The 230,686-nt window shown below is 62.5% G+C and carries 203 protein-coding genes, 3 tRNA genes, 18 pseudogenes and 1 riboswitch (1 of these 225 cut by a window edge); of the genes and pseudogenes, 120 read left to right on the plus strand and 104 right to left on the minus strand.

The window, feature by feature from the left end:
* The 3 genes and pseudogenes from B0O95_RS03305 to dnaE all read right to left on the minus strand — a co-directional run.
* Positions 1-216: pseudogene (locus B0O95_RS03305) on the minus strand (helix-turn-helix domain-containing protein); the annotation flags it as partial.
* A 335-nt stretch (positions 217-551) separates the two neighbouring features.
* Positions 552-2,426, minus strand: coding sequence for a lipid A export permease/ATP-binding protein MsbA (gene msbA, locus B0O95_RS03315; RefSeq protein ID WP_233203087.1), 1,875 nt, complete (start codon positions 2,424-2,426; stop codon positions 552-554).
* Positions 2,356-5,952, minus strand: a complete 3,597-nt coding sequence (dnaE, locus tag B0O95_RS03320; RefSeq protein ID WP_104076635.1) for a DNA polymerase III subunit alpha — start codon at positions 5,950-5,952, stop codon at positions 2,356-2,358. Before dnaE ends, msbA begins: the two co-directional genes overlap by 71 nt.
* Positions 5,953-6,256: 304 nt before the next feature.
* Here dnaE and B0O95_RS03325 point away from each other — a divergent pair, with 304 nt between their 5' ends.
* Positions 6,257-7,138, plus strand: a complete 882-nt coding sequence (locus B0O95_RS03325) for a sulfurtransferase (protein ID WP_104076636.1) — start codon at positions 6,257-6,259, stop codon at positions 7,136-7,138.
* 67 nt (positions 7,139-7,205) lie between these two features.
* Entirely contained in the window at positions 7,206-8,120 is a 915-nt protein-coding gene (gene gluQRS / locus B0O95_RS03330; protein WP_104076637.1) for a tRNA glutamyl-Q(34) synthetase GluQRS, read from the plus strand.
* Between the two features lie 7 nt (positions 8,121-8,127).
* Here gluQRS and B0O95_RS03335 read toward each other — a convergent pair whose 3' ends face one another.
* The gene (locus tag B0O95_RS03335) at positions 8,128-9,639 is read right to left on the minus strand and encodes a DEAD/DEAH box helicase (RefSeq protein WP_104076638.1); all 1,512 of its coding nucleotides are present in this window, start codon (positions 9,637-9,639) and stop codon (positions 8,128-8,130) included.
* A 380-nt stretch (positions 9,640-10,019) separates the two neighbouring features.
* Positions 10,020-11,252, minus strand: a complete 1,233-nt coding sequence (purT, locus tag B0O95_RS03340) for a formate-dependent phosphoribosylglycinamide formyltransferase (RefSeq protein WP_104076639.1) — start codon at positions 11,250-11,252, stop codon at positions 10,020-10,022.
* A gap of 2,008 nt (positions 11,253-13,260) precedes the next feature.
* On the opposite strand from purT, the pseudogene B0O95_RS17115 reads away from it, so the two are divergent.
* Positions 13,261-14,766: pseudogene (locus B0O95_RS17115) on the plus strand (DNA translocase FtsK); the annotation flags it as partial.
* Positions 14,767-14,792: 26 nt separating this feature from the next.
* Here the strand turns inward: B0O95_RS17115 and B0O95_RS16320 are convergent.
* Together B0O95_RS16320 and B0O95_RS03355 are read right to left on the minus strand one after the other, a co-directional pair.
* Positions 14,793-14,999: pseudogene (locus tag B0O95_RS16320) on the minus strand (beta-propeller fold lactonase family protein); the annotation flags it as partial.
* Between the two features lie 37 nt (positions 15,000-15,036).
* Entirely contained in the window at positions 15,037-15,291 is a 255-nt protein-coding gene (locus B0O95_RS03355) for a hypothetical protein (RefSeq protein ID WP_104076848.1), read from the minus strand.
* Between the two features lie 270 nt (positions 15,292-15,561).
* Here B0O95_RS03355 and B0O95_RS03360 point away from each other — a divergent pair, with 270 nt between their 5' ends.
* Positions 15,562-17,448 (plus strand): glycoside hydrolase family 15 protein, encoded by a 1,887-nt coding sequence (locus tag B0O95_RS03360; RefSeq protein WP_104076641.1) that lies wholly within the window; start codon positions 15,562-15,564, stop codon positions 17,446-17,448.
* Positions 17,449-17,646: 198 nt separating this feature from the next.
* A complete protein-coding gene (locus tag B0O95_RS03365) occupies positions 17,647-18,909 on the plus strand; it encodes a polyhydroxyalkanoate depolymerase (RefSeq protein ID WP_104076642.1) in 1,263 nt (420 codons plus the stop codon).
* A gap of 3,031 nt (positions 18,910-21,940) precedes the next feature.
* Here B0O95_RS03365 and B0O95_RS03380 read toward each other — a convergent pair.
* Positions 21,941-22,573, minus strand: coding sequence for a TetR/AcrR family transcriptional regulator (locus tag B0O95_RS03380; RefSeq protein ID WP_104076645.1), 633 nt, complete (start codon positions 22,571-22,573; stop codon positions 21,941-21,943).
* A 221-nt stretch (positions 22,574-22,794) separates the two neighbouring features.
* On the opposite strand from B0O95_RS03380, the gene rsxB reads away from it, so the two are divergent.
* The 3 genes from rsxB to B0O95_RS03395 all read left to right on the plus strand — a co-directional run bounded on the left by rsxB (position 22,795) and on the right by B0O95_RS03395 (position 25,044).
* Positions 22,795-23,763, plus strand: coding sequence for an electron transport complex subunit RsxB (gene rsxB, locus B0O95_RS03385; protein ID WP_199180423.1), 969 nt, complete (start codon positions 22,795-22,797; stop codon positions 23,761-23,763).
* A 43-nt stretch (positions 23,764-23,806) separates the two neighbouring features.
* Positions 23,807-24,451, plus strand: coding sequence for an endonuclease III (gene nth, locus B0O95_RS03390; protein WP_104076647.1), 645 nt, complete (start codon positions 23,807-23,809; stop codon positions 24,449-24,451).
* A 161-nt stretch (positions 24,452-24,612) separates the two neighbouring features.
* The gene (locus B0O95_RS03395; protein WP_104076849.1) at positions 24,613-25,044 is read left to right on the plus strand and encodes a DUF1841 family protein; all 432 of its coding nucleotides are present in this window, start codon (positions 24,613-24,615) and stop codon (positions 25,042-25,044) included.
* Between the two features lie 62 nt (positions 25,045-25,106).
* Here the strand turns inward: B0O95_RS03395 and B0O95_RS03400 are convergent, their stop codons facing one another.
* Together B0O95_RS03400 and B0O95_RS03405 are read right to left on the minus strand one after the other, a co-directional pair.
* The gene (locus B0O95_RS03400; RefSeq protein WP_076795964.1) at positions 25,107-25,484 is read right to left on the minus strand and encodes a c-type cytochrome; all 378 of its coding nucleotides are present in this window, start codon (positions 25,482-25,484) and stop codon (positions 25,107-25,109) included.
* Between the two features lie 40 nt (positions 25,485-25,524).
* Positions 25,525-25,878: a c-type cytochrome gene (locus B0O95_RS03405; protein ID WP_104076648.1), complete on the minus strand. Its 354-nt coding sequence runs from the start codon at positions 25,876-25,878 to the stop codon at positions 25,525-25,527.
* A gap of 381 nt (positions 25,879-26,259) precedes the next feature.
* On the opposite strand from B0O95_RS03405, the pseudogene B0O95_RS03410 reads away from it, so the two are divergent.
* The 4 genes and pseudogenes from B0O95_RS03410 to B0O95_RS03425 form a co-directional block, all read left to right on the plus strand.
* A pseudogene (locus tag B0O95_RS03410) lies at positions 26,260-26,355 on the plus strand (AAA family ATPase); the annotation flags it as partial.
* A gap of 28 nt (positions 26,356-26,383) precedes the next feature.
* Entirely contained in the window at positions 26,384-27,601 is a 1,218-nt protein-coding gene (locus B0O95_RS03415) for a benzoate/H(+) symporter BenE family transporter (RefSeq protein WP_233203088.1), read from the plus strand.
* A 172-nt stretch (positions 27,602-27,773) separates the two neighbouring features.
* Positions 27,774-28,727, plus strand: a complete 954-nt coding sequence (gene tal / locus B0O95_RS03420) for a transaldolase (RefSeq protein WP_104076649.1) — start codon at positions 27,774-27,776, stop codon at positions 28,725-28,727.
* Between the two features lie 113 nt (positions 28,728-28,840).
* The gene (locus B0O95_RS03425; protein ID WP_104076650.1) at positions 28,841-29,482 is read left to right on the plus strand and encodes a DNA-3-methyladenine glycosylase I; all 642 of its coding nucleotides are present in this window, start codon (positions 28,841-28,843) and stop codon (positions 29,480-29,482) included.
* A gap of 215 nt (positions 29,483-29,697) precedes the next feature.
* Here the strand turns inward: B0O95_RS03425 and B0O95_RS03435 are convergent, their stop codons facing one another.
* Entirely contained in the window at positions 29,698-30,642 is a 945-nt protein-coding gene (locus B0O95_RS03435) for a class I SAM-dependent methyltransferase (RefSeq protein WP_104076652.1), read from the minus strand.
* Between the two features lie 219 nt (positions 30,643-30,861).
* Here B0O95_RS03435 and B0O95_RS03440 point away from each other — a divergent pair, with 219 nt between their 5' ends.
* Positions 30,862-31,173 (plus strand): YlcI/YnfO family protein, encoded by a 312-nt coding sequence (locus tag B0O95_RS03440; RefSeq protein ID WP_416171938.1) that lies wholly within the window; start codon positions 30,862-30,864, stop codon positions 31,171-31,173.
* On the plus strand, positions 31,170-31,478 hold the full coding sequence (locus B0O95_RS03445; RefSeq protein WP_104076654.1) for a type II toxin-antitoxin system RelE/ParE family toxin: 309 nt from the start codon (positions 31,170-31,172) through the stop codon (positions 31,476-31,478). The genes B0O95_RS03440 and B0O95_RS03445 overlap by 4 nt, the downstream gene beginning before the upstream one ends.
* Before the next feature lie 85 nt (positions 31,479-31,563).
* On the opposite strand, the gene B0O95_RS03450 is transcribed toward B0O95_RS03445, so the two are convergent.
* The 3 genes and pseudogenes from B0O95_RS03450 to htpG form a co-directional block, all read right to left on the minus strand.
* On the minus strand, positions 31,564-32,040 hold the full coding sequence (locus B0O95_RS03450; protein WP_104076852.1) for a DNA-deoxyinosine glycosylase: 477 nt from the start codon (positions 32,038-32,040) through the stop codon (positions 31,564-31,566).
* A gap of 25 nt (positions 32,041-32,065) precedes the next feature.
* Positions 32,066-32,629, minus strand: a pseudogene (locus B0O95_RS03455) (chorismate--pyruvate lyase family protein); the annotation flags it as partial.
* Complete coding sequence (gene htpG / locus B0O95_RS03460) at positions 32,626-34,524, minus strand: molecular chaperone HtpG (protein ID WP_104076656.1); 1,899 nt, start codon at positions 34,522-34,524, stop codon at positions 32,626-32,628. The pseudogene B0O95_RS03455 and the gene htpG, both read right to left, overlap by 4 nt.
* Positions 34,525-34,855: 331 nt before the next feature.
* On the opposite strand from htpG, the gene B0O95_RS03465 reads away from it, so the two are divergent.
* The 3 genes from B0O95_RS03465 (at position 34,856) to B0O95_RS03475 (ending at position 39,452) form a co-directional block, all read left to right on the plus strand.
* Positions 34,856-35,314 carry a RidA family protein gene (locus B0O95_RS03465; protein WP_104076657.1) on the plus strand — a complete coding sequence of 153 codons (459 nt, stop codon included), beginning with the start codon at positions 34,856-34,858 and terminating at the stop codon, positions 35,312-35,314.
* Between the two features lie 480 nt (positions 35,315-35,794).
* Entirely contained in the window at positions 35,795-38,143 is a 2,349-nt protein-coding gene (locus tag B0O95_RS03470) for a bifunctional diguanylate cyclase/phosphodiesterase (RefSeq protein WP_104076658.1), read from the plus strand.
* Between the two features lie 124 nt (positions 38,144-38,267).
* On the plus strand, positions 38,268-39,452 hold the full coding sequence (locus tag B0O95_RS03475) for a chromate transporter (protein ID WP_104076659.1): 1,185 nt from the start codon (positions 38,268-38,270) through the stop codon (positions 39,450-39,452).
* A 9-nt stretch (positions 39,453-39,461) separates the two neighbouring features.
* Here B0O95_RS03475 and B0O95_RS03480 read toward each other — a convergent pair whose 3' ends face one another.
* The 4 genes from B0O95_RS03480 to B0O95_RS03495 all read right to left on the minus strand — a co-directional run bounded on the left by B0O95_RS03480 (position 39,462) and on the right by B0O95_RS03495 (position 46,464).
* Positions 39,462-39,917 (minus strand): DUF4149 domain-containing protein, encoded by a 456-nt coding sequence (locus B0O95_RS03480; RefSeq protein ID WP_104076660.1) that lies wholly within the window; start codon positions 39,915-39,917, stop codon positions 39,462-39,464.
* 19 nt (positions 39,918-39,936) lie between these two features.
* Positions 39,937-42,273, minus strand: a complete 2,337-nt coding sequence (parC, locus tag B0O95_RS03485; RefSeq protein ID WP_104076661.1) for a DNA topoisomerase IV subunit A — start codon at positions 42,271-42,273, stop codon at positions 39,937-39,939.
* 78 nt (positions 42,274-42,351) lie between these two features.
* The gene (parE, locus tag B0O95_RS03490; RefSeq protein WP_104076662.1) at positions 42,352-44,340 is read right to left on the minus strand and encodes a DNA topoisomerase IV subunit B; all 1,989 of its coding nucleotides are present in this window, start codon (positions 44,338-44,340) and stop codon (positions 42,352-42,354) included.
* 150 nt (positions 44,341-44,490) lie between these two features.
* Complete coding sequence (locus B0O95_RS03495; protein WP_104076663.1) at positions 44,491-46,464, minus strand: ATP-binding cassette domain-containing protein; 1,974 nt, start codon at positions 46,462-46,464, stop codon at positions 44,491-44,493.
* 156 nt (positions 46,465-46,620) lie between these two features.
* Between B0O95_RS03495 and B0O95_RS03500 the strand changes: the two genes are divergently transcribed.
* From B0O95_RS03500 to B0O95_RS03540, 9 genes are all read left to right on the plus strand, one after another.
* On the plus strand, positions 46,621-46,803 hold the full coding sequence (locus B0O95_RS03500; RefSeq protein ID WP_104076664.1) for a rubredoxin: 183 nt from the start codon (positions 46,621-46,623) through the stop codon (positions 46,801-46,803).
* A 143-nt stretch (positions 46,804-46,946) separates the two neighbouring features.
* Positions 46,947-47,021 (plus strand) — tRNA-Arg (locus tag B0O95_RS03505).
* A gap of 208 nt (positions 47,022-47,229) precedes the next feature.
* Positions 47,230-48,318 (plus strand): glycosyltransferase family 2 protein, encoded by a 1,089-nt coding sequence (locus B0O95_RS03510; RefSeq protein ID WP_158249442.1) that lies wholly within the window; start codon positions 47,230-47,232, stop codon positions 48,316-48,318.
* Between the two features lie 374 nt (positions 48,319-48,692).
* The gene (locus B0O95_RS16990) at positions 48,693-50,570 is read left to right on the plus strand and encodes a glycosyltransferase (protein ID WP_104076666.1); all 1,878 of its coding nucleotides are present in this window, start codon (positions 48,693-48,695) and stop codon (positions 50,568-50,570) included.
* 167 nt (positions 50,571-50,737) lie between these two features.
* Positions 50,738-51,241 carry a YbhB/YbcL family Raf kinase inhibitor-like protein gene (locus tag B0O95_RS03520; protein WP_104076667.1) on the plus strand — a complete coding sequence of 168 codons (504 nt, stop codon included), beginning with the start codon at positions 50,738-50,740 and terminating at the stop codon, positions 51,239-51,241.
* A gap of 98 nt (positions 51,242-51,339) precedes the next feature.
* Entirely contained in the window at positions 51,340-51,519 is a 180-nt protein-coding gene (locus B0O95_RS16995) for a hypothetical protein (protein ID WP_104076668.1), read from the plus strand.
* Positions 51,520-51,649: 130 nt separating this feature from the next.
* Positions 51,650-51,952 carry a DUF1488 family protein gene (locus B0O95_RS03530; RefSeq protein ID WP_104076853.1) on the plus strand — a complete coding sequence of 101 codons (303 nt, stop codon included), beginning with the start codon at positions 51,650-51,652 and terminating at the stop codon, positions 51,950-51,952.
* A gap of 43 nt (positions 51,953-51,995) precedes the next feature.
* Positions 51,996-52,595, plus strand: coding sequence for a hypothetical protein (locus B0O95_RS03535; protein WP_104076669.1), 600 nt, complete (start codon positions 51,996-51,998; stop codon positions 52,593-52,595).
* A gap of 144 nt (positions 52,596-52,739) precedes the next feature.
* Entirely contained in the window at positions 52,740-53,183 is a 444-nt protein-coding gene (locus B0O95_RS03540; protein WP_104076854.1) for a PA2169 family four-helix-bundle protein, read from the plus strand.
* A 126-nt stretch (positions 53,184-53,309) separates the two neighbouring features.
* On the opposite strand, the gene B0O95_RS03545 is transcribed toward B0O95_RS03540, so the two are convergent.
* The 6 genes from B0O95_RS03545 to B0O95_RS03570 form a co-directional block, all read right to left on the minus strand.
* Positions 53,310-53,657, minus strand: coding sequence for a BON domain-containing protein (locus tag B0O95_RS03545; RefSeq protein ID WP_104076670.1), 348 nt, complete (start codon positions 53,655-53,657; stop codon positions 53,310-53,312).
* A 52-nt stretch (positions 53,658-53,709) separates the two neighbouring features.
* Complete coding sequence (locus tag B0O95_RS03550; RefSeq protein ID WP_233203089.1) at positions 53,710-54,564, minus strand: YihY/virulence factor BrkB family protein; 855 nt, start codon at positions 54,562-54,564, stop codon at positions 53,710-53,712.
* 2 nt (positions 54,565-54,566) lie between these two features.
* Complete coding sequence (gene otsA / locus B0O95_RS03555) at positions 54,567-56,033, minus strand: alpha,alpha-trehalose-phosphate synthase (UDP-forming) (RefSeq protein WP_104076671.1); 1,467 nt, start codon at positions 56,031-56,033, stop codon at positions 54,567-54,569.
* A gap of 153 nt (positions 56,034-56,186) precedes the next feature.
* Positions 56,187-56,396: a hypothetical protein gene (locus B0O95_RS03560; protein WP_104076672.1), complete on the minus strand. Its 210-nt coding sequence runs from the start codon at positions 56,394-56,396 to the stop codon at positions 56,187-56,189.
* Between the two features lie 259 nt (positions 56,397-56,655).
* Positions 56,656-56,850 carry a hypothetical protein gene (locus B0O95_RS03565; protein WP_104076673.1) on the minus strand — a complete coding sequence of 65 codons (195 nt, stop codon included), beginning with the start codon at positions 56,848-56,850 and terminating at the stop codon, positions 56,656-56,658.
* A gap of 128 nt (positions 56,851-56,978) precedes the next feature.
* A complete protein-coding gene (locus B0O95_RS03570; protein ID WP_104076674.1) occupies positions 56,979-58,400 on the minus strand; it encodes a sigma-54-dependent transcriptional regulator in 1,422 nt (473 codons plus the stop codon).
* 348 nt (positions 58,401-58,748) lie between these two features.
* Here B0O95_RS03570 and B0O95_RS03575 point away from each other — a divergent pair, with 348 nt between their 5' ends.
* Positions 58,749-59,804, plus strand: coding sequence for a sigma-54 interaction domain-containing protein (locus B0O95_RS03575; protein WP_104076675.1), 1,056 nt, complete (start codon positions 58,749-58,751; stop codon positions 59,802-59,804).
* 144 nt (positions 59,805-59,948) lie between these two features.
* Here the strand turns inward: B0O95_RS03575 and B0O95_RS03580 are convergent, their stop codons facing one another.
* Both B0O95_RS03580 and B0O95_RS03585 read right to left on the minus strand, forming a co-directional pair.
* Positions 59,949-61,295, minus strand: a complete 1,347-nt coding sequence (locus B0O95_RS03580) for an ABC transporter ATP-binding protein (RefSeq protein ID WP_104076855.1) — start codon at positions 61,293-61,295, stop codon at positions 59,949-59,951.
* Between the two features lie 17 nt (positions 61,296-61,312).
* Positions 61,313-63,082 carry an ABC transporter permease gene (locus B0O95_RS03585; RefSeq protein WP_104076676.1) on the minus strand — a complete coding sequence of 590 codons (1,770 nt, stop codon included), beginning with the start codon at positions 63,080-63,082 and terminating at the stop codon, positions 61,313-61,315.
* A gap of 290 nt (positions 63,083-63,372) precedes the next feature.
* On the opposite strand from B0O95_RS03585, the gene B0O95_RS03590 reads away from it, so the two are divergent.
* On the plus strand, positions 63,373-63,639 hold the full coding sequence (locus B0O95_RS03590; protein WP_076796015.1) for a double-stranded DNA-specific endonuclease: 267 nt from the start codon (positions 63,373-63,375) through the stop codon (positions 63,637-63,639).
* Between the two features lie 43 nt (positions 63,640-63,682).
* On the opposite strand, the pseudogene B0O95_RS03595 reads toward B0O95_RS03590, so the two are convergent.
* Both B0O95_RS03595 and B0O95_RS03600 read right to left on the minus strand, forming a co-directional pair.
* A pseudogene (locus B0O95_RS03595) lies at positions 63,683-63,877 on the minus strand (ATP-binding protein); the annotation flags it as partial.
* A 70-nt stretch (positions 63,878-63,947) separates the two neighbouring features.
* On the minus strand, positions 63,948-64,670 hold the full coding sequence (locus B0O95_RS03600) for a response regulator (protein WP_104076677.1): 723 nt from the start codon (positions 64,668-64,670) through the stop codon (positions 63,948-63,950).
* A gap of 393 nt (positions 64,671-65,063) precedes the next feature.
* Between B0O95_RS03600 and B0O95_RS03605 the strand changes: the two genes are divergently transcribed.
* The 3 genes from B0O95_RS03605 to B0O95_RS03615 are packed head-to-tail and all read left to right on the plus strand — an operon-like array spanning position 65,064 to position 67,290.
* Positions 65,064-65,753: an ABC transporter permease gene (locus B0O95_RS03605; protein ID WP_104076678.1), complete on the plus strand. Its 690-nt coding sequence runs from the start codon at positions 65,064-65,066 to the stop codon at positions 65,751-65,753.
* Positions 65,754-65,768: 15 nt separating this feature from the next.
* Positions 65,769-66,482: an ABC transporter permease gene (locus B0O95_RS03610; RefSeq protein ID WP_104076679.1), complete on the plus strand. Its 714-nt coding sequence runs from the start codon at positions 65,769-65,771 to the stop codon at positions 66,480-66,482.
* A 28-nt stretch (positions 66,483-66,510) separates the two neighbouring features.
* Entirely contained in the window at positions 66,511-67,290 is a 780-nt protein-coding gene (locus tag B0O95_RS03615; protein WP_104076680.1) for an ABC transporter ATP-binding protein, read from the plus strand.
* A 119-nt stretch (positions 67,291-67,409) separates the two neighbouring features.
* On the opposite strand, the gene B0O95_RS03620 is transcribed toward B0O95_RS03615, so the two are convergent.
* The 3 genes from B0O95_RS03620 to zwf all read right to left on the minus strand — a co-directional run bounded on the left by B0O95_RS03620 (position 67,410) and on the right by zwf (position 71,536).
* On the minus strand, positions 67,410-69,329 hold the full coding sequence (locus B0O95_RS03620; protein WP_104076681.1) for a bifunctional transcriptional regulator/glucokinase: 1,920 nt from the start codon (positions 69,327-69,329) through the stop codon (positions 67,410-67,412).
* Positions 69,310-69,996: a 6-phosphogluconolactonase gene (gene pgl / locus B0O95_RS03625; protein ID WP_104076682.1), complete on the minus strand. Its 687-nt coding sequence runs from the start codon at positions 69,994-69,996 to the stop codon at positions 69,310-69,312. Before pgl ends, B0O95_RS03620 begins: the two co-directional genes overlap by 20 nt.
* 82 nt (positions 69,997-70,078) lie before the next feature.
* The gene (gene zwf / locus B0O95_RS03630) at positions 70,079-71,536 is read right to left on the minus strand and encodes a glucose-6-phosphate dehydrogenase (protein ID WP_104076683.1); all 1,458 of its coding nucleotides are present in this window, start codon (positions 71,534-71,536) and stop codon (positions 70,079-70,081) included.
* Positions 71,537-71,849: 313 nt separating this feature from the next.
* Here zwf and B0O95_RS16890 point away from each other — a divergent pair.
* Together B0O95_RS16890 and hpaR are read left to right on the plus strand one after the other, a co-directional pair.
* Positions 71,850-72,202 (plus strand): annotated as a pseudogene (locus B0O95_RS16890) (TOBE domain-containing protein); the annotation flags it as partial.
* Positions 72,203-72,411: 209 nt separating this feature from the next.
* Complete coding sequence (gene hpaR / locus B0O95_RS03640) at positions 72,412-72,918, plus strand: homoprotocatechuate degradation operon regulator HpaR (protein WP_104076684.1); 507 nt, start codon at positions 72,412-72,414, stop codon at positions 72,916-72,918.
* Positions 72,919-73,022: 104 nt separating this feature from the next.
* Here hpaR and B0O95_RS03645 read toward each other — a convergent pair whose 3' ends face one another.
* Positions 73,023-74,237 carry a Bcr/CflA family multidrug efflux MFS transporter gene (locus B0O95_RS03645; RefSeq protein WP_104076685.1) on the minus strand — a complete coding sequence of 405 codons (1,215 nt, stop codon included), beginning with the start codon at positions 74,235-74,237 and terminating at the stop codon, positions 73,023-73,025.
* Positions 74,238-74,368: 131 nt separating this feature from the next.
* Here B0O95_RS03645 and hemL point away from each other — a divergent pair, with 131 nt between their 5' ends.
* Genes hemL through B0O95_RS03660 form a run of 3 tightly spaced genes read left to right on the plus strand, consistent with a single transcriptional unit; the run spans position 74,369 to position 77,466 of the window.
* Positions 74,369-75,652: a glutamate-1-semialdehyde 2,1-aminomutase gene (gene hemL / locus B0O95_RS03650; protein WP_104076856.1), complete on the plus strand. Its 1,284-nt coding sequence runs from the start codon at positions 74,369-74,371 to the stop codon at positions 75,650-75,652.
* Positions 75,653-75,667: 15 nt separating this feature from the next.
* On the plus strand, positions 75,668-76,816 hold the full coding sequence (gene ribD / locus B0O95_RS03655) for a bifunctional diaminohydroxyphosphoribosylaminopyrimidine deaminase/5-amino-6-(5-phosphoribosylamino)uracil reductase RibD (RefSeq protein WP_104076686.1): 1,149 nt from the start codon (positions 75,668-75,670) through the stop codon (positions 76,814-76,816).
* A 14-nt stretch (positions 76,817-76,830) separates the two neighbouring features.
* The gene (locus tag B0O95_RS03660; protein ID WP_104076687.1) at positions 76,831-77,466 is read left to right on the plus strand and encodes a riboflavin synthase; all 636 of its coding nucleotides are present in this window, start codon (positions 76,831-76,833) and stop codon (positions 77,464-77,466) included.
* Between the two features lie 38 nt (positions 77,467-77,504).
* Here the strand turns inward: B0O95_RS03660 and B0O95_RS15325 are convergent, their stop codons facing one another.
* Positions 77,505-77,684, minus strand: a complete 180-nt coding sequence (locus B0O95_RS15325) for a hypothetical protein (RefSeq protein WP_146063975.1) — start codon at positions 77,682-77,684, stop codon at positions 77,505-77,507.
* 268 nt (positions 77,685-77,952) lie between these two features.
* Here B0O95_RS15325 and B0O95_RS03665 point away from each other — a divergent pair, with 268 nt between their 5' ends.
* From B0O95_RS03665 to B0O95_RS03715, 11 genes are all read left to right on the plus strand, one after another.
* Positions 77,953-78,300, plus strand: coding sequence for a hypothetical protein (locus B0O95_RS03665; protein ID WP_104076688.1), 348 nt, complete (start codon positions 77,953-77,955; stop codon positions 78,298-78,300).
* Positions 78,301-78,303: 3 nt separating this feature from the next.
* A complete protein-coding gene (locus B0O95_RS03670) occupies positions 78,304-78,825 on the plus strand; it encodes a hypothetical protein (protein WP_104076689.1) in 522 nt (173 codons plus the stop codon).
* A 187-nt stretch (positions 78,826-79,012) separates the two neighbouring features.
* Complete coding sequence (locus tag B0O95_RS03675) at positions 79,013-79,258, plus strand: type II toxin-antitoxin system CcdA family antitoxin (RefSeq protein ID WP_104076857.1); 246 nt, start codon at positions 79,013-79,015, stop codon at positions 79,256-79,258.
* Positions 79,258-79,572: a CcdB family protein gene (locus B0O95_RS03680; RefSeq protein WP_104076690.1), complete on the plus strand. Its 315-nt coding sequence runs from the start codon at positions 79,258-79,260 to the stop codon at positions 79,570-79,572. The genes B0O95_RS03675 and B0O95_RS03680 overlap by 1 nt, the downstream gene beginning before the upstream one ends.
* A gap of 132 nt (positions 79,573-79,704) precedes the next feature.
* Complete coding sequence (locus B0O95_RS17120; protein ID WP_104076691.1) at positions 79,705-79,893, plus strand: flavin reductase family protein; 189 nt, start codon at positions 79,705-79,707, stop codon at positions 79,891-79,893.
* Positions 79,887-80,414, plus strand: a complete 528-nt coding sequence (locus B0O95_RS03690; RefSeq protein WP_158249443.1) for an SLOG cluster 4 domain-containing protein — start codon at positions 79,887-79,889, stop codon at positions 80,412-80,414. The genes B0O95_RS17120 and B0O95_RS03690 overlap by 7 nt, the downstream gene beginning before the upstream one ends.
* Complete coding sequence (locus tag B0O95_RS03695) at positions 80,411-80,656, plus strand: hypothetical protein (RefSeq protein WP_104076692.1); 246 nt, start codon at positions 80,411-80,413, stop codon at positions 80,654-80,656. Before B0O95_RS03690 ends, B0O95_RS03695 begins: the two co-directional genes overlap by 4 nt.
* A 144-nt stretch (positions 80,657-80,800) precedes the next feature.
* On the plus strand, positions 80,801-81,952 hold the full coding sequence (gene ribBA / locus B0O95_RS03700) for a bifunctional 3,4-dihydroxy-2-butanone-4-phosphate synthase/GTP cyclohydrolase II (RefSeq protein WP_104076693.1): 1,152 nt from the start codon (positions 80,801-80,803) through the stop codon (positions 81,950-81,952).
* A gap of 84 nt (positions 81,953-82,036) precedes the next feature.
* On the plus strand, positions 82,037-82,564 hold the full coding sequence (gene ribH, locus B0O95_RS03705; RefSeq protein ID WP_104076858.1) for a 6,7-dimethyl-8-ribityllumazine synthase: 528 nt from the start codon (positions 82,037-82,039) through the stop codon (positions 82,562-82,564).
* Entirely contained in the window at positions 82,561-82,995 is a 435-nt protein-coding gene (gene nusB, locus B0O95_RS03710) for a transcription antitermination factor NusB (RefSeq protein ID WP_104076694.1), read from the plus strand. Before ribH ends, nusB begins: the two co-directional genes overlap by 4 nt.
* Positions 82,996-83,027: 32 nt before the next feature.
* On the plus strand, positions 83,028-84,257 hold the full coding sequence (locus tag B0O95_RS03715; RefSeq protein ID WP_199180424.1) for a pyridoxal phosphate-dependent aminotransferase: 1,230 nt from the start codon (positions 83,028-83,030) through the stop codon (positions 84,255-84,257).
* Between the two features lie 57 nt (positions 84,258-84,314).
* Here the strand turns inward: B0O95_RS03715 and B0O95_RS03720 are convergent, their stop codons facing one another.
* On the minus strand, positions 84,315-85,481 hold the full coding sequence (locus tag B0O95_RS03720) for a transglycosylase SLT domain-containing protein (protein ID WP_104076695.1): 1,167 nt from the start codon (positions 85,479-85,481) through the stop codon (positions 84,315-84,317).
* A 560-nt stretch (positions 85,482-86,041) separates the two neighbouring features.
* Here B0O95_RS03720 and B0O95_RS03725 point away from each other — a divergent pair.
* The gene (locus B0O95_RS03725) at positions 86,042-87,616 is read left to right on the plus strand and encodes a UbiD family decarboxylase (RefSeq protein WP_104076696.1); all 1,575 of its coding nucleotides are present in this window, start codon (positions 86,042-86,044) and stop codon (positions 87,614-87,616) included.
* Positions 87,617-87,682: 66 nt separating this feature from the next.
* On the opposite strand, the gene B0O95_RS03730 is transcribed toward B0O95_RS03725, so the two are convergent.
* A complete protein-coding gene (locus tag B0O95_RS03730) occupies positions 87,683-87,982 on the minus strand; it encodes a hypothetical protein (RefSeq protein ID WP_104076697.1) in 300 nt (99 codons plus the stop codon).
* A gap of 802 nt (positions 87,983-88,784) precedes the next feature.
* On the minus strand, positions 88,785-88,946 hold the full coding sequence (locus tag B0O95_RS16025) for a hypothetical protein (RefSeq protein WP_199180425.1): 162 nt from the start codon (positions 88,944-88,946) through the stop codon (positions 88,785-88,787).
* A 246-nt stretch (positions 88,947-89,192) separates the two neighbouring features.
* On the opposite strand from B0O95_RS16025, the gene B0O95_RS03735 reads away from it, so the two are divergent.
* From B0O95_RS03735 to trmB, 4 genes are all read left to right on the plus strand, one after another.
* Positions 89,193-90,152: a Rossmann-like and DUF2520 domain-containing protein gene (locus tag B0O95_RS03735; RefSeq protein ID WP_104076698.1), complete on the plus strand. Its 960-nt coding sequence runs from the start codon at positions 89,193-89,195 to the stop codon at positions 90,150-90,152.
* A 57-nt stretch (positions 90,153-90,209) separates the two neighbouring features.
* Positions 90,210-90,773 (plus strand): YggT family protein, encoded by a 564-nt coding sequence (locus B0O95_RS03740; protein WP_104076699.1) that lies wholly within the window; start codon positions 90,210-90,212, stop codon positions 90,771-90,773.
* A 413-nt stretch (positions 90,774-91,186) separates the two neighbouring features.
* Positions 91,187-91,261 (plus strand) — tRNA-Gly (locus B0O95_RS03745).
* A gap of 614 nt (positions 91,262-91,875) precedes the next feature.
* Positions 91,876-92,664, plus strand: coding sequence for a tRNA (guanosine(46)-N7)-methyltransferase TrmB (gene trmB / locus B0O95_RS03750; RefSeq protein WP_104076860.1), 789 nt, complete (start codon positions 91,876-91,878; stop codon positions 92,662-92,664).
* A 10-nt stretch (positions 92,665-92,674) separates the two neighbouring features.
* On the opposite strand, the gene B0O95_RS03755 is transcribed toward trmB, so the two are convergent.
* The 5 genes and pseudogenes from B0O95_RS03755 to B0O95_RS03775 all read right to left on the minus strand — a co-directional run bounded on the left by B0O95_RS03755 (position 92,675) and on the right by B0O95_RS03775 (position 95,031).
* Positions 92,675-93,517 (minus strand): undecaprenyl-diphosphate phosphatase, encoded by an 843-nt coding sequence (locus tag B0O95_RS03755; RefSeq protein WP_104076700.1) that lies wholly within the window; start codon positions 93,515-93,517, stop codon positions 92,675-92,677.
* Positions 93,518-93,570: 53 nt separating this feature from the next.
* Entirely contained in the window at positions 93,571-94,173 is a 603-nt protein-coding gene (locus B0O95_RS03760) for a DUF1439 domain-containing protein (protein ID WP_104076701.1), read from the minus strand.
* Positions 94,166-94,511: pseudogene (locus B0O95_RS03765) on the minus strand (DUF6691 family protein); the annotation flags it as partial. The gene B0O95_RS03760 and the pseudogene B0O95_RS03765, both read right to left, overlap by 8 nt.
* On the minus strand, positions 94,492-94,704 hold the full coding sequence (locus B0O95_RS03770; protein WP_233203091.1) for a metalloregulator ArsR/SmtB family transcription factor: 213 nt from the start codon (positions 94,702-94,704) through the stop codon (positions 94,492-94,494). The pseudogene B0O95_RS03765 and the gene B0O95_RS03770, both read right to left, overlap by 20 nt.
* Before the next feature lie 66 nt (positions 94,705-94,770).
* Positions 94,771-95,031 (minus strand): YkgJ family cysteine cluster protein, encoded by a 261-nt coding sequence (locus tag B0O95_RS03775; RefSeq protein WP_104076703.1) that lies wholly within the window; start codon positions 95,029-95,031, stop codon positions 94,771-94,773.
* A 204-nt stretch (positions 95,032-95,235) separates the two neighbouring features.
* Between B0O95_RS03775 and B0O95_RS03780 the strand changes: the two genes are divergently transcribed.
* Together B0O95_RS03780 and B0O95_RS03785 are read left to right on the plus strand one after the other, a co-directional pair.
* The gene (locus tag B0O95_RS03780) at positions 95,236-95,889 is read left to right on the plus strand and encodes a protein-L-isoaspartate O-methyltransferase family protein (RefSeq protein WP_104076704.1); all 654 of its coding nucleotides are present in this window, start codon (positions 95,236-95,238) and stop codon (positions 95,887-95,889) included.
* Positions 95,890-95,892: 3 nt separating this feature from the next.
* Positions 95,893-96,216, plus strand: coding sequence for a rhodanese-like domain-containing protein (locus B0O95_RS03785; RefSeq protein WP_104076705.1), 324 nt, complete (start codon positions 95,893-95,895; stop codon positions 96,214-96,216).
* 121 nt (positions 96,217-96,337) lie between these two features.
* On the opposite strand, the gene B0O95_RS15330 is transcribed toward B0O95_RS03785, so the two are convergent.
* Positions 96,338-97,411: a hypothetical protein gene (locus tag B0O95_RS15330; protein WP_146063976.1), complete on the minus strand. Its 1,074-nt coding sequence runs from the start codon at positions 97,409-97,411 to the stop codon at positions 96,338-96,340.
* A 478-nt stretch (positions 97,412-97,889) separates the two neighbouring features.
* Here B0O95_RS15330 and B0O95_RS15335 point away from each other — a divergent pair, with 478 nt between their 5' ends.
* Entirely contained in the window at positions 97,890-98,090 is a 201-nt protein-coding gene (locus B0O95_RS15335) for an urease accessory protein UreG (RefSeq protein ID WP_146063977.1), read from the plus strand.
* Here the strand turns inward: B0O95_RS15335 and waaA are convergent.
* From waaA to B0O95_RS03810, 4 genes are all read right to left on the minus strand, one after another.
* Entirely contained in the window at positions 98,062-99,396 is a 1,335-nt protein-coding gene (waaA, locus tag B0O95_RS03795) for a lipid IV(A) 3-deoxy-D-manno-octulosonic acid transferase (RefSeq protein ID WP_104076707.1), read from the minus strand. The two genes, B0O95_RS15335 and waaA, sit on opposite strands and share 29 nt — an antisense overlap.
* An 18-nt stretch (positions 99,397-99,414) precedes the next feature.
* Positions 99,415-100,299, minus strand: coding sequence for a Kdo hydroxylase family protein (locus tag B0O95_RS03800; protein ID WP_104076708.1), 885 nt, complete (start codon positions 100,297-100,299; stop codon positions 99,415-99,417).
* 10 nt (positions 100,300-100,309) lie between these two features.
* Positions 100,310-101,308, minus strand: coding sequence for a lipopolysaccharide heptosyltransferase I (gene waaC / locus B0O95_RS03805; RefSeq protein ID WP_104076709.1), 999 nt, complete (start codon positions 101,306-101,308; stop codon positions 100,310-100,312).
* Between the two features lie 209 nt (positions 101,309-101,517).
* Positions 101,518-102,900: a phosphomannomutase/phosphoglucomutase gene (locus B0O95_RS03810; protein ID WP_104076710.1), complete on the minus strand. Its 1,383-nt coding sequence runs from the start codon at positions 102,898-102,900 to the stop codon at positions 101,518-101,520.
* A gap of 235 nt (positions 102,901-103,135) precedes the next feature.
* Here B0O95_RS03810 and B0O95_RS03815 point away from each other — a divergent pair, with 235 nt between their 5' ends.
* The 6 genes and pseudogenes from B0O95_RS03815 (at position 103,136) to B0O95_RS03840 (ending at position 109,614) form a co-directional block, all read left to right on the plus strand.
* On the plus strand, positions 103,136-104,392 hold the full coding sequence (locus B0O95_RS03815; protein WP_104076711.1) for an oligosaccharide flippase family protein: 1,257 nt from the start codon (positions 103,136-103,138) through the stop codon (positions 104,390-104,392).
* Positions 104,389-105,213, plus strand: a complete 825-nt coding sequence (locus B0O95_RS03820) for a glycosyltransferase (RefSeq protein WP_104076712.1) — start codon at positions 104,389-104,391, stop codon at positions 105,211-105,213. The genes B0O95_RS03815 and B0O95_RS03820 overlap by 4 nt, the downstream gene beginning before the upstream one ends.
* A gap of 8 nt (positions 105,214-105,221) precedes the next feature.
* On the plus strand, positions 105,222-106,244 hold the full coding sequence (gene galE, locus B0O95_RS03825) for a UDP-glucose 4-epimerase GalE (RefSeq protein WP_104076713.1): 1,023 nt from the start codon (positions 105,222-105,224) through the stop codon (positions 106,242-106,244).
* Positions 106,245-106,268: 24 nt separating this feature from the next.
* Positions 106,269-107,369, plus strand: a complete 1,101-nt coding sequence (locus B0O95_RS03830) for an MraY family glycosyltransferase (protein ID WP_104076714.1) — start codon at positions 106,269-106,271, stop codon at positions 107,367-107,369.
* A gap of 23 nt (positions 107,370-107,392) precedes the next feature.
* Positions 107,393-107,985 (plus strand): annotated as a pseudogene (locus B0O95_RS03835) (response regulator transcription factor); the annotation flags it as partial.
* A gap of 450 nt (positions 107,986-108,435) precedes the next feature.
* Positions 108,436-109,614: an O-antigen ligase family protein gene (locus B0O95_RS03840; RefSeq protein ID WP_158249444.1), complete on the plus strand. Its 1,179-nt coding sequence runs from the start codon at positions 108,436-108,438 to the stop codon at positions 109,612-109,614.
* 18 nt (positions 109,615-109,632) lie between these two features.
* Here B0O95_RS03840 and B0O95_RS03845 read toward each other — a convergent pair whose 3' ends face one another.
* The 4 genes from B0O95_RS03845 to B0O95_RS03860 are packed head-to-tail and all read right to left on the minus strand — an operon-like array spanning position 109,633 to position 114,338.
* Positions 109,633-111,519, minus strand: coding sequence for a polysaccharide biosynthesis protein (locus B0O95_RS03845; protein ID WP_104076716.1), 1,887 nt, complete (start codon positions 111,517-111,519; stop codon positions 109,633-109,635).
* Positions 111,506-112,558 (minus strand): MraY family glycosyltransferase, encoded by a 1,053-nt coding sequence (locus tag B0O95_RS03850; protein ID WP_233203092.1) that lies wholly within the window; start codon positions 112,556-112,558, stop codon positions 111,506-111,508. Before B0O95_RS03850 ends, B0O95_RS03845 begins: the two co-directional genes overlap by 14 nt.
* A gap of 5 nt (positions 112,559-112,563) precedes the next feature.
* A complete protein-coding gene (locus tag B0O95_RS03855) occupies positions 112,564-113,520 on the minus strand; it encodes a UDP-glucose 4-epimerase family protein (protein ID WP_104076718.1) in 957 nt (318 codons plus the stop codon).
* Positions 113,517-114,338, minus strand: coding sequence for a glycosyltransferase family 2 protein (locus tag B0O95_RS03860; protein ID WP_104076719.1), 822 nt, complete (start codon positions 114,336-114,338; stop codon positions 113,517-113,519). The genes B0O95_RS03855 and B0O95_RS03860 overlap by 4 nt, the downstream gene beginning before the upstream one ends.
* Before the next feature lie 343 nt (positions 114,339-114,681).
* Here B0O95_RS03860 and B0O95_RS03865 point away from each other — a divergent pair.
* Positions 114,682-114,815 (plus strand): annotated as a pseudogene (locus tag B0O95_RS03865) (transposase); the annotation flags it as partial.
* An 83-nt stretch (positions 114,816-114,898) separates the two neighbouring features.
* Positions 114,899-115,135, plus strand: a complete 237-nt coding sequence (locus B0O95_RS03870; protein WP_104076720.1) for a transposase — start codon at positions 114,899-114,901, stop codon at positions 115,133-115,135.
* Positions 115,136-115,396: 261 nt separating this feature from the next.
* Here the strand turns inward: B0O95_RS03870 and rfbD are convergent, their stop codons facing one another.
* The 5 genes and pseudogenes from rfbD to B0O95_RS03895 all read right to left on the minus strand — a co-directional run.
* The gene (gene rfbD / locus B0O95_RS03875) at positions 115,397-116,308 is read right to left on the minus strand and encodes a dTDP-4-dehydrorhamnose reductase (RefSeq protein ID WP_104076721.1); all 912 of its coding nucleotides are present in this window, start codon (positions 116,306-116,308) and stop codon (positions 115,397-115,399) included.
* Positions 116,305-116,856 (minus strand): dTDP-4-dehydrorhamnose 3,5-epimerase, encoded by a 552-nt coding sequence (gene rfbC / locus B0O95_RS03880; protein ID WP_104076722.1) that lies wholly within the window; start codon positions 116,854-116,856, stop codon positions 116,305-116,307. Before rfbC ends, rfbD begins: the two co-directional genes overlap by 4 nt.
* Entirely contained in the window at positions 116,841-117,734 is an 894-nt protein-coding gene (gene rfbA, locus B0O95_RS03885) for a glucose-1-phosphate thymidylyltransferase RfbA (protein WP_104076861.1), read from the minus strand. The genes rfbC and rfbA overlap by 16 nt, the downstream gene beginning before the upstream one ends.
* Positions 117,735-117,760: 26 nt before the next feature.
* Positions 117,761-118,822: a dTDP-glucose 4,6-dehydratase gene (rfbB, locus tag B0O95_RS03890; protein ID WP_104076723.1), complete on the minus strand. Its 1,062-nt coding sequence runs from the start codon at positions 118,820-118,822 to the stop codon at positions 117,761-117,763.
* A 160-nt stretch (positions 118,823-118,982) separates the two neighbouring features.
* Positions 118,983-119,408, minus strand: a pseudogene (locus B0O95_RS03895) (integrase core domain-containing protein); the annotation flags it as partial.
* A gap of 466 nt (positions 119,409-119,874) precedes the next feature.
* Here B0O95_RS03895 and B0O95_RS03900 point away from each other — a divergent pair.
* On the plus strand, positions 119,875-120,750 hold the full coding sequence (locus B0O95_RS03900) for a symmetrical bis(5'-nucleosyl)-tetraphosphatase (RefSeq protein WP_233203119.1): 876 nt from the start codon (positions 119,875-119,877) through the stop codon (positions 120,748-120,750).
* Positions 120,751-120,755: 5 nt separating this feature from the next.
* On the opposite strand, the gene B0O95_RS03905 is transcribed toward B0O95_RS03900, so the two are convergent.
* The 8 genes from B0O95_RS03905 to B0O95_RS03935 form a co-directional block, all read right to left on the minus strand.
* Positions 120,756-121,637 (minus strand): lysophospholipid acyltransferase family protein, encoded by an 882-nt coding sequence (locus B0O95_RS03905; protein WP_104076725.1) that lies wholly within the window; start codon positions 121,635-121,637, stop codon positions 120,756-120,758.
* Positions 121,634-122,923 (minus strand): dihydroorotase, encoded by a 1,290-nt coding sequence (locus B0O95_RS03910; RefSeq protein WP_104076862.1) that lies wholly within the window; start codon positions 122,921-122,923, stop codon positions 121,634-121,636. The genes B0O95_RS03905 and B0O95_RS03910 overlap by 4 nt, the downstream gene beginning before the upstream one ends.
* A gap of 46 nt (positions 122,924-122,969) precedes the next feature.
* The gene (locus B0O95_RS03915; protein ID WP_104076726.1) at positions 122,970-124,004 is read right to left on the minus strand and encodes an aspartate carbamoyltransferase catalytic subunit; all 1,035 of its coding nucleotides are present in this window, start codon (positions 124,002-124,004) and stop codon (positions 122,970-122,972) included.
* A 111-nt stretch (positions 124,005-124,115) separates the two neighbouring features.
* On the minus strand, positions 124,116-124,625 hold the full coding sequence (pyrR, locus tag B0O95_RS03920; protein ID WP_104076863.1) for a bifunctional pyr operon transcriptional regulator/uracil phosphoribosyltransferase PyrR: 510 nt from the start codon (positions 124,623-124,625) through the stop codon (positions 124,116-124,118).
* An 11-nt stretch (positions 124,626-124,636) separates the two neighbouring features.
* Complete coding sequence (gene ruvX, locus B0O95_RS03925) at positions 124,637-125,050, minus strand: Holliday junction resolvase RuvX (RefSeq protein WP_104076727.1); 414 nt, start codon at positions 125,048-125,050, stop codon at positions 124,637-124,639.
* On the minus strand, positions 125,047-125,625 hold the full coding sequence (locus B0O95_RS03930) for a YqgE/AlgH family protein (RefSeq protein WP_104076728.1): 579 nt from the start codon (positions 125,623-125,625) through the stop codon (positions 125,047-125,049). The genes ruvX and B0O95_RS03930 overlap by 4 nt, the downstream gene beginning before the upstream one ends.
* 66 nt (positions 125,626-125,691) lie before the next feature.
* Positions 125,692-125,868, minus strand: coding sequence for a hypothetical protein (locus B0O95_RS15780; RefSeq protein ID WP_158249445.1), 177 nt, complete (start codon positions 125,866-125,868; stop codon positions 125,692-125,694).
* Between the two features lie 423 nt (positions 125,869-126,291).
* A complete protein-coding gene (locus B0O95_RS03935) occupies positions 126,292-126,462 on the minus strand; it encodes a rubredoxin (RefSeq protein WP_013436118.1) in 171 nt (56 codons plus the stop codon).
* Between the two features lie 172 nt (positions 126,463-126,634).
* Here B0O95_RS03935 and B0O95_RS03940 point away from each other — a divergent pair, with 172 nt between their 5' ends.
* The gene (locus B0O95_RS03940) at positions 126,635-127,498 is read left to right on the plus strand and encodes a hydroxymethylpyrimidine/phosphomethylpyrimidine kinase (RefSeq protein ID WP_104076729.1); all 864 of its coding nucleotides are present in this window, start codon (positions 126,635-126,637) and stop codon (positions 127,496-127,498) included.
* 311 nt (positions 127,499-127,809) lie between these two features.
* Here the strand turns inward: B0O95_RS03940 and groL are convergent, their stop codons facing one another.
* The 4 genes from groL to B0O95_RS16350 all read right to left on the minus strand — a co-directional run bounded on the left by groL (position 127,810) and on the right by B0O95_RS16350 (position 132,064).
* Positions 127,810-129,450, minus strand: a complete 1,641-nt coding sequence (gene groL / locus B0O95_RS03945) for a chaperonin GroEL (protein WP_104076730.1) — start codon at positions 129,448-129,450, stop codon at positions 127,810-127,812.
* Positions 129,451-129,492: 42 nt separating this feature from the next.
* Complete coding sequence (gene groES, locus B0O95_RS03950; protein ID WP_013436121.1) at positions 129,493-129,783, minus strand: co-chaperone GroES; 291 nt, start codon at positions 129,781-129,783, stop codon at positions 129,493-129,495.
* A gap of 173 nt (positions 129,784-129,956) precedes the next feature.
* Positions 129,957-131,432 carry a TonB-dependent receptor gene (locus B0O95_RS03955; RefSeq protein WP_233203093.1) on the minus strand — a complete coding sequence of 492 codons (1,476 nt, stop codon included), beginning with the start codon at positions 131,430-131,432 and terminating at the stop codon, positions 129,957-129,959.
* Positions 131,429-132,064 carry a TonB-dependent receptor gene (locus tag B0O95_RS16350; protein ID WP_233203094.1) on the minus strand — a complete coding sequence of 212 codons (636 nt, stop codon included), beginning with the start codon at positions 132,062-132,064 and terminating at the stop codon, positions 131,429-131,431. The genes B0O95_RS03955 and B0O95_RS16350 overlap by 4 nt, the downstream gene beginning before the upstream one ends.
* A gap of 473 nt (positions 132,065-132,537) precedes the next feature.
* Here B0O95_RS16350 and B0O95_RS03960 point away from each other — a divergent pair.
* A pseudogene (locus B0O95_RS03960) lies at positions 132,538-133,353 on the plus strand (DUF2242 domain-containing protein); the annotation flags it as partial.
* Positions 133,354-133,480: 127 nt separating this feature from the next.
* Here the strand turns inward: B0O95_RS03960 and B0O95_RS03965 are convergent.
* Positions 133,481-134,395 (minus strand): glutaminase, encoded by a 915-nt coding sequence (locus B0O95_RS03965; protein ID WP_104076731.1) that lies wholly within the window; start codon positions 134,393-134,395, stop codon positions 133,481-133,483.
* Positions 134,396-135,210: 815 nt separating this feature from the next.
* Between B0O95_RS03965 and B0O95_RS03975 the strand changes: the two genes are divergently transcribed.
* The 8 genes and pseudogenes from B0O95_RS03975 (at position 135,211) to B0O95_RS04015 (ending at position 143,461) form a co-directional block, all read left to right on the plus strand.
* The gene (locus B0O95_RS03975; RefSeq protein WP_104076733.1) at positions 135,211-135,975 is read left to right on the plus strand and encodes a L,D-transpeptidase; all 765 of its coding nucleotides are present in this window, start codon (positions 135,211-135,213) and stop codon (positions 135,973-135,975) included.
* Between the two features lie 186 nt (positions 135,976-136,161).
* Positions 136,162-136,650, plus strand: a pseudogene (locus B0O95_RS16355) (MFS transporter); the annotation flags it as partial.
* A gap of 723 nt (positions 136,651-137,373) precedes the next feature.
* Complete coding sequence (locus tag B0O95_RS03985; protein ID WP_104076735.1) at positions 137,374-138,492, plus strand: LysR family transcriptional regulator; 1,119 nt, start codon at positions 137,374-137,376, stop codon at positions 138,490-138,492.
* A gap of 469 nt (positions 138,493-138,961) precedes the next feature.
* Complete coding sequence (locus B0O95_RS03990) at positions 138,962-139,294, plus strand: hypothetical protein (RefSeq protein ID WP_104076736.1); 333 nt, start codon at positions 138,962-138,964, stop codon at positions 139,292-139,294.
* Positions 139,295-139,369: 75 nt separating this feature from the next.
* Positions 139,370-139,549 (plus strand): annotated as a pseudogene (locus tag B0O95_RS03995) (MFS transporter); the annotation flags it as partial.
* A gap of 157 nt (positions 139,550-139,706) precedes the next feature.
* Positions 139,707-140,867, plus strand: a complete 1,161-nt coding sequence (locus B0O95_RS04000; protein ID WP_104076737.1) for an MFS transporter — start codon at positions 139,707-139,709, stop codon at positions 140,865-140,867.
* 271 nt (positions 140,868-141,138) lie between these two features.
* Positions 141,139-141,258, plus strand: a pseudogene (locus B0O95_RS16030) (EAL domain-containing protein); the annotation flags it as partial.
* Between the two features lie 370 nt (positions 141,259-141,628).
* On the plus strand, positions 141,629-143,461 hold the full coding sequence (locus tag B0O95_RS04015; RefSeq protein WP_104076739.1) for a glycoside hydrolase family 15 protein: 1,833 nt from the start codon (positions 141,629-141,631) through the stop codon (positions 143,459-143,461).
* Positions 143,462-143,553: 92 nt separating this feature from the next.
* Here B0O95_RS04015 and B0O95_RS04020 read toward each other — a convergent pair whose 3' ends face one another.
* Positions 143,554-144,315 (minus strand): ABC transporter permease, encoded by a 762-nt coding sequence (locus B0O95_RS04020; protein ID WP_104076740.1) that lies wholly within the window; start codon positions 144,313-144,315, stop codon positions 143,554-143,556.
* Positions 144,315-145,265 (minus strand): ABC transporter ATP-binding protein, encoded by a 951-nt coding sequence (locus tag B0O95_RS04025; protein WP_104076741.1) that lies wholly within the window; start codon positions 145,263-145,265, stop codon positions 144,315-144,317. The genes B0O95_RS04020 and B0O95_RS04025 overlap by 1 nt, the downstream gene beginning before the upstream one ends.
* Before the next feature lie 106 nt (positions 145,266-145,371).
* On the opposite strand from B0O95_RS04025, the gene B0O95_RS04030 reads away from it, so the two are divergent.
* Genes B0O95_RS04030 through B0O95_RS04040 form a run of 3 tightly spaced genes read left to right on the plus strand, consistent with a single transcriptional unit; the run spans position 145,372 to position 148,119 of the window.
* Positions 145,372-146,388 (plus strand): metal ABC transporter solute-binding protein, encoded by a 1,017-nt coding sequence (locus tag B0O95_RS04030; protein WP_370641789.1) that lies wholly within the window; start codon positions 145,372-145,374, stop codon positions 146,386-146,388.
* Entirely contained in the window at positions 146,385-147,332 is a 948-nt protein-coding gene (locus tag B0O95_RS04035; protein WP_233203095.1) for a metal ABC transporter ATP-binding protein, read from the plus strand. The genes B0O95_RS04030 and B0O95_RS04035 overlap by 4 nt, the downstream gene beginning before the upstream one ends.
* The gene (locus B0O95_RS04040) at positions 147,325-148,119 is read left to right on the plus strand and encodes a metal ABC transporter permease (RefSeq protein ID WP_104076743.1); all 795 of its coding nucleotides are present in this window, start codon (positions 147,325-147,327) and stop codon (positions 148,117-148,119) included. Before B0O95_RS04035 ends, B0O95_RS04040 begins: the two co-directional genes overlap by 8 nt.
* A gap of 123 nt (positions 148,120-148,242) precedes the next feature.
* Here B0O95_RS04040 and B0O95_RS04045 read toward each other — a convergent pair whose 3' ends face one another.
* The 4 genes from B0O95_RS04045 to B0O95_RS04060 form a co-directional block, all read right to left on the minus strand.
* The gene (locus tag B0O95_RS04045; RefSeq protein ID WP_104076744.1) at positions 148,243-149,682 is read right to left on the minus strand and encodes an MFS transporter; all 1,440 of its coding nucleotides are present in this window, start codon (positions 149,680-149,682) and stop codon (positions 148,243-148,245) included.
* A gap of 151 nt (positions 149,683-149,833) precedes the next feature.
* Positions 149,834-151,345 (minus strand): efflux transporter outer membrane subunit, encoded by a 1,512-nt coding sequence (locus B0O95_RS04050; protein ID WP_104076866.1) that lies wholly within the window; start codon positions 151,343-151,345, stop codon positions 149,834-149,836.
* A 10-nt stretch (positions 151,346-151,355) separates the two neighbouring features.
* Positions 151,356-154,529, minus strand: a complete 3,174-nt coding sequence (locus B0O95_RS04055) for an efflux RND transporter permease subunit (protein WP_104076745.1) — start codon at positions 154,527-154,529, stop codon at positions 151,356-151,358.
* A gap of 18 nt (positions 154,530-154,547) precedes the next feature.
* Positions 154,548-155,831: an efflux RND transporter periplasmic adaptor subunit gene (locus B0O95_RS04060; RefSeq protein ID WP_104076746.1), complete on the minus strand. Its 1,284-nt coding sequence runs from the start codon at positions 155,829-155,831 to the stop codon at positions 154,548-154,550.
* Positions 155,832-156,237: 406 nt separating this feature from the next.
* Here B0O95_RS04060 and B0O95_RS04065 point away from each other — a divergent pair, with 406 nt between their 5' ends.
* Positions 156,238-156,873: a TetR family transcriptional regulator gene (locus tag B0O95_RS04065; RefSeq protein WP_104076747.1), complete on the plus strand. Its 636-nt coding sequence runs from the start codon at positions 156,238-156,240 to the stop codon at positions 156,871-156,873.
* Positions 156,874-156,968: 95 nt separating this feature from the next.
* Here the strand turns inward: B0O95_RS04065 and B0O95_RS04070 are convergent, their stop codons facing one another.
* From B0O95_RS04070 to B0O95_RS04080, 3 genes are all read right to left on the minus strand, one after another.
* Complete coding sequence (locus tag B0O95_RS04070; protein WP_104076748.1) at positions 156,969-157,400, minus strand: carboxypeptidase-like regulatory domain-containing protein; 432 nt, start codon at positions 157,398-157,400, stop codon at positions 156,969-156,971.
* 140 nt (positions 157,401-157,540) lie between these two features.
* Positions 157,541-158,917: an ATP-binding protein gene (locus B0O95_RS04075; protein WP_104076749.1), complete on the minus strand. Its 1,377-nt coding sequence runs from the start codon at positions 158,915-158,917 to the stop codon at positions 157,541-157,543.
* Positions 158,918-158,926: 9 nt separating this feature from the next.
* Positions 158,927-159,586 (minus strand): response regulator, encoded by a 660-nt coding sequence (locus B0O95_RS04080; protein ID WP_104076867.1) that lies wholly within the window; start codon positions 159,584-159,586, stop codon positions 158,927-158,929.
* Positions 159,587-159,786: 200 nt separating this feature from the next.
* Between B0O95_RS04080 and dacB the strand changes: the two genes are divergently transcribed.
* Both dacB and B0O95_RS04090 read left to right on the plus strand, forming a co-directional pair.
* On the plus strand, positions 159,787-161,580 hold the full coding sequence (dacB, locus tag B0O95_RS04085; protein ID WP_233203097.1) for a D-alanyl-D-alanine carboxypeptidase/D-alanyl-D-alanine endopeptidase: 1,794 nt from the start codon (positions 159,787-159,789) through the stop codon (positions 161,578-161,580).
* Positions 161,581-161,995: 415 nt separating this feature from the next.
* The gene (locus B0O95_RS04090) at positions 161,996-163,087 is read left to right on the plus strand and encodes an SGNH/GDSL hydrolase family protein (RefSeq protein ID WP_104076750.1); all 1,092 of its coding nucleotides are present in this window, start codon (positions 161,996-161,998) and stop codon (positions 163,085-163,087) included.
* Positions 163,088-163,160: 73 nt separating this feature from the next.
* Here the strand turns inward: B0O95_RS04090 and B0O95_RS04095 are convergent, their stop codons facing one another.
* The 9 genes from B0O95_RS04095 to B0O95_RS04135 form a co-directional block, all read right to left on the minus strand.
* Positions 163,161-164,252, minus strand: coding sequence for an L-threonylcarbamoyladenylate synthase (locus B0O95_RS04095; protein ID WP_233203099.1), 1,092 nt, complete (start codon positions 164,250-164,252; stop codon positions 163,161-163,163).
* Positions 164,249-165,403, minus strand: a complete 1,155-nt coding sequence (locus B0O95_RS04100) for a 5-(carboxyamino)imidazole ribonucleotide synthase (RefSeq protein ID WP_233203120.1) — start codon at positions 165,401-165,403, stop codon at positions 164,249-164,251. The genes B0O95_RS04095 and B0O95_RS04100 overlap by 4 nt, the downstream gene beginning before the upstream one ends.
* Positions 165,404-165,595: 192 nt before the next feature.
* Positions 165,596-166,180 (minus strand): 5-(carboxyamino)imidazole ribonucleotide mutase, encoded by a 585-nt coding sequence (purE, locus tag B0O95_RS04105; RefSeq protein WP_104076752.1) that lies wholly within the window; start codon positions 166,178-166,180, stop codon positions 165,596-165,598.
* Positions 166,181-166,192: 12 nt separating this feature from the next.
* Positions 166,193-167,089 carry a phosphoribosylaminoimidazolesuccinocarboxamide synthase gene (locus B0O95_RS04110; protein ID WP_104076870.1) on the minus strand — a complete coding sequence of 299 codons (897 nt, stop codon included), beginning with the start codon at positions 167,087-167,089 and terminating at the stop codon, positions 166,193-166,195.
* A 131-nt stretch (positions 167,090-167,220) separates the two neighbouring features.
* Positions 167,221-168,285: a class II fructose-bisphosphate aldolase gene (gene fba, locus B0O95_RS04115; protein WP_076786154.1), complete on the minus strand. Its 1,065-nt coding sequence runs from the start codon at positions 168,283-168,285 to the stop codon at positions 167,221-167,223.
* Positions 168,286-168,450: 165 nt separating this feature from the next.
* Complete coding sequence (gene pyk / locus B0O95_RS04120; protein ID WP_104076753.1) at positions 168,451-169,887, minus strand: pyruvate kinase; 1,437 nt, start codon at positions 169,885-169,887, stop codon at positions 168,451-168,453.
* 174 nt (positions 169,888-170,061) lie between these two features.
* On the minus strand, positions 170,062-171,276 hold the full coding sequence (locus tag B0O95_RS04125) for a phosphoglycerate kinase (RefSeq protein ID WP_104076754.1): 1,215 nt from the start codon (positions 171,274-171,276) through the stop codon (positions 170,062-170,064).
* A gap of 341 nt (positions 171,277-171,617) precedes the next feature.
* A complete protein-coding gene (locus B0O95_RS04130) occupies positions 171,618-171,944 on the minus strand; it encodes an AzlD domain-containing protein (protein ID WP_104076755.1) in 327 nt (108 codons plus the stop codon).
* Positions 171,941-172,696, minus strand: coding sequence for an AzlC family ABC transporter permease (locus B0O95_RS04135; RefSeq protein ID WP_104076756.1), 756 nt, complete (start codon positions 172,694-172,696; stop codon positions 171,941-171,943). The genes B0O95_RS04130 and B0O95_RS04135 overlap by 4 nt, the downstream gene beginning before the upstream one ends.
* Before the next feature lie 354 nt (positions 172,697-173,050).
* Here B0O95_RS04135 and B0O95_RS04140 point away from each other — a divergent pair, with 354 nt between their 5' ends.
* The 6 genes from B0O95_RS04140 to B0O95_RS04165 all read left to right on the plus strand — a co-directional run bounded on the left by B0O95_RS04140 (position 173,051) and on the right by B0O95_RS04165 (position 177,527).
* Entirely contained in the window at positions 173,051-173,971 is a 921-nt protein-coding gene (locus tag B0O95_RS04140) for a branched-chain amino acid transaminase (protein WP_104076757.1), read from the plus strand.
* Between the two features lie 31 nt (positions 173,972-174,002).
* A complete protein-coding gene (locus tag B0O95_RS04145; protein WP_104076758.1) occupies positions 174,003-174,197 on the plus strand; it encodes a zinc-finger domain-containing protein in 195 nt (64 codons plus the stop codon).
* A 165-nt stretch (positions 174,198-174,362) separates the two neighbouring features.
* Entirely contained in the window at positions 174,363-175,388 is a 1,026-nt protein-coding gene (gene waaF / locus B0O95_RS04150) for a lipopolysaccharide heptosyltransferase II (protein ID WP_104076759.1), read from the plus strand.
* Between the two features lie 74 nt (positions 175,389-175,462).
* On the plus strand, positions 175,463-175,909 hold the full coding sequence (locus tag B0O95_RS04155) for a nuclear transport factor 2 family protein (protein ID WP_104076760.1): 447 nt from the start codon (positions 175,463-175,465) through the stop codon (positions 175,907-175,909).
* Positions 175,887-176,900 carry a hydrolase gene (locus B0O95_RS04160; RefSeq protein WP_104076761.1) on the plus strand — a complete coding sequence of 338 codons (1,014 nt, stop codon included), beginning with the start codon at positions 175,887-175,889 and terminating at the stop codon, positions 176,898-176,900. The genes B0O95_RS04155 and B0O95_RS04160 overlap by 23 nt, the downstream gene beginning before the upstream one ends.
* A 6-nt stretch (positions 176,901-176,906) precedes the next feature.
* The gene (locus B0O95_RS04165) at positions 176,907-177,527 is read left to right on the plus strand and encodes a DUF2946 family protein (protein ID WP_104076762.1); all 621 of its coding nucleotides are present in this window, start codon (positions 176,907-176,909) and stop codon (positions 177,525-177,527) included.
* Between the two features lie 30 nt (positions 177,528-177,557).
* Here B0O95_RS04165 and B0O95_RS04170 read toward each other — a convergent pair whose 3' ends face one another.
* A complete protein-coding gene (locus B0O95_RS04170) occupies positions 177,558-179,270 on the minus strand; it encodes a M48 family metalloprotease (RefSeq protein ID WP_104076763.1) in 1,713 nt (570 codons plus the stop codon).
* A 265-nt stretch (positions 179,271-179,535) separates the two neighbouring features.
* Between B0O95_RS04170 and moaC the strand changes: the two genes are divergently transcribed.
* The gene (moaC, locus tag B0O95_RS04175; RefSeq protein WP_104076764.1) at positions 179,536-180,018 is read left to right on the plus strand and encodes a cyclic pyranopterin monophosphate synthase MoaC; all 483 of its coding nucleotides are present in this window, start codon (positions 179,536-179,538) and stop codon (positions 180,016-180,018) included.
* 64 nt (positions 180,019-180,082) lie between these two features.
* Here moaC and B0O95_RS04180 read toward each other — a convergent pair whose 3' ends face one another.
* A complete protein-coding gene (locus B0O95_RS04180; RefSeq protein ID WP_104076765.1) occupies positions 180,083-181,888 on the minus strand; it encodes a PglL family O-oligosaccharyltransferase in 1,806 nt (601 codons plus the stop codon).
* Positions 181,889-182,048: 160 nt separating this feature from the next.
* Between B0O95_RS04180 and B0O95_RS04185 the strand changes: the two genes are divergently transcribed.
* Positions 182,049-182,627: a pilin gene (locus tag B0O95_RS04185; protein ID WP_104076766.1), complete on the plus strand. Its 579-nt coding sequence runs from the start codon at positions 182,049-182,051 to the stop codon at positions 182,625-182,627.
* 251 nt (positions 182,628-182,878) lie between these two features.
* Here B0O95_RS04185 and B0O95_RS04190 read toward each other — a convergent pair whose 3' ends face one another.
* The 6 genes and pseudogenes from B0O95_RS04190 to recA all read right to left on the minus strand — a co-directional run bounded on the left by B0O95_RS04190 (position 182,879) and on the right by recA (position 188,278).
* Positions 182,879-183,592, minus strand: a complete 714-nt coding sequence (locus tag B0O95_RS04190; RefSeq protein ID WP_104076767.1) for a TerC family protein — start codon at positions 183,590-183,592, stop codon at positions 182,879-182,881.
* Between the two features lie 186 nt (positions 183,593-183,778).
* Positions 183,779-184,660 carry a succinate--CoA ligase subunit alpha gene (gene sucD / locus B0O95_RS04195; RefSeq protein WP_041754466.1) on the minus strand — a complete coding sequence of 294 codons (882 nt, stop codon included), beginning with the start codon at positions 184,658-184,660 and terminating at the stop codon, positions 183,779-183,781.
* An 87-nt stretch (positions 184,661-184,747) separates the two neighbouring features.
* Positions 184,748-185,914: an ADP-forming succinate--CoA ligase subunit beta gene (gene sucC, locus B0O95_RS04200; protein ID WP_104076768.1), complete on the minus strand. Its 1,167-nt coding sequence runs from the start codon at positions 185,912-185,914 to the stop codon at positions 184,748-184,750.
* A gap of 12 nt (positions 185,915-185,926) precedes the next feature.
* Complete coding sequence (locus B0O95_RS04205) at positions 185,927-186,568, minus strand: DUF2889 domain-containing protein (protein WP_233203100.1); 642 nt, start codon at positions 186,566-186,568, stop codon at positions 185,927-185,929.
* Between the two features lie 162 nt (positions 186,569-186,730).
* A pseudogene (recX, locus tag B0O95_RS04210) lies at positions 186,731-187,198 on the minus strand (recombination regulator RecX); the annotation flags it as partial.
* A gap of 15 nt (positions 187,199-187,213) precedes the next feature.
* Positions 187,214-188,278 (minus strand): recombinase RecA, encoded by a 1,065-nt coding sequence (gene recA / locus B0O95_RS04215; RefSeq protein WP_104076770.1) that lies wholly within the window; start codon positions 188,276-188,278, stop codon positions 187,214-187,216.
* A 325-nt stretch (positions 188,279-188,603) separates the two neighbouring features.
* Here recA and B0O95_RS04220 point away from each other — a divergent pair.
* Positions 188,604-188,804: pseudogene (locus tag B0O95_RS04220) on the plus strand (response regulator); the annotation flags it as partial.
* An 83-nt stretch (positions 188,805-188,887) separates the two neighbouring features.
* A tRNA-Met gene (locus B0O95_RS04225) sits at positions 188,888-188,964 on the plus strand.
* 148 nt (positions 188,965-189,112) lie between these two features.
* Here the strand turns inward: B0O95_RS04225 and B0O95_RS04230 are convergent.
* On the minus strand, positions 189,113-189,952 hold the full coding sequence (locus B0O95_RS04230) for a site-specific integrase (RefSeq protein ID WP_233203102.1): 840 nt from the start codon (positions 189,950-189,952) through the stop codon (positions 189,113-189,115).
* A gap of 187 nt (positions 189,953-190,139) precedes the next feature.
* On the opposite strand from B0O95_RS04230, the gene B0O95_RS04235 reads away from it, so the two are divergent.
* From B0O95_RS04235 to ydiK, 4 genes are all read left to right on the plus strand, one after another.
* The gene (locus B0O95_RS04235) at positions 190,140-190,502 is read left to right on the plus strand and encodes a phage holin family protein (RefSeq protein ID WP_233203103.1); all 363 of its coding nucleotides are present in this window, start codon (positions 190,140-190,142) and stop codon (positions 190,500-190,502) included.
* A 291-nt stretch (positions 190,503-190,793) separates the two neighbouring features.
* On the plus strand, positions 190,794-191,033 hold the full coding sequence (locus tag B0O95_RS15345; protein ID WP_146063979.1) for an F-box protein: 240 nt from the start codon (positions 190,794-190,796) through the stop codon (positions 191,031-191,033).
* Entirely contained in the window at positions 191,033-192,139 is a 1,107-nt protein-coding gene (locus B0O95_RS04240; RefSeq protein ID WP_104076771.1) for a hypothetical protein, read from the plus strand. Before B0O95_RS15345 ends, B0O95_RS04240 begins: the two co-directional genes overlap by 1 nt.
* A gap of 612 nt (positions 192,140-192,751) precedes the next feature.
* On the plus strand, positions 192,752-193,843 hold the full coding sequence (ydiK, locus tag B0O95_RS04250; protein WP_104076773.1) for an AI-2E family transporter YdiK: 1,092 nt from the start codon (positions 192,752-192,754) through the stop codon (positions 193,841-193,843).
* Between the two features lie 397 nt (positions 193,844-194,240).
* Here ydiK and B0O95_RS04255 read toward each other — a convergent pair whose 3' ends face one another.
* The 3 genes from B0O95_RS04255 to B0O95_RS04265 form a co-directional block, all read right to left on the minus strand.
* Positions 194,241-195,506, minus strand: coding sequence for an Nramp family divalent metal transporter (locus tag B0O95_RS04255; protein ID WP_233203104.1), 1,266 nt, complete (start codon positions 195,504-195,506; stop codon positions 194,241-194,243).
* 93 nt (positions 195,507-195,599) lie between these two features.
* Entirely contained in the window at positions 195,600-195,803 is a 204-nt protein-coding gene (locus B0O95_RS04260; protein WP_232509368.1) for a DUF6723 family protein, read from the minus strand.
* A gap of 439 nt (positions 195,804-196,242) precedes the next feature.
* Entirely contained in the window at positions 196,243-196,497 is a 255-nt protein-coding gene (locus tag B0O95_RS04265) for a DUF6566 family protein (protein WP_104076872.1), read from the minus strand.
* A 320-nt stretch (positions 196,498-196,817) separates the two neighbouring features.
* Here B0O95_RS04265 and B0O95_RS04270 point away from each other — a divergent pair, with 320 nt between their 5' ends.
* The 3 genes from B0O95_RS04270 to B0O95_RS04280 all read left to right on the plus strand — a co-directional run bounded on the left by B0O95_RS04270 (position 196,818) and on the right by B0O95_RS04280 (position 198,694).
* Positions 196,818-197,687, plus strand: coding sequence for a manganese catalase family protein (locus tag B0O95_RS04270; protein WP_104076873.1), 870 nt, complete (start codon positions 196,818-196,820; stop codon positions 197,685-197,687).
* A gap of 97 nt (positions 197,688-197,784) precedes the next feature.
* Positions 197,785-197,967, plus strand: coding sequence for a hypothetical protein (locus B0O95_RS04275; protein WP_104076776.1), 183 nt, complete (start codon positions 197,785-197,787; stop codon positions 197,965-197,967).
* Positions 197,968-198,025: 58 nt separating this feature from the next.
* A complete protein-coding gene (locus tag B0O95_RS04280; protein WP_104076777.1) occupies positions 198,026-198,694 on the plus strand; it encodes a phosphoribosyltransferase in 669 nt (222 codons plus the stop codon).
* Between the two features lie 128 nt (positions 198,695-198,822).
* Here B0O95_RS04280 and B0O95_RS04285 read toward each other — a convergent pair whose 3' ends face one another.
* On the minus strand, positions 198,823-200,229 hold the full coding sequence (locus B0O95_RS04285; RefSeq protein WP_104076778.1) for an F-box protein: 1,407 nt from the start codon (positions 200,227-200,229) through the stop codon (positions 198,823-198,825).
* Positions 200,230-200,611: 382 nt separating this feature from the next.
* Here B0O95_RS04285 and B0O95_RS04295 point away from each other — a divergent pair, with 382 nt between their 5' ends.
* The 3 genes from B0O95_RS04295 to B0O95_RS04305 all read left to right on the plus strand — a co-directional run bounded on the left by B0O95_RS04295 (position 200,612) and on the right by B0O95_RS04305 (position 204,471).
* A complete protein-coding gene (locus B0O95_RS04295) occupies positions 200,612-201,343 on the plus strand; it encodes a c-type cytochrome (RefSeq protein WP_104076780.1) in 732 nt (243 codons plus the stop codon).
* 20 nt (positions 201,344-201,363) lie between these two features.
* Complete coding sequence (locus tag B0O95_RS04300) at positions 201,364-202,662, plus strand: c-type cytochrome (protein WP_104076781.1); 1,299 nt, start codon at positions 201,364-201,366, stop codon at positions 202,660-202,662.
* Positions 202,663-202,851: 189 nt separating this feature from the next.
* The gene (locus B0O95_RS04305) at positions 202,852-204,471 is read left to right on the plus strand and encodes a DEAD/DEAH box helicase (protein WP_104076782.1); all 1,620 of its coding nucleotides are present in this window, start codon (positions 202,852-202,854) and stop codon (positions 204,469-204,471) included.
* Here B0O95_RS04305 and B0O95_RS04310 read toward each other — a convergent pair.
* Together B0O95_RS04310 and B0O95_RS04315 are read right to left on the minus strand one after the other, a co-directional pair.
* Positions 204,468-204,965: a hypothetical protein gene (locus tag B0O95_RS04310; protein WP_104076783.1), complete on the minus strand. Its 498-nt coding sequence runs from the start codon at positions 204,963-204,965 to the stop codon at positions 204,468-204,470. The two genes, B0O95_RS04305 and B0O95_RS04310, sit on opposite strands and share 4 nt — an antisense overlap.
* 82 nt (positions 204,966-205,047) lie before the next feature.
* Positions 205,048-205,875, minus strand: a complete 828-nt coding sequence (locus B0O95_RS04315; protein ID WP_104076784.1) for a ferritin-like domain-containing protein — start codon at positions 205,873-205,875, stop codon at positions 205,048-205,050.
* 263 nt (positions 205,876-206,138) lie between these two features.
* On the opposite strand from B0O95_RS04315, the gene B0O95_RS04320 reads away from it, so the two are divergent.
* From B0O95_RS04320 to B0O95_RS16365, 20 genes and pseudogenes are all read left to right on the plus strand, one after another.
* Positions 206,139-206,918 (plus strand): DeoR/GlpR family DNA-binding transcription regulator, encoded by a 780-nt coding sequence (locus tag B0O95_RS04320; protein WP_104076785.1) that lies wholly within the window; start codon positions 206,139-206,141, stop codon positions 206,916-206,918.
* 263 nt (positions 206,919-207,181) lie between these two features.
* Complete coding sequence (locus B0O95_RS04325; protein ID WP_104076786.1) at positions 207,182-207,379, plus strand: hypothetical protein; 198 nt, start codon at positions 207,182-207,184, stop codon at positions 207,377-207,379.
* A 460-nt stretch (positions 207,380-207,839) separates the two neighbouring features.
* Entirely contained in the window at positions 207,840-209,399 is a 1,560-nt protein-coding gene (glpD, locus tag B0O95_RS04330; protein WP_104076787.1) for a glycerol-3-phosphate dehydrogenase, read from the plus strand.
* A gap of 55 nt (positions 209,400-209,454) precedes the next feature.
* Positions 209,455-210,957, plus strand: coding sequence for a glycerol kinase GlpK (gene glpK, locus B0O95_RS04335; protein ID WP_104076788.1), 1,503 nt, complete (start codon positions 209,455-209,457; stop codon positions 210,955-210,957).
* Between the two features lie 228 nt (positions 210,958-211,185).
* Positions 211,186-211,360: riboswitch (FMN riboswitch) on the plus strand.
* 128 nt (positions 211,361-211,488) lie between these two features.
* The gene (gene ribB / locus B0O95_RS04340) at positions 211,489-212,232 is read left to right on the plus strand and encodes a 3,4-dihydroxy-2-butanone-4-phosphate synthase (RefSeq protein WP_233203105.1); all 744 of its coding nucleotides are present in this window, start codon (positions 211,489-211,491) and stop codon (positions 212,230-212,232) included.
* Positions 212,233-212,360: 128 nt separating this feature from the next.
* Entirely contained in the window at positions 212,361-213,722 is a 1,362-nt protein-coding gene (gene miaB / locus B0O95_RS04345; protein ID WP_104076790.1) for a tRNA (N6-isopentenyl adenosine(37)-C2)-methylthiotransferase MiaB, read from the plus strand.
* A gap of 22 nt (positions 213,723-213,744) precedes the next feature.
* Complete coding sequence (locus tag B0O95_RS04350) at positions 213,745-214,893, plus strand: PhoH family protein (RefSeq protein ID WP_104076791.1); 1,149 nt, start codon at positions 213,745-213,747, stop codon at positions 214,891-214,893.
* The gene (gene ybeY, locus B0O95_RS04355) at positions 214,890-215,363 is read left to right on the plus strand and encodes an rRNA maturation RNase YbeY (RefSeq protein WP_104076792.1); all 474 of its coding nucleotides are present in this window, start codon (positions 214,890-214,892) and stop codon (positions 215,361-215,363) included. Before B0O95_RS04350 ends, ybeY begins: the two co-directional genes overlap by 4 nt.
* Positions 215,364-215,386: 23 nt before the next feature.
* Positions 215,387-216,178 (plus strand): gamma-glutamylcyclotransferase, encoded by a 792-nt coding sequence (locus B0O95_RS04360; protein ID WP_233203106.1) that lies wholly within the window; start codon positions 215,387-215,389, stop codon positions 216,176-216,178.
* Positions 216,179-216,230: 52 nt separating this feature from the next.
* A complete protein-coding gene (locus B0O95_RS04365) occupies positions 216,231-217,121 on the plus strand; it encodes an HlyC/CorC family transporter (RefSeq protein ID WP_104076793.1) in 891 nt (296 codons plus the stop codon).
* 41 nt (positions 217,122-217,162) lie between these two features.
* Positions 217,163-218,812 carry an apolipoprotein N-acyltransferase gene (gene lnt, locus B0O95_RS04370; RefSeq protein ID WP_104076794.1) on the plus strand — a complete coding sequence of 550 codons (1,650 nt, stop codon included), beginning with the start codon at positions 217,163-217,165 and terminating at the stop codon, positions 218,810-218,812.
* Positions 218,813-219,526: 714 nt separating this feature from the next.
* Positions 219,527-220,345, plus strand: coding sequence for an AAC(3) family N-acetyltransferase (locus tag B0O95_RS04375; protein ID WP_104076875.1), 819 nt, complete (start codon positions 219,527-219,529; stop codon positions 220,343-220,345).
* A 282-nt stretch (positions 220,346-220,627) separates the two neighbouring features.
* A complete protein-coding gene (gene glyQ / locus B0O95_RS04380) occupies positions 220,628-221,641 on the plus strand; it encodes a glycine--tRNA ligase subunit alpha (protein WP_104076795.1) in 1,014 nt (337 codons plus the stop codon).
* A 24-nt stretch (positions 221,642-221,665) separates the two neighbouring features.
* Positions 221,666-223,768, plus strand: coding sequence for a glycine--tRNA ligase subunit beta (glyS, locus tag B0O95_RS04385; protein ID WP_104076796.1), 2,103 nt, complete (start codon positions 221,666-221,668; stop codon positions 223,766-223,768).
* A gap of 43 nt (positions 223,769-223,811) precedes the next feature.
* Positions 223,812-224,363, plus strand: coding sequence for a D-glycero-beta-D-manno-heptose 1,7-bisphosphate 7-phosphatase (gmhB, locus tag B0O95_RS04390; RefSeq protein ID WP_104076797.1), 552 nt, complete (start codon positions 223,812-223,814; stop codon positions 224,361-224,363).
* 43 nt (positions 224,364-224,406) lie between these two features.
* On the plus strand, positions 224,407-225,186 hold the full coding sequence (locus B0O95_RS04395; protein WP_104076798.1) for a lysophospholipid acyltransferase family protein: 780 nt from the start codon (positions 224,407-224,409) through the stop codon (positions 225,184-225,186).
* A gap of 235 nt (positions 225,187-225,421) precedes the next feature.
* On the plus strand, positions 225,422-226,315 hold the full coding sequence (locus tag B0O95_RS04400; protein ID WP_104076876.1) for a M48 family metallopeptidase: 894 nt from the start codon (positions 225,422-225,424) through the stop codon (positions 226,313-226,315).
* A 136-nt stretch (positions 226,316-226,451) separates the two neighbouring features.
* Positions 226,452-226,841 carry a lactoylglutathione lyase gene (gene gloA / locus B0O95_RS04405; protein WP_104076799.1) on the plus strand — a complete coding sequence of 130 codons (390 nt, stop codon included), beginning with the start codon at positions 226,452-226,454 and terminating at the stop codon, positions 226,839-226,841.
* A 346-nt stretch (positions 226,842-227,187) separates the two neighbouring features.
* On the plus strand, positions 227,188-227,391 hold the full coding sequence (locus B0O95_RS04415; protein ID WP_233203123.1) for a type II toxin-antitoxin system Phd/YefM family antitoxin: 204 nt from the start codon (positions 227,188-227,190) through the stop codon (positions 227,389-227,391).
* Positions 227,388-227,787: pseudogene (locus tag B0O95_RS16365) on the plus strand (type II toxin-antitoxin system VapC family toxin). The gene B0O95_RS04415 and the pseudogene B0O95_RS16365 overlap by 4 nt, the downstream one beginning before the upstream one ends.
* A 369-nt stretch (positions 227,788-228,156) precedes the next feature.
* Here the strand turns inward: B0O95_RS16365 and B0O95_RS15350 are convergent.
* The 3 genes from B0O95_RS15350 to rsmA all read right to left on the minus strand — a co-directional run.
* Positions 228,157-229,050: a hypothetical protein gene (locus tag B0O95_RS15350; RefSeq protein ID WP_146063980.1), complete on the minus strand. Its 894-nt coding sequence runs from the start codon at positions 229,048-229,050 to the stop codon at positions 228,157-228,159.
* 454 nt (positions 229,051-229,504) lie between these two features.
* Positions 229,505-229,966, minus strand: a complete 462-nt coding sequence (locus tag B0O95_RS04425) for a hypothetical protein (RefSeq protein WP_233203107.1) — start codon at positions 229,964-229,966, stop codon at positions 229,505-229,507.
* Positions 229,938-230,686, minus strand: the 3' portion of a protein-coding gene (rsmA, locus tag B0O95_RS04430) for a 16S rRNA (adenine(1518)-N(6)/adenine(1519)-N(6))-dimethyltransferase RsmA (protein WP_104076801.1). Its footprint extends 112 nt past the window's final position; the window shows 749 of its 861 coding nt (coding positions 113-861); its start codon lies beyond the right edge, outside the window — the gene reads right to left on this strand; its stop codon occupies positions 229,938-229,940. The genes B0O95_RS04425 and rsmA overlap by 29 nt, the downstream gene beginning before the upstream one ends.

The raw sequence follows: 230,686 nt of genomic DNA on the forward strand, positions 1-230,686 counted from the left end.
CGCCTGGCACAAGATCTTGTGAATGGTCGCCAGGGATAGTTCTCTTTGCTCATGCACTCGCAGCTCATTCTGGATCCGCCGCGCGCCTTTGTGCTCGGCACGCAGTCGGAAGACCGTTGCTCGATCGGTCTCAAAAACCTTCTGGCTTGGTCTTCGGTGTGAACGGCGGCTTTGGGATGGGAGACCTGCTTCGCCGGCTTCCTGATAGCGGCGTAGTAAGCTAAACCAGCTTGACGACCCAGTTGCAGCTTCCGCCTTTCACAAGGAGATGAGCCGATTCGTCGATGCCGGAGTCGTAGCACAGCTACGTAACGCTGCGCTTGTCCGTGGCTTCTTTCGACGGGCCAAAGAGCTGGGCACAGCCGTACTTGCGGCAGATCTCGCGGACGATAATGCGCTACGGCCTCGCCCATGAGGCAATGACACCCGAGTCTAGTTCGAAATCGACTATGCCGGCACGTCCAACGTCGCGGCCACCGCCGCAATGCTCTGTCCAGCCTTGACCAGCCGCACCGGCCTCCAGCTTGAATTCGAGCGTGTGGCGCGCACCGCTACGCCGTCCCCTGCTGGTACTGAATCCGATGCAGGTTCGCATACAGACCGTCGTGGCGCAACAGCTCCGCATGCGTCCCCTCCTCGACGATCCGGCCACCCTCGAGCACGAGGATGCGATCGGCGCGTTCAATCGTCGACAGTCGGTGCGCGATCACCAGCGTGGTCCGTCCACGCATCAGCACCTCGAGCGCCGCTTGCACATGGCGCTCCGACTCCGAATCGAGTGCCGACGTCGCCTCATCGAGGATCAAGATCGGCGCATCCTTGTAGATCGCGCGTGCAATCGCGAGCCGTTGCCGCTGTCCGCCGGACAGTCGCATGCCATTGTCGCCAACCAGCGTATCGATCCCCGCCGGCATCAACGCGACCGCCTCCGTGAGGCTGGCTGCGCGTAGCGCGGCATCGACGCGATCGCGATCCACAGGCTGCCCATACGCGACGTTGGCCGCAATTGTATCGTTGAACAGCACGACATCCTGACTGACGAATGCGATCTGCTTGCGCAGGTCTGACAATCGATACTCGGGCAACGGCACGCCGTCGATCAACACGCGTCCGGCGGTCGGATCGAAGAAGCGGGGCAACAGGTTCACCAGCGTGGTCTTGCCGCTGCCGGATGGCCCGGCCAGCGCCACCATCTCACCCGGCGCGATCTTCAACGAGATGTCGTCGAGCGTCGGCCGCTGCGCTGCCCCATAGTCGAAGCTCACATGCTCGAATTCGACACTGCCACTCGCACGATCGAGTTTCCGTTCGCCGCCGGCGTTTTCCACTGGCTCGTCAATCAGGCCGAAAATCAGCTCGGCGGCCGTCATGCCACGTGTCAATGGTTGATTGATGTCGATCAAGTGCTTCAACGGCGAAATCACGAGCAACATCGACGTGACGAACGCGACGAATCCACCGACCGTCGTCTGGTCGTTCGCCGATTGGATCACGGCAATGGTAATCACCACTGCCAAAGCGATCGATGCAAGGAACTGCGTCATTGGCTGAGCTAGGCCCCCGGAAATCGTCACCCGCATTGCATAGCCACGCAGGCGCCGGCTCATATGCGTGAAGCGGCCCATTTCGTACGGTTCGCCGTTGTGCACCTTGACGACCTTGTAGCCGCCGACCGTCTCCTCGACGATGTACGACAGCTGGTTGGTCAGCATCTGCTGCTCACGATTGAGCCGACGCAAGCGCCGGTTGATCTTGCTGACCAGCCAGCCGATCGCCGGCAGGATCACCGCAACGATCAGCGTCAAGCGCCAATTCAGGTAAAACAGATAACCGAGCAGGAACACCACCGTCAACGAATCGCGCACGAGCGTGACCAGCACGTTCGTCAGCACGTTGAGCACCTGGTTCACCTCGAACACGATCGCATTGATGATCGTGCTGGCCGTCTCGCGCTGGAAGAAAGCGGCCGGCGCGCGCAGCATCGTCTGGAACATCTGCAGCCGCAGGTCCAACAAAGTGCGGTTCAACACGTAGGATAGTAGATAGCCGGACGCGTACTGGGCAAGCCCGCGACCCAGCGCGAGTCCGATGATCGCCACCGGAACAGACCAGCGGACCGACGAACTCGGGTCCTTCGTGCCGAAACCCTTGTCGATCAACGGCTTGAGCAACGCCGGTATGCCCGCCTCGGCCGCCGCCACCAGCCCCATCGATACGATCGCGAGCACCACAGCCCACCAGTACGGCCGCACGATCTGGCCAATACGGGCCAGCACATCGACGTGCGCGACGGGCTTGGCCACGCTGCTGGCAACGCTGTTCTCAGGTGTAGTCAAATCAATCCTTTCGGTGGTGTCAGCGCTGCGGATACTGGATCTCGACAGCGCTCGCGCTGAATTCAGCGCGCAGCAAGTTGAGAAGGTCATCGCTAGGCCTCACGCGCCATGCGTCACCCAGCGTCGAGTCGCATTGCGCGCCAATGCCCTGGTAACGGATCCTGACCCGCAAGCCGCCCGGCTCCGGGCCGCCACGCGCATCGCCGTTGCGACGCCCGTTGCCGCCATCGCCCACGGGGCCACGCGACGGGCCACCGACATTGCGAGCCCGGCCCGGTGTGCCGGCGGCGGCCGGCATCTGTTCGGATTGCGATGTCGCTGCTAGCCGGTGTGGTTCGAGCAGATCGCGCAGCCGCCTCGGATCCGCATTGCCATTGATCGACAGCAGTAGCGAGTCCGCATAGCGGCGGCGCGCGCGTTCCAGATCCATAACGGTGTCGACGGTGAAGCGAATACCGCCAGTAAAGCTGTCGTTGCGCGCCTGTCCCTGCACGACCAGCAGTTCGTCCTCCTTGAAGATCGCACGGTTCGCGTCGTAAATCTCGTTGAAGACCGTGACCTCGCACTGGCCAGTGCCATCATCCAGCACCGCGACCAGCATCTTGCCGCGTTGCGTCATCTGCGTGCGCATCGCGGTGATCACGCCGGCGATCACCTTGTCGCGCCCTTCCTTCAGCTCCCCGATTTTCTGGCGCACGAAGCGTCGCACTTCGTCCTTGTATGCGTCGAACAAGTGCCCGGAAATATAGAAGCCAAGCGCCGCTTTTTCCTCCTGCAGCTTGCGCTTCTCGGTCCACGCCGGCTCGTCGACCAACTCATGCTGATGGCCGCTCGAGCCATCGGGCATGTCGAACAGGCCGCCCTGCAGCGCATTGGCACTCGCCTGCTCGGCCGCCTCCATCGCCAGCGGCACCGACGCGAGCAGTTGCGCCCGGTTCTCGTGCAGCGAATCGAATGCGCCGGCCCGAATCAGCGCCTCGATCGTGCGGCGATTCACAATGCGGCGATCGACGCGCTCGCAGAAGTCAAACAGGTCGCTGAACGGCTGCGACTCGCGGACCCGCAGAATCTCCTCAATCGCGTTCTGCCCACTACCCTTGATCGCGCCAAGGCCGTAGCGGATCATCTTCGAGCGCTTGCCCGGCGCATCGGCCACCGGCTCGAAGCGGTAGGCCGACTGGTTGATGTCCGGCGGCAGGACCGCCAGATGGTTCGCGATGCAGTCCTCGAAAAGGATCTTCACCTTATCGGTGTCATCCATCGCGAGCGACATATTGGCCGCCATGAATTCGGCCGGATGATGCACCTTGAGCCACGCGGTGTAATACGCGAGCAGCGCATACGCCGCCGCGTGCGACTTGTTGAAGCCGTAGCCGGCGAACTTCTCCATCAAGTCAAAGATTTCGTCGGCCTTTTCCGCGCTCAAGCCATTCTTGGCCGCCCCTTCACGGAACAGCTCGCGATGCTTGGCCATCTCCTCAGGCTTTTTCTTGCCCATCGCGCGGCGCAGCAAGTCCGCGCCGCCAAGCGAATAGCCGCCGATGATCTGCGCCATCTGCATCACCTGCTCCTGATAGACCATGATGCCATAGGTCTCCTTCAGGATAGGCTCGACGCGGGGATCCGGATATTCGACCGTTTCCCGCCCATGCTTGCGCGCGCAAAAGCTTGGAATCAGATCCATCGGGCCCGGCCGGTACAGCGCGACCAGCGCGATGATGTCCTCAAAGCGGTCGGGCTGCGCATCCTTGAGCATGCCTTGCATGCCGCGGCTTTCCAGCTGGAACACCGCCACCGTATTGGCGTTCTTCAGGATCGTGAACGACGCAGGGTCGTCCAGCGGCACCTGCGCGAGCGACCAATCCTGCTTGGACGGGTCCAGTCGCCGGATGTAGCGCTCGGCCCAATCGAGGATTGTGAGCGTGGTCAATCCGAGAAAGTCGAACTTGACGAGCCCGACGGCCTCGACGTCGTCCTTGTCGTACTGGCTGACGACGCCACCGTCGTCACCCTGCGTGTACAGCGGACAAAAATCAGTAAGCTTACCCGGCGCGATCAACACGCCACCGGCGTGCATGCCGACGTTGCGCGTCAACCCTTCAACGCGTTGCGCGAGTTCGAGCAACTGGCGCACCTCGTCCTCATTGTCGAATCGCTCCTGCAGCTGCGGCTCCTCCTTCATCGCGTCGGCAATGGTCACATGCTTGCCAGGCTTGAACGGAATCAGCTTCGCGACACCATCGGTGAAGTTGTAGCCCAAGTCCAGCACGCGGCCGATGTCGCGCACCGCAGCCTTTGCGGCCATCGTGCCAAACGTGGCGATCTGCGACACCGCGTCTGCACCATACTTGCTCTTCACATACTGGATCACGCGATCGCGGCCATCCTGGCAGAAGTCGATGTCGAAGTCCGGCATCGAGACACGCTCGGGATTGAGGAACCGCTCGAACAGCAAGTTGTAGCGCAACGGATCCAGATCCGTGATCCCGAGCGCGAACGCCACCAACGAACCGGCGCCCGACCCTCGCCCCGGCCCCACCGGCACCCCGTTGTTCTTGGCCCAGTTGATGAAGTCCGCAACGATCAGGAAGTAACCCGGAAAACCCATCTTGATGATGGTGTCGCACTCGAACGCCAGCCGCTCTTGATACGTCTGGCGCTGCGCGTTACGTTGCGTCGCGTCCGGAAACAACTGCTCGAGGCGCTGCTCGAGTCCAGCGTTGGACAATTGAACGAGGTAATCGTCCAGCGACATCCCGTCCGGTGTCGGGAACAACGGCAGCTTGGGCTTGCCCAGTTCGAGCGTCAGGTTGCAGCGCTTGGCGATTTCCACCGTGTTGGCCAGCGCCGACGGGATATCGGCAAACAGCTCGCACATCTGCTGCTGCGTGAAAAAGTACTGGTCCGTCGAAAACCGCTTCGCGCGTCTTGGGTTGGCAAGTATGTCGCCTTCGGAGATACATACGCGCGCTTCGTGCGCGGTGAAGTCCTCCGGCGTCATAAACTGCACCGGATGCGTCGCCACTACGGGCAGCCTCAACTGCGCAGCAAGCTCTACCGCCTGCTGTACATAAGCTTCGACACCCGGTTGCCGCATTCGCTGCAACTCGATGTAGAACGCATTCGGGAAGATCGCCGACCAGCGCTGCGCATGGCGTGCGGCCGCCTGCACGTTGCCCGCGGCCAGCGCGATACCGATGTCGCCGTGTTGCGCACCGGATAACGCCAGCAGGCCTTCGGCAAGGCCCGTTTCGAACCACTGGCAGTCAACCTCGGCCCGACCGCGGTACTGGTTCGTCAACCACGCGCGGCTGAGCAACTCGCACAGGTTCAGATAGCCACGCCGGTCCTTGACGAGCAACAACAGCCGTGCCGGCTTGTCGCGATCGTCGGGGTTCGAGACCCAGACGTCGGCACCGACGATCGGCTTGACGCCGTGCGCACGAGCCGCCTTGTAAAAACGCACCAGGCCGAACGCGTTGGCGAGATCGGTCAGTGCAAGCGCACCTTGCCCGTCTTCCGCTGCCCGCTCGACCGCGTCGTCAAGACGCACGATGCCGTCGGCAATGGAAAACTCGGAGTGAACGCGCAGATGGACGAAGCGTGGATCAGACATAGAGGTATTTTACCTTGCGGGGAGCGACACCGACCGTCATGCTGCCGCGCCGGCCCTCACGACAGCATACCGGTCTGCGCCAGGCGGCCCAGTCGGCGAGACGGACGATGTGAGCGAGACGGCCTATGTGAATAAGCGCGACCGCTCGCTGACCAACCGGCCGATGCGGTCTGGGCGACGGATCGGCGATAATACAACCCTATGACGCCGGTGCCATCCCGGTCGATGGGCGGACCAAGCGCCCTCCTGCCTACAGTCACCGCACGGCCACATTGATTTCTGTTTTCGCCAAGAGCAGCACACCATGAGTATCGTCAACCTTGCCGCCTACAAATTCATTTCGCTGGACGCGCTCGACACGTGGCGTCCGGTGCTGCGACAGCGATGCGACGCGCTGGCGCTACGTGGCACGATTCTGCTAGCGCCCGAGGGCATCAACCTGTTCATCGCCGGCAGCCGCGAGGCAACTGACGCGTTCATCGACTACCTGCGCACCGACCCGATGTTTGGCGGTAAGTTCGCGGATTTGCCATTCAAGCAAAGCCTGTCGGACAAGCAACCGTTCCGACGCATGCTGGTCAGGCTCAAGCGTGAGATCATCACGATGAAGTCACCGGCAATACGGCCCGAAGCCGGCCGCGCGCCGGCGATCGATGCGCGCACCCTGAAGCAATGGCTCGATCGCGGGCACGATGACGCCGGCCGTCTCGTGGTGATGCTCGACACGCGCAATGCGTTCGAAGTCGACGTGGGCACATTCGACAACGCGATCGACTATCGGCTGACAAAGTTCAGCGAGTTTCCGGATGCTGTCGCGTCGCATCGAGACACACTGGCAGACAAGACCGTCGTGTCGTTTTGCACCGGCGGCATCCGCTGCGAGAAAGCCGCAATCCATATGCACAACATCGGCATTGACAGCGTGTACCAGCTCGATGGCGGCATCTTGAAGTACTTCGAAGAAGTGGGCGGCGCTCACTACCATGGCGACTGCTTCGTGTTCGATCATCGAACGGCGCTCAACCCGCAACTCGAACCGACCGGCACTGTGCAGTGCTTCGCGTGCCGCGGGGTCGTCACCCCAACCGAACAACGATCGCCGCTTTATGTCGCCGGCGAACAGTGCCCGCACTGCGCGAACGATACGTGCCCATCATCCGAGCCATCGGCACAGATCGCCACATGATGCGCGCCCTGTCGGGTCGCGATAGGCGCGGCTTGCCCACTGGTCGTGACGTAAAAAACGCTTTGCGATGCAGAGGATAACCGGGAGCGCGTCGCCGCGCCGCTATCGCGGCCGTTTTGCGCCGTCCCCGAGCGGCCCGCTGCATCAAGGTTCGCTGGTCAGCGCGCTAGCGAGCTACCTGGACGCGCGTGCGCATGACGGCATGTGGCTGGTCAGGATAGAGGACATCGATATACCGCGCACAGTGCCCGGCGCAGCAGAACACATCTTGAAGACGCTACACCGGCTCGGCATGCACTGCGATGAAACGCCGGTATGGCAAGGCACTCGTACCGCGCTGTACCAGCAAGCGCTCACGCAATTGGATACAGCGGGCCTGATTTATCCATGCGGATGCACACGCAAGGAAATCGCTGATTCGCTGCGGCGCACGCACGTTCGACACACGACACTTGCCTACCCAGGAACGTGCCGAAGCGGATTGCACGGCAAGCCAGCGCGTGCGTGGCGCATTCGGGTGCCGGACGGGGAAAACGCAGTGGTCGTCTTCAATGACCGCTGGCAGCATGCGCAGCAGCAGAATCTCGCCACCGAGGTCGGCGACTTCGTGATGAGGCGCGCGGATGGCCTCTGGGCCTACCAGCTCGCAGTGGTCGTCGACGACGCGCAGCAACGGATTACCGACGTCGTGCGCGGCGCAGACCTGCTCGATTCCACCGCGCGGCAAATCTACTTGCAGCGCTGCCTCGGCTATCCGACGCCCGCTTATTTGCACGTGCCCGTGATCGCCAATGCGCAGGGCGAGAAATTGAGCAAGCAAACCGGTGCACCGCCGATCGACATCGATCGGCCGCTCAAGGCGCTATTGGCTGCGGCGTCGCATCTCGGGCTCGCGTTGGCGCCCCAGCGATGCACAACGCTGGAGGCGTTCTATCGCGAGGCCGTGCCCGCTTGGGGCGCGCGCCTGGCGAGGCACGCGTGACACACCGTCACGAATTCCGGCGCGGCATGCCGAAGCCGCCCAGCAGCGCGGCCAGCGGTCGCTTCGGCGTCTTCTTGTCGGCCGACGGGCTCGGTTCCTCGCGTTCCGACGTCTGACGGGCCGAAGACGACGGCTCATACGGCTTCGTGAAGAAGTCATCGACCGGCTGAGCGTCACGCATTGACGCGCGCACCCGGTCAGCGACGTGCGCATGTCGATCGCGACGGCTGTCGTCGCGATCGTCACGATAACGCGAGCGGCCTTGACGTGCCGGCCGTTCCAACTCGAGCGGCTCGATGGTCAACGCCCGCTTGATCAGTTTTTCGATGTCCGCCAGTTGCTTGCGCTCGTTGCCACTGAACAACGACAGCGCGTCGCCGGATGCCCCAGCACGACCCGTGCGCCCAATCCGGTGCACATAGTCTTCCGCATTGAACGGCAAGTCGAAATTGATCACCGCCGGCAACTCCGCGATATCCAGGCCGCGCGCGGCCACGTCGGTCGCAACCAGGGCCTCGATCTCGCCGCGCTTGAACGCATCCAACGCCTGCATTCGCTCGCTTTGCGAACGGTCACCATGGATTGCGGTGGCGACCACGCCATCGCGCTCGAGTTGCCTTGCAAGCCGACTCGCACCGATCTTGCTGTTGCAGAAAACGATCACCTGCTTCAATTCGCGCTGACGAATCAGCTGCACGACCGCCGCCGGCTTGTCCGGCTCGGCCACCTCAAAGACGATCTGCCGCACGTTCGACGCCGTCGAATTACTGCGGGCCACCTCGATCGTGACCGGATTGCGCAAGTAGGTCGACGCGAGCTTCTTGATTTCGGCGGAGAACGTCGCGGAAAACAACAACGTTTGCCTTTGGCCCGGCAGCAGGTTCAGGATCCGCTGCAAGTCGGGCAGGAAGCCCATGTCGAGCATCCGGTCTGCCTCGTCGAGCACGAGCATCTGCACCTGCGCCAGCGACGTGCTCTTTTGCTGCACATGATCGAGCAGCCGGCCAGGCGTCGCGATCAGGATCTCGACCCCACGGCGCAATGCAGCCGTCTGCGGATTCATATCGACGCCGCCGAACACGACTGCGCTGCGTAGCGGGGTATGCTTGGCGTACGCATGCACATTGGCCGCCACCTGGTCCGCGAGTTCGCGCGTGGGCGTCAGAATCAACGCCCGCACCGGGTGACGCGCGGGAGACGCACTGGTACTGGCAAGCGGCAACAAGCGCTGAATGATCGGTAGCGAGAAGCTAGCCGTCTTGCCGGTGCCGGTCTGCGCCGCACCCATGACGTCGCGTCCGGCCAGCACGATGGGGATCGCCTGCGCCTGGATCGGCGTCGGTTTCGTGTAGCCTTGTTCGACTATCGCCCGAAGGATCGGCGCGGCAAGGCCGAACCCGTCGAATGACAACGGGGCAGCGGCTGGCGTGGAGCTGGAGGCGGCGGCGCTTGCCGTAGCACCGCAAGCCCCCGCGTCAGTCGGAACGGAACGTGAAATAATGGCTGGATCTGATGGCATGTGTGGGCGTTCGCTCAAGCGGCCGCACGCGCGGCTGCCCCTGATGAAACACTGGAAATAGCTTTAAATTGTAGCACTTTACGCGCCCAAGGCCGGATCCGGCGCGACGGGGCGCATGCATTGCGCATCACCATCAAGCGCAATTTAGTCATGCCCTCGATCGCGTAGCGGATGTCTTCACGCCCCAGCGTTGTTTAGTCAATCGGGCGGCGAATGCAAACGGTTAGCCCGCTGCGGCCGAATCCAAGACCCGGTCAGATTGTGATTGTAGGAGATCGGAAACGCGCATACAGCGCGGGGCAATCATGGATCGATCACGTCCGCGCACGCGTCGGGATAGTGTCACCGTTCTGGCGTGTCACCGTGCGTGCACGACTCGGTCATATGCCGCCACTGACTGGTTTGACACGGCTGGCCGCCGTGCGTGCGCGCTCGCGGGCTTCGTCGACGCTCGACGCCACCGCCAACGCCACACCCATGCGGCGCTTGACGAAGCTCTGCGGCTTGCCGAATAGCCGCAGGTCCGCGCCCGGCACCGCCAGCGCATCGGCAACACCGTCGAAGCCAATGCCTTTCTCGTCGCGACCGCCGTAGATCACCGCCGACGCCCCGGGCGAGCGCAACGCGGGATCCACCGGCAAACCCAGGATCGCGCGTGCATGCAGTTCGAATTCGGAAAAGCGTTGCGTGGCCAGCGTCACGAGCCCGGTATCGTGCGGACGCGGACTGACCTCGGAAAACCAGACTTGATCGCCGCGGACAAATAGCTCGACCCCAAATAGCCCACGCCCACCCAGTGCGGCCGTAATCCGCTGAGCGACCTCACGTGCCCGCTCGAGCGCCAGCGGGCTCATGGGCTGCGGTTGCCATGATTCGACATAGTCCCCGTCCAATTGCAGGTGGCCCACCGGCTCACAGAAATACGTCGCAACCCCGCCACTTGCCGGATCGGTAGCTCGCACGGTGAGCAGCGTGATTTCATAGTCGAACTGCACGAAACCCTCGACGATCACCCGGCCGTGGTGCACACGCCCGCCCGACATCGCGTAATGCCAAGCCCGCTCAACGTCTACAGCGCTCTTGAGCACGGACTGGCCTTTGCCGGAGGACGACATGACGGGCTTGACCACGCACGGGTAGCCGATACCAGCGTCGATCGCGGCTTGCAGTGCGTCGAGCGAGTCCACAAACGCGTAGGGCGAGGTCGGCAATTGCAGTTGCTCGGCGGCCAGGCGGCGAATGCCTTCGCGGTTCATCGTCAATTGCGCCGCGCGTGCGGTGGGGATCACTTCGGCCAGTCCCTCGGCTTCGATCATGGCAAGCTCGTCAGTGGCGATCGCCTCGATTTCGGGCACGATCAGATGCGGGCGCTCTTGCTCGACCAGTGCGCGAAGCGCGTGGCCATCGGTCATGTCCATCACATGCGCACGGTGCGCGACCTGGTGGCCAGGGGCATCGGCATAGCGATCGACCGCAATCACCTCGACCCCAAGCCGCTGCAACGCGATGATCACCTCTTTGCCCAGTTCGCCGGCACCGAGCAGCATCACACGGGTCGCACCCGGCGACAATGGCGTGCCGAAACGCCGGCGACTAAACGAACTGACGGACATGTATTCCCCTTTGATGTAGCCAAGACCGGTAGTGCAGCATGGCCGCCGATGTTAACATGCTGCCCCTTCGGGGGATGCCCGCCGCACACGCGGGTTGCATCAGCCATGGGTACGCGGTCAGGACCGGTGGCCACCACGGCATTCACATCGAGCCGTTAAACTTGCTCCTTGATCCGCGATCGTCGTCCGGCAGTGCGGCACTACTCTCTCTGACTGATTCTATTCAAGCATGCTCAGTGTGGTTCTTGGCGGATTCGGATTTTCCACAGCCTGGCTTATCGTCCTCGCGTGGCGGCTCGCGCGTGCACTGTGGCCGGGCAGCACCGGCCTGCAGGGGCCCGGAACAATCCGCCTGTGGCTCGGCGCCGTCGTCGTCTTGGTCGCCAGCAGCGCGCTGGAAGCGCGGCTCGCAACGCATGCTGCGTACGACGCGATCGGCCGTGCAAGCGCCGCAGGCCTGGCCGCGCTGCTGGGCACACCCGCGTCGATCGTCGTGTTCACGCTGTTGTGGATCGCCGCACTGCCGTGGCTATTTGGCGCCCAATGGGCGCAATGCCTCGCGTACCTGGACCGTACTTTCGGCCTAGGCATCGGTATCGGCACACGCCGCCCGTCGCGTGACGAACAACATGAACGCCCGACACGTCGCTCCACCGGCGGCGACGCAACGCAGGGTCCGCGCGAAAGTTATTTTCGCGTGCTCGGCAACGGCGGTTTTGGCCCGAACGATACGCGTGGCAAACGCGCGTCCGCATCCCGCTGGCCCGACGCGCGCCGCTTACCGAAGCGCCTGGGCATGACACGCGGTTTTACGGCCCCATCGCCGGACGCCCGGTTCGAGTCGGCGGGCCCATCGGCGAGCCTTCATGACCACGGCCGCGGGCCGGCGACCGCGTTGCCCGCCGCCACGTCGACGCCCGCGGTGTCGCCAGTGGCCACCCCGGCGCCGTGCACCGCCCCTGCGCCCAACACCTCGAAGGTTCTTTCACGCGGCAGAAACGAACCGCTAAAGACGGCGGGAACCTTGCGCGTGACGAGGCCGGCCTCACTGGTGCGGCCGGCTGTGCCCCCGTATGCGGCCCATTCGCGCGCCATCCCGCGCACAGCCGTGCCCGACGGTGACAAAGCGCGCCGCATGATGCCGCGTGGCGGCGCCCCCGCCGCGCCCGCTCCCCGGCTAGTGCCGTCGCGCACGCCGCCGCGCCCGTATCGGCCGAGCGACAACTACCTAGAGCGCGCTGCGGCACAGCGCGCCAGCCCCGCGAGTGGACCAGCACAACTGGACGGCGTGTTCGCTGCGCCGTCAGCACCGTCAGCACCGCCAAGCATCGTGGCGGCACTGCGCGCGATCGAGCAACAAGCAGCTCAATGGAGCGCGCTCGCCGGCGCAAGCCTTGACCGACGAGCGGGTCGCCACGGCAACACGGCCACCGCGCTGCCAGAAGCGCCCGTGCCTGCTGCGTCACCGCTGGCTCAACCCTCGTCAGAATCTGCGGCAATACCTCACGATCCGTCCCCGGCGGCGCTCGCTCCAACGTCCCCTGTTACGTCTTCGTCGGCGTGTGCAGCGCCGCGATTGGATCCGGACCAGTCAAGGCCCGCTGCGGCACCGCCGGACGCAGCCACACCGGAATATGCTCTCACGCCGCCGACCCGATCGTCGTCGGAATCCGACTCGCCACCATTGGCCCCCCTCCCGCCAGCGCGTGCCGAGACGCCTTTGGACACCCTTCGGTCGCCTGAGCTGCGCATGGATGCGCCGCCAGACCTGCCCCCAGCCGCTCCCCCACCGGTCGTCCCGCCGACTGCCCGGGCCGCGGCAGCGACAGCTGCCGCTGTCGTCTGCGCACCGGCACCCTTGCCGACGTCGGCGCCGATATCTACACCCGGGCCGATGTCCATGCTCGAGTCGATGCCCGGTCCCAACGGCGCGCCGGTTTCCGCCACGGTGCCTGCAGCACCCGACGAAACCGTACCGGCGGTAAGCCCCGCCTCGAAGCGCAACACGTTCCCATTCCAGGCGAGCGCCGCCTCGCCTATCGAATTGCCGGCCCTGGCGCTGCTCGCAAGCGGCTCCGACATTATCGAACCGGTATCCGAGGCGACGCTCGCCGCGACCGGCCAATTAATTGAGCAACGGCTCAAGGAGTTCAAGGTGCCGGTGTCCGTGATCGGCGCTTCGGCCGGCCCGGTAATCACGCGCTTCGAGATCGAGCCGGCACTGGGGGTGCGCGGCAGCCAGATCGTAGGCTTGATGAAGGACTTGTCACGCGGCCTCGGATTGACGTCAATCCGCGTGGTCGAGACGATCCCGGGCAAGACCTGCATGGGACTCGAACTGCCCAACGCTCGACGGCAAGTGATCCGGTTGGCGGACATCCTCGCGTCGCGGGAATACACGGGTTCGGCATCGCAACTCACGCTCGCGCTGGGCAAGGACATCACGGGTGAACCGGTCGTGACCGACTTGGCGCGCGCGCCGCACATGCTCGTGGCCGGCACCACCGGCTCGGGCAAGTCGGTGGCGATCAACGCGATGATCGTGTCCTTGCTGTATAAGGCAACGCCACAGGACGTCCGGTTGATCATGATCGACCCGAAGATGCTGGAGCTGTCGGTCTACGAGGGCATCCCGCACCTGCTTGCGCCGGTCGTGACCGACATGAAGCTCGCCGCGAACGCACTGACGTGGTGCGTCGCGGAAATGGAAAAGCGCTACCGGCTGATGTCCGCGCTCGGTGTGCGCAACCTCGCGGGCTTCAACCAGAAAATCGTCGATGCTGAGCAGGCCGGACGCAAGGTCGGCAATCCGTTCTCGCTGACGCCGGACGCACCGGAACCGCTTGCCCCCCTACCCATGATCGTGGTGGTCATCGACGAGCTAGCGGACCTGATGATGGTGTCCGGCAAGAAGATCGAGGAGTTAATCGCGCGGCTCGCGCAAAAGGCCCGGGCTGCGGGGATCCACTTGATCTTGGCCACGCAACGGCCGTCAGTCGACGTGATTACGGGCCTGATCAAGGCGAACATTCCGACGCGGGTGGCATTCCAGGTATCGTCCAAGGTGGACTCGCGCACCATCCTCGATCAGATGGGCGCGGAATCGCTGCTCGGCCAAGGGGACATGCTGTTCCTGCCCCCCGGCACCGGCTATCCGCAGCGGGTCCACGGTGCCTTCGTCGCGGACGAAGAAGTACATCGCGTCGTCGAACATCTGAAACAGTTCGGTGAACCGGAATACGAAGAAGGCATCTTAGCTGGCGTGCCCGGGGACAGTGCGGCCACGGACCTATTCGGCGAGGCGCCCGATGCAGAGGCCGATCCGCTGTATGACGAGGCCGTGGCATTCGTGTTGCGCAGCCGCCGCGCGTCGATCTCGTCGGTGCAACGGCAGTTGCGCATCGGCTACAACCGCGCTGCCCGTTTGGTCGAGCAAATGGAAGCGGCCTCACTAGTGTCGTCAATGGGAGTCAATGGTAGCCGCGAAGTGCTCGCGCCGGCGCCCACGGACTGAGCCACCGCACCCGCACCGCGCGCGCCACGCGGTGTGCTGCCCAGGCTCGACTGGCGGCCCACGAGGCTCAGGAAGCCGTTGTCGGCATCGACCGAATAGATCACGATCTCGTTAGCATCACCACGGTTGGTCGCATACAGGAAACGGCCGTCCGGCGACAGGTGAATCGCGCCACCGCCCACCTTGCCGCGAAAGCCCGGCGCGCTCAACGGCACGGTGTGCCCGCGAGTCAACGGCAAACGCTCCCGTGCCGGGCCCGCGGGGCAACGGCTATCCGTTGCAAAGCTGTTCGAGGCGCCACCTGTCCTGCGGGGAGAGCGGCCCCACTGTGAACTGCCCATGCTGCTCGCAGTAACGGGTGAAGCACGCACGTTCGATCAGAAACACCGCGGCCGTCTCCATGCCGTTGCGCGACAGTCCGAGCCGTCGGTAGTCCAGCTCGAGTACGGAGTCCGGTTCGGTAGCGGGCAGATGATCGGCGGCGGACAGGATCGTGATGCAATCGACTTTTGATGGATTCGTCAGCATGTCTGGGAGCCGCAAGGTGACCGGGAGAGGACGTCCGGGCCTGGTGGCGCTCGCTGCACACCCCATCGTCCGGAAACTTCATCATAGGAACAGCACGAGCAGATTGCCCGATCAACGACACCAACACGTGCCACAGCGGTATGTCATTTGCATCCATCGGGCGCGCCGCGCCCGCCCAACTGTTTGCCAAAAGACCGGCAACACGCGGGCTGCGCTCAATTGCCTTATGATCGGGAACCATGCGCAGCTCCTGCTCCGACTCCACCCATGCCCCGTGCAATCGAAGACTATGCGTTGATCGGCGATGGTCACACCGCGGCGCTGGTCGGCCGCGACGGTTCAATCGACTGGCTATGCTGGCCGCGGTTTGATTCCGGCGCCTGCTTTGCGGCATTGCTCGGCACGCCCGAGCATGGCCGCTGGCTGATCGCACCTTATACGCCAGACGCGGCGTCGCACCCGCCAGACGACGCGACGCCGCTGACGGTATCCAGCACCCGCCGGCGCTATCGCGGCGACACGTTGATCCTGGAAACCGACTTCGAGACGCCAGACGGCGCCGTCACGCTAATCGACTTCATGCCGTCACGCAGCGGCCATTCGGAGCTGGTGCGTATCGTCGTCGGCCAGCGGGGCGCCGTGCGCATGCGCATGGAGCTGGTGCTGCGCTTTGACTACGGTTACTCGGTGCCATGGGTCAGCCGGCTCGACGACGGCAGCGGCATCCGCGCGATTGTCGGTCCCGACATGGCCGTGCTGCGCACGCCGGTGGCGCTGCACGGCCAGAACATGCACACCGTCGCGGACTTCACCGTGCGTGACGGCGAGCGGATACCCTTCGTGCTCGCGTATGCTCCGTCGCACGAACGCCTGCCTGCCGCCCGTGATCCGCACCGTACGCTGGCACGCACCGAGTCATACTGGTGCAAATGGTCGTCGCGCTGCACGGTTGCGGGCCGGTGGGCGCCGGCGATCCGGCGCTCGCTGATCACGCTGCGCGCACTGGCCTACGAACCGACGGGTGGGATCGTGGCGGCGCCAACCACGTCGTTACCCGAGTACCTTGGCGGCACGCGCAACTGGGACTATCGCTACACATGGCTGCGCGACGCGACGATCACGCTGCTCGCGCTGATGCGCGGTGGATACTATGACGAAGCCTGCGCGTGGCGCGCATGGCTGGGTCGCGTCATGGCCGGCTCGCCGACCCAGTTGCAGATCATGTACGGTATTGGCGGCGAACGACGGCTACCGGAATGGGAGGCGTCGTGGCTGCCCGGCTACGAAGATTCCCGGCCGGTCAGGCTCGGCAACAACGCAGTCGGGCAATTGCAGTTGGACGTCTACGGTGAAGTCATGAATGCGTTGCACCTGGCCCGAGTGGGCGGGCTGGACGCCGATGAAACCGCTTGGTCCATTCAATGCGAAATGGTCAATCACCTCGAAAAGATCTGGACGGAACCGGACGAGGGGATCTGGGAAGTCAGGGGCGGCCGGCAGCACTTCACCTTCTCGAAAGTCATGGCGTGGGTCGCGTGCGACCGGATCCTCAAGTCAGCCGAGCGCTTCTCGTTGCCCGGTCCGCTCGACCGGTGGCGCCGCGTGCGCGACGAAATCCACGCGCAGGTCTGCGCGTGCAGCTGGAACCCGGCGTTGAACGCGTTCGCGCAAAGCTATCGCGGCGAAGCCGGCGGCAACGACCTGGATGCCAGCGTATTGCTGATGCCGCTGGTCGGATTTTTGCCCCCGACGGACCCGCGGGTGCGCGGCACGGTTGAGGCGATCGATCGTACGTTGAGCGAGCACGGGCTAATCAAGCGCTATCACACCAGCGATGTCGACGACGGGCTGCCGCCCGGCGAAGGAACGTTCCTGGCATGCAGCTTTTGGATGGTCGACAACCTCGTGTTGCAGGGTCGGCTTGATGAAGCGCACCGGCGCTACGAGCGGCTGCTGTCCCTGTGCAACGACGTAGGGCTATTGTCGGAAGAATACGACACCAACGCAGGCCGGATGGTCGGCAACTTCCCACAGGCGTTTTCCCATGTTGCGCTGGTGCATACCGGATTGAACCTCATGCGGCACGAAGAACAGATGGCCAAGACCGCCGCCGGCGACGACCACTCTCGTTCCGCGCTAGATGCGCCGCAGTAAGCGACACGCTCACCAGCGGGATTTGCTGCATTGCACCAGCCCGCGATTGTCCGATATGATCGGATGTCAGGATTGGACACGTCATCCTGCGCCCGGCCGCCCGCGTGTCTCGCGCGGGCGGCGAGAAGCACTCGGCTTCGATCGGCGCCATACCGATGGCAGCGGGAATCGACCCACATGCCGTAACACGGAGCAAGCATGCTCTATCAATTTCACGAATTCCAGCGCGCGCTGCTGAGCCCGCTAACTGCCTGGGCGCAATCCGCGTCGAAATCGTTCGCGAATCCGGCCAGTCCGCTCGCCTACGTCCCTGGCGCATCGCGCTGGGCCGCCGCCTACGAGTTGCTATACCGGCTCGGCAAGGACTACGAACGCCCCGAATTTAACATCAAGCAGATCGAGAAGGACGGCCGCAGCATCCCGGTCGTCGAACAGACGATCCTGGAAAAACCGTTTTGCCGGCTGCTGCGCTTCAAGCGGTATTCCGACGACAGCGACGCCGTATCGCAACTGAAGCATGAACCCATCGTGCTGGTCTGTGCACCGCTGTCCGGACATCACTCGACGCTGTTGCGCGATACGGTGCGCACGCTGCTGCAGGACCACAAAGTCTACATCACCGACTGGATCGATGCACGGATGGTGCCGCTCGAGGCCGGCGCGTTCCATCTGGACGACTACGTCGAGTACATCCAGGACTTTATCCGACACATCGGCGCGAAGAACCTGCACGTGATCTCGGTATGCCAGCCGACGGTGCCGGTGCTCGCGGCGATCTCGCTGATGGCCAGCCGCGGCGAGGACACACCACGTACGATGACGATGATGGGAGGGCCGATCGATGCCCGTAAGAGCCCAACGTCGGTGAACTCGCTGGCAACGCAGCATTCGTACGAGTGGTTTGAGAACAATGTGATCTATACGGTGCCGTCGAACTATCCGGGCGTGGGCCGCAAAGTTTATCCGGGTTTTCTACAGCACGCCGGGTTCGTTGCGATGAACCCGGAGCGGCATCTGCAATCGCATTGGGAATTCTTTGAGAATCTAGTGCGCGGCGACGAAGACGATGCCGAAGCGCATCGCCGCTTCTACGACGAATACAACGCCGTGCTGGACATGGCGGCGGAATATTACTTGGAAACGATCCGCATCGTGTTTCAGGAATTCCGGCTCGCGCAAGGCACTTGGACCGTCAACGGCGAGCCGGTGCGTCCGCAAGACATCACCGATACCGCGCTCTTTACGATCGAGGGCGAGCTGGATGACATCTCCGGCTGTGGACAGACGCGCGCCGCCCACACGCTGTGCACCGGCATTGCGTCAGCGTCACACCGGCATTTCACCGCGGAGCAATGCGGTCACTACGGGATCTTCTCGGGACGGCGCTGGCGCACGATCATCTATGCGCAAATCCGCGAGTTCATCCATGAGCATGATCACGAGGCTACGGTGCAGGCGTAGCGCCGGTGCGGTCGGTTCTCCAACACGGGCAACCGCGATCACAGTGGGCACGTCGCAAGGATTAGCTTGACTGACCTCTAAAACAGTTCGTGCAATCCTGTCACGGATCTGAATGCTGTGCTTGTTGCCGCGCAGCTTAACGTGGGCCTCACACCGGGCGCACCGCATCTGGATTTGCCGGACATATCAGCGGCACTGGCGTTCACGCAACGAAAAAACTGAGCCGTTATTTTAAATGGGGCGATTCGGACTCCTCCGATGCGTTGTCCTCTATGTTATCCAGATCGAGCGGGGGCTTGTAAAATGCCCGGCGCGCTTAATCGAGGGGAATGTACGATGATCTGAGTCGCTTGGTTGCTCTATCGTTCTCCGATTCCGTTGGCTGGCGCTTTATGCCTGCGGGAGTCCGCAATGGCGCTACATCGTCGGCCCCAACCGGTACTTGCGGAATGGATGGGAAATCCGAAGGCGCAACTTGCCGCCGCCGATCCGTATCAACGGTACGTAATGGCGCGCTATCCGTGGCCGCACTTCGAGACTCATCCAAAGCCTGCGTCGCATCTGCGCGCGAGACGTCCGAAGCTGCGTGTTGGATCAAGCTTAGCCTGATGCCTTCGGCAAACGCCTCATCGTTGGCGTCTTGTATTTCCTTTTTGGACGGCTTTTTCTTCGCGTCCAACTTTTCACGGATCTTTTGCTGTTTCCCGCTCAAATATGCATCAAGATTTTGGGGACTAACGGTATTTCGCCTTTGCGACGACAGTGGAACGACTCGTCTGGGTGGCCGCCGTGGCGGAACAACCCCATTATTCGGCCGTGGCGGCGCGTCCTCAAGCGTTGGAGGTGTAGCGTATCTTGGGGAGGAAGGCTGCGGCATTGGCATACTGGGGTTGATGCCCGGCTCTTGGAACCTCTGCTGCGGCATACCGTAATTGGCGAACGCCGACATCGCGTACTCGGCGCCGCTCGGTTCATGCCAGCCCGCAGTCATCGGAACGCTACCGTGGCCAGGCCAGGAAGGCGCCGGCACGCTGCCACTGCCAGAGCCGTATGGACCGTACGACAGCATGATCGCACTACTTGGTACCGCCGTCATTGGTATGTCGCCCAACAACCGCGAAATGGCAGACACAATCGATGACTGCGGCGGCGGCAGGACGACGACCACGTGGCTTAAAGGCTGAGAAGGCGCCGACATAACCAACGGGCTATTGCCCCCCATCGGGGTAAACCGTGATGGCGTCCCACTCTCAGGTGGCGGTCCGAATTGCGGCGCTGTAGAAAAGCCTATTGCATTGCCGTGTCCCCAAACATGAGGTGGGTGGGCACCTTGCATCGCGCCGCCCGTACTCGGGGAGGCTATATTCCACTGCGCTCGTTCGGACGGTAGCGCGGCAGCACGCAGACGCGAGCCCCACTTTTTCAACCCGCTTAGCAGTGCCGAAACCCCGGCACGTCCTGGGGTGACGCCCGGCTTGTCATCAGACGCCGAACGTAGACCTTGCAACTGTGGCAAAACCCATCCAGACACATCCAGTTTTGACCTGTCAATCATACATGCTCCAATGATCGCGTCCTATTCGAATTGTGCGTCGCTGCCTGGCGCCACGCACGGCTTGCGCCTCCGGCGCCTCGGCGTGATTTCGCAATGGCACTCCATCGGCGGCCGTCATCGACACTCGCGTAGCATGCCGGCATGGGTACGCATTTCCAGTTGGTTTGGGCTTTAAATTAATCCGTCTCTTGGTCTGCCGAGAATATACTTGGCGCCAACTGCGGCTGATAGACGTTCCTACGGGTTTCGGTCAGCGGTTTATGCGCCGGTACGCTCCTCTCCTGGGGAGGGAATATACGGCTCTTCCACTGCTGCTTCGATACATCCTCGGGGAGACTAGCTTGTGACGGACTCGCGGACTTTGAGCGCTGTCCCGATGGCTTTTTAACAGGTGTGTGTTTCAGCGTCGAAGATGGCGGAGCCGGGGGCGTTTTCGCGAAGACGGCTCCCCCCTGCTGGGGACGGAATATACTCAACTTCCACCGCTCCTCCGATGCATCATCGGGGACACGAGCTTGTGGCGAATCCACCTCCTCCGAGCGCGGCTTCGGCGGCGAAAATGGACTGCACAATAGCATCTTCGCGGGATCCGGTTGCTGCAGCGATGGAAACGGCTCGTCTTCGTCTAAAGATGCGGTGTCACTTTTCCACCTGGGAACACCGAACGACTGGAATGGGTCATTAGGCCCGTCGGCACGTCCGTCTTTTGGAAACGGTGCGACGACACCTTGTGCTGGCGCGTTCATGGGTGACGTCGCTTGCCCTTCCCAAGCCGAAGCGGCTTTGGGAATGAAGAAGCCACGGAACATTCGTGCTACAGCAGCCGCGATTGCCTTGCAACGGGCCCACGGCACGGTGGAGAAGGATGTGCTCGCCTGACGCAGCATTTGTGGGAATGAAGGCATCCAGCGAGCGCTGAGGGGCTCCCCGGCGCCCAGCGCGGATTGGCGAACCGTCGGCTGCGGACCATATACGCGGGACGCAGCAGGGAACGTTTGATTGCCTTCGACAAGAGAGCCGTGCAGACCGAACGCCGCAGGCCTTCCTGCAGGCGGTTGACCGCGCATGTTCTTAGGTCGGGCCAACATTTTCAAAGCCGCCAGCGGCCCGGTAGACGCGGAGGGCCTCGAAGGACACGGTGTGCTCGCAAAGGAACGCTCATTGAGCCATTGCGGCAACAGCGCTGCTGAGCCGGGAGGTATCGCGACGCGGTGGTTGTACAAGTCTGACTCCTGACGCGGCGGTAAATAGGACACCACGCCCCGTCAGCTTAATCGCGGCACGGCACGACATCAGGTCGCATCCGAACGGCGACGCCGGCAAGCGAATCGACGAACCCCTGTCTCGACGCACCGGGTAGAACCTCGCAACCGCGACGGGCTTAAGCTTGACGCTGACTCTCGTCACGACATGGTCACGCTGCGCACCGCCTGCTGTGTCGCGCAGCGCGGCACGACGGTCACCGATGCAGTAAGATCACCGATGCAGTAAGTACGCTAGCAACATATCCGTATTGAGCCGAACCATCTCGGCATGTTCATCGCTGTGGCCGAAATCGCGCCCCAGCGTCGCATACAGCGTATGCCGATTGGACACAATGTAATAGCCTAACCCGGAGATCGTCACATATAGGCGCAGCGGATCAATGCCAGCCCGGAACAGCCCAGCGCGGTGCCCGCGCTCCAGGATGCCAGAAAGCGTCGCGAGCATCGGTGAAACGGTTTCACGAATCCGCGTCGACTTTTGCAGATACCGCGCCTCATGCAAGTTTTCGTTGTTTAGCAAGCGCAGCAGGTCAGGATGCTGACGATAGAACGCCCATATAAAGTGGGCAAGCCGCGTCATGGCCTCCACGGGCGCCAGTCCGTTCAGGTCCAGCGTGCGTTCCGCTTCGGCAAATCCCGTCAGCGCCTGCTCCAGCACCGCGGTGAACAACTGCTCCTTGCTGCCGAAGTAGTAGTACAGCATCCGTTCGTTGGTCCCGGCACGACAGGCGATCTGGTCCACGCGCGCGCCGGACAATCCGCCGTTCGCAAATTCTTCGGCAGCGGCGGCGAGAATGCGGCGCCTCGTGCCTTCGGGGTCTCTTTTGATTCTCGGCTGGTTCATGTTCAGATCATGATGCAGTAGCCGCGTTGACCGATCGCGTCACCACCGGATAGGCCCACGGCGGCAGAAAACGGTGCGCCGCGCTGAGTTACCGCCCTAAGACTGACACGGAAAGCAGTTGGATTATGGCACGCGGGTCCAACGCCGCTATCGGAATAGGCGATAATTGCGTATTGATAAAATATGCGTCGCACTTCTCGACGCGTCCAGGTTCCGACACTGTGACTGCTTCTCCGTCGCTCGCGGATCGGATCGACGATCTGCTTCCCCAAACTCAATGCACCAAATGCGGCTATAGCGGCTGCCGCCCCTATGCGCAAGCCGTTGCCGACGGCACGGCGAGCTACAACCAGTGTCCGCCCGGAGGACAGCAAGGCATCGCCCGGCTGGCGTCATTGCTCGACAGGCCGCTCATCCCGCTCAATCCGGCCAACGGCGTCGAGCGTGCACGGGCGCGTGCGGTAATCGATGAGACCGTGTGCATCGGCTGCACGTTATGCATGCAGGCATGCCCGGTCGATGCCATTGTCGGCGCCCCAAAGCAGCTGCATACGGTGCTGGCAGATTGGTGCACCGGCTGCGATCTGTGCGTCGCGCCGTGCCCCGTCGATTGTATCGAGATGGTCTCCGTGACCGGCACTGCCACCGGATGGGACGCATGGTCGCCGCAGCAGGCCGATGCGGCCCGACGTCGGCATGCGCGGCGCAATGCGCGGCTCGCGAAAGAGCGTGATGTGGCGCAGCAGCGTGCCGCCGCTCGTCGCGCGACGATGAGTTCGGATGCCACACCGGTGCCGCCAGCATCGGGATGGGCGTCGCCCGGCACGGTGCGAGAGCGCATAAGTGCCGAGCCCGGTCACCCGCCCAGCGCGACGCCCGCCGCTGCCACCGCGACCGGCATGCCAGGGGCCGGGCCAATGGCGTCGTCGCAGGACCATGCCGCCGCACGAAAGCAAGCGATCATCCAGGCGGCGCTCGAGCGTGCCCGCAAGAAAAAAGAGGAACTGGCCGCCCAGGGGCTGGGGCCGCGCAACACATCGGACGTCAGTCCAGCCGTGCAAGCGCAAATCGACGCGGCCGAAGCACGTCGGCGGCGCCTGGGATGGGACACGGACGAACGCGGCGGCGCTGCATCGGAGCCGCCCCCGCCGCCCGATGCGCGCAGAGACGGCTCCGACCTCGATGCATGATGCGCCGTCTGCGCCTCACTGTCCCCTAAAGCGACGAATCTTCATGAACGCCCAAAAGCGCCGCGCAATCTACGAAACGCTGCAAAGCCTGAATCCCCATCCGACGACGGAGCTGGAGTACACGACGCCGTTCGAACTGCTGATCGCCGTGATACTGTCGGCGCAGGCGACCGACGTCTCGGTCAACAAGGCGATGCGCCAGATGTTCCCAGTCGCCAACACGCCGAAAGCCATCCTGGCGCTCGGCGAAGACAGTGTGGCACAGTACATCAAGACGATTGGACTGTACCGGACCAAGGCCAAGAACGTCATCGCGACCTGCAGGATCCTGCTCGACAAGCACCACGGCGAAGTGCCGGCTGATCGCGAAGCGCTCGAGGCCCTGCCCGGTGTGGGCCGCAAGACGGCGAGCGTTGTGCTGAACACCGCATTCGGGCACCCGACGATCGCCGTCGACACGCATATCTTCCGCGTCGCGAACCGCACCGGGCTGGCGCCCGGCAAGGACGTGCGGGCGGTGGAGGCGGCGCTGGAAAAGCTCACGCCGGCCGAATTCCGGCATGACGCGCACCACTGGCTGATCCTGCACGGCCGCTACGTATGCCGCGCGCGGCTGCCTGAATGCTGGCATTGTGCGATCGAGCCGCTGTGCGAATTCAAGAGCAAGACGCCCGCTCCCACCCAATGATGTAACGATTGCCACAAAAGCATTGCGGATGCACTGATAAGAAGCTTGCGTCGTGGCTGTGCAGCGATGAGCACCGCGGTGCGACGGTGCGGCGCCACGACAACGCTCGGCGTACAATGATGGATTGCGCGGCTGCGCGTGCCAAGCGGTTCCTGTGCCTGATGTTCACTCCAAGTCGTGACGAAGTCCGTCGTTTTTTTACCGAGACGTGGCGCAAGCAACGCGCCGGTGAAATCTTGACCCCGCTGCAGAGCATGGCGGCGGACTGGATCGTCCAGCACCCAGAGTACCAAGCTGTCCTGGACTGCGCCGACGCAGGCGAGCAGGACTACTCGCCCGAGCGCGGCCAAACGAACCCATTCCTGCACTTGTCGATGCACCTGGCAATCAGCGAGCAGTTGTCGATCGACCAGCCGCGCGGCATCCGCGCCGCACACGAGCGCCTGGCTGCACGACTGGGCTCGGACCACGACGCACACCACGCGATCATGGAATGTCTTGGCCAGATCATCTGGGAAGCACAACGCAACAAAGTCCCGCCGGATACCGACGCGTATCTGGCGCTGATTGAACAGCGCGCGTCCCGGGATTGACGGCACAGGGCCGGCCGACGCAGCGACACCGCCGTGCGTGTGCGCCGGCGACGTGAGACCGCTTACTTCTTCAGCACGAGATCGCCCTTCAGCGACTCGATATACGCGGCAATGTCTTTCAAATCGCTTTCGGACAGGCTCTGCACCTGCGCAGCCATGATCGCATGGTCGCGACCAAAGGACGGATTGCCACCGCCCATCTGGTATTGGCGCAATGCCCAATAGGTGTAGTCGGCATGCTGCCCCGCGAGTTTCGGATAATCCGGAGTCACCGGCTTGTCCAGCCCCGCTCCGTGGCACGCGGCGCAGTTGGTGCGCTCGACGATTGCGCGCCCGTTACCAATGTCCGCGGCTTGCGCGGCCCCGATCGATACCACGGCCGCACACGCGGCGATCATTGCCTTGGCGACGCCCGACGCTTCAATGATGCGCTTTTTCATGAGTTCTCCTGTTGCTCGTCTACCGTTCGCCACGTTCCGATCACCGCTGCGGATTGGGCTGGCTTGCCGGCGTCTGAGCCGCGTAGTACGCGGCCAGGTCGGCAATGTCCTGGTCCGTTAGCGACTTGGCGATCGCTTGCATCGGCGCGAACTTGCGTGCACCCTTCTTGTATTCCTGCAATGCGTTTTCCAGATACTTCGCGTTCTGACCGCCGAGCATCGGCACTTTATAGACCTGTGGGAACGCGGCGCGATAACCGGGAATGCCGTGGCAGCCAATGCACATGGCGACCTTCCCTTGCGCGGCGCGCGCGTTGCCGACCACGTCCGCCGCCGCGGTGCCGGCTGACCCGGCGAACACCGCAATGGCAGCCATCACGACGAATCTGTTCATAAGCATCTAACCTGGCTGTAGGGGAATATCGGGGCGCTGAAACCGCGCAGGCCTGCACCGCCCTGCTCTGCACGAATCCACTGGCGTTGAGCAGCCGGCCAAAAAAACGGCGTATTGTAACCCCCGACGCTAGGAGCGTCCACTTAAGGGCCAGCGCGCGACTGCGCGCCGCGCACCGCGTAGTCAACCGTGCTGCAGGCAGCAGACCGCCCTCACCCTGCGTCAATCGGCCGCAGCGAAATGCAGCATTTGGGCGCTCGGCGGCCCGCGCCGGCATCGGTCGGCGCGCCGATGGCATGACACGCGCCAGGGGCAGCGAGCCGGCCACACGGTCGGCGGCGAGGCGGCGCCTGTCTTATACTGGCGTTTTCGTGTCTCCGTGCCGAGCAGGTCGCCGCCGCGCTCGGCATGCCGCTGCTGCAATGGCACATCAAATCGACCACCCAAGCCCAGCAGGGGCTGTATGAGTACGATGCTCATCCTCAGCAAGTAACCCTTCCCATCCATGACTGCGTCCTCACCACCCGACCCAGCCGCTCCGCCCACGCTACGCGCGCCACTGCGTCCGGTCGGTGACACCTCGCTGTCGGCGCTGGTCGCCGGTTTTGTGGCCGCGATGACGGGCTACACCAGCTCGATCGCATTGATATTCCAGGCCGGCCGCGCCGCGCACCTGAGCGACGCCCAGATCTCATCGTGGATCTGGGCGCTGTCGATCGGCATGGCTGTCACGGCTATCGGGCTGTCGCTACGCTTTCGCGCGCCGATCGTCGTCGCCTGGTCCACGCCCGGCGCTGCGCTGCTCATCACCAGCCTGCCCGGGGTGCCCTACGCCGAGGCGATCGGCGCTTTCGTCGTGTGTGCGGCGCTGCTAGCCCTGGTCGGCGTCACTGGCTGCTTCGATTCATTGATGGCGAGGATCCCATCGGGTATCGCCGCCGCCCTACTGGCCGGCATTTTGTTCGAGATCGGCAGCGCGATCTTTGTCCAGGCGGGCCAACAACGCGCGCTGGTGCTCACGATGTTCGTCGCCTACCTCGTGACCAAGCGCGTTTGCCCCCGCTATGCGATCGCCCTTACGCTGGTGGTCGGCACTGTGCTGGCCGGCGCGCTCGGCTTGCTCGATTTCAGTCATTTCAGCATCGCGCTCGCGCATCCCGTGTTCACCCGCCCGTCGTTTTCCCTCGCCGCGTTGATCAGTATCGGCGTGCCGCTGTTCATTGTCGCGATGGCTTCGCAGAACATGCCAGGCGTGGCGGTGTTGCGCGCGCACGGCTATAGCACGCCATCGGCGCCACTGATCGCCACAACCGGGATCGCATCGCTGCTGCTGGCGCCATTCGGCTCGCACGGGATCAACCTCGCGGCCATCACCGCAGCGATCTGCACCAGTCGCGACGCACACGAGGATCCGGCAAAGCGCTACACTGCCGCCGTATGGTGCGGCGTGTTCTACTTGCTGGCCGGCATCTTCGGCGCGACGATCGCGGCGCTGTTCGCCAGCCTGCCCAAGGCACTGATCGTGTCGGTCGCCGCGCTGGCGCTGTTCGGCTCAATCATGACCGGCCTGACCCACGCAATGCAGGATGCCCGACAACGCGAAGCGGCACTCGTTACCTTCATGGTGACCGCCTCCGGGTTCACGCTGCTGTCGATCGGCTCGGCCTTCTGGGGCCTGGTGGCCGGCCTCGTCGCGAACGCCATCCTGAACTGGCGCCGCTAAATGCGCCGGCAAGCCGGCGGCGCGGTGCCCGACGTCCGGCATCCCGCAGCCGGCGCCCCGACGAACCGGGGGAGCACCGACTGGTCGGACAACTATCGGACGCCGCACGGCTGCGAGACAATAGTGGAAATCAGCGCGGCATTTCGGGATACGATCTACAAGGAACCTAGCCATGACGACTGCACTAGACCAGTTGAAGCAGTACACGACCGTCGTCGCCGATACCGGCGATTTCCAGCAACTCGCGCGTTACAAGCCGCAGGATGCAACGACCAATCCGTCGCTGATCCTGAAGGCGGTGCAGAAGGACAACTACCGCCCGCTGCTCGAGAAAACAGTACGCGATCATGCTAGCCGGCCCGTCGGCGACATCATTGACCGATTGTTGGTCGCGTTTGGCGTCGAGATCCTAAAGATCGTCCCGGGGCGGGTGTCGACAGAAGTGGACGCGCGGCTATCGTTCGACGTCCAAAAAAGCATCGAAAAGGCACATCAGCTGGTCGCGCTCTACGAGGCCGCGGGCATCGACCGCGAGCGCGTGCTGATCAAGCTCGCGTCGACGTGGGAAGGCGTGCGCGCCGCCGAGGTGTTGCAGCAGGAAGGGATCAATTGCAACATGACGTTGCTGTTCTCGCTCGCCCAGGCGGTCGCCTGCGCGCAAGCCCGAGCCAAGCTGATTTCGCCATTCGTCGGCCGCATTTACGACTGGTACAAAAAAAATGCCGGCGCGAATTGGGACGAGGCCCGCGACGGCGGCGCCAACGATCCCGGTGTGCAATCGGTCAAACGTATCTACGCATACTACAAAAAATTCGGCTACCCGACCGAAGTGATGGGCGCGAGCTTTCGCACGACGAGCCAGGTCGCCGAGCTTGCCGGCTGCGACCTGCTGACGATCAGCCCAGACTTGCTACAGAAGCTGCATGAGAGCAACGAGCCCGTGCAGCGCAAGCTCTGCCCGCAGCAGGCGGCCAGTGTGCCGATCAAGCGCGTCGCGCACGATGAGCCGACGTTCCGCTACCTGCTAAATGACGACGCCATGGCCACCGAGAAGTTGGCTGAAGGCATTCGCCTGTTCGCGGCGGATGCGGTCAAGCTTGAACAGTTGATTACGCCATTGCGCTGAGTGGTTCTGCTGAGTGGGTCCAATACACGCTCGACCACGATACATGGTCAACGCACCGCATCAAGGATAAATCCAAACCATCGATGACACACCCTTCTGTTTCTGCTTCGGCGATGCCAGCCGGGCCATCGGTCGTGCCGGCGCCGACAGTGGGCCCCTCGCAGCGCTGCCATTGGTGCGGCACCGGCGCCGAGTATTGCGCTTACCATGATATGGAGTGGGGTTTTCCGGTTGATGACGACCGCCGGCTGTTCGAAAAACTGTGCCTTGAGGGGTTCCAGGCCGGACTTAGCTGGCTGACGATACTGCGCAAGCGGGAAGCCTTTCGCGCTGCATTCGCCAACTTTGACATCGAGAAGGTGGCCCGGTTTACCGACTGCGACGTGCAGCGGTTGCTCGGCGACACCGGCATCATCCGGCACCGGGGCAAGATCGAGGCTGCCATCCATAACGCACGCCGCGCGCTGGCGCTGCTCGATAGCGAGCGCTCGCTGGCCGCCTACCTGTGGCGCTTCGAGCCGGACCCGCGGAGCCGGCCACGCAAGCTGACCCGGGAGGTGCTCGGCACGATGACGACGTCCCCCGAGTCGATTGCGTTGTCGAAGGACCTGAAGCGGCGCGGTTGGAAATTCGTCGGGCCGACGACGATGTACGCGATGATGCAGGCGATGGGCCTGGTCAACGATCATCAGCACGATTGCAGCGTGCGGACCGACGTCGATCGGGCACGTGCCGCCTTTCAGGTGCCGCGCTAATCAGCCGTCCTGCACCGCCAGGTCTGAGAGCGTCGATTTACCCAGCATGCCGGTGCGCGCCCGTAGGCGCAAGGCGGCACTCGCGCTGCGGCAGCCGGCATCGGTAGGAAGCCGGGGACCAAGCAGCGATCGCGTCGTCCGCTGCGGCAACGCCGAGTATAGGGGCATGCCTTCGGCGGTCAAGTCGAGAAAACGAGGGGATGGCGGGGAGGAACTCAGATCACGAAATGCCCGCCGCCGGCGAGGTCACGCGCGTCGCGGCGTGGCGCGCCGGACGCCTCACGTAGGGCGGCGACCCACTTACGGGCGCTCAACCCACACGCCTTCTCAATGACCTTCGCGCGGTCGGTCAGTATGTTCCAGTCAATCGACAATGCGGGTCCGGAGAAAGCCAGCACGATGCGGTTACCCTCATGCACCTCGGGCAACGCGATGACCCGTGCATCGAACGCCGCGCGCAAATGGCGCATGTTGCGCACGAAGCTCGGATGGTCGCCGAACAGGTTGACCGCCACCACTGCGGCGCCGCCGAGGCAAGCACGGCACGCGCGATAAAACGCGACGGAATCGAGCACCGGACCGCGTGCGGTCGCGTCATACAGGTCAATCTGCATCGCGCCGACCGTACCGTGGTTCGCGGGGTCATGAACAAAATCCCATGCATCGATCTGGAGCACGCTCAAGCGCCGGTCGTCGCGCGGCAACTCAAACATGCTGCGCGCGGCAATGATCACTGCCGGGTTCAATTCCACCGCCTCGACATGCGAGTGCAAAAAATGCCGATGACAGAACTTGGTCAAGGCTGCCGCCCCCAAGCCCAATTGCACAATGCGCTTGGGCGGCGCGAGAAAGAGCAGCCACGCCATCATCTGCTGCGCGTATTCGAGTTCAATATCGAATGGCTTTTTCAGTCGCATCGCGCCCTGTATCCATTCAGTGCCGAAATGCAGGTAGCGCACGCCCCGTTCTTCGGAAAATGTCACCGGCGCAAAACGGGCTTTGCGCGGCGCTTCGAGGGTTGGCGCGCCCTCGTGCTGCACGGCGCTCTCGTGTTCGTCGCGTCCCGTGCGGCGGGCGGCGCCGCGCGACGGTTGCGCGGCCTGCTCACCGCGCTGGAATGCGCGCACTTGCGCCGACGCGCGCTTGATCAAGGATGTCATGTAACGAAGTCTTGCGTGTTGCACAGTTTTTGTTTGTCCCAAGCATAGCATCCAGGGCCGCGCAGCGGGTTACGCAACCCGTAATCGAGTTGGGGCGACCTGCAGTTATCCACGGGTCGCGCGGCGCTGGCACTGGCAGTCGCCCATTTCAGAGCGTTGGACGCTCTTCACCGACTCTACCGAACGGCTGGCTTGCATCAACATAGCCATCAGTGGATAATGCATCGCAATTGCGATGCTTCGACAGATATCATGAAATCCGCCACTTTCCCCTCCATTCGGGTCGAACCGGAACTGCGTGACGCCGCCGAAAGCGTCCTCGGCGAAGGAGAAACGCTGTCGAGTTTCGTCGAGCACTCGGTCCGCGAGGGCATCGAACGCCGTCGCAATCAAAGCGAATTCATTGCCCGCGGCATCGCGTCGCGCGAAGCGGCCCAACACACCGGCGACTATCTGCCTGCGTCCGAAGTACTGGAGAAACTGGAGCGGCGGCTCGACGCCCTTCGCGATACGAGGCGCAAGCCTCGATGACGTACGCGGTCCGGTTCACGCGTGCGGCTTCAGATGATCTGGACCGTCTTTATGGCTTCATTGTCGATCGCGACGACGCCGACGTCGAAATCGCTACTCGCGCACTTGCGGCCATCGCCGCCGGGATCGCTACATTGGAATCGTCGCCGTTCACATGCCGCAAAGCCCATCCATCGATGCCGTTTTTGCGCGAATTGATCACTCCGTTCGGCGTGTCGGGATATGTTGCGCTGTTCGAGATCGACGACAATCGGACGGTGACGATCCTGGCGGTGCGTCATCAGCGGGAAAGCGATTACCACTGAACCGGAACGGATCCGACGTTCGGTCACGCAGGCTGTGGGTCGGCCCCATGCCACGCAACATTGCATCACCAGCGATCGAATGTCGTCAGAAAAGAATGTCCCGCCAACACGAAAGCTTTTGTTCGAACGACAGCATCGCATGCGCCGGACTCGACGAAGGCAGTACGAGCGTCTCATAGCCCGCGGCACCGATCACATCGGCAAACCGCCCCGCCGTCTTGCCGTTGAAGCACACCTTCTTCAGCAACGGTGCATGCGCTCTCAACGACGCGAAGTCGTTCGGCTTCGCATGGCGAATCGCCGAATCGAGACTGCCCTCGCGATGACACGCGGCGAGCACGTCCCATATCCCGATTCCGTGCTTCAACACGCGTTCGAGCCGCGCGTCATACGCAAGCTCATGCAACTCAGGCTCGTTAAGCACCGCGCCCAATAACCGCCAGAACTGATTGCGCGGATGCGCATAGTACTGCCCTGCCCCGAGCGATGCTTCACCGGGAAAGCTGCCCAGCACCAGAATCGTCGTATCGGGCCGGATTATCGGCGGAAAACCTTGCAACATCAGCAATTTAATAGGTCATCATGGTCCACATGGCCGGCAAGAAGCATTCGGTCACCATCAGCGGTAGCCGATGACGGGTAAACACCGAGCGCCGCGCGACGCATGCATGCGGCCGATCCGGGCCTAACTGTGCGACAGCGAGCCGGTACAGCGGATGGGCGCCATCGACGCACCGGCTGACGATCGGCGAGCGTGTCACCGTCATGTCCGCATACAGCAGCTCGGCCAGCGCTCGCGTGCGCAACCGTCGTACGGCTTGCCATACGCCCCGGCTCGCACGCAGCGGCGTGACACTGTGCGCGGCCACCACGGACACGCCATCCACTGTAAGCACTACCTCCCGAATCCACACCGGCGCGCGGCGTGCGAGGCGCAACACGCGCGCCTCGTCGCGCCACGCGAGGCCAACCTTCTCACAGGTGACCCGCACGGTCACCCGACCGAGCGTGCTCAAATGGCGCGTGAGCGAACCCGCGCGTGTTACCCAGTCCTTCTGTGCGGCGCTGAAGACGGCACGCGGTTGCGCCCGCCAACCGTCACCGTGCGCACAAAACTGCCCGCCCGAGCGCCGCTCAAGCGTGTCGTTCAATGCGTGCCCGACAGCAACAACGTGTTGGTGCGCTTGACAAAGCTCGCTGGATCATCGAGCGCGCCCCCCTCGGCGAGCAGCGCCTGATCGAACAGCAAATGGCACCAGTCGGCAAAGTCCGCTGCGTCCGGCGACAGCCGCTTAATCAGCGCATGTTCCGGGTTCACTTCGAGGATCGGATGGAAATCGGGCGCCTTCTGGCCAGCCGCCTTCAACAGTCGCTGCAGGTAGCCACTCATCTCTCCATCGTCGGCCACCAGGCAGCTCGGCGAGTCGGTCAGGCGGAACGTGAGACGCACGTCTTTGGCCTTTTCCTTGAGCACGTCCTTCATCCGCTCGACCAGCGGCTTCAGGTCTTCACCGACCTTTTCCTGAGCCTTTTTCTCCTCGTCGTTCAACGCACCCAAATCGAGATCGCCACGGGCGACGCTGGCCAACGGCTTGCCGTCGAACTCATGCAGGAACGACAGCATCCATTCGTCGACGCGATCGGTCAGCAGAAGAACCTCGACACCCTTCTTGCGGAATACCTCCAGGTGCGGACTGTTGCGCGCGGCCTGCCAACTGTCGGCGGTCACATAGTAAATCTTCGTCTGCTCCGGCTTCATCCGCGCGACGTAGTCGGCCAGCGACACATTCTGCTCGGCGCTGTCGGTTTGCGTCGACGCGAAGCGTAGCAGCTTGGCGATGCGCTCCCGGTTCGCGAAGTCCTCGCCCAGACCCTCCTTGAGCACCTGGCCGAATTCGCGCCAGAACGTCGCGTACTTCTGCTTGCCAGCGTCGTCGTCGGCACCAGCCAGTTCCTCGAGCATCGACAGCACCCGCTTGGTGACGCCGTCGCGGATCGCCTTCACGTCGCGGCTCTCCTGCAGAATCTCACGCGACACGTTCAACGGCAGGTCGTTTGAATCGACCACGCCCTTGATGAAGCGCAGGTAATTGGGCAACAACTGCTCGGCCTCATCCATGATGAACACGCGCTTCACATACAGCTTCAGCCCGCCGCGATGGTCGCGGTTCCACATATCGAACGGGGCACGACCAGGCACGTACAGCAACTGGATATATTCGCTGCGTCCCTCGACGCGGTTGTGGGTCCAGGCAAGCGGCGCCTCGTGATCGTGCGACAAATGCTCGTAGAAGTGCTTGTACTGCTCGTCGCTGATCTCGCTCTTGGCACGCGTCCACAGTGCGCTGGCCTGGTTGATGGTCTCGTCCTCGTCCTTGACGACCATCTCGTTCTTTTCAGCGTCCCACTCCTCCTTCTTCATCAGAATCGGCAGGCCAATATGATCCGAGTACTTCTGGATGATCGACTTGAGTCGGTAGGAGGACAACAGCTCGTCTTCGCCCTCGCGCAGATGCAGCGTGATCGACGTGCCGCGCTGCGCACGTTGGATCGTCTCGACGCTGAATTCGCCGTCGCCAGTGCTTTCCCAGCGCACCCCCTGGTCGGCGGGCAGGCCAGCGCGGCGCGATTCCACGGTGATCCGGTCCGCGACGATGAAGCCGGAATAGAAGCCGACACCGAACTGGCCAATCAGTGCCGCGTCCTTTTGCTGATCGCCGGACAGTTTGGCAAAGAACTCCTTGGTCCCTGAGCGCGCGATCGTGCCCAGGTGCGAAACCGCGTCGTCACGGCTCATGCCAATCCCGTTGTCGTCAATCGTGATCGTGCGTGCAGCCTTGTCGTACGCGATCCGGATACGCAGGTTCGGGTCATCTTCATACAGCCCGGCATCGGCGATCGCCTCGAAACGCAGTTTGTCCGCCGCGTCGGACGCATTCGAAATCAGCTCACGCAGGAAAATTTCCTTGTTGCTGTACAGCGAGTGAATCATCAGTTGCAGAAGCTGCTTGACTTCCGCCTGGAAGCTCATGGTTTCTTGCGCCATAGTCTAGGTCCTTTCAGCGAGTTGACGTCAACGGCACGAGGCCAGGTTTGTCCGTGTTCGCGCAAATGGGGACGGCCCGCGCCAAATTCAAGACTTGTCCAAGTACCGCGACAGAAACGCGGACAGCCCCGGGTTGCCGCAGTTCGCGACATTAAAGCGCCGTCTAGCGTATGCCGTCCAGCATCGCTGGCCCCCGCCGACGTGCGCCCGGGCAACGCTGTACTGCGTTACATTGTCGATGATGGCGGGTGGTGCGGCGCGCCGGTATGCAGTTTTCTGATCCGGTCCGGCCGGTCTCACCCTTGTATTTTCCTAACCCTTTGGAGTCCCCATGTCGAATGTATACGATCAACTGAAGGCGCTCAGCATCGAGCTACCGGCGGCTGGCGCACCGGCAGCCGCTTACGTGATGAGTGCGCAGGCAGGCAAGACAGTGTTCCTGTCCGGCCATATCGCCAAAAGGAACGGACAGGTCTGGACCGGCAAGCTCGGTGACACGATCGGCACGGAAGAAGGACAACAGGCGGCGCGCAGCATTGCCATCGATCTGATTGCGACGCTGCACGCGCACGTGGGCGATCTGAACCGCGTCAAGCGCATTGTCAAGGTGATGAGCCTGGTCAATTCGACGCCGGACTTCATTGAGCAGCACTTGGTGACGAACGGGGCGTCAGAGCTGTTCGTGGCGGTGTTCGGGGAACGCGGCAAGCATGCCCGCTCGGCGTTCGGCGTCGCGCAGATTCCGCTAGGTGCTTGCGTGGAAATCGAACTGATCGCCGAAGTCGAATAACGGCATCCGTGCCCCGCCCCGCGGCGCGCCGCTTCCTTGCCGATGCTTGGAACCGCCCACGACAACGCAACGATTCGAGTAGGTCAATCATGAGACGAGGCAACGCGCGGTTCTGGGATGCAATGGCGAGGCGCGTCAACGACGTGAAACGCGAACCGCGGATCGGCAGCAATGCGGTAACGGCCATAGATGGAACGTTCCAGGCACGATTCAGCCGACTTCGGACAGATTTCTTATACATCCCGAGTAGGCAGCATAGGCGCGCCGCCATTCTTCCCGCATAATCTGCTGGCGTCGCAGGCAGCATCCGGGCGTTGCGCGGTACCCCAAGGTCGGGGCATTTTACGCGTGGCGCTGTTTTAATTACCATTGTTTGAGCGCCCGCGCGGCACGGCCTTTGGCGGTTCTATATCACGCCCCGCCATCGCATTGGACACGCCGCCGCACGGGGATATTCACCCCCTATCACGGCCTGGCTCCATGACTCTTCCGCTGACTCCCTCGGCACGCGAAGCACGTTTGCGCCGTGACGCGGCGGTGTCCAGGCAGCGATCTCTGTGGGTCATCCCGGCTCTCGGGTTGCTGGTGCTAATCCTGCTGTGGGCGGTAATCTATACGCGGCTGCAAGTAGAGCGGGACAATGCCCAACGCGAAGCCACGGCTTCGGCCGCGCTGCTGTCCGCGGCTTTTGAACAACATACGGTCAAGGCCATTCACCAGGTCGATCAGATCACCCGCTTCGTCAAATACGAATTCGAGAAGTCGCCGCAGCGCTTTAAATTAGCCAGCACGATCGAGAAGGGCGTGATCCAGAGCGACACACTGATCCAGGTGTCGCTGGTCGACGAGCATGGCTACCTAATCGCAAATACGGAGGATTCGCGGCCCAAGCCGCTGAACTTGTCCGACCGCGAGCATTTTCAGGTCCATAAGCACGAGACGTTCGACCAGCTGTATATCAGCAAGCCGGTACTGGGCCGGGTATCGCACCAATGGACGTTGCAACTCACACGCCGGCTCAACTATCCCGACGGCTCGTTCGCGGGTGTGGTCGTGGTGTCGGAAGACCCGAGCTATTTCACCAATGACTTCTATAACAGCGCGGCAATTGGCCGCGACGGCGTGATATCGGTAATCGCCGACACAGGCGCAGTACTGGCGCGCCGCACTGGCAATACGCTGAACGCACCCGGCGCGTTTTCTGCGACCGGCAGCTATCCGCTGTCTGAACATGTGTCCGGCACGTACCGCGACCCGATCGATGGCGTGATGCGCATCGTGTCGTACCGCCACATCGACGGCTACCCGCTCGGCGTCATGGTGGGCCTGTCGCAAAAGGAAGAATTTGCCGATTACGAACACACTCGCAATATCTACCTGTTGATGGCCGGGTGCATTTCGATCGCGATCCTCGGCTTCTTCGGCGTGGCTACAGGCTTGATCCGCAAGCTACTCGGCCGCGAACGCGAGATGACGCACCTCGTCGAGTATGACTTGCTGACCGGCTTGCCGAACCGCTACCAGACGCTGCAGATTTTGCGCACCGAAGTCTCGCAGCCGGCAAACGTCGGCCGGCTCGCGTTGCTGTTCATCGACCTGGACAATTTCAAGACGGTCAACGATACGCTCGGCCACAACGCCGGAGACATTGTGCTGCAAATGACATCGGCACGGCTCGCGCAGACGGTCGATGGCAACGGTATTCTCTCGCGCATCGGCGGCGACGAGTTCGTTGTGATCGTCAAGGAGGATCACGTTGAACCGAAGGTGGTTCAATTGGCCGAGGCGATTGCCGGCAGTTTCCTAAGGCCATTCGACGTGCGCGGCAGCTCATTCGTGCTGCACGCAAGCATCGGCATCGCGCTGCTCTCCAGTACCCACGAAAGCGAGATCGATTTGCTGAAAAAGGCCGACCTGGCGATGTACAGCGCCAAGGATGCCGGCCGCGGATGCTACCAGTTCTATTCGCCGCAGCTCGCGCACCGCGCCGACCATTTGATGAAATGGGAGCAGCAACTGCGCGTCGCACTTGCCGAAGGGCAGTTGTTCCTCGCCTACCAGCCCAAGATCGACTTGGCGCGCCGCTGCATCACCGGCTTCGAGGCGCTGCTGCGCTGGAACCACCCGCAGCATGGCGAGATTACCGCAAGCGAGTTCATCACGATTGCTGAGTCTACCGGCTTGGTCGTGCCGATTGGCGACTACGTGATCGACAGCGCATGCCAGCAGCTCGCGCAATGGACCTCGCTCGGCTACGACACACTGTCGCTGGCCATCAACATCTCGGCCGTGCAATTCTGGCGCGGCGACGTGTTCGGGGCCGTGGAGCGGGCGCTGGACCGCTATAAATTGCCTGCACGGCGCATCGAACTCGAGATCACGGAAACGGCGATGATGGAGTATCCCGAAATCGTGTCGGAGAAGGTCGCCGCACTCAAGCGGCTTGGCGTACGCATTGCGCTGGATGACTTCGGCACCGGTTATTCGTCGCTGTCCTACTTGAATCGTTTTGCCGTCGACACACTCAAGATCGACCGCTCGTTCGTCCAGGCCATTCCCGCGGACCGCAATGTCTGCGTCATGGTGTCGGCAATCGTCAATCTGGCCCGCTCGCTGGGATTGACCGTGGTCGTCGAGGGCACGGAAACTGAAGAGCAGATCGCATGGCTGTCGGGACTGGGCAACATCGAGGCACAAGGCTTTCTGTTCTCACGCCCGGTGCCTCCCGACGGGGTGCCTGCGCTGCTCGAGCACTTCGGGGTTTGTCCACTTTCTGAACCAGGAGGCGTCGCAGCAACGCACGCCGTGCAACCACGTGTTTCCGCTTGAATCTCGTGCCGTGCCGCATAATCGATCTCATCTTACATCCGTCGCCTCCCCACCGGCCGCGCCGGCGCCCTCGTCTGCCACCGGCGTCGATGGTGGAGCGCTTCCGCCGCAGGCAACGCAGAATGTGCCATCCCGCCAAGAGCCATTGTGGTCGCTGCTGCTGGTCATCGCTGGGCTGTCATCCGTTTCATGGGGTGGGCTGTCGCTGATCGCGCAACTGGAGCGTCACTATGTTGAGCGCAAGCAACTGTTCAACCGGCTCGACTACCTGAACCTGGTCGCGTTGGCCTGGCTAATTCCCGGGCCGGTCGGCTGCAATGTCGCGATCCAAATCGGCGCCGCACTGCGGGGCTGGCGGGGCGCGTGGATGGCCGGTCTTGGCAGCGTGCTGCCCTTCGCGATCGTGATGACCGTGCTGGCGATGTTCTATCGCACGCCGGCCGTGGCGTCGCTCGCGTCGCAATCGCTGGTCACGCACTTCAGCGTCGTACTAGCATCGTTGATCGGCACGACCTGGATCAAGCAGGTGCGCACCCTAATACAACGCCCGATCGACTGGGCCACGGCCATCGTGGCCAGCGTCACGCTGCTGCTCCTAAATAGCCCGGCCATCTATGTCGCGCTGCTTGGCGCCGCGTTCACATTGGGTTGGTTCACGAGTCCAGCGTCCGAGCAGCAGACGAAATCAGCATTCGTGCTGTGCCGCACCGACTCACTGCTGCTGGCCTTGCTCGCCATGCTACTCGGGCTGTACGCATTGCCGTTGCCGCTGCCATCGAGCAACACCATGCTGTTGCTGTGGCCCCGGCTGGCCGGTGCGGGCCTGACACTATTCGGCGGCGGATTCTCGGCGCTGCCGGTATTGAAGACGTTGTTCGTGCCGCCGATCCTGGACATTTCCGACAGCGAATTCACTTTCGTCTTCGCGCTGTCGCCGGTCTCGCCCGGTCCGTTGTTGAACGTGGTGCCGTTCTTCGGGTATCTGGTCGGACACATCCCCGGCGCGCTGCTCGCCACCTTTTCGGTATTCGTGCCATCGGCAACGCTGGTGGTGATCGCGCAGCGCAACTTGAAGGTGCTCGAAACGCACCCGCGTTTCAAGTCCGCAATGCGAGTGTTGCGCGTGGCGACAACGGCCTTTCTCATATCGGCCGTCGCCAAGATCGCCTGGCAAGTACCCATGGAGCCAATCTACGCGGTCACCGCTGCGTTCGCGCTGACGTGCTTCTGGCGCGCCAAGGTACCGGTCTATGCGGTGTACGGGACCGTGGCGCTCACCTACGGGCTGGTCCTCTGGCAAATCACGTAGCGGCCACGGTCAGAAACGCCCGATCACGCCCAGCGCAATGGCTACCACACCGAGCGCGAGGTTGAGCGCCACCAACCGACGCAGGCCCGCGACGACGCGGGCGCCGTCTGGCCAGTTCTGTGCTTGGACCGCGCGCTGCAGCCGCGGGTACAACACGAAACGGATGTGGCCGAACAGTAGCATCATCAGTACACCGATCGCGGCCATCGCGTGCATTGGCCAGTTCGCCTGCGCGCCGCCCAGCATCACCAACATGAATACGCCGGTGGCCAGCAGCACGACGATCACCACCGCGACCAGCCGGAAGAAGCGGCCGAACACCGAATCAAGCAACGGCAGGCGTAATTGCGGCGACACGTCGGACAACGCCGGGCGCAGGCAAAATTGCACGAACGTCATGCCGCCAACCCATATCACGACCGCGGCAATGTGCAGGAACATCGCCACCTCCAGCGCTTTCAACACGTTTGTTCCTCCCTGATCCTCATGCCGGCTGTGCGGACCATACTGGGCGCATGCCCGACACCTTGAACTTGACCGCCGGCGCCTTGCCACGACGCGCACGCTTGCCGACGTAGTACGCGAGCGCATCGCCAACCAGCGTTTCCTGCTGCGGCTTGCCGCCTCGCCCAACGCCGCTGAGCATCAGCCCGGTCTGGCCGATCGCCAGCGCCTGGAGCAACTGCTCTTTGCCGTCCAGGCCAATCAATGTCACGCCACGTCCGCCGCTGGACAACGTCTTCATCTCGTCCAACCCGAACACCAGCATACGTGTCTCGTCCTTCGCGCCAATTGCCAGGCATGCGACCTGCGAGGCATCCGGCTGCATGGGCATCGGCGCAAGCGGCTGCGCGCCGGCATCGATCGTCATGAACGACTTGCCGGCCTTCACGCGGCTGATCATGTCGCCGATTCGCGCGATGAAACCGAAGCCGTTGCTCGATGCGAGCAGCAACGGCTGTTCCAGCGGCGCAGCGAAATAGTGCATTAGATGGGTGCCAGCCTCCAACTCGATCAACGACGTGACCGGAACGCCGTCGCCGCGCCCGCCCGGCAGCACCGCGACCGGCACCGAATACACGCGGCCATTGCTGCCCCACGCCACCAGCGTATCGGGCGTGCGGCACTGGAACGCGGCATACAAGCTGTCGCCGGCTTTGAACGTGAAGCCTGACGCATCCAGCCCGTGTCCCTTCAGCGTACGGGCCCAGCCGCGCTGCGAGACGACAACTGTCACCGGTTCGTCGACGATGCGCGCCTCGAACGTCGCGCGCTTGTCCTGCTGGATCAACGTGCGGCGTGCATCGCCGAACTGCTTCGCATCGACCTCGATTTCCTTGATGATCAGCCGCTTCATCGCCACGTCGCTGCCCAGCAACGCCTCGAGCCGGGCCTTTTCGTCGTGCAGCTCGCCCAGCTCCTTCTCGATCTTGATTTTTTCCAGTCGCGCCAATTGGCGCAAACGGATTTCGAGAATGTCGTCCGCCTGCCGCTGCGATAACCCAAAGGCCGCGATAAGTGCCGCCTTCGGTTCGTCCGACTCGCGAATGATCCGAATCACTTCGTCCAAGTTCAGAAAGACGATCATCCGGCCTTCCAGGATATGGATCCGATCCTGCACCTTGGACAGCCTGAACCGCGTTCGCCGCGTCACGGTCGCAAAGCGGTAGCCGATCCATTCGCGCAGAATCTCGCCCAGCCCCTTTTGTCGCGGCCGGCCATCGGCGCCAATCATCACCAGGTTGATCGGCGCACTGGATTCCAGACTCGTGTACGCAAGCAACGTATTGATGAACTCGGTCTGGTCGATGCGGCTGGACTTCGGTTCGAACACGAGCCGCACCGGCGAGTCCTTGCCAGACTCGTCGCGCACCGCGTCGAGCAGCGCGAGCAGGCTTTGCTTGGTCTGCAGTTGCTCCGGCGTCAACGTCTTCTTGCCAAGCTTGACCTTCGGATTGGTCAACTCCTCGATTTCCTCCAGCACTTTCTGCGACGACGTGCCGGGCGGCAGCTCCGTGATCACCAGTTGCCACTGCCCGCGCGCCAACTCCTCAATCTTCCAGCGCGCGCGCACCTTCAGGCTGCCACGACCGCTTTCGTATGCCGCGGAAATCTCCGCCGGGCTCGAGATGATCTGGCCTCCGCCCGGGAAGTCCGGGCCCGGCATCCGCTCCATCAGCGCTGCGTGATCCAGGTTCGGATTGCGGATCAGTTCGATGGCCGCCTGCACGACCTCACGCAGGTTATGCGGCGGAATCTCAGTGGCCATGCCGACCGCAATGCCGGATGCGCCGTTGAGCAGCACGAACGGCAAGCGCACCGGCAACGACCTGGGCTCCTCGAACGAGCCATCGTAGTTCGGAATGAAGTCGACGGTGCCCTGCTCGATCTCATCGAGCAGCAGCCGTGCGATCGGCGTGAGCCTCGCTTCGGTATAGCGCATCGCTGCGGCGCCATCGCCATCGCGCGAGCCGAAGTTGCCCTGCCCGTCGATCAGCGGGTAGCGCATCGAGAAATCCTGCGCCAGCCGTACCAGCGCCTCGTACGCGGACGAATCGCCATGCGGGTGGTACTTGCCCAGCACGTCGCCGACCACGCGCGCCGACTTGACCGGCTTCGCGTCGGCCGCCAGCCCCATCTCGTGCATCGCATACAGGATGCGACGTTGCACCGGCTTCTGACCATCGGTCACATCGGGCAGCGCACGACTCTTGACCACCGATACCGCATAGTCGAGGTAAGCGCGCTCGGCATAGTCGCCCAGCGTCAGGTACTCGCCGTCAGAGGGCGGCGAAAAATCCAATTCCAGTTCTTCACTCATCGGGTGACAACCTCAAATTCAAGTCCACCGGGCATCGTGCGCAGCGGCGCCTGGCGGCGTCGCGCGTCACACCCTGCGTCAGATGTCCGCCTGCGCCTCGTTGCCCTTTTCTTCGAGCCACGCGCGACGGGCAGCGGCTTCTCCCTTGCCCATCAGCATCGTCATGCGCCCGATGGTCGCATCGAAATCTAGGCCGCCCAGTTGCACGGGCATCAGCCGCCGGGTATCCGGGTTCATCGTCGTGTCCCACAACTGCTCGGCGTTCATCTCGCCCAGCCCCTTAAAGCGCGAAATCATCCACGCGGACTCGCGCACGCCATCCTTGCGCAGCTTGTCCACTATCGCCTCAAGCTCGCCTTCGTCCAGCGCGTAGAGCTTCTGCGCCGGCTTCTTACCCCGGGCCGGCGCGTCCACGCGAAACAGCGGCGGGCGCGCCACATACACGTGGCCGCGCTCGATGAGTTGGGGAAAGTGGCGAAAGAACAGCGTGAGCAGCAGCACCTGGATATGCGAGCCGTCCACGTCCGCATCCGACAGGATGCAGATCTTGCCGTAACGCAGATTCGATAGGTCGATCGCATCGTCGCTCGCGTGCGGATCGACGCCGATCGCCACCGCGATGTCGTGCACTTCATTGTTCGCGAACAGCCGGTCGCGCTCCGTCTCCCACGTGTTGAGGACTTTGCCGCGCAGCGGCAGAATCGCCTGAAACTCCTTGTCGCGCCCCATCTTCGCCGAGCCGCCCGCGGAATCGCCCTCGACCAGGAACAACTCGTTGCGCGCTACGTCAGTCGACTCGCAATCGACCAGCTTGCCGGGCAACACCGCCACGCCGGAACTCTTACGCTTCTCGACTTTCTGGCCGGCGCGGGTGCGCGCCTGCGCCTGCTTGATCACCAATTCGGCCAGCTTGCGTCCATGCTCGACATGCTGGTTGAGCCACAGCTCCAGGCTCGGTCGCACGAACGAAGAGACCAGCCGGACTGCATCCCGGCTATTGAGTCGCTCCTTGATCTGACCTTGGAATTGCGGATCGAGCACCTTCGCTGACAGCACGAACGACACCCGTGCAAACACGTCCTCGGCGAGCAGCTTGACGCCTTTGGGCTGCAGGTTATGCAGCTCGACAAAGCTCTTAACTGCCTGGAACAGGCCGTCGCGCAGCCCGGACTCGTGGGTGCCGCCCGCCGGCGTCGGAATCAGATTCACATACGACTCGCGCAGCAGCGAGCCCTCCTCGGACCATGCGACGACCCACGATGCGCCTTCGCCCTCAGCGAACGTGTCGTCGGTCGTGCGTGACGACCCGGCGTACCGCTCGCCCTCAAACAGCGGGATCAATGTATCGTAGCCAGCCAGACCCTCGAGCAGATAGCCACGCAGCCCATCTTCGTATTTCCATGACTGCCGCTCGCCGGTTTTCTCGATGATCAACACCACCTCGACGCCGGGCAGCAGCACCGCCTTGGAGCGCAACAAACGCTGCAGTTCGGACAGCGGCAGGTTGGCCGAGTCAAAGTATTTCGGGTCGGGCCATGCTGTGACGCGGGTGCCGGATTTCTTGTCCATGCGGCCATTGGCCGCGCGTACGGTGAGCGGGCGCACCACGTCGCCGTGCGAGAAGCCGATGTCGGCCACCTTGCCGTCCCGCCACACCGTGACATCGAGCCGCTGCGACAATGCATTGGTCACAGACACGCCCACGCCATGCAAGCCGCCGGAGAATGTATACGCGCCACCGGCAGCCTTGTCGAACTTGCCACCCGCATGCAACCGGGTGAAGACGATCTCCACCACTGGCACCCCTTCTTCAGGGTGCAGGCCGAACGGAATACCCCGCCCGTCATCCTCGACGCTGACCGAACCGTCGGTATGCAGCGTCACGACGATTTGCGCGCCAAATCCGCCCAGTGCCTCGTCCGACGCGTTGTCGATGACTTCCTGCACGATATGCAGCGGATTCTCCGTGCGCGTGTACATACCCGGCCGTTGTTTCACCGGCTCGAGCCCCTTGAGCACCTTGATCGACGCTTCGCTGTATGCGGGACCGGATTTCTTTGTAGCCATGTTCCGATAAATTCCGCCGTTGTCCACAGTTATTGTGGACAAACGCGTGGACAATTCGTTGAGTTCTTGAAAAAGCCCTGCCGAAACAACTCGCTCGTCACGATGCCCGCGAATCGTGCGCGCTGCCGGCGGCCGGGGTGGGAACGGGCGCTATTTTACCGGCTTGCGCTTGGCCTCCAGCATCTCCCAGCGCTCGAGCGCGGCCAACAGTTCGTCGTCGATCGCCGCATAGCGCTCGGTGAGCCGCGTGCCTTCGGCCGGATCCGTCACGAAGATCGACCCGTCTTCCAGCCGCGCACTGATGGACTGCTGCTCCGCCTCGAGCTGTGCAATCCGCTCCGGCAACGCATCTAGCTCGCGCTGCTCGTTGAACGTCAGCTTGACGCTGCGCTTCTCATTGCGCCCTGAGGCGGCGCTGGGGGCGTCATGCAACGCACTGTCGCCGTTCGGTGCGGCCGGGATGTGCGCGGCGGCCTTCGCCGGCGGTGCGGCACCGGCCTGCGCCAGCGCATCGGCGCGCGCCTTCTGCATCTGCCAGTCCGAGAAACCGCCGACGTACTCGCGCCACTGGCCGTTTCCTTCCGCCGCGATCACCGACGTGACAACGTTGTCCAGGAAAGTGCGGTCATGGCTCACGAGCAGCACTGTGCCGTCATAGTCGGTCAACAGTTCCTCGAGCAGTTCGAGCGTCGGAATGTCCAGGTCGTTGGTCGGTTCGTCCAAGACCAGCACATTCGCGGGCCGTGCGAACAGTCGCGCCAGCAATAGTCGGTTGCGCTCACCACCGGACAATGATTTGACTGGCGAGCGAGCGCGTTCCGGCGAAAACAGGAAGTCGCCCAGGTAGCTCATCACATGCTTGCGGGCACCGTTGATCTCCACCCAGTCGCTGCCCGGACTGATCGTGTCCGCGAGGCTGCGCTCAGGGTCCAACTGCGCGCGCATCTGATCGAAGTAGGCAATCTGCAGATTCGTGCCAGTGCGCACCCGGCCTTCGTCCGGTGCGATCTCGCCGAGCATCAGTTTGAGCAGCGTGGTCTTGCCCGCGCCGTTCGGGCCGACGAAGCCAATTTTGTCACCGCGCATCACGGTGGTCGAAAAACACGCGACGACCGTCTGCCCACCGTAGCGCTTGGTCACATCGGTGAGTTCGGCGACGATCTTGCCGGACTTGTCGGCCTGGCTCACGTCAAGGCGCACGTTGCCCTGCACGTTGCGCCGCTGCGCGCGCTCGTTGCGCATCTGCACGAGGCGTGCGATGCGCCCGACGCTACGCGTGCGACGCGCCTCGACGCCCTTGCGGATCCAGATCTCTTCCTGGGCGAGCAACTTGTCAAACTTCGCATTCTCGACCGCCTCTACTTCAAGCTGCTGCGCCTTGCGGGTCTGATAGGCCGAGAAGTTGCCCGGGTATGACAACAGACGCCCGCGATCGAGTTCGACGATGCGGGTCGCGACGCGGTCGAGGAACGCGCGATCGTGCGTGATGAACAACACGCTGTCGCGCAGCGACAACAACAGCGTCTCGAGCCAGCGTATCGAATCAAAATCGAGATGGTTGGTCGGCTCGTCCAGCAGTAGCACATCGGGCTGCGTCACTAGCGCGCGTGCCAGCGCAACGCGTTTGAGCAGGCCACCAGAGAGCTGATCCACCCGCGCGTCGCCTTCCAGGCCCAATTGCGCAAGCGTGGTCGCGACCCGGGTGCGCCATGCCCATCCGTCATGCGCGTCCAGCGCGCCCTGCAGCACATTCATGCGCGTCAACAACGCGTCATGCGACGGGCCTTCGGGCGTATCGGCCAGCGCGTGCACAACGCGGTCGTACTCGTCGAGCAGCGCACGGGTGTGCTCGAGCCCCGCGGCCACCGCGTCAAACACGCGCATACCAGGGTCGAAGACCGGCTCTTGCGGCACGTAGACAGTCGTGAGCGCCTGCGCGCGGGTGATCAAGCCGTCGTCGGGCTTGGCCAGGCCGGCGACGATCTTCAGCAACGATGACTTGCCCGCACCGTTGCGGCCGATCAGGCCCACCCGCTCGCCCGGTTCGATCGAGAAGTCCGCGTGGTCAAGCAGTGCGACATGGCCGAACGCGAGTTGCGCGCCGGTAATGGAAAACAGCGACATCGGCTCAGGGAAAGGGCAGAAAACACCCATTGTACCGGCCGGATACAAGCTACCACGCGTGAACCCGTATCGGGCGGTTGGCCGATGCAGGTCGCGCCATGCGTTACGGTAAGATAGCGGCTTTCCGAGCAGGCCGGGAAGCCGAAGGTTGCAGCCGTGTCTGACGTAATTGAATATAAGAGCTGGGTCTGCCTGATTTGCGGGTGGATCTATAACGAGGCAGACGGGCTGCCGGACGAAGGCATCGCTGCCGGCACGCGTTTTGCCGAGATCCCAGCGCACTGGCGCTGTCCGTTGTGCGACGTCAGTAAGGCCGACTTCGCCGTGGTGGAATTCTGAGCACCGCGCCGATGCGCCCTGGGATCGTGCTCGTGGTATCCTTACGACCCCGTGATCCCGGCGACTCCCCGCCGCACGGCCATGTTGCCGGTACGCGGCTTTGGACAGGCCACCGGATCGCATATCGTCGATAATGGCACCCTCTCGCCGTAGCACAATGGATAGTGCACGCGCCTCCTAAGCGTGAGATTCAGGTTCGATTCCTGACGGCGGGACCATACTGCTTGACGGCCCGTATACTCGTGATCCGCCGGCGCTTCGCATGCGACACCGCGTCGCGACGATGTGGTGCACCGCACATAAATGCTATCCATCGGACGGTAAGGTGTGGCAAACCCACTGCGATGCGCGGGTGCAAGCGCGCCGCGCGGTCCCTACATGTCCCGGACCGGGCAGTGCGACGCGAACCGCCTTCTCACGCCAGATATGACTCTTTCCGGACGTGTATCCACGAGCACGCTGCTGACCGTTGTTGTGCCCGTCTACAATCTCGAAGACTGCATCGCGAATGCGTTGCAGTCGATACTCAAGCAACGCCATCTCGACGAGATCACGACACTGGTGATCGACGACGGCTCGACTGACCGCTCCCGCGAGCGCATCGACGCGATCGTGCGAGCCAATCCGCACGCCGATATCCGGGTGATCACGCAGCCCAACGGCGGATGCAGCGCGGCCCGTAATACCGGCATCGCACAGGCGCAGTCGCCGTACCTGGCCTTCCTGGATGGCGACGACGCGTGGGAGCCGGACTTCTCCGACAAGATCATTCCGATCCTGCGGATCGGGCGCGCCGACGTGATCGACTACAACATCTGGATCGTGGGCCGCAACGGCAAGCAATCAGACGAGCTGACGATGATCGGCGCCGAGTGGGCTGGCGAGCATCAGGTGGACGATCGGCTGCTACTGGATGTCGCAGCCACCTACGAGATGTTCGCGTGGGCCCGTATTTACCGGCGCTCGCTGTGGCATGGCATCGCGTTCCCGTCTGCCCAACTGTACGAGGACGCCGCGGTCACGCCGTACCTGTATTTGCGTGCCCGCACGGTGCATCGGCTCAGCGAGCGCCTGTACAACTACTATCGACGCTCGGGCAGCATCACGCAAGTCATGAACACGCGCAGCGTGCAGGACCTGGCCAAGAATGTCGAGCGCGCGCTATCGCAATGCGCTGACCCGGCGCACCGGAATTACTGGATGACACTCACTGCGATGGGATTCGCACACGCGCGCCGGGAAGCGGCCCGCGTCGATGGCCATACGTTGGGCGACGCGCTACGCATCATTGACACGCTGGCCCAGCATTGCCGCACCGTCGCGCAGGCCTACCCGGAACTGGCTGAACACGTGTCATTTGACAGCTATCGCGGTGCGCTATACCGGGAGCGTGCAGTGTTCCTAGCCAAGCGCGCGATCAAGCGCCTGATCGGTCGGGAGCGACGCCCGGGAGCACCGCCTGCCGCGGGCAAAAAGACCTCGGCCGCGGTACCCGCGCTGCAAGACGAGCGCTGAACAAAACGCTGCGGCACATTCGCTGAATGCCGCGCATGAAACACGCCCACGTGATGCCGCACCAGCCAGCGCGCCGGCCGCGACGCGAACAGAAGGCCCGTGGCAATTGCGCATGACAGGCATCGCGTGACCGCGGGAAAACGCGCTCCACGTCAGCAGCGTCGGGTCTTGGACAGCCGTGCCCGAAAACAAGCCATGCAGCGCCGACTCGTCGGTCGGCCGCTCGCGAAGCGGTGGTGTTTGGCACATTGAATTGTCACGAAGTTGTGGTATGTGCAGCCACGCCCTTGGTCAGGCAATCGCCGACGTACGGGCCGCCGCGGCCAGATCCATTAATATTGCCGGTTTCGCCGTTACCTTCCCCTCATATCGTCATGACCGTGCATCGCGAACCGCTCAGTGTGATCATCATCACGCTCAATGAGGCCCACGACATCGAAGCATGTCTAGCGTCCGTGCGCGACCTGGCCGATGAGATCGTCGTGGTCGACGCCGGCAGCACCGATGCGACGGTGCAGATCTGCGAGCGTTTCGGCGCACGGGTCGTCACAGCAGACTGGCCGGGGTTCGGCCCTCAGAAGAATCGAGCGCTCGCGCTCGCCACCCTGCCGTGGGTGCTGTCGCTGGATGCCGACGAGCGCGTGACGCCACAGTTAAGGGAATCGATCGAAGTGGTGTTGGCCGGGCGCGGGCCATCCGGCTATATAGGATATGCGATGTCCCGCCGCTCGCAATTCTGCGGCCGCTGGGTCAATCACTCGGGCTGGTCGCCGGATTGGGTGGTCCGGTTGTTCCGCCGCGAAGCGGCCAAATTCTCGAACGATGCCGTGCACGAGCGGCCAATCGTCGAAGGCCCCATCGGGCGCCTTGACGGCCGGTTACTGCACTACAGTTATCGCTCTAGCGAAGAGGTGGCAGACAAGACACTGGCCTATGCTCGCGCCGGCGCCCGGATGTTGCGTGCGCGCGAGCGCCGCATCAGCGCATTGGCCCCCCTCGCGCACGGCGGCTTTGCTTTCGTGCGCACGTTCATGTTGCGAGCTGGATTCCTCGACGGGCTGACGGGCCTGGGCATCGCGCGAATGAATGCGCGGGCGACGTTCCTAAAGTACCACTATGCGCGGCGCGCAGACCCGTCAGCGCGCGGCGACAGCGGCACTGGCAACACTGGCAGCACCTGGCGGGGGCTGCGCATCGGGTTGTCGTGCCAGGCGCTGCGCCACGCCGGCGGCTTCGAGCGCTACGCGCGCGACATCATTGGCGCAATGGCCGCGCGGGGCGTGCGCCCCATCGTCTTCGCCCGCAAATTCGATAAAACGCTGCCCGAGTACAAACTCGTCGACGCGCAAGCCATCCGGGTCAACTGGCTGCCGCGCGCGCTGCGCGACGCGGCGTTCTCCTGGCGGCTGCGCGCGCGCCGTACACGGAGCCAAGCGGACATCGTGATCGCGTGCAATCGGGTCGACTCAGCCGACATCGTCGTATGCGGCGGCACGCATCCGGGCGCATTGCGCCATGGTCGCAACAAGCCAAAATGGAACGACGGCTGGCAAACCGCGCTAGAGCGCCGCACCTATCACAACGCGGGCGTGGTCGTCGCCCACTCCAGGATGATGGCGCAAGAAGTCCAGCAGTATTTCGGCATCGCGCCGGACAAGATCCGTGTCATCTATCCCCCGGTGCGCAGCGATTGCTTCGCGCCGATGGCGCCGGCACAGCGCGATGCGATGCGGGCGCAGCTCGGCATTCCCGACGGGCACGCCGCATTTGTGTTCGTGGCCAACACCGGCAAGGGATTCGAACTGCTGCGCACGTACTTCGAGGCGAGCGCCGAGCCGGTCTGCCTGTTGGTCACGGGCCGCCCGGTCGCCAGCCCATCGCCGCGGATCCGCTCGCTCGGCTATCGTACAGACATGCAATGCGTGTTCGGCGCGGCCGACTTCACGATCGTGCCTGCGCCCTATGAACCGTTCGGGCTAGTGGGCATCGAATCGATCCTGTGCGGCACGCCGGTGCTCACCGCCGGTAACGTCGGCTGCGCCGAAGTCATCCGCGACGACGCGCAATGGCGCTTTTCGCACCTGGACGCGGGCAGTTTCGCCGCGGCGGTCGAACAGGCGCTCACGCGCTGGCGCGCCGGCACCGCGCGGCTCACCCGGCCCGACGAGCATCTGCTGTACGACTACGACGTGGCGTCCCACACCGCGCACTTGCTGGCGCTGGCCTCGGAACTCGCCGGCCGTCGCGCGTAGCGCTGCATCTCGTCGCCCCGTGCGGCGCCCGCCCCCTGTCGCGCCACGCGTGATGCTACACTCGCTCGTCTGGCGCGAACGCTGCGTCACGCGCGCCGCACGACAATGCCATGCGGCCGCCGTCATGTCGCGGCACCGCGCGTCGTCAATCTACCGGAGCAACGTCCATGGCTGAATTTCGCATTTGGTCCGATCGGTTCTCGCACAATGGATTCATGCCCAAGCAGCAGGAATTCGATGACCGCTCGTTTGGCGTCGACGGCGGCAACGTGTCGCCCGCGCTGCAATGGGCCGACCCGCCCGCCGATACAAAGAGCTTCGCGCTGACCGTGTACGATCCGGACGCGCCGACCGGCAGCGGTTTCTGGCACTGGGTTCTCGTCAATATCCCGGCACATGTGCGCTCGCTGCCGGATGGCGCTGGCAAGGCCGACGGCAGCCTGCTGCCAACCGGTGCGCTGCAGCTACGCAACGACTATGGCACGGTAGGCTTTGGCGGTGCAGCGCCGCCACGCGGCGACAAGCCGCATCGGTACGTGTTCCGCATCCACGCATTGAAGACTGACGCGCTGCCACTTGGTACGGACACGACCAACGCGGTGGCACGCTTCATGATCCACTTGAATGAAATCGACTCGGCCACCTATACAGGTCTGTACGAGCTGAAGTAATTGGGCGCGCACGCGGGACCTCGCGAGGGCTTGTCGCCGGCCTCGCGCTGCTGGCCACGCTTGGCGCGCACCCGTGCACGACCGGCATCACGTCGCGCATGGCGCTGCGCAGCTTTAGCTTCGGCCTGTTCCAGTCGCCCAACAAACGCACCATTCTCGCCTCGACGCCACGTGAGCACAGCGGTGGCGCGAGTGGCATGCTCGGCACGGCCCGACTGACCGGCCAAGCTGTCGGGGCCGCCCTCATTGCACTGATTTTCAACGTCACCGGTAACTAGGGGACGTTCTCCATGCTGGCGGTGGCGGCTACCTTTTCAACGCTGGCGGCGACGATAAGTTTTGCGCGGCGTCGATCCGTTGCGTCGCTGCTGATTGGATACAGGCATGCTGCTTGCTCAGAAGAGGGGCATGAACGTACCACCCAAAACATCATCGCATATTAATTTCGAGGATGCGCCACCTTCCTTCGACGGCGCACGAATGATGCTTGACTTCACCGCGTCCGTCGATGGACGCCTAGTGCGGTGCTCGGTCAGCGCCGAAGCCCTTGAGGACCACTTCGGCGCCGCGTCCGCGCTCGAGAGCGAATTGCTGCAGGCGTTCGAGCGCGGTCGCAACCGCATCCATCGAGTCGCTCGGCTCGCACTGGAGGACAGCGACGGCCAACCCGTCGTGCTGCACAGTGGCCTGTTCCGGATCTCGGCAACCTAACGCCGCCAGGCAACCTGCCCACTCATCCTGCAAAGGAGGCTTTATGTCACTGATCGTTGCGGGACGCTTCACCTCGTTCCCACAAGCCGAACGCGCGTCGCAGGCGCTGTTCGAGCATGGTTTTGTCCAAGAGGACGTTACCTTATTCTTCGTCAACCCACCCGGCCAGCACGCGCGCTTTCCGATCGGCGGCGACGTATCGACCGACCCCGGCGCACGCGAAGCACCGAAAGGCGCGGCCAAGGGTGTCGCGCTGGGTGCTGTGGTGGGCGCGGTCGTTGGCGTCGCGGTCTTTGTGCTAGCGGGCGCGCCGATGTTCGTATCGATCGTCTCCGCCGGGGTCGGCGCTTACGTCGGCTCGATGATCGGCGCGATGAGCCATACCCGACGTGCGCTCGAACAGCATCACGGGCGCGAGCGCTTCGTCGACCGCGAGGCACGTGACGCCGGCGTGCTGGTTGCCGTGCACGTGGACGCGACCACACAGGAGAATGCGTCACGTGTGTTGCGCGATGCAGGTGCGCTAGATATCGAGCGCGCCTCCGGACGCTGGCGCGACGGGCGCTGGGCTGACTTCGACCCGACCCGTGCGCCGCACGTGGAGCGCGACAGCCAGCCCGATCTCAACGAGCGGCACACTTAATCCCGCCGCATTGCGGGGTGGCAACCGAGCCACTGGTAGCCGCACGGACGGGCCACCGGTAGCCGAGCAAGCGGGATGGCCACCCGCATACTGGATCTGCGCGGTGCGCAGTTTCCGATCAACCACAACCAACGGAGGTACGCGATGGCAACTCATATTGTTTCCGTTCTAAACGACCTGATCGAAACGTCCAAAGACGGCGAAGCCGGCTTCCGCAAGGCGGCAGAGGATGCGTCGAACCCGGAATTGAAGACGCTGTTCGCCAGTTGTGCCCAATCGTGCTCGCAAGCGGTCAGCGAGCTGCAAGCCGCCGTCCATTCACTCGGCGGTAAGGCCGAAGATCACGGGTCCGCGTCTGGGGCGCTACACCGTGGCTGGATGGACCTGAAGTCAGCCATCAAAGGTCGCAGCGACCACGAGATCCTAGCGGACTGCGAAAAAGGCGAAGACGTAGCAAAGAAACATTACCGACAGGCGCTGGATGAAGCGTTGCCTGCGGACATTCGGATGCTCGTCGAGCGGCAATACGAAGGCGTACTCAAGAATCATGATCGCGTACGCGAATTGCGCGACGCTACGGCACGATAATCTGCCTGCGCTGGATGCGGCGACGCACGCCGCATCCGACAGGGGCGTGGGGACGGGTCCATCAAGCCGCTTCGCCGCGGTTGTGGCACGTCACCACGCGATGTTTTACTGCATATCGAGGCAGCGTCAATTCGCGATGTGCAGGTCGTTGTGCACGCGGGTCACGCCGTCAACTGTCCTAGCCGCGGCGGTGGCAGCTTCCTTCGCCTCGCGGCTGGGTACTGTCCCGGTCAAGCGCACCGCGCCAGCCGTGGTCTTCACGTGGATATTCTGAAAGCCTTTTACGCCCTTCGCGTTCAGCAATGCAGCCTTGACCTTCGTGGTAATGGCGCCGTCGCTGATTTTCTCGCTGAGCGTTTCGGAACCCGACGATTGCGCGGCCCTGTCGCTGCCCGCGCTTTGGGCGGCCAGCCCGGCCACATGAGCTGCACAGATCATGCCAATGGCAACGCGGATCCATGGTGTCGTTTGCATTGTCTTCTCCTAGATTGAAGTGGCAAGGGTGCTGCAAGGATCGTACCCATGATCAATGCGCGTCATTGCGTCGGCGCGCGGCGGTCGCGCTCACCTCCGCACCGAGCAGAAACACCGACGATGAAAAATACAGCCACATCAGCAGCACGGCAAGGGAGCCTGCAGCACCAAACGTGTTGGCGGTGCCCGCGTGTGCCAAGTAGAACGCGAAGATATTCTTGCCGCTGGAGAACAGCAGTGCCGCCGCCAAGCCGCCCGCCAACGCATCGCGCCATTGGATCGACGCATCGGGGACGAACTTCAGCATCGCAGAGAATGCCAGCCATAGCGAACCGAGTGTGGCCACGTGCTGCACCGCATTCGCTATCAGGTACGACGCGCTTTGCGGTCCCCAGAACCATTGCCCGATCACGCTGATCGCGGTGTCCAAAATCAGCAGCACAACGATCAGGAATGCCACGCCAAGCACCAGGCCAAACGAGATCAAGCGCACCCGCATCAGGCTGAGCAGGCTGGCGCGCGTATCGGGTTCCGGCACCGGCCAGATCGCGTTCAACGCGCTGTTCAGCGTCGAGAACGTAGCGGATGCGCCGATCACGATACCCAGAATCGACACCGTAGTCGTACGCGTTGCCATATCGGCGTGCCACGCGTTCGCCACGATGGCCTGCACGCCTTGTGCGGCTTCGTCGCCAACCACGCCGCGTATTTCGCCGAACAACCGGCCTTGCACCGCATCCTGTCCGAAAAAAAACCCGGCCACCGCGATGACGATAACCAGCGTCGGTGCGAGCGAGAATGCCGTATAGAAAGCGATCGACGCCGCCATCGTCGGGCAGCGGTCCTTGATCCAATGCGTGACCGGATCCGATACCCAAGCCAGCAGATTCATCGTGCGCAAGCGCATCGTCAAGACAACGTGCTGGCAGGCAACCGCACCGGCACACCGGGCCGGGCGAACGCCGCCGGCTGCGCCATCACGCGCAGAGTCAACGCGTCGTCGCGGTCCACCACTTCACGCAGATCGCGCATGAATGAATCACGCCATACAGATAGGTCGTTCTGCCGCAATACTGCCATCATCGCTTGGTGCCGCTGTTGCCGGTCCACCAAAGGCATCGACAACGCGCGGCGCATCGCGTCGGCGACTTGCACTAGGTCGAACGGATTGACTATCAATGCACCCGGCAATTGGTCCGCGGCACCGGCAAACTGCGACAACACAAGCACGCCAGGATCGGCGGGGTCTTGTGCTGCGACGTATTCCTTGGCCACCAAGTTCATGCCGTCGCGCAGCGGCGTCACGCACCCGACCTGAGCCGCGCGGAACAGCGACATCAGCAAGTTGCGCTCATAGTTACGGTTCAGGTACAGGATCGGGGTCCAATCCAGTTGGGCAAAACGGCCGTTGATCCGGCCCGCCTCCGCCTCCAGGTGTTTGCGAATCGACTGGTAGTTTTGCACGTCGGTACGCGTAGGCGGTGCGATCTGCATCAGTGACACGTGCCCGGCCAGGCTCGGCGAATCCAGCAACAGCCGTTCGAATGCCTGAAACCGCTCGGCAAGCCCCTTCGAGTAGTCGAGCCGGTCTACACTGATGATCAGCTTGCGCTCACGCATGTTGTCGTGCAGCCCGACCACCTGCTTGCGGCTGGCGTTTTGCTGCGCGGCTTTCGCAATGGCATCCGGGTACACGCCGATCGGATACGCAGCAGCCTTGAACCGGTGGTCGAACGCGTGGACCATCCCGTTGCCGAGCAACTGCCCGCCGCATTCGCGCTGCACAATGTCGGTAAAAGACTGCAAGTCGCTGCCCGTCTGGAAGCCGACCACGTCGTAACTGCACAGCGCTTTGAGCAGCGTGGCGTATGGCGGGATCGTATGCAGCACCTCGGGTGCCGGAAATGGAATATGCAGGAAAAACCCAATCGGATTGCGCATGCCGAGTTCGCGGCATGCCTTGCCGAACGGGATCAAGTGGTAGTCATGCACCCAGATGATGTCATTCGGCCGAACCAGCTTCTGCAATTGCCGGGCGAGCATCCCGTTGACGCGCATGTAGCCTGCGTAGTCGGCGCGGTCGAACCGCGTCAGATCGTTCCGATAATGAAAAGCGGGCCACAGCGTCGCGTTTGAAAAACCGCGATAGTACTGATCATAGTCACGCCGACTGAGGCCGACCGTTGCGTAGGTCACGTTGCCCCGGGTCTCGATCGTTGGCTTGCCCGCTTCACCGCCGATCTCGCCATTCCAGCCAAACCATACGCCGCCGGCCTCCTTCAGCGCATCGTAGACGCCGATTGCCAGCCCTCCGGCCGTGGGACGGCCCTCCTGCGCCGGGGCGACCCGATTGGATACCACGATCAATCTGCTCATAGGGATTGCCACCTGCTGTTCGTTTAAATGAAATCACCGACACCCTCATGCAAGTTTTGTGCCGATTGCTGCAATGCACAAAAAAAGCCGAGCACGGCCGACGTCCCGAAAGGCGCGATGGGGCAAGTTCCCGGCAGGATGATCGCGATCGTGTTACGCGTCCTGCTCTGTGCCGATTTCTCGTTGATAGTCCAGGCCGGCACGGCGGGTGCCGCCCTGGTTGTCGACGCCATCTGCCGGCGCGTCAGGTGCAGGCCGGTTCTGCCCGGCCGATATGCTGTCTTCGTGGTCGCCCGCGTTACCCGTGCCGGTGGACGGCAACCGGTCCGGCCATTGGCCGGCTTGCGTGTTTGGTCGGCTCATTGCGCCTCCAACTTGCACTGCGTGGTCCTTGATTCCACCGTACCCGTGCGGCCAAGCTTTCGCGCCGCCTTCGCGTGGCGGGGTAAACGTTACGCCCCGGGTTGTAATCCTTACAACGACAGGTACGCAGACCGGTCTTCACGGGCGCCGCGGCCGGTGTCGTCGGCGTCCGTTGCCCTGGCCAATGTGCGCGTCAGCCATTGAGCCACGCGGGTCGCCCGCATAGGCGACGTCGGCCAGACTCGTGGAACGCCACTGCCTACACGTGCGGCATGTCCGGGCCTTGCGGCGGTGGATCGCCGATCGGCGGCATATCGGGCCCGGGTGGATCACGCGTCGGATCAGGCGGCGCTTCGTCCGGCGGCATGTCCGGCGGTGGCACCTCGGGCGGATGCGGCGTGGGCGTAAGTGGATCGGGCTGCGGCGCATGAGCGCGCCATTTGAGCGTTGACATAGATCGCTTCCTCAAAGGAGACGATAAGGAAACCAGCAACCCGTATGCCGGCTACCCCTGCCAAAGAACCCGCCGGTCAGTCCCGCTCACGCCCGGGCGCCTGTTCATCGATCAGCTAAGCCTATTCGTCAGTTACCGGTGTACTTCGCCCCGACGTTCTCCGGCGCCTCGTCGCTGTCACCGGCGTCCTCGCCTGATGCGTGGCGCGCGTCATCGCCATATTCGACCAAGCGGTTGTACAGCGTCTTCAAGCTGATACCGAGGATCTCCGCAGCCCGCGTCTTCACGCCACCGCATTGCTCCAACGTGGCCAGAATCAGTTGACGGTCCGCGTCAGCCAGCGACGTGCCGAACGGGATGGTCACCGCAGTGCCGGCGGACGGCTTGGACAGCGAGATCTGCAGCGGCACCGATGCGGTCGCAGACGAATCAGCCGGCGCCATGATGTAAGCGCGCTGCACGTAGTTCTTAAGCTCGCGCACATTGCCAGGCCACGTGTACGACAGCATGGTTTCCTTGACCGAAGGCGGAAAGTGCTTGTCCGTGCCGTAGCGCTGATTAAGCTCGTCCAGAAAGCTCTGCGCAAGCAACTCGACATCCTTGCCGCGCTCGCGCAGCGGCGGCAGGCTGATCGGAAATACGTTCAGCCGATGATAGAGATCCAGCCGCAGCTTGCCCTCGAGCACCGCCTGCTCGGGATCGCGATTGGTCGCCGCGATCAGCCGCACGTCGGTCTCGATCTCCTTAGTGGTGCCAACCCGCATGAATACGCCCGTCTCGAGCACGCGCAGCAGCTTAACCTGCAACTCGATCGGCATCTCGGTGATCTCGTCCAGAAATAACGTACCACCGCTGGCCCGCTCGAAATAGCCTTTGTGCTGTCGGTCCGCGCCAGTGAACGCGCCCCGCTCATGACCGAACATTTCCGACTCGATCAGCGTCGGCGACACCGCGCCGCAATTGACGGCCAGAAACGCCTGCTTGCGCCGCAAGCTCAACTCGTGCACGGTCTGCGCGGCCACTTCCTTGCCGGTGCCGGATTCACCGACCAGCAGCACCGAAGCGGATGTCGGTGCCACCCGGTTGATCTGGTCATAAACCTGCTGCATCGCCGCCGAATTGCCTAGCATCAGGCCAAAGCGCCCAAAGCGGCGCAGTTCGCCACGCAACGTGCCGATCTCGGCGCGCAGGTCGCCGGTACGCGGGATCCTGGCGAGGATCGCCTTGACCCGTTGCACATTGATCGGCTTGACGAGGTAATCCGTTGCGCCCATTTTCAGCGCACTGACCGCGGACTCCACGGTGGCGTGCCCGGTAATGACCACGATCTCTACGCCGGAGCGCAGATCCAGATCGTTGAACAAGTCCACGCCGCTGCCATCCGGCAGCTTCAAGTCGGTAAAGACGACGTCTGGCACCTGCCTGACGATCTGGATACGCGCCTCGCGCACGTCGCCGGCCATCGCGATGGTCAGACCATCGCCCGTGACGATCTCCGCCAACGCGTTGCGGGAATTGGGGTCGTCATCGACTATCAGTATATGCGGCATGAGAAAGGAATCGTGTCCGGAAAATAAGCGGCAAGTCGGCAGCCCCACGGACGTTGCGCGTCAACGCGCATGCGACGTGCCGCCTGCCAATTTGAAAAAATTGCGCGCCCCATCCAGGACTATTACGCCAATCGCGTAATAATGCCATTTAGAAGTCTTATTCGGTGCGTAAAGTTGATTACAAAGAATAATCGACACGCTCGGGGCTCTCAGTGTAACCGCTTCCGGTCGAGCGCTCAAAACACAATTCGTTTACGCCAAAACGACTGACGCTTCAGAATAAGCAATTGCCGCTGAGTTGGCGCGGGTGGTTAAATAGGGTTTCTTTGCACCAGAAAGCAATACACCATGTCGTTAAGCGAGGCGGACGCGCCAGTGGCGTCCGATGAACAGCACTCACGCACAATCCCGCACCCAAGGGTGCCGGGCCTGAAGTCGTTCGGCCTACTGTATGGCTCGTCCGACGCAATGCTGGGTCTATACGAGCAAATCGAGCGGGTCGCGGCCACCGACGCGACCGCGTTGATCGTCGGCGAGTCCGGAACCGGCAAAGAATTGATCGCACGCACGATCCATGACGCCAGCCACCGCAAGGATGGCCCGTTCGTCGCAGTCAATTGCGGCGCCATCCCGGACAACCTGATCGAGGCCGAGTTGTTTGGCCATGAAAAGGGCAGCTTTACGGGCGCCGTGCAAGGCCGCATCGGCTACTTCGAACATGCGCACGGCGGCACGCTGTTTTTAGACGAGGTCACCGAGATGTCGCCGGTGCGTCAGGTCAAGCTGCTGCGTGCGTTGGAGACCGGCACATTCTATCGAGTCGGCGGCAACGAGTTGATCACCGCCAACGTGCGCGTGATCGCCGCGACCAATCGCGACCCGGCCACCGCGGTCAAGGAAAACGGGCTGCGCGAAGACCTGATGTACCGGCTTGCGGTTTTCCCGTTACGCGCGCCGCCGCTGCGCGAACGCAATGGCGACCGCGAATTGCTCGCGCAGTATTTTTTGGCCGAGTTGAACACCCAGGAAAATACCAGCAAGACATTCAGCAAGCGCGCGCTCGACACGGTGCGCACTTATTCGTGGCCGGGTAACGTGCGCGAATTGAAAAATGCGATCTATCGTGCGTTCATTCTGGCGGAGAAAACCGTCGAGATTCAGCATCCGCATCTGGCGTCGCGGGTCAAGAAGCCGGTGCTGCAAGGCGATGCAATGAGCGTCTGGGTCGGCACGCCGCTTGCCGATGCGCAAAAGCAAATCATCCTGGCGACGCTGAAGCACTGCGGCGGTGACAAGCGGCGCGCGTCCCAAACTCTTGGCATCAGCCTGAAGACGCTATACAACCGTCTGGGCGCGTATGAGGCGCAGGCGTGCGCGGATTCGCCCGAGAGCAACGAAGGCTGAGCAGTTTATCCCGCTTACAACTATTCCCATTCTTTGCCGCGCATACCCAAGTAGGTCGCTCCTACCGTTGCAGCGTCTGAAACAAATCCGCCGCGCGCGGGGCGCGGCGGCCCTGCCCAATGCCCGCTGCAATAGCCACCGCAATCAGGATTCGACGTCCTCCAGGCTGAAGATCTCCGTCTGGTCGTTGTACGAAAAGATCTCACCGTAGCGGCCCCAATTGATGACCGCATCGAGCGTTTCCTCCGCGGCGCCGTCCGACAAGTAGTCCTCAAGCTCCTGTTCGAAACGCACTCGCGGCGCACGATGGCCAGGCCGTTCATTGAGGACCCGCTTGATCCGCGCCGCCAGCGGCACGTGGCGCAGCAGATGATCGGCGAACATCATCTTGCGCTCCTGCGTGCCGCATTCGGCAAATACATGGGCCGGCGGTGTCAAGAAGATATCGCCCTCGCGCACGTCGGCAAAGCCGAGCCATTGCAGCACTTCGGCAATCGGGAACAGATCGTCGACCTCCAGATGCAGCGTGCGGGCGATCTCGGGCATGTCCGCTCGGCCGTGGTACGGTGCGGCCGCCAGCGTCTCGATCAGGCCGGCCATCAAGTTGGTCGACACGTGTGGCAACCAGCTATGCAGCTCTAGGCCCTTGCGCGGCGCGCCAGCGCTCGGACGCGCCGTCATCTTCGCGTAGATGTCATCGACCAGACGGCGGAACGCCGGATCGAGCCGGTTGCGCGGATGCTTGAATGGCACCTGGATCTCGGCTAGCACGCGCCCCGGGTTGGACGACAGCACCAGGATCCGGTCGCACATGAACACCGCCTCTTCGATATTGTGCGTGACGATCAGCACGGCCTTGATCGGCATGCGGCCTTGCGTCCACAAATCAAGCATGTCGGTGCGCAACGTCTCGGCGGTGAGCACGTCCAGCGCCGAGAACGGTTCGTCCATCAGCAGCAGCGTCGGATCCACCACCAGCGCACGGGCAAAGCCCACGCGCTGTCGCATCCCGCCGGACAGCTCGCGCGGGTACGCGTTCTCGAACCCGTCCAGCCCGATCAGATCGATCGCGGCCAGCGCGCGCTCACGCCGGATGCGCGCGGGTACGCCCTGGGCCTCTAGGCCCGCTTCGACGTTCTGCAGCACGGTGAGCCAAGGGAACAGCGCAAAGGTTTGGAAAACCATCGCGACGCCTTCCGCTGGGCCCCGCAGTGGCTGGCCGCGATAGGTCACCTCGCCCCCAGACGGCGAAATCAGCCCCGCAATGATGCGCAGCAGCGTGGACTTACCCGAGCCGGAGCGCCCGAGCAAGCCGACGATCTCGCCCTCGCGGATCGACAGGTTGACATCGTCGAGCACCAGCAGCTCGCCCTGGGTCTTCTCGAACCCGCGCCGCACGTGGTCAACGGACAAAAGGACAGCGCCGGGCGCGGGCGCGCGAATGGCGGGCGCTGCCGTTACCGGCGCAGCGGCATTCGTGGGATTTTGCATAGCAACCACCGTATCGATCAATCCAGGCGCAGCTTGTTCTCAGCGTAGGCGTACATCGGACGCCACAACAAGCGATTGAAAAGTGTGACAAACAACGACATCACCGCGATGCCGAGAATGATCTTGCGATAATCACCGTCCACGGTCATTTGCGCAATGTAGGCGCCGAGCCCATGCGCGACCACGTGTGTATCGCCCCATTGCACCGCTTCTGACACGATGCTCGCATTCCACGCGCCGCCGGAGGCGGTGATCGCCCCCGTTACATAGTACGGGAAAATACCCGGCAGCATCGCCTGACGCCACCATTGCCAGCCACGAATGCGAAAATTGGTCGCAGCCTCCTTAAAATCGTTCGGATACGCGCTCGCGCCGGCAATCACATTGAACAAGATGTACCACTGCGTGCCCAGCACGATCAGCGGGGACAGCCAGATGTCCGGGTTCAGCCCAAAACGCACGATCACGATCACGAATACCGGGAACAGCAGATTGGCCGGGAACGCCGCCAGAAACTGCGCGAGCGGCTGAAGCTTCTCGGCCAGCGCCGGGCGCAAGCCGATCAGCACGCCCAGTGGGACCCACACGATCGAAGCAATCGCGATCAGCACCAGCACGCGCACCAGCGTAATGCATCCCATCGCGAGCACATGCCCAACCTCATCCCACGTCACGCCGGTGCTGACATAGCCGATGACGCGCCATAACAGGTACGCGGTGCCAGCCAGCACCAAAGCGCCCCAGGCGAGATCGCCAAGCCGTGAGGGCTCGCGGTGCGGCCTCACCGCGGGCCCGACCAGCGGCAGCTTGCGCCAACGCAGCGGCAAGCGGGCCATGCGCGCGAACAGCCATCCGGCCGGCACCAGCAACTGGTGAATCAACCGGGTGCGGCGCACCAGGTCGAGCAGCCACGATTGGGGCGCGCTCGCCGACGCGGTGTTCTCCATGCGGAACTTGTCCGCCCACGCGACCAGCGGCCGGAACAGCAACTGGTCGTAGGCGAAAATCACAAGCGTCATCGTCAAGATCACCCAACCAATCGCCGGCAGGTTGCGCTCGGTGATCGCCTGCGCCAAGTACGCACCCACGCCGGGCAGCGTAATCGTGTTGTTGCCAACGGTAATCGCCTCGGACGCGACGACGAAGAACCAGCCGCCGGACATTGACATCATCATGTTCCAGATCAGGCCCGGCATCGAGAATGGCACCTCGAGCTTCCAAAAGCGCTGCCAGCCCGTCAGGTGAAAGCCGCGCGACACTTCGTCCAGGTCGCGCGGCACCGTGCGCAGCGACTGGTAGAAGCTGAACGTCATGTTCCAGGCCTGGCTGGTGAAGATCGCGAAGATCGCTGCACACTCCGCCCCGGCAACCCGCGTCGGGAACAGCGCAATGAAGAAGGTGACCGTAAACGAGATATAGCCGAGCACCGGCACCGATTGGAGGATATCCAGCATCGGCACCAGCACTTTCTCCGCCCGCCGGCTTTTTGCGGCAAGCGTGCCGTAGGCGAGCGTGAACACGAACGCGGCGAGCATCGCGGCGAGCATCCGCAACGTGGTGCGCAGCGCATATTCCGGCAAATAAATCGGGCTTAGCGAGATCGCCTGAGCCTTCAGCGTCGAGATCGGCGCCATTGTCTGCTCGAAGCCGATCGCGGCCATCGCGATCAGGCCGATGATCAGCGGAAAGGCCACGAAATCCCACCGATTGGGCAACAAGCGCCACGCGGACGCCGCGGCGTCGCGCTTCGGATCGAAACGAAAACCGAAATTGAAACCGAAATCCATCAGACAAACTCCCCGGCGCTCTCGGCATGCGGATGGAACGCGCCGCCGCGCCACAGCACGATGGCAAACGCCGCCCATTTCAAGACCGCCCCGACACTACACCAAGCACCATGACCGTTACAACCTTTTAACATATTTGACTCGTTCCACCGTGGCGCGAATGCGGCACGCGCGCCACGCAGCCCAGGTGGCCCAGCCGCACCGATTATCTTCCGCGCCGCACACGCAGTGCGGCGCGGCGGCCGTTAACGGTTATCATGATGGGTCACTGAATGAATGCAGGAGGCCGCATGAAGGGAAATCTCGTCATCATCTGCCGTGACCAGGACGCCCATGAGTTCGACGCGCTGATGACCGAATACGGTGCCTTCCAGACGAGATTATCGTCGACTGCGTGGTACCTGAAGTTCGACGCGGCGCCCGACGTAATCCAGGAGGAGATCCTGGCACGGCTGGGCAAGTACACCACGCACTATATCTTTGAGGCCAACAGCGTCACGTACAACACGATCGACAGCGAAGCTGCCGCGGCATTGAATACCCTGTTCGGTAATTGACGCGGTTACGCTGTCCCCCGTGTGCGGGGATACACGCCGCGGGTCAGACCTGCGCGGCGCCCGACTGAGCCGGAAACTCCAGTTCGACGCGCAGGCCGCCGCGCTCGCGGTTGCCGATCCGGCATTCGCCGCCCAGCCGGTTCGTGAGCCGCTCGACGATGGCCAGCCCGAGCCCGCTATGACCGTTGCCGCCGCGCGCCGGGTCCAGACGCACGAAGGGACGGCTTGCATTGACCAGTGCGAACCATGCAAAGTGCGCGAGCAGTAGCACGCCAACCACCAGCAATGCCAACCGTCCGAACAGCGAATCAAACGGACGCCGCATGGCCTTCGCCGTCCGGCACGAATACGTAGCCGCGGCCGCGCACTGTCTGGATGAAACGCGGCGCGGACGGATCGGTCTCTAACGTGCGCCGCAACCGCCACACCTGCACATCGATCCCGCGGTCGGTGCCGTCGTACTCGGGCCCGTGCAGCATCTCAAGCAACCGCTCATGCGTCAGCGTGCGCATCGGATTGTTGACAAAGATCTTCAACAATGCGAACTCGCTACCTGACAAAGCCACGGGCTTGCCGTCCTGCATCAGCGAGCGGGTCTGGAAATCGAGCGTGAAACGGCCGAAGCCGAACGGCTCGCGCTGCTCCGGCGCGGCCGACGGAACGCTGCGGCGACGCCTCAGCACCGCCTGCACGCGGGCCAGCAACTCGCGCGGATTGAACGGCTTGCCGAGATAGTCGTCCGCGCCCAGCTCCAGCCCGACGATACGGTCGACGTCGTCCGCACGCGCGGTCAGCATGATCACCGGGATGTCATCGCCCGCGGCGCGCAATTGCCGCAGCGCCGTCAAGCCGTCCACGCCAGGCATCATCAGGTCGAGCACGATCAAGTCGGGCCGTTCCCGCTCGAGCCGTCGCTCCAGTGACGCAGCACCGTGCAGTACCGACACTTCAATGCCTTGCCGGGTCAGATAGTCGCGCAACAGGTCGCGCAACTCCTGATCGTTGTCGATTACGAGGATTTGAGTAGCCATGGACGGCAGTTTACCGTTACCGCCGGCCCGGGCCGCCGCTGCAATACGTACTCGTCGTTACCGGTTGTTACTGCGTCAGCTGGACGTAATCGCGTGTAACAAACGCTGCGCTGCGGGTAACACGACCCGGTCCAGACGCCGTCGCCGGCTGCCACTGAGGCGCAGCCCGAGTAATCGCCCCTGCCCGGCCGGCGCTGCGCCGGCCAGGCCCGCCCCGCTGTCTGGCGGTCCTCGTGCGCCATTGAGTTAGAATACCGCCCTTCGCGTACCGGGCATCACGCAGACATCCTGCGTAACCGGCATCGCGTTGCGCGCATTGTTGGCCGCCTAACATGGGCGGGTGTCCCAAAGTGCGCCGGATATTCGACCCATCATTAGACTACTGACTTCACCATGTTCCTGCAAGGGTATGGCCCGGTCATCGCAGCGGGCACGTGGCAAACCATCAAGTTGTCGCTGCTATCGCTCGCGGTCGCCTTCGTGATCGGGCTGCTCGGCGCCGCGGCCAAGCTCTCGCGCAACCGCGTGCCGCGCGTGGTCGGCACGGTTTATACCACGCTGATCCGCGGCGTGCCCGACCTGGTGCTGATGCTGCTGGTGTTCTTCAGCATGCAGATCTGGCTGAATCACCTGACCGACCTGATGCAGATCGACCAGATCGACATCAACCCATTCACCGCCGGCGTACTCACGCTGGGTTTCATCTACGGCGCATACTTCACCGAGACATTCCGCGGCGCATTCCTGTCGGTGCCGCGCGGCCAGATGGAGGCGGCGGCGGCGTACGGCATGACAGGCTGGCAGGCGTTTTCGCGGGTCATGTTCCCGCAGATGATGCGCTTTGCGTTACCCGGCATCGGCAATAACTGGCAGGTGCTCGTCAAGTCGACCGCGCTGGTATCGATCATCGGCCTTGCCGACGTGGTCAAGGCGTCGCAGGACGCCGGCAAGGGCACGATGCGCTTTTTCTTTTTCACAATCGTCGCCGGCGCGATCTACTTGGCGATCACGACGCTTTCCAATGTCGTGTTGCTGTACCTGGAGCGCCGCTATTCAACCGGCGTTCGCCGTGCGGATCTTTGATACCCGGGCGCGACAATGATCGAACTGCTGCATACCTACTGGAAAGCCTATCTGTTCACCGATGGCTACAACATCACCGGCGTGGCCATCACATTGTGGCTGCTGGTCGTGTCGATTGGCATCGGTTTCTGCCTGTCGATTCCGCTTGCGGTCGCGCGCGTATCTCGACACAGATGGATCAGCGTCCCGGTCTGGCTGTATACCTACGTATTCCGCGGCACTCCGCTCTACGTGCAGTTGCTGCTGTGCTACACCGGTATCTACAGCCTGGAGCTTGTGCGTTCGCACGACTTTCTCAATGCGTTCTTCCGGCAGGGAATGTACTGCGCCCTGCTGGCGTTCACGCTGAACACTTGTGCCTACACCACCGAGATTTTCGCCGGCGCGATCCGCGCGACGCCGTACGGTGAGATGGAGGCCGCGCGCGCGTACGGCATGTCCGGCTTCGCGCTCTACCGGCGCGTGATCCTGCCCTCGGCGCTGCGCCGGGCGCTGCCGTACTACAGCAACGAAGTGATCCTGATGCTGCACGCCACCACAGTCGCCTTCACCGCGACGGTGCCGGACATCTTGAAGATTGCACGCGACGTCAACTCGGCCACGTATCAATCGTTCGAGGCGTTCGGCATTGCCGCGCTGCTCTATTTGGGCATTTCGTTCACGCTGGTGGGTCTGTTCCGGCGCGCCGAGCAGCGCTGGCTGGCCTACCTGCGACCGCAAGGTCAATAAGTTCAATCCGTGAAAGGCTCAACACGCGATGAATTCGCCCATTTCTAAGTTGTTCGTTGATGATCTGCACAAGCGCTATGGCAGCCAGGAGGTACTCAAGGGCATCTCGCTCGAGGCCAAGGCCGGCGATGTGATCAGCATCATCGGTTCGTCGGGCTCCGGCAAGAGCACGTTCCTGCGATGCGTGAACTTTCTGGAGCAGCCCAATGCGGGCCGGATCTATGTGGACGGCGTCGAGGTCAAGACCGCGCCGGATCGCGACGGCAACCTGAAAGTCGTCGACGCCAGGCAGTTGCAGCGCGTGCGCACCCAACTGGCGATGGTATTCCAGCACTTCAACCTGTGGTCACACATGACGGTACTGGAAAACCTCACCGAGGCACCCGTGCACGTGCTGGGCCTGTCGCGCGCGCAGGCGCAGGAGCGGGCGCGCGAGTACCTGGACAAGGTTGGGCTCGGCGCATCGGTCGAGAAGAAATACCCGTCGCACCTGTCCGGTGGGCAGCAGCAGCGAGTGGCCATCGCCCGCGCGCTGGCAATGCACCCGGATGTGATGCTGTTTGACGAGCCGACCTCGGCGTTGGATCCTGAGTTGGTCGGCGAAGTGCTGAAGGTGATGCAGACGCTGGCCGAAGAAGGCCGCACGATGATCGTCGTAACGCACGAAATGGCGTTTGCGCGCAACGTGTCAAGCCATGTGATGTTCCTGCATCAAGGCCGCGTCGAGGAACAAGGGCCGCCGGATGAGGTATTCGGCCACACAAAGAGCGAGCGGCTCAAGCAATTCCTGTCTGGCAGCCTGAAGTAGCCATCGGTTGGCCCGTCCCCAGCAACCGGTTTGGTGCCGATCGGTCTGCAAGCGCGGTGACCAACAACGGTCCGCGGTTGGGCCGGCGTCTACGCGGGCATCCAGCACGTGTTCTGACTTTATTGCGTATCGCGCCGCTCCAATGCCGCGCCGTGGCTGAGCCAGTCCAGCACCGCCGCGGCGTCTTCGTCGGCATGCCCGCGCACCGCCTCGACCACCTGCTGCATGCCCACGTCAGGTAACGCGCGCCGGATCGCGACGCCGACCGCCAAGATGTCGATCACCAGCAGGTGCAGCACGCGCGAGATCATCGACAGCTGCGAGTCGCGGATCTCGATAGGATCCGTTTCCAGCGCGACGCTCGCACGCTTGGCCAGCGGCGTGTTGCTCGACGTGATCGCAATGACTTGCGCGCCAGCCTGCATCGCCACCTCCAGCACGCGCAACCACTCCGGCGCCTTGCCGGACTTGGAGACGGCGACGATCACATCGCCCTTGCCCAGCAACGCGGCAGACGCGGCCTGCATGTACAGGTCGCCGTATGCAATGGTCGGGATGCCGAAGCGGAAGAACTTGTAGTGCGCATCCTGAACGACGATGTTCGAATTGCCTAGGCCGTAGAATTCGATGCGCCGCGCGCTGTGCAGCATGTCGATCGCGCGCTCAACGTTGTCGAAGTTCATGTGCTCGCGCAGCTGCAGGATGGCCGACACGGTGTTGTCGAGCACCTTCACGCCAAAGTCGGTCGCCGAGTCGCCCAGGTGGACCTGGCTGTGGCTAACCGAGTTCGTGCCAGTCAGGCCGGTGGCCAGCTTCAGCTTGAAGTCGGACAGTCCCTGGCAGCCAAGCGAGCGGCAGAAGCGGATCACGGTCGGCTGGCTCACATCGGCCTTGCGCGCGATGTCGATGATCGGATCGTTGACGATCGAGCGCGGGTGGTTCAACACCAGGTCAGCTACGCGCCGCTCGGCCGGCGTGAGCACGTCGCGCATCTGCCGGATGCGCTCGAACACGGCTGATCCACCGCCGGCACGATGCCCGAGTTGCTCGGCCAGGATCGCGGATACGCCGAGGAAGGCCGGATATTGCGCAGTGATCACAAAGGTCGGGATGTTCGCCAGGTACGCCTGGAAACGGCCCTTCGCCTCGAACCGTGCACGAAACGGCGAAGTCGAAAACAACTCGCCCAGACGTGGGATGACACCGCCGCCGATATAAATGCCACCCAGCGCGCCGAGTGTGACTGCGAGATTGCCGGCAAATGTGCCAAGCACTGCGCAGAAGCACTCCACTGCCTCCAGCGCGAGCGGCTCGGCCGCCTGCGCGCGCCGCACCACGTCGGCCGGCTCGAGTTGCGGGCCAAGCCGCTTCTTGTCGCATGCGGCAAGCGCGCGGTAGATCAGTGCCAGCCCCGGTCCTGCGCAAATTCTCTCGAACGACACATGCGGCCACTTCTTGCGTGCATAATGCAACACTCGATCCTCGCGCTCGTCCTGCGGCGAGAAGGTGGCATGCCCGCCCTCACTGCCCAGCGCGATCCAGCGGTCGTTTGCGGGAATCAAGCCTGACACGCCCAAACCCGTGCCCGGCCCGAGCAGCCCGATCACACTGTTGTGCCGGCGTACGCCGCCGCCAATCTGCGCGCGTTGTGCATCGGACAGGCCCGGCAGCGCCATCGCCAACGCGGTGAAGTCGTTGACCACCAACAGCGTATCAAAGCCTAATGCGCGACGCGTGGCCTCGATCGAAAAACTCCAGTTGCGGTTGGTCATCTGCACCTGGTCGCCATCGACGGGATTGGCGATCGCAATGGCCGCGTGGTTCACGCGACCGATCTTACTGTCCTTCAGGAACTTGCGGATCGCGGCGGCGATGCCCGGATAATCCGCGCAAGGGTATACACGGATATCGTCAATCTGTCCCGGTCCGAATTCCAGTGCGAAGCGCGCATTGGTGCCGCCTACGTCGGCAAGCAGCCGCGGGCCATCCGGATGTGGACTCTCACGCGCGAGCACTGCTTTAGGCGCACCAATAGGCATCGACGTTGACTCCCGTATCGTTGGCCAGCTTAGAGATGGCGTTGTGTTGTGACTGCTCGATCGCGGCGCGCAGCACGTCCAGCTTGCGCTGCCCGGAGACCAACAGAAACAGCCGGCCGATTTGCCTGAGTGCCGACAGCGACAAGCTGACCCGCAGATGCGGCGCCTGCCGCGGCTGGACCAGCACATAACGCTCGCGGGTCCGTGTGGCCAGATCCCACTGTGGCGCGTCGGCGAAGATCGACGCCGTGTGTCCATCCTCGCCCATGCCGAGCACGGCCACGTCGGGCAGCGCGCGCGAGGCATCCGCGTTCAGTGCCGCGACGTGGGCGGCAGGCGCCTGCTCGACGTCTACCAGCGGCCGGAACACCGCCTCGCGCGCCGCGTGCTGCAGCAACGTGTCGCGCACGAGTCGCGCATTGCTGTCGGCATGCATCGGCGGGACCCACCGATCGTCGACCAGGGTGACGTCGATGCGCGTCCAGTCGAGCGCGCGCCGCGACAAAGCCTGCAAGAACGGCCGTGGGCTCGTGCCGCCCGACACCGCGAGCGTGGCACGAGCCGCGCCGATACGCGCGGCCAGCGACGACTGCAACGCATCGCCGACCGCCTGCGACAGCGCGTCCTGCTGGGCGCGCGCATCGTCAAAAGCGTGAAGCTCGATCACTTCTCCTCCGTACTCCCTTCGACCGCCCACCGACATTGCGGGCGGGCCGGTCCCTACTATTCAAACAAGCGTGACGTGCCTGCTAATTCTCTTCTTCGAGCCAGCATGTACCATGCTGGGCGAGCATCGCGCTCGCTGCAGCCGGTCCCCATGTCCCCGCTGCGTACGGCTTGGGCGACGTGCCGGGACGAGCCCATTCGTCCAAGATCGGCTCGACCCACTTCCACGCCGCCTCCTGCTCGTCCCGATGCACGAACAACGCCAGCCGGCCGTTGATCACGTCCAACAACAGGCGCTGGTAGGCTTCCATGCGATCTTCCTTGAAGAACTGGTCGAACGCCAGATCCAGGTGCACGCTTTGCAGGTTCATCCCCTCACCGGGCTGCTTGGCCAGGCAATATAACCGGATCGATTCGTTGGGCTGCAGCCGGATCACCAGACGATTGGCGCCATTGCGCAGCGCCGTTGGACCGAGCGCCGAGTGCGGGACTGCGCGGAAGTTGACGACGATTTCCGCAACGCGATCGGCAAGCCGCTTGCCGGTGCGCAGGAAAAACGGCACGCCGGCCCAGCGCCAGTTCTCGATCTCGGCCTTCAACGCGACGAAGGTCTCGGTCGTGCTTGATGCGCTCACGCCATGCTCGGTCACATAGGCCGGCACCGCGGCACCCTTGACCACGCCCGCATGATACTGGCCACGTACCGCAACGCGACTGATGTCGCGAGGCTCGACAGGCTTGAGCGCGCGCAGCACGCGCAGTTTTTCGTCGCGCACCGCGTCGGCACCCATCGAGTGAGGCGGCTCCATCGCCACGATCGACAGCAGCTGCAACAGGTGGTTCTGCACCATGTCACGCAACGCGCCGGTATTGTCGTAGAAGTCGCCCCGTCCCTCGACGCCCAATTCTTCGGCAATCGTGATTTGGATGCTCTCGACCCACTCGCGGCGCCACAGCGGCTCGAACAGTGCGTTGCCGAAACGCAGCGCGAGCAGGTTCTGAACAGGTTCCTTGCCCAGGTAGTGATCGATCCGGTAGATCTGGCCTTCCGCGAAGATCTCGCCGACCGCGTCATTGATCGCGTTGGACGACTCCAGGTCGTAGCCAAGCGGCTTCTCCAGCACGATGCGCGCGCCATCGCTCAAACCCACGGTCGCCAGTGCACGGCAAATCGGCACGAATAGCGACGGCCCGGTAGCCAAGTAGAACACCCGAATGCCAGGCAGTGGCGAAATCGCATCGCGTAGCAACGCATAGTCCTCCGGCTGTCCGAGATCGATCTGCACGAATAGTATTCGCTCGAGAAAGCTGTCCCACGAGGCATCGTCGCCGGCCGGCTTCACGTGCTGGCGCACATGCGTGTGCATCCATTGCACGTACGCGTTGCGGTCGCCGATGCCACGCGCGACCGCAACGATCCTGCCTGCCGCAGGCAGCATGCCGCCGCGGTGCGCCTGGTATAACGCCGGCAGGATCTTGCGCATCGACAGATCGCCGGTGCCGCCGAAAAGGACGAACGTAAAGCCTGGATCAACTTGCATTGTGTGTTGACGGTGACGTTGGAAATCTGGCTCGGGTAGGCCGTCGCGCAAGGCGCACAATCAGCCGTAGCCCAATAAAAATATTTTCGACGCTAAATTGTAGTTTAACTACAATTTCAAGAAAACGGTACATTTAGTGCAACGAAAAACTTTGTTATATCAACCCGCTGCCGTGCGATCTGACGGTCCGGCAGGAGCAAGCGAAGATCACTCGACACCGTTTGCCACGAAGCGTGGCAGTCGCCGCGCAGGCGCATCGTCATGTTAAAGGACATTGTGCGCGTACGCGCCGTGCGGGATCGGCAAACTCACCTTCCTATTCGACGAGCCGTTGTCCACCAACCTCGATTCGAAGTTGCACATCGAGATGCACTCGGAGATCAAGCTGATGCACCCGCGCCTGGGCACGACGATCGTCTACGTGACGCACAATCAGATCGAAGCCATGACACGTCGGCCACGCCTGCGCAACAGATCGACGTGCAAGTCGATGTCATCGAGCCCACCGGCCCCGTACGCTGGTCTTCACGCAGGTCAACGGCAAGCAAGTAGTATCCCGCGTGCATCCGGCCTCCGATCCGCGGCCGTAGCAGTCCATGTCGCTACTGTTCGACGTCTCCAAGGCGGGTGTTGTTCGACCCGAAGACCGAGCAGCGCATTGCATGACGGCTGGCGCACGACCATTGTTTCGTCATCCAACGCAAATAAGCATCACCTGCCCGCATTGCTGCGCCGCGCGGCGCCTGGTGATGCGCCAGCTGCATTGCTGTTATCCCGATCGGCACGATTGGCGACAGGATCAGACACCGCGCGTGAGCGCCGCATCGTGGAACGTATAATAAGCCGCTTCGCTACACGCCTGACTCCACACGACGATGACCGGTGAATTCGACCATCGCAACCTTGCGATGCTCCTACTCCAGGCCCGCGAAAGCGTCATGGGCATGTTCCGCCCGATGCTCAAGCAATTCTCGCTGACCGAGCAGCAGTGGCGAATCATACGCGCGCTGAACGACCATCCGCGTCAGGAAATGGAAGCTGGACAGCTCGCGCGAGTTTGCTGCATCCTCAGTCCGAGCCTGACCGGGGTGCTTGAACGGATGGATCGGGACGGGCTGATCCGTCGTTCGCGCGTCGCGTCCGACCAGCGCAAAGTGATCGTGAGCCTAACGCCGCAAAGCCAGGCGCTCGTCAAGCGGATTAGCCCGCTGGTCGATGAACAATACCGGTCATTGGAGAACAAGATCGGCGTGCAGACACTCGCTGAGGCCTACCGCCTGCTGGACACGCTGATCGAGACGCTGCCCGGCGATGCACCCGCTGACAATGGCGGCGATGCGTCGCGTTGGGCCAAGCGCCCGATGAGCAATACGGCTGACTGAAACCCGCTTGGCCGCGCTGTCGCCGGCCCCTTTCGCCGCTGCGCCCCTGTGCTCTGCGCGCCTGCTGCCGCGCCGCTGGTCGGCACTCGACCGCTAGCCGGCACTCAATCCATGGCCGGTAGCCGGTGCGAGCGGGCCACAAGCCGATATCCGACATAGGTCAACACGCCGCAGGCGCCGATCACGATCCCCATGGCGCGTGGCGAGCCGTCCTGCAACGCACCGACCGCCAGGCTCGACAACGCGCCGAGCGCCAATTGCATCGCGCCGAACACCGCTGCCGCTGCACCGGCGTTGCGCGGATAACGGTGCATCAGATCAGTCGTGCAGTTCGCGCTGAGTACACCGACCACGCCAACCACAAAAAATAGCGTCGCGACGATCGAGCGCAAGCCGCCCCAGCCGGTAGTGCAGGCCACGAACACCCCGAGCGAGGCGAGCAAGCATACCAGCGACGAAGCCGAGATCATGCGCAGCGCGCCGAGTGCGCCGACCAGCCGCATATTGAGGAAATTTCCAGCCATGATGCCGACGATGTTCAGCGCAAAAAACAACCCATAGGCCTGCGCCGACACATGGAAGTAATCGATGTAGACGAACGGCGTGGCCGTGATGTACGCGAACATGCCGGCGAACGCCATGCCACCGCAGAGCATGTGGCCCCACGCCACCGGGTCGGTCAGCAAGCGCCCGTACACGGCGAATGACGCGCTGAGCGCGTTCTCATGCCGCTTGTGTGACGGCCACGTTTCCGGGACCTTGCGCACCGCCGTGATGGCGCAGGCCGCGCCGAACAGCGCCAGCGACACAAACACCGCGCGCCAGCCGCCGAGCAGTAGCAACTGCCCGCCCACCAGCGGCGCGAGCAACGGCCCGATCGAGGTAACGATGGCCAGCATCGACAGCACGCGAGCCGCATCGGTGGGGCCATGCGCATCTCGCGCAATCGCGCGCGCGAGCACCGACGCAGCACCGGCGCCCAGCGCCTGCAGGAAGCGTACTGCGATCAGCCAGCCGATCGACGGCGCGAACGCACAGGCAATGCTGGCCAGTCCATACAGCACGATGCCGCCGATCAAGATCGGGCGCCGACCATAGGCGTCGGACAATGGACCATACAGCAGCATGCCAATCGAGAAGCCGAACATGAAGCTGGTCAGCGTCACCTGTGCGGCCGACGCGCTGATGTCGAATGCCGCTGCCAGCGACGGCAGGCTCGGCAGGTACATGTCGATCGAGATCGGGCCACATGCGGCGAGCGCGCCAAGCAAGAGAATCAAGCGCCAATCGAGCCGGCGAGCAGTCGGGGAAGCGGGCATGGAGAGGCTGCGGGAGGCCGCGCACACGGCCTTTCATCAATTAAGGACCTCACTCATTGTACGCGACGGCGTCGCGCGCGCCGCTCCGGTACAATGCACGGATGTCATTGCTGCAACGCGGGAAGGATTCGATGTCCAAGAGCCAACTTCTTTTCGAACGGGCCCAATGCACGATTCCGGGCGGCGTCAACTCGCCGGTGCGCGCTTTCCGCTCGGTCGGCGGCACGCCGCGCTTTATCGCACGTGCGCACGGCCCCTATTTATGGGACGCAGACGGGCAGCGCTACATCGACTACATCGGTTCGTGGGGGCCGATGATCCTCGGACATCTGAATCCAGACGTACTGGCCGCGGTACAGCGCGCGCTCGCCTCGGGCTTCTCATTCGGCGCGCCGACCGAGGCGGAGGTCGAAATCGCCGAGGAGATCTGCCGCCTAATGCCATCAATCGAGCAGATCCGCATGGTCTCGAGCGGCACCGAGGCCACGATGAGCGCGTTGCGGCTCGCCCGCGGATTTACCGGGCGCAGCCGCATTGTCAAGTTCGAAGGTTGCTATCACGGCCATGCCGACAGCCTGCTCGTGAAGGCCGGGTCCGGACTGCTGACGTTTGGCAACCCCACCTCGGCCGGTGTGCCGCCCGACATCGCGCATCACACCACCGTGCTTGAGTACAACAACGTTGAGCAGTTGAACGAAGCATTCAGCGCATTCGGCACGCAGATCGCAGCGGTCATCGTCGAGCCGGTCGCGGGCAACATGAATCTCGTGCGGGCGTCAACCGAATTCCTCGCCGCGTTGCGCAAGCAGTGCACCGAGTACGGCAGCGTGCTGATCTTTGACGAGGTCATGTGCGGTTTTCGCGTCGCGCTCGGCGGTGCGCAACAGCTGTTCAATATCGTGCCGGACCTGACCTGCCTGGGCAAAGTGATCGGCGGCGGGATGCCGATTGCCGCGTTCGGTGGCCGACGCGACCTTATGGCGCACCTGGCGCCGCTGGGCGGCGTCTACCAGGCCGGCACCCTGTCAGGCAACCCACTTGCGGTCGCCGCCGGCCTCGAAACGCTGCGCCAAATTCAGGCGCCCGGCTTTTATGACCGCCTGTCCCAGCAGACCACGCGACTCGCTGGTGGGCTGCAGGCCGCCGCGCGCGACGCAGGCGTGCCGTTCAGCGCGGACTCGCTGGGTGGCATGTTCGGCCTGTATTTCGCCTCGCAAGTGCCGCGCAGCTTTGCCGAGGTGATGCGCTGTGACGTGCCCCGCTTCAACGCGTTCTTCCACGCAATGCTCGATGCTGGCGTGCATTTCGCCCCATCAGCATACGAGGCTGGCTTTGTGTCGATCACGCACGACGACGCGGTCATCGACGAAACGCTGTCGATCGCCCGCACCGTGTTCGCTGCGCTGCAACGCTAAGCACCGGCCCCTGCCATGTTCTCAGACTTTGATCGCCTGCAGATGCAACGCGCGCTCGTGCTCGCCGAGCGCGGGTTATACACAACGTCGCCAAACCCGCGCGTGGGATGCGTGCTCGTCAAGGACGGCGAAGTCATTGGCGAAGGCTTCACGCAGCCGGCCGGACAGGACCACGCGGAAATCCGTGCGCTGAAAGACGCCCGCTCGCGCGGATACACTCCCGCCGGTGCCACCGCCTATGTGACGCTGGAGCCTTGCAGCCATTTCGGTCGCACGCCACCCTGCGCGAACACGCTGGTCGAAGCCGGCATGGCGCGGATAATCGTCGCGATGGAGGATCCGAACCCGCAGGTCAGCGGCCGTGGCCTGGCCATCCTGCGCGATGCGGGCGTGGACGTGCGCTGTGGACTGCTTGCGCACGAGGCGCAGGAGTTGAACGTCGGCTTCGTATCACGGATGACGCGTGGCGTTCCGTGGGTGCGACTCAAGATCGCCGCGACGTTGGACGGTCGCACCGCGTTGCCGGACGGTCAAAGCCAGTGGATCACGTCGAACGCCGCGCGCACGGACGGACACGCATGGCGCGCCCGCGCGTGCGCGACCCTCACCGGCATCGGCACGGTGCGCGAAGACGATCCGCAGATGACCGTGCGCGCGGTGCCCACGCCTCGCCAACCGCTGCGCGTGCTGGTGGACAGCCGTCTGGACGTGCCACTGAATGCAAGGATTTTAGCCGGTGCGCCACCGCTGGTTATCTGCGCGCGCGACGACGGAGAATTCGCCCCGCGTGCGCATGCGTTGCGCGCGACCGGCGCCGAAGTGATTGCGTTGCCGAACCGGTCCGGCAAGGTTGACCTGCCGGCTGCGCTACGGCTGCTCGCTGCGCGTGGCGTCAACGAATTGCATGTCGAGGCGGGCTACAAGCTCAACGGCTCATTGTTGCGCGAAGGCTGCGTCGATGAGCTGCTGCTCTACATCGCCCCGGCCCTACTCGGCAACGCGACCGGCATGTTCAACCTCGAGCCGCCGCCGGCGCTCGATCGGCGGGTGCGACTACGATATCATTCGATCGAGCGGATCGGCGAGGATCTACGGGTCCTCGCCAGGCTCGTGCCGGCCAAATCTGACAACGCACCGCAAACGGGCGATCCGCGCTCACAATGAAGGAATTCTCTCGTATGTTCACAGGCATCGTCGCGACGATCGGCCACATTGAATCGGTCACCCCGCTGGGCGCGTCCATCGAGGACGGCGTGCGCCTGTCGATCGCCGCCGGCACGCTCGATCTGTCCGATGTCGGGTTGGGCGACAGCATTGCAGTGCAAGGCGCATGCTTGACGGTCGTGGACAAGACATCGACGCAGTTCGAAGTCGATGTGTCGCGGGAAACGCTGAACTGCACTGCCGGGCTCGCACAGCCCGGCGAAGTGAACCTCGAAAAAGCGCTGCGTGCGCATGAACGCCTGGGCGGCCACCTGGTCAGCGGACATGTCGATGGACTTGGCCAGGTCAGCCGCTTCGATCCGGTGGGCGAATCGCACGAATTGTGCATCGTCGCGCCGTCTTCGCTCGCGAAGTACTTCGCGCACAAGGGGTCTATCACGGTCAACGGTGTCAGCCTAACAGTCAATGCCGTGCAAGACCGGGACGATGGGTGCGAATTCTCGATCAACGTGATCCCGCACACGATACAAATGACCACGCTGCGATACCTGCGCATTGGCGACGCGGTCAATCTCGAAGTCGATATGATTGCGCGCTATGTGGAGCGGATGCTCAGTGCGTCTCAGGACGGCTATAAATCATTGAAGTAATCCGATTTTTCAAGAGCTTATTGTCTGCCTGCGTCGCGTCAAACCGGCCATGGGAGGTAATCGAACCGCTCGATGGCCACGCGGCGCACTTCCTCAAGAGCGGTATTGACGATCATCGCGACGACGGCAAACGCGCAATCTAAGTCGCCGCTCTGCTGCACGCGCCGAAACGCCAGTTTAAAGCCGCTTGCTGCCATGGCGACGGTGGTTGGAATCATTGGCCTGCTCAATAGTATCGTCAATTTATCAGGTCGAATCACGGCTTAACGGCCAAATCACTTTGGTCAGGCACGCGAAAAGGGGCGAAATTCGCCGTCACGACGCAAAATCCGAGCTTGATTTCGATGACAGGCGACGCGCCCCTCAATCACGAGAGGATCCACGGGCACCTTCTGCGTATCCGCGAGACCTTCCATGCCTCATAACACTTAAATATGTGATCTACATAAATATGTGTTATGATGACTATAACTCGATGGAGGTAACATGGCTGAAACCGTTAACTTCACGGGCGCGGTTGACCGCGACCTGCTCAAGCGCGCCAAGGTTCTCGCGGCAAAATCGGACACGTCCGTCAATGCGCTTTTCAACGCCGAACTTCGCTATCTAGTGGAGACGTTCGAAGCGGCCGAAGCCCGCGGCAACCAAAATTTCCGCACCTTGCTCGACTTCTCGCTCGGTCGCATTGACGACCGCCAGGCGATGCAAGCACTCGGTATCGAGAGCGACGAGGATCTGTTTCTGCTGATGGCTCAGGCACATCTGCCAATGCCGCGCCTGCCGGAGGCGAGTACGCGCCGCATGGTGGATGACCTCAACGCCTTGCTCAGTTAGTCCATGGCGAGCAACACGACCGTCACCCTGCTCCCTGATGCCGGCCCCCTGATTACGCTCGCCTATGCCGATGCACTCCATCTGCTTCTGAAGCCAGGCTGGTCGGTCGCACTGGTCGATATGATGCAGCATGAGGTCACGCGCAGCGAGACGCCGACCAGCACACGGATTGTTACATGGGCGCGCAATAACAGCATCCCGGTTCTCGAGACGAACATCTATCATCGATATATGCAGGCGAATATTGCTTCGCCTGTCCGAAAAGCCAATCTCGGAGAACTTGCCATACAGGAAGCGATGAGTGGGTTCGGCCTTGCTGCCGAACAAACTGGCATCTTTCTGTTTGAAGATCACAAGATCGCGCGCGCCAGTTTCCTGCTACCAGATAACTGTCGCAAAGTCTCTACTCGCGCATTCCTGCTGTTTCTCGAGCAACAAAATTTGATTGACTCGGCTGTCGAGGTCGAGCGTCGCGCGGTTCTCGCCGAGAGGCAGTTCTCCCAGATTCGGTTTCCGCCAGAATGACCAGCGACCAAAGAAGCACGCGAAACATCTACCAGACGTTACGCCGCCGTCCGGCCAATTGAGATCAACGACAACATCATCTCGCACGCAGTCAAACTGCCATGATCGTACCCGCCCCGGCTCTCCAGGGATGGGCTCTTTTTTGTGGGCTATAATGCGCATAAATTCCCACATCAAAGGGGCAAGCATGCGGCATACGGCAACCGATGCCATCCCGCGCCGGGCTACCAACATCAGCCTGCCCGAGGACGTTTACAAAGACGCAAAGGAACTCGGGATCAACTTCTCGCAGACTTGTGAGCGGGCAATCCGGCAGGCAGTACAGGCGGAGAAGGATCGCCAGTGGGCGATCAAATATGCGGACTTTATCCGCGCTTACAACGACATGGTCGAGCGCGACGGCCTGCCGCTCGCTCAGTACCGGACGTTCTGATGGCCCGTTTCGACGTATTCTCCAACCCCGGCGGACACCCGGGTACGCCATATGTCGTTGAGGTCCAAGGAAATCATCTGTCGGGACTGGCAACCCGCGTAGTCATCCCACTACGCCGGTTAGACCAGATCGCCTCGGTACCACTCCCCCCTGATCTCATCCCCGTGTTCGTCATCGAGGGGATTGAGTGCATGCTCGATACCCCAACGCTCGCCGCGATCCCACGCAGCGCGCTTACAAAACCCATTACTTCGTTGGTACATCGACACGGCGAAATCATCTCCGCACTCGACCGATTGTTGGGTGGGTGGTGAGCGCGTTGGCGTTGCGTCTATCTACGTCTGGCTAAAGACGCGCATCGCCGCTACTGCTGCGAAGCGTTGCGCTAACAGGCCTGCGCATAGGCGCCCTCGGCCGAACGTTTTACGCACGCGCGCTGGCGCACGATGTACGCTGGCGCGCCGGTGCTCGACGACGCATTGGCCACATTCGATTGCCGCATCGCGAACGCTACTCGGCATGGCACGCATAGTGCCATCGTCGGCGAAGTAGTCGATCTGCGGCTCGGCCCAGCGCCAATTGACGCCTTGGTGTACTTCAATCGTCATTATCACGTCGTCGCCTCCTCATGCTGACCAAGACAATCGGTGTAATGGGCTCGGGGACCGAGCCTTGGACGGAACTGGCCGAGCCGCTTGGCCGATGGATCGCCGAGAACGGCTACAACCTGCTGACCGGCGGCGGCCAGGGCGTGATGCTCAGCGTCGCACGCGGCTTCTGCAGTATCAGCTCACGCACGGGCCGCTCAATTGCAATCGTGCCCACACGAGCTGATCCAGTAGCCGGCTTCGTGCCGCTGGACGGCTATCCGAATCGGTTTGTCGATCTACCGATCATCACGCCACTGCCCCGCCATGACGCCGAGGCGCCGCCGAATCGCGTCAGTCGCAACCACATTAACGTGCTGAGCAGCGACGTCATCGTCGCGTTGCCGGGCGGCCACGGCACCGCTGACGAAATCTCGTTGGCGCGACGCTGGCGCAAGCCGCTGGTATGCGCCGGCCCCGTCAGCGCATTTGCACGGATCGGCTATACCGATAAGTGTGTGCCCTGTGTGGACGGCGTCGCCCGCTTCATCGCCTCCGTGCTCGCATGACCGGCAAGCGGGCCGATCCGCGCGCGGGGCACCGCCACTACAAGTGGCATGAGGAGCCCGATGGCGTGCACGTCGCCTTCTCGCCGTTCCGGCTCGGCGAGATGCCGAATGTGCACACCGGCATCGCGAGCATGACGACCTCGTGCGCAGGTTGCGCCAATCAAAAAACGACAAGAGACCGCGCCTGCGACCTCATCGTCATTTGCGTCCCGCTGCGCAACGTGCGTCCCACCGCCCGGTGACGCGGTCAACCGTCGCGAAGCACTGCGCTCCCCATACCGACGCACGAGCGGCCTAGAATCAGCGCGGAACCGGCATAGAAATCGGCTCTTGACGCGGTGCTGACGTAAAATAGCGGTTTTCCTATCGCGCCACCATCGTCCACCATGACACTCGCTTCCACGCAAGAGATCATTGCCGAACTCAAGGCCGGCAGAATGGTCATCCTCGTCGACGAAGAAGACCGCGAGAATGAGGGCGACTTGGTGCTGGCCGCCGATTTCGTCACACCGGAAGCGATCAACTTCATGGCTCGCTATGGCCGCGGGCTGATCTGCCTGACGCTGACGCAGGAGCGCTGCCGCGCATTGAATCTGCCGCTGATGACGCAGCGCAACGGCACGCAATACGGCACGGCGTTCACAGTTAGCATCGAGGCCGCGGAAGGCGTGACCACCGGCATTTCCGCTGCCGACCGCGCACGCACGATCCAGGCGGCCGTCGCACGCGACGCCCGAGCCGAGGATATCGTGCAGCCTGGACACGTGTTTCCGATCATGGCGCAGCCCGGTGGCGTGCTGGTGCGCGCCGGCCATACTGAGGCCGGTTGCGACCTAACGGCGCTGGCCGGGCTCACGCCGGCATCGGTGATTTGCGAGGTGATTAAGGACGATGGCACGATGGCCCGCTTGCCCGACCTTATCGAGTTCGCCGCGCAGCACGGGTTGAAGGTCGGCACGATCGCAGACCTGATCCAATACCGCAGTCGCACCGAATCGATCATCGAACGCGTGGCGCAGCGCACGATGCATACCGCGCACGGACCATTCAATGCAGTGCTGTTCCACGACAAGCCGAGCGGCGCGCCGCATCTAGCGCTGGTGCGCGGGCAACCCTCACCTGAGGTCGAGACGCTGGTACGAGTACACGAACCGCTGTCGATCCTGGACCTGATCGAAACGGGTGTCAGTACACACTCCTGGACATTGGATGCGGCGCTGCGCGAGATTGCCCAGCGGGAAACCGGCGTCGTGGTGTTGCTGAACGTGCACGAGTCCGGCGAGCGGCTGCTGGATGTATTCGAGGCATTCGAGCGGCAGGACAAGGCAGCCGAACTCAAGCGCCGTCCGGTCGACTTCAAGACGTACGGTGTCGGCGCGCAGATCCTGCATGAGTTGCATGTCGGCAAAATGCGGGTCTTGTCGAATCCGCGCAGGATGGGCAGCATGTCGGGGTACGGCCTCGAGGTAACCGGTTTCGAGCCCATGCCGGCAGATGCACACGAATTCGCGGGCAGCGGCCCGCGTTCGCACGAATAGGGCGACGCGCGCGGTATCTGCCTATTCTGGATCATGGCCCGGCGGCTGGCGTCCCGCCTCGCCCAACACATCAACGGAACATTCATGGAAATCGGACAATATCAACCGAATCACGATGGTGACGGACTGCGCATCGGCATCGTCCAATCCCGCTTCAATGAGCCGGTCTGCAACGGGCTGGTCGACGCCTGCGTCGAGGAACTCGAGCGCCTTGGCGTCGCGGGCGAGGACGTGCTGCTCGTCACGGTGCCCGGCGCACTGGAAATTCCGCTCGCGCTGCAAAAGCTCGCCGAGAGCGGCCAATTCGACGCGCTGATCGCGCTCGGCGCGGTAATTCGCGGCGAAACCTATCACTTCGAGCTGGTGTCCAACGAAAGCGGTGCGGGCATCAGCCGGATTGCACTGGACTTCGGCGTGCCGATCGCCAACGCGGTGTTGACCACCGAAAACGACGAGCAGGCGATCGCCAGAATGACCGAGAAAGGCCGCGATGCGGCACGCGTCGCGGTGGAAATGGCGAACCTATCGTCCGCGCTCGACCAACTCGGTCAAGATGACGACGAAGAAGACGAGGACGAGGAAGACGAAGCAGCAGACGAGGATCGGGCATGACAACGAGAAGTGCTCGCCGCCGCTCGCGCGAGTTGGCCACGCAAGGTTTGTATCAGTGGCTGCTGTCGGGCGCGGCGCCGGGCGAGATCGACGCCGCCATGCGCGAGCAACCCGGCTTTGACAAAGCGGACCGCGACCATTTCGATGCGCTGCTGCATGGCGTGATCAAGCAGTCGGCGACGCTGACTGAAGCGCTCATGCCGTTCCTGGATCGCCCGATCGACCAGCTATCGCCGGTCGAACGGGCGGTGCTGCTGATCGCGGCATACGAATTCCAGCATCATCTCGAGATCCCGTACCGGGTCGTGATCAACGAGGCCGTAGAGTTGGCTAAGACATTTGGCGGTGCCGACGGCTACAAGTATGTGAACGGCGTCCTCGACAAGCTTGCGGTGACCATGCGCGCTGCTGAAGTTAAGACTCGCGGTTAAACACGCGCTGCCGCGTCTGCCAGGAATTCTGCATGACCGACACTGATTGGATGCCGGACCCGTTCGACACCGCCCGGGCCGGTCGGCTCGCTTCACGCATCGGCCAGATCGCGCCATTCCATGTCATGGAATTCGTCAAGCAGGCCACCCGCCTCGAGCAGGCAGGCCATGACGTGATCCACATGAGCATCGGCGAGCCCGATTTCACGGCTCCTGCGGCCGTCGTCAATGCGGCGGCCTCGGCACTGCGCCGAGGCCTCACGCAATACACGCCGGCGCTGGGCATCGCGCCATTGCGCGATGCCATTGCGATGCATTACCAGCGTATGTACGGCATCGATGTCGAGCCGGCACGCATCGTCGTGACGGCCGGCGCCTCCGCGGCGTTGTTGCTCGCTTGCGCGGCGCTCGTGGATCGCGACGACGAGGTGCTGATGCCGGATCCGACCTACCCGTGCAACCGTCACTTCGTCACCGCCTTCGAGGGCCGGGCAGTTCTAGTGCCGAGCGACGCGACACAACGCTTTCAGTTGAGCGCGGCGCACGTGCAGCAGCATTGGGGGGCGAACACACGCGGCGTGTTGCTCGCGTCACCGTCGAACCCCACCGGCACATCGATCGACGCGGGTGAGCTGCAACGCATTGTTGATACGGTCCGCGCCCGCGCCGGTTTCGCGATCGTCGACGAAATCTATCAGGGTCTGACCTATGATGCGACGCCCGTCTCGGCGCTGTCACTGCACGGCGCACACGATCATGTCGTGACCGTGAACAGTTTTTCGAAGTACTTCAGCATGACGGGCTGGCGCCTAGGCTGGCTCGTGGTGCCGCCGCACTGGGTGCCGGCCTTCGAGAAGCTTGCGCAGAACCTATTCATCTGCGCGTCCGCGCTCGCGCAGCACGCGGCGCTCGCATGCTTCGAGCCCGCCTCACTCGAGATCTACGAGCAACGGCGGCTCGAGTTCAAGCGACGGCGCGACTTCCTGGTACCGGCATTGCGCGAATTGGGTTTCGGCATACCGGTCCTGCCGGATGGCGCGTTCTACATCTATGCGAACTGCCACGGCATCGCGCACCAGGCTGCATCGGACAGCGCGGCGCTCGCGTCCGTGATGCTTCAAGAAGCGAAGGTCAGCATGGTGCCAGGCCTGGACTTCGGCATGCATGCGCCGCACGACTACCTGCGAATTTCATACGCGACATCTTACGAGCGGCTGCAACAGGCTATCGCTCGGCTGCACACATTGTTTCACGCGTCGTGACCGTGACTAGGCGCTGCCGCCGCCTCTTCCCCCCAGCGATGCGGCGGCCGCCACCGATCAAGCGCCGACTTCGGCCAACTGCTCGGTATGGCTTGACGCGGTACTGGCGTCAGCTTCGTCCTGCGCATGCGTATCGACACCGGCAGGCGCCTTCTGCGCGATCACCCGATGTTCAGCGCCCAGCGTGGCCTGCATCCGTTGCGTCGATGCATTGGTCTGCGGCGTCGTCGATGCGAGTATTGGCGCAGGCGATTGCGGTGCGTTAACCGGCACCTTGCGTCCGCGGGCGATCTCCCGCAGCCGCGCGCGCTCGGCCAGCACCTTCGCACCATAGCCACCGTCGTTCGGCGATGTCGAGCCGACATAACGCCGCAAGCCGCCCGCCACGGAGCCGCCACGGGCGATGCAGTCCTTGAGCACCAAGGCACCGACCTTGATGTTGGCCAGCGGCTGCAACGCAGCGTTCTGTCCCCCGAAGTAATCGAACTTGTCGGAATGAACCCTGGACATCACCTGCATCAGGCCCTTGGCGCCAACGCCACTTTCCGCATACGGGTTGAAGCCTGATTCGATCGCCATCACCGCTAGCAATAGCAGCGGGTCGAGCCCGACCTCCCGGCCGGTGTTGAACGCCGCCTTGACCAACTGACCAATCGGCTCCTGCGCGACGCGATAGCGCCGCGCAAGGTATGTGGCGACCAGCGCTTGCTCACGCGCCGACACCAGCACGCGATCGTCGCGCGCATCGGAGGCAACACGCTCGGACGGGATAAGCCGGGCCAATGCGCCGACCGACGGCAGTGTGCGCGGATCGAGCCCCTTGAGCGTGGTCGGATTCAGGCCGGCCCCGCCGGGCAGGTCGCCATATCCCAGATCGAACGTCGCCGCGAGGGACCCATTGCTGCCGGGCGTAGCGGACAAGGGCGTCATCCCCAGCGGCGCGGCATCACCATCCGCTCCGGCGTGCGGCGCGAACGGCGGCAACGGCTGGCCAGACAGCAATCGCGCCGGGCCGTTACGCACCGCATCCGCGATCAACGGCATGACCTTCGCGGCCAAGGTGCCGCGCAACGCCGGCTGCCACCACAACGCCAGGCTCGTGAGCACCGCCAGCGCACCAACCAGGCTCAACAGCGTGGAAGAAAGCCGCGTGCCGCGACGTAGCAGTTCGCGTACCGTTTGCACGACATCGCTCTTCGGTCGCCAACCTAACCAAGTATTCATAGTTCAAACTCCCATGGTTCATGGCCGATCACGCCGTGCTTTGCAGCGACGACGACACCCGTGCGAACACGCAGTCGATGTGCACGACAGGCTAAGGCGTCGCCTGCGTTGGTTAGCCGCGGGACGATGCCGGGAAGAGACGGCGAGGCGCCATCTGCAGGGGCGGGGGCGTCATGACTTATGACACATGTTGCGCGCGCGTCAAATCAAGCCGCGCGGGCCACCCGCACCAAAAAGCCGACGTATTGGAGCCGGCCGATGCCAGTTTGCGCCGCCCTTAGCGGGATGGGTCGGCGTGACGCGAAGCGCCAAACAGGATGGCGGACTACGAGGCAGTCCCGCCACTGACGAGGTCGGATTCTAGCAGGGTTTTATAAACCGTCAATGCTAAGGGTTCGAAAAACCAATACCGTTAGTTATAAAGGAACGATCAATAGACAAGAAGCACACCACGTGCCCAGGCGGCAGGTAGTCCGATCTGCAACAAATGTGTCGCGCACGCGCACGAGCTAGAATGTACCCCCTATGCCCGGCATGGCCGGCGACGTTCGTATAGTGTGATGAAATACAAAGACCTGCGTGACTTTGCGAGCCGGCTTGAAGCATTGGGAGAACTGCGAAGGGTTCACGCCGCCGTCTCGCCAGTGCTCGAAATGACCGAGCTATGCGACCGTGTACTCAATGCGGGCGGCCCTGCGCTGCTATTCGAGAATCCGGCCGGGCACACAATGCCCGTGCTCGGCAACCTGTTTGGCACGACACGTCGCGTCGCGCTCGGCATGGGCGTCGATGCCAATGCCAACGACGCAGCTTTAACGTCGCTGCGCGACATCGGTCACCTATTGTCGTCCCTGAAGGAGCCGGAGCCACCGAAGGGCCTGAAGGATGCGACACGGCTGCTTTCGCTGGCCAAGGCCGTCTGGGACATGGCGCCCCGCACGGTCAGCGCGCCGCCTTGCCAGGAAATCGTGATCGAGGGTGGCGATGTCGACCTGGCACGGCTGCCAATCCAAACCTGCTGGCCGCACGACGCGGCGCCGCTGATCACCTGGGGCCTCACCGTCACGCGGGGTCCGAACAAGCCGCGTCAGAACCTGGGCATCTATCGGCAACAAGTGATCGAGCGCAACAAGCTGATCATGCGCTGGCTCGCCCATCGCGGCGGCGCGTTGGATTTTCGCGAGTTCGCGCTGGCCCATCCTGGCCAGCCCTATCCGGTCGCCGTCGCGCTCGGCGCCGATCCGGCGACGATCCTCGGCGCCGTCACGCCGGTACCCGACACATTGTCCGAATATCAATTCGCCGGCTTGCTGCGCGGCGGCAAAACCGAGCTGGCCAATTGCTTGACGCCCGGACTGGCGCATCTGCAGGTGCCAGCCCGCGCGGAAATCATCCTGGAGGGGTTCATCCATCCCGATGCAGACGGAACGCAGGACGTCCCGGCACAATCGGGACCCGTGTCGCCGCGCGCTCGCGTGGCCGGACCGGCCAGCCGCTACGAACATGCGCTGGAGGGTCCCTATGGCGATCACACCGGCTATTACAACGAGCAGGAGTGGTTTCCGGTGTTCACCGTTGAGCGCATCACGATGCGACGCGACGCGATCTACCATTCGACGTACACGGGCAAGCCGCCAGACGAACCGGCCGTGCTCGGCGTCGCGCTGAACGAGGTATTCGTGCCACTGCTGCAAAAGCAGTTTCCGGAGATCACCGACTTCTACCTGCCGCCGGAAGGATGCAGCTACCGGATGGCCATCGTGCAGATGAAGAAAAGCTACGCCGGCCACGCCAAGCGCGTGATGTTCGGCGTCTGGAGCTTCTTGCGGCAATTCATGTATACGAAGTTCATCGTCGTGGTGGACGACGACGTGAATGTGCGCAACTGGAAAGATGTGATTTGGGCCTTGACGACACGCGTGGATCCGAGCCGCGATACGGTGCTGGTCGACAATACGCCGATCGACTATCTCGACTTTGCGTCGCCAGTGGCCGGGCTCGGCTCCAAGATGGGCATCGACGCGACGAACAAGTGGCCCGGCGAGACCTCGCGCGAATGGGGCCGGCCGATCGTGATGGACGCAGCCGTCAAGCGGCGCGTCGATGCGCTATGGACGGAGATCGGCCTGGGGTAGCGATGGCGCCAGCGGGCGTGCATGCGACAACCTACCCTCACCACAACGGCGCAGGCTTGCCGCCCGCTACCAGCGCCGATAATAACCGCCGTGCCAATGAGGATGCGGATACCACGGCCGGTAATAGCCGCCGTAGCCGCCCACAACGACCGCGGGCGGCGGCGTGTAGACCACCGGCGGCGGCGGCGCGTAGACCACCGGCGGTGGAGGCGGCGCATAGACGACTGGCGGCGGCGTATAGACCGGAGTGGCGTATACCAGGCCGGGAATCCCGATCCCCACGCCGATCGATATATGCGCTTGCGCGGCGCCCACCCCTGCCAACAGCGTGACGGCGCCGACTAGGATCGGGATGATCTTTTTCACTACTTTCTCCTGAACACAATGCCGCCTATTACGGCACCACCCTTGCAATGTACCGAAAATGCACGCGGACGACCGGGCCCAATTGTTGCAAAATGCAATGGGGACACTGGCGCGACAGGAACCGCGTTCTTCTTGCCACAAGTCTCGCCGTCATCGAAGACCAGGCGCGAGCACCGGCCAGCACGTGGGGTGGACAGTGCGGGACCGACACGCCGCGTTCGCTGCACAACATTTGCTGACCTGGTGCCGTGCGTCGGTAAAGTTTATTTACAAAGTCACTAAACCATGCCGGGCCCGCACGTTACCGCGTGACGGAGCCGCGTCGCGTTAATTGTGTTATCACGGCAGCACAGCCCGGCTCCGTAGCGGGACGGCCGATGGCAGTGGCAGTGGTTTGACGCACCCGCATAGAGTATGGTTCGAGCGCGGCAGCGTGGCGTGGGCCGGGTCTCCCCCTATGACGTTGGAAAACTCGGAGAAAACCTGACAAAGAACGGACAATGCAAGCGCCAGGACCACAGCGTCGGCAGACGTCACAGGGCTGGACCGACTACAAGCGCTATGGGTAGCTGCTCAGCGCATTGACCGTTACGCTGCGCCACTTCGGTGAGGTGCCGCAGTTGCCGTCCCGCTATGCTAGGATGATTCTGCTTGCTTATGCGCCACCGCTGTAGTCCACACGATGAACCCGCGCGCGCGTGTCCATTACATCGGCGACATGTCCCGCGCGAGTCTCAAGCCGTCGATCCGCGAGCGGTGCTCGCCGCGTACCCACCGCACGCCGGCTCTGGGTGCCGCACCGTCAACCCACCTTTACATACGCAAACTCGCGACTCACGTTCGGCGGCACGTACAGACCGCTGATCCGCACACGCGGCGTCAAGCGCATCCTTTGCTCCCACCACAAGCGGCGTTGAGCCGCATTGAGGAACCGCAGGTGTTTCCGATACGAAAAGAGGCTCATGGCGCAAATCTCCTGGTCAGGTATTTTTGATTGAGTTGTGGCCGATAACGGACCGCGACGCTGCTCACCCGCAGCCGCCCGCCACCTGCGGCACACGACTCTTCCCTTGACAAACGCCCTGCATCGCAATATTCAACACACAACCGACAACGGAGGACGCAACAAATGCGTCGCTATAACGCTTGACGCGAAGCAATACACAACTGGTCTATCATGGACACCGTCCTCGTTACTTAAGCATGAATCATGCCTTTTCCGCTTCATCCGAGCATTGGCTTCATCGGCGCCGGACGGCTCGCCCAAACCCTTGCAGCGGCGTGGCACCGACGCGGCTACCGGATTGCCGCGGTCGCGAGCCGCTCAAAAGAATCGTCCAGGCAACTTGCCGAGCGGGCAGGACAGTGCCAAATCGTCTCAGATCTGCAACATGTTATCGAGGCCGCGACGCTGGTCTTCGTGACGGTGCCAGATGATGTGATCGGCGCGGTGGCCACCCAGCTATGCTATTCCCCCGAGCGGGCCGACTCGTGCGCGCTCGTGCACTGTAGCGGCGCATCCAGCGTCGACTTACTCGAGCCGGCCCGAGCCCAGGGCGTCTTGACGGGCGGCTTCCATCCGCTATACCTGTTCACCGGACAGGCGGCCGACGTGGACCGGCTGGCGGGCTGCTCTATCACGATCGAAGCTCCGGCGCCGCTGGACGCCGCGCTGCGCACGCTCGTCGGCGCCCTGGACTGCGTACCACTGTCGATCCCGTCCGGTGCGCGAATGCTCTATCACGGCGCGGCAAGCTACGCGGCAAGCTTCGCGGTGGCGTCGCTGTACGAAAACGTCACACTTTGGAAACATATTGGATTGGACGAGGACGCCGCACTGGCCGCATTGCTGCCCATGCTCGAGCGCACCCTGCAATCGGTGCGCGACAAGGGCCTGTCCGGCGCGATCGCTGGGCCAGTGTCGCGCGGCGACGTTTCAGTAATCCGCAGCCAGCTCGACACCTTAGCCGCATTGGGCGAAGATCACATGGCGCTCTATGCAATGCTCACGCGCAGAGTGGCCGCGCTGGCGCGCCGACGCTCGCCGGCACCGACCGGGCTCGACGCGATCGAAGCCACTGTCGAAGCAGCGCTGCAGCGTGGCATGGACACACCGGCGCCCGACGATAGCGCGGCGCAGCGATCCGGCCGCGTGCCACTGCGCCCTTGACACGTCGCGTCCGGTACCTTACAACTCGTCGGCTGCGCCACTCGAAGGGAAAACAAGATGTTCGGGGATATTGCCCGCTTTCTGCTCAATACGATTTTCACGTTGTTCGGTGCCGCGCTGCTGCTACGCGCGTGGTTGCACGTGGTCAGGCTCACGCCGTACAACCCGGTGTCGCAAGGCATCTTCCAGGCAACCAACTGGCTCGTGCTGCCGTTGCGCCGGGTCATTCCGGCCGCGCGTGGCATCGACTGGACGAGCCTGTTCGCCGCCTGGCTCACCGCGATCGTGTTCATTATCCTGATGGTGGCCGTCTCCGGTGGTGACCCAGCCTCGCTGTTGCCCGCTGGATTCGTCATCGCGCTGTTGACGATGGTCAAGTGGGCGTTGAACCTGACGATCTGGCTGACGCTGATCATGGCGCTGCTCTCGTGGGTCAACCCGCGCTCCCCGGCGATGGCGATCCTGCTGCAATTGACCGCGCCGTTGCTGAACCCGCTGCGCCGCGTGGTGCCAACGCTCGGCGGCATCGACCTGTCGCCGTTGGTGCTGCTCGTGATCGTCGAGGTATTATTGATGATCGTCACACGCATCACCGTGTCGGTGACGATGTTCGGATTTTGAGCATGATGGGCGATACACGCGCACGCGGGTGGCTCCTCCGTGGAACTAGACGCGTCGCGGCCTCTATTGCGCATCGACGTTCAGCGTTCGCGCCACGGCTGACGCACCACGACCGACATAGCGAATGACGTCAGTACTCTTGAAACCGAATCGAGCATTTAGAAAGCCTGTATGCGATTGACCGTGAGGCTAGTACAGGGCCCACGCGTGCCGCCGTGCTCACCGCCGGTACTGGCTATGACATGCCGTACGTTCCAGCCGGTGTAGTTGCATTGGTACAGCTCGGGCCTCCGTACCACAGCCCTAAAGCGGGGACATGCCACTCTACCGACCCGGACAATTCATGTGCTCACGACACAGCTACGCCACCCCTCTCCCTAAACCGCAGAAAACCTTGTAGAATCATGCGTTCTGCGGGCGTCGTATAATGGCTATTACCCCAGCTTCCCAAGCTGGAGACGTGGGTTCGATTCCCATCGCCCGCTCCACCTCCCAGTACGCCGCCCACCCTGCCATAAGGCAGACACCTACCGCTTCGGCGAAGCCGCTTTCCAGCTCCTGCCCCCTCCTCCCTCTTGATCGCTCGCACCAGAGCTTTGTTGCCGACCAGGGTGACCAGCGGTATCGGGTTGGAGCGGTCGGCAAATGAAGCACCGTCGTCTTGCGCTCGACGGGCACATGCTCGAGCGCTTTGCGCGACACGAGCCACATAACCTTGTCCGCCGCGCCGCAAACCGATTGCAGCATGGTGAACGCCAGCGGGTTCATTCGTGCACCATCGGCTTGTGCCTATATGGATTAAGGCTGTCGGCCAGCGTTGCCACCCCGACCGCGCGCCGAAACGCCAGGCGCACGCATCGCGCCCGCCGGTGTCGCGGACAAGAACTGTCCGGTTGACGGGATAGCCAAACCAGGCCACAATCCACGCTCTTCGCGGAATTTGTACTTTCGTCGGAATGACCGGGACCATGCGTTCATACCGCATCGCCCACTCGAAGACACCGAAAGCCGTTCAATATACGAACGGCTTTTTGCTTATCAGCCGCATGCCGACCCGACGACGCACGTGCCGCGCCGGACGGCCTGCCGCAAACGCTGCACGATGACTCACGACCCTTCCGATCGCCACAACGACGCGGCCGCGGACAAACGCGCCGACACTGAAGCCCAAGCGGACAGCGACCACGGCGCGACACCCGCCGCCGCTACAACCCCGCCGCTGCGCCGCATCCGCAGCTTCGTGACTCGAGCGGGACGTTTATCCAACGCCCAGCAACGGGCGCTGGACGAACTGGGTCCGCGATTTAAGCTGCCCTATACCGGCGTGCCGCTCGACTGGGAGGCGACCTTTGGTCGTAATGCGCCGCGCGTGCTCGAGATCGGCTTTGGCATGGGCACGACAACCGCCGATATCGCCGCACAGCGGCCAGGCGACGACTTTCTCGGCATTGAGGTTCACGAGCCCGGCGTCGGGGCGTTGCTGAAGCTGATCGGGGAAAGACAAGTAAACAATATCCGCGTGATTCAGCACGACGCGGTCGAGGTCATCGAGCATATGCTGGCCGAGGATAGCGTGGATGGCGTACACATCTTCTTCCCCGACCCATGGCACAAGGCGCGTCACCACAAGCGCCGGCTAATCCAGCCGCCATTCGTCAAGCTGCTCGCATCGCGGCTGCGCGCCGGCGGCTATTTGCATCTGGCGACAGACTGGCAGAACTACGCGGAGCAGATGCTTGACGTACTGCGCGCGGAACCGGCGCTCACCAATGCGTCGGACGAGGCAAGCGGCTATGCGCCGCGCCCCGATTATCGTCCAGTGACAAAATTCGAGCGACGCGGGCTACGGCTTGGCCACGGCGTATGGGATCTGCTATTCACGAAGCGTTGAACACCGCGGGTCAGTGGCTGAACGTGACGCCCGCCAGATAGCTAGCGACCAACACCAGCAGTCCAAAGCCAATCCGATACCACGCAAACACAGTAAAGTCATGCGTCGCAATGTAGCGTAACAGCCAGCGCACGCACGCGAATGCGCTGACGAACGCGGTCACGAAGCCGACCGTGAACGGACCAATGTCCGATACGCTCAGCGCGTCGCGCGCCTTGACCAGCTCATACACAGTGGCGCCGAGAATCAACGGGATGGCGAGGAAGAACGAAAACTCGGTCGCGACACGCCGCTCCAGGCCGGTGAGCAGTCCTCCCACGATCGTCGCGCCCGAGCGTGACGTGCCGGGGATCAGTGCGAAGCATTGCGCAAGCCCGACTTTCAGTGCATCGACGACGGTCAACTCATCGATCGATTGCACACGGGCAACATACGCGGCGCCATCGCGACGGCGATGCGCCGCCTCCACCCACAGCAGGATGATGCCGCCGACGATCAGCGCGACCGCCACCGGCACCGGCGAAAACAGCAGCGCCTTGATAGGCTTCTCAAACAGCAGCCCCATCACGACCGCGGGAAGACAGGCGACGATCACGTTGAGCGCAAAACGCCGGGCTGGCGGCTCGGTGGCCAGGCCCCGCACGACTTGGCCAATACGCTCGCGATATTCCCAGCATACCGCAAGGATGGCGCCGAACTGGATCGCAACGTCGAAGACCTTGCTGCCGTCGCCGGTGAAATCGATTAATTCTCCTATCAGAATCAAATGTCCTGTACTGGATACAGGAAGGAATTCCGTCAAGCCTTCCACCAGGCCAAGCACCAGCGCCTTAAGCAACAGCAGCAGATCCATCCCATCGTCCTTTGAAGAAGCAACCTGAGCCGGGGCGGCGGCGCGCGACGCCCCTACTTCTCGACGATCTGCACGCGTATGCCATCGGAAAGAATTGTAATTGTACCGGGTTCATATTGCTGTCCGGCAAATTGCAGTTGTTCAGGCTTGAACGTGTAGACCGGGTAGTCAGCCAGCAACTGGGCCACGGCAATCGATGCAGCAGCATGGATTTGTTGCGCGTACGGTGCCGCATCGCCGCCGACGTCGATCTGCTCAACATTCGGATTGCGCAGCACGACCGAGCGGCTAGGCGCATCGTACGCCAGTTCGCTGGACAAGCTCACGACACTATTCACCGGATGCCCCAGCAACGGACTGGCCAAGTGCGCGTCGACCGTGACCACGACGCGGTTGGCGTCCGCGCGCAATGCGACGACAGGACTGGCCAGCGTCAGGTCCAGTAATGGTCCAACGCTGCGCTGATACGGAAACTTGCGTTCGATCGCACGCTGCGCCTGCCGCTGAGAAAACGTGTAATGATCAGGTACGAACGGGAAAATTCCGGCGTGCGCGACACCGGGCGCCACGGCCATCGTCACCACCACGCCAAGCGCCGCGATCAACGACAGCGCGACCGCTGCCCGCACCAGTGCGCGGGCCACCGTTTCAATCATGCCATGCTCCTCTTTCGGCTCGCACGCAACCACCCGAATATCGCCGCGAGATAATCTCGAAGACTGCCATGCTGGCCATCATCGCCGCCACGAAACCCGTCGCCTTCGGATAGCCGGCACCGAGCGTCACAAGCGCAGGCCCCGGACAGAAACCCGTCAAGCGCCAGCCGATGCCGAACGCGGCACTGCCCAGCACCAGCCGCGGCGTCACCGCGTGGCTTGCCGGCAACTACAGGGACGACTCGAGCAACGAGCAAGCACGCCGCTTGGAAGGCGGGCGCGCTCACGGCAACCGCGACCGCCATCACGCTGCTCATATCACACGGCCATGATCGCGCGCGGGCTCGCCACCAAATAGAAAATGTTCTTGCCTTCGCGGCGGGTCGCCACCAGCCTGTTGTCCCACAGCATACCCAGCTGCTGCGAAAGCGTCGGCTGTCGGATGCCCAACTCCGCTTGCAGCGCGCCAACCGACAATTCCCTCTGAGGCAACCGGCACATCAGCATATACTGTTGACACGCGTTTCGCACACGCCGCTGAACGCTCCACTACGGCTCGGGTGCCGCATTCAACGATGCGCTGGCGCAACGCCCCCGTTACGCCGCGGGGACGGTCAGTTGCTCGATCTGCGTCAGCCAATGCAGCGCATGGGCGCGGGAGCGTCCGCACATTTCCTCGGACGCCTGCAGGCCGCCGCAGCACCGCGGCCGGTCAGGTGTACCAAAAATCCGGCAACGCATGTCCGCATCCAGCTGGACACAAGCCACGCCCGCGGGCTTACCGCCCGGCATGCCGGGAATCGGACTGGAAATGGATGGCGCGATGCAACAGGCACCGCAATTGGGACGGCAGTTCATGGGATCCGGCAATGGACGATCGGCTGCGCAGCCGACGCGCTGGAGCGGTACCGCACGCGCGGCCTATGACACCAGGCTTGTCACAGGGACCTGCGAGATCAAGCCTGCCATAGGGGCCTGCGACGCGGGAACCGGCAACGCCATCAGAGGGTCGAGTATAATTCTAAAACGCTTACCTTCGTCGATTCGAACCGTCAAGACACCATGAACATCGAGCAAGCACGCTTTAACATGATCGAACAGCAAATCCGCCCTTGGGAGGTGCTGGACCAGGACGTGTTGAACCTGCTGGCGATCGTCAAGCGCGAGCATTTCGTGCCTGCTGCTTATCGCAACATTGCGTTCGCCGACCTTGAGGTGCCGCTGCCGGCGGGCCAGCACATGCTGTTGCCGAAGATCGAGGCGCGGGTGCTGCAGGAGCTGGCCGTGAAAAAGCACGAGGTGGTGCTGGAGATCGGTACCGGCTCCGGCTACATGGCGGCGCTGCTCGCGCATCGCGCGCGCTCGGTGCTGACACTAGACATTGTTCCAGAGCTGACGGAGCTGGCTCGGGCCAATCTGGCGGCGAACGACGTGACCAATGCACAAGTTGAAACCGGCGACGGTTCCCGCGGCTGGCCCGCACAAGGGCCGTATGACGTCATCTGCGTATCGGGCGGGCTGCCGATGCTACCGCAAGCAATGCTAGAGCAATTGAAGATCGGCGGCCGGCTGGCGGCATTCGTCGGCGTAGCGCCGGTCATGCGCGCACAGATCATCACCCGTGTCAACGACAAGCAATACCGGATCGCCGACATCTTCGAGACGTTCGTCGCTCCCCTCACCAACGCGGTCGAGCCACCTCACTTCAAGTTCTAAGCAATGCAGAATCTCACTGCTTCTGACCTCGCCGCCTGGCTTGCCGACTCCTCTCGTGCCGCGCCCGTGTTGCTCGACGTGCGCGAACCGTGGGAGGTATCGACAGCCCGGCTCGACGGTATCGTGCATATCCCGATGAAGGACATTCCGGCGCGCAGCGAAGAGCTTGATGACGACGCGCAGATTGTCTGCATCTGCCATCATGGCGCCCGCAGCGCGAACGTGGGCATGTTCCTCGAGGCGCGAGGCTTCAAGCACATCTATAACCTGCAAGGCGGTATCGATGCGTGGTCGCGGCAAGTCGATCCGTCGGTGCCGACGTACTGAACTACCGCCAGCACACTCGCATCGACAATCGTAAGCTGTGGCCGGCCGTGCAGGAGAACAGGCCGATCAAGTTGGCCTCCTGCATTCATTGTCTGGCACGATGATGGTCTGCGGGGCAGGGCTATTTCGGAACACCCCAACCGTTCACCGCGAAGAGGTACCGGTGTACGCGCGGGTCAATGTCCACGACGGTATCGACTTCGCGCTGGGGGAAACGCGTGACGATGTTCCCGGTCGCCTCCGTTACATGATGACTTTGTCCGGCAATTCTTTCAGTTAGTGCCGCTACGTATCGGTCGTACTGGTCCCTGAACGGTGCCCACTTTCCAACATCAGCCACGTCTTTTTCAAATGCCTCGACGCCTTTCTTCCATCTGTCGACTGCAGCGGGGCCGCCGTTTGTCACACAAACCTTTTTATAGGCCGTACATATAACGGCGATAACAGGCAGTGTTGGGGCATTTGTGCTTTCCGCCCATTTCATAGAGCACACCATCCCTGGAATGGCTGCCTGTACGTCTTTGACGTCCTTTAGTTCTTCCGGCGACTTGCTGAGCAACTGACGGTATTGAAGATCCATCTGCTTTCGTAGTTCGGCGTGTGAAAGAGGTAGGGGATCAGATTTGGAGCGAGTTAGCCGGGGCAGCCGCTTTCGCAATGAAACCATTGAACTCGAACGCTCCAGTTTCTTCCATGTGCCCGCAGTCCAGTTCTGCATTCGCGTCGCATTAGCCTTGTCGCCATTCGATAATGAAGTCTTGTTGTCTTCTACTTCGGTAGACGAACCATGGCTCCCCACCCGCCCGCGCTGCGCCGAAGTGGCAGAGCGCGACGTCAATGTTACCGTTGAGCCCGCATTCGTCTTACTCGATGACGACGTGGCACGGATGCTACGAGGTGCTGGTGTCACATTAAAGCCCCATGCTACTGGTCTACCTTGCTTAATCTGTACGCCGTCTTCGTTGTTACCCTCATGTTTTGAAAGTACAGTATAGCCGTCCATCCGTGAGGTTTCTGGCCTAGTAAGGCATAGTTGCCCTAACGTCGCCAGACCATTCAGCCTACCGCTAGCGGCCGGTGTACTGGCACCAATGCTCGGTTTCTCCGGCTTACAACCTTTGCCGCTTTTCCCTGCTTTTTTGATAAAGGATAAAAGGGGTGTGAAACAACCGGTCATCTTCAAATCGGCTGTCATAAAGACCTCCTCGGCGCACCACGCCGTCACGCTGTATGACTTCCATCGAGCGTTGGAAGAAATCCGCCGTGCAGCGAATTGGCTTGCACTATTGCACCATACTCGCACTACACTGAGTTGACGAGAACAACACGAATCCTTCATATAACGAGCGCAGCCAGCAGATATGGAGACGTGCACTCATTTTTATATCCGCCACATTCGATATAATTTTTGCCAACGCTTCTCCGGTAACATTCGTTGCGCTTGGCCGGCACGCTGCGATAAGACTACATTGCTCGTCGCATGACAGCATGGCAATGTAAACAAGCACCGTTGCAACATCGCCAATTAGGAAACTTAAGCGTCATTTTGATGAAGCGACAGGCTACCTGCTTTAACGTACATTGACGTAGACTGCAAATGCGTATCGGACCATCGCCCATCATTGTGATGTACAACTGACGCTGCGCTTTACCAACACAGGATCGCGCAGGAGTTGAGCGATCTGTCGGCCCCTGCCATCACGAAGTCCGACCTGCGAATCATCGACAAGGCGGATCTCGCGCCGATGGCTAGCGTATCGCTCGACGCGATGACATTGGGCTCCCGCAACATTCGCGATAACGAAACTGAACGAGCACAGCGGACTGAACGAGGTTCCCCCTTTATCAAGAAGAACAGCCTGTTCGCGGTTTGACGGGCGGCAGCAGCGCCTCCAGCGCATCGATCGTGCGACGGGTTGCGCCACGGTGACGCGCCGCGAACGCGGCCCCAGCGGCGCCCATCGTCACGCGGCGCGCGCGATCGGTCAGCACCGTGCGCACGGCCTGCGCCAACGTGGCCGGATCCCGCACCCGCAGTGCAGCGCCGGCCGCGATCGCGTCGGCGCTTGCCTGTGCAAAATTAAACGTATGTGGGCCGACCACGACCGGCACGCCGACGGCGCAGGCCTCGATAAGGTTCTGGCCACCGAGTGGCAGCAAGCTTCCGCCGATGAAGGCCACGTCCGCCGCCGCGTAGTAGGCGCGCATCTCGCCCATCGAATCGCCGAGCAGTACTTGCACGTCGGCTGGCAGCGGCTCGATGGAGGCCGCCTCGCGCGAGCCCGGTGTGACCGATGCACCGGCCCACTGCGAGCGGCGCGCCAGTTTGAGGCCGGCGCGCTCGACCAGCGTCGCAACCTCATTGAAGCGCTGGGGATGGCGAGGCACCAGCACCAGCAGCGCATCGGCAACGCCGAGCTGGCGATATGCGTCCAACACGAGCGCCTCTTCGCCCTCGCGCGTGCTGCCCGCCACCCACACCGGCCGCCGGCCGATTGCCGCATGCCAAGCGCGGCCGCGCTCGGCCAACTCGGCCGGGGCCTCCATATCGAATTTCAGATTGCCGAGCACCGCGACGTCACGCGCGCCAAGCGCGCTCAGGCGCTGCGCATCGGCAGGGCTCTGCGCCAGCACGCGCGTAAAGCCGCCGAATACCTGGCGCACCGCCGCGCCAAAACGCGAGGCGCGCCGGTATGAGCGCTCCGACATTCGCGCGTTGGTCAGCACCAGCGGCACGCCCGCATGGCGACACTCGTCGATCAGCGTCGGCCACACCTCGGTTTCCATCACGATGCCCAGCGTGGGACGCCATGCGCGAAGGAACCGCCGGACCGGGCCGCACATGTCATAGGGCAAATAGCAGCGCAGCACGCGCGAGCCGAACAGTTGTTCGCCGGTCGCCCGTCCGCTCGGCGTCATGTGCGTGAGCAGCACCCGCACGTCGGGACGCTCGTCGAGCAGCGCCTGCACCAGCGGTTGAGCGGCACGCGTCTCACCGAGCGACACCGCATGGATCCAAACCAGCGGGGCGTCGTCGTGAGCCGCACGGCCCGCCGCATGGCCGAACCGTTCGCCAATGTGCTCGATGTAGCCGCGCTCGCGCCGCGAGCGTGCCACCAGGCGCACGACGGCCAGCGGTGCCACGATGTGCCAAAGTGCGCAATACAGGATCCTTAGCATCGATCGTCGGCCAACGGGTCAGATGAGCGCGTGGCCCGCGAGACGCTCCAGAATGCCCAGCGGCGCGCGCTGCGGCTGCACCATTGAGCGCACCGGCAGGAAGAAGGTCTGCTCGAGCATGAATTGGCCAGACATCACAGCATGCGACGTCTGGTCAGAAAAGCACACCCAGATGCTGCCCGGCGGAAACGGCACCGTCTGCTGCGGCGCGTTGCGCTGGTAGTCCAGGTCGGCCTTCATCGCGTCATGAAGGTGCAGCATCAGATGGTCGTACTCGCTGCGCCGCGTCTTGGTCACGTGCAGCAGCTTCAACAGCCATGCAGCCCCAGGCACCGGTTTCGGGATATGAGGCAAAAACCGGCGCGCCACGTCCTCGAACGGCTCGCCGACCCGCCACACACGCGGTTCACCGCGCGGATTGACGTTCGTGAACACGCGCAGGATTCGCTCGCCATAGTTCGGCCGCGATGGAAACGCGTCCACGTGCAACCGGCTGTCGTCCTTGCGCCATGACGTCTTACGTGTTTCGACACGATGCAACCGCAGGCTGGTAGGCGCGACACGGAGCTTGCCCGTATATTCCGGAAATAGTCCATCGACCAGTTCGCGTGCATTGAGTTGGTAACGCGACACCAGCGCACGCACGGCCGACTGCGTGAGCGCATCGCCCGACACGCCGTGCAACGCGCCGCCATTGGGTTCCAGGCTGATATTCTTGCGCTTGGGGTCGGCGATCGCCGGATCCAGCAGGGCTTGTTCGCCCCCTTCGATCACAAAGCGCAAGTGGGGGAAATACAGCACTTTGCCGGACTCCACCGCGGCCAGCAGTGTCTCGCGTGGCACCGACAGATGTTGCCCGTGCCAATCGGCGGCCTGGACCTCGATGATTTGTGATTCGCTCATGAAAATATCGCTACAGCAATCCGAAGCCGGCCAGCGCACGCTTGACGTCAGCAAGGCCTGGCGAGGCGCCCGCCGTCCCCAGGTTGATGATGGCCGGCGACCAATAGCCGCCGGTGCGCCATGCCGTCGCGAAATTGTACAACTCGATCGTTGGGCGCTTGAGCGCCGCGGCGATATGGACCAGGCCGGTGTCAACGCCGACAGTCGCCGCCGCGCCATCAATCAACCCCGTGACCGCCGGCAGCGACAGGCGCGGCGGCACGAGCGCGGCGGCACCGAATTGCTGCGCGAGCCGTTCGCTGGTCGCACGCTCGACGTCGCTACCCCAGGGCAGCACAATCGATGCGCCGCGGCGAATGAGCGCCTGGCCTAACTCGATCCAGCAGCGCTGCGGCCATTGCTTGTCCTCGCGCGAGGTCGCATGTACGAACACCACGTACGGCACCGGCAAGTTCAGCCCCGTGCGCGCCAGTTCGAGCGCCGCGCGGCGCCGATCAATGCCGAAATCGATGTCCTGTCCATCGGCTCGCGGCGGCGGATCACCGAGCGAGCGCGCGACCAATTGCCGGGAGCGTTCAACGACGTGCGTACGCGGTTGGATCGGCACACACGTGCGATAGAACCAGCGTACCGGCCACTCATAGCCGGCTCCGTCGGTGCGATTGCCCAATCCGACGAGATCACCGCGCGCCCAGCTCGCGACCCATGCGCTCTTGACCAGTCCCTGGCAATCGATCACCACGTCGTACTGCTCAGCGGCCAATGTGCGCCTGAATTGCCGTACTTCACGCCACGTCGCTGCCGATAGCGGCCGCTTGCGCCAGCGACGCAGAGAGAATGGGATGGCGCGACGCACGCCTTGGACAAGTTTGACAAGCTCGACGAAATTCTCTTCGACCAGCCAGTCGATGACCGCATCGGGATGGCGCCGCCGGATATCGGCGACCACCGGCATGTTGTGAACGACGTCGCCCAGCGACGACAGCCGAACGATCAGGATCTTTTGCACACGGATCAATAAGCTACGGGAACCACGCCGGCCATGTCGCCGGCGAAAGAGGATCACCGGCGGGTTCTCGACCGCCGGGCGAAAAGTAGCGAATTGTAGCGCGGATCGGCACGGCGATCGCGTCGGACCCGAACGGCGTCGGTAGGTCGGCTCCGAGCGGCGCCGGTAGACGGGTCGCGCGACTCGGCGGCCGTGATGTGCTAGACCGCCTAGAATGGCAGCTTCGCGTCCGGCTTCTGCGCAATGATCACGCGCCTGAAATCCTCCTGGATCCGTTTGAGCGCGGCATCATTGTCGGCCTCGAAGCGCATTACGACCACAGGCGTGGTATTGGACGAGCGGGCGAGCCCGAACCCGTCCGGATACTCGACGCGCAGGCCGTCGATTGTAATCACGTCGTCAGCGCCGTCGAACTTCGCATGCTTTTGCAGCTGACCGATCAATTCGAAATTCTCGCCCTCGTTGAGCTTGAGCTGCAATTCGGGTGTCGAGATCGAGTTCGGCAAGCTGTTGAGCAACTGACTCGGGTCGGCCACGCGCGACAGGATTTCCAGCAGCCGTGCACCGGTATAAAGGCCGTCGTCGAAACCGTACCAGCGGTCCTTGAAAAACACGTGCCCGCTCATCTCGCCGGCAAGCGGCGCGCCGGTTTCGCGCAGCTTCGCCTTCACCAGCGAGTGGCCGGTCTTCCACATCACCGGCTCGCCGCCCTGCTCGCGTACCCACTTGGCCAGGTTGCGCGTACACTTCACGTCATAGATGATCTGCCCGCCCGGGTTGCGCGACAGCACCTCTTGCGCGAACAACATCAATTGCCGGTCCGGATAGATGATTTGGCCGTCCTTGGTCACGACGCCGAGCCGATCGCCGTCGCCGTCAAACGCAAAGCCAATCTCCGCGTCAGTCTCCTTCAGCGCGCGAATCACGTCCTGCAGGTTTTCGGGATGGGCCGGGTCCGGGTGATGATTCGGGAAATTGCCGTCCACGTCGCAGAACAGCTCGACCAGCTCACATCCGAGCGCCTTGAACAGCCTCGGCGCAAGCGATCCCGCCACGCCATTGCCTGCATCGACGACGATCTTCAGCGGCCGAGCCGGCTTGATGTCGGACACGATCCGCTCGACGTAGGCATCGCGCACATCATGTTCGCTGTAGCTACCGGCGCCCGTGGCAAAATTGCCCTCGACGATGCGCTGATACAACGCTTGAATCTGCTCGCCGTAGATCGCGGCGCCGCGCAACACCATCTTGAAACCGTTGTAGTCCGGCGGATTATGACTGCCCGTGACGACGATGCACGAATCCACTTGCCGCCCCGCGAGCGGCACGCTGGCCGCGAAATAGCCGAGCGGCGTCGGCACCAAGCCGATATCGATCACGTCCACGCCCGCCGCGCGCAGACCATCGGCCAGCGCGGCAGACAACTGCGGACCCGACAGGCGCCCGTCGCGACCGATCACCACCGCATCGCCACCTTGGGCACGCACTTCGCTGCCGAACGCGCGGCCGATCTGCCGCGCCACATCGGCATCGAGCGTCTTGCCGATGACGCCGCGAATGTCGTAAGCCTTGAAAATCGCTTGAGAAATCATGAGTGAGTGCCTGTTGGAAACGAAAATTCGAGGGGCCGCCGAAGCGTCGCGCAACGAGCCTACGCAGTCTGTTCGCAGTGCCGCTCACGGGTCGCCGGTTCGGGACCGGATCCAATCTATAATTGCAGCTTACTCAGACCCCTTTGTCTGGCCATTTTAACGTGGTTAAAGGCCACGATCGCCAAAATGGCGGTCCGCACCACGTCAGGACGCGTACTTTCCGCCCCGCCGGCGCATGCTGAACCGAATCAAGAACAATCCGGATGTCGCCCGCGCGCTCGCCAACCTCTGTTGGCTCGGCCTGGAGCGGCTCACACAAATAGGGGTCGCGATTCTGATCAGCGGCCTGCTCGCCCGCTATTTCGGCGCGGAGTTGTTCGGCAAGTGGCAGTACGCGAACACATTGCTACTCGTGCTGGCACCGCTGACCTGGGTGTGCGGCGCCGAAATCCTGGTCCCCACGATCGTGCACGGCGGCGAGCAGCGGCTGGGCACGATCCTCGGCAGTGCGTTCGCGCTGCGCTTTGCGGTATCGGCACTCGCGCTCGCGCTGACGTGGGCCGGCATCGCCGCCGGGCTGACCGAGCCGACCGTCGGCGCAATACTGGCCGCGTTGGCCGTGACAATGCTGTTTCGCGAGCCACTGGTCGGCGTGATCAATTCGTGGCTGCAAAGCATCACCTATGCCAAGCCACAGTTGATCACGAGCATGGTCACCGCACTAGCCAAAGCCAGCGGCGTCTGGCTGCTGGTGCGCGTTGCCGCGTCGGCGGCCAGTTTCGCATGGCTGTGGGCGGCGGAGGCAGCGATCGTCGCCGTCGTGCTGCTCGTCTATTACCGCGCGCGCCACGGCCGCTTGGACTGGCGTGTGGAGCGCGCGCTGCTGCGCACATTCAGCAGCGCCGGGACGGTTTTCTGGCTCGCACTTGCCTGCATGTACCTGTTCCTGAAGCTGGACCGGCTAGTGCTGGAGCGCTACGTGTCATTTGCCGAATTGGGCCGCTATGCAGCCGCACAGCAATTGAACGAGAACTGGATCGCGCTCGCGCTGATGCTTGCGCAAACGCTCGCGCCGGCGTTCGTTTATCGCGTGGCCGACGTATCGCGGCTGCGACGCAATATGGGGCGGCTGCTGTGGATGACAGCGGCACTGATGAGCGCCGGCGCGCTGCTGTTGGATCTAGCGGCGGGCCTGGTCGTGCGGATCGTGTTCGGACCCGGTTTCGACGGCGCCGCGCAAATCCTGCGCGTGGCGGTCTGGCTGTCGGTGCCGGCCGGCGTCGAGGCGATCAGCAATCTGGTCGTGCTCAAATACCAGGCCAAATTCGTCTTGCTGGCCAAATGGGTGCTGGCATTGGTCGTCGCGCTCGCGCTGGACCTCGTACTGATCCCGACATTCGGCGCACGCGGCGCGCTAGGCGGACTGGCCGCCGGCTATATCACGGCGGCCGCGGTGAATTTCTACTATATCCGACTCAAGCTCACGCCATGAACGATGTTAATCATGACGCGCTCGCGAGCGTGAGCGTGCTGATTCCCGCCTACAATTGCCAGGCCGACCTGGAGCGCACGCTTCGCTCGTTCAAAGAGCCAGCGCCGGTGCACGTGCTGATCGTCGACGACGGCAGCACGCCGCCAATCACTGCGCCCGCTATCGATGGCCTGTCGGTCGAAGTCCTGCGCCTGGCGCGCAATGGCGGGATCGAGCGGGCGCTGGCCGCCGGCATCGATGCGCTGGCGGCGCGCGCGGTGCGCTACGCGGCCCGTATCGACGCCGGCGATCTTGCCTGTGCGCGCCGGCTTGCGAAGCAAGCCGCCTATCTGGACACGCATCCGCGCGTGGCCGCGGTCGGCATGTGGGCACAGGTCTCCACGCGCAACGGCACGCCGCTGTTCACGTTGGCCCCCCCGAGCGAGCCGACCGACATACGGCGGCGGCGCTTTGCGCGCACCGCATTGATTCATCCAGCCACGATGCTGCGCGTGGACGCGGTCCGGCAGGCTGGCAACTATCGCGCGGCGTACCGCGCAGCCGAGGACCTGGACTTGTTCCTGCGCCTGATGCGCATGCACGAGTGCGCGAACCTGCCCGAGGTCGGGTTGGTTTACGAACTGAACGAAGGCGGCATCAGTGCTACAAAGCGACGCACGCAGATCGTCTCGACACTGCGACTACAGCTTGCCTACTTCGAGGCGGCCAATCCCTACTGGTGGCTCGGCCTGGGCAAGAACCTGCTGCATTGCGTGACGCCGTACCTGGTGTTGCGACCCATCAAGCGCGCACTGTTCCGTGCGCGTGCGCGTCAAACATGAGGACAACAATGACGAATCAACGCACGATCCTAGTCACCGGCGGTGCGGGCTTCATCGGCTCGCATACCTGCGTCGAGTTGCTCAACGCGGGCTACGACGTCGTGGTAGTCGACAACCTGGTCAACAGCAAGGTCGACGCGGTGCGCCGCGTCGAGCAAATCACCGGCAAGACGGTTCAGTTCCACCAGGCCGACTCGCGCGATGACCGCGCGCTTCGACAAGTGTTCGAACAACGCCCGATCCACGCAGCAATTCACTTTGCCGCACTCAAGGCGGTCGGTGAATCGGTGCAAAAGCCGCTGGAGTACTATGCAAACAACTTGGACAGCCTGCTGGCGCTGCTGCGCGTGATGAATGAGCATGATGTGAAGCACGTCGTGTTTAGTTCGTCAGCCACCGTGTACGGCGTGCCCCAAAGCGTGCCGATCGACGAGTCATTCCCGTTATCCGCGACTAACCCTTATGGCCAGACGAAGCTAATGGCCGAGCAGATTCTGCGCGACCTGGCACATGCCAATGCTGGCTGGAAGGTCGCCACGCTGCGCTATTTCAATCCGGTCGGCGCGCACGAAAGCGGGCTGATTGGCGAGGACCCGAACGGTATCCCGAACAACCTAATGCCGTTCGTCGCGCAGGTGGCCGTCGGCAAGCTGCCGCGCTTGCGAGTCTTCGGTGGAGACTACGACACGCCGGACGGCACCGGCGTGCGCGACTACATTCATGTCGTCGACCTCGCGCGCGGACACCTTGCCGCACTCGATACGCTGTTCGGTCAAGGCCGCAGCTTTACCGTGAACCTGGGCACCGGCAAAGGTTATAGTGTGCTGGACGTGGTGCGCGCCTTCGAGCGGGCCAGCGGTCGCGAGGTCCCGTACGAGATCGTCGCACGCCGCCCCGGCGACATCGCGGCCTGCTACGCGGATCCGGCGGCGGCCGAGCGGATCATCGGCTGGCGCGCCGAGCATGGCATCGAAAGGATGTGTGCGGATCATTGGCGCTGGCAGGCAAACAACCCAAACGGCTACGCCTAAGCCCTACGAGGAGACGCAGCAACCATGCTCAGCTTCGCCATTGCCTTTTTGATTTCGCTGCTGGTCACGCTCGTCATCGTCCATTACGCGAACACGCACCAGCACCTGTCGACCGATACCGATCTGCGGGGCGTGCAGAAATTCCATGTCCGGCCCGTGCCGCGCATCGGCGGCGTCGGCATCCTGCTCGGACTGGCGGGCGGTGCCGTGCAGCTGCGCGGTGCGTATCCGTCGGTGGCCGATGGCATTTTGCTGCTGGCCGCCTGCGGCCTGCCGGCGTTCACCTCCGGGTTAATCGAGGACCTGACCAAGCGCGTGAGCCCCTTGGCACGGCTCGCCGCGACGATGGTCGCCGCGGCGCTCGCGTATTGGCTGCTCGACGCAGCCATTACCCGTATCAGCGTGCCGTGGCTGGATTTCGCACTCGCGTATCCGTGGGTATCCGCGGTGATCTCAGTGCTCGCGGTCGCTGGGCTGGCCAATGCGATCAATATCATCGATGGCTTTAACGGGCTCGCCTCGATGGTCGGCTTCATGATGTTCGCCTCGCTCGCGTATGTCGCATTCCAAGTCCACGACCCAATCGTGCTGTCCGGCTCGCTGGTCATGATGGGGGCGATCATTGGCTTCTTTCTGTGGAATTTTCCGGCCGGACTGATCTTTCTGGGAGACGGGGGTGCGTATTTCATCGGCTTCATGCTGGCAGAGTTGGCCATCCTACTCGTGATGCGCAACCGCGACGTTTCCGCTTGGTATCCGCTGCTGCTGTTCATGTATCCGATCTTCGAGGTCTGTTTCTCGATCTACCGCAAGCGGTTCGTGCGCGGCATATCGCCCGGCATTCCGGACGGTGTGCATTTGCATATGCTCGTCTACAAGCGGCTGATGCGCTGGGTGGTCGGCGCGCGCACCGCACGGGAGTTGACCCGGCGCAATTCTCTGACCTCGCCGTACCTGTGGTTGCTCTGCCTGATCGCCGTGATCCCGGCAACGTTGTTCTGGCGGCACACCGTCCACCTGTTCTGTTTTGTCGTACTGTTCGTGGCAACCTATGTGTGGCTGTACGTGAGCATCGTGCGCTTTAAGGCCCCCCGCTGGCTCGTGTTCCGCAAGCGCCCGCGTTGATTTGTTGCGGGGTGCCGGCCGCTATGATCAGCGTTCTGGACGATGGCCCAAGCCAGGCAGAATGCATTTGCCAAACGCTGAGCAAAGCTGGACACATGTGTCATTCATTCTCCGAAGGCAAGGCCTTCGTGCACCCGTTGCTCAGGCAAACCTTCGATCTGCTGGTGCTGGACTGGAACGTATCCGACATGCCAGGCGACGAGGTGCTCAGATGGGCCAGGCAAAGCCTGCCCCCATGCTGTTCATGACCAGCCGCAGCTACGAGACGGATATCGTGTCGATGCTCAACGCCGGCGCGGACGACTACATCGTGAAGCCGGTGTCCGCGCAAATCCTACTGGTACATGTCGAAACGCTGCTGCGTCTCGCGTACCAGCAGCCGGTGTCGGGCTCGCGCGAGCAATTCGGCGACTCTATGTTCGACAGCGCGCTGCAGCAGGTGCACGTGCGCGGCACGCCGGCATCGCGGACCAACAAGGAATTCGAACTGGCACTGCAGTTGTTTCGCCATCTCGCGCGACCGCTGTCGCGATCGCACATTCTTGAGCAGGTCTGGAAACAAGACGTGGATGTTCCGTCGCATACGATTGACACACATATCTCAATGATTCGCTCAATTGCAGTTACGTTCACACACCGCATTACGCGCGACCCGGCGCGCCGACGACATCGAGTTCTATCGGGTACAGCCAAAGGACACCCTGTACGACATTGCTGAGCGCTACCTGATCCACTCTGGCAACTGGAAGGCGCTGCAGCGGGGGAACCGGGTTGCGTAGCCGCGGGGCCCGCGGGCCTTTGCGGCGTTGCGCGTACCGGGCCCACTGCTCAAGCGCACGCCGTTGACCGTCCGCGTACGGACCGTGACCGGCGTGGCCAGTCGATGCGGAGGCGGCAGTTATAATGAGCGCCCTGTGCGCAAGATGCCGGGCATGCCCTCGAGGATGCCATCGCCCACGCGCCGCGCTGAAGAACAACCCACAGCCTCGTATTCATGCACCCAAACCGATTTGTTACAGGGATCGCCACAGCCGCGATTATTCTTTCACCTGCGCTAGTGCTGACAATGCAAGGGGGAACCGGTTACTGCTATTTCACTTTGCTCGTGTTGGCGCTAGTTTGGGCAGCTCATCCGTCCAACTGGAAACATTGCCGATCGATATGGCGCGAGTACCGAATTTATCTCATTAGCATGCTGGCATTGCCGGCTGCCGTCTTATTTCAAGTACTCGTACTGCAGACCGCCAAGCTATCGGCATTTGATTCCATACTACGGTTTGGTTTGATTGTACCTAGCTTCTTCCTGCTCGCCTCACTGCCATCCGCCCAACTCCGCTTGGTGCAATGGGGCTTCGTTGCCGGAGCCATCGCAACCGGCGCCTGGGCACTTCATGAGGTGCTGCACACCGGCTCTTGGTCCACGCCCGGACGCATCGGCAACGCGTTCATGAACCCCATCCCTTTTGGCGGAACGGCCCTGCTGCTTGGTTTTCTTGCCTTTGCATCACTTAAACGTGATCGGAGAATCTGGCTAGGCGAATGGGCGCTTAAAGTCATTGCACTGCTCTGTGGATGCTACGTCTCGTACCTATCCGGCGCACGCGGCGGTTGGATAGCCCTACCCGTGCTCGTGTGGGCTTCGATGGCCAGACGGCATTGGTTGTCCAATCGTTGGGCCGCAGCCGGACTAGTACTGTTACTGATAGCAGCACTAGGCGCGCTTTCGACTACGAATATGGTTCAAGAACGCGTGAACGCGCTTGAATCCGACATACACAAGCTCGTGAGAGGCGATACTGAATCGTCGACAGGCATACGTCTTGAATTATGGAAAGCATCACTAGAATTGTATGCCGAACAGCCGACCTTCGGTGTCGGAAAGGGCCGATTCAGGGAAGCCATGATGCATATCCCACAGTATCAATATTTGGCATCCGACTTCCATATGTACCATGCGCACAATGAGATACTGTCGATGCTTGCCGAGGGGGGTACAGTGGGCGTTGTCTGTCTCCTATTGCTTTATGGGGGACCACTGCGATACTTTTGGAAATACCGGCGACATTCAGATCCAACCATCACAAATGCAGCATACATGGGTCTGATCATGGTGCTGGGTACGTTCGTGTTTGGACTGACGAACGATGTTTTCGCGGTTGTGATGAATGCAGCGTTTTACGCGCTGACGACCGCTACATTGCTAGCGATCATCGCCAGCCGAAAAAGGGAGCTGGCTGAGCGCTAACGCATAATATGGGTCGTACTACCCGGCGTGGGAGGCGTGATTGTTGGTAGGCACACTATGCAGCATCGCGCCGCCAGTCGGCTGATATTCGGGAACCCAGCGTCTCAGGTCACGCCGCACTTCATCATCCGACAGGATCCGCTTCTGCATCAACCACGGCAGCAGTTCATCAAGCAAGTTCCCCGGGACTTCACGCGCCCGCGCGATACGCAACTTCGGATGCGGCGTGCGAGTCGTCGTTTCTTTGTCAGCCAGCAGCTCTTCGTACAGCTTCTCGCCCGGCCTCAAACCGGTAAAGACGATTTTTATCTGATTCTCGTTAAAACCGTATAATCGGATCAGGTCACGCGCCAAATCGGCGATACGTACCGGCTGACCCATGTCAAGCAGGAAGATTTCGCCGCCTTGACCCATGCTCGACGCCTGCAGCACCAACTGCGACGCCTCGGGGATGGTCATGAAAAAGCGGGTAATGCCCGGATGCGTGACGGTCACCGGTCCGCCGCGCGCGATCTGTTCCTGAAACTTCGGTATCACGCTGCCCGCGCTGCCCAGCACGTTGCCAAAGCGCACTGTCTCAAGCTTGGTTGCATGCGTGCTCTGCTGCAACACCTGGCAGACCATTTCCGCCATCCGCTTGCTAGCCCCCATTATGTTGGTTGGATTGACAGCTTTGTCGGTTGATATCAGCACGAAACGGCACACCTTGTGCCGGATCGCGGCGCTGGCAACGCGATATGTGCCAAGCACGTTGTTGCATATTGCTTGCCATGCGTTAAGCTGCTCCATCAGCGGGACATGCTTGTATGCGGCGGCGTGAAAAACGATATGAGGCGCGTACCTGGCCATCACCTGATCTAGCAGCAAAGAATCCTTGGCGTCGCCAATTACCGGTTTGATCGACACGTCTGGATAATGGTCGCGCAACTCTTCGTTGAGCTGGTATATCGCATATTCAGACAGGTCTAAAGCAATCAATTGAGCGGGATCAAAGCGCAGGATCTGCCGGCACAATTCCGACCCGATCGATCCTCCAGCCCCAGTCACCATCACCACTTGGCCCTTCAATAACGCCTCGACATGCGTGGTATCGATCGACACCGGATCGCGTCCCAACAGATCTTCCAGATCGATTTGACGAACTCTGGACAGTGACGACTGACCTTGAGTCAATGCAGTCAGTCTCGGCAGAACAAAGGCTTGGACCCCTGCCCGCACGCATGCGGTCGCGATACGTCGATGCGCGTCGACCGACGCAGACGGAATTGCGATGATAACGTGCCCAACCTTCAGTTCAGTCACAAACCGCTTCAATTCCGATATAGGCCCAAGCACTTGGTAGCCGTAAAGCTCACGCCCGTGCTTTACAGGATCGTCATCCAACAGGCCAACCAGCCGCCACTCCCCCGACCGTTTCAGCTCACGAACAATACCTGCCGCCGCATTACCAGCTCCCAATACGAAAACTGGTTTGCCCTGACCGACCAGCCCACCGTATAGATAAAATTCCTTTGTTGCACGATAGATCGCACGAGCGCCGCCCATTCCCAGAAAAAGCAACATCGGCGAGACAGCCAACACAGATCGGGGAATGATAGGAATCGGCTGGATCATCACGGACGCAATCATCACCAGCACGGCGCCGAAACAAATCGCTTTGGCAATCCGCACAAGGTCCGGCAAGCTCGCGAACACCCACATGCCGCGATATAGGCCAAGCAGTCGAAACATGGCACCATACAGCGGCAGCACCCAAACCAGTGCATGCAACGCGCCGGTGCGGAAATCGTCCGGAACCGCTCCATTAAACCGGATGATGTAGGAGCAGGCCCAGGCCAGCGCAACCGAGCATAAATCAAACGCAAAAGCACTGGTCGAAAGCCATGAGGCTTTAAGTTTGATCATTGGCGTCAAGACCTTTAGGAAGAGTAGACCTGGCTACATAGCCCCGCCAACGCCGGTCAACCCAATAACCCATCGCGACGAGCACCAGCGCCCAGCTGAACACTGCCATCCACTGATAGAAAGGGGAAAACCGCAAAGCGACAATGGCGAGCATTATGCCAGCCACCATCACCCAATACCAAATTAGCGCCGTAGTCGCATGTCCCAACCCCGAACGCACCATCCGTTGATAGTAATGCTCTCTGTGGGCGTGCCAAAATCGCTCGCCACGCCACAACCGCTTCAGCAGCGTCACAGAAGCATCGCCAATGAAAGGTGCGAATGTCAGCGCCGGAAACCACACAGGCCAGACTCCACCTCTCCATCCCCAATAGCCCAGCGCTCCAGCAAGAAACCCTAGCGGGATCGATCCGGCGTCGCCAAGGAAGACCCGGGCCGGGTGGAAATTGAAAAGCAGAAAACCGGCTACAGCACCGGAGATCACTGCGCTCGCCGCAGCAAGTTGTACGTCCGGATAGTTGACGGAAAGCGCTGCATATGCATAGCCGCCAAATCCAAATAACGCCATGCCTCCTGCTAGACCATCCGCACCGTCCATGAAGTTGTAGAGATTGACTAGCCACAACAGCAAGAATGCGATAAGCGCCAGCTCCCACCAGGGGACAGGCGTCCGATAGGCAAACACTAACGACACCACCGCAACCAAATGACCAGTAAAACGCATCCGAGCAGGTAAGCCGCACCGGTCATCAATCTGTGACAGCGCCGCCAGCAAACCCGCCACTGCGGCCGACATCCACAGCTCTGGTGCGCTCAACCAGATGAGTACCATCACGACAGGAACGATACCCCATCCCCCAACGCGTGGCGTTGGCCGTATATGTAACGAGCGGTCGTTCGGCACGTCTGTGGCAAGACGCCACGCAAGGCCGGTTTGGAGCAGGTAAGCCAAGATGGCAGTAACAGCGACCAGCCCGGCCACGGCGAGCAGCACACACGCCTTTAAAGGGGGGAGATTCAAAACTTGCACAGGAGACATCCGTTTCAGTGGGCTGCTCGATACCATATAGCGGTTTTCAGCAAACCTTCTTCAATGGAGTATGGAACACGCCATCCTAAGACTTTGCTGATATGCGATATATCGAGTCGCAAGTCGTTGACTAGACGCTCAACCGCTTCTGAGCGGCCAGTAAGTCGGCCCGCAATCCGCAGCATTAGCACCGGAACCGGAATAAGCCGCGCGGGTACATTCAACTGCCGTGAAAGCATCCGTACCAATTCTGCCACCGTCAAATCCAAGCCATCGCTCACATGAAACGTTTCGCCTGCGGCAGATGGGTGGAGTGCACAACTCACCAATGCGTCTACAAGGTTATCTAAGAAGACCATGCTGCGGCGCGCGTCGACGGAACCAAGTGGCAATGGAATCCCGCGGTCAATCGCTGTCATTAATTGCAAAAAATTGGCGCGCACACCTGGTCCATACACTAGCGGCGGGCGCACAATGACAATTTCCATCCCGGTGCTGCGTCCGAACGTGGTAAGCGCCCGTTCTGCCTCCAGCTTTGACAAGCCATAGGGATCAACCGGCGCAGGAGTGACCGTTTCCTTTAACGGGCTACCGCCATCCGTTTCGCCCGCTGCCTTGATGCTGCTGACAAAGACAAAGCGGCGCGCTCCTGCGGCGCGCGCCGCTTCTGCAACGCGAACTGTGCCCTCGACATTCGTCGCGCGATACGCGGCAAGCGAGTCCGCAGCCTCATCACGCATAATATGAACACGGCCAGCGAGATGGATTACGCAGTCGCTGCGGAGGCAACGCGGCCACATACGTTCTAGTCCATCGAAATCGTTTCCTACATTCAACCAGTTATGTACGCCTTCGCAAGCAGACTGACCATGACGAGCCACCCCGGTGACCCGACCGCCGAGCCCAAGCAACGCTTGGCATAGCCGCCGGCCAATGAATCCATTCGCTCCTGTTACGACGAAACCAGTCATATCCACTTCCAGCCAAAGCGGCGGTAAAATTTAAACGCTGATTGGGCGAACATACCGATGTGCTTAACGCCTTTACGCGATGCTCCGCCGCCGTGGTGCACGATGCGCACGGACGGCACGTATGCGATCCGCGCAACGGCGTGAGTACGCAGGCTCAAATCGTAATCCTCAAAGTACAAGAAATAGCGTGGATCGAAACCGCGAAGTCTCTTGAGAATGTCGGTGCGGAATAGCATAAAACAACCACTTACGATTGGTGGATCCCAGACAACGTCGCGGTCGTTAAGAACTTCTCGCATCTCATAGTTGGCAAGACGATGATTAAACCACCTTTTAAGCGCTGTAGGGGCGAAGCCACGCAATAGTAAATCGGTGACGGAGGGATATCGGCGGCAGAGGTATTGCTGGCTACCGTCGCCGCCAACGATCAGTGGCGTTATAAGACCAACATCGGCATGCTCGCTGAAGAAAGCGATTGCGTGCCAAAGCGCATCTTGGTCAATCTCGACATCTGGATTTAATATTAAGTGAAAGCACGATCTTGTGTCTTTAAGGGCGAGATTATGCCCTTGCCCATATCCTACATTACCGTGGCCAGAAAGAACCGAAACTTTAACATTGGAATCTGCGAGTGCAGATTCATAGTCTAAAGCATGTAAGTCTGAACCGTTATCAACCAGTGTCAGCATAGCGTAAGGCTGCGTGGCTAATCCCTTCAGGCCTTCCAAGCGTCTCAATGCAGCGCCAAGACTTGTTAGCGTATTCCGCAGCACTTTCGGCGGCTGACGATAGGTGACAATTGAAACGGAGATCAGCATGGAGCTCTACAACGTATAAGTTAATCGAAGTGCCCCATCGAGGCAGCCGCAATGCAGCCTTCCCACACAGTGCTGCGCTGCTATTTTACCGCGAGCATTTCGCGCCGAACTAACCGCAGTGTAGTGGCCAGTGCCGCCTTTATGGACGGCTGCATGGACTCGCCCTGCCGGCTCGGCAGGGCGATAACGACAGCGAGATACAAGCCTGCACTGGCGCCAGGTAGGTAATGTCGCTTGCCCACAGCCGGTTGGCCGTCGTGGCGGTAAAGTTGCGCACCTGACCCGGTCCCAGCAAACCGCGGTAGCCGGAGTCTAGTAAAGTTCGTTTTTGGAGAAGACGAACATGAAGAAGCGCTTTACAGAAGAGCAAATCATCGGGTTTTTGAAGGAAACCGAGGCCGCCATGCCGATCAAGGCGCTGCACAGGAAGCACGATTCAGTGACGCCTCGTTCTACACGAGGCGCGCAAAGTTTGGTAAGCACCCGGCAATGGTAATTTGAACTAGCCGTGTCATGAAGCGACGATCGTGTCAGCTCATTCTTATAGACACGAGTACACCATGAACGAGAATGAAGCGGGTTCTGAAATGGTGCAGCCGACACGGCGGCGGTGCCACAACAAGGAATTCGAGAAGAAGGTGATCCGTGCGGCGATGCAGCCAAACGTGTCGATCGCTGCGGTCGCGCTGCATTACCAGTTGAATGCAAACCTGTTGCGCCGTTGGGTGGCCGCAGCAAGAGCAGGACGTGGCGTGTTTGCAAGGGTGACTGCGATGATGCGCATCGACGCGATCTGATTGGCGACCAAGCCGATCGATATGCGCGCGGGCATCGATACGATCCTGGTGCGTGTCGTGCCGATTGCCCATCTACCGAGCCGACGACATTGCCGCACTTCTACCGCATCGCTGGGCAACTTCCGCAGCTTGATTGCGGTAATTTACGCCCCGGGGGATGCCTTTGTCGGGTGCTTACCCTCCAACAAATCCGGGGGATTTTACTATCAAACAAAGCGACTTTGCAAGCCAGAGTCACTTGCGGAAAATTGATTCGCACTGTCAATGGAATTGAAGACACAACTTCAACCCCTGATCCCATCGCGGTGGCTGCAAACCAAACACGCGCTCTAACTTACCGTTAGACAAACAAGAATTCGCCGGTCGCTCCGCTTGTGTGGGAAAGTCGGATGCGGGTATCGGCATAACAATCGGCACACGCTTCAACGCTATCGCATCAAAGATGGCTTTGGCAAAACCATGCCATGATGTTGAGCCGGCCGCGGTTAGGTGATAAAGACCTGAACGCTCTTGCCACCATTGTCGCGTATCGTGGGCGGCTAGCGCCTGGGATACGATATGTGCGGTCAGCGTCGCGATGGTGTTGCTCCATGTCGGCGAGCCAAATTGATCAGCTACAACTTTGATTTCATCTCGTTCCTTTCCGAGACGCAGCATCGTCAGCAAGAAATTTTTGCCACGCATGCCATAGACCCAGCTCGTGCGCAGGATTAGATGGTGCGCACCCGCGCTTGCAATCGCCCGCTCTCCAGCTAGCTTGCTGACGCCATAAAAATTCCTGGGGTCAGCCTCGTCTTCTTCAACGTACGGTGAGTCCTTTTCGCCGTTGAAGACGTAGTCCGTCGAATAGTGGATTATCGCAGCCCCCACCCGCCTCGCCTCGTCGGCCAACACGCCGGGAGCCTTCGCATTGACCTGCATTGCTAAGCCGGGATTGTTCTGCGCCGCATCGACCGCCGTGTAGGCAGCTGGATTCACAATCACCGCGGGCCTGATGGTACGTATGACGGCACGCATCTGATCTGGTTTGGTCAAATCAAAAGCGGCTCTATCAACAGCGATCACTTTGCCCAAGCCCTGCATTGTGCGAACCAATTCAAAGCCAATCTGTCCCGTTGCACCCGTCACCAGGATCGTCGCTTCGCCGCGCCGTTTTCGCTCACTAACCGTCATGCATACAGCTCCGCTTCACTCAACCGCTTACCACCCGCGTCCTTTGCAGCGACCACAGGGTCGCCTTGTAGAGGCCATTCGATTCCCAGTTTCGGATCGTTCCATAAGATGCTGCGCTCGAACTTGGGAAACCAGTAATCAGTGGTCTTGTACAAGAACTCCGCACTATCGGACAACGTCAAGAAGCCATGCGCAAAACCTGCCGGCACCCATAATTGCCGCCGGTTCTCCGCGGACAAGTAAATACCTACCCATTTTCCAAAATTGGGCGAGCTTCGCCGTATGTCGACCGCAACATCGAAGACTTCGCCATATACCACGCGTATAAGCTTGCCTTGCGCATGTTCGATCTGGTAGTGTAATCCGCGCAAGACGCCCTTTGCCGAACGAGAGTGATTGTCTTGAACGAAGACCGCGTTGCTATTGACCGACTGCGCAAACTCACGTGCATTGAAGCTTTCAAAAAAAAAGCCCCTTTCGTCACCAAAAATTTGTGGCTCAATGATCTTCACTTCGGGCAATGAAGTAGCCTTTACCTGGATTGCCATACAACGTGGTCCGTCACTATAGTCTGTAAATACCTGCCATACTGGCTTTTAGCAAGAGGTGTCGCGAGCTTGAGCAATTGCTCGGCGTCGATCCACCCAAGCCGATACGCGACCTCCTCCGGACAAGCAACAACAAGCCCCTGACGCTTTTGCAGCGTCGCAATGAACGTCGCCGCTTCAATTAAAGAGTCGTGCGTACCCGTATCAAGCCATGCAAAGCCACGCCCCATTATCCCGACATTAAGCTTGCCCGCGTTAAGGTACACGCAATTCACGTCAGTAATCTCGAGTTCGCCGCGTGGCGAGGGCCTGATTGATTGCGCGATATCGCAGACGCTATTGTCATAAAAATATAATCCTGTAACAGCATAGTGAGAGCGAGGCTTGGCCGGCTTCTCTTCTATCGATAGCGCGCGGAACTCACTGTCAAACTCCACGACGCCATAACGCTCAGGATCATGCACGTGATACGCGAAGACGGTAGCTCCATCCCGTTGCGCATTGGCATGCTCGAGCTGCTTCACCAAATCATGCCCATAAAAGATGTTGTCACCCAGAATCAGCGCCGACGGATTATTGCTGATGAACTGACGGCCAATGACAAAGGCTTGGGCCAAGCCGTCCGGTGAGGACTGCACCGCGTATTGGATGTTCATTCCCCATTGCTGGCCGTCGTGCAACATGGCCTCGAAACGCGGTGTGTCATCGGGTGTCGAAATTACGAGCACATCGCGAATCCCCGCCATCATCAACGTCGACAATGGGTAGTAGATCATCGGCTTGTCGTACACGGGCAGCAGTTGTTTGGAGATCGCATGCGTGATCGGATAAAGCCGAGTTCCGGATCCCCCTGCCAGGATAATACCCTTACGTGCCATATCTGCCATATTAGAAGCCTCGGCCATCACGCACGTTGAGCATAGTTCACTTCGACCCACTTCCGGTATTCACCGGACTGTACCTCGTTGACCCAGTCCTGGTTATCAAGATACCACTGAACTGTTTTCTTTAAACCGCTTTCGAACGTCTCCGCAGGTTTCCAGCCAAGCACGCGCTCGAGCTTTCGTGCGTCGATCGCGTATCGGCGGTCGTGTCCAGGCCTGTCCGTGACGAAAGTAACCTGGTCGCGATACGAACCACAGGGCTTTGGCCTAAGTGCGTCCAACAGGTCGCACACCGCGTGCACGACTTCGATGTTTGTCTTTTCGTTCCAGCCTCCAACGTTGTACGTTTCTCCCGGCGTTCCACGCGCGAGGACCTCGCATATCGCCGAGCAGTGGTCGCCAACATACAACCAGTCGCGCACGTTCTGCCCGTCGCCATACACGGGAAGCCGCTTACCAGCCAATGCGCTAACGATCATCAAAGGGACCAGCTTTTCCGGAAAATGGTAGGGCCCGTAGTTATTTGAGCAGTTCGTCGTGAGGGTCGGTAACCCGTACGTATGATGGTATGCACGTACCAAATGATCGGATGCAGCTTTGGTGGCGGAGTACGGACTGTTCGGCGCGTACGGCGTCGCCTCGGAAAATGGCGGCTCACTTAGCGAGAGTGAACCGAAGACCTCATCAGTTGACACATGCAGGAATCGAAACATGCTCTTTGCCTCGCCAGTGAGCGTGTTCCAATATGCGCGTGCTGCCTCAAGCAGCGTAAATGTACCTACCACATTAGTTTGCACAAATGCTGCGGGGCCATGAATCGCACGATCCACATGGCTTTCTGCGGCGAAATGCACAACCGCACGCGGTGCGTACCGTGCGAACAATGTATCGAGCGCAAGCCGGTCACAGATGTCCACCCGCGTGAACATGTGCAGCGGATTCCCTTCAAGCGACTTCAGCGTACGTAGGTTACCGGCATAGGTTAGCTTGTCGACGTTGAGCACCGCTTCGTCGCTACGTTGCAACCAATCGAGAACGAAATTGCCGCCAATGAATCCGGCGCCTCCCGTTACGAGAATCATCAAAGTACCTTCGGTTTGGATGCCAACGGACACGCACGAGCCCGCTGCTACTCTTATCGCGGTTCGGGGCCGAATCAGTGCGCGAAAACAAATGTCTAACAATAAATTATAAAGGAGGGAGCCGGCAAACCCTTGACCTGCGACGAGATTTTGTGACCAATCAGGCAGTGAGTCGCATGTCGATATTATCGGACGCCAGCCAAGCTCGACGGACCGTAGCTGGAGGTTGGTAACGATGAGCGCTATGCGCTCGACGTTCGTTGTAGAACTGCCACCAACACTCGATGAGCACCTTGGCCACGGCTGCGGAACCATTCACGATTCAACAGTTCGTCGCGCAGCTTGCCATTGAAGCTTTCGACGAAGCCGTTTTGCCATGGACTACCGGGCGTGATGAAGGCCGGCCCGATCGCTGTGTCACGCAACCAGTGCATGACTCGGGCGGCGGTAAATTCCGCGCCGTTGTCTGACCGAATGACCGCTGGTTGCCCATATAGTTCATCAACCACGGCAGCACCAGGACTACGTCCTGCGAGCGCAGGCTGGCGCTGACCTCAATTGCCAGGCATTCCCGCGTGTATTCATTCTGCGGACCCAGGCCGATCGCCACGTCGTGCTTGCCCGCCGACGCGAGCGCGGCTGCCAGGCTGGCGGTGAGCGTCGGCGCGCGGAAAAATCCCCGCCATTGGCGCGAACATTGCTGGCTTGTATAGTATTGCAGGGCCCCGACACGTTTCGTCTGTCATTCCCCTTCCCCGAAAAGGTTTGAAGCGACACGCACGCACGGTTACTGGCTTACGCAAGGCGTCCAGCCATGAAACAAGTGTGCCGGTGCTGCCCGCTTGAGCGCCGCAGAAAAATGCGAATGCCGATCCTATTGCAGCCTGTAATATTTTTTCACGCTCTAACGGCGCAGGTGAAATGATAGTGCACGATAATTAAGTGCTTGGAATTGTTAACATATTCTAAAAAATGAGCGCCGGATCTATGTTCTGGCGCCTATTCAGCCCCCCTTGATGAAGTCGCTTACACGCATGCTGAAATCGCTGCCGATGAACTACGTAGTCAAGCCGGACGCCGTGGCCGGTCTCGGCCACGACACCGCCAGCCCCCCACCGATCGGCATCGGCGACGTCCAGGGTTGCTGCAACGCGTTAGATCGGCTACTCGACAAGCTGGGACCGACGGCCGATACACCGCTGTGGTTCGCCGGCGACCTGGTCAACCGCGGCCCCGCGTCGCTTGCGGCACTACGCCGTATCATTGGACTCGGCGACCGTGCCGTGGCCGTGCTCGGCAACCATGACCTTCACTTATTGGCGATCGCGGCCGGCGTGCATCGCCCCAAGCGCGGCGATACGCTCGATGACATCCTCGCCGCGCCGGACGCCGCCGACTTGATCGACTGGCTGCGGCATCGGCCGCTGGCGCATTACGACGGGCAGCGGCTGCTCGTGCATGCCGGCGTGCTGCCGCAATGGGATGCCCGCGTCGCGCTCGAGCTGGCGCGTGGGATTGAAGCGCAGCTGCAGGGCGACGCTTGGAAAGCGTTCCTGCAGTCGCTGTGGGGCAACGAGCCGGATACGTGGTGCGATATGCTGCAAGGCGAGGCGCGCTCCCGTGTGATCGTCAATGCCATAACACGCATGCGCTTCTGCGATGCGCACGGACGGATGGAGTTCGGCGCAAGCGGGGCCCCGAATACCGCACCGACTGGGTTCATGCCATGGTTCGATGTGCCGCAGCGCCGCAGCGCCGATACGCTGGTGGTGTTTGGCCACTGGGCGGCGCTCGGCCTGGTGGTGCGCGAAGACGTGATCGCGCTGGACTCGGGCTGTGTCTGGGGAGGAAAGCTGTCCGCCGTACGATTGGACGCCGATCCGCGGCGCCGGACCGTGGTCCAGGTCGACTGCGGCAAGCAACGCTGATGCGCTCAGGGCGAGGCGCGGTCCAACTCTTCGTCCAGCGTCGGGGCGGTGGGTAGCGCCGGATCGCACGATCGCGCGTCACCCTGTCGTTTCGCATACGTCGGCGCTTGCGCCAACACCGGACGCGTCAGCGGCGGCTTCACACGCTGCTGCAACTCGCTCAGCGCATCGCTCACCACGCGTTGCGCATCATGCGCCACGACCCGTCGCTGCGAAGCCGCCTCGAGCGCAGCGCCGACGTACAGGTGCACGGTCAACGGCCCGTGGCGCAATAGCGCGTCCAACGATTGCCCAAGCGTGATATCGCCCACATACGCGGGCGCGGTGGACTGGCACCCGTGTGCATCCTCGTACATCAGGCAAATCGGTTGGACCGGCGCGCCGGCCGACACCGCAGCTTGGAACAGGTTCGCATGAAAAGGCAGCACCTCGACGCCGTCGGACGTCGTGCCCTCCGGAAACACGCAGATCGACCGCCCGCCTTGGAGTCGCTGCACCAGTTCGTGCATGATCCGCTTTGCGTCGCTGCGCTTGTCGCGCTGTACGAACGCGGTGTCGAGCTTGGCGGCCAGCCAACCGATCACTGGCCAGTCGCGCACCTCCGCCTTGGAGACGAACGGTGTCGGCCGCCAGGCATTGATCACATAGATGTCAATCCACGAGACGTGATTGCCGACCACCATCGCGCCCGCATCGACGCGACGCTCGTCATGGTGCACGACGAGCTGCACGCCGGCGAGCGCGAGAAAGCGCAGGCTCCACTGTCGCGTCAATGCCCGGCGGCCATCGTCGTCGGTGCGCGAAAAGCGCGTGGCGGCTGTCCACGCGCCATGCAGCACGTGCGCGACGAGCCGCGCCTTGCGCCATGCGACTGAAAACCGGTTCACGCCTGCCGGTCTCGGCTGTCGTACGCAACACGCCCGGCCACGATCGTGGCGCGCACCCGCGCTGGCAATTCGTACCCCAGGAACGGCGTATTGTGCCCCTGGCTTTTTAGCACCCGCGGCTCGACATGCCAATGCGCGGCGGGATCGAACACGCACAGGTCCGCTGTGGCGCCGGGCTCGAGCCTGCCCGCCGGCAACCCGAGCAATCCAGCCGGCGCACAGGTGACCTTGGCCAGCGCGTGTGCCAGCGACCGCTTCTCCTCAGCCGCCCACTTGAGCGTCAACGATAGCAGCAGTTCCAGTCCAGTCGCCCCGGGCGACGCCTCGCCGAAAGGCCGCAGCTTTTCGTCGTCGTCCACGGGCGTATGATCCGAGCAGATCGCATCGATGGTGTCGTCAGCGAGCGCCGCGCGGATCGCATCGCGGTCGCGCTGCGAGCGCAGCGGCGGGTCGACGCGGAACTGAGCGTCGAAGTAGCCGATGTCCACATCGATCAAGTGAACATGATTGATCGTGACGTCGCACGTGACCGGCAGCCCTTCGCGCTTGGCTGCGCGCACCAGTTCGAGGCCCGCCGCCGACGACAAGTGTTGCAGATGAACCCGCGCACCCGTCGCGCGCATCAGCTCGAAGATCGTATGCAGCGCGATCGTCTCGGCGGCCACCGGCACCCCCGGCAGCCCGAGCCGCGACGCGACCGGTCCGCTGGCGGCGATACCACCGCGGCCTAGATACGGGTCCTGCGGCCGCAACCAGACCGTGTAGCCGAACGTGTTCGCGTATTGCAGCGCCCGCAGCAGTACCGTAGTGTCGACGATCGGCCGGTCCGCCTGCGTGAAGCCAACGCACCCCGCCTCGGTCAACTCGGCCATCTCGGTGATGACCTCGCCCTTCAGGTCCACCGTCAATGCTCCAAGCGGATACACATGGACTTGGTCCAGGTTGCGAGCACGGAACTTCAACATTTCGACCAGCCCCGGCTCGTCCAGCGGCGGGTCGGTATCGGGCGGACACACGAGGCTAGTCACGCCGCCGGCCAGCGCCGCGGCCATCTCGGACTCCAGCGTCGCGCGATACTCGTATCCCGGCTCGCGCAGCCGCGCGCACAAATCGACCAGTCCCGGGGCGATCGCTAGCCCCGTGGCATCGAGAGTTTGGACGTCGTGCAATGGCGCCGTGGCGGCGCCAATCGAGACAATGCGGCCATCCGCGATCCAAACATCCGCCTGCTGCTCGGTGCCCGCCACCGGGTCGATAACGCGACCACCCTTGATATGAATCTTCATGCTCGTAGACGTGTTTTCGAATGCTTGCCGCTGCGTTTGCTGCGTTTCAGTCATTGTTGCCTGCGACGATGCCCATCACCGCCATGCGCACTGCGATACCGAACGTGACCTGGTTTAAGATCACGGCCTGCGGGCCGTCCGCGACGCTTGATTCGATCTCGACGCCGCGGTTCATCGGTCCCGGATGCATGACGATCGCATCAGGCTTGGCGTACGCGAGCCGCTCCGACGTCAGACCCCACGTCTTGAAGTACTCCTGCGCGGACGGCAACAGTGCGCCACTCATGCGCTCGTTCTGCAGGCGCAGCATGATGATCACGTCGACGTCGCGCAAGCCCTGCTGCATGTCGTGGAAAACGCGCACGCCGAGGTGCTCCAGTCCGCCAGGCAGCAGCGTGCGGGGCCCGATCGCACGGATCTCAGGCACACCCAGCGTGGTCAACGCATGGATATCGGAGCGCGCGACGCGCGAATGCAGGATGTCGCCAACGATGGCCACCCGCAGCTGCGTGAAGTCGCGCTTGTAGTGGCGAATCGTGTACATGTCCAGCAGCCCCTGCGTCGGGTGCGCGTGGCGACCGTCTCCGGCATTGATCACATGCACGTGCGGCGCGCAGTGCTGCGCGATCAGGTACGGCGCACCGCTTTGCGCATGCCGCACGACGAACATGTCCGCATGCATCGCCGACAGATTGTTGATCGTGTCCAGCAGCGACTCTCCCTTGCTCGTCGATGACGCATTAATGTTCAAATTCAGCACGTCCGCGGACAGCCGCTTCGCGGCAATCTCGAACGTCGTGCGCGTGCGCGTCGAATTCTCGAAGAACAGGTTGAACACCGATTTGCCGCGCAACAATGGCACCTTCTTGACGTCGCGGTCCGTCACGCTGACGAATTGGGCCGCAGTGTCCAGGATATGCGTGACCACCGCGGGAGGCAGGCCTTCGATCGTCAGCAGATGTTTAAGCTCACCATGACGGTTCAATTGCGGGTGGCCGCGCAGGAAACCCGGACGGAATGCAGCGGGTGCCGGCGCGGCGGCGCGCGTCGGTTCGGCGGGCTCTGGGGTGGCGGTATTCATGGATAACGCGGTTCAATCATGAACGTGGTGACAGCCGCACAGCCGTCACTGGATAAAATAAGCAATGCAACACCGGCCAACGCGGGGTACGCCCATGCGCGCGACGCCGTGTCACGCTTGCGCTTCGGTGACGAACGCCAGCGCACCGTGGCGGTCACGCCGCAGCACAAGCGTCTCGTTCACCGGCACGTCGAGCACCGCGCCAACAAAGCGCGCAGCGATCGGCAGTTCACGGCCACCGCGGTCGACCAGCACGGCCAACTCAACGCACGCCGGGCGGCCGTAGTCGTACAGCTCGTTGATCGCGGCACGGATCGTGCGCCCGGTGAATAGCACGTCATCCACCAGCACGATGCGCATGCCGTCCACGCCGAACGGCAACGACGTGGGCTGCGCCTGGCTGTGTAGGCCTTTTTTCGCATAGTCGTCGCGGTGCAGCGCGACATTGACCACGCCAAACGAGGCCGCGCCCAGGTCTTGGGCAAGCCGTTCGGCAATCCACGCGCCGCCGCTATGGATCCCTGCCAGTGCGGTCGTGCCTGAGCGTATCGCATCGCCCAGCGCAGCCTGCAACGGGTCGCGCATCGCGCGATACAACTGTTCCGCGTCAATCGACGCGATGGCGGCACTCATCATCGGCTCTCGGATAGCTGTTCATCAAAATACTGCTGAAGAATGATGCATGCTGCCTGTGCGTCCACGACGGCACCACGCGCTCCTGCCGCTTCGGCCTCGACCGACGAATAGCGCTCGTCGACCCAGGTCACTGGCAGGTTGAAACGCCCATTGAGTTGGTTACCGAAACGCCGCGCCTGCTGCGTCATCTCGTGCGGTGCGCCATCGGGATGCACTGGCAGCCCGACGACCAGCCGCAGCGGCTGCCATTGGTCGATCAACTCGCCCACCGCGGTGAAACGGTATTCGCGGTTGCGGTTTTCGACGGTTGTGAGTGCCCGAGCGCAGCGGGTCAGCGTGTTGCCAATCGCCACACCGATGCGCTTTTGTCCGTAGTCGAACGCGAGCAGCGTGGCCGCCGCCGTACTCATGCGTGGCCTGCCTCGCCGGAGAGCATCGTCGATGAGATGCCCAGCAGCGCGAGCGCCGCGTCGAAACGTCGCTCGGCCGGCACGTCGAACACGATCTTCGGATCCGCCTCGACGGTCAGCCAGCCATTCTTTGAAATCTCGTCCTCCAGCTGCCCCGCGCCCCAGCCGGCATGCCCGAGCGTCAGCAGGAAGCGCTTGGGCCCGTTGCCGTTCGCGACCGCTTCGAGCACGTCCTTCGACGTGGTCATCTCCAGCCCGCTGGGCACCGACATCGACGACGTATAGTTGCCGCTGCCGACCGGCTCATGCAGCACAAAGCCGCGCTCGGTCTGCACCGGCCCACCGAAATAGACGGGTACGTGCAACAGCGGCTCAATCTCTAGCTTCAGGTCGATGCGGGAAAACAGCGCCTGCAGATCGATATCGGTCGGCCTGTTGATCACCAGCCCGAACGCGCCGCGCTCGCTGTGATCGCAGAGGTACACCACCGTTCCGGAAAAAGTGGGATCGGCCATGCTTGGCATAGCGATCAGGAACTGGTTGGTCAGGTTGATGCGATCAGTGGTCTTTGACATGTTTCGGATTTTAGCAAAGACCCGGGGGTCTCTAGCGACTTCGACGATGGCACTTTGCCGACTCCACTATAGCCCGGCCACGCGCCGGCTGCCTTCGATTGCAATGGCCAGGTCGAACAGCACGGCAGCTGGATCGGGCAGCGGAATGCCGACGGCGATCTGGTACAACCGCCGCTTGAGCGTCTCGCCTGTTCCCCGCGCAGCCCAGCGCGTACGTTGCCACGCCGCGCGCGTGCTGCGCAAGCAGCAAGTCCAATCGTGCAATCACACGCTTGGCATGGACCGGCGCAACGCCGCCGCCATCCTGCCATAGTCGAAGCGCGGGCAGCGCACCGGCGGCCAGCCGACACACGTCGTAAGGGTCTGGACCTTTCAAATCCATGACGCAATCCTGCAGTTCGTCCAGGTAGCCGCCGAGCTGCTGGAGCAGCGCCGGCGCGTCGTCGGCATGGGCTCGCAGCACCGGCAACAGCGAATAGCGCATGGCTCATACCGCACGCGCAGGAGCAACCACGCCTCCAGGCGACTGATCGGATGCAGAACAGCCGCTGACACCGGTCGTGCAGCCAGGGCGAGGTCATCGAACGACAGCGGGGGCTCCATGCCCTCCAATCGATGCGCATTCGCATCGCTCGCTACCGATGCAACGAGTCGGCGCTCGGTAGTTCAGATTTGGACCATCTCGAAATCTTCCTTCCGTGCACCGCACTCGGGGCACGTCCAGTTGATCGGGACATCCTCCCAACGTGTGCCGGGCGGAATCCCCTCTTCCGGAAGACCCGCTTCTTCGTCGTAGATCCAACCGCAAATCAGGCACATCCAACTCTTGTATTCCATCTTGTTGCCGCGTCGAACGAGTGATCCGTTACAATGAAAGGCACGATGGTACCTTGTCGTCGCGTCGTTGCCTAGCAACGGCTATGCAGCGCGGCCGGTCCATTCGAAGACACGGGTTCGTGTCGCCCATGCCGCGGCCATCGCCATCCCCCTGTAACGCTTCACGCCTTCCATGTCCAGCGACGCCCCTCCGATCGTTCTCACCTTTGGCCTGTCGGACCCGACCGGCGCATCAGGCCTGCAAGCCGACCTACTCACGCTGGCCAGCATAGGCTGTCATGGGGTGTCGGTGTTGACCGGCTATGCAGTGCGCGATTCGGCGGCCGCCGGCGACGTGACCGGCCTGGACCCCGAGGCGGTCGCGTCGCAAGCCCGGATGCTGCTCGAGGACATGCCGGTTGCCGCCTTCAAGGTCGGCGCGACGACGCGGGCCGAAATTGTCAGCGCGATTGCGGAAGTTGTCGCAGATTATGACGATCTGCCGCTGATCCTGGTTCCGGACTTCACGCTCGACGAGCAGCACATGCTGGCCGGCGACGAGTTGCGCGAGTCGATCGCGGAACTACTCGCGCCCCAGACGACGTTGCTGATCGCAGACCCGGCGACCCTCGTGCAGTTGGCGCAGCCGGATTCCGAAGCCGATCCGATCATGCTCGACGGTGCCATTGCCCACCTGCTCGGGCAGGGCTGCGAATACGTGTTGTGCACCGACGCACGGCCTTCGCAACTGCTCAACACGTTGTTCAGCGAAGAAGGTCAGATCCGTCAGGATGCATGGGACCGCGGCGGCGAGCGGCTGATCGGGCTTGCCGATACGCTGGGCGCTGCGATCACGGCACTGCTCGCCAATGGCCAGGACCCGGGCGAGGCGGTGCGCGAGGCGCAGGAGTACGTGCACCAGGCGATCCGGCACGCCTATCGACCGGGCATGGGCGGATACCTGCTGGACCGCTTCTTCTGGGCCCGCACCACGGATGAAGGTCAAAGTCCGCCAGCTGCGGAGCCGAACACGCCAGCCGGCGTGTTGCGCCATTGACCCGGCCCGCTGCCGTTCACGCGAGACAAGACGCCGTCCTGTTCCGGCCACCGTGACCGGCGGCTAGCGGCAGCAGTCGGCGCACTATAAAAAATGCACCGTTGCAGCGGCTCATTGCCGATCTTGCGGGCTTGCTCCACCCAATCGCGCCATACCGCGCCAACAGCGCAGCCGCATAAAAAAACAAACCCCATGTTCCGAAAAACATGGGGTTCGTCAGCAGTCTGAACCCGCATCGCTGCGGGTTTTTCGGGTCGGGGGAGCGGCGCCCCCATGGGGCGCCGCCCGGACTCCATTCGGCAAGAGCCGAATTACATGTCCATGCCCATGCCACCCATGCCGCCCGGCATGCCGGCCGGCGCCGGTGCGTCTTCCTTCGGCAACTCGCACACCGCCGCATCAGTCGTCAGCAGCAGACCAGCAACGGACGCCGCGTTTTGCAGCGCGGTGCGCGTGACCTTCGTCGGATCGACCACGCCAGCTTCGACTAGGTCGCCGTACTCGCCGCTCGCCGCGTTGTAGCCGTAGTTGCCCTTGCCAGCCGCCACGGCCGCGACCACCACGCTGGCCTCTTCACCGCCGTTCGCCACGATCTGGCGCAGCGGCTCTTCCATCGCACGCAGCACGATCTTAATGCCGGCTTCTTGGTCGGCGTTCTCGCCCTTGACGCTGGCGATCGCAGTGCGGGCACGGATCAGCGCGACGCCACCACCCGGCACGATGCCTTCTTCAACGGCAGCACGTGTGGCGTGCAGCGCGTCTTCGACACGCGCCTTCTTTTCCTTCATTTCGACTTCGGTGGCCGCGCCGACCTTGATCACCGCCACGCCGCCCGCAAGCTTCGCGACACGCTCTTGCAGCTTTTCGCGATCGTAGTCCGACGTCGCTTCTTCGATTTGCGTGCGGATCTGCTTCACACGCGCTTCGATGTTCTTCGCTTCGCCCGCGCCATCGATGATCGTCGTGTTTTCCTTCGCGACTTCGATCCGCTTAGCTTGGCCCAACTCCTGCAGCGTGGCCTTTTCCAGCGTCAGACCAGTTTCCTCGGCGATGACCTGGCCACCGGTCAGGATCGCGATGTCCTCGAGCATCGCCTTGCGACGATCGCCGAAGCCAGGCGCCTTGACCGCGACGGTCTTCAGGATGCCGCGGATGTTGTTCACCACCAGCGTCGCGAGCGCTTCGCCTTCGACATCCTCCGCAATGATCAGCAGCGGACGGCTGGCCTTGGCCACTTGTTCGAGCACCGGCAGCAGGTCACGAATGTTCGAGATCTTCTTGTCATGCAGCAGCACGTACGGGTTCTCGAGGACCGCGACTTGCTTGTCCGGGTTATTGATGAAGTACGGCGACAGGTAGCCGCGGTCGAACTGCATGCCTTCGACCACTTCAAGCTCGTCGGCGAGCGACTTGCCGTCTTCGACGGTGATCACGCCTTCCTTGCCGACCTTGTCCATCGCTTCAGCGATGCGCTCGCCGATCGACGTGTCGCTGTTGGCCGAGATCGAGCCGACTTGTGCGATTTCCTTGCTCGTCGTGCACGGCTTGCTGATCTTGCGCAGCTCGTCGACTGCGGCGGCAACCGCCTTGTCGATACCACGCTTCAGGTCCATCGGGTTCATGCCCGATGCGACATACTTCATGCCTTCACGCACGATCGACTGCGCGAGCACGGTCGCCGTCGTCGTACCATCGCCGGCGTTGTCGCTGGTCTTGGAAGCCACTTCCTTGACCATTTGCGCGCCCATGTTCTGCAGCTTGTCCTTCAGCTCGATTTCCTTCGCGACCGACACACCGTCCTTGGTCACCGTCGGACCGCCGAAGCTGCGCTCGAGCACCACGTTGCGGCCCTTCGGACCGAGCGTCACCTTCACTGCGTTGGCGAGAATGTTCACACCCTCGACCATCTTCGCACGGGCGGAATCGCCAAATACGACGTCTTTAGCTGCCATCTTCTAACTCCTTGAAATCTTTCGAAAGCCGAACCGCGACCGTTACTTTTGGACGACCGCCATGATGTCTTCTTCACGCATGACGAGCAACTCCTGCCCATCGACCTTGACCGTCTGGCCGGCATACTTGCCGAACAACACACGGTCGCCCACCTTGACGTCGAGCGCGATCTGCGCGCCCTTGTCGTCACGCTTGCCCGGGCCGATGGCCAGGACTTCGCCCTGATCGGGCTTTTCAGCCGCTGCATCGGGGATCACGATGCCCGACGCCGTCTTGGTTTCTTGGTCCAGACGCTTGACGATGACGCGATCGTGCAAAGGACGAAGGTTCATACACACTCCTTTTGTGTTTCAGGCTGAAGAACGCTTTTTTAACGTTGACGCCCGGCAAGCCAGGCGCCTTGGTGGCACGGATTGTTAGCACTCACGTGCGGCGAGTGCTAATTATATGGACGGGTGAAGACTATTTCAAGAACCCGAATTTTCCCTAGCACGCAGCATCGCGCTTACAGATGCCACTTGACCATGGCCGTCAGCGTACGGGGTTCACCAGGCATGTTGAACATATCGGCATTGCCATGCGCCGAGATGAAATAGCGGCGATCGAACAGGTTGTCCAGCGTTAACGTCACATCCATTTTCTTGCTGCGATAGCCGGCGCCCAAATTGAATACGGTAAACGACGGCAGCGTGACCTGATCGCTCGCGGATGCGTAGCGCGCCGATTGGAACTGGGCGCCAGCGGCCGCGTAAAAGCCGTAGGGAAGCTCGCGCTTGAGCCACAGGCTCGCGCTATGGCGCGGCATCAAGCCCGGCGTGTTGCTGGCCAGCGTCAGCCCAGCCGCCGTCGACTGCGGCGATCCGTCGACCGTGCCGTTCAAATACGCATAACCGGCGTAGACGGACCACTTCGGTGCGATTTCGCCGGAAAAACCAACCTCGAAGCCCCGTACGTGCTGAGTGCCGACCGGCAGCGCATACCCGGGGTTGGCCAGATCGCCGATTTGCTGGTTCGTCTGCCGCATATCGAACAGCGCAACGGTCGCCGTCGCCTTGCCACCGAGGTCGAACTTCGAACCGACTTCGTATGCGGTGGTCTTTTGCGGCGCCAGCGCTGCACCATTGGCGAACGCGCCCGAACTGATCAGGGTATCGGCAAGCGGCGAGAAAGACTGGCTGAACGAGCCATACAGCGTCAGCCACTCGAGCGGCTCGTAGATCAGTCCGACGCGCGGACTCCATGCGCGGTCGGTACGCGCAAGATTCACGTTGGACGACGCGTAGTCGTGGCGAATCTGATCCAAATAGTCAAAGCGCAGGCCGGCGAGCAGCTTCCACTGCTGTGTTAATGTCACCAGGTCCTGCGCGTACACGCCGGCCAGGCCGACGACCGTCGCTGCATTCGTGCGCGCCGGCATCCCGGCCGGCACGCCGGGTAAATCGATCAGCTGTGGATGGTACAGATCATACTTTGCCACTTTCGATACGCCATAGATCGTGTCGAATTTCTGCTGCTGCGACAGTTCGATCCCATACAGCAGTTCGTGACGCATGCCGAGCAGCGTCGTTTGCTGCGTCAGCTCAAATACGCCGTCAATGCCATGCTCGGTCCGTTGGCGCGTCGACTGATCGAGCGTGACGCTCGGGTGCACAGCCGCCTTGATCGGCTGGAACGTGACATAGTTTTTCCGCTCCAGTGAGAAATCATAGGCACGCAGCGCGCCGTGGAAGGCTAGCGAATTGCTGAAGCGGTGATCGAGCGACATCGTTGCGCTTTTCGCCAACGCGTCATTGTATGAGCTGTTCGCCGCATCGACAGAGCCGTAGTAGGTGTTGATCGGCACATCGACCGGCCGCCCCATATAGGCGGGCAAGCCCTGATCGGACGTGCGGCGATCGTGTAGGTAGTCGAACTCGACGTTCACTATCGTATCCGGACTCAGCTTGAATTGCGCCGAAGGCGCGACTGCTTGGCGGTTCAACGCGAATTCTCAGCGGCGCCGGTGATACGCAAGCGTGCCGCATCATTCGCGTTCCAGCCCATGTCGATTTCACCGCGACGCTCGCCACGCGTGTCCAGCATCACGCCGATATCCTGCACTGGCTCGGCCTGTGGCCGCTTAAGCACACGATTGACAATGCCCCCTGCCGAGCCGCGCCCGTACAGTACCGCTGCCGGTCCTTTTAAAACCTCGATCCGCTGCACATTGGACAAGTCGCGATAGTACATCGCGTCGTCGCGTAGGCCGTCGACATACTGGTCCGTGATGCTGTTAAAGCCACGGATCGTGATTTGGTCGCGCTGGCCATCGCCGACTGAAAAGCCGACTCCCGGCACGTTGCGCAACGTGTCCTGCATCGATGCCGCATTCTGGTCATCGATCACCGCGCGTGGCACGATGTTGATGGTCTGCGGCACATCCATCAGCGACATGTCCGTCTTAGTGCCGGCACGCGAACGGCTTGCATCATATGATCCATGCGCGGCCGACGCGCTGACCGCAATCGTGGGCAGCACGGGCTGTGCAACCCAATCCTGTGCAAAACCCGACTTTACGCTGACGAATAAAGGGGCGATCAGCAGTGCGCGATAAGTTTTTTTGTTACGCGTCATTGATAAATATGCCTACGAGTTGCGGCGAAAAGGCGCGCTAGAACCCTCGTCCGGGCAGCGCGGACACTTAGAACAGGCTACAAATCTCTAAATAATAGTGATAATCATTTGCATTATCAACCACAATATCATGGTCGGCACGGCGCGTCGTTGCCCGCTCACGACAAGCAGCATCGCAACCCACCCATCCCCCACAGCAATCCACAGCGTCGCAACGATGTACATCGCACCGTCCATGCTGCTCGTCGCGGTACGGCCCTGGCCGATTAATTACTCCAGGCTGATCATGCCGCTGGACAAGTCGATGCTGCTAACCAGTGCAATACCACCGGCTGCCGCCGTACCCGAGAAGTGTCAGCGGACGGCTCCATCCAGAACACCGGCTGCGCGATACGTGCGCGGACCGCGCGACGCGCCGCCGAGCGCATGCAAGGCCAGCGATAGAACTTCGTCAATGCCTTCGACGCACGTGCATGATGATCGTTGCGAGTGTGCTCGCTGCGTGCTCGTCGCCCAAGCCGCTGTATCAGCAAGAACAATTTGATGCGACGAGCAGTCCATACACGCGCACGTTTCATCAGAAGGCCGCCGCAACATGCGAGGCGGCGCGGCGCGCGCTGCTCAGCCAGGGGTACATGGGAAAAGCAACACATCGGCCAGCGTCGGGCTAAGCGTGTTCGGCTCATTGTCTCTACCGATCGGCTCCAGCGATGATGCAATGGTCAAGGTCGCTAGCGAGACGATCCCGGCCGGGGTCTTCTACGAGCGCTTCTTCAACCTGGTTGATCACTTCCTGAAGATCGATCCGCGATTGCGCGGCCGGATTGCCGCTAAGGCCGCCGAGAAGGAACCGGTTGCGCCACTGCCCGAACCAGCCGCCACCCCAGCCGACGCACCGCTCAAGATGAACACACCCGTGGCGCCGACTCCGTCGGCCATGCCACTGCGGGCCCGCTCGGCCGGCGCAGACGTCGAAGCGGCTGCCGCCGCGTCGGCTGAAGCAACCCAAAAACCTGCGCCAGCATCGGATTCCATCGCAGCGTCAGGCGCCGTTGCCGTCCCGGCTGCCAATGTGGGTGCCAGTCCCGCTCGAGCGCCAACCTCTACCTCCATGCGGGCGCCAGTATCGATCCCGGCTTCGGTGTCCCCCGCAACGTCTAATGCGGCACCTGCGTCGGCATCGGCTCCGGCGTCTGCCTCGACACCTGCATCGACCCCGGCAGCCGCATCAAGCATCAGCATCCGCTCCGGCGCCGGGCTCAACTCCGGCAACGGTTGCCCCGCCATCTTTTTATAAGGCATCGTGGTATCAGCGCCGCTCGAGACGTACCGGCGATCCAACGCGATGCATTCCCGCTGCCGTGACATGAGCGCCGCCCGCGCCTAGTTTGCGCGGCGCCAGGTTTGCGCGACGCGTCAAAATATCGACCGTCCGCTGAGCGTCGTTAGCCACTCGAGCGCCTGCATGCCAGCCAGTGAATTGCCGTTCGCGTCCAGCGCAGGAGACCACACGCAGATGCCGAACTCCCCTGGCAATACCGCAACAATGCCGCCACCGACGCCGCTTTTGGCGGGCAATCCAACACGGTAGACGAAGTCCCCGGCAGCATCGTACGTACCGCAGGTGAGCATCAATGCGCTCAAGCGTTTCGCCGGGCTCGCGCCGAGCACGCGCTCGCCACTGTGCGGCACCACGCCACCGTTGGCCAGGAATAAGATCGCCCTGGCCAGGTCGACACAGTTCATTTCGATCGCGCACTGCCGGCAATACGCGTCGATCACGGTGTCCACTGACATCTGCAGGTTACCGAAGCTCTTCATGAAATGCGCCATCGCGCGATTTCGGTCCGAATGCGCGAGTTCCGATTCCGCGACGTTGGCGCTGTAGTCAATATCCGAGCGCCCGGCCAGACGACGCATGAATTGCACGAGCGCTGTTTCCGCCTGGACGAAACGCCGGCACAGCACGTCGGTGACAACCAGGGCGCCTGCATTGATGAAGGGGTTACGCGGCACTCCGTTTTCATGTTCGAGCTGCACCAGTGAATTGAACGCATTGCCCGATGGCTCCCGGCCGACGCGTTGCCACAACGCGTCGCCTTGCAACTGAAAGGCCAGGGTGCACGCGAACAGTTTCGAGATGCTCTGGATCGAGAACGGAACCCAAGCGTCGCCGGCGCAGAAGACCTCGCCTCGCAACGTGACGATTGCCATGCCGAAATGCGACGGGTCGACCTTCGCAAGCTCGGGAATATAGTCCGCGACGCGGCCTTTGCCGAGCCACGGCGTAACATCGTGCTGGATTTTATGGAGGATCGCCTGATAGTCCATTGCGGCAGGCCGTCGGAGATCGCGGGACCGCGATTCTATCGGGGCCACGGTCTGCTGTCGACCCATTGTCGAGTACGCCGCACACACGTAGGCGTCGTCGACGATACCCGTACGGATTTGCCGGGGTGGTCCATTCCCCCTATATCGGCAATCGGGTTGACGTCGGCCGCGTGTGCGCCGTCGCTGCGTTCCGACACCTTGGGACTGCCACCGCGCACCCAGCGGCACGCCGACAGGTGGCGTGAACTCCGGCGGTGCGGCACGGTCTATTGGCGATGCAAAAATCACACCATCCATCATCTATTTTCCATCGACCAGCGCACAACGCACAGCACCCAGCTTGCGGCCGCTCTCAGTTTGACTGCGCTTCGGCCGGATTGCTGCGCGGCCGTATGCTCACGCTCGTATGGATTGCGCTAACGCTTTGGACACCGATGCCGGCGGTGGGCTCATCACAGCAGTCCAACGCAAGCGCCGGCGCAACGACGGCCGAACCTGCGTCGCGGCCAAGATTGACCGCACAATCGACCGTCGACACGGTCAAACCGATAATCGAAACGGCGTCTACGCCTGTCGCGTCGCCCGTCCCCAGTTCATCTGCGGCCTCAGGCTCAGCGGCTGCCCCGGGCTCATCGGCTACCCCAACCTCCGAGCAACCGGCTGCCCCGAGACAATCGTCTGCCGTAGACTCATCATCGATGCCGGTTCCAACGCAAACGCCGGCCTCGTCGCCCGCGCGGCCACCGGCCCAACCCACGGCCTCGGCCACCCACGCGCCACCATCCGCCGCCCCCGTACTGCCGCGCTATACTAATGTGCCTTCCGCGCTCGACTATCGGAAGCTGTATGTGCAGTCTGTCAACCGCACCCTGTCGATACCCGCCGCTGCCCAAGCGCACTATGGGCAACTGCTGCAGAACGCGCTCGCCCAAGCCGGCTTGCCTGACGTGGCAAGCGAATTCGTCGCCGTCGTGGACCGCAATCCGTTCGTACAAGCATTTGTGTTGATGTGGCGTCAGACGCCGTCGGACGCTTGGCAGGTGATCGGCGCATCGCCTGTTTCTACCGGCATGCCAGGTCCCTATGACCATTTCATCACGCCGCTCGGGGTGTTCCGGCATACTCCGGACAACATGGACTTTCGCGCCGAAGGCACGTTCAACGACAACGGCATTCGCGGCTATGGCGCGCGCGACCAGCGAATCTACGACCTCGGATGGACGCAGGCACAGCGCAGCTGGGGTAATCGCGCAACGAGCCAGATGCGACTGCAAATGCACGCTACCGATCCCGACCGGCTCGAATCGCTGCTCGGCATGCGGCACTCGAAAGGCTGTATCCGAATCCCGGGCGCGCTCAATACGTTTCTGGATCACTACGGCATACTGGACGCTGACTATGAGACGCGCATCCGGGAAGGCCAGCTCCTATGGGTGCTTAAGCCGAATCGCGAGGCATCGCGCTGGGCCGGGCGCTATATCGTGATCGTTGATGGCGGTGCAACACAGCGTCCGACGTGGTCGCCGATGCCGCGTGGCCCCAAGGTCAAGCATGGTGCGCAGATCGACACCGCCGACTGATAGAATCCGCGTCCGATAGAGGCTTGACGCACACCGGCAGCCGCACGCTATCATCGCTGCGATGCCGGCGCGGCGGCCTCCGATGGCGACGGCATGCCCGAGTCGCCGCCAGCTCAATCCGATGCACTGCTGCACCGCCTCGATTACATCGAAGCAGCAGCGAACCGGCTGAAAATGCCGCTCGCGTTTGCCGATCAATTCTACGCATCGCGCCATTGGCCTCATGCGGCGCTGTCGTTGACCGTATTCGGCACGCTGTTCTGCGGCGCGCGACTGCTATTCTCCAGTGCCATCAAAAAGCATGGCGGCTTTCGCGTCGCCATCGCATCGCTCCTGATCAAAGCACGCGGCCTGCTGACGCTGTGGCTCGCGCCCATCCCGCAAGTAGCGCTGGCCGGCGCGGCGCTGACCGGGTTGGGTTTCGCGCTGGTCTTCCCCGCACTGGGTGCCGAAGCCGTCGCGCTGGCGCCACCGGCCAACCGCGGTGCGGCATTGTCCGCCTATTCCGTGTTCCTCGATTTGTCTCTGGGCCTCACCGGCCCCCTAGCTGGACTGATCGCCGGCGACTTCGGGTATGAATCGGTCTATCTGTTTGCCGCAGTCGCCGCATGCGTCGCCGCTGTGCTGAGTATTGTATGGGCGCGCCGACAAAATAGACTGGGGCACTTCGCCGCCCTAAGTGAGCAGCTTCGCGGAACGCCGGCTCCATCGCGCCAACAGAAAACAAACTCAAACCAATACAGGAAAAATTTTTCTAATTGGCACGAATACCGAAATTAAAAACTAAAATAGTCGAACACGTCAAGACAATATTACCCCAAAATGCATGACAAGTATCTTTTAGACACCAGCAATCCTACGGCACAAGAGCGCCGAGATAATTCGAAACTAAGCGTGGAGTTATAGGCGCAAGCTGTTTTTCGACCGTGGCCAATCGTCGGGTCGCATCACGATAAAGTGGTAAAGCCAAGCAGGTCGGTGAAGATATTCATCTTTAGCAGCCTAACAATGGCCGCATATGCAGACGGTTATTCATTGAATGCAACAAAGGAATAGAATTGCGTGCATTTGTTGAAATTTTTGAAATAGCTTACACAAAGCGCCGAAGTTGCATCCACCCCGTGTACGGGAGGGCGGATGCATGAAAGTGCCGCGGTACTGGGGGCGATAACGTGATATCGGAGCGCATTACGCGCTGCGGGTGCGCCCACTCGTTGATGCGATCCGCTTACCAATTGTCGATTTTTGTCGCGCCCCGTTTGCTTGACCTCCGCAATCCTCTATAAACTGTCTGAGATCCCGAATGGATTTCCCCAACGGAACACCGAAGGCCGGGCAACTTTAATATGGGAAAAACAATCGGCTGTCAAACATAATTTTCTCGACCACGAGCTCAGAATGAATCAGATCCAGGCCATGCGCGTGTTTACCCGGGTCGCGGAAACACAGAGTTTTCGGCGCGCGGCACAGCAACTGAATGTCTCCAATGCCTTGGTCACGCGTTCGATCGCGACATTGGAAGCCCACCTGAACACGCGGCTCATCAATCGCACGACACGCAACGTGTCGTTGACGGAGGCAGGATACGTTTACCTACAGGGTTGTCGTCGACTGCTCGAGGAACTTGACTTCATCGAAGCAACCGTGGTCAACGGTGACGACGAGCCTCGCGGCACATTGCGCGTCGCCGCTTCGGCATCGCTTTGCGACGAATTGATCGGACTGGTCGAAGGGTTCCGCCAGCGTCACGCACGGATCCGCTTACATGTCACGCTGGGTGACCAGGCCGTGGACGCGCTCGGCGACAGCTACGACGTCGGTCTGGTGCAAGCCGCGGTGGCGCCGGGTAATGGACTCTCCAGCCAGATCCTGAGTTCGTGCGCGTCGGTGATCGTCGCCTCGCCGGATTACCTGCTCGAGCACGCCGCGCCGCAAGCGCCCAATGACCTGCTTGCGCTGTCGTTGCTGGCGCAATCGTACAGTGACCGCAGCCGGCTCTGGCGCCTGCGCGATGCGCACGGCGCCGAATACCAGTTGGCGATGCCCGAGCCAGTCTACGTGGTGAACAACGCACAGATGCTACGCGCCGCGGCTGTCGGCGGCATGGGCATCGCGTTGCTGCCGCAGCGCGTGGTCGAGCGTGACGTGGCCAGCGGCAGCCTGGTCCAGCTATTGCCCGACTGCGAGATCCTGGAAAGTAAGACCACGCTGTCCGTGGTCTACCCGGAGCGGCAATACATGGCGGCTAAGACGCGCGCCTTCGTCGAGTTCGTCTGCGCACGCTACGGCCAGGCCGACAACAGCGGTTATGACGCCGAGCAAGGCGCCCCTGCACCGCAGCAGTGCGACGCAGGCCTCGGCGCGCCAGAACGGCAGCAGCCGGCCGACGCGATGGTCACACGCGACAACCTAAGCGGTTCGGCCAACAACACGAAGAGTCCGCACGCCACGGCGCAACCGGCATCGCGCCCCGCGGCGCCATGGCCTTTTGCGACGGGGGAATGGCGCGCCAGTTGACCGGCCACGCCTGCGCCTGACGAGGTTGCAGCAGCCCGGCGCGCCACGTCGCCGCGTCAACCCGTGACGCCATGCGATAGGTATTCCTCGGCGTCACCGTGATAGCCGCAGTACTCGGCCAGCGCATCGGCTTCGCGCTCGTGCACCGCGACGGGAAAATGCGACGCAGCGAGCATGTCACGTGCGACCTCTCCAGCACCCGCGAACCGCTCGGATCGACAAACGCCCGAATCCCGTTAACCTTGCCGGGATGCCATTCCGGGGCCGGTCCGAGCACGTAGCCGGTATCGTCGCGATCCGCGCACTCGAGCAAGGGCGACACGGGCCAAATATCCGGCTCCACCGGCAGTGCCAATACGAATTCGCGAACAACGAGAGTGATGGCCATCGAATACTGTGACAAGGGTGCGGCGTGAAGCGGCATCGTCGTGCATGACATCAATTACATCACGCCCAAAATGAACACTCGTTGACAATCCGCACTGATCGCACAAAAAACGTACCGTTCCCCGTGCAGCCCGCGCAGTGCCACCCGCGGCCGGCACTGCGCGCGGACCGCCGCTCGACCTATGACAACGCGTCGCTGACGGAACTGGCGCTGGCGCTCATGCGCAAAGGGGCAAACGGCTATTGGGCCATGCTCGACGAAGGGCTCACGGGTGCCCGCGGTTCGCCGCCGGCGCCGGGCGACACGGCGGCACAATATGAGCAGCTGATGGCCGCACGGCGCACGACTGGTGCGCAATCGCCGGCGAATCGCGATCGACGGCGTCCGACAGCAGGGCTTCCCCGGATACAGTAAGATGGTGCTTCACGGCCTTCGGTGCACGCGCACCCCGCGTGCCCGAACCGCGGTTCCCCACCCCGAAGCCTGCCCATGCCCTTGCCGCTCATCGCCCTCGCCATTGCCGCCTTCGGCATCGGTACCACCGAGTTCGTGATCATGGGATTGCTGCTGGACGTGGCGCGTGACCTTCGCGTATCGATTCCGACCGCCGGCATGCTGGTGTCCGGATACGCGCTGGGCGTCACGGTGGCGCTCGGTGCGCTTGGGCTGTCAGCTTGGTCCTACAGTCTGGAGCGGCGCGCGCCGGCCGGCGTGACACCCTCCTGAGCGCCAGAACAACCCGCGCCGCCTGCTGCGATCGCCCGCGGGCGCGGCGCCACGATAACGGGCCTGCCGCCATTGGTACGCCGGCCCCATAATACTACGAATGAAAGTTATCTTTACACGCGACTTCTTTGCGTTAATCGTCAGCGTTGCCGTCGTCGGGCTAGGCATCGGCGCCACGTTGCCGCTCACCGCTCTGGCGTTGATGCAAGTCGGCTATGGCTCACACGTGGTCGGCATGCTGACCGCCGCGCAGGCGGGCGGCGGTATCGCGATCGTGCCATTCGCAGCACGCATCACGTCGCGTATCGGCGCACGCCGTGCCATCATCGGCACGGTGTGGATAACGTCGATCGCGACGCTTGCGATGCAATTGACGGTCAACCTCATTGCCTGGGCGCTGCTGAGGGCGATCGCTGGCGCCGCTTTGATGCTGCTGTTCACGATCACCGAAGCCTGGGTGAACCAGCTCGCCAACGATCGATCGCGTGGGCGCATCGTCGCACTGTACGCGACCAACTTCACGCTGTTCCAGATGGCTGGCCCGCTGCTGGTCAGCGTGATCGCCGACTACCCGGGATGGCGTTTTGCATTGTGCGGCGCGATCTTCCTGCTGGCGCTGCCGGGGCTGTGGATGATGCGCATCGCCCGCGACATCGGCCCGGCCGACGATGAGCCCCATGGCGCCTGGCAAACGGTATTACCCCGCATGCCGGCACTAGTGGTCGGTGCGGGCTTTTTTGCGCTGTTCGATACACTAGCCTTGTCGCTGCTACCGTTGTTCGCGATCCACCATGGCGTCGCAACGGAACTGGCCGTCGTGTTCGGCTCTGCGATCCTGCTCGGCGATACGGTGTGCGCGTATGCCCTTGGATGGCTGGCCGATCACGTCGGCCGGGCGCGCGTGCACTTGGGCGCCGCGCTGGTCGTGGCGCTGCTGCTGCCGACATTGCCGGTGATCGCCGCGCAGCCGTGGCTGCGCTGGCCTGTGCTAATCGTGCTCGGCGCGGCCGCGGGCGGGATCTACACGTTGTCGCTGGCAGCGATCGGCGAACGTTTTCGTGGCCCGGCGCTGGTCACCGCCAGCTCGTTGATCGGTGCATCGTGGAGCGTGGCGAGTTGCTTCGGGCCGATGATTGCCGGCGCGCTGATGCGCACGATCAGCCCTGACGCGCTGGTCGGCGTGCTGTTCGCCGGCGTCGTCATGTTCATCTGCGCGCATCTGTGGGAACAGCATGCTGCGCGGGCCGCGACGCAAGGCTAAAAAAGAGCCGGTGAACTGCCCGACTCACCAGCCCGAACAGAAAGCCACCGGTATCAGCAACCTTCGAACACTCGGCGCGTCGGCGTGCGACCGGTGGCATGCCGCCCGGCGCAGCCGTGTCAGCCAAATTTTTGTCGATGCGACAGCCGCGGCGACTGCTACTATTTCGATAATGATTCCGCCACCCCTTCCTGCACTCGCCGCCGCCGCGGTACGCCATCCTTACTTCGCCGAGCGCGTGTTGCTACACGCAGGCGCAACGGCGCGCGGCCGGCTGAAGATCCCGCTGATCTTCACGCACGTCATGGACGAAGCGCAGTTCGAGTTACTGCAGCAATACGATGTGCGGTACGTACAAGGTCCAGTGTTTGACTCGGTCGGCTCGATCTAGCGGACCGCGCGGGCGCCGTCTGACGACCGGATAGCCCGTCACGTCGGCAATGATCTGCCTGCACAAGTCCGAATGCTTCCGGATTGCTCCGCCCATAGTGGGCGCAGCGCATCCGGATGGTACGCCCGGGCGTGCTGCGTGAGCATCGCGCCGTCACGCGTGGCCAGCAGCGCCTTCGTGCTCTGTGTGTCTCGGTCCGCATCGCGATCGCGCGTGTCGATTTCACAACCGACGTGCCGTCAGTCTTGCGCGACACCGCGGGGCTGGCGCAGACTGCACGCTGCGCGCCGCGCGCGGTGCGGCCATGGCTGTGCCGCGCGCCGTGGACGCGCCTGCTCCATCCCAACTTAGAACGCTGAGGTATTTCGCGATGATCCTGTCTTCCACCGAGTCATCCCCGACGCTCCCCCCCCGTGCCGCTCCCCATCGCTCGCTCGATGTCGGCGTCATTGGCAATTGTGCGTTCAGCGCGCTGATCGACAGGATGGGCTGCGTTGTCTGGAGCTGTCTGCCGCGCTTTGATGGCGATCCGGTCTTCAACGCACTGATCGACACCTCGGACCACGCCGGCCTGTGGAGCATCGAACTCGAGAACTATGTGCGTGGCGAGCAGTTCTACGAGCCGAACACCGCAGTGCTGCGCACGCGCCTGTACGACACGAATGGACAGGGTATCGAGATCACCGACTTCGCGCCGCGCTTCTACTCGCGCGGGCGTTATTTCCGCCCCACGACGATGGTGCGCCGCGTGAAGCCGCTGCAAGGCGCGGTGCGCATCACGGTACGGCTGCGCCCGCGTTTTGACTGGGGCCGGCTGCCACCGGCGATCACGCACGGCAGCCACCACATCCGCTATGTTGGCCCCGCGCAAACGCTGCGGCTTACGACCGACGCACCGTTGTCCTACATCGTCGCGGAACAGCAGTTCCTGCTCGATCGCGAGGCCAACTTCATCCTCGGACCGGACGAGACGCTTGCCACGGGCATCGAAAACACCGCGCGCGATTTCGAGCAGGACACGATCCAATACTGGCGTACGTGGACTGGCCGGCTCGCGATACCGCTGGAGTGGCAGGACGCAGTGATTCGCGCGGCGATCACGCTGAAGCTGTCGCTGTTCGAGGATACCGGTGCGATCATCGCCGCGATGACCACCAGCATCCCAGAGGCACCGAGCAGCAGCCGCAACTGGGACTACCGCTATTGCTGGCTGCGCGATGCATTCTTCGTCGTGCGTGCGCTGAACAGTCTGTCCGAGGTCGGCACGATGGAGGACTACCTGCGCTGGCTGCGCAACATCGTGCTGCGCTCCAAGGGCGGACATATCAAACCGCTGTACGGCATCGGCCTAGAAGCGTCGCTGCCGGAATCGATCGTCGAACATCTGGGCGGATACCGCGACCACGCGCCGGTGCGCGTGGGCAACCAGGCGCACGAGCACTTCCAGCACGATGTGTACGGCAACATCATCCTAGGTGCGACGCAGGCTTTCCATGACCGGCGCCTAATACGCCCGGCCGGCCTGTTCGAGTTCGAACACCTGGAGGCTGTCGGCGAGAATGCCTACCGAATCTATACAAAGCCGGATGCCGGCATGTGGGAGCTACGCTCGCGTGCGCGCATCCATACGTCGTCGGTGCTGATGAACTGGGCCGCTTGCGACCGACTCGCAAAGATCGCGCATACGCTCGGGTTACCCGAGCGCGAGATGCTGTGGCGCGGGCGCGCCGACGCGATCCGCGAATACCTGCTGAATAACGCGTGGAATGAGGCGCGCGGCGCGTTCACCGAAAGTGTCGGCGGCCAGGATCTGGACGCGAGCGTGCTATTGATGGCCGAAGTCAACATGATCGACCCGAAGGATCCACGCTTCGTATCCACTGTCGAGGCGCTCGAGCGCTCGCTGTGCGACGGGCCCTACATGCGGCGCTATGAAGCACCGGACGACTTCGGCAAGCCGGAAACCGCGTTTAACATCTGCACCTTCTGGCGCATCGACGCGCTGACCAGGATCGGCCGTCGTGACGAGGCACGCGCGATCTTCGAAGCGATGCTGGCGGCGCGCAACCACCTCGGATTGCTATCAGAAGACACGCATCCGGTCACCGGCGAGATGTGGGGCAACTTCCCGCAGACCTACTCGATGGTCGGCATCATCAACTGCGCGATGCGGCTTTCCGCACCGTGGGATTCGGTCATCTGAGCGAAGCGCTTACCGCATTGGCAGCGCGCGGACACGCCACGCACAGCCTCGCTACAGGATTCGCGAAGCACGCAAGGCTGGCGCCGGCATGCTCAGCTCTTCAGGCGGTACCCGGTCTTGAAGATCCACGCGACGGTCGCCATAAACAGCGCCAGGCATGAGATCGTCACGCCCAGGCAGACGCCGATGTTTACCTCGGCCTCGCCCTGGAAACTCCAGCGAAATCCGCTGACCAGATACACGACCGGGTTAAACAGTGCCACCGTGCGCCAAAACGGCGGCAGCATGTCGATCGAATAGAAGCTGCCGCCGAGAAACGTCAGCGGCGTGATGATCAGCAACGGCACGACCTGTAGCTTCTCGAAGTTGTCGGCCCACACGCCGATGATGAAGCCGAACAACGCAAATGTGAACGCGGTCAGCAGCAGAAACAACAGCATGAAGCCCGGATGGTTGACCTGGACCGGCACGAACAGGTGGGCCGTCGCGAAAATGATCAGTCCCAGCATGATCGACTTGGTCGCGGCCGCACCAACATAGCCAATCACGATCTCGACATACGACACCGGCGCGGACAGCAGCTCGTAGATCGTCCCGGTGAAACGCGGAAAGTAGATGCCGAACGAGGCGTTCGAAATGCTTTGCGTGAGCAGCGACAGCATGATCAGTCCGGGCACGATGAATGCCCCGTAGCTCACGCCGTTGACATGCTGGATACGCGAGCCGATGGCCGCACCGAACACAATGAAATACAGCGACGTCGAAATCACCGGCGACACGATGCTCTGCATCAGTGTGCGCCAGGTACGCGCCATCTCGAAGCGATAGATCGCACGGATCGCATACACGTTCATCACAGCGCCTCCTGTCGTGATGGTTCGCGGCGCTCTTGCATGAGGCTCACGAAGATGTCCTCCAGCGAGCTTTGCGTCGTCTGCAAGTCCTTGAACGCGATATTCGCGTCATCCAGCGCGCGCAGCAACTCGATGATGCCCGCGTGCTCAGCACGCTCGTCATAAGTGTAGATTAGCTCGTTGCCGCCGCGCGCCAACTCAAGCCGGTATGCAGCAAGCTGCTGCGGGACGCGCTGCAGCGGCGTGTGCAGTTGCAGCGTGAGTTGCTTCTTGCCGAGTTTGCGCATCAACTCGGTCTTCTGATCGACGAGAATGATCTCGCCATTGCGGATCACGCCGATGCGATCGGCCATCTCCTCCGCTTCATCGATATAGTGCGTGGTCAGGATAATCGTCACGCCGCTGTCGCGCAACGAGCGCACGAGTCGCCACATGTCGCGCCGCAACTCGACGTCCACGCCTGCGGTCGGCTCATCCAGAAACAATATACGCGGCTCGTGCGACAGCGCCTTGGCGATCATCACGCGCCGCTTCATGCCGCCGGACAGCGTGCGGATCTTGTTGTCCTTCTTGTCCCAAAGCGACAGCGCCTTGAGCACTTTTTCGATATGCGCAGGATCGGCCGGCTTGCCGAACAGGCCGCGGCTGAACGAGACCGTGCCCCAGACCGATTCGAACGTGTCGGTGGTCAACTCTTGCGGCACCAACCCGATGGTCGCGCGCGCGGCGCGATAATCGGTGATGATGTCATGGCCGTCGACCGTTACGCGGCCCGCGCTCGGATTGACGATACCACAGATGATGCTGATCAGCGTCGTCTTGCCCGCGCCGTTCGGCCCGAGCAGTGCGAAGATCTCGCCACGCCGGATATCGAGGTTAATGTCGTGCAGCGCCCGGAATCCAGACGCATACGTCTTCGAAAGGTTGGATACGGAAAGAATCGTTTGCATGCTTGGGACGATAGCAGAAGCCATCGTTTTGTTCAGCCTCGACGTCCCCCGAAAATACGCTGGCCGCGGCCCCCGATACGCGGGTGAGCGGCGGCGGTGCGCTGTTATGTTATATCATCTATTCTCGTGCGATGACGCCAGCACGCCCGCGCCCGGCCGCCGTCGGAGCGGGCCTTTCGTCGATCCCGGTCCGCCGCGTCGCGGACCTATCCGGAGCCGTTTGATGAAACGCCTTGTCGCGACCGTTGCCACATCGATCGCCCTCTGCCTGCCGCTATTGGCCGCCGCACCCGCACGCGCTGCGGCCTCCCAGACGATTCAAGTCGTCGCAGCCGAGAACTTCTATGGCGAACTGGTCCAGGCGCTGGGCGGCCCGCATGTGTCGGTCACCAGCATCCTGAGCAACCCCGACCAGGATCCGCACCTGTTCGAAGCCAGCCCCAAGACCGCGCGCTCGCTCGCCTCCGCGCAACTGGTCGTCTACAACGGCGCGAACTACGATCCATGGCTGCCCAAGCTGCTCGCCGGCTCGCGCGCAAACCGCCAGGCGCGCACCGAGATCGTCGCCGCCGAGCTGGTCGGCAAGAAGCCGGGCGACAATCCGCACCTGTGGTACCTGCCCGCGACCATGCCGGCGGTGGCGCGTGCGGTCAGTACGTTCCTCGTGCAGGCGGATCCGGCGCACAAGGCCGACTATGCCATCCGGCTGACGCAATTTATCGACTCGCTGAAACCAATCGATGAGAAAATTGCAGCATTGAAACAACGTTATCAAGGCGCGCCGGTGACCGCGACGGAACCCGTGTTCGGCTACATGGCCGAAGCCATCGGCTTAACGATGCGCAACGAACGTTTTCAGCTTGCGGCAATGAATGAGACGGAACCCAGCGCGGCCGATGTCGCCGCGTTCGAGCGCGACTTGAGGACGCGGCAGGTGAAGGTACTGATTTACAACAGCCAGGCCAGCGACACGTCGACCCAACGGATGCTGAAGATTGCGCAGCAGTCACATGTGCCGACGGTGCATGTCACCGAAACGGAGCCGGACGGCAAAACGTACCGGCAATGGATGCTGGAACAACTCGACGCCTTGGAAAAGGCCTTGCAAGGACAGGCTCAATGACTGACCCGGCGATCGAGCTGGATCGTGTCACGCTCGAATTGGGCCCACGCCGCCTGCTCGACGATGTCAGCTTCACGGTGGACAACGGCGAGTTCATCGGCGTACTGGGCCCCAACGGCGCCGGCAAAACCACGCTAATGCGTGCGCTGCTCGGGCTGATGCCCCCCGCCCGCGGCACCTTACGCGTGCTCGGGCAGCCCGTCACGCGCGGCAATGCCGCGATCGGCTACATGCCCCAGGTGCGCAGCACACCGGCGGCGCGGCGCCTGTCCGGCCGGGACTTTGTGGCATGCGCGGTCAACGGGCACCGCTGGGGCATCACGCTGGCCCGCAGCCGCACACGCCGAGCGGTGGACGACGCGCTGGCGATCGTCGGCGCGTCGGCGCTGGCTGATCGGCCCCTCGCCGAGCTGTCGGGCGGCGAACGCCAGCGCCTGCTGCTCGCGCAATGCCTGCTCGGCCAGCCCCGATTGCTGTTGCTGGATGAACCGCTGATCAGCTTGGATCCGAACCATCAAGCCGGCGTCATCGAGTTGGTGCGGCGGGTACAGCGCCAATTGGGCATCACCGTGCTATTCAGCGCCCATGAACTCAATCCACTGCTCAACGCGATCGACCGTGTGCTCTACCTGGGCAACGGCCGTGCCGCGCTCGGCACCGTCGACGAGGTCATCACGCCATCGGTGCTGTCACGGTTGTATGGCGCGCCGATCGACGTCATGCGACTTGCCGGACGGATCTTCGTGATGTCCGGCGGCGTGGAAATCGAGAAGCGCGATCACGCGCACGAAGATGACGGCGGCCACAGCCACAGCCACAGCCACAGCCACAGCCACAGCCACAGCCATCAGCATAGCGCTGCGCCGGCCCCTGGCTCTGATCACCTGTCGCTGGCACGCCAGCCCGACCACACCCTCGCGCGCCGCGGAACACACGATGTTTGAATACGAGTTCATGATCAACGCGTTCGCGGCGTCCGGTATCGTCGCGATCGTCGCCGGCATCGTCGGCTTCTTTTTGGTGATGCGCCAGCAAACCTTTGCGGGACATGCGCTGTCGCATGTCGGCTTCACCGGCGCCACCGGCGCCGCGCTGCTCGGCGTCTCGCCGCTGTGGGGCATGATCGGCTTCACGGTCGCGGCCGGCATTGCGATGGGCGCGCTCGGAGAACGTTTGTCTGGGCGCGACGTCGCCATCGGTATCACGCTGTCGTTGTCGCTTGGCGCCGGCTTGCTGTTCCTGCATTTCTTCACCGCCTATGCGACGCAGGTCACCACGCTGTTGTTCGGCAACGTGCTGGGCGTGAGCACCAGCGTACTGGCATCGCTCGCCTGGCTGGCGTTGCTGGCCCTTGCCGCGTTAGCGGCAATCGCACGACCGCTGATTTTCTCGAGCCTGCAGCCCGAGTTAGCTGAGGCCAAAGGCGTGTCGCTGCGCGCCGTATCGGTGCTATTCCTGGCGGTTGTCGCCATCGCGGTCGCGCAATGCACACAAATCGTCGGCGTGCTGCTCGTATTCACGCTGATGGTAGGGCCGGCCGCTGCCGCGCAGAACCTCACCACGCGGATCGGCGCCGGCGTTGCGTGCGCGGCCCTGCTCGCGCTCGCGCAGGCATGGAGCGGCATCACGCTGGCGTTCTACACCGACTGGCCAACGAGCTTTTGGATCACCACGCTGTCCGCCATCGCGTACGGCGCCAGCCTGTTGGTACGGTGGCGGCGCCCGCTGTAACGGCTTGCAATCGACATCCCGCCCTGCTTGCCATCAGGACAGCGTCAACGCGGGCAACCTGCTGTTCATCGTCGGCCGCTACGCATTCTGAGCGCGGCAGTCTCCTGTCCGGCCGGGCTGCGATCAATCGGTCAGCGCCGACTGGGCATCGGGCGCGGGCAACTTGACGCGCAGCAGTGTGGAGCCAAGCACGCCGGCCAACAACGCAAATAATGCACCGATGCCGAACGCAACGTGATACCCGGCGTTGAGCGCAGCCTGCGTCACGGTGCCGGACGCGGCCAGCGCGTCGGTGCGTGCCGCCGCGACGCTGGCCAGCACGGCCAGTCCCAGCGCCCCCCCCATCATGAACGCCGTATTGACCACGCCGGATGCAAGCCCCGATTCGGATGGATTCACCTCGCTCATCGCGGCCAATAGCAACGGATTGAACGCAATGCCCGCGCCCACGCCCAACAGCGCCATGCCGGGCAGCACGTCCAGCAGGAAGCCGCCGTCCACCGGCGCGCGCGCAAACAGCGCCAATCCAAGCGCCGCAGCCAACAAGCCGACGCCGAGCGGGCGGCGGATTCCGAAGCGCATGATCAGCCGGGCTGACAACCCCAGCGAGAAAAACGCCATGATCAGGTTCCCCGGCAGGAACGCGAGCCCCACCTCGAGTGGGTTATAGCCGAGCACGCGCTGCATATATAGCGCGGAGATGAAGAACCAGGCGAACATGGCAGCAGCCCACAACACGGCGACCAGATTCGCGACTGCGATGTTGCGCAGGCGGAACAACCCGAGCGGCATCAGCGGCGCACGCACCCGCGCCTCGATGACAATGAAACCGATGAGTAGTGCAACGGCCAACGCGAGCAATCCGAGCGTCGTGTGCGAGAACCAACCGGCCTGGTTACCGTTCACGATCGCGTAGACGGCCAACATCAGCGAGGCGGTCACTGTGATGGCGCCGCCGATGTCCACGCGTGCCGGCAGCGCGTCGGCGCGGCGCGATGGCAGCCATACCGCGCACAGCCCATAGACCGCGATGCCGATCGGCAGATTGACCAGGAAAATCCAGTGCCAGCTCAACACGCTTGTCAGCAAGCCGCCAAGCAGCACGCCAATGCTGCCACCGCCGGCGCATATAAAGCCGTACACTCCCATCGCGCGCGCTCGCTCGCCCGCTTCGGTAAACAGGTTCATGATCAGTGACAGCGACACCGCGGATACCACCGCCCCGCCCAGGCCTTGCACCGCACGCGCGGCGACCAGCGCGTGCTGCGTCGGCGACAGCCCGCACGCGAGCGACGCGAGTGTGAAGAATGCGATGCCGGCCAGGAATACGCGACGGTGACCGTACAGGTCGCCGAGCCGCCCGCCCAGCAGCAGGAAACCGCCGAAGGTCAGCATGTAAGCGTTGACGACCCACACCAGTGTGGTTTCCGTGAAGCCGAGATCGGCACGGATCGACGGCAGAGCGACGTTGACGATCGTCGTGTCGAGCACGATCATTAGCACGCCGAGACAGAGTATCGCCAACGCGAGCCAGCGTTGGTGGTGGTCCAGGCCGGCACTCATGGATGACAGTCTCCTTCGAAGTGAATGCGCGCCATCGCACGCGGCCATGACCGCACGCACTCGCAACGCCCTCCCGCTGTGTCCCGCGAAAGCCGGTACAGGACGATTGGGGGCGACTGCGGGACGCCAACGAACGTCGCGCGCATCGCGCTTAACCGGCGCTCGCCGACGCCGCCACTGGCGCGCTCGCCGCACCCAGCGTCGCCAGCGCGTCCGCCGGCCGCGGGGTATCGCCAGTGTGCTGCAGCCAACCACCGCCGAGGTATTGATATAGGTCGACGAGATTCGTCAGCCGGTTCAACCGCGCCGAAATTAGCGACTGCTGCGCGCCATAGAGGTCGGTTTGTGCAGTCAGCACATTCAGATAGCTGTCAACGCCATTTCGATAACGCAACTCGGACAGCTCGAGCCGCCGTTGCTGCGAGGCCACATAGCGGTCCAGCGACTGGATCTGCTGATCATACGTGCCGCGCGCGGCCAGGCCATCGGCCACTTCGCGGAATGCAATTTGGATCGCCTTCTCGTACTGCGCGATCGCAATTTTCTTGCCGACGTCGGCCAATTGCAGGTTCGCGACGTTCAACCCACCCTCAAAAATCGGCAAATCGATCTTCGGCGTGAATCCCCAGGCAGCCGATCCCGGCTTGAACAGCCCGCCCAGCGTCGGCGACAGCGTACCGAAGTTGCCGGTCAACGAAATATTCGGGAAGAACGCGGCACGCGCGGCGCCGATATTCGCATTGGCCGCCAGCAACCTCTGTTCGGCCTCCATCACGTCCGGACGGCGCATGAGCAGATCTGACGGCAGCCCGGCCGGGATGTCCGCGAGCAGGCTCTGTGCGTTCAGCGGCAGGCCGGCCGGCAAGTCTTCCGGCAGCGGCTGGCCGACCAGCAGCACGAGGGCATTTTCGGCCTGCGCGCGTAGTCGCTGCTGCGCCTGCAGGTTGGCACGCGCCTGCTCGACGATCCCCTGCGACTGGTGCAGATCGAGTTCGGAGCCGGTACCGGTGTCGAACTGCAGCTTCGCCAGGTTATACGACGCGTTCGCGGTATCAAGCGTGCGCTGCGTGAGCGCGAGTTGCTCGTCCGCGGCCAATACCGTCAGGTATTGGTCGGCAACCTGCGACACCAGCAGGATCTCGGCGGCCTTGCGCGCCTGGGCGGTCGCCAGGTACTGTGCGAGCGCCTGATCCTTCAGGCTACGCAAGCGGCCCCAGAAGTCGATTTCCCATGACGCCGACAAGCCAACCGAATACTGGTTGCTGATCGTGCGGTCGAAGGACGACAAATTCCTCGGCGTACGCGTCTTGGTCTCGCTGCCCACCGCGTCCAGTGTCGGAAACAGGTCCGCGCGGGTCACGCGATACTGCGCAGCGGCCTGCTGCACCTTCAAGACCGCGACCGCGAGATCCCGGTTGTTGTTCAGCGACAACTCGATCAGTCGCTGCAAGCGCGGATCGTTGAAGAATTCGCGCCAGCCGATATCAGCAGCGGCCACGCCGTTGGCGCCCTGCTGGCCGGGCGCCATGCGCGGCTGCGTCGCATAAACGCCGCTTTGCGGAAACGACGACGCGACGGGCGGCGCTGGGCGCTCGTATTTCGGCTGGAATGTGCACGCCGATACCAGCGTGGCAACAGCCACGGCGATTGGAAGCTTGCTCATCGGTTTCATATCAATGCCCTTGCTGGTTCGAGCCGTTACCTTCGATGCGTGACGGCGTCGGCTCACCCGCCGGCTTGTTGTCCGAGCCAAAACGATCGCGGATCACAACATAGAACATTGGGATCATGAAAATCGCCAGGAACGTTGCGGTTAGCATCCCACCGATCACGCCTGTGCCGAGCGCGTGCTGGCTGCCCGAACCCGCACCGTTGCTCACCGCGAGCGGGAACACGCCGAGGATAAACGCAAGCGAGGTCATCAGGATCGGACGCAACCGCAGGCGCGCCGCTTCCATCGCCGCGGCCATCGCGCTCATGCCTTCCTTCTGTTGCAACTCGCGTGCGAATTCGACAATCAGGATCGCGTTCTTCGCGGACAAGCCCACCGTGGTCAACAGGCCCACCTGAAAGAACACATCGTTTTCCAGCCCGCGCAACGTCACCGCCAACAAGGCACCGATCACCCCGAGCGGCACGACCAGGATCACGGCGAACGGGATCGACCAGCTTTCATACAGCGCCGCCAAGCACAGGAACACGACGAGGATCGAGATCCCGTACAGGATCGGCGCCTGCGCCCCCGACTGGCGCTCCTGGAATGACAAGCCGGTCCATTCGAAGCCGATGCCGGCAGGCAGCTTCGCGGCAATCGCCTCCATCGCTGCCATCGCCTGGCCGGTGGACTTGCCTGGTGCGGCCTGGCCCTGGATCTCGACTGCCGAGATGCCGTTGTAGCGCTCCAGCTTCGGCGAGCCGAAGGTCCAGTTCCCGGTGGCGATTGACGTGAACGGCACCATCGTGCCCGACGCGCTGCGCAGGTACCAGTTCGCCAAGTCCTCCGGATTCATCCGGAACGGCGCGTCCGACTGCAGATACACCTTCTTGATCCGGCCATCGGTATCGAGGAAGTTGTTGACGTACTGCGATGCCCACGCGATCGAGAACGTCTGGTCGATCGACGACGCAGACACGCCAAGCGCCTGTGCCTTTTCACGATCAATGTTGATCTTGAACTGCGGCGTGTCGTTCAACCCGTTCGGACGCACCAGCGCGAGCGTCGGATCTTTCGCGGCCATGCCAAGCAACTGGTTACGCGCCTCCATCAGTTTCTCGTGACCAAGCCCGCCCCGATCCTGCAGCTCAAAATCAAAGCCCGATGCGGTGCCAAGCTCCGGAATCGACGGCGGATTGACCGGAATTACCATCGCATCCTTATACGACGCGAAGTGACCGGACGTGCGCTGCACCAGCGCCTGTACCTTCTGATTCGACGCGAGGCGCTGCGAGTAGTCCTTCATGCGAACGAAGACCAGTCCGGAGTTTTGCCCACGGCCCGCGAAGCTGAAGCCGTTAACAGTGAACACCGACTCGACGATATCCTTTTCGTCCTCCAGCAGGTAGTGCTGCACGTCTTGCAGCACCTTGGCGGTACGCTCCTGCGTGGAGCCGGACGGCGCCTGCACCAGCACGAACATCGTGCCCTGGTCCTCATCGGGCAGGAACGAAGTCGGCAGCCGCATAAACAGCAGCCCCACTGCAACGATCACGGCCAAGTAGATAATTAGCCAGCGACCGGAGCGTCGGATCACATGCTGCACGCCGTCATGGTACTTGTCGCGGCTGCGGTTAAACGTGCGGTTGAACCAGCCGAAAAAGCCGGTCTTCGCCTCGTGATGGCCGGCCGGAATCGGCTTGAGGATCGTCGCGCACAGCGCCGGCGTCAGGATCAACGCCACCAGCACCGACAGCACCATCGCGGAGACGATGGTCAGCGAGAACTGCCGGTAGATCGCGCCCACCGAGCCACTGGACAGCGCCACCGGCACGAACACGGCCGATAACACGAGCGCCACGCCAATCAGCGCGCCGGTGATCTGCCCCATTGCCTTGCGCGTCGCCTCCCGTGGCGACAGGCCCTCTTCGGCCATCACCCGCTCGACGTTTTCCACCACCACGATCGCATCGTCTACCAGCAATCCGATCGCCAACACCAGGCCGAACATCGACAGCACGTTGATCGAGAAGCCCGCGGCGTTCATGATCGCGAACGTGCCGAGCAGCACCACCGGCACCGCGATCGTCGGGATCACGGTCGCGCGCAAGTTCTGTAGGAACAGGTACATGACTAAGAACACCAGCACGATGCCCTCGAGCAGCGTCTTGACCACTTCCTCGATCGACAGCTTCACGAACGGCGTCGTGTCATACGGGTATTCGACGACCAGCCCCTGCGGGAAGTACTTCGACAACTCGTCGATCTTCTGGCGCACCGCCTTGGCCGTGGCCAGCGCGTTCGCGCCAGTGGCCAGCTGAATGCCCAAGCCCGCCGTCGGCTGACCGTTGTACTTGGTATCGAAATTGTAGTTCTCACCGCCAAGCTCCACGCGCGCGACGTCCTTTAACCGCACGCGTGAACCGTCTGGGTTCACTTTTAATAAAATGTTGCCGAATTGCTCCGGCGTATTAAGCAGCGTGGCCTCCGTGATGGTTGCCTGCAACATCTGCCCGGGCTTCGCCGGCGTGCCGCCAAGCTGGCCGCCGGCGACCTGCACGTTTTGCGTCAGCAACGCCTGCTGTACGTCGATCGGCGTCAGGCTGTAGTTCGTCAACTTAGTCGGATCGAGCCAGATGCGCATCGCATATTGCGAGCCGAACAGCGTAACCGTGCCAACGCCATCGATCCGGCTAATCGGATCCTGCACTTTTGAGGCAACATAGTTTGCGAGGTCGTACTTCGACATGCTGCCGTCGTTCGACACGAACGCCATGACCAGCAGGAAACTGCTGCTCGATTTTGTCACCTTTGTGCCGAGTTGCTGCACCACTTGCGGCAGCAGTGGCGTAGCCAGTTGCAGCTTGTTTTGCACCTGGACCTGTGCAATGTCCGGATCCGTGCCTGGTGCGAACGTGAGTGTAATCGTCGCGCTACCGGAGTCGTCGCTGGTGGATGACAGATACAGCAAGTGATCCAGCCCGCTCATTTGCTGCTCGATGACCTGCGTGACGGTATTCTCAACCGTTTTCGCGGATGCGCCCGGATAGTTCGCGCTGACCTGAATCGCCGGCGGCGCAATCGTTGGATACTGCGCGACTGGCAACTGGAAGATCGACACGACCCCCGCCAGCATCAAAATAATCGCGATCACCCAAGCAAAGATCGGGCGATCAATGAAGAATTTGGCCATGAAGCGATGCTCCTCGGGTTATTGCGCGGCGCTGGCACCGGCCGACGCGCTCGCACTCTCGGCGGCCTGGCTGGCTCCGCCGGACGCGGCGGGCTGCGCGCCGGATGCGGCCGACGCCGCACCGGGCGACGGGCTCGCCGTCATTTCGGGCGGCAGTTGCGCGGGCACCGGCTTGACGGTTGCACCCGGGCGCACCTTCTCGGTGCCCTGCACGATGACGCGCTCACCTGGGTTCAGGCCGCTCTCAATAATCCAGTTTGCGCCATAGGTTTGGCTGGTAACCAGCTGGCGCAGCGTGACCTTGTTGTCCGGGCCGACCACCAGCGCGGTTGGCATGCCTTTCTGGTCGCGCGTGATACCGACCTGCGGCACGACAATTGCCCGCTCGTTCACCCCCTCGACGATGCGCGCGCGCACAAACATACCGGGCAGCAGCACGCGATCCGGGTTTGGAAACAATGCCCGCAGGGTGACCGAGCCGGTAGACTGGTCTACCGTCACGTCAGCAAACTGCAGCTTGCCCTCAATCGGATAAAACGTGCCATCCTCGAGCATCAGTTGCACTTTCGCGCTGTTCGAGCCCTGGGTGCGCAAGCGCCCCTCTTGGATCTCGCGCCGCAATCGCAAACCATCAGCGCTCGATTGGGTCAGATTGACATACATCGGATCGAGTTGCTGCACGGTGGTCATCAGCGTAGCCTGGTTCGCCTGCACGTATGCGCCCGGCGTGACGACAGATAGACCGATGCGGCCATTAATCGGTGATACCACATCGGTATAGCCCAGGTTGATGGTCGCCGTTTGCACCGATGCCTTGCCGGCCGCGACATCCGCCTCGGCCTGCCGCTCGGCGGCCACCGCATTGTCATACTCCTGCTTGCTGATCGCGTTCGAGGCGACCAGCACCTTGAAGCGCTCCGCCTGAGCACGAGTCGATGCGAGATTGGCTTGCGCCTTGGCGAGCGACGCCTTCGCGCCGGCGAGCGCGGCTTCGTACGGCGCCGGGTCGATCTTGTACAGCCGCTGGCCGGTCTTAACCTCGCTACCCTCAGTGAATTCGCGGCGCTGCACAATGCCGTCCACCCGCGCGCGCACCTGCGCAACGAGATACGCGCTGGTGCGCCCGGGCAGATCGGTGATCACCGGCACCGGCTTGGGCTCCACCGTCACCACGCCAACCTCGGGTATTTGCACCGGCGGAGCGGCCGGCTTCTTGCCGCATCCGGCAAGCACGAAAGCTGCGGCTACCGCGGCCGCCGCGGTAGCGGGGAAAAAACGTACTCGAACCCGATCGACGCGCATAGAATGCACCTCTGTATCTGACTGTGGCTAAGAATTGGAATGACCTCGCGCCTGGAACTGCCGGGTCGCGTCTGCCGGCGCCTGATCGCCGGCCTTGCGCAATACTGCGGCACACGGAACCGAAATGCACCGTCTAAGTTGCATGCGACGGGGGCACGCGGTGAGCTTTACTTCGCGTCACGCGCGCCGCTCAGCACCCGTACCCGGCGCGCCGTGCAATCCCTGAGGAAAACGCCGGTTGGCCTGACGATCAGCGGGTGCTATTGTATATACATTCATTGCTGAATGTATATTACCGTAAATTCGGCAGCCATCGATTGTGCACGGGCCCACGTCGTGTGCGATCCACTCGGGCCGCCTGTGCCGGTCCTGTGATTCGCATAAGAGCGCTTGCAGCAACGAGACCATGAGAAGGACCAAAGAAGAAGCGCTTGAGACGCGCAACCACATCCTTGACACGGCCGAAATAGTATTTTTTGAACGCGGGGTGGCGCGCACGTCACTCGCGCATGTCGCCGTGGCAGCTGGATTGACGCGCGGCGCGATCTACTGGCACTTCAAAAACAAGGCCGACTTATTCACCGCGATGGTCGATCGGGTCACGCTACCTATGGAAACGTTGGTCGAAGCCACCGTCGACTCGCGCGAACAGGATCCGCTTGGCAGACTACGCGACGTATTTGTGTTCTGCCTGCGCGATGCCGCACAAAATCCCCGCAGCCGGCGGGTTTTCGAGATCCTGTTCACGAAATGCGAATACACGGAGGATATGGGCCCCGTGTTGGAGCGTCACCGCAACGCGACCCGCGATGGCCGTGCGCGGCTGGAGATCGGGCTGCGTAATGCGATGGCCAAGGGCCAATTGTCCGCCGAGTTGGATCCGCGGCGCGGCGCACAGTTGCTGCACGCGTTCTTCGGCGGCATCCTGCGCGATTGGCTGCTTGACCATACGTCGATCGCGCTAGCGCAGGAAGCGGAGCGCATCGCGGACAGTGGTTTCGCGATGCTGCGCAGCCCGGCAACGCTCACCGCGCCCCGCTGACGCGTCGCCGACGCGCTTACCCGCTCAGGAAGAGCGCCCAGTAGTACGCGAGCGCAAGCACCGCGGTCGGGCCCCAGGTGATCTCGGCAGCCGACTTACGGCTGCGACCAGCGGAACGCGAGCGTCGCATGACGCCGCAGCTCGATCGACTTCGTTTGCGCCGTGTCCTCGTATTGCGCGCGTACCGTGTAGCGTCCGGGCGCGAGCTTGACCAGCATGTACGGACCCTGCGAGATCGTATCGAGCACGGTCTCGCCGCCCGCCCACGCGATGGTTACATGTACGTCGGCCAGGTATTCGCCGCGCGAGCCGGTGAACCGCAACGTGAGCGGCCAATGCGGCGCCTCGCGGCGCAACGCCTGCGACTCGTCCAACCCGACGCCACCCGACGTATAGTTGATGTCGCCCTGCGTGCTGACCGGCGGCAAGCCGTTGTTGTCCTGCGCCGCGACCCGCGTGGCAAAGCCGGTGACGCCGAGTAAGCCGGTCGCCAGCATGGCAAGCCCCATTCGATGGCGGTTTTTCATCGTGTCACTCCTTTCCTAGGCTGGTTCAAGGACGGCGGACCCGCGGCGCGGCGCGCACACGGCCCCCTCCTATTTTACCGACCCGATCAACGGCATACGGTTCCGGCGAAACATGAGGCAGCCGGTAAATGCTTGTTACATCAGCGTTTTTTATGTCTCGTCACATCGGAGTCGGGGGTAGCTTCGCGCGCGCCGCCCGGGTGCCGCGCAAAGGTGACGCTGACGCGCAATCCGCGTCCGCCCGGCCCGTCATCCAACTGCAACAACGCACCGTGCTGCTGCGCGACACCACGCACGATGGCCAGGCCCAACCCGCTGCCACAGATCTGTGCGAGCGACTCATCGCGTGCCGGCATCCGATAGAACCGATCGAACACACGCGCGCGCTCCGATGCCGGAATGCCGGGCCCGGTATCGACGATCTGCACACACGGCCGGCCAGCGCCGTCGGCATCGATCGACACGTCAACGCGCCCGCCCCGCGGCGTGTACTTGACCGCGTTGTCAACCAGGTTGCCGATCATCATGCGCAACGCGTCGGCGTCGCCGGATACGGTCGCGTCCGCGGCTGCGTCCATGCCCAGATCCACGCCGCGTTGCGCGGCGAGCGTCGTATACGCGCGCACGCTGTCCTCGACCACCGCACGCAACGACACGGGTGCCCCTGCGCTGGCGCAGTCCGCGGCGGGCTCGGCACGCGCGAGCGCCAGTAATTGCTCGACCAGCCGCGTCGCGCGCTCGACCCCATGCCTCAGGTCCGCTGTCGCCTCCCGCCGCGCCGCGTCGTCCTGCGCGCGCTCCAGCAGCTGCACCTGGATCTGCAACGCGGCCAGCGGCGTGCGCAACTCGTGTGCGGCATCGGCGACAAACGCGCGCTGCGTATCCAGCGCATGCGCCAGCCGCTCGAGCAATCCGTTGAGCGCGCGCACCAGCGGCTGCACCTCGTTGGGCAGCCGCTGGTCCGGCAGCGGGTCAAGCGCGTCCGGCTGCCGCGTGTCCAACGCAAGCGCCACACGGCGCAATGGCTTCAGCCCGCGGCCGATGAGCAGCCAGACGGCAACGCCCAGCAGCGGCAACAGCATCAGCGAAGGCCACAGCGTGCGCAGCGCCACTTCCGCCGCCAGCCGGCTGCGCACGCTCATCGGTTGAGCAAGTTGCACGACATTGTCGCCCACCACCGCGCTGTAGACCCGCCAGTCGCCACCCGACGTGTGTTCGGTCGAAAAGCCCAACTTGGCATGCGGCGCGAGGGGCGCGCGCGGGTGCGAGTAGTACAGCTGCACGCCCTCGCGGCTCCAGATCTGGATCACAACACCGCCGCTTTCCGGATCGCCCGCGCCGAACGCGGAGCTGAACGGCTCCGCTGGCAACGCCGCGGCAGTTTGCTGCAATTGGAAGTCGAACAATTCATTGGCTTCGGCCCGGGCCTGCCGAAAGGTGAGCCAGCCTGCCAGGCCGAAGCCCGCCAGCAGCACCGCGATCAGCGAGATCAGGAGTTGTCGGCGAATCGAATTCATCGGCCCGCGTCACGCCTTCGGCATCATGTAGCCCAGCCCGCGCACGGTGCGGATCAGTTCCGCGCCAAGCTTCTTGCGCAGCGAATGGATATAGACTTCGACCGTATTGCTGCCAATCTCCTCGCCCCAGCCATAGATTTTTTCCTCAAGCTGGCTCTTGGAGAGCACCGCGCCAGGCCGCGCAAGCAGCGCCTCGAGCAACCCGTACTCGCGCGCGGACAACGCAACGGGCACGCCATCGAGTGTGACCTCGCGCGCGGCCGGATCCAACGTCAAGCCGCGGTGCCGGATCACTGTCTCGGTCCGACCGGCCTGGCGGCGCACCAGCGCCCGCATGCGGGCGCCAAGCTCGTCCAGATCGAACGGCTTGACCAGGTAGTCGTCCGCGCCCGCATCGAGCCCCTTGACGCGATCAGCCACCGCGTCACGGGCGGTCACGATCAGCACTGGCAGCGCATGTTTTTTAGCGCGCACCGTCTTGAGCACATCCAGTCCATCGCGCTGAGGCAATCCGAGGTCGAGCAGCATCAGGTCGTACGGCTCGCCGTCAGCGGCCAGGATCGCCGCCGTGCCGTCCTGGACCCAATCCACTGCCCAGCCGTCCGCGCGCAGCGCCTTGCGCACACCTTCAGCGATCATCGGGTCGTCTTCGACGAGTAAAACACGCATGGTGCCGACCGTTCGTCCATCCACAATTGAGTCATACGCACATTCTATCCTTGTCGCCACACCGGTCCGGCGCATCGCCGCCCCGCGTCGAATTTTGATCGCAGAGCCGTCGGCCTGTCCCATTGTCACTACAATGAGCGCTTTGCGCGCAACCGGCCACCATGTCGGCGTCAGCGCGTTTTTATCGCTCGCGCTTCTCTATGCTTCCGTATCCATTCACTTTCTTTGGCCGCTTCACCCGCCCCGGCTTCGCCCGCTCCGTCCTGTCCGTTGTCCGATTGCGCAACCGTAACGTCGATGTCCGCCAGGACGCTGCGCGCGTCACGACCATCCCGCGACAAACGGGCGGTGCGGCGCAGCGGTCACGCCGCCGGTGGCTGGCCGCGATACTCGCGTGTGCGGCATGGATTGCACTGCCAAGCGTGCCCACGCCGGCCTTCGCCGACGCGAAGCCCCAGGCCAAGGGATGGCGGGCTAAGAGCAAGGTAAGTCGCAAGGCAAGTCGCAATGCGGCGGCCAACGCATCGTGCGCCAAGGCCCGCACGAAGCGCAGCAAAAGCAAGACCGCTGGCCGCGCAGCCAACGTACCGTCCGGCCCGCTGCCCGCGCCGGTGATGGCCGGGCTCGCGCGTGCGCGGGTGCCGCTATCGTCGGTCAGCGTCGTCGTGCAGCGCGTGAGCGACAGGCAGCCATTGCTCGCGTGGAATGCGAGCAAGCGTATGCTGCCCGCATCAACGATGAAACTGGTGACCACCTACGCCGGCCTGTCGATCCTCGGCCCGAATTACCGGTGGCGCACGAGCGCATACCGGGACGGCAGCATCGACGCCTCCGGCGTGCTGCACGGCAACCTGTACATCCAAGGCACTGGCGATCCAAAGCTCGTGCCGGAGGAATTGATTGACCTGGTGGACAAGATCCACAAACAAGGCATCACCGCGCTGGATGGCGATCTGGTCCTGGACAAGCGATGGTTTGACGCATCCACGCGCGACCTGCCTGCGTTCGACAACAACACCGACTCGCCGTACAACGTCGGCCCGGATCCGCTGCTGTATGCGTTCAAGTCGCTGTCGTTTAGGCTGAACCCGTCGCCGAACGGTGACGTGGCCATCGACGTGACGCCTGCGCTCGCGCAACTGAAAATCGTCAACCAGTTACGCAAGACGCGCGGCGCGTGCACCGGCGTACTGCAAAGTGTGACCCCAGCTATCACGCCGACGCCGCAAGGCATCGTGCAAGCGGTGTTCAGCGGCGACTATCCGACGCGCTGCGGCGAGCGTACCGTCAACATGGCCGCACTGGATCACTCAAGCTTTTTCGCCGGTGGTTTCCTAGCACTGTGGAAGCAAACCGGGGGCACCTTCACCGGCACGGTACGTGAAGGTGCGACGCCGTCCAACGCGCAGCCAGTGGCGACCCATCGCGGGATCGAACTATCGACGATCGTGAACGACATCAATAAGTTGTCGAACAACACGATGGCGCGCAACCTATTCTTGTCGATCGGCGCAGTCGGAGCGCGCCCGATTGCATCGCACATTCCCGTCACGCTCGCCCCGCCGGTGCCGTCCACGCCCGCGCGCAGCGCACAGGTCATCCGCGATTTTCTGGCCAGGAGCGGGCTGACGATGCCCGAGTTGCAACTGGACAATGGCTCCGGCCTGTCGCGCAACGAGTACGTCAGCGCCGCCTCGATGGCTAAGCTGCTGGTGGCGGCCAACGCCAGCCCTGTCGCGCAGGCCTTTGTCGCGTCGTTGCCCATTGCCGGCGTCGACGGCACGATGCGTCACCGGCTCACCGGAGCGCCGGTGGGCGGCAATGCACGGATCAAGACTGGCACATTGCGCGACGTGCGCGCGATTGCCGGCTATGTCGCCGCCGCGAACGGCGAAAGCTACGTGGTGGTGAGCTTTATCAACGATCCACGCGCCGCCGCCGCGCGGCAGGTACACGATGCCCTGCTCGAATGGGTATACCAACGCGCCCGGTAACGCTCGCCGGCCGATGCCGTGTTTCAAACGTCCAGAAAAATCCTGACGGCATGCGAGGTTGGACGTGTCGCATTGAATAAAGTCTCTAGCCGACAGACGTAAGCGGCGATCAGAGTCGGTGTACCCTTGATCCGTTCTCGCTATGACCGCTCAGATGGCTCCAGCGGGACGTAGCGCCGGTGCGCCCACGCCCGGCACAACAATGACAATACACGAGCGGCGCCATGCCGCTCGAGACGAATATCGGAGGACGCGGATGCGGTTCGACGCCATTTGGCTGCTGCCAGCGCCCAGGTAACGTTTCGTTATCCGTATCGACACGATCCGCCGCGAGGTCGGCTCGGCAAGCGTGCGGCGTGCGGCCGCTCACGGCCTATCCGGCCTAGTAGCACAACCAACCGTACGAGGAGACTCAATGAAGAATCAGAAGAACACGTTGCAGCGCTTCGTGCGCACAGCGATCGCATGTACCGCATTCGCGCTGCTCGCCGCGTGCGGCGCAGGCGCCAGCGGCGACCCATCGACGCAGACTCCGGCGGGAGACATCCGGCTGCAAGTGGTCACGTTCGGCGACAGCCTGTCCGATGCCGGCACCTATGCGGTGACCAGCACGAACGCTGCCGGCCCGCTCGCATTGGGCGGCGGCCGCTTCACGACAAATCCTGGGCAGGTGTGGGCGCAGAACGTCGCGCAATACTACGGCGATACGCTCACGCCGGCGTTCAAGGCAGGCTTCGGCGTGCCGCTGACCGCGGCGGGCGGCTTGGATTACGCGCAAGGTGCGGCCACGGTCAATACCAGTGGCTCGACCACCAGCGCCAGCATGACGGCCGAGCCCGTCACCTGGCAGGTCAGCGCCTACCTGCAGGCGCACGGCAGTTTCAACAGCAACCAGTTGGTACTCGTCGAGGCCGGGGCCAACGATGTGCTGGGCAACGCGCAAGCGCTGGCGGCCGGCCAGATCACGCAGGCCGCGGCGATACAGAACATCACGACGGCGGCCCTCACGCTCGCCCAGGTAGTCGGCCAGATTCTGCAGGCCGGCGCAACCAAGGTGGTCGTCGCGAACCTGCCCAACATCGGCGTGACGCCGCTCGGTGTGTCCGGCGCCGATGGCGGCACCGGGCTCACGCAACTGTCGGCCGGCTTCAACACCGCGCTCAAGGCAGCGCTCACGCAAGGCGGCATCGATCAGAAGGTAATCCAGCTCGACGTGTTCTCGTGGATCACCAAGCTGGCGGCCAACTACCAGGCCAATGGGTTCAAGGTTGGCGCCAACGGCACCGCATGCAATTTGGCTAAAATGGTCGCGTCGGCGCAACAGGCCGGCGTGCCAAACCCGGCCTCTTACGGCACGTCGCTGCTGTGCGCGCCGGACAGCTATACGGAGCAGAACGCGGACCAGACCTATATGTTCGCCGACCAGATCCACCCGACGACCCGCACACACCAGTTGTTCGCGCAATTCGCGCAGCAGCAGATCGCGGCGCACGGCATCGGCAAGTAATTGCCCGGTAACGCGCGCAAGCCACGCATCGACAGCGATCGGGCGCCCGACCGGGCACTCCGATCTGGTCGTGTCAGACGCCGGCTTCGAACGCCGCCGCCGCGCGCTGCAGCCGGTCGTTGACCGCTGCCCATTCAGCGGTGGCCGGCAATGGCTCGATGAAAATACGCAGCACGTTCGCGCCATCCAGTTCGCGCAGCATCCGGTACAGTTCGCGCGCATACGCGTGCGGATCGTCGGGCGCGGCGACGAACTGCAAGTTGGGCCGCGCACGCAACGCCTCGGCCTGTGGCAGGCCGGCGCGCGCAATGACCGCCAGTCGTTCATGCGGCGCATGGGCAGCAACCTCGCACAGGATTGCCTCGAGCGGCAGCAACGCGAGCGGCGTACGCGGCGCATAGTGAGCCTTCAACGTGCCCGAGGCGCGCGGCACCGTGGCATCGCTGCCGTCGGGCAGCCGCGGCGCCGCGCCCAGCACGTCGGCGATCTGTTGCGGCGTGATCCGCCCAGGGCGCAGCAGCGCCGGAAAGCCACGCGACAGGTCGATGATCGTCGACTCGATACCGACATCGCATGCGCCACCGTCCAGTACGTGCACACTGTCGCCAAACTCGTCGCGCACATGCTGCGCGGTCGTCGGGCTCACATGGCCGAACTTGTTCGCGGACGGCGCGGCCACGCCGCCGTGGCCGTGCTGCAAGTCGGAAAACGCGCGCAGCAATGCCTGCGCCACCGGATGTGACGGACATCGCAGCCCGATCGAGTCCTGCCCGCCGCTCACCGCGTCCGGGATCGCATCGGCCCGCTTCAGGATCAACGTCAATGGCCCAGGCCAAAACGCATCGATTAAGCGGCACGCCTCCGAACCCAGCGTACGGACCCAGCCACCGGGATCGTCACCTGGCGCCAAATGGACAATGACGGGATGGGTTGGGGGCCGGCCCTTGGCTGCGTAGATGCGCGCCACGGCCTGTGGATTGCGGGCATCCGCGCCCAACCCGTACACTGTCTCGGTCGGGAACGCTACCAGTTCGCCGGCGTCCAGGCGGCGCGCGGCGGCATCGATCGCGGCCGGCGCCGGCCACCCGCGCGTCGGCGCGTCGCTGTCGGCAGATGTCGGCGTTGGCGCGCCGTGCCCGTCGTTGCGTTGCCGGGTGGCGCTCATTCGAGTGGGATATGCAAAAGGCGCGCGCAATCGCGCGCGGCCGCCCGGGCCTCGTCCAGCGTCGGCGCAGTCAGCGTCAGATGGCCCATCTTGCGCCCGACGCGGGCTTCTTCCTTCGCATACAGGTGCAGGTGCGCGCCCGGCATCGCGGCAACCTCGTGCCATGGCGGCACGCGCGGTGTCTTGTCTGCAAACCACACATCACCGAGCAAATTCAGCATGACTGCGGGCGAATGTTGGCGCGTGCAGCCCAGCGGCATGCCAGCCATCGCGCGCACCTGCTGCTCGAACTGGTTCGACACGCATGCGTCGATCGTATAGTGCCCGGAATTGTGCGGCCGGGGCGCCATTTCGTTGGCCACCAGCGAGCCGTCCTTCAACACGAAGAACTCCACGCACAGCACGCCGACATAGTCTAGTTGTGCAGCAATCGACAGCGCCGCAGCCTGCGCCCGCTCGATGAGCGCCGCATCCGCAACCGGCGCCGGCGAGATCGTCTGCGACAGAATGCCGTCACGATGGATATTCTGTGCGACCGGAAACACCACTGTCGTGCGGTCCGCGCCGCGCGCAACGATGGCCGAGATCTCGTACGCGAGCGGCAGCCGCTGCTCGAGTACGCACGCGACGCCGCCCAGCGCTGCATGCGCGGCGCGCACCTCGTCCGGGTTGCACACGCTCATTTGCCCCTTGCCATCGTAGCCGAGCCGCGCGGTCTTCAGGATGCCCGGCAGTACCGCCGCCAGGGCCTCGTCGGACAGGGCCTGCAGCGCGGCCGACGACTCGATCACCACGTGTGGCGCGACCGATACGCCAGCCTGCTCGATCCAGCGCTTTTCGGCGATACGATCCTGCGCGATGGCAACGCACTGCGCGGACGGGCTCACGCAGGTGGTGCGCGCCAGCCAGTCCAGGCTGGCGGCTGGCACATTCTCGAACTCGGTCGACACCGCCGCGCACAGCCGCGCCATTTCAGCAAGCGCCTCGCGATCGTCATACGCGGCGCAAAGATGGCGATCTGCAACGCCACCCGCTGGACAGGTGATCTCCGGATCCAACACGGCGACACGGTAGCCCATCGCCTGCGCGGCAAAACAGAACATCCGGCCGAGTTGGCCGCCGCCGACCATGCCTAGCCATGCGCCCGGCATGATTGGCGCGCGCGGATACGCCGGCGCGCCGAATGTGGGCGAGCTAGCACGCGCCGTCGAGGATGAACCCGTGCCTACGGGTAAGCGAACATCTGTCATTTTGTCAGAATAATGAGGTCGGCGGCAGAGCCCCTGGGACACACAATTCAATGCCGAAGGCCGCCACGCCGGCGCCTCGGCCCATGCGACGCGTCAATCCGCCGGCAGCACCATCGCCCGCGCGGCATCGTTCTGACGCACGCGGAACATTGCGAGTTTGGACGCAAAGCCGTCCGCGTCGAGCGGCGCGCCGACACTGTCCGCGCTCGCGAGCAACGCAACGGCGAACAACGCGGCATTGGCCGCGCCAGCCTCGCCGATTGCGAACGTCGCGACCGGCACGCCTTTGGGCATCTGCACGATCGAGTGCAATGAGTCCACGCCCCGCAGGTACTTGCTGGCCACCGGCACGCCGAGCACCGGCACCGTCGTCTTGGCCGCGAGCATGCCGGGCAGGTGTGCGGCGCCGCCCGCGCCCGCAATGATCGCGCGCAACCCACGCGAACGCGCTGCTTGCGCATAATCGAACATCTCATCGGGCATCCGGTGCGCGGACACGACGCGTGCCTCGTAGGGCACGCCGAACTCGCGCAGGATCGCCACGGCGTGCTGCATCGTGTCCCAGTCCGATGACGACCCCATAACCACGCCAACCAGCGGGCTCGGGTGGCTGTGCGCACCGCCGGGCTGTGCTGGCTGCCGTACTGACTGCTGTGCTTGCTGCTGAACTTCATTCATTGCGCGCTTCCGTTATCCATGCAGCGGCTGGCCCGTGAGCCGCTCGAGGGCTTCGCGGTATTTCGCCGCGGTTTTGTCGATCACCTCGTGCGGCAGCTTCGGCGCCGGCGGCGCCTTGCTCCACGGCTGCGCCTCCAGCCAGTCGCGCACGAACTGCTTGTCGAATGACGGCGGGTTGGTGCCGACCCGGTATTGGTCTGCAGGCCAGAATCGCGACGAGTCGGCGGTCAACACCTCGTCCATCAGGTACAGCTTGCCGTCGTCATTGAGCCCAAACTCGAACTTGGTGTCCGCGATGATGATCCCGCGCGTGGCCGCGTAGTCCGCGGCCGTCTTGTACAGCGAGATGCTGATGTCGCGAATGCGCGCGGCCAGCTCGGCGCCAATACGCTGCTCGACCTCAGCAAACGTGATGTTCTCGTCGTGATGACCGATGTCCGCTTTCGCCGCCGGCGTGAAGATCGGCTCCGGCAGCCGTTGCGCGTTTTGCAGGCCCGCCGGCAGCGCGACGCCGCACACCGAGCCGCTGGCCTGATAGTCCTTCCAGCCGCTGCCGGTGAGGTAGCCGCGCACCACCGCCTCCACCAGGATCGGCTTCAGGCGCCGCACCACGACCGCGCGGCCGGCGACCTGCGGCACCTCGTCGGGCGCGACGACACTTTCCGGCGCCACGCCGGTCAAGTGGTTCGGCACCACGTGCGCAAGCTTGTCGAACCAAAAATTGGCCATTTGGTTCAGCACGCGCCCCTTGTCCGGAATCGGCTCGCCCATGATCACGTCGAACGCCGACAGGCGGTCGGTCGTCACGATTAGCAACTTATCGTCGCCGACTGCATAATTGTCGCGAACCTTGCCGCGGCCCAGCAGCGGCAGCGACTTCAGCGTAGATTCATAGAGCACAGAGGGCATCGTCGGGTCCCAGAAAGTGGAAAAGCCGTTCCGCGGCAGTGCGGGAACGGCGTGTATTGTAAACCGTGCGCGGCGCGGCACGGCGCCGCGCCGCAAGACCGGCAACGCGCGTCGGCCCGGCTGGCGGCGAATCAGCGTACCACTTGCTTGAGCGCGCCCGACTTGTATTGCTCGGCGATCTTGTCCAGCGGCAACGGCTTGATCTTGCTGGCCTGCCCTTCGCAACCGAACTGACGATAGCGCGCCAGGCACACCTTCTTGGCCGCTTCGCGCGCCGGCTTCAGGTAGTCGCGCGGGTCGAACTTGCTCGGGTTCTCGACGAAATAGCGGCGGATCGCACCGGTGATCGCCAGCCGCAGGTCCGTATCGATATTAATCTTGCGCACACCGTGTTTGATGCCTTCCTGGATTTCCTCGACCGGCACGCCATACGTTTCCTTCATGTCGCCGCCAAACTCACGGATCTCCGCCAGCAGCTCCTGCGGCACCGACGACGAGCCGTGCATCACCAGGTGCGTGTTTGGGATCCGCGCATGGATTTCCTTGATTCGATCGATGGCCAGAATGTCGCCTGTCGGCTTCTTCGTGAACTTGTAAGCACCATGGGACGTACCGATTGCGATGGCCAGCGCATCGCACTGCGTCGCGCGCACAAAATCGGCCGCCTGCTCGACGTCGGTGAGCAGTTGCTCGCGCGTCATCGTCCCTTCCGCACCATGACCGTCCTCCTTGTCGCCCTTCATCGTCTCGAGCGAACCGAGCACGCCGAGTTCGGCCTCGACCGTCACGCCGATCGCGTGCGAGAACTCGACCACTTGTCGCGACACCTCAACGTTGTACTCATAACTGGCGACCGTCTTGCCGTCGGCCTGCAGCGAGCCGTCCATCATCACGCTGGTAAAGCCGCTGCGGATCGCCGCCATGCAGACCGCCGGCGATTGCCCGTGGTCCTGGTGCATCACGATCGGCAGATGCGGATAAGACTCGACCGCCGCCTCGATCAGATGGCGCAGGAACGCTTCACCCGCATATTTGCGCGCACCCGCCGACGCCTGCATGATCACCGGCGCATTCGCCTCATCCGCGGCCGCCATGATCGCCTGCACCTGCTCGAGGTTGTTGACGTTGAACGCCGGCAATCCGTAGCCGTTTTCAGCCGCGTGATCCAACAGTTGACGCATCGATACGAGAGGCATGTTTCACTCCTTCAATGAGAATTCTTCCCGGCACTGGCCGCGCTACCATGGGCCGCGCGCATCCAGGTTGCGCCGTGCGCCGCGCGCTGCCTCGAATCGGGCGCTGTCGCGTCGGTCATCGGCCATTATTGTACGTTGACTGGGACGCGCCCAGCGGCGAAAACCTCAGACGATGTCGCCAACCTTGACGATCTTCAGCGTATTGGTACCGCCAGCCTGTCCCATCGGCTCGCCCACGGTCAACACAACAATGTCGCCGCGCACCGCGTAGCCGTTCTTCACCAGCACTTCGAGCGCCTGCTGTAGCGCCGTATCGCGGTCCAGGCTCGATTCCAAGTGCAGCGGCACCACATTGCGGTACAGTGCCATCATCCGCTCGCTGGCCACGCGCGGCGTCAACGCATAGATCGGCACATGCAGCCAATGTCGGCTCATCCACAACGCGGTCGCGCCCGACTCGGTCAGCGCAACAATCGCCTTGGCGCCGAGGTGAAACGCGGTGAACAGCGCTCCCATCGCAATCGACTGGTCGATGCGGGTGAACGTGCGATCCAGGAAATCTTTGTCCAACTCGACGTGCTCGGACTTCTCCGCCTCCACGCAGATGGCCGCCATCGTCTCGATCGTCTCGACCGGATACCGGCCGGCCGCAGTCTCCGCGGACAACATCACCGCATCGGTGCCGTCCAGCACCGCGTTGGCCACGTCCGAGACTTCTGCCCGTGTCGGCACCGGATTCTGGATCATCGACTCCATCATCTGCGTGGCGGTAATCACGGTCTTGTTCGCCTCCCGCGCCATCCGGATCATCCGCTTTTGCAGCGCCGGCACCGCCGCGTTACCGACCTCCACCGCTAGATCGCCGCGCGCCACCATGATGCCGTCCGATGCATCGAGGATCTCTTGCAATGCCGGGATCGCCTCGGCACGCTCGATTTTAGCGATCATCTTCGGCTTGTAGCCGTACGGCGCACCGGCGATGTTCGCGAGCTGCCGCGCCATCTCCATGTCCGTCGCATTTTTCGGGAACGATACGGCGACCAAATCCGCGCCGAGCGCCATGGCCGTACGTATATCCTCCATGTCCTTCGCCGTCAGTGCGGGGGCGGACAGACCGCCGCCCTGCCGGTTGATCCCCTTGTTGTTCGACAGTTCGCCGCCGACCTTCACGCTCGTGTGGATCTCTCCGCCGATCACCCGCTGCACGCTCAACACGATCAGGCCATCGTTGAGCAGCAGGATGTCGCCGGCCTTCAAATCGCGCGGCAGGTCCTTGTAGTCCAGGCCGACGCGCTCCTCGTTGCCCAATTCGCACGCGGCATCCAGCACGAACGGCGCGCCAGCAGCGAGCATCACGCGGCCGTTCTCGAACTTACCAACGCGGATCTTCGGACCTTGCAGGTCCGCCATGATCGCCACTTCACGGCCCGCCTGCCGCGCAGCCTCCCGCACGAACTCGGCACGCTGGCGATGATCGTCGGCGGTGCCGTGCGAAAAATTCAGCCGCACAACATCCAGCCCCGCCGCAATCATCCGCGACAGGATGTCCGGCGAGCTGGACGCGGGTCCGATGGTGGCGACAATCTTGGTAGCGCGATGCATGAGTCTCCTTGACTGGGTTAAAGCGCTGCATAAAGCGCTGCTGCGGAGGCGATTGCCCGGAGCGGATGCGACACCGGCGTAACGCCGCTGCGCGCGGCCGGCCGAGCCAGGACAGCCGCGCCGCTATGCTGCGGTGTCGGCGGTGAGTTGCACAAGGTCGCGCGCCGTGACCGTTTATGCGCCGGCGTTACCGGCTTGCGCACGGCTTTGCAGCACCTCGACCGCAGGCAGCGTCTTGCCCTCGAGGAACTCGAGGAAGGCCCCTCCGCCGGTCGAGATATAACTGACCTTGTCATGAATACCGTACTTCGCAATCGCCGCGAGCGTATCGCCGCCGCCGGCGATAGAGAACGCCTGCGACTTCGCGATGGCCTGCGCGAGCGTCTTCGTGCCGTTGCCAAATTGATCGAACTCGAACACGCCGACAGGCCCGTTCCACACGATTGTGCCGGCCTTTTCCAGCTGCACGGCCAGCGCGGCCGCGGTCTGCGGACCGATGTCCAGGATCATGTCGTCGTCGGCCACCTCGCTTGCCGCCTTGGTCTGCGCGTGGGCATCCGACGCGAACGCCTTCGCGGCCACCACGTCGGTCGGAATCGGCACTGACGCCCCGCGCGCGTTCGCCGCGTCGATGATCGCTTTGCCCTCACCGACTAAATCCGCTTCGGCCAGCGATTTGCCGATCGGTAGCCCGGCGGCCAGCATGAACGTGTTCGCGATGCCGCCACCCACGATAAGTTGGTCGACCTTCTCGGCAAGCGATTTTAGGATTGTCAGCTTCGTCGACACCTTCGAGCCCGCCACGATCGCCACGAGCGGACGTTTCGGGTTGCCGAGCGCTTTGCCCAGCGCATCGAGTTCCGCCGCGAGCAGCGGACCGGCACACGCGATTTTCGCGTACTTCGCGATCCCGTGCGTGGTCGCCTCCGCGCGGTGCGCAGTGCCAAATGCGTCATTGACATAGACGTCGCACAGCGCGGCCATCTTTTGCGCAAGCTCGTCCGAATTCTTCTTCTCACCCGGGTTGACGCGGCAATTCTCGAGCAGCACGACATTGCCGGACGCCACGCTCACACCACGCTCGACCCAGTTAGCCACCAGCGGCACGTCGCGGCCGAGCAACTCGCCCAGGCGCTTGGCCACGGGTGCGAGAGAGTCTTCCGGCTTGAACTGCCCTTCGGTGGGCCGGCCCAGGTGCGATGTCACCATCACCGCCGCGCCAGCATCGAGCGCCTGGCGGATCGCCGGGACCGACGCGCGAATGCGGGTGTCCTCGGTGATGTTGCCGGCATCGTCTTGTGGCACGTTCAGGTCGGCACGGATGAACACACGCTGACCGCGGAGCTTTCCGTCCGCGATGAGGTCGGTCAAACGCAGAACTTGAGTCATGAGGTTGGCTTGACGAAGTTGAGGAAAGGGTAAAGCCGCAGCGCGGACGCAGTGACGCACGCCCGCTGCCGTCGTGTAATGCGCATTCGGCGAACCGCCGGGCAAGCGGATGGCACGGCCCGTGCAACTCGCTGGGAACATGTCATTCTAGCGCATCGGATGGCGCGACCGAAGTATCGGAAGTTGCGGCAGGACTGCCAAAAAGTACCGGATCACTAGCACGGGATCGCGGCATATCGGCTTAGCCCCGCACCGACCGGACCGCGCGGGATAGGCGTTCATTTATGCGCCGGCGGGCCTTCAGCGAATACCGCCCGGCCCGAATAGGGGGTGGGGACCGATCAAGGCCACCCTAACCGCAGCGCCGTAAATACCAGCATCCCGACGACGATCGTCTGAACCATACTCCGGCGCCACAGGAACCACAGCGTGCCGGCGACCGTGCCATACCACGCATGGTTCTCGAGCGCGAACGATAGCCCTTGCGGCGTCATCGCGACATCCGGCACAACCACCGCGATCAGCGCCGCTGCGGGTGCATAACGCAATGCGCGCAGCACGCGCTCCGGCAACACGGTGCGCTTGCCTCCTAACAGGAAGGCGGCGCGGGTCACGCCGGTGACGATCATCATGCCAATGATCGCAAGCCAAATCTGGGTCGAGCTCATTGCGACGCCCTGCCGCCCTGTCCGGCGCGCCGCAATACCTTCGCCGACCTATTGTGCGCATAGGTGTCGCTGACGAGCCCGGCGAGCAGCGCGGCCAGGATCGCCAGCGGCAGCGAAAGGCGGTATGGCATGTCGATGCCGACGAGTGCGACGATCGCCGCGATGACGACGGCCACTAGCGTCGAGCGGCCGACGATCGCGGACACCATGATCGGGATCAAGGCGAGCGTGCCCGCCAGGCTTAAGCCCCAGTCGTCCGGAAAAAGGTTGGCGAGCAAAATGCCGATGATCGAGGACGCCTGCCACATGATCCAGCTTGACGCCGCCATGCCCCAGAAGAACGCCTCCTTGCCAGGCTCATACCCGGGCCTGAAGCTGCGCGCCTGGAATAGCAGGTAGAGTACGTCGCCGTTGAAGTAGCCTAACAGCAGACGGCGCGGCATCGACAGGTACGAAAAATGGGGCGCCAAGCCGGCACTGAACACGATAAACCGCGTATTGACCATCGCCGCGGTCAGCAGCACGGTCCACATCGGCAGCTTCGCGGCGAGCAGCGGCAACACGGCCAGTTGCGAGGAACCGGCATACACGAGCAGCGACATCCCGAGGGCTTGCGGCACGGTCAGCACCGACTTGCTCATCGCGATGCCGGTCACTAGCCCCCAGGAGAACATCGCGGCAAAGGTCGGCGCATAGGTGCGCACGCCATCGACAAAGGCGCGGCGGTCGACATCGGACAAACGCTGGAACATGGCAGCAACGGTGAATTGAGTGGAACGGGCTAGCGATCGGCGATTGCAGCGCGACTCCCTCTAAGTAAGAACACGGATTATATGATTGGCCCGGTCATTGTGCTTTGCGCTGTATTCGGCCTCGCTTGCGATGAATAAGGCGTACCGTAAGGAGGAATTTACGATCAGCTGACGGGTCCCGGAACGCCGGCGTGTCCCGCGTGCGACCCGCCGCGAGAAACGGCGGCAGGCCACTGCAAGCTGTACGCCGTATGCGCGTCGGGGCTCGAATTGGCGCTAAAATAACGTCCTTTGGCTGATCCGTTGCACGTTCCGTGCGGGCGGCCAACGACAGACACCGCGAGGAGAATCTCTATGTCAATGGCCGACCGCGATGGCAAGATCTGGATGGACGGCAAGCTGATCGACTGGCGCGACGCGAAGATCCATGTGCTGACGCACACGCTGCACTACGGAATGGGCGTATTCGAAGGGGTGCGCGCGTACCAGACCAGCGAGGGCACCGCGATCTTCCGGTTGAAGGAGCATACGAGGCGCCTGTTCAACTCGGCAAAGATCTTCCAGATGGACGTGCCGTTCGACCAGGAAACGATTATCGCCGCGCAGCGCGACGTCGTGCGAGAAAACAAACTCCAGTCGTGTTACCTGCGCCCAATCATCTGGGTCGGCTCCGAGAAGCTCGGCGTGTCGGCGACAGGCAACACGATCCATGTCGCAATCGCGGCATGGCCGTGGGGCGCCTATCTCGGCGACGAAGGGCTGTCCAACGGCATTCGCGTGAAGACCTCGTCGTTCACGCGCCACCACGTCAACGTGTCGATGGTGCGCGCCAAGGCGTCGGGCTGGTACGTGAACTCGATCCTCGCCAACCAGGAGGCGATCGCCGACGGCTACGACGAGGCGCTGCTGCTGGATGTGGACGGCTACGTGTCCGAGGGCTCCGGCGAGAACTTCTTCCTCGTCAACAATGGCAAGCTGTATACGCCGGACCTGTCGTCGTGTCTGGACGGTATCACGCGCGACACGATTATCACGCTGGCGAAAGACTTCGGCATCGAAGTCATTGAGAAGCGCATCACGCGGGACGAGGTGTATACCGCGGACGAGGCGTTCTTCACCGGAACCGCGGCCGAAGTCACGCCAATCCGCGAATTGGACAACCGCCCGATCGGCGCCGGCCGCCGTGGACCGGTCACCGAAAAGCTCCAATCTGCGTTCTTCGATATCGTGTCGGGGAAAAACAAACAGTACGCGCACTGGCTGACCCAGGTCTGAGCCTGCCTCTTTCGAACCCAAGATCGACCCTATGAGCGAACTGAAGGAAATGCCGCTGATCGAACTCAGCGCGAAGGACCTCCCCGCCTATTGCCCGAACCCGGCGATGCCCCGCTGGAGCGCGCATCCGCGTATTTTCATCGACGTCACGCACGGCGAGGCCCGGTGCCCTTACTGCGGCACGCGCTACAAGCTGCGCGACGGCGAGGTGCTCAAAGGCCATTGAGTCCAGCGCCACGCACCGGCGCAGGCTGGTCGTGAAAGCTGTCGCACCGCGGTGCGACGGCCTTCGCGCGCAGCGTCTCCGTGTTGCTTCCCCCGTAATCGACCCGCTTCCGGCATCCCAGGCGAGAGCCGGCCGAAGCGCTTTTTGACTGGAATTTCTGACCCGATGCGCCGTGCGCTCATAATCGCGCCCAATTGGATTGGCGACGCGTTGATGGCTCAGCCATTGTTCGCGCTAATCAAGCGGCTGCACCCGCGGATCGTCCTCGATGCCGTCGCGCCCGCGTGGGTGGCGCCGGTGCTCGCGCGAATGCCGGAGATCCGCGAGATCCATTCGACTGACCTTGAACACGGCAAGCTGCAGCTATGGCAGCGGTGGCAATTGGCCAGCGACCTGCGTGAAGCCGGCTATGACGCAGCCTACGTGTTACCGAACTCGCTGAAATCGGCACTGATTCCATGGCTTGCCGGCATCCCGCTGCGCATCGGCTATACCGGCGAGAGCCGCTATATGCTGCTGAACGTGCGGCATCCGAATCCGCCGAAGGGCGAGCGAGCGCCGATGGTGCCGCATTACGCGGCGCTCGCTTACGCGCCGGGCGCCAAGCTGCCGGCCGACTTGCCGCCGCCGCGGCTAGAAATTGACTTGAACGAGCCGGTGCGCGTGTCACACCGGTTCAATCTCGACACGCGGGTACCACTGATCGCGTTCTGCCCCGGCGCCGAATACGGGCCGGCCAAGCGCTGGCCGCCGGAGCACTTCGCGGCGCTGGCCCGGATGATCGGCCAGTCATTTCCGTACACGCAGATCGTCGCACTGGGCTCGCCCAAGGACAGCGCGGTCGCTCAGGCCATCGCGGAACGCGCCCCGAACGTGCGCAACCTGTGCGGCCAAACGTCGCTTGGCGAAGCCTGTGCACTGATCACGCGCGCGAGCGCGGTGGTAACCAACGATTCCGGCTTGATGCATGTGGCCGCGGCATTGCGCCGACCGCTCGTCGCGCTTTACGGATCGACCGACCCGCGACATACCCCCCCCCTGTCCGAGCTTGCGAAGGTACAATGGCTGCATCTCGAGTGCAGCCCGTGCTTCGCGCGCGAGTGCCCGCTCGGTCACCTGAATTGCCTGCGCGAGCTATCTGCCGAACAGGTATTCGGCGACCTGCGCGGGATGCTGATCGCCAACCGCTGAGCTGTGTCGGGGCGCGCCACGCTTGCCGCGCAAAACGAGCGCCCCGCCAAAACCGAACCCATCATCGACGCGCCATGCCACGTTTCGCCCGCCTTTTCGACGCCGCCGCCGACGCGCTCAACGCGTACTACCAAGCTATTGCCGACGCGAACCTGGATCATGCGATGAGCCTGTGGATCGACGAGGAATTCGCCAGCTGCATCTGCGCGGACGGCACGCACATGCACGGCCTTAGCGAAATCCGCGACGGGCTGGCGAAGCAGTTCGAAGCGGCACGCGTGACGATCGAGCCGGTCGACATCCGCGTACACGACAGCCTGAGCACCGTGGTCTACGCGATCGCCGAGGCACACCGTCCGGCCGACCAGACCGAGCCTGCGACGATGGTGTTCTCGACCTATGTACTCGTGCATGAGCGCGGCGAATGGCGGATCGCCCATATCCACGCGAGTCCGATGCCGGACAAGGCTGCCGGCCAGTTCGCCGCGAAGATGCGCCATGGACAGGGTTCGCTACACTGAGCGCTCGTCGGGCGCGGCCCATATCGATTTGATCTACCGGCCACCCCGCTGGCTACCCAATGCCCATATCCAGACGATCGTGCCGGCGCTGCTCGCGCGCGTGCCACGAGTCGCCTACCGGCGCGAGCGATGGGCCACACCAGATGGCGATTTCATCGAGTTAGATTGGCTCGATACCGCCGGGCAGGCGCCAGATGCGCCGCTCGTCGTGCTGTTCCACGGCCTGGAGGGCAGTTCTGACAGCCATTACGCACGCACATTGATGGCGGCCGTCGCACTGCAGGGCTGGCGCGGCGTGGTCCCGCATTTTCGCAGTTGCAGCGGCCCGATCAATCTGGCGCCGCGTTTCTACCATCTGGGCGACAGCGCCGAAATGGACTGGATTCTGCACCGCCTGCACGACGCGCACGCGGGCCCGCTGCTCGTTGCCGGCGTGTCGCTGGGCGGCAACGTGCTGCTGCGCTGGCTCGGCGAACGGCGTGAGGACGCTGGCAGACTGGTCGATGCTGCGGCCGCCATCAGTGCGCCGCTGGACCCGAGCGTAGGTGGCGTCGCGCTGTCCAGCGGCTTCAACCTCCTGTACACGCGTAATTTCCTGCGCACGCTCAAGCGCAAGACCGTCATCAAGGCGCAACAATACCCTGGCCTGTTCGACGTCACCGCCGCGCTGCAGGCGCGCGACTTCCGGGCGTTCGACGACATCGTCACCGCCCCGCTGCACGGCTTTTGGGACGTGGACGACTACTGGAAGCGCTCGGCGTCTAAGCCGCTGCTGTGCGAAATCACAGTGCCGACGCTGCTGCTCAACGCGCGCAACGACCCATTCCTGCCCGCGCATGCGCTGCCGGCGGCGCGCGACGTGTCAGCGGCCGTCGAACTGGAGCAACCGGAGTACGGCGGCCATGTTGGTTTCATGACGGGGCCGTTCCCAGGACGCATCGAGTGGCTGGCACGGCGCGTGCTGGGCTATTTCCAACCCTACGCTCGATGACTCGCGATGGATGAAATCGTCAAGAAAGCACTGGTCAAATGGCCCGACGTCCCGCACTGCACTGGCTGGCTGCTGCTGGACAGACGCGGCAACTGGCGCATGCGCGATGAAGCGGCGCAGTCGGGCGGCGAGCCGGGCACGCCGATCCGGCACCCGGCGCTGCTCGGCTTCATTAATCGCAACTACCAAAGCGACAAAGACGGCCAGTGGTACTTCCAGAACGGGCCGCAGCGAGTCTACGTCGAACTGGCGTACACGCCGTACGTCGTCAGGATGTCCAAGAACGAGGATTTGTCTGAAGCATTGCATGGCGACGTCCTGACGCTGTGCGACCATACCGGGGCACCGTTCGTGCCATGCGCGTGCTACCTCGACGATGCCGGCGGCGTATTGTTCGTCGATGACAGCGCGCCGGCCCGGGTCGCGGTGTTGCACGATCACGACCTAGCGCTCTTCTCCGAGCACATCGATTTCGATGAGGACGGGCAGCCGCATACGTTCGTCTGGCGCCCGCATGTGCCGTTGCGGATCCAGCCCATTGACCGCGTCGATGTGCCGGCGCGCTTTCATTTCGAGCCTAGCCCCGCCGCGGTCGCGGCAGTGCGCCATGCCGACCCCGTGGCGTGAGCGTGCGGCACGACGGTCCCGGCGGACCCGCTACCCGCGATGCTTGTCGTCGTCCCGCTCTTCCCGATAGCGTTCCTCGAATTCCCGCAGCCGCGCGGCGATCGCCGACATGTCGTAGTATGACGCACCCCGCGTATCGCGCGCCTGCCTGAGCTGGCGGATCGCCGATGGCCACGCGCCGTCGAGCGCCAGCGTCTCCGCTTGCGCACGGCGCTGCTGGACCGTGTCACCCAGCGCGGCACTCGCTTGCGCCAGATAGCGCCACCATTCGCTGCGCTGCGGCTCCGCGGCTGCCTGCGCCCGTGCCAGCGCCTGCGCGTCGTCGTACCGGCGCGCGGCGATCATCGCCTGCAAATACGCGTCGATCGCCGCGTGCGAAGCCGGATCGCGGCGCCGCGCCAGTTGGGCGTCGCGCAACGCATCGTCCAGCCGTCCGGCGCGGCGGGCGATTTCCGAGCCCAGCACGTCCAGGCTGACCGTGGACGACATGCCATCCGGCTGCGCCGACTGCAATGCGCCAAATGCCGCCCGCGCGCACCGCAACGAAGCCTGCGCGGCCGCATAGTGCGCCTGCAGCATTTGCGCCAGCGCAATGCCATACCAGTTCGCCGCCACACTCGGCGCGGTCTGGTCATCGATCTCCGCCCGCAGGCGCTGCTCGATATCCGCAAGGTCGCTTGCCGACTTGTTCTGCAACACCCGCATGCGTGCCTGCACGAATACGTACTCCGGCGACTGCCGCGGCTGGCGATACGCTGCATTGCGGGCCCGGTCCGCCATATCGGCGATCCGCTCCCCGGTCAGGGGGTGCGTTCGCGCGTAGGGCGGCACGCCGACATTCGCGACCGTACCACGCTCCATGCGCTCGAAGAATGATGACATTCCATACGGATCAAAGCCCGCGCCTTCCAGCATCATAAAGCCGACGCGATCCGCCTCGCGCTCGGCGGTGCGTGAAAACCGCAACTGATTGTCGATGGCGAACGCCTGTCCGCCGATCGCCACCGCCGAGCCCAGATCCGCGCTGTGGGCCAGCGCGCCAGCAAGCAAGCCAAACAGCATGCCGGCGATCGCCGCATAGCTGTTGCGCTCGCTGACCGTGATCATCCGCGCGATATGCCGTTGCAGCACGTGACCCATCTCGTGGCCGACTACCGACGCCAGCTCCGATTCGGTGCGTGTCGCGACGATCAAGCCCGTATTCATCCCGATGAAGCCGCCCGGCATCGAGAACGCATTGATCTGCATGTCGCGCACTGAGAACAGGTCGAAATCCGGCACGTAGCCACCGATGTAGCGCTCGCGGGCCGCGACCGCGAGACGTGAGGCGACCGAGTTCAAATAGTCCCGCACCAGCCAATCGCCCAGGTAGTCGGGATCATGCCGCACCGCACGCATCACCCGCTCGCCAAGCTTGCGCTCCGCCTGCGGCGACAACGAGCCGCCTGAGCCGTCGCCGAGGCTGGGCAGCGAGTGCCCGTCCGGTCCATGGGACGCACCTGTGACCCTCGACGTACCCGGACGCTCGATGCTGCCCGCATTGCCGCGATACACGCCGAAGACATCGCTCAGCGAATCGGAATAGCGCGGATCATATTGCCCAACATCACGGCCCGTCGCGCTGACCACCGGATTCGCCGGCGTGCCGGTAGACACCCGCGCGCCGGATAGTTGGGCGCTCGGCAGCCGCGGCCAAACCAGCGCAACGATGACGGACAACGCAATAAGACGTTTGATTTGCATGACTCGGTCAGGACATCCCGGCACACGGCTATGCAACGGCAGCACCCGTTCAGCCGCCGCACCACCGTGAATACAGTAGGCGCGGGCGCGCAGTGCTCATACGCGCCCGCGCGTGCCACTGCTATGATACCGGGATGCCTGCGGGCCTCGGTGAATCGCTATTACACGCTGATGCGCCGCGGACCGGGCCAGCCTCCCGCGGACCGGCAAACCCCCGCAAGCCGCACACCGCCGCTTCCGGCAACGATATCGTGCCATCACTATCATGTCAGAACTTACCCATTTCGATGCATCCGGCCAGGCGCAGATGGTCAACGTCGGCGACAAGGATGCAACCCGCCGTGTCGCGATTGCGCGTGGCACGATCGCGATGCGCGCCGAAACACTGGCGCTCATCCGCGAGGGCCGCGCCGCCAAGGGCGACGTGCTCGGCGTCGCGCGTATCGCGGCGATCCAAGGCGCCAAGCGCACATCCGACTTGATTCCACTGTGCCACCCGCTCGCGCTGACCCGCGTGAGCGTCGATTTCACCCTAGAAGAAGAAACGCCAGCGGCCGTGCACTGCACCGTCCGCGTCGAGACGATCGGCCGCACCGGCGTCGAAATGGAAGCGCTCACGGCGGTGCAGATCGGCCTGCTGACCGTCTACGACATGTGCAAGGCCGTGGATCGCGGCATGACGATTACCGACGTGAAGCTGCTCGAGAAGCACGGCGGCAAGTCAGGGGACTGGGTGGTGGGGGAATAGGCACGGCCAGGATGGCAAATCCCGTCAAATGGGTCCCGCGCTAGGGCGGGACCGGCCATGCCGATCATTCCCCACCGTCTTCGTCGTCCTCCGGCGGCGCCGCCGGCACAATCCCATAGCGGGCGACAAGCGCCTGCTTGAATGGCGCAAGCACACTGCCTGCATCGTCACACGCGTGATACACCACGGCAAGCTGCATCGGCCAATCCTTCAACATGTCCGCAAACACCTTCAGCCGACGCATGGTCTGCAGCGCGCCATCGGTATCGCCAGCGATCGCCTGCAGCACCGCGTACCGCCGCACCACGGTTTCTCCAGGCAATAGGGCCATCGCCTGACGGTGCATCGCCAGCTTCTTGTCGAGATCGGTCTTATCCAATGGCAACAATGTCGCGAAACCATATTCGCCCCATGCGGAAAACAGCACCGCCGGATCGGCCCGGTATTGCTCATAGGGATTGGAGCCGTAGTACAGCACTTCCGAGCGCGCATAGTCGCGCTGGATTGGGTACAACGCGACGAGGCCGGCAAGTACCAGCGCGCCCTGCCCCCCCCGAGCGGCTGCGGGCGCCGCCCGCAGCGGTACGGTCTCCAGCAGTCCAATCACGAACCACGCCGGCAGCAGGAAGAACATGTACTGCTGTGGATACTCGACCAGCGCGTGCATCAACAGGATGCCGATCAGCGCCACGCCGAATACCCGTTCGACCCGCTCACCACCACGCAGAACGCGTACGAACCACAGCAGCAGTCCCACCACGACGATCGTCAGTCCGAGTGCACCGGTCTTGGCCAGCAGGTCGATCACAATGTTATGAGAATTGTTCGCGACCTCGACGCTGCCGAGCTTGTCGACGAGTTCGTATTGAATGCGCGGAAATTCGCCCCAGCCGACGCCAAACCATGGGTGCATCTCGAACATCGCGAGCCCGTATTTCCAGAGCGCCAACCGCGGCGCAATCTGGCCGGCATCCTGGAACCGTTCGGCGGCGGACTGACCCAGATTCAGGCCGAAAGACACATTGGCCCAGCGCGTCGCGATATTGACGGCGACGAAAATGACCAGCAGCAACACCGGCGTCACCCAGTCGCGCAGCGAACGCCGGGTGTCGTAGCGTCCACCATAGGACGTTACGCGATTGCGATGCGCCTCGAACGCCATCCATGCCCCCGCCAGCACGATGACGCCGGTCTGCAACCAGGGGCCACGCGAGACCGTCAATGCCTGACCGGCTGTATAGACCACCGACAACACGATCCATACCGGGTAGCGTAACCGTCGCTGCTGAACCAGATACAGCGCCGCGGCCAGCGCAAACGCGATGTACGTAGCCAAATGGTTCGCCTGCGCCATGTTGCCGAACGGCCGCCGCCCTATCTGCACGTTGTAGCTGACCACGAAGGGCGCCACGCGGTTTTCCAAATGAAACAATTGGACGAATTGACAAAACACCGCGAATACGCCACCTGCCAGCAGCGCGTACGCCATCACATTGAACGCGCGTTGCATCGAACCCAGGCGACTGATCCAGTACCCCGTCTGCGTCGCCATCAACGCGGCGAGCAGAAACCCGCCACCGAGCAGATTCATCGATGGCTGAACGGTATCGATGATGAACGGCTGCGCGAATAACAACGCGCCGAACAGCAGCGGCACGAGCGCCACCCGCGGCGCACCGATCGCCGCGCGCTCGCCGGCCACAAACACCCATGCGAAGACCGATCCCCCAACCAGCAAGTACAACGCAAGCGCCAAGTACTCGGCGTAGAAGGTCGGAATCGGATACGTATGTAACGTGACCGCATACGGCAGGATCCAGGCCAGGATAAGAAAGACAAACGTCAGCAATCGCGGCAACGATACGGGCATGGCGGGTTGGACTCGGGGAAACCGGCGCACTATACAAAAATTCCGCACCGCTGTGGCGATGCATTGGCTATTTAGCTGACTGCAGTTGACTCATCCTGTTGCGCAGAATGCCTCAGACCGCATTCGATTCCCGAAGCGGCCCCTTATGAGGAGCGCACCGATGACTGCATCGACCCGCCAAAAGCCCGACGATTCTTCCCGCACCACGGCACGGGCACCGACACCGTCGTGCGCGGCATTCACGCTGGTGGAACTCATGATCGTACTGGCAATCGTTGGCGTCGTCGCGTCATTTGCGCTACCGGCGTACCGCGACTATCTGACTCGCAGCCGGGTCGGCGAGGGCCTATCGCTGGCCGCGCCGGCGCGGCTGGCCGTGGCGGAAAACGCCGTAGCGGGCGCGCAACGGCTCGGCAGCGGCTATGCACGACCGCCGGCGACGCGCAACGTGGAGTCGATTGACATCGACGACAAAACGGGGGCCATCACGATCAGCTATACATCGCTGGTCGCACCATCCGGCGAAAACACGCTCGTGCTGGTGCCGTCGACATCCGACGATCCGGACGCACCCCATACACAAGTATCCGTCAGCAGCAACCACAGTGACACAGGCACACTGACCTGGGAGTGCTTCGCCGCAGGCAAGACCACTTCGTCGCTTCCGATTCCCGGGCCAGTGCCGGACCCGAGGCCGACGCTGCCGGCCCGTTTTGCGCCGCCGGAGTGCCGTGCGTGAGCCGCATCCAGATTCGCGTGCCGCGGCGCATCGGCATGCTGGGCGTGGCGGCATTGCAGTGTCGCCATCAGCATACTGGGCATGACGGCATCGCAGGACCGGTACCGGTGCGCCGGACCTACGAGCATCGCAATGCCGTGAACGAGCGCCATCGTTGCGTGATCGCCATTGGGGCCCCGCGCATGAACGACACCGGCAGCGTCGTGATGGAGTGCCGGAACGCGTTGGCCGCCGCGTCCCGTATCCGCGCGTCAGCGAACGCGCCCCGCCGTGCCATACCGGCTACGGCGTTTCAGCCGCCCACCGATCCCGATCACGGTCAGCGCACCGACAACGCCGGCGACGTAGTGATAAGCTTGCGTGCTATCCCCAAGCAGCCTCCCCACAAGGGGATCACCGATGATCAGGCCACCGGCAATCCAGCCGAGCAACGCGGCACCGAATGCGACGATCGCCGGGAAACGATCCAGCAGCTTGAGCGCCAGCGTGCTGCCCCATACGATCAACGGCACACTCAACAGCAAGCCGAAGACCACCAGCCCCAGCCGATGCTCCGGCGCAGCCGCATCGGCCGCGCCGGCTATCGCGATCACGTTGTCCAGGCTCATTACGAAATCGGCAACGATGATGGTACGCACGGCCACCCACAGCTTGTCCGCGGCCTTGACGCTGCCATGCGCATCCGGTTGCGGCTGCATCAACTTGATGCCGATCCACAGCAACAACAGGCCGCCAGTGAACTTCAGGACTGGCACGTCGAGCAACAATACGGCGAACGAAATCAGCACGACGCGCAGCGCGATAGCGCCGACCGTGCCCCACAGCACGCCTTGCACCCGTTGCGCGGGGGGAAGATTCCGGCAGGCCAGCGCGATGATGACGGCATTGTCGCCGCCCAGCAGGATATCAATGATGACGATCTGGAGCACGGCGCTCCAGTTCAACGAGGCGAGCAATTCGAGCATGGTGACCGGCGCGGAATGGAAAAAACCAAGCGTTCTTCGGACTCATTGCTTATAGAAAGCGCCGAACTCGAAAGATTTTTGAAAGAATATCAAATTCCGCGCTTCCCCGGCTGGAAAAAGATACGGCCGGCCACCGCATCGCGGTGGCCGGCCGTGCCGGAAGTGATGAATGTGTGTCGGCGGTACTTACAGCACCGACTTCAGCAAGCGACCCATCTCGGATGGGTTCTTCGTTACCTTGATGCCGCACGACTCCATGATCTCGAGCTTCGCTTCGGCGGTGTCGGCGCCACCCGAGATCAATGCGCCAGCGTGCCCCATCCGCTTGCCCGGGGGCGCCGTCACGCCGGCGATGAAGCCCACGACCGGCTTCTTCATGTTGTCCTTGATCCAGTACGAGGCATTCGCCTCGTCCGGGCCGCCGATTTCACCGATCATGATGACCGCATCCGTATCCGGATCGTCGTTGAACATCTTCATCACGTCGATGTGCTTCAGACCGTTGATCGGGTCACCGCCGATCCCGACAGCCGACGATTGGCCCAGGCCAAGCGCGGTCAGTTGAGCGACCGCCTCATACGTCAGCGTACCCGAGCGGGAGACGACACCGATGCGACCCTTCTTGTGGATGTGCCCGGGCATGATGCCGATCTTCAGCTCGTCGGGTGTGATCACACCCGGGCAGTTCGGCCCGAGCAACAACGTCTTGCGGTTCTCGCGGCGCATCCGGTCGCGCACCTCGATCATGTCCCGAACCGGAATGCCTTCAGTGATGCAAATCGCCAGGTCCAGATCGGCTTCGACGGCTTCCCAAATTGCCGCAGCGGCGCCGGCCGGCGGCACGTAGATCACCGACACGGTTGCACCGGTCTGCGCCTTGGCTTCCTTGACGCTGCCGAAAATCGGAATGCCCTCGAAATCCTCGCCAGCCTTCTTCGGATTCACACCCGCAACATAGGCAGCGCGGCCATTCGCGTACTCGCGGCAGGCGCGCGTGTGGAACTGGCCGGTCTTGCCGGTGATACCCTGCGTGATGACCTTCGTATCTTTATTGATCAGAATCGACATGTAATGACCTCTTTCGTTCGGTGTCGCAGCTCGCGAAGGCGCGGTGGCCAACGACACCATGCGTATCCTCGATGTGAGCGCGGCGGCTTACTTGCCTTCGGCTGCGGCGACGACCTTCTGCGCGGCTTCTTCCATGCTGTCCGCGGAAATGATCGGCAACCCGGAGTCGGCAAGCATCTTCTTGCCGAGGTCCTCGTTGGTGCCCTTCATCCGCACGACCAGCGGGACCTGCAGGTGCACCGCCTTCGATGCCGCAATCACGCCCTCGGCGATCACATCGCAACGCATGATCCCACCGAAGATGTTCACGAGGATAGCCTTCAGATTCGGGTTCTTCAGCATCAGCTTGAACGCTTCGGTCACCTTCTCGGTCGTCGCACCACCGCCGACATCGAGGAAGTTCGCCGGTTCGCCGCCGAACAACTTGATCGTATCCATCGTCGCCATCGCCAGGCCGGCGCCGTTGACCAGACAGCCGATGTTGCCATCAAGGGAGATGTACGCGAGATCGAACTTCGACGCCTCGATTTCGGCCGGATCCTCTTCGTCGAGGTCACGGTATGCAACGATCTCCGGGTGACGGAACAGCGCGTTCGAATCGAAGTTGAACTTCGCGTCCAGGGCAATGACCTTGCCGTCACCAGTCAGGATCAACGGGTTGATTTCAGCCAGCGAGGCGTCCGTTTCCCAGAACGCCTTGTACAGTCCGTGCAGATTCGCACGAGCCTGCGCGAGCGATGCATCCGGCACGCCGATTTTCTTGGCAATCTCGTCTGCTTCAGCGTCCTGCAAGCCCTTGGCCGGATCGACCGCAACCTTGTGGATCAGCTCGGGCGTCTTCGCGGCCACTTCCTCGATGTCCATGCCGCCTTCACTGGAGGCCATCAACACGACCTTTTGCGAGATACGGTCGACGACGAGACCAACATACAGTTCCTTCTTGATGTCCGCGCCTTCTTCGATCAGCAGCCGGTTAACCTTTTGCCCCTCAGGGCCGGTCTGATGCGTCTTGAGTTGCATGCCAAGGATCTGGTTCGAATACTCGCGCACCTGATCCAGCGACTTCGCGACCTTGACGCCACCGCCCTTGCCACGGCCACCAGCATGGATCTGGGCCTTCACCACCCAGACCGGGCCGCCGAGTTCCTCGGCCACCTTGACGGCTTCGTCTACCGAAAACGCGGGCTTGCCGCGCGGCACCGTGACCCCGAATTTCCGCAGGATCTCTTTACCCTGGTACTCGTGAATCTTCATGCGTGATTCCCTTCAGTCTGAGAGTTGGAATGAATATCGCTGTGTGCAGCGCTTGGCGCAGCTTCGCGCACGACGCGGCGCGGACCTCACGCGGCGCGTGGCCATACCAGCGCGGATAGAATTGCGTGACCACGGGCCATCATCAAGCTTCAACGCGTGGCAGCGATCAAGCTGAAACGGCATCACATCGCCGGCTGCGTCCGTGTCTGACACGCCTGTCTGCGACACCTCGCCGACGCAAGCCTGGAGGGTTGCACTCGTCGATAGCACGCGCAAATTGGTCAGATGCGCGCGGTCCGCCGCCTCACCAAGATGCTCAGTGACGGCATGCCGGAGCCCACGACGCAAGTCCAACCCAATCAATGCGCGATCGCTTGAATTGGCGTCTTCACCATGCCCCAGATAAGAAACCCATTTCACCGCCGGTGACTGCGCATCGACGACATTCATCTGACGATCAATCGTCGCCGGCAGCCGGAGTTTGTAGATAGGTAGCTCGGTCGGCCTAACGCCGGTTGCGAGTTGCGTGTCGCGCGCGTTGCAATCGGTCAGACATGCTTCGATGTCCCACAGGCCGTTTCCGCGCTCGAACGCTTGCACGTCAATCGCACGGCGATGACGCGCCCGACGAGGAGCAGAGGGAGGGAGCGGCATGGAAAGGGTTGGTTGCGGCCGGATGGAAAACTCAGCGATTTTAGCATACCGGTCCGACGGCCTGACGACACCCGCGCGCCCACCCCGGAACGCACTTCATCGCCACGAACGTATAGACGAAGCACAACATGCCGCGTAGCACGACGCGGTCTACGCGGACCGTCATTCATCGCCGGCTCCGTCGTCGATCCCGCTGACGAGCCGCGAAATCACCGCGCGGGAAAAGCCGCGGGCGGCCAAGAAACGCGCCTGCTTCGCACGCTCGGCCGGCGACTGCGCGACATGGCCCTGAAATTTCTTTTGCCACACCGCTTTCGCCCGTTCCCATTCGGTTTCCCGTAATTGATTGCCGACGTCGTCCAGCAGGTCGCCATGCAACGCGTGCCGCTTCAACTCACCAACGATCCGGGCCGCGCCGAAGCGGGACGCACGGCGATGCACGACACTTTCGGCAAACCGACTGTCGGACAGCCAGCCGTCCCGCTCGAGTGCATCGAGAATCGGCTCGATATTGTCGCCTTCCTGGGCGTCGCGCTTGAGCTTAGCAGCCAGTTCGGCACGACTGTAATCCCGACGCGACAAATACCTCAACGCGCGCCCCTTCAGGCTTGGCGCGGGACGCGGGCACTTCGTGCGCACTTCGCGTTACGCTTGTCCGCTCTCGCCGACTACCGCGCCGGCCGGCATCGCCACGACGCCAAGCGACTCGCGGACGCGATTTTCGATCTCACGCGCAAGATCCGGATTTTCGCGCAGGAACTCCCGCGCATTGTCCTTGCCCTGGCCGATCTTCTCGCCGTTGTAGCTATACCAGGCGCCCGCCTTCTCGACGATCTTTGCCTGGACGCCAAGATCGATGATTTCACCGTGTCGCGAAATCCCCTCACCATACAAGATATCGAAAATCGCCTCGCGAAACGGTGGCGACACTTTGTTTTTGACCACCTTAACCCGCGTTTCGTTACCGATGACTTCGTCGTTCTTCTTGATCGAGCCGATCCGACGGATATCGAGCCGGACCGACGCGTAAAACTTCAACGCATTGCCTCCGGTGGTGGTTTCCGGGTTGCCGAACATTACACCGATCTTCATGCGAATCTGGTTAATGAAGATGACCAGGCAATTGGTCCGCTTGATCGTACCGGTCAGCTTGCGCAGCGCCTGCGACATCAGCCGCGCCTGCAGGCCGGGCAGTGAATCGCCCATTTCACCTTCGATTTCGGCCTTCGGCACGAGCGCGGCCACCGAGTCGATGACGATCATGTCGATCGATCCCGAGCGCACGAGTGCATCGGCGATTTCCAGTGCCTGCTCGCCAGTATCAGGCTGAGAAATCAGCAGTTCCGACGCGTTAACGCCCAGCTTGGACGCGTACTGGACATCGAGCGCGTGTTCCGCGTCGATGAACGCACAGGTGCCGCCAATTTTCTGCATCTCGGCGATTACTTGCAGCGTAAGCGTCGTCTTGCCGGACGATTCCGGCCCGTAGATCTCGACGACACGGCCACGCGGCAGCCCACCGACACCTAGCGCAATGTCTAGGCCAAGCGAGCCAGTCGATACGACTTGAATGTCTTCGACTGCCTCGCCATGGCCAAGCCGCATGATCGACCCCTTGCCGAACTGCTTCTCGATCTGCGACAGCGCGGCAGCCAGTGCCTTGCTCTTCTCCGCAGTCAGTCCAGCTGAGCCTTTCTTGCTTTCTTCCATGAATCGTCCTTTGCTATGATGAGCGGCAGTCCGTTGCCGAGGCGGCACGCCTCGCATCGCGGCCATCCCCGGATGATACCGCTGCCCGCGCCAACGCACGGCTTCGGATACTGTATAAAAAAACAGTGTCTTTTGCAAGCGCGAAATATATGCATCCTTTCCGCAACTAGCATGCCTGGTGCCGCTGCGTGCCCCGCCCCTCGAGGTAGGGTCGGTGCATATTGCATTGGACATCGTGTGTCGTTGCAATATGCAGATAAGGAAACGCCGGAAAGGGGAGCAGGTTTGCGCCGCCGGCACTAAAACACGCCCGTGCGCATTCTTTGCCGAAAATGACAGCATACTCGCGGATGGCTTGATCCGGTCACTCCGCCATTCGGGCTATGCGACCGATCACGTCAAGACGGGGGCCGAGGCCGACGTTGCCTTGTCGATGCAATCGTTCGACCCGCTGGTCCTTAATCTCGGACTGCCGCGCATGAGCGGGCTCGACGTATTACGCAGACTGCGGCAACGCAATTCCAACCGCTTTGCATCGGCCAGGCCCCAAGGGGGACGTGAAAGTGGTTGACATCGCGTCTGCTCATGTCCATAATCCGAGGTTCTTTCGGCGAATTAGCTCAGTCGGTTAGAGCGACGGAATCATAATCCGCAGGTCCGGGGTTCGAGTCCCTGATTCGCCACCATATTTGACACGGCCCGCCGCGATGCGGGTCGTTTTGTTTCGTTCCGAAAATAGCGCGCTGTTCCGCAATCTTCGCTACCGGGTAGGCGTCACCGGCTTGTCCTTTCGGTGCCGCACATACCGGCACGTCATCTTTTCATCAGCGTGTCCTAGCTGGTCGTTGGCCGCCGCCATGCCTGCCAATTTCTCCTGTCGGTGCCCGCTTTAGCGCGCAGGTCGCGGAACTGGAGCGCTGCGATGACAGCAGCCAGTTCGTGCCGCTTCTGCGTACGCGCCTTCTTCGCCGCCACTTCGCGCGCATTCTCAAACCGGAACCTGAGCGCGAGAGCGGTCAATGCCGCCCCCTGTTCATTACAAACAATCGTCAGTTCCAGCACATCTGCCGGCCGCTGCCCGGTCAGGTAGGCCAGTTCCATCGCATTCCGAGTCGGGCCGTCAGCCTCGGCCCAAACCGCCTGATACGTGCCGTCATCAACGTAGGTATCCCGCCCAACCTCCCGGAATCCACGCACGCCGGCGCAAGGATTCGGCTTGCCGTCAGGCCGCGCCCACGTGCGAAATTCCAGATGTGCAAAAACAGCGCCTTCTCCCGATTCGCGCGAACCCGCCCCTCGCTGCCTTTTGTGGCCCGCCCCTTCTCCTGCAAAGCGTTTGACGGCGTCCTGCACACGCCAGTCTAGATACTGGCGAATGTGAATTGGCTCGATGTTGTCCAGCGGTGCCGACGGCGCGTCGAAGAACTCGTACAGCTTCGCCAATTCCTTCAAATTGTCGCGCTGCATGCGCAATGCCTCCTGCGACAATACCTCCCGTGGATAGCGCTCCGCCGCATAGCGAAACGTGATTAGATCGGCATGCCGTGGCTTCGAGTTGACGGTCAACTCGGCCCTTTTGCACCGCCAGCGCATAGTCCGAGCTGAGCGAAATTTCGCGCCGAGGCGTGCCACCGGCATCCAGCTTGCGGCCAGTGAGGCGCGATACTTCTTCATCAGTCAGGAACATGGGGCCGTTCATCGGACAATTCTCCGAAATTCCACCACCCCGCATCCACGGGTTCACATCCCAGCCGTAACCGCGCGCGGCGTTAGGGCTGTCCCATAACAGTCGGTACCAAAATAACGAGTTGAGGGTATTCGGTTTGCGGCTATGACCCACGAACGAATTCCATCCTTCTAATTGGGCATCGCCATAACTGACGTTCTGCAATTGGTCAGCGTGCGCGCTGGTCACTTCGAGCGTGATGCGAGACGCTCAGCGCGGCATGTGAATCGACGCTCGCCACGACGATCCCGCGTTGTTGGCGCGGTGATCGGGCTCGGTAAGCTGCTGGCTGATGGCGAGCGAATTTGCGCGCGTCTCGTGCTCGGCTGCATGATCATCGGGGCGGCTTTGTCCGCTAACGCCAGTGCAGCACTGACGGTCTTTAACAATCTGCACCCGACCGCGCTCGTGGGCATCGCCTCTGCTTTAGGGATCCTAGGGCAGTCGGCGCTGGAGGCAGTCGTTCAAAAATGCGTGGGTTACATGCCAAACTCATGAAACCAACAGTTGTCGTTACCGTGCTGCTCTTGCCGCTGACACTGAGCGGCTGCGTGTCGCCGTCGCACGGTTGTCCTCCTATCGACATGGGTTGCTCGCGGTCGCGTTTAGGCATTCATTCTTTGCTAGCCTGCTGCTTAGCAGCGAATTAACAATCATAATCTGCCCCGCCTGTCCCGCAACGCACCATCTGTGCCCAGAGCCACACCCTACGCTCCCCCAGTCTCGGCGTCAGGGGCCCGCGCCCTGATTACCCGCTTTATTGCCCATAACTCATTCCCGGAGTTGTCGATGGACTTTAACGACGCATTGAATACTGCCCCAGCCGCTATTTATGCAATGAACCAAGGGGCGCCCGCTGCACCGCCTACGGGCGCAAAACGACCAGCGGATTCCACACTCGACACACACTCCAAAAAGCCCAGAATCTACGACACTTTGCCAGGCGAAGTGATTCTGGAGATCGCACGCTACCTACCGTTGGATCATATTCCCGAGTTTTCACGTGTTAATCGCAACACCTATACCTGATGGAGGAAAGACGATGGGCGTGGCGCTGTTACCAGCAAGCGGCCAGCGTCTCCGATCTCGCGTCGCTGCAACAACTGATAGGTGAAATTGAGCAAATACAGGCCGAACCGGATCTGCGGGCCGAACCGCTCACAGCTCTGTGGGAACAGTCACGATCAATAGGGTTATCTACGGCATACGAAATCGAGGCTTTCAAATCGCTGTTTGCGGCAACCGACCGCCTCCCGGAACAAGGCCTTCCCTTACAGAAAACGATGCTTGCTTCAATGGATAAATTTCCTAGAAGCATGCGACTTCTAATGTTTGATTTTGCTTATACGATGGCCGAACAGCATCGCCTCGATCAAGCGAATTTCTGGTATGAGCTAGCTCAGGCTCTTCCACAGGTAACGCCGGCGTCTGAGTATCTTAAACGCTATCAGGCGTTGCTCAACCGGCTAGCGCGTCTGAACACGCCCCAGAAAGCCGAACTGATTCCGCTATTGGCTAAACAACTACAATTCAACCGTCGGATTGATCCTACGGGCAGTGAGGCTCTTTCGGCCCATATATTCTTGCAACAGCAAACGCTGTTGCTGCCGCCATCCCTGCAAGGCGCATCGGTGGGCATGCTAGCCGCCGCTACGGAGGAACTACCTGCAATAATGCGAGTAGCACGCTACGCGGAGATGCGACAACTAGCATTATCGCTTCCGGACGAACAATTAGGTGTCGCGCTGCGCAAATTTCCATTTGGTTTGGTTCATTTACCGAGCGAGCACCATGCGCACGAGTTCCAATTACTAGAGCCGGCCTTACTGCGCGTGTTGCTCGAGCAGCGTGTGCAAGTCGCACGGAGTTTGCTGGAGTGGGCCCTCCTGCTTGGCGACAAGTTCTCAAAGCAGGTATGGCAGCATGCGCTGCAGCTCCTTGACGGTCGCGACGCAACAGAACTATTAGAGGCGTTAAGCAAGGTAAGGGTTTCGCTAAGAACCCCGGAGTGGCAAGACGCGGTCAAAGAGGTCACTGCTTTTATGGACCGCAACCGCTTCACAGAACAAACGCGGACGACGATAGACACCCGTATGCTGCAGTTGCTTCACCCTGAGGACCGGATGACCCTGTGAACGCTTCGCAAAATGCCATGAAGTTTCGGATGCGGACGCGATAATTCGGCAATTTTGCGGTATCACTGTAAACACTGCTCACATCGGCCCTCAGATCAAGGAGCGGCAATGGACACTTCACGAATTGGCTCCCGGAGCCCAAGTCCAGTAGGGTCCCCCTCGTTACACCTCTCCTATCAGGAATCTTTAAGTATTTAAGCGTTACTCAAATTTTCGGGCCCATCGACTTCAAGGCTTACGCGCGGGCGCCAAGGGCTTTGGGCTCGAATTCGCTGCCGCGCTTCGTGCAACGTTGCGCGCAGCGATGGAAGTCGAAGGTCCCGCGGTCGTCACCATTCCTGCCGATTATTCCGATAACACGAAGCCGATGGGCCCGCTGTGACTGAATCTATCCAGCGGCGCAATACCGCCGAACTACATCGAGCTGGACATGGTGGACCGCGCGGTGGACTTGGTAGAGAAACGCGTAGACTGCGTGCTGCGCGCCGACCATAAGCTCATGCTTTTTCGCCATCGTGCGGAACATGCGCACGTGAGTCGGGAACGCTCCTTGCTTCCCCATGCACGCCGCGCCGCGCGCGGCACATCAATCACGCTGGAGGTATCGACGGTATGAACCATTCACAAGCGCAAACAGATATCGCGCGGGCTTTGCTAATCATTTTTATTTTGTCGCTGCTGATCGGGGGCAGCCTGTATATCATGAGCCCGTTCCTACCCGCGCTGATTTGGGCCACGATGATCGTCGTGGCAACGTGGCCGATGATGCGCGGCGCACAGGAGCGGCTCGGCGGACGACGCGGCCGAGCGACTGCGTTGATGCTGGCCGGCTTGTTGATCGTCATCGCGTTGCCACTGTATGGCGCGGTGGTGGCCATCGCGGCCCACGCCGATACGATCCTGCAACACGCCCGTGCCCTGCCGAACTACCGGCCCGCGCCGCCGCCGGCTTGGTTGCACGAGGTGCCGCTGGTCGGCGAGCGCATCACCTCGGCATGGCAGCGGCTCACCCACGCCGGCGTCGACGGCCTGCTGGAATTCGTTGCCCCCTACGCCGATACCGGCGCGAAATGGATGGTGTCGCGCGCGACCGCGGTCGGTGGCGTACTCGTGCATCTGCTGTTGACGCTAATCCTATGCGGGGTGTTGTACATGCATGGCGAAGCGGCAGCAGGGGCCGTGCGGCGCTTTGCTTATCGCCTTGCCGATGAGCGCGGTACGGCCGCGGTGCGCCTGGCCGGCCAGGCCATCCGCGCCGTCGCGCTGGGCATCGTCGTAACCGCGGCCGTGCAATCGGCGCTGGCCGGGCTGGGGCTACTCGCCGCTGGGATACCCGGCGCGGGCATGGTATGCGCGATCACCCTCATCTTCTGCCTGGCGCAGATCGGTCCGCTGCTGCCGTTAATTGGCGCGGCAATCTGGTTGTTCTATCAGGACGCGACTATTGCCGGGGTCGCCATGCTCATCTGGGCGTTCGTCGTTTCTAGTCTCGACAATGTCATACGTCCGCCGCTGATCCAGCGCGGCGTGGACCTGCCGATGCTATTGGTGTTGGCCGGCGTACTCGGTGGACTGTTTGCATTCGGCATCGTCGGACTGTTCATTGGGCCGGTCATTTTGGCCGTCACCTACAAGCTGATGCACGCATGGATCGACGAGCAGGCCAAAGCCGTATCCCGCCCCACTCGCCAAGAACGGGCGTAGCCGTAACGACGCGGACGCCCCGCGCCGGCGTTCAACCTAGCACCGCACGACGAGCAACGGGCTCGTCGGCGCGCCGACGCTTGCCTTGCGCTGGGCATCGCATTCGCGGGCTCCACGCTGATAGTTGCCTGCGGCGGCGACAACGCGTGACTTCTGGCCAGTGCTGACCGTGGTCAGGCTAACGCTGGCCATCAAGCCGCAGACATAGCTGGCGCTTTGGCTGCCGAGACTCAACGACGCCCGTTGATCGGTCCGCCTCCTTGGCCACCGCAAAACTGCACAGCTCCCAATGTCATAACGCCGCCACTTTCGCGATTTACGACAACGAGGCCACCTAAGCCCGCCGCACGTGCGACGACAAGTTTTCACGTCGCATTGTTGAGACGCAATCGGGCTGCTAGCGCAGTGTATCGACGATCAATGCGACGTTTAGGCCAACCACCAGCACTGCGGCCACCATCGATAATACGGCAAGCCACGGACCGAGCCGATAGCCACCCATCACGTCGCGATGGCGACACAACCAAACCAGCGCAATCATCGGCACCGGCACCGTGAGACTCAATACCACCTGGCTGATGATCAAGGCGCGGGTCGCATCGACACCGGCGGCGACCACGACGAACGCAGGCAGCATCGTCACCAAGCGGCGCACGATGACGGGAATGCGGAAACCGACGAAGCCCTGCATGATCATCTGTCCCGCCATCGTGCCAACCACCGAGCTAGACAAGCCCGACGCGATCAGGGACACAATGAACAGCGCCGAGGCCGCGGCCCCGAACAACGGCGTCAACGTCCGGTACGCCTGGTCGATCTCGGCAACATGCGCATGGTCGGGATGAAATGCGCCGGCGGCCATCACCACCATGGCCATGTTGACCAGCCCTGCCACGCTCAGCGCGACGAGCACTTCGATCCGGTTGTAGCGCAGCAGCGTGCGACGGTCCGCGTCGCTTCGCGCGACGATGCGCTCGCCGGTCAGTCCTGAATGCAGGAAGAGCGCATGCGGCATGACCGTCGCGCCGACGATGCCGACCGCAATGGTCAATGCCGGGTGGTCCGGTATCGACGGATGAAGCGCGCCGTGCCCGACTGCGCGCCAATCGATTGGCACGATGAACAGCTGCGCGACGTAGGCCAATGCGATGATACCAACTAGGGCGCCGATCGCCAGTTCCAGCGGTCGAAAGCCGTGCCGCTGGAACATCAGCATCAGGTACGTAAGCACGCCGACAATCACCATGGCGGCGAGCAACGGAATGTGAAACAGCAACGCCACGCCGATGGCCCCGCCGATGAACTCGGCTAGGTCCGTGGCCATTGCCGCGAATTCGCTAGCCACCCACATCGACAAGGTCACCGGCTTGGGCAGACGCGCTCGGCACAACTGGGCCAGGTTGCATCCGGTCACGATGCCGAGCCGCGCCGACAGGCCCTGGAAGAGCATCGCAACGAGGCTGGCGAACAGCACCACCCACAGCAACTGATAGCCATATCCAGCGCCAGCCTGGATATTGGTCGCGAAGTTGCCCGGATCTATGTACGCGACGGACACTACGACGGCCGGTCCGGCCAACGGCAGCAGGATGCGCACGCCGCGTCGGCGGCCGTCTAGTACCTGTCTGACTTGTTGCGCGGTTTGCTCGCTGGAAATCGCCATGAATTTGCACATCCCCGTCTGCACATCTTCGTCGTATTGAATGCATCGGCGCCGGCGCGTGCGACGCCCTCCGGCAACGCCGCAGCCGCGGCGTCACCGTTCTGGATTGCGGCGGTCGTCGGCCACGACTTTGCGGCCGTATTCGAGCGCCGCCGCGCGCGCCTGCTCAATGGTGTCAAACGGGCCAATCTCGGGGGCGCCCGGAAATGGGAAGATCACGCGGCGATCGGCCTGTCGCACAACCTTCAGCATACCGATAAAACGGCCGTCCACACCGGGCTTGGCGGTGACGAGCACCTTGAATCCTTCGCTCCAGGGCTCCTCGGCGCCGGGCTCCTGCCCCCCGGCTCGGGGTGTGTTGTACTGCACGGTCCTCTCCTGTCGACTCGGTTCCACACGCCAACGCCATGTCGTGCCCCGTGCCGGCTGCCGCCGTGCTTTGTTCGAAACACGGCGCCGGCTTCAACTACCGGACGGCACCGTTAGCCGTCAGCATGGTCCGTTCCCGGCTGCGAGTCACATCAATTTGCAAGCTGGTGCGAACGCAGGCTGGCCGCGCTGGCACACACGATACGTTCAGCCCGCGGTACGCTCTGTCCGCGATACGTTTGATACGCGATACCCGCGGGTACGAACAGCACCGCTAATGCGCGAACGCGCCACCGACACACCCTGCACCGGCATCCGCGTACAACAGGCAGCAGGAATCTGGTGCTTGGTGCCGCGTGGCCCTTCGTCAACCGGCGCCCCGCCGCCTTTCGATCAACAAGCGCGCCCGTTCCAGTCCGGCGCGCATGGCTTCGTCAGCGGTAAGCCATTCCGGCGTCGCCTCTTGCGGCATGTCGAACTGCACTGGGTTGCCATCGCGCGTGATCTGGACCTGCGACACCCATGCGCCCCGCGCGTTGCGCTGCGCCGTCACCGTGACATGGTGGTCCAGGTAGTCGAGTATCGTGGCGCCCTGATCACTGGCGCCGGATAAGCTGTTCATCACCATCCTCCGTCGATCTACGTTGCCTTCGGGTTGCCTCCACTGCGGTATCTGTCACACGCTTGCGCCGGATCCGACCTTTTTTCAACGAACGGATCGAGCCGTTCCGGCTATGCGTGAATGCCTTGCGATCGCACGGCGTGCACCGAACAGTCTTCCTATCGGAGCACGCGCTCGACGCCGCTGTTGCAATGCTCGTGCCACGACGCGATTGCGCATTGCATTGGCGGGAACGTGCGTTGCGCAAACAAATCGGCGGCCGACGCTACGCGTACGGCCTTGGCGAGCACCGCGACACCTTTCACGTCACAGGAGGCTTCATGTTCGTCCACAACAAACGATTGCAGTACACCGTACGGGTCAATGGCACGGACCCTGGCCTGGCTAATCTGTTGCTGGAGCAGTTCGGCGGCCCACAAGGCGAACTGGCCGCAGCAATGCGTTACTTCACGCAGGCCATCAGCGAGGAAGACCCCGGCCGCAAGGACATGCTGTTCGATATCGCAACGGAAGAACTCAGTCATCTGGAGATCATCGGGTCCATCGTCGCGATGCTTAACCGCGGAGCGAAGGGCGAGTTGGCCGAGGCGGTCGATGAGCAGGCCGAGCTTTATCGCAAACTGAATGGCGCTGGCAATGACAGCCATGTGACACAAGTGCTGTACGGCGCCGGCACGCCGCTGACGAATTCGGCCGGTGTGCCGTGGAGCGCCGCGTACATCGATACGATCGGCGAGCCAACCGCCGACCTGCGCTCGAATATCGCCGCCGAGGCCAGGGCCAAGATCATCTATGAGCGGCTGATCAATGTCACCGACGATCCCGGCGTGCGAGACGCGCTCGGCTTTTTAATGACCCGCGAGATCTCTCACCAAAAATCATTCGAAAAAGCGCTTTATTCGATTGCTTCAAATTTCCCGCCGGGCAAGCTGCCGCCCGAGCCAGAATATGCGAGCAGTTATTTCAAGATGTCCAAGGGCGCGCCGCCGGAACATGGCCCGTGGAATGAAGGCGGCGACTTGAAGCTCGTGCAAGACCCGCCCCCCGCGGTCGATGGCGGCGACGGCAGCGCCACCGTCACCCTTCAGCCAGACGAGGACGCCGCGCTGAACGCGATGAGGCAGCGATTGAAATCGGATCCGTCTGTGGATCCCGGGACCGGTGCGGAACTGGGCATGAAAAAACCGTAGCGCACGATTCACAGCATGGGCAAGTTGTGTTGGTACGACGCACGGAACATAACTTGCTCGCTACCGATGCAGACATTAACCCAACAGGAGTATCGAAATGGCAAACCACGCTACTTCAAACGACCCACAACACAGTCCTGAGCAAGGTACGCCAAACAATGACACATTTACCACGGACGTGTCTGAAACCGACGATCAAGGTACGACCGTGCGCGAGACGCAAGTACGCGAAGACGATCTATCCGAGGTCGATTCGAGCGAGCGCGGCGAAAAACAGTAAAGAGTGGCCCGAAGTCGCAAAGCTGCCGCCTGAGCTGACAACACGGGAAACAGCGCTCATGCAGTTCCCGCCACCTTTACCTTTCGACAATCGCCGTGCGGCAGGCGTTGTGCTAGGTTATGCCCTTGCGCGTTATCGTGGTGCTGCGCCGCTCGTCGTTGGCCTACCACGCGGCGGTGTACCAGTCGCATACGAGGTGGCCTGCGCCCTTGGCGGCACGCTCGATGTGCTACTGGTACGCAAGCTTGGCGCGCCGCAGCAGCCTGAACTTGCGCTCGGCTCCATCATTGATGGGAAACCGCCGCAGGTGGTCTGGAATGATGACATCATTTCCATGTTGCGTCCCAGCGATGACTACTTGCGCGGTGAACAACACCGCCAATGGCAGGAACTGGAACGACGCCGTGCATTATATCGGGGCGGTATGGGGCCTGTTGCGGCCCCGCACCGTACGGTTATCGTCGTCGACGATGGCGTGGCCACCGGAAGCACGATGAAGGCGGCGCTACTCGCGTTGCGCAAGTTGGGTGCTGCACGCCTAGTCGCGGCAGCACCGGTCGCTCCACGCGACGTCTGGAATTCGATTGCGACGCTGGCGGATGACGCTGTATGCATCGCACCGCTCGATTCGTTCGGCGCCGTAAGTCTGTATTACGTCGATTTCACGCAAACCACTGACGCCGAAGTCATCGAATTGATGACGCAGGCGCGCGATGCGTGCGCCTGAGTGGCGTCAGCCATGCGGGCCTGGACGCAGCCGCCAAAACGTCAGTGCGCAACCGAGCCGCATGTCGGTCACCGCGCTGGCGCCAACCGAGGTGGCGGCACGCGGATGGCAGCGCCGCTGAAAGCTAATCATTCATCCTCTGGTCCTGTCATGCTGACGAAGTCGAGCAGCTTCGTGCGAGCTGCGTCGCTAAGCGGGTTACGCTCGATGAACGCCAGAAGTTCGCTCTTTGCGTCCTCCCATTGCTGCATGGAAAGCAGCGGTACCAATTGCTGGTACGCCAATTCGTCGACCACATTAAACAGACAGGTGTCGTCGCAGCCGTCGAGCAACTGCAACGCATTGCGCCACACCCGCCTGGACAGCGTCGCGTCAATCAATCCGATGGTGCTCTCAAGCAATCCCAGTGCGACTGCCTCACGATGATCGGGCCGCACGCGACTGACAAGAGGCTCTAGCAACGCGAATTCGGCTGCATGGTATTGCTGTGGCAGCAGCACCAACGCAGTCGGCAGGCGCCGAAGCACAGGGCCGAGCTGATCGTCCGGCAATGCCTCTGTTAGGCTACGCAGCTGCACATAATGCGCCGGCATTTGTTGCGCCGGCAGCAACCATATCATATGGGCCAGTGCGCCAATTGGCGCCCCTTGATAAGAGCGGGGCAATCGCTGAACCCAATCTTGCATGAGCCGGTGGTATTTGGCCAGCGTGGCTGATTCATCCGGGTCATCTTCGCAGAATCCAGGCAGCAGCGTCACCAGTTGCGCGATCAACTCCGACTGCGCAAGCACGTCCAACGAGGCAAGCCTGCCAACGAAAGCCGAGTATTCGCGCTCGAAGCGCGGCGGATCCAGCGGCAAGCATCTGAGCAACCATGCAAGCGAGGACCACAACTGGTCATGCCCAGCACCACTCTTTTCGATGGCCACATGGACGAAGTCGTACATTGGCAGCTGGTCCTCGGCTGGCAATCCCGATATTGTGCCAATCATACCTTTGCGTATCGGCAAGCTCGCATGCGTCGGCACCCGGCCTGCCATATCGAAGATCCGCTTGTATGCTTGCGCTCGGTATTGCCGGGGCAATTCCGGTATTCGAGGCCACAGCGCCTCGAGCGGCGCAGCCCACAACATCGGTTCGCCGTCGATCCGTTCAATTTCATCCAGCAGTTCCTGCGTGCGGCGCGAATCGAGCCGACGGACATTATCAGCACGTTGACAACAAAGCCAACTGTGTCGCACGTCCCACAGCGCGTGATAGTTGCGCCGCGTCGTCGAGGACAAGTTGCCAATGTCGTCGAACGACGTGTGTGTTGCGATCTGCCGAATGATCTCAGGCGGCAGATCTTGGAGCGTCGTCGTGCGCCTCGCTGCGGAGCCAGCCGGCTGTTGTGCCGCGCGTTGGCCGGCCAACAGTGCGGCAAGCGCGCTGCCCCCTGTTACACCCGGCGGCGCAGCACCCGCAACGCTAACCTGCTGTTGTTGCACGCAATGGGTGACAACCGCACTGCACGCGTGGATCAAATCGAAATCCATGAGCTCACCGGAAAAATTTTTCGTAAAGTAACACGGCCATCGGCGGCTGCGTGGCGTCGCCCCATTGGGTCATTGGCGCATAAGCTAACGCAAACCACCTCGTCGGAGATAGCGGCAAGCGGCTACGAATAGGTTTTGGTCTGATGTCGAAAAGTCCCACAACGCGCACGAAAATACGTGACAAATCGTCGCAACGTCGGTCTGATGGCCGAATCGCCCTACCCATCGCGACGTCCAAACAAATGGCGAATATGACTGTTCGGTGATAGAATAACCTGCTGCGTTGCAGCACCTTCGCCGCCGCCATCGGCGCCGCGAGCCGGAAGGCGCGCCAAGCCTTCGCCAAAACTACCTGCGTTACCAAATGCGGTCCCCGTTATCGATGGAGTTACGCGTGTCTTCTAGACGCCTCTTGCGCCCGCTGCTGGCTGCACTTCTGGCTGCCAGCGCAGGCTTCGCCAGCGCTGCCAAAGAGCAAGCAAACCTGCCGCCCCTGAACTCGATGGAAGCCCGCGTCGCCGCGTGCGCCGCGTGCCACGGCGACCATGGTCAGGGCACCAACAACGATTACTTCCCGCGTCTTGCAGGCAAGCCCGCTGAATATCTGTACAACCAGTTGGTCAATTTCCGCGACGGACACCGCAAGTACCCGCCGATGAACTATCTGGTCACGTACCTTTCCGACGATTACCTGCGCAAGATCGCCGAGTACTACTCGAAACAACGGCCGCCGTACCCGGCGCCGTCGCAGCCGACCGTATCGGCATCAACACTGGCGCGCGGCAAGCAGATCGCGCTAAACGGCAATCAAGCAAAGAACGTGCCGGCGTGCGTCGCATGCCACGGCCAGACCCTGACCGGCATGGAGCCGGCGATCCCGGGCCTGGTCGGACTCCATGCCGACTACATCAGCGCGCAGCTCGGCGCATGGCGCTCGGGCGTGCGCCGCGCGAAGGCACCGGACTGCATGCACACGGTCGCAACACGGCTCAGCGACGACGACATCGCCGCAGTCGCCAACTGGCTCTCCACGCAACCCGCGCCGGCCAATCCGGTGCCGACGCCGGCCCGCTCGTTGAAGATGCCGCTGCAATGCGGCAGCGAGCCGCAGTAAGCGACAGGAGACACATCGAGATGAAACGCAAGACTCTTTTCGCGCTGTCGGCCGTCATCATGGTAGCGGCTGCGGCACTGGTGCCGGTGCTGTGGTCCGGTAGCGACAATATCCACGGCGGCAGCGCGATGGCCGCGAGCCCGGCCGACCAGGCCGCGCTGATCAAAAAAGGCGAATACTTAGCGCGCGCCGGCGACTGCGTCGCATGCCACACGGTACGTGGCGGCAAGCCCTTCGCCGGTGGTCTGCCGATGGCCACGCCATTCGGCACGATGTACACGCCGAACATCACACCGGACGAGCAGTACGGCATCGGCAAGTGGAGTTCGGACGACTTCTACCGCGCGATGCACACTGGTCGTGGCAAGAACGGCGAATTACTGTATCCGGGTTTTCCGTTCACAAGCTATACGAAGGTCACGCGCGCCGACTCGGACGCAATCTACGCATATTTGCGCTCAGTGACGCCAGTTGCGCAACCGAGCCGCGAGCACGAGCTACGCTTCCCATTCAATCAGCGCAACATGCTGATCGGTTGGCGTACGCTGTTCTTCCGCGAAGGCGAATACAAGCCGGATCCGACCAAGTCAGTTGAGTGGAACCGTGGCGCCTACTTAGTTGAAGGCCTTGGCCACTGCGGCATGTGCCACACGTCAATCAACGCGCTGGGTGGCTCAAATCAGTCGGCGGCATTTGCCGGTGGCCTGATCCCGCTGCAGAATTGGTATGCACCGTCGCTCACATCGAGCAAGGAAGCAGGACTGGGTGACTGGGATCTGAAAGACATCTCGGATCTGTTGAAGACTGGCGTGTCGCAACGCGGTGCGGTGTTCGGGCCCATGTCCGAAGTTGTCCACAACAGCCTGCAATACATGACTGACGAAGACATCCGGGCAATGTCGACATACCTGAAGACGATTCCGCAGAAGAAGGAAGCGCCGGAGACGATACAGTTGGAAACATCTGCCGCGTTCGGCAAGGAACTGTTCGAGCAAGGCAAGAAGATCTACAATGATCAATGCGCGAAGTGCCATGCGGAAAATGGTCTCGGCTATCCGCCGCACTTCCCGCCGCTTGCGAATAACCAGTCGGTGCAGATGCAGTCGGCAGTGAATCCGATCCGCATGGTGCTTAATGGCGGCTATCCGCCGAGCACGCACGCCAATCCTGAACCGTACGGCATGCCGCCGTTCGCGCACTCGATGTCGGACCAGGAAGTCGCCGCAGTGGTCACGTACCTGCGCATGGCATGGGGCAATAAGGGCACGCCAGTGTCGCCGCAGCAGGTCAACGAACTGCGCTCCGCGCCGCTCGACTGATCCCACGCGAATCTCCAGTCACGGGGCGCGGCCGGAACCACGGGCCGCGCCCTTTGTCTTTGTTATCACGCTGTTGTACTTACGCGGGGCATCGCGACAGTCGGCCTGCCCTCGCGCCTTCAAGCTTTCACTGCACCGGTTCGCGACTGATGCGCGTTGCGCGCCGGACCGGTGACAACACCATCCAATATGTCATTTGATTCTCTCGGCTTGTCCGAACCTCTGGTTCGCGCCGTCAACGAACTCGGCTACACGACGCCGACACCGATCCAGCGGCAAGCCATTCCGGCCGTGCTCGGCGGCGGCGACCTGCTGGCCGGCGCACAAACCGGCACCGGCAAGACTGCCGGCTTCACGCTGCCGATTCTGGAAAGACTATCCCGTACGCGCGTGGCATCGGGCAAAGTGCCGGTTCGCGCACTGATCCTGACGCCGACACGCGAACTGGCCGCGCAAGTCGAGCAAAGCGTGCGCGAATACGGCAAGTACCTGAAGCTGCGTTCGACGGTCATGTTCGGCGGCGTCGGCATCAACCCGCAAATCGACGCGCTGCGGCGCGGCGTCGATATCGTGGTGGCCACGCCTGGACGATTGCTAGACCACATTCAGCAGCGCACGATCGACCTCAGCAGCCTGCAGATCCTGGTGCTCGACGAGGCCGACCGGATGCTGGACATGGGCTTCATCCACGACATCAAGCGAGTGCTCAAGCATCTGCCTTCGCAGCGCCAGAATCTGCTGTTTTCGGCGACGTTCTCCGACGAGATCAAGGCGCTCGCGGACAACCTGCTCGATTCGCCAGCGCTAATCGAAGTGGCCCGTCGCAATACCACCGCCGAAACGGTCACCCAAACGATCTATCCGGTCGATCGCGACCGCAAGCGCGAGCTACTCACGCACTTGATCAAGGAACACAACTGGTTCCAAGTGCTCGTGTTCACGCGCACCAAGCACGGCGCGAACCGGCTCGCCGAACAGTTGACAAAGGACGGCATCAGCGCCCTAGCTATCCACGGCAACAAAAGTCAGGCGGCCCGGACCCGGGCATTGTCAGAGTTCAAGGACGGCACGCTGCAAGTGTTGGTCGCCACCGACATCGCAGCGCGCGGCATCGACATCGACCAATTGCCACACGTGGTGAATTTCGATTTGCCGAATGTTCCGGAAGACTACGTGCACCGTATCGGCCGCACCGGCCGCGCGGGCGCGACGGGCGAGGCCGTCTCGCTGGTCTGCGTTGACGAGCATCAATTGCTGACGGACATCGAACGCCTGATCAAGCGCACGCTGCCGCGCGAGATCATTGCCGGCTTCGAGCCGGATCCCAATGCGAAGCCGGAGCCGATCCAGCGGCGCAGCCAGCCGGCGCGCGGCGCGGGGCCACGCGAGCCCCGCCGCGTCGGCACCAAGCCACAAGCGGGTCAAGCGGGGAAACCACCGGCGGGGACAGCGGCCAAACCCCGCACAGGGTCAGCGACCAAATCAGGAGCAGCCGCCAGGTCGCCGGCGGGGACAGCCGCCAACACGCGGCCCGCACAGGCGGGCAAATCCCCGTCGCCACACGCTGCGAAGCCGGGCGCCGCACCGGCGGGCAAGCGCGGCGGCGCGGTGCCCCAGACCGCGCCGGGGCGGCATCGCGAAGCGGCCACGCCCCCGTCGCACGATGGCCGTAACAAACGATTAGCGCAAGCACAGGACCGCGACGCGCGGCAGCCGCGCGCATCCGAATCCTCGCCAAGATCGGCGCAACGGCGCAACGGCGGCCCGGGCGCGCTGCTCGGCGGTGGCACCAAGGGCTCGTCGCGCTAGTTGTGCGCGAACATCGCTCGGATTTGCGCGTCCCAACGCGCAAGCACGGCAGCGCGCGCGGGCTCGAGCAGCTCGAACGTCACGCCGGCCACGAGCTGCGCATAGTCAACGCGCTGCCATTGTCCCGCCTCCAGCACGGCGTCGAACACGGTCAGCGTCATCGTGTCCCGCCGGCGCGGCGCGCTCACGCCCAGGCGCACCTGATACCACGCATGCTCGAAAACGAACTCAAGCAGTGCGTTGCCGCCGGCGGCAAGAGCCTGCGCGGCGCGGGAATGCGGCCATAGTGCGAACCGCGCGCCGTGGGAATCAGGCACGACGATTTCACCCACGCTGAGCAGCGACGTGCAAGGCCAGCCGAGCGGATCAACGGCGATCAATGAGGCCGCAAACGACGCCTTGTCATGCAGATGTGTGCCATCGAACCAGGCGCGCAGCCCATCGGGCCATTTATCGAATGTGCCCCGTATCAGCGCGGTCTGCCGATCCGTCATCGTCTTCTCCGAGTCATGAACGACGGCCCGCGTAGAGCGGGCCGTCCGTGATCGTCGACTGAGCGCCACCGTACCGTACTAGCTAGCGAAAGAATACGTGCTGCGTGATCTTGGCCAGCGGATAGTGCACGCCAGGTTGGATCTTCGCAGGCAGATCGAGCGGCTTGAGCAGCATCTTCACGCACATGTCGGCCGACAGGTGCCTGCGCACCAGTGCGTTTACGCGCGCCGCCTTTTCCCGCATATAGGCGCTGTTGCGAACCTGCGCAGGATATCTGACCGCGAACACATGTCGCAGCGCGATCTCCGAGTCCTCGTTCTTGATTTCCATCACGCGGCGCATCAGCGCACCCAGCACCGCAAGGCGGCCATTGCCCTCAATCTGGTTGTACTTCTTGAAAAACCTGAAGAAGTACTTGTAATGCCGCACCTCGTCGCTACGAATGTTGTCGGTGATCTCCTTGAGCACCGGCTCATCCGAGCACTCGTTGATCGCGCGATATAACGTGGCCGTACCGGTCTCCACCACACAGCGTGCGACCATTTCCAGCGCCCGGGTCTTTTCGAACTCTTCCAGCGAGCACGTTTTCGAGTACTCGTCAAAAAAATGCTCGAATGCCAGGTCCCAATCGAACTCTGGCCAAACATAATTGATATAGGCCTTCAGCGCGCGGCCGTGCTGCAACTCCTCGTGTTCCCAATGCTGGTTTAGCCATCCAGACACTTCCGGATCACCATCGAAGAACGCGCTGAGGTTACTGGTATACAAATCTGAGCCGCTTTCAATAAACGACGCCGCGCATAACAGCAGCAGCAAATCCTCGTTCACAGCGGCACGCGAACGATCAATCCGCGACAAATCGATATCCTCGATACGCCACGGCAACACAGTTTGAGTGTCGGTTTGCATTTTTTCCTCCGAAGCCTGCGCCCGGCACGCCTGCGCCCTGCTCGCATTGCTTGATCCGGGTATCGGTTCGCGACTTCTGCATGAACTACGTGGTATCGGTCGCAGTTTAACGTGCCGCGTCCGACTCTGCTGATCTGGAACAGACCGGGCATTCGCCCGGGCAGTTCCGATATCCCGTGTAAAAAAGAACCTTCGCTGTACATCGTGTGCGGGCCTTTACAATACGCGGACCCGGACCGCTTCGCGAACATGCTGACAAGAACATGACCCGAGACCCGCGCATCACGTTGAATGCACGCCAGCAGGAATTGCTCAATTGCGTTCAGCAGGAAGGCTTCGTCACTGTCGAGAACCTTGCTGCACGCTTTCACGTCACGCCGCAGACGATCCGGCGCGACGTGAACTGGCTCGCCGAAGTGAATTTGCTGCGCCGCTACCATGGCGGAGTCACGTTGCCCACCAGCTCGGAAAACGTGTCGTATACCGCACGCCAACGCATGTTCCAGGAGGAGAAGCGGCGCATCGCCGCACTCGCTGCCAGCCATATTCCAGACCAGGCGTCGCTGTTCATCAATCTGGGCACGACGACCGAGGAAGTAGCACGTGCGCTAAATCGCCATCGCGGCCTGCGCGTGATCACCAACAACCTGAACGTCGCGGCGGTCATGAGCGACTATGCCGAATGCGAAGTGCTCGTCACCGGTGGCATCGTCCGCCCGTGGGATCAGGGCGTGGTCGGCGAGATGGCGATCAATTTCATTCGCCAGTTCAAGGTCGACTATGCACTGATCGGCATTTCGAGCATCGAATTGGACGGCACGCTGCGCGACTTCGATACGCGCGAGGTTAGGGTGGCAGAGGCCATTATCGAGCATGCACGCAGGGTGTTCCTGGTGGCGGACCATTCGAAGTTCGGGCGCCCCGCGCTGGTGCGCCTTGGCCATTTGAACCAGGTCGACGCGCTATTCACCGACGCGCCGGCACCCAGTGAGATGGCAGAGGTGATTCTGGCGGCAGGCACCGACGTTCACGTCGCCAGTTGAATCTGGCGACACGCGCCACAAGCATTTCGCGATCGCATAACCGCCGTCGCCCGGTCTGCTTGTCAATCACTTTCGATGTTGCGCCGCAAGTTGCAACGCTGCGATGCTCGACTAGAATGCAAGTTCCCGGGGTTCATGGTGCGCGTGGCCGCCCCGCACACCGCGAGCGCCAGGAGCCTGCCCGCCCGGGCCTATCAGCCGATTCGGCACCTGCTGCCGAAGGGTTCGCAATGACCGCTGAGCCGGTCCTCTGGAGAACAACGATGCTGAGTCCGCATGAATTCGCCACGCTTTTACTAGTGAAGGACGCGCCGAATCAGGTCGACATGAACCGAGAAGAGTTGGGCGCACTTCTCAATCGCCAAATGGTTGAGCTGGAAAAATTGGCGACCGGCCGGCAACGGCTTCGCGTGACCGAGACGGGCGATACCGCGCTGCGCGCGGTCAAGCGCTACTCGTAAGCTGCTTTGCCCCTGCAACACCACTGAACCGATAGACGCCGCGCCCGTGGCAGGGATGGCGGCCAGCTGGGTGCCATGCTGGAGCATGCCCTTGCCATGGAATCCGCTCGCCGATCAAGCGCCCGTCGCGTGCAGCGGCGGCGCGTGCCGGGCGCCGAGGACCGTAGTCACAGCCACCGGGGCATCATGCCGGCGATATCCACCTCGCCACCCCAGCGGCTCGCATCACTCAACGACCGAGCTCCTCCCAACGCCGTACATCACCCGGCTGCGGGGCATGTGCGCCGACGTCTCTTCCGTTGCTCCGGCTCCCGTCCTTCCGGCATTTATTTGAATACCTTGATATTTTTGAATTTGTTCGCTAAATTTTCGTTTACGAACATTTAATGTTGCTAATCGCGCATAGACAAGGGCGCACCGCGGAACCGCGCAGCGGCGCCGTGGCATTCGGAGGGATAAGGTGGAGAAAACGGATCACTACGATCTACTGGTCGTCGGCGGCGGCATCAATGGCGCGGGCATTGCGCGAGACGCGACTGGCCGCGGGCTGAAGGTGCTGCTGTGCGAGCAAGACGATCTCGCGGCGCACACGTCCTCGGCCAGCACGAAGCTGATCCATGGCGGACTGCGCTATCTCGAATACTACGAGTTCGGGCTGGTTAGAAAAGCACTGCAGGAACGCGAAGTCCTGCTGCGCGCCGCGCCGCACATCATTCGCCCGTTGCGTTTCGTAATGCCGCATATGCCGCACCTGCGCCCGGCATGGCTGATCCGCGCCGGGCTGTTCCTATACGACCACCTCGCCCGGCGCGAGATGCTGCCTGGCTCAGAAGGCATCGACTTGCGCACCCATCCGGGCGGCGCGCCGCTGGTGGACTCGATCACGCGCGGCTTTGTCTATTCGGATGGCTGGGTCGACGATGCGCGATTGGTCGTGCTCAACGCGCTCGACGCGCAGCTTCGCGGCGCGACGATCTTGACGCGCACGAGGCTAGTGAGCGCGCAGCGTAGCGGCTCATTGTGGGACGCGCAACTGTGCTCACGCGACGGACGGCTGCAACAGGTCCGCGCGCGCGCCATCGCCAATGCCGCTGGTCCGTGGGTTGGCGAGTTACTGACCGACACGTTGAAACTGGGCGCGCAGCATCGCGTCCGACTCGTCAAGGGCAGTCACATCGTCACACGCAAGTTGTTCGATCATGATTTCGCGTATATCTTCCAGAACCCCGACAAGCGCATCATCTTCGCGATTCCCTATCAAAAAGACTTCACGCTGATCGGCACGACCGACGTCGAATACCATGACGACGCCTCGCGCGTGCAGATCGACGAGAGCGAAGTTGCGTACCTGTGCGAATCGGTGAACCGCTATTTCAAGCGCTCTATCGCGCGTGCCGACGTGGTATGGACGTACGCTGGTGTACGCCCGCTGCTGGAGAACGACGAGAGCGCCGCTGCGTCGGCGGTCACCCGCGACTACCGCTTGGACCTGGACATGCCCCCCGGGCAGGCGCCGATCCTGTCGGTGTTCGGCGGCAAGATCACGACGTTCCGCAAGCTCGCCGAAGAAGCGCTGGACCGCCTCAGCGGGCCGCTGGCGATCACACAACCGGCCTGGACCCATGATGCGCCACTGCCCGGCGGCGATATTGCCGGCTCAAACTTTGCGGCGTTCGCCGAGCAATTCGCAGCGCGTCATCGGTGGCTGCCCGACACGCTTGCATTGCGCTACGTGCACGCATATGGCACGCGCGTCGAGCGGTTGCTGCGCGGCGCAAAAGGACTGTCCGATCTGGGCGCGGAGATTGCACCTGGTTTATACGAAGCCGAATTGCGCTACTTGCGCGACGAGGAATGGGCGTACAGTGCGGACGATGTGCTGTGGCGTCGCTCCAAGATCGGCCTGCGACTGGACGCCCAGGCGGTGGCCAGCGTGCAGGCTTGGTTCGAGCGGGGCGGCGGCGATGCGCATGCTACTGCCGAACCCAATCCGCGCCTCGACCGCGCGATTCACGTGTGACCTAGCCGGCGACCTGGCGCCGCGGACAAGATAGAGAATGATTAAGGAGGCCCCAATGACCGACCGCTACATTCTTGCACTTGACCAGGGCACCACAAGCTCGCGCGCGATCGTGTTCGACCACAGCGGACGCGTCGTGTCGGTGTCGCAGAAGGAATTCCGCCAAATCTATCCGCATCCAGGCTGGGTCGAGCACGATCCGCGCGAAATGTGGTCGACCCAGGCCGGCGTCGCCGCTGAAGCCGTGGTCCAGTCTGGGGTCAGTACTGCGTCGATCGCTGCGATCGGCATCACGAATCAACGCGAGACCACGATCGTCTGGGACCGCGATACCGGCGAGCCGGTCCACAACGCGATCGTGTGGCAGGACCGCCGCACCGCCGGCTTATGCAACGAGTTGAAGGCGCGCGGCCTGGAAACGACAGTACGCGAGAAGACCGGGCTGCCGATCGATGCTTATTTTTCCGCCACCAAGATCCGCTGGATCCTGGACCACGTCGATGGCGCGCGCGCCAAGGCGGCGCAGGGCAAGCTCGCCTTCGGCACCGTCGACAGCTGGCTGATATGGAACCTGAGCGGACGCCGGTTGCACGTGACGGACGCGACCAACGCGTCACGCACGATGCTGTTCAATATCCATACGTTGCAGTGGGACGATGCGCTGCTCGCGCTGTTCGACATCCCGCGCTCGATGCTGCCCGAGGTACGCCAGTCCTCACAAGTCTACGCCGACACACAGACGAGCCTGTTTAACGCAACCATTCCGCTCGCCGGCGTGGCCGGCGATCAGCATGCCGCGCTGTTCGGCCAGATGTGCACGGGCGCCGGCATGGTCAAGAACACCTACGGCACCGGCTGCTTTCTGGTGATGAACACGGGCGAGCAGCCGATCGAATCGCGCAACAACCTCGTGACCACGATCGCATGGCAGATCGGCAATCAGGTAACGTACGCGCTAGAAGGGAGCATTTTCATCGCCGGGGCGCTTGTGCAATGGCTGCGCGATGAACTGGGCATCATCCGGCACGCACGGGACATCGAAGCGCTGGCGCGCTCGGTCGAGCATACGGACGGCGTGACCATCGTGCCCGCTTTCGCGGGACTGGGCGCACCACACTGGAACGCCAACGCACGGGGCGCCGTGTTCGGTATCACGCGCGGCACGCAGGCCGGCCATCTTGCCCGGGCGGCCCTTGAGGCGATCGCGTACCAGTCGATCGACGTGGTCCGCGCGATGGAAGCAGACGCCGGACTGCGCATCGGCGAGCTTCGCGTGGACGGGGGCGCGGTGGAAAACGACCTGCTAATGCAGATCCAAGCCGACCTGCTCGGCGTGGACGTGGTCCGGCCTCAAATCCAGGAAACGACCGCGTTGGGCGCTGCCTATCTGGCCGGACTCGCGGTCGGCTACTGGAACGATATTGCCGAGCTGCGGCAGCAATGGCACATGGACCGGCGTTTCGTGCGCCATGCACGCGCCGAGGACGTCGAACGCGGGCTGGCGGCGTGGCATCGCGCGATTCGGGCCGCGAAGGCGTGGGCCGATGCAGCGTCATGAACCGCACTGTGTCGGCAACTCCCGCTGGCCTTGCGCAAGCCAACGCGCGCTGGTTTTCAATACCTTGAGGTCCATGCTGTCCATCACCATTCCTGTTGTCGCCGATGCAGCTGTGCTAAATAGCACGCGTTGGCCGCGTGGCTCGCGCACGCAGCACAACGCCGCGTGTTGTTGTATGCTTCCGGATGCCGCTCGTGCGTCATCGAACCGACGCGCGGTGGCACGTCAATGCGTCTTCAGGGCGGGGTGAAAGTCCCCACCGGCGGTATGCCGCGCACCGGTCCTTAGACCGGCGCGCGACGAGCCCGCGAGCGCCGATGCGTCGTGCACACGCCGCGTCGGGTCAGCAGATCTGGTGCGATGCCAGAGCCGACGGTCATAGTCCGGATGAGAGAAGATGTGAGGACACGACGCCGACAGCGCACACACGGCCGGTTCGCCGTGCGGGCGGCTGCCCGTGTCTGTCTTCGGTTGTCTCTTGCCAGCCGTTGCCCTGAAACGTTTTTCGCCAAACCTTGCGAGGAGCGTTTCATGTCGAAATCCACACCGTTGTTCGAGCCGCCGACAGGCTCGGTTCTGTATCCCCGTTATCACGCCGATCCGCATGCGATCCCGCCGCGCATCGCTGCCGCGTTGCAGGCAATGCGCGACGGGCGTCCCGTCGTGCTGCAGGACGACTTCGATCGCGAGAACGAAGCCGACCTGATCGTTGCGGCCGAAAAGCTCACGATCGAGACGATGGCGCTGTTGATCCGCGAATGCAGCGGCATCGTGTGTTTGTGTCTGCCGGATGCGAAGATTCGCCAGCTTGCGCTGCCGCAGATGGTGCCGGCCAACCAGAGCCGCCACGGCACCGCGTTCACCGTGTCGATCGAGGCACGTGACGGCGTAACCACTGGCGTCTCGGCGGCCGACCGGCTAACCACGATTCGCGCGGCCATCGCGGACCAAGCCAAGCCGACCGACATCGTTCGCCCGGGGCACGTGTTTCCGTTGCGCGCGCAACCCGGCGGCGTGCTCACACGCCGCGGCCACACCGAAGGAACGGTCGACTTATGCTGGCTCGCCGGGCTGAAGCCGGCCGGCGTGCTGTGCGAACTGATGAATCCAGACGGCACGATGACGCGCGGTGGCGATGTCGGGCGTTTCGCGGCACAGCATCGGCTGCCGATACTGACAATCGAGGAGTTGGTCGATTTCCGGCGCGCACTGGAGCGGCCAGGCACCGACGCGTCGATCCCAGCGCCCGCGGCGCTCGACTTGAGCGCCTACTAACCGGCACGACCGGGCGCCGCGCCGGCGCACGTATCCGCGCGGTCAGCATGTGCGGCGCGGCGAACCGGCTCGGCGTATAATTCCACCTTCTCCCCCGCCCCCAGATAAACGACTGCGACGGCGACACTATGTCCAAAAAAGTCTATGTAAAGACTTTCGGCTGCCAAATGAACGAGTACGATTCCGACAAGATGGTCGACGTGCTTGGGGCGGCTGAAGGTCTTGTCAAAACCGACTCCCCGGAAGACGCGGACGTCATCCTGTTCAACACCTGCTCGATTCGTGAGAAGGCGCAGGAAAAGGTCTTTTCCGACCTGGGCCGGGTGCGCGAACTCAAACAGGCGCGTCCCGACCTGCTGATCGGCGTCGGCGGCTGCGTTGCCAGCCAGGAAGGCGCGGCGATCGTCGCACGCGCGCCCTACGTCGATCTCGTGTTCGGCCCGCAGACGCTGCATCGGCTGCCTGCGATGATCGATGCACGGCGTGCGAGCGGCCACGCGCAAGTCGACATCTCGTTCCCTGAAATCGAAAAATTCGACAACCTACCGCCACCGCGCGTCGAAGGCCCCACCGCGTTCGTATCGATCATGGAAGGCTGCAGCAAGTACTGTAGCTATTGCGTCGTGCCGTACACGCGCGGCGAAGAGGTATCCCGCCCGCTGGACGACGTGCTGACCGAAGTGGCTGGCCTGGCGGATCAGGGCGTGCGCGAGGTCACGCTGCTCGGGCAGAACGTGAACGCATATCGAGGCGCGATCAGCGCCGGCGCTGCCGAGATCGCGGATTTCTCGACGCTGATCGAGTACGTCGCGGAGATTCCGGGGATCGAGCGGATCCGCTACACGACGTCGCACCCGAAGGAATTCTCGCAACGGCTGATCGATACGTACGAAAGCGTGCCCAAGCTGGTGAGCCACCTGCATCTGCCGGTACAGCACGGATCGGACCGGATCCTGATGGCGATGAAGCGCGGCTATACGGTGCTCGAGTACAAGTCGATCGTGCGGCGGCTGCGCGCGATCCGGCCGCAGCTCTCATTATCGACCGACTTTATCGTCGGGTTCCCCGGCGAAACCGACGACGACCATGCCAAGACAATGAAGCTGATCGACGAGGTGCAATATGACACCAGCTTTTCGTTTATTTTCAGTCCGCGCCCAGGCACGCCGGCCGCGAACCTGCATGATGACACGCCGTGCGACGTGAAGCTTGCGCGGCTTCAGCAATTGCAGGCCGCGCTCGAAGCGCACGCGGCGAAGATCAGCGAATCGATGGTCGGCACCGTGCAGCGCATCTTGGTCGAGCGCTCGGCCCGCAAAGATCCGAATGAGTTGGCCGGACGCACCGAAAACAATCGCGTGGTGAACTTCCCGGCGCCGCAGGCTTCGCACGCTCGTCTGCTCGGCCAGATGGTCGATGTCGAGATCGTCCACGCCTATCCGCATTCACTGCGCGGGGAACTCGCGCTGACGCCGGCAAGCACGCATTGACCGGCGCCCAACATAACGCATCTTGAAGACAACCCTGCCCACGCTCGAATTCACCGCGCCTCGCGACGACAACACGCGTCTGGCGAACCTGTGCGGTCCGCTCGACGAAAACCTGCGCCAGATCGAGCAGGCGCTCGACGTGACACTGTTGCGCCGCGGCCACCGGATCACGGTTCGCGGCCGCGCCGCAAAAGTCGCGCTGACCGCGCTGGAGAACTTCTACAATCTCGCGCGCGATCCGCTGTCCGTCGACGATATCCAGCTCGCGCTGGTCGAGGCGCGCTACAGTGCCGAGCACCCGGCACGCGCCCCGGGCCGCGCCGCCAGCCGCGGCAGCGCCCACGCGGCGGATGCCGAAGGCGCCGGCCCGCAGCCGGCTGCGCGCGCCGACGCGACGCTGGGCGAGGCAGCGCCGTTGCGCCTGCGCGGCGATCCCGACCATCCGTTCGACGGGCCGGCCGACGCCGACCTGCCCGACGATGAACGCGGACCGACGCTGTACACGCGACGCACCGACCTGCGCGGACGCACGCCGGCGCAGCGCGATTACCTGAAGCAGATCCTGCAGCACGATGTGACGTTCGGGGTCGGACCGGCCGGCACCGGTAAGACGTACCTGGCGGTCGCCTGCGCAGTCGACGCGCTGGAACGAGACCAGGTCAAGCGGATCGTGTTGACGCGTCCGGCGGTCGAGGCCGGCGAGCGGCTCGGCTTCCTGCCCGGCGACCTCGCACAAAAGGTCGACCCGTACTTGCGCCCGTTGTACGACGCGCTGTACGACCTGCTCGGCTTTGATAAGACGGCCAAGATGTTTGAGCGCCAGATGATTGAGATCGCGCCGCTCGCGTACATGCGTGGGCGCACGCTGAATCACGCGTTCATCATCCTGGACGAGGCACAGAACACCACGCCCGAGCAGATGAAGATGTTCCTTACGCGCATCGGCTTCGGGTCCAAGGCGGTGATCACCGGCGACACCACGCAGATCGACCTGCCGCGGGGCAACAAGAGCGGACTGGTGGAAGCACAACAGGTGCTGCACAATGTGCGCGGCATCGCACTGACGCATTTCACCAGTGCCGACGTGGTGCGGCATCCGCTGGTCGCACGCATCGTCGAGGCCTATGATGCCCACGCGAAGCGCCATCCGGACGGCGCGCATCCGGTATGAACGCGCCCCGTGCCCCGAAGCTCACGCTCAGCGTGCAGTTCCCGGCCAAGGCGTTCGCCGCCCACAAGGCGTTGTTGCCGCGCGCCAAAATTGCCGGCTGGATCCGCGCCGCGCTGTTCGCACACGCTGAGTTGACAATCCGTTTCGTCGACGAGCAGGAAGGCCGTGCGCTGAACCGCAGCTACCGCGGCAAGGACTATGCCACGAACGTGCTCACGTTCGCGTACGGAGAATCGGACCATGAGCCGGTCAGCGGCGACCTGGTGCTCTGTTGCCCGGTGGTTGAATGCGAGGCGCGCGAGCAGCATAAGCCGCTGGACGCACACTACGCGCACCTGATCGTGCACGGCGTGCTGCACGCGCAGGGTTACGATCACGAGGATGACGAGCAGGCGCGGGAGATGGAGTCGATTGAAACCGATATTCTGGCGCGGCTCGGTTATCCAGACCCGTACGTGCAACAGGGCTGAGCAAGCTCAAGCCTACCCCGAGGATGATGCAAGACGAACGTGGCGACTACGCGGAACCTGACGAACGCAGGCACGATACGTCGGCGCCGCCGGGCCCGCGCACGCCGGCCGGGCGCACTGGCGCCGTGCCGCCCGGGGCGGTACCGGGTTATCCGCCCACGATCGGCAACGCACGGTTGTGGACGGACACGGAACTGGCAGCATCGATCGAGCACACGCTCGCACATTGGGACCGCGCGAGCGACTTGTGGCTGTTCGGCTATGGATCGTTGATTTGGAATCCCGGCCTGCCGACAGTCGAATCGTGCCGGGCACGCGTGATGGGCTATCACCGGGGCCTGTACCTATGGTCGCAGGTAAACCGTGGCACCCCCGAACTGCCCGGCCTGGTGCTCGCGCTGGACCGTGGCGGCTGCTGCCCGGGCATTGCGTTCCGGCTCGATGGACGCAATGCGATGCAGCACCTGCAGGTGCTGTGGCGGCGTGAAATGCCGATGGGCTCGTACCGTCCCGCGTGGCTGCGCTGCATACTCGATGATGGGCGCGATGTACGCGCGCTGGCATTCGTAATGCGTCGCGAAGCGGCAACCTATGCCGGTCGCGTGTCGGACGACGTCATGCGTATCGTGCTCGCCCGAGCAAGCGGCCGCTACGGCACCACCCGCGACTACGTCGCGCGCACCGTCGAGGCGCTGCGGGCGAACGGCATCCCCGATGTCGCGCTCGAGAAAATGCTTGCGCGATGCTCGGGCGAGGGCGTCCGGCCAGCAACAACCGCCATCGTGCGCGGTGTCACAGACGCCCATTCCGGTTAGTGTATCCTTTGATTACCTCCATCGCGCGTCCGGTCTCGCGGGACGCTTGAAAATGAACGACCCGTATCCCAGTCGGAAAAGTCACTCGAAACATCCAGACAAACCGCGCTCGCTGCTGGAGCGCTTGACCGATCTCATCTCGCCCGAGCCGGAATCCCGTGCGGAGTTGCTCGAAATTCTGCAGGACGCGCACGCACGCAACCTAATCGACGCCGACTCGCTGTCGATGATCGAGGGCGTATTCCAGGTCGCTGACCTGTGTGCACGCGACGTCATGGTGCCCCGGGCGCAGATGGATGCGATCAATATCGCCGACAGCCCCGATCAGTTCATTCCATTCGTGCTGGAGAAGGCGCACTCGCGCTACCCGGTGTACGACGGCAACCGCGACAACGTGATCGGCATCCTGCTCGCGAAGGATCTGCTGCGCTACTACGCAGAAGAGGAATTCGACGTGCGCGGCATGTTGCGCCCCGCCGTGTTCATTCCCGAATCGAAGCGCCTGAACGTGCTGTTGCACGACTTTCGCGCGAACCACAACCATATTGCGATCGTCGTCGATGAATACGGCGGTGTCGCCGGATTGATCACCATCGAGGACGTGCTCGAGCAGATCGTCGGTGACATCGAGGACGAATATGACTTCGACGAAGAGGAAGGCAACATCATCGCGACGCCGGACGGCCGCTACCGGGTACGTGCGCTGACCGAGATCGAGCAGTTCAATGAGACGTTCGGCACGCGCTACTGCGATGATGAGGTCGACACGATCGGTGGCTTGGTCACACACCGCTTCGGCCGCGTGCCGCACCGTGGCGAAAAGGTGCGCATCGATGATTTCGTGTTCGAGATTCTGCGCAGCGACGCGCGACAGGTCCATATGCTGCTTGCCAAGCACGTGCCAGCCGACGCGCTCGCGCCCCGCGACCGCGATGATCATTGAATCCAGGGTAGCGCCCACGCACGTCTTTCCTATACCGACAGATGGTCGATAAGCCGATCGCCGATCCCGTGCCGCGCGCTGCCTCGTCTGGTTTCCCGCCGTCACAACCCACCTCGCGCAGCCGTCGTGCGACGGGGCTGCACTTGACGCTGGCGGGCACACTCGGCGCGCTGAATACGCTTGCATTCGCGCCCACGCTACACGGCGGCTGGCTTGAGTTGGCGATCTTCGCCTGTGCGTTCTGGCTTGTATCGCGTACCCGCACGCTGCGCGGCGCGTTGCTGACCGGTGGCGCATTCGGTTTTGGTCAGTTCGTCAGCGGGGTGTGGTGGTTATATGTGAGCATGCACTTCTATGGCGACATGCCCGCGCTCATGGCCGGTGCCGCCGTCGTGCTGTTCGCGCTCTATCTAGCCCTTTATCCAGCGTTTTCGGCCGGACTATGGCATATGTGCTGCGCGCCGCGCGGACAACGCACGACGTTGACGCCCAGTTGGCAAGCGAGCGTGGCGTTCGCCTGCGCGTGGGCATTGGGCGAATGGTTGCGCGGGACCGTCTTCACTGGCTTTCCGTGGCTCGCCAGTGGATACGCGCAAGTTGACGGTCCGCTAGCCGGTTTCGCTCCGCTCGTCGGCGTCTACGGGGTCGGCTGGGTCCTCGCGCTCGTCGGCGCGTTGATCGTACAGGCAGCCATGCGTATTGGCGGTGGACGCGGCGTGGCCACGTGGCTCGTGCCCGCCGCCGCCGCGGCAGGGCTGCTCGTTGGCGGCATGCTGCTCTCGCGCGTGACGTGGACTCAGCCGAGCGGGCCCGCACTGTCGGTGCGCCTGCTTCAAGGCAACGTCGAACAGAGCATGAAATTCGGCCCGATTGGCGTGCGTCACGCCATTGCACTGTACCAGCAGCTCATCACGGAAAAGCCGACCGATCTGGTTGTGACGCCCGAAACCGGCATCCCGTTGCCGCTGCATGAGGCGCCGCCCGAGTTCGGCACGGCGGTACGGCGCTTCGTGGACGCCACGCACACGTCGGTCCTGTTCGGTGCGGTCGGTGCCACGATGACCAAAAACGGGCCGAAGGATTTTACCAATGCGCTGTATGGGATCACGCCGGGATCGTCGGGCCTGTACCGGTACGACAAGCATCATTTGGTACCGTTCGGCGAGTTCGTCCCGTGGGGCTTCCGGTGGTTCGTCGACATGATGAAGATGCCATTGGGCGATTTCTCGCGTGGCGGCGCAATACAACCACCGTTCATCGTGCACGGACAGTCGATCGCGCCGAATATCTGCTATGAGGACATTTTCGGCGAAGAGATTGCCCGCACGCTGCGCGGCCAGTCACACCCAGCCAGCGTGCTGGTCAACTCGACGAACCTCGGCTGGTTCGGCAATACGATCGCACTGGACCAGCACCTACAGATTGCACGGATGCGCTCGCTCGAGACCGGGCGGCCGATGCTGCGCGCCACCAACACCGGCGCCACCGCGATGATCGATGCAGACGGCTCGGTTAAGGCCCAGTTGCACCGCTTCACCATGGGCGCCCTCGACGTACGCGTGCAAGGTCGCAGTGGCATGACGCCCTACATTGTCGCCGGCAATCTAACCGTATTAGTCATGTCGCTGGTCGGGCTGGCGATCGGGTTTAGAATGGGACGCGGCGCCCGCGCTGGCCGCACATGCGAATAGGCACGCCGCTTCTCCCCGCGGCGTTGTTGGACAAATTGTCGTGACGTTGACCGTGACTGGGTGCGCTGCTTATGTCGCATGCCACGGATCGACGGCTTCTAGGCCGGTGGCTTCAAAATCTCGTCCGTTACGGGTCGCCAAGGATGCGTCGTGGCATCGGCAAATCGCCGCGATTTGTGCGTCGGCTAGACTGATAGGTCACCCCCTCGCTTCCCGCGCAGCAACTAGCGGGCCATAGTGGCAGGACGTTTTCGTCGCCCCGCCGCCGACCAGGTTGGCCACGTTCTAACGCGCGGCAACCACCTTTTGAGAAAAACCTATTCTTTTCGGGAAACAAAAATGGAACGGTGGGTAGGCGCGATGCAGAAGCCGGGTCCCAGACGCCGATGGCGCAGTGGCGCTGGCACGGCCCCATGCGCCGGCATGAGCCAGAAACAAGTCTTGCCACAGCTCGCGCGATATTTGGTGCCAGGTATCGCGACAAGATAAGATTGTCGTGCCGTTGGACTAACAACCACACAGGAGCCGAGCATGAAACGACCTTTCTTTTGCGGTGGCCGCCGCGGGTTCACGTCATCTGTCTTCAAGAGCGTACTCGCATTGCCGTTGGGCGCGCTGGTGTCTCAAGTACGCGCGCAGTCCAGGCCGGACACGCATGAACCCCTTAGCCAACAGCCTGTGCTCCAGGACGCGCCTCGATTGCCGAATACAGTGATGACCGAACATAACCTCATCCTAAAAACCCCTGTGCCGCGAACCCGATCGAGTCTCGCCCGGCAACTCGCGGAAGGTGGCGTGACGGCAGGTAGCACAATCCTCGTGCATTCGTCCCTCAGCTCGCTTGGGTGGGTCGCCGGAGGAGCCGTGGCCGTCATTCAAGCGCTAATGGACTGCGTCGGGCCTAATGGGACGCTGGTCATGCCAACACACACCGCCCATTTGACCGATCCCGCAGAATGGGAAGCGCCGCCTGTGCCGTCCAGCTGGGTCGAGACCCTTCGCGAGGAAATGCCGGCGTACGATCCGGCGACCACTCCGACTCGCAACATGGGCGCCGTGGCTGAACTGTTTCGTACTTGGCCCGGCGCCCGCCGCAGCCTGCACCCTACCTGCTCGTTTGCTGCAATCGGGCCGCGAGCCGATCAGATCACAGCCGACCATGCGCTCGAGAGCCCGCTTGGTGAAAGGTCACCATTGGCCAAGCTCTACGACGAAGGCGCCTTCGTTCTCCTTCTGGGCGTAGACTTCGACGTTTGTACGTTGCTCCACCTAGCGGAGCAACGGGCTTGGCCGAACAGACCAAAAACGCGGGAAGGCTCGCCGATCCTCGAAAACGGTATCAGGCGATGGGCAGTTTACGAGGCCCCTGCCCTCCTTGACTCCGAGCACTTCCTACCGGTGGGCCGGGCGATGAAAGACCGTGGGGCAGTCAAGACGTTCAGCGTAGGGAATGCGCGCAGCATGCTCTTCTCTGGTCGTGAGGCGGTCGACTTTGCGATCCACACTTGGAGAGGCCAGCTCCCTCCGGCCTGATCGGCCTACGTACCCTGTCCCGCGCCGCGGGGGTGCCCGCGGGCGTGGCTGTCACATTGATCGGCTGCGTGGTCGGCTGCGGTACCCTGCTGGCGCGCATCGGTTGGATGCCGGCGAGTGCAAACTTCGTTTCGCCGGCATCAACGGCGACCACGGTACGCGCGAACGCGACCGGTCCTGCGCCCTTTTCCGCTAAAATCTCCCCCTTTAGCACTTTTCTTGCCCCGAGGCGGCGGCGTGTGCCGGTGCGCACGTCCAGACGCTTCGCCTGAAAGGCATTTCATGCTCACGTTCCAGCAAATTATCCTGACCCTGCAGTCCTACTGGGACAGACAGGGCTGCGCGCTCCTGCAACCGTACGACATGGAAGTCGGCGCCGGCACGTCGCACACCGCGACGTTCCTGCGCGCGATTGGTCCCGAGCCGTGGCGCGCTGCCTATGTGCAGCCGTCGCGGCGTCCCAAGGATGGCCGCTACGGCGAGAATCCAAACCGGATGCAGCACTACTACCAGTACCAAGTGGTCCTCAAGCCGGCGCCGGAGAATATCTTGGACCTGTACTTGGGCTCGTTGCAGGCGCTCGGACTGGACCTGAAGCAGAACGATGTGCGCTTTGTTGAAGATGACTGGGAGAACCCGACGCTGGGCGCTTGGGGCCTGGGGTGGGAGGTGTGGCTCAACGGCATGGAGGTCACGCAGTTCACGTACTTCCAGCAAGTCGGCGGGCTCGATTGCAAGCCGGTGCTCGGCGAAATCACGTACGGCATCGAGCGCTTGGCCATGTATCTGCAGCAGGTCGAGAACGTGTTCGATCTGGTATGGACCGAATGGGAAGAGGACGGCCCGGCCGGCAAGGTGCTGCGCCGACTGACCTACGGCGACGTATTTCACCAGAACGAGGTCGAGCAGTCGACGTACAACTTCGAGCAAGCGAACGCCGAGCTGCTGTTCACGTTCTTCAACGCGTATGAGAGCGAGGCCCGGCGCATCATCGAACAACGGCTCGCGCTGCCGGCCTACGAGTTGATCCTGAAGGCCGCGCATACATTCAACCTGCTCGATGCTCGCGGGGCGATCTCCGTGACTGAGCGCGCCGCGTACATTGGCCGCATTCGCGCGCTGTCGCGGCTGGTTGCACAGGCGTACTACGATTCGCGGGAAGCCCTCGGCTTTCCGATGCTAGGCGAGGTGGCCGGCGCGCATGCGCGCGGCACCGTCACCGCTCAGCAAGAAGCCGCCCGACCCGATTGGGTGCCGCCGCTGAAGGTCGAGCGCAATCTCGAAGACGACGCCTGAGACGACAGAAGAGAAGCCATCCCAATGAGTCAACCATCCACCCTGCTCGTCGAACTGCTGACCGAGGAGCTACCGCCGAAGGCGCTCGCCCGCTTGTCCAATACCTTTGCCAACGGCCTGGTCGAACGGCTCGCCGCGCGCGACCTGATCGACGTCGCTGACGGCGGCTCGCCTTCATTCGAGCCGTTCGGCACGCCGCGTCGGCTGGCGGTCGCGATCCGCAACGTGCGCGCAGTGGCGCCGCAGCGCCAGGTGCGCGAAAAAGTACTTCCCGTTTCCGTGGCACTCAACGCCAACGGGCAGCCCAGCGCGCCGCTAGCCAAAAAACTTGCCGCGCTGGGCTTTCCGGACATGCCGCTCACGCAACTGGAGCGCGCGATGGACGGCAAGACCGAGGCGTTCTTCCTGAATTACGCCGCACCGGGCGTGACATTGGAAGACGGTCTACAGGCCGCACTAGACGAAACCCTCGCCAAGCTGCCGATCCCGAAGGTCATGACGTACCAGCGGCCGGACGGCACGAGCGTGCAGTTCGTGCGCCCGGCGCACCGGCTCGTTGCGATGCACGCGAACCGTATCGTGCCAGTCACGGCGCTCGGATTGGATGCGGACGCGGTCACGCTCGGCCACCGGTTTCTGTCCGAGGGTCACGTCGCGATCCTGCATGCAGACGACTATGCGCGCACGCTCGAGCAGCGCGGCAAGGTCATCGCCAGCATGCGGGCACGCAAGGAGGCAATCCGCGCGCAATTGATCGAGCATGCAGGCGCGGACCACGTACTGATGCCCGAAGCGCTGCTCGACGAAGTCAATGCGCTGGTCGAATGGCCGATCGTCTACGAATGCCGTTTCGATGACGCGTTCCTGCAGGTGCCTCAGGAATGCCTGATCCTAACGATGCAGACGAACCAGAAGTATTTCGCGCTGACCGACGCCAGCGGCAAGTTGCGGTCACGCTTCCTGATCGTGTCGAACGTGCAAACCCACACGCCGCAGCAAATCGTGCTGGGCAACGAGCGCGTCGTGCGCCCGCGGCTGGCCGACGCGAAGTTCTTCTTCGAGCAGGACCAGAAAAAGACGCTCGAGCAACGCGTGCCGCTGCTGGCCAATGTCGTGTACCACAACAAGCTGGGCTCCCAATTGCAGCGCGTCGAGCGGCTCGAGGCGCTGGCGGCGGTGATCGCGCCCGGCGTCGGCGTCGATGCGCAGCGGGCAGCGCGCGCCGCACGGCTGGCTAAGGCGGACCTGCTCACCGACATGGTGGGCGAGTTCCCAGAATTGCAGGGCACGATGGGCACCTACTACGCGCGTCACGACGGCGAGCCCGACGATGTCGCGCTGGCGTGCTCGGAGCACTACCGACCGCGCTTTGCCGGCGACGAGCTACCATCCACCGCGATTAGCACCGCGGTCGCGCTCGCCGATAAGCTCGAGACGCTGGTGGGCATCTGGGGCATCGGCCTGCAGCCGACCGGCGAGAAGGATCCGTTCGCGCTGCGCCGACACGCGCTCGGCGTGCTGCGCATCGTGCTCGAAAAGCAGCTGCCGCTGGACCTGATGGACTTGTTGCGGCATGCGTATGCGCAATTTTCGGCCCAGCCGCAGGTAGCCGATCCCACCAGCGCGTTGTACGGCTTCTTCATCGACCGGCTACGCGGTTTGTTGCGCGAGCGCGGCTACGACGCGAACGAGGTGGACGCGGTACTGAGCCAGAACCCGACCCGCATTGACGACATCACCGGCCGACTCGATGCGGTACGCGAATTTGCCGCGTTGCCCGAGGCAGCATCGCTGGCGGCGGCCAACAAGCGGATCACGAACATCCTGAAGAAATCCGACGGCGCGGCCCAGCACGTCGAGACAAAACTGTTGGTGGAGCCGGCGGAACGCGCGCTGTTCGAGCAGTTGCACAACGTCACGCCGACCGTGCAGGGCCGGCTGAGCTCACGCGACTACACAGGCGCGCTGTCGGCGCTCGCCTCGTTGCGCGACGCGGTCGATACGTTCTTTAACGACGTAATGGTCAATGCCGACGATGCGGCATTGCGGGCGAACCGACTGGGCTTGTTGGCGCGGCTGCACGAGCAGATGAACTGCGTGGCCGATATCTCGAAGCTCGCGGCATGAGTGACGGCCGATTCTCTTTCCCGGCAAACGGCGTGAATTGACGATGCAAAAGAAACTCGTGATTCTCGATCGTGACGGCGTCGTCAACCAGGACTCCGACGCGTTCATCAAGTCACCCGACGAGTGGGTCCCGATCCCGGGCAGCCTTGAGGCGATCGCGCGGCTGAACCAGGCAGGCTACCGCGTCGTAATCGCGAGCAACCAGTCGGGCATCGGTCGCGGCCTGTTCGACATGGCCACGCTCAACGAGATACACGAGAAAATGCACCGCAAGCTGGCGGCGCTGGGCGGGCGGATCGACGCCATCTTCTTCTGTCCGCATACGCCCGCCGACCATTGCGATTGCCGCAAACCAAAACCTGGCCTGCTCGCGCAGATCATCCGGCGCTTCGAGATCGATGTCGCCAGCACGCCGGTGGTCGGCGATTCGCTGCGCGACCTGCAAGCCGGTGCAGCGCTGGGATTCAGCTGTCACCTGGTGCTGACCGGCAAGGGCCAGAAAACGCTGGACGCGGGCCAATTGCCGGCGGGCACGACAGTCTATTCGGACTTGCATGCGTTCGCGCTCGACTTCCTTGCCGCCGAGGCCGACTGAGCTAACGCGCCCCGCATCGCCTAAGGCCTTGTACTGAACCATCATGCACGTGATTCGCTCGACGCTGTTCTTCATATACTTGATCGTTTATACGATCCCGTATGCATGCGCCTGCTTCATTGTTTTCCCGTTCCTGAACGCACACCAGCGCTATCGGATGGCCGTCGGCTGGTGCCGCTCGACGCTGTGGACGCTGCGGCACCTGGTCGGCGCGAGTTGGCGCATCGAAGGCCTGGACAACCTGCCCGACGGCCCGGCCGTGCTGCTGCCCAAGCACCAGTCTGCGTGGGAAACGCTGGCCTTCCCGGCAATCATGCCGCGTCCGTTGTGCTATGTCTTCAAGCGCGAGCTGCTGTACGTGCCATTTTTTGGCTGGGCCCTCGGAATGCTGAAGATGGTGCACATCGATCGCAACAAGGGGCACAGCGCGTTCAAGTCGGTAATTCGGCAGGGCAAGGAACGGATGGCAGAGGGCTCATGGGTGATCATGTTCCCGGAAGGCACACGGGTGCCGGTGGGCAAGCGTGGCAAGTATAAGACCGGCGGCACGCGCTTCGCGGTCGCTGCCGGGGTGCCCGTGGTGCCGATAGCGCACAATGCCGGACACGTGTGGCCGCGCAACTCCTTTCTCAAATTTCCGGGTATAGTCACAGTGTCGATCGGCAAGCCCATCGACACCCGCAACCTGAACGCTGACGAAGTCATGGCGCGCGTCGAGGAATGGATCGAAACTGAGATGCGCCGCATCGATCCGCATGCGTATCCTGCGCAGGACGAAACGCCGGTGTATGCCAAACGCGCGTCGTCGTCCGACGCGGTCTGAACGCGCTCCGATACGCAGCGACCCGCGCAGCGACACCCAATCGAACCCGATAGCCATGGCTCACGCGCCCTTGCCGCGCCGCACGGCGCTCGATTCGAGTCAACTCGACCTGCCGCTGTTCGACAGCGGCAACGCGTTGCCGGGCCTATTCGTCGAAGTCCCGGCCAGGCCATGGCCCAACTGTGTGGCGGCGCCCGCCAGCGACGCCTGCTCGCCCCGGCCCGGCGCCGAATCGATGCAGCCACCGTCGACGCCGTTGCCCTCGTTACCGCCGGTGGAGCCAGTGGAGCCGCTTGCCACGCTGTTGCCACCGTTGAGCCCGTCTTCCGGCCCGTCAAGCGTGACACCAGCGCCATCACTGCCAACGGGCGCCATGCCGCGCAACGAGGCTCAGCTGCCAGACGGCAGCCAGCTGCGCTGCGTGTACCTCGGTTCGCACCGGCTCGATTATCGGCTCAAGCGTTCCGCGCGACGCACCATCGGATTCTCGATCGACGGCAACGGACTGGCCGTCACCGCACCACGCTGGACCACGCTGACCGATATCGAGGCGGCGCTTGCCGACAAACAGCGCTGGATCTTCGCCAAGCTGGCCGAGTGGCAAACGCGCACGGAACAACGCGCGCTGCCGCGGATCGTCTGGACTGATGGAGTGAGCTTGCCCTACTTGGGCAAGCCGTTGACTGTCGCCGTCACGTCGTCAAGCGGCACACTGTGGCATGACCCCGAACGGGCCGTGCTCGAGCTGGGCTTGCCGCCGGATGCGCACGCGCAGCAGATCAAGGATCGTGTACAAGGCTGGCTGCAGCAGGAAGCCCGACGCCTGTTCGGCGAGCGACTCGATCTCTATGCGCAACGCCTCGGCGTGCGACATAGCGCGTACGCGCTGTCATCGGCGGCAACCCGTTGGGGGAGCTGCTCGAGCGACGGCAAAATCCGGCTGAACTGGCGCTTGATTCATTTTCCGCTGTCGATCGTCGACTATGTCGTCGCGCACGAACTTGCGCATTTGCGTGAAATGAACCACAGTTCGCGTTTCTGGGATACGGTCGCATCGATCTTCCCGGAATTCCGCGAGGCGCGTAGCTCGCTAAAGAACCATCCGCTGGAGCTGCTGCCCACGCTGTGAGGCTCACCAGCGCGTTTAGCCGCATCGCGCAAAGCCGTGCTGCACGGGTTAAAATCTCCGCCGTATCGCGCCGTGCCAGTCGTATGGCGCTGTTATTGTGCCCCCGCAACCTCCTCGACATTTCAAGGATTCCGTCATGCGCCTTCTTCATACGATGCTTCGAGTCGGCAACCTGGAGCGATCGCTGGACTTCTACACGAACGTGCTGGGCATGCAGTTGCTGCGCAAGCATGACTATCCGGAAGGCCGCTTCACGCTTGCGTTCGTTGGCTACGGCAACGAGGACGACCATACGGTAATCGAGTTGACCCATAATTGGGACACTTCGGCCTATGAGCCGGGCACTGGCTTTGGCCATCTGGCGATTGCCGTGGACAACGCACGCGAGGCATGCGACGCAGTGCGCGCCAAGGGCGGCAAGGTCACGCGCGAGGCAGGCCCGATGAAGCATGGCACCACGGTGATCGCCTTCGTCGAGGATCCAGATGGCTACAAAATCGAGTTCATCGAGAAAAAACGTCCTTAATCCAGATGGCTGTTACCGCCGCGTCAGTCCGCAAGCCGCTTGATGCCTTCGCCATCGCGTTGCTGGTGGTGGCGGGTCTGACAGGCACCATCCATGTGACCGAGTAGACGCTCGGGCCGTCGTCGGCATCGTGTATCGTTGACCAACCGCAAAAGCAACGCCAGCGCCTTGTTGAACGCGAAGCGGCACGAGCCGACGAAGTTCGCCAAATGCTCATGGATCAATTCCCGCAGGTGGTTGACGCAACTTAATCGCCTAATTAAACCAAACTCATTAAACTTAGTTTAATTAGGTGATTATGCACACATACAACATTCACGACGCCAAGACGCACCTGTCGTGACTCATTGATCAAGCGGTGCACGGCGGCGAACCGTTTGTGATCGCCAAAGCCGGCAAGCCGCTGATCAAAGTCGTGCTGCTCGAACTCCCGGCACCTGTTCGATGCAATCGAATTGGCTTTCTGAAGGGACAGATTAGCGTGCCGGCTGGCTTCGACACGATGGGTGCCGCAGACATTGAACAATTGTTTGACGGTAACGCTGAATGAAGGTGCTTTTGGATACTCACCTAATTCTGTGGGCAGCCGCCGACGCACCCGAACTGCCGGCCGCGGCGCGCGCTACTCGATGATCCGGCCTGCACGCCGCTTTTTAGCGTCGCGAGCCTATGAGAGATTGTGGCCAAACGCGGCTTGGCCCGCGCCGATTTTCAGGTCGAGCCGCGCGTGCTGCGTCGCAGCCTGCTTGACGTTGGCTATGAGGAACTGCCGATCGTGACTGCGCACGCGTTGGAGCTCGAACATCTACCGCCCATCCACCGCGATCCGTTCGATCGGATTTTGATCGCGCAAGCCGTTGCCGAAGGCGTACCGCTTGTAACGCATGATGCGATGATTGCAAAGCACCCTAGCCCGCGATCCGGCTTGTCTGAGGTAGACTGTTAAGGGTTGCGCCATGTCCAGCCAACCCATCAACTCGCTTCGCGCCGCCCGCGCATGATACTTTGCGGTTTTTCCGCGCAGCTAGATCTGAAACAGTCCCCTGAAAGTCCGAACACAGTCTCCCACTTACAATGGCAGGTAGGCATAAGACTGTGCGAAATAGGTTGTTCCAAGCCTGAATCGCAGCGTAAACGTCACAGAAAGTGTGAAAGCCATTCTCAACACGTTGCTGACACTTCTACTTAAATGCCTCCAAACGCCCTAATCAACGGTACGTTTGTCAGAAACACTTGAATACTGTTAACCAAAGCGCTTGACCATGCTCATCAAAATCGCCAATATGCCTGCATCTTCCGGCGGACTATTTTTCTCTTACAGTCTTGCTGAACCTGACGCTTCAGGCCCCTTTGCCGAGCGCTTGGCTGTTCTCCCCAGATTTCCAGAGGTCATGGGTTTATTCCCATGAGTAGAAAGGCTTGCTATAAGCTGATACCCCACCTTATTTTCATCAATTAAATTTTTTAAAGCTCTAGCCAGATGATTGTGAACCGATTTGTTAATTTGCTGAGCTTTTTTCAAGGGTATGTTTTTTATAGAAACTTGGGTTCCCTTGGGACCCAAGCCAATTGAAACCGCCCTATTCTCAGCCTTTACATTTACACCGATATCTATTTTTCCTTTTTCCCCTTCAGTGATATTTTCGCTCCCCTTTATATTGGATTCAACCTTTTCCCTCAATAAATCCAAAAAACTTGATTTTTCTTCGCCACCGCCAAAATTTTTTACATAAAATTCAACCAAATGAGAATTATCATCTTTGAAGTAATTCTCGTACACATATCTTATACCGTTGCTCAATCCATAATAACCTTTTCCATTACCCCTACTACTTTCCTCAATGTTAGATTCGTTTAATATTTCAAACTCATTTTCCGTCATAGCCCTAAAAAATGAAGTTGCAGATTCAAATGAATTTGCTTCTAAATTTTTATCTATACTCAAAATTTTTTCCTTTAGTTTCGCTTCCGACAAATTGGCATAAGAACCTTCTTGCCGAACGGTCAACTCGCCGATCGCTCCCTTCTCTTCATAAGACGCAGTGTCTTCAGAAAAGCCCGGATGTCGTCGGTTTGAGAAAAATTTTTGAACAGCCTGAGCACCAGGTACAGCTGGTTCAGTAACTTCATCATCAAGCTGGTCAGAGACATCATCCCGGCGCTTTAGCTTCGCTTTGGCCTGGTTTGATTGAGAAAATTTTTTTGGCATTATTTACCTCATTTTTATAACTGTAAGACAGGAAGCGCAACATGACAATAAATGCCGCTATAATTAAAATTTAATCCATGTTGCCGACATGTCACCATCAAGGCGGCAACCTTTATTTATTAAAAACATAATTGTGAGATTATTTGTATAAATTTTTCGAGAACCGTCGTAAAGATATTCCGAAATTTCCTTCGGATTTGGCTCGGTATACGGACGCCTAGCCTTTTTCTGTTGACTGGACTTCTGGCTATAAAATTTAACCATAATTCACCTCGTTGACAGCCTATGTATATGTAACCTCTTAGACGACACAAATCGCGTTGCCTTAACCTATTAATTTTTGTGGTGAAAAATCCGAATAGGCTGTCACAGCCAACCCCATTCCGCTGTCGGTGCCATCTGTGTTATTGGAACGCTCCTTGCACTGCAGATGCGAAAAGGAAGTATCCGCTCGTCAACCAGCATCGTCAACAGAGGCTTTCACCTCGGTCACTTTCTTAACGCCCACCGGCACCTGCACACCGATCTTCCTCCATTCATCTTGATTCTTGTTAATTACCCAGGACAGCACCTTATGCGTCTTTTCATCAAGCAGCCCACTCACATGAGCCGTCGGCGGTTCGTCAGGATTTGTGTACTCGCAGGTCACCGCCAGACGTGCCAGTTGCACCTGCTTCACGTCCTTCAGTGATGTCAGTACTTTATCCACCAGCACCCGCTTGAACGGCAGCGACTTGTCGTAATCCTCCCACGACTGTGCCACCGATGGCATAAGTTGCATATTCAGCGCTGGCTGTTCCTTTTCAGCCTGGGGTGGAAATGAGCCTTCGGCCCTGCCATTCGACAGGCCGTCACGGCACGCCGCACGAAGCGGGCAGACAAGCGTGTCAACGCGTCGATTGAGGATCCGACGCACCGGCCGCGCCCACGCTACCCATCGAGCCTGCACCGGCGTCAACCTGCTGTGCCAGCACGACGTACTCAAGCACCGGCACATCCTCGGCACGACGCGCGAGATCAAAACCGAGCGCGTCAAAATCGACTCGACTCCGATAGGCCGCCAGCGTATTGCGCAACATTTTGCGACGCTGCGAAAACGCGGCCGTCACAACTTCGCCAAGGCGGACGATATCGACCGGCGGCACATCGCCGGCGGCGCGCGGAATCATCCGCACCACCGCTGAGGTCACCTTCGGCGCCGGCTCGAACGACTCAGGCGGCACCTCGATCAGTTTGTCGATCGCATACCGATACTGCAGCATCACGGTCAGGCGGCTGTAGTCCTTGCTCCCCGGCTCAGCAATCATCCGCTCAACCACTTCGTCCTGCAGCATGAAGTGCTGGTCAATCACATCATCGGCAAACGACGCGAGGTGGAACAACAGCGGACTCGAGATGTTATACGGCAGGTTCCCGACCACACGGAGCGACGCGCCGATATGCGCCGAATCAGCCAGTGAAGCGAAGTCGAACGCCAGCGCGTCGCCTGCATGCAACACGAGCCGGCTGCCAAAACGCTGCTGCAGCCGCGCGATCAGGTCGCGATCAAGCTCGACCGCATGCAATGTTTGCACGCGCTCGAGTAGCGGCGCGGTCAATGCGCCCAGGCCTGGGCCGATCTCCACGAGCCGATCCG

Source organism: Mycetohabitans endofungorum (assembly GCF_002927045.1).
GTDB classification, from domain to species: Bacteria; Pseudomonadota; Gammaproteobacteria; order Burkholderiales; family Burkholderiaceae; genus Mycetohabitans; species Mycetohabitans endofungorum.

Excerpts from the sequence above, each read along its gene's own strand:
- recA (WP_104076770.1), bottom strand. The coding sequence starts at position 188,278 with ATGGAAGAAAGCAAGAAAGGCTCAGCTGGACTGACTGCGGAGAAGAGC.
- hpaR (WP_104076684.1), top strand. The coding sequence starts at position 72,412 with ATGACCGGTGAATTCGACCATCGCAACCTTGCGATGCTCCTACTCCAG.
- B0O95_RS03575 (WP_104076675.1), top strand. The coding sequence starts at position 58,749 with ATGTCGTTAAGCGAGGCGGACGCGCCAGTGGCGTCCGATGAACAGCAC.
- galE (WP_104076713.1), top strand. The coding sequence starts at position 105,222 with ATGACGAATCAACGCACGATCCTAGTCACCGGCGGTGCGGGCTTCATC.
- B0O95_RS04110 (WP_104076870.1), bottom strand. The coding sequence starts at position 167,089 with ATGCCCTCTGTGCTCTATGAATCTACGCTGAAGTCGCTGCCGCTGCTG.
- B0O95_RS03590 (WP_076796015.1), top strand. The coding sequence starts at position 63,373 with ATGAAGGGAAATCTCGTCATCATCTGCCGTGACCAGGACGCCCATGAG.
- B0O95_RS03620 (WP_104076681.1), bottom strand. The coding sequence starts at position 69,329 with ATGCCTATTGGTGCGCCTAAAGCAGTGCTCGCGCGTGAGAGTCCACAT.
- B0O95_RS04360 (WP_233203106.1), top strand. The coding sequence starts at position 215,387 with ATGATGCAAGACGAACGTGGCGACTACGCGGAACCTGACGAACGCAGG.
- nth (WP_104076647.1), top strand. The coding sequence starts at position 23,807 with ATGAACGCCCAAAAGCGCCGCGCAATCTACGAAACGCTGCAAAGCCTG.
- B0O95_RS04400 (WP_104076876.1), top strand. The coding sequence starts at position 225,422 with ATGCAGCCACCGTCGACGCCGTTGCCCTCGTTACCGCCGGTGGAGCCA.
- dacB (WP_233203097.1), top strand. The coding sequence starts at position 159,787 with ATGCTTCCGTATCCATTCACTTTCTTTGGCCGCTTCACCCGCCCCGGC.
- B0O95_RS04230 (WP_233203102.1), bottom strand. The coding sequence starts at position 189,952 with ATGAAGAAGTATCGCGCCTCACTGGCCGCAAGCTGGATGCCGGTGGCA.
- tal (WP_104076649.1), top strand. The coding sequence starts at position 27,774 with ATGACGACTGCACTAGACCAGTTGAAGCAGTACACGACCGTCGTCGCC.
- dnaE (WP_104076635.1), bottom strand. The coding sequence starts at position 5,952 with ATGTCTGATCCACGCTTCGTCCATCTGCGCGTTCACTCCGAGTTTTCC.
- B0O95_RS03365 (WP_104076642.1), top strand. The coding sequence starts at position 17,647 with ATGCTCTATCAATTTCACGAATTCCAGCGCGCGCTGCTGAGCCCGCTA.
- B0O95_RS16990 (WP_104076666.1), top strand. The coding sequence starts at position 48,693 with ATGACCGTGCATCGCGAACCGCTCAGTGTGATCATCATCACGCTCAAT.
- B0O95_RS04035 (WP_233203095.1), top strand. The coding sequence starts at position 146,385 with ATGACTGACCCGGCGATCGAGCTGGATCGTGTCACGCTCGAATTGGGC.
- B0O95_RS03580 (WP_104076855.1), bottom strand. The coding sequence starts at position 61,295 with ATGCAAAATCCCACGAATGCCGCTGCGCCGGTAACGGCAGCGCCCGCC.
- B0O95_RS03735 (WP_104076698.1), top strand. The coding sequence starts at position 89,193 with ATGCCTTTTCCGCTTCATCCGAGCATTGGCTTCATCGGCGCCGGACGG.
- B0O95_RS04015 (WP_104076739.1), top strand. The coding sequence starts at position 141,629 with ATGATCCTGTCTTCCACCGAGTCATCCCCGACGCTCCCCCCCCGTGCC.
- ribB (WP_233203105.1), top strand. The coding sequence starts at position 211,489 with ATGTCGAAATCCACACCGTTGTTCGAGCCGCCGACAGGCTCGGTTCTG.
- groES (WP_013436121.1), bottom strand. The coding sequence starts at position 129,783 with ATGAACCTTCGTCCTTTGCACGATCGCGTCATCGTCAAGCGTCTGGAC.
- B0O95_RS15330 (WP_146063976.1), bottom strand. The coding sequence starts at position 97,411 with ATGACAGCCGATTTGAAGATGACCGGTTGTTTCACACCCCTTTTATCC.
- B0O95_RS03510 (WP_158249442.1), top strand. The coding sequence starts at position 47,230 with ATGACTCTTTCCGGACGTGTATCCACGAGCACGCTGCTGACCGTTGTT.
- B0O95_RS03445 (WP_104076654.1), top strand. The coding sequence starts at position 31,170 with ATGACGTACGCGGTCCGGTTCACGCGTGCGGCTTCAGATGATCTGGAC.
- B0O95_RS04365 (WP_104076793.1), top strand. The coding sequence starts at position 216,231 with ATGAACGACCCGTATCCCAGTCGGAAAAGTCACTCGAAACATCCAGAC.
- B0O95_RS03335 (WP_104076638.1), bottom strand. The coding sequence starts at position 9,639 with ATGCCATCAGATCCAGCCATTATTTCACGTTCCGTTCCGACTGACGCG.
- parE (WP_104076662.1), bottom strand. The coding sequence starts at position 44,340 with ATGGCTACAAAGAAATCCGGTCCCGCATACAGCGAAGCGTCGATCAAG.
- B0O95_RS03530 (WP_104076853.1), top strand. The coding sequence starts at position 51,650 with ATGAACGTACCACCCAAAACATCATCGCATATTAATTTCGAGGATGCG.
- B0O95_RS04270 (WP_104076873.1), top strand. The coding sequence starts at position 196,818 with ATGTTCGTCCACAACAAACGATTGCAGTACACCGTACGGGTCAATGGC.
- B0O95_RS04070 (WP_104076748.1), bottom strand. The coding sequence starts at position 157,400 with ATGAAAAACCGCCATCGAATGGGGCTTGCCATGCTGGCGACCGGCTTA.
- B0O95_RS03360 (WP_104076641.1), top strand. The coding sequence starts at position 15,562 with ATGCCCCGTGCAATCGAAGACTATGCGTTGATCGGCGATGGTCACACC.
- B0O95_RS04205 (WP_233203100.1), bottom strand. The coding sequence starts at position 186,568 with ATGCCGCTCCCTCCCTCTGCTCCTCGTCGGGCGCGTCATCGCCGTGCG.
- B0O95_RS03440 (WP_416171938.1), top strand. The coding sequence starts at position 30,862 with ATGCATCGCAATTGCGATGCTTCGACAGATATCATGAAATCCGCCACT.
- B0O95_RS03465 (WP_104076657.1), top strand. The coding sequence starts at position 34,856 with ATGTCGAATGTATACGATCAACTGAAGGCGCTCAGCATCGAGCTACCG.
- waaF (WP_104076759.1), top strand. The coding sequence starts at position 174,363 with ATGCGCCGTGCGCTCATAATCGCGCCCAATTGGATTGGCGACGCGTTG.
- B0O95_RS04000 (WP_104076737.1), top strand. The coding sequence starts at position 139,707 with ATGAAAGTTATCTTTACACGCGACTTCTTTGCGTTAATCGTCAGCGTT.
- B0O95_RS04090 (WP_104076750.1), top strand. The coding sequence starts at position 161,996 with ATGAAGAATCAGAAGAACACGTTGCAGCGCTTCGTGCGCACAGCGATC.
- B0O95_RS03545 (WP_104076670.1), bottom strand. The coding sequence starts at position 53,657 with ATGCAAACGACACCATGGATCCGCGTTGCCATTGGCATGATCTGTGCA.
- B0O95_RS03780 (WP_104076704.1), top strand. The coding sequence starts at position 95,236 with ATGAACATCGAGCAAGCACGCTTTAACATGATCGAACAGCAAATCCGC.
- B0O95_RS03565 (WP_104076673.1), bottom strand. The coding sequence starts at position 56,850 with ATGTCAACGCTCAAATGGCGCGCTCATGCGCCGCAGCCCGATCCACTT.
- B0O95_RS03820 (WP_104076712.1), top strand. The coding sequence starts at position 104,389 with ATGAACGATGTTAATCATGACGCGCTCGCGAGCGTGAGCGTGCTGATT.
- sucD (WP_041754466.1), bottom strand. The coding sequence starts at position 184,660 with ATGTCGATTCTGATCAATAAAGATACGAAGGTCATCACGCAGGGTATC.
- purE (WP_104076752.1), bottom strand. The coding sequence starts at position 166,180 with ATGAATGAAGTTCAGCAGCAAGCACAGCAGTCAGTACGGCAGCCAGCA.
- B0O95_RS04050 (WP_104076866.1), bottom strand. The coding sequence starts at position 151,345 with ATGAGCAAGCTTCCAATCGCCGTGGCTGTTGCCACGCTGGTATCGGCG.
- B0O95_RS03400 (WP_076795964.1), bottom strand. The coding sequence starts at position 25,484 with ATGAAAAAGCGCATCATTGAAGCGTCGGGCGTCGCCAAGGCAATGATC.
- B0O95_RS03985 (WP_104076735.1), top strand. The coding sequence starts at position 137,374 with ATGAATCAGATCCAGGCCATGCGCGTGTTTACCCGGGTCGCGGAAACA.
- B0O95_RS04160 (WP_104076761.1), top strand. The coding sequence starts at position 175,887 with ATGGACAGGGTTCGCTACACTGAGCGCTCGTCGGGCGCGGCCCATATC.
- waaA (WP_104076707.1), bottom strand. The coding sequence starts at position 99,396 with ATGCTAAGGATCCTGTATTGCGCACTTTGGCACATCGTGGCACCGCTG.
- msbA (WP_233203087.1), bottom strand. The coding sequence starts at position 2,426 with ATGACCTTCTCAACTTGCTGCGCGCTGAATTCAGCGCGAGCGCTGTCG.
- B0O95_RS03755 (WP_104076700.1), bottom strand. The coding sequence starts at position 93,517 with ATGGATCTGCTGCTGTTGCTTAAGGCGCTGGTGCTTGGCCTGGTGGAA.
- gluQRS (WP_104076637.1), top strand. The coding sequence starts at position 7,206 with ATGCAGAGGATAACCGGGAGCGCGTCGCCGCGCCGCTATCGCGGCCGT.
- B0O95_RS04395 (WP_104076798.1), top strand. The coding sequence starts at position 224,407 with ATGCACGTGATTCGCTCGACGCTGTTCTTCATATACTTGATCGTTTAT.
- B0O95_RS04255 (WP_233203104.1), bottom strand. The coding sequence starts at position 195,506 with ATGGCGATTTCCAGCGAGCAAACCGCGCAACAAGTCAGACAGGTACTA.
- ruvX (WP_104076727.1), bottom strand. The coding sequence starts at position 125,050 with ATGAGTACGGCGGCGGCCACGCTGCTCGCGTTCGACTACGGACAAAAG.
- B0O95_RS03660 (WP_104076687.1), top strand. The coding sequence starts at position 76,831 with ATGTTCACAGGCATCGTCGCGACGATCGGCCACATTGAATCGGTCACC.
- B0O95_RS03450 (WP_104076852.1), bottom strand. The coding sequence starts at position 32,040 with ATGTTGCAAGGTTTTCCGCCGATAATCCGGCCCGATACGACGATTCTG.
- B0O95_RS03800 (WP_104076708.1), bottom strand. The coding sequence starts at position 100,299 with ATGAGCGAATCACAAATCATCGAGGTCCAGGCCGCCGATTGGCACGGG.
- B0O95_RS03605 (WP_104076678.1), top strand. The coding sequence starts at position 65,064 with ATGTTCCTGCAAGGGTATGGCCCGGTCATCGCAGCGGGCACGTGGCAA.
- parC (WP_104076661.1), bottom strand. The coding sequence starts at position 42,273 with ATGAGTGAAGAACTGGAATTGGATTTTTCGCCGCCCTCTGACGGCGAG.
- glpK (WP_104076788.1), top strand. The coding sequence starts at position 209,455 with ATGACCGACCGCTACATTCTTGCACTTGACCAGGGCACCACAAGCTCG.
- rfbA (WP_104076861.1), bottom strand. The coding sequence starts at position 117,734 with ATGGCACGTAAGGGTATTATCCTGGCAGGGGGATCCGGAACTCGGCTT.
- B0O95_RS03935 (WP_013436118.1), bottom strand. The coding sequence starts at position 126,462 with ATGGAATACAAGAGTTGGATGTGCCTGATTTGCGGTTGGATCTACGAC.
- B0O95_RS03900 (WP_233203119.1), top strand. The coding sequence starts at position 119,875 with ATGAACTACGTAGTCAAGCCGGACGCCGTGGCCGGTCTCGGCCACGAC.
- B0O95_RS03910 (WP_104076862.1), bottom strand. The coding sequence starts at position 122,923 with ATGAAGATTCATATCAAGGGTGGTCGCGTTATCGACCCGGTGGCGGGC.
- ybeY (WP_104076792.1), top strand. The coding sequence starts at position 214,890 with ATGAACGCGCCCCGTGCCCCGAAGCTCACGCTCAGCGTGCAGTTCCCG.
- B0O95_RS04180 (WP_104076765.1), bottom strand. The coding sequence starts at position 181,888 with ATGCCCGTATCGTTGCCGCGATTGCTGACGTTTGTCTTTCTTATCCTG.
- B0O95_RS04185 (WP_104076766.1), top strand. The coding sequence starts at position 182,049 with ATGACTGCATCGACCCGCCAAAAGCCCGACGATTCTTCCCGCACCACG.
- B0O95_RS03395 (WP_104076849.1), top strand. The coding sequence starts at position 24,613 with ATGTTCACTCCAAGTCGTGACGAAGTCCGTCGTTTTTTTACCGAGACG.
- B0O95_RS03670 (WP_104076689.1), top strand. The coding sequence starts at position 78,304 with ATGGCGAGCAACACGACCGTCACCCTGCTCCCTGATGCCGGCCCCCTG.
- B0O95_RS04130 (WP_104076755.1), bottom strand. The coding sequence starts at position 171,944 with ATGAGCTCGACCCAGATTTGGCTTGCGATCATTGGCATGATGATCGTC.
- B0O95_RS04305 (WP_104076782.1), top strand. The coding sequence starts at position 202,852 with ATGTCATTTGATTCTCTCGGCTTGTCCGAACCTCTGGTTCGCGCCGTC.
- B0O95_RS04055 (WP_104076745.1), bottom strand. The coding sequence starts at position 154,529 with ATGGCCAAATTCTTCATTGATCGCCCGATCTTTGCTTGGGTGATCGCG.
- trmB (WP_104076860.1), top strand. The coding sequence starts at position 91,876 with ATGACTCACGACCCTTCCGATCGCCACAACGACGCGGCCGCGGACAAA.
- miaB (WP_104076790.1), top strand. The coding sequence starts at position 212,361 with ATGTCCAAAAAAGTCTATGTAAAGACTTTCGGCTGCCAAATGAACGAG.
- fba (WP_076786154.1), bottom strand. The coding sequence starts at position 168,285 with ATGCCTCTCGTATCGATGCGTCAACTGTTGGATCACGCGGCTGAAAAC.
- B0O95_RS04025 (WP_104076741.1), bottom strand. The coding sequence starts at position 145,265 with ATGCAAACGATTCTTTCCGTATCCAACCTTTCGAAGACGTATGCGTCT.
- B0O95_RS03830 (WP_104076714.1), top strand. The coding sequence starts at position 106,269 with ATGCTCAGCTTCGCCATTGCCTTTTTGATTTCGCTGCTGGTCACGCTC.
- B0O95_RS03715 (WP_199180424.1), top strand. The coding sequence starts at position 83,028 with ATGACCGACACTGATTGGATGCCGGACCCGTTCGACACCGCCCGGGCC.
- B0O95_RS04295 (WP_104076780.1), top strand. The coding sequence starts at position 200,612 with ATGGAGTTACGCGTGTCTTCTAGACGCCTCTTGCGCCCGCTGCTGGCT.
- moaC (WP_104076764.1), top strand. The coding sequence starts at position 179,536 with ATGTCAGAACTTACCCATTTCGATGCATCCGGCCAGGCGCAGATGGTC.
- B0O95_RS03690 (WP_158249443.1), top strand. The coding sequence starts at position 79,887 with ATGCTGACCAAGACAATCGGTGTAATGGGCTCGGGGACCGAGCCTTGG.
- B0O95_RS03380 (WP_104076645.1), bottom strand. The coding sequence starts at position 22,573 with ATGAACCAGCCGAGAATCAAAAGAGACCCCGAAGGCACGAGGCGCCGC.
- B0O95_RS04280 (WP_104076777.1), top strand. The coding sequence starts at position 198,026 with ATGCAGTTCCCGCCACCTTTACCTTTCGACAATCGCCGTGCGGCAGGC.
- B0O95_RS03870 (WP_104076720.1), top strand. The coding sequence starts at position 114,899 with ATGAACGAGAATGAAGCGGGTTCTGAAATGGTGCAGCCGACACGGCGG.
- B0O95_RS04190 (WP_104076767.1), bottom strand. The coding sequence starts at position 183,592 with ATGCTCGAATTGCTCGCCTCGTTGAACTGGAGCGCCGTGCTCCAGATC.
- hemL (WP_104076856.1), top strand. The coding sequence starts at position 74,369 with ATGTCCAAGAGCCAACTTCTTTTCGAACGGGCCCAATGCACGATTCCG.
- B0O95_RS04325 (WP_104076786.1), top strand. The coding sequence starts at position 207,182 with ATGCTGAGTCCGCATGAATTCGCCACGCTTTTACTAGTGAAGGACGCG.
- B0O95_RS04065 (WP_104076747.1), top strand. The coding sequence starts at position 156,238 with ATGAGAAGGACCAAAGAAGAAGCGCTTGAGACGCGCAACCACATCCTT.
- B0O95_RS03615 (WP_104076680.1), top strand. The coding sequence starts at position 66,511 with ATGAATTCGCCCATTTCTAAGTTGTTCGTTGATGATCTGCACAAGCGC.
- B0O95_RS04100 (WP_233203120.1), bottom strand. The coding sequence starts at position 165,403 with ATGCCGGGCGCATGGCTAGGCATGGTCGGCGGCGGCCAACTCGGCCGG.
- ribH (WP_104076858.1), top strand. The coding sequence starts at position 82,037 with ATGGAAATCGGACAATATCAACCGAATCACGATGGTGACGGACTGCGC.
- B0O95_RS04155 (WP_104076760.1), top strand. The coding sequence starts at position 175,463 with ATGCCACGTTTCGCCCGCCTTTTCGACGCCGCCGCCGACGCGCTCAAC.
- B0O95_RS03645 (WP_104076685.1), bottom strand. The coding sequence starts at position 74,237 with ATGCCCGCTTCCCCGACTGCTCGCCGGCTCGATTGGCGCTTGATTCTC.
- nusB (WP_104076694.1), top strand. The coding sequence starts at position 82,561 with ATGACAACGAGAAGTGCTCGCCGCCGCTCGCGCGAGTTGGCCACGCAA.
- B0O95_RS04135 (WP_104076756.1), bottom strand. The coding sequence starts at position 172,696 with ATGTTCCAGCGTTTGTCCGATGTCGACCGCCGCGCCTTTGTCGATGGC.
- gmhB (WP_104076797.1), top strand. The coding sequence starts at position 223,812 with ATGCAAAAGAAACTCGTGATTCTCGATCGTGACGGCGTCGTCAACCAG.
- glyS (WP_104076796.1), top strand. The coding sequence starts at position 221,666 with ATGAGTCAACCATCCACCCTGCTCGTCGAACTGCTGACCGAGGAGCTA.
- rfbB (WP_104076723.1), bottom strand. The coding sequence starts at position 118,822 with ATGATTCTCGTAACGGGAGGCGCCGGATTCATTGGCGGCAATTTCGTT.
- B0O95_RS03855 (WP_104076718.1), bottom strand. The coding sequence starts at position 113,520 with ATGACTGGTTTCGTCGTAACAGGAGCGAATGGATTCATTGGCCGGCGG.
- B0O95_RS03815 (WP_104076711.1), top strand. The coding sequence starts at position 103,136 with ATGCTGAACCGAATCAAGAACAATCCGGATGTCGCCCGCGCGCTCGCC.
- B0O95_RS03560 (WP_104076672.1), bottom strand. The coding sequence starts at position 56,396 with ATGAGCCGACCAAACACGCAAGCCGGCCAATGGCCGGACCGGTTGCCG.
- B0O95_RS04310 (WP_104076783.1), bottom strand. The coding sequence starts at position 204,965 with ATGACGGATCGGCAGACCGCGCTGATACGGGGCACATTCGATAAATGG.
- B0O95_RS03540 (WP_104076854.1), top strand. The coding sequence starts at position 52,740 with ATGGCAACTCATATTGTTTCCGTTCTAAACGACCTGATCGAAACGTCC.
- B0O95_RS03665 (WP_104076688.1), top strand. The coding sequence starts at position 77,953 with ATGGCTGAAACCGTTAACTTCACGGGCGCGGTTGACCGCGACCTGCTC.
- B0O95_RS04145 (WP_104076758.1), top strand. The coding sequence starts at position 174,003 with ATGAGCGAACTGAAGGAAATGCCGCTGATCGAACTCAGCGCGAAGGAC.
- rfbC (WP_104076722.1), bottom strand. The coding sequence starts at position 116,856 with ATGGCAATCCAGGTAAAGGCTACTTCATTGCCCGAAGTGAAGATCATT.
- B0O95_RS03435 (WP_104076652.1), bottom strand. The coding sequence starts at position 30,642 with ATGACATCCTTGATCAAGCGCGCGTCGGCGCAAGTGCGCGCATTCCAG.
- B0O95_RS15345 (WP_146063979.1), top strand. The coding sequence starts at position 190,794 with ATGGACTTTAACGACGCATTGAATACTGCCCCAGCCGCTATTTATGCA.
- B0O95_RS03570 (WP_104076674.1), bottom strand. The coding sequence starts at position 58,400 with ATGCCGCATATACTGATAGTCGATGACGACCCCAATTCCCGCAACGCG.
- B0O95_RS03720 (WP_104076695.1), bottom strand. The coding sequence starts at position 85,481 with ATGAATACTTGGTTAGGTTGGCGACCGAAGAGCGATGTCGTGCAAACG.
- groL (WP_104076730.1), bottom strand. The coding sequence starts at position 129,450 with ATGGCAGCTAAAGACGTCGTATTTGGCGATTCCGCCCGTGCGAAGATG.
- B0O95_RS03600 (WP_104076677.1), bottom strand. The coding sequence starts at position 64,670 with ATGGCTACTCAAATCCTCGTAATCGACAACGATCAGGAGTTGCGCGAC.
- B0O95_RS03425 (WP_104076650.1), top strand. The coding sequence starts at position 28,841 with ATGCCAGCCGGGCCATCGGTCGTGCCGGCGCCGACAGTGGGCCCCTCG.
- B0O95_RS04140 (WP_104076757.1), top strand. The coding sequence starts at position 173,051 with ATGTCAATGGCCGACCGCGATGGCAAGATCTGGATGGACGGCAAGCTG.
- B0O95_RS03740 (WP_104076699.1), top strand. The coding sequence starts at position 90,210 with ATGTTCGGGGATATTGCCCGCTTTCTGCTCAATACGATTTTCACGTTG.
- B0O95_RS03585 (WP_104076676.1), bottom strand. The coding sequence starts at position 63,082 with ATGGATTTCGGTTTCAATTTCGGTTTTCGTTTCGATCCGAAGCGCGAC.
- B0O95_RS04170 (WP_104076763.1), bottom strand. The coding sequence starts at position 179,270 with ATGCAAATCAAACGTCTTATTGCGTTGTCCGTCATCGTTGCGCTGGTT.
- B0O95_RS04265 (WP_104076872.1), bottom strand. The coding sequence starts at position 196,497 with ATGAACAGCTTATCCGGCGCCAGTGATCAGGGCGCCACGATACTCGAC.
- ribBA (WP_104076693.1), top strand. The coding sequence starts at position 80,801 with ATGACACTCGCTTCCACGCAAGAGATCATTGCCGAACTCAAGGCCGGC.
- B0O95_RS03470 (WP_104076658.1), top strand. The coding sequence starts at position 35,795 with ATGACTCTTCCGCTGACTCCCTCGGCACGCGAAGCACGTTTGCGCCGT.
- otsA (WP_104076671.1), bottom strand. The coding sequence starts at position 56,033 with ATGAGCAGATTGATCGTGGTATCCAATCGGGTCGCCCCGGCGCAGGAG.
- B0O95_RS15350 (WP_146063980.1), bottom strand. The coding sequence starts at position 229,050 with ATGCCAAAAAAATTTTCTCAATCAAACCAGGCCAAAGCGAAGCTAAAG.
- B0O95_RS03840 (WP_158249444.1), top strand. The coding sequence starts at position 108,436 with ATGCAAGGGGGAACCGGTTACTGCTATTTCACTTTGCTCGTGTTGGCG.
- B0O95_RS03675 (WP_104076857.1), top strand. The coding sequence starts at position 79,013 with ATGCGGCATACGGCAACCGATGCCATCCCGCGCCGGGCTACCAACATC.
- pyk (WP_104076753.1), bottom strand. The coding sequence starts at position 169,887 with ATGCATCGCGCTACCAAGATTGTCGCCACCATCGGACCCGCGTCCAGC.
- htpG (WP_104076656.1), bottom strand. The coding sequence starts at position 34,524 with ATGGCGCAAGAAACCATGAGCTTCCAGGCGGAAGTCAAGCAGCTTCTG.
- zwf (WP_104076683.1), bottom strand. The coding sequence starts at position 71,536 with ATGCAAGTTGATCCAGGCTTTACGTTCGTCCTTTTCGGCGGCACCGGC.
- B0O95_RS03845 (WP_104076716.1), bottom strand. The coding sequence starts at position 111,519 with ATGATCAAACTTAAAGCCTCATGGCTTTCGACCAGTGCTTTTGCGTTT.
- B0O95_RS03325 (WP_104076636.1), top strand. The coding sequence starts at position 6,257 with ATGAGTATCGTCAACCTTGCCGCCTACAAATTCATTTCGCTGGACGCG.
- B0O95_RS04125 (WP_104076754.1), bottom strand. The coding sequence starts at position 171,276 with ATGACTCAAGTTCTGCGTTTGACCGACCTCATCGCGGACGGAAAGCTC.
- B0O95_RS03610 (WP_104076679.1), top strand. The coding sequence starts at position 65,769 with ATGATCGAACTGCTGCATACCTACTGGAAAGCCTATCTGTTCACCGAT.
- B0O95_RS15325 (WP_146063975.1), bottom strand. The coding sequence starts at position 77,684 with ATGATTCCAACCACCGTCGCCATGGCAGCAAGCGGCTTTAAACTGGCG.
- lnt (WP_104076794.1), top strand. The coding sequence starts at position 217,163 with ATGGTCGATAAGCCGATCGCCGATCCCGTGCCGCGCGCTGCCTCGTCT.
- B0O95_RS04060 (WP_104076746.1), bottom strand. The coding sequence starts at position 155,831 with ATGCGCGTCGATCGGGTTCGAGTACGTTTTTTCCCCGCTACCGCGGCG.
- glyQ (WP_104076795.1), top strand. The coding sequence starts at position 220,628 with ATGCTCACGTTCCAGCAAATTATCCTGACCCTGCAGTCCTACTGGGAC.
- B0O95_RS03535 (WP_104076669.1), top strand. The coding sequence starts at position 51,996 with ATGTCACTGATCGTTGCGGGACGCTTCACCTCGTTCCCACAAGCCGAA.
- purT (WP_104076639.1), bottom strand. The coding sequence starts at position 11,252 with ATGTCCGTCAGTTCGTTTAGTCGCCGGCGTTTCGGCACGCCATTGTCG.
- B0O95_RS03495 (WP_104076663.1), bottom strand. The coding sequence starts at position 46,464 with ATGTCGCTGTTTTCCATTACCGGCGCGCAACTCGCGTTCGGCCATGTC.
- B0O95_RS04040 (WP_104076743.1), top strand. The coding sequence starts at position 147,325 with ATGTTTGAATACGAGTTCATGATCAACGCGTTCGCGGCGTCCGGTATC.
- B0O95_RS03965 (WP_104076731.1), bottom strand. The coding sequence starts at position 134,395 with ATGGACTATCAGGCGATCCTCCATAAAATCCAGCACGATGTTACGCCG.
- B0O95_RS03405 (WP_104076648.1), bottom strand. The coding sequence starts at position 25,878 with ATGAACAGATTCGTCGTGATGGCTGCCATTGCGGTGTTCGCCGGGTCA.
- B0O95_RS03775 (WP_104076703.1), bottom strand. The coding sequence starts at position 95,031 with ATGAACTGCCGTCCCAATTGCGGTGCCTGTTGCATCGCGCCATCCATT.
- B0O95_RS03520 (WP_104076667.1), top strand. The coding sequence starts at position 50,738 with ATGGCTGAATTTCGCATTTGGTCCGATCGGTTCTCGCACAATGGATTC.
- B0O95_RS04020 (WP_104076740.1), bottom strand. The coding sequence starts at position 144,315 with ATGAACGTGTATGCGATCCGTGCGATCTATCGCTTCGAGATGGCGCGT.
- B0O95_RS03695 (WP_104076692.1), top strand. The coding sequence starts at position 80,411 with ATGACCGGCAAGCGGGCCGATCCGCGCGCGGGGCACCGCCACTACAAG.
- ribD (WP_104076686.1), top strand. The coding sequence starts at position 75,668 with ATGTTCTCAGACTTTGATCGCCTGCAGATGCAACGCGCGCTCGTGCTC.
- B0O95_RS03860 (WP_104076719.1), bottom strand. The coding sequence starts at position 114,338 with ATGCTGATCTCCGTTTCAATTGTCACCTATCGTCAGCCGCCGAAAGTG.
- B0O95_RS04240 (WP_104076771.1), top strand. The coding sequence starts at position 191,033 with ATGGAGGAAAGACGATGGGCGTGGCGCTGTTACCAGCAAGCGGCCAGC.
- B0O95_RS03930 (WP_104076728.1), bottom strand. The coding sequence starts at position 125,625 with ATGTCAAAGACCACTGATCGCATCAACCTGACCAACCAGTTCCTGATC.
- B0O95_RS04045 (WP_104076744.1), bottom strand. The coding sequence starts at position 149,682 with ATGAGTGCCGGCCTGGACCACCACCAACGCTGGCTCGCGTTGGCGATA.
- B0O95_RS16025 (WP_199180425.1), bottom strand. The coding sequence starts at position 88,946 with ATGAGCCTCTTTTCGTATCGGAAACACCTGCGGTTCCTCAATGCGGCT.
- rfbD (WP_104076721.1), bottom strand. The coding sequence starts at position 116,308 with ATGACGGTTAGTGAGCGAAAACGGCGCGGCGAAGCGACGATCCTGGTG.
- B0O95_RS03915 (WP_104076726.1), bottom strand. The coding sequence starts at position 124,004 with ATGAATACCGCCACCCCAGAGCCCGCCGAACCGACGCGCGCCGCCGCG.
- B0O95_RS03940 (WP_104076729.1), top strand. The coding sequence starts at position 126,635 with ATGTCCAGCGACGCCCCTCCGATCGTTCTCACCTTTGGCCTGTCGGAC.
- ydiK (WP_104076773.1), top strand. The coding sequence starts at position 192,752 with ATGAACCATTCACAAGCGCAAACAGATATCGCGCGGGCTTTGCTAATC.
- B0O95_RS04080 (WP_104076867.1), bottom strand. The coding sequence starts at position 159,586 with ATGCGTGTTTTACTCGTCGAAGACGACCCGATGATCGCTGAAGGTGTG.
- B0O95_RS04075 (WP_104076749.1), bottom strand. The coding sequence starts at position 158,917 with ATGAATTCGATTCGCCGACAACTCCTGATCTCGCTGATCGCGGTGCTG.
- B0O95_RS03550 (WP_233203089.1), bottom strand. The coding sequence starts at position 54,564 with ATGCGCTTGCGCACGATGAATCTGCTGGCTTGGGTATCGGATCCGGTC.
- B0O95_RS03810 (WP_104076710.1), bottom strand. The coding sequence starts at position 102,900 with ATGATTTCTCAAGCGATTTTCAAGGCTTACGACATTCGCGGCGTCATC.
- B0O95_RS03415 (WP_233203088.1), top strand. The coding sequence starts at position 26,384 with ATGACTGCGTCCTCACCACCCGACCCAGCCGCTCCGCCCACGCTACGC.
- B0O95_RS04275 (WP_104076776.1), top strand. The coding sequence starts at position 197,785 with ATGGCAAACCACGCTACTTCAAACGACCCACAACACAGTCCTGAGCAA.
- B0O95_RS04375 (WP_104076875.1), top strand. The coding sequence starts at position 219,527 with ATGACCGAACATAACCTCATCCTAAAAACCCCTGTGCCGCGAACCCGA.
- B0O95_RS03725 (WP_104076696.1), top strand. The coding sequence starts at position 86,042 with ATGAAATACAAAGACCTGCGTGACTTTGCGAGCCGGCTTGAAGCATTG.
- sucC (WP_104076768.1), bottom strand. The coding sequence starts at position 185,914 with ATGAAGATTCACGAGTACCAGGGTAAAGAGATCCTGCGGAAATTCGGG.
- B0O95_RS04320 (WP_104076785.1), top strand. The coding sequence starts at position 206,139 with ATGACCCGAGACCCGCGCATCACGTTGAATGCACGCCAGCAGGAATTG.
- gloA (WP_104076799.1), top strand. The coding sequence starts at position 226,452 with ATGCGCCTTCTTCATACGATGCTTCGAGTCGGCAACCTGGAGCGATCG.
- B0O95_RS04285 (WP_104076778.1), bottom strand. The coding sequence starts at position 200,229 with ATGGATTTCGATTTGATCCACGCGTGCAGTGCGGTTGTCACCCATTGC.
- B0O95_RS04165 (WP_104076762.1), top strand. The coding sequence starts at position 176,907 with ATGGATGAAATCGTCAAGAAAGCACTGGTCAAATGGCCCGACGTCCCG.
- B0O95_RS03680 (WP_104076690.1), top strand. The coding sequence starts at position 79,258 with ATGGCCCGTTTCGACGTATTCTCCAACCCCGGCGGACACCCGGGTACG.
- B0O95_RS04095 (WP_233203099.1), bottom strand. The coding sequence starts at position 164,252 with ATGAGCGCCACCCGGCAACGCAACGACGGGCACGGCGCGCCAACGCCG.
- B0O95_RS04300 (WP_104076781.1), top strand. The coding sequence starts at position 201,364 with ATGAAACGCAAGACTCTTTTCGCGCTGTCGGCCGTCATCATGGTAGCG.
- B0O95_RS04030 (WP_370641789.1), top strand. The coding sequence starts at position 145,372 with ATGTTATATCATCTATTCTCGTGCGATGACGCCAGCACGCCCGCGCCC.
- B0O95_RS16350 (WP_233203094.1), bottom strand. The coding sequence starts at position 132,064 with ATGACGCGTAACAAAAAAACTTATCGCGCACTGCTGATCGCCCCTTTA.
- B0O95_RS16995 (WP_104076668.1), top strand. The coding sequence starts at position 51,340 with ATGGCGCTGCGCAGCTTTAGCTTCGGCCTGTTCCAGTCGCCCAACAAA.
- B0O95_RS17120 (WP_104076691.1), top strand. The coding sequence starts at position 79,705 with ATGTACGCTGGCGCGCCGGTGCTCGACGACGCATTGGCCACATTCGAT.
- B0O95_RS03760 (WP_104076701.1), bottom strand. The coding sequence starts at position 94,173 with ATGATTGAAACGGTGGCCCGCGCACTGGTGCGGGCAGCGGTCGCGCTG.
- B0O95_RS03850 (WP_233203092.1), bottom strand. The coding sequence starts at position 112,558 with ATGTCTCCTGTGCAAGTTTTGAATCTCCCCCCTTTAAAGGCGTGTGTG.
- B0O95_RS03785 (WP_104076705.1), top strand. The coding sequence starts at position 95,893 with ATGCAGAATCTCACTGCTTCTGACCTCGCCGCCTGGCTTGCCGACTCC.
- B0O95_RS04315 (WP_104076784.1), bottom strand. The coding sequence starts at position 205,875 with ATGCAAACCGACACTCAAACTGTGTTGCCGTGGCGTATCGAGGATATC.